Origin of the sequence: Pediococcus damnosus, assembly GCF_001611155.1 — a bacterium.
Lineage (GTDB): Bacteria > Bacillota > Bacilli > Lactobacillales > Lactobacillaceae > Pediococcus > Pediococcus damnosus.
On sequence record NZ_CP012294.1, the window covers coordinates 807,401 to 1,038,086 of the forward strand.

A 230,686-nucleotide genomic window follows, 5' to 3' on the forward strand; every position below is an offset into this window, starting at 1 on the left:
CCTGACAATACTCCGAGACTATCTCGATTCAATTTCATATTTTTAATACCTGCTCGTTGAATCGCAATTCCGATAAAGAACATAGACAATGGAATCGTCAACCCACCAATGTACTGACAATCAGATAAAATAAACTGTGGTAATTGGATGTGCAAAAGCACTAAAAAAACGCCCACGATGAAACCAAGTAATGGCGGTGAAAAGATTTTTCCGAGCGTCGTTTTTAAATTAAATTTATGAGATTCCGTACCATCTCGCTGAATCAGCCAAACACCTAAAGTCCAAAAAATCGTTGTATTTGCCATGTAATAGACCAGTACATAAGGCAAACTGCTAGTCCCAAATAACGCCATATTAACTGGAAGTCCAATAAAAACTGTGTTTGAATTCAAAAACATTGATTCAAATGAGCCTTTATGTTGCTCCTTAATTCGGAGGACCCGAACTAAAACCATCGACAACGCAAACAAAATTAACATCGACAAAACCGGAAAACGAAGGTCTGGTAGTGTACTTAATAACTTTTTTGCAGTAAAATCATGTGTAATTGTGCTAATCATATAAGCTGGCAATGCAATTTGAGTGACCAATTTGGCGATGAGCCGTGAAGACCCCTCATCAAACCAATTTCGCCAGGATAGAATGTAACCAACCGCGATCATGACAATGATCGTCACAACGCCTTGGATACTATGTAAAAAAATTGTGATATTATCCCTTCTCCAAGTGGTGTATGATAGTTAAAATAATGAAACAAGGTCTAGTATAGCATATTTTCATAGACCATTTTCACAAATACCTTGGTAAATATGGTGTGATCACTATGAAAGCGAACACATTTTTTCAATTAAAATAGCTGAAAAGAGGACTACATTAGTGAGTGAGAAACATATGAAAGATACAAAGAAATCGCATAAAAAAATCTGGTGGACTATTGGTATCATTTTAGTTTTATTAATTGCTGGCGGCGCTAAAGCATACTCCATGTATGCCAATGCTAAAGATACGGTTAATTCAGCTTATCAAAAAACGAAAACACCCTCGACTCGGAATGTATCCAACGTCATTAAAAATAAAAAGCCTCTTAATGTCTTAGTCTTAGGAACTGATACCGGGGCCTTAGGTCGAAAGACAACTGGTCTTAGTGACACAATAATGGTGGCTTCCTTAAATGCTCAAAAAGAAACAACATACATGACCAGCATCCCGCGTGATACTGAAGTTACCATTGATGGGTCAACAGAAAAAATTAATTCAGCTTATGAAATTGGTGGGGTTTCTCAGTCCATTAAATCTGTGCAAACATTACTTGACGTTCCCGTCGATTTTTATGTTGTCATGAACATGGGCGGACTAGAAGATCTCGTAAATGCAGTTGGCGGAGTTAACGTCACTCCACCATTAACGTTTAAGTATGGCTCTGCCAACGTTAAAAAAGGGGTCAAAACACATCTTACTGGGAAAGAAGCCCTGTCTTATTCCCGGATGCGTTATGATGATCCTGATGGTGATTACGGTCGTCAAAAACGTCAGCGCCAAATTATCTTGGCAATTGCTAAAAAAGCCCTCTCCATTTCTTCAGTCACTAGATTTCAATCCATTTTGAACTCTGTGAAGAAAAATATGAAGACAAATTTAACTTTCAACGACATGTTAGCACTGCGTTTTAATTACAAAAACGCTTCTCACCATATTAAATCAACAACTTTAAAGGGTGACAGTCAAACCATTAACGGCTTATCATACCAGGTCGCTCCAACGTCTGAACGACGACGCGTTTCAAACAAAATTCGTAAAGAATTAGGGCTAAAAGCAACAACCACGCTAAAAGAAAGCCAAGAAAGTTCAAACACTGCTGACAGCTCAAGTAGCTCAGCTTCCAGTGATTCAAACACAAGCAGCAGTTCCGCTATTAATTCTTCCTCAATTAATAGCGATCCGTTTTCCAGTGCAAGCACACCGCAAACTACTCCCTAATGAAATATAAAAAGGACTTGGAAAAATTCCAAGCCCTTTTTTTCTACGTTCAATTCAATTTTAAAACTTTTTCAAATTTAACTCGTCGCTGTTGCCTTAATTGTTCTCCATCTAATTTTTCAAAACGTTTCATCGTTTTCATCAATTCATCATCAATTCGTTGTACTAATGAACCAGCTGGCGTCTCACTAATGATACTATCTGTAAGACCAATTTTTTTGAGTTGTTGCGCAGTCATCGGTAAAAACTCACTCGCATCCCTAGTCTCATCACGATTTTTCAAAATTGCTTGTACGGCTTCCGGTGATGCCACTGAAAACAGCGCATTTTCAAGCATCAGAATTGCATTTGCATTGCTAAAAGCCAATGCACCGCCACTATGTCCTTCACCCAGAAAAAGTGCGATGTTAATAACTTTTAATTGACCCATTTTGGCAATTAAATCCGCAATTGCTTCACTTTGTCCATGTTGTTCAGAAAACACGCTGGCATCTGCACCTGGCATATTAATAAAACTAATCACCGGACGGTTAAACTTTTCGGCCGCTTTAATCACCCGCAAAGCCTTCCGATAGCCTGTAACTCGAACTGCACCACCATTCACTTCCCGGCGTTGCTCGATATTAGTTCCCCGATTAATTCCAATAATTGTGATGGGACGCTGATGAAACAATCCAATTCCAGTTGTAACAGCCGGATTATCTCCTAATTGACGATCCCCATGAATCTCAAAAAAGTCAGTCACAAGTTGACTAGTAAGTTGGTGCGCAGTCAACCGTTTCGGAGAGCGGACTAAATTTATTTTTTCTTCCAAATTTTTTTCAGGCATGGTTACCTCCAAAATGAATTCGCAATAAGGTAATTAGTTGGCTACGCACTTTTTCACGTTGTATGACTTGATCCACTAACCCATGAGCCAACAAATCTTCGGCCGTCTGAAAAGTGTCAGAAAGTTGTTCATGGGTAGTTTGTGCAATGACCCTTTTTCCAGCAAAGCCAATTTGAGCGTGATCTTCTGCCAAAACATAGTCGGCCTTAAAACCAAAGCTAGCCGAAACACCGCCCATAGTTGGATCCGTCAAAATATTCACGACTAAATTTTTGCTATCTTCTAACTGACTCCACTGATTTAAAATGGTATTCATTTGCAGCAGTGAAAAAATCCCTTCCTGCATGCGGGCCCCACCTGACGCCACAAACAGAATTAATGGTAACTTCCGTGCAACGGATTCAGCCATTGCCTGTTTGATCACTGCGCCTATTGTGGTATTTAACGTTCCCATCATAAAATGGCTATCCATAACACCAATAACCACTGGAAAACCACCAATTTTGGCAGTACCAGCACACATCGCCTCCGCTTCACCAGTTTTGTCTTGGGCTCTTTTTAATTTTTCAGTATATCCTGGAAAGTCTAAGAAATCCGTGCTGGTTCCAACCGTTTCAAAACTTTGCCAGCTATCTGCATCAATCGTAATCCTCAGACGCTGCTTAATTGTTAACCGCTGTAATTGTCCACAAAAAGGGCATCGATAATTTGGGTGCCATTGAAGCTTATGGACATGTTTTCCACAGTATCGGCAAGCCTGCCAACTATTATTTTCAGGCATATGACTCATGTGATCCAGCCTCCATTAGTTTCCCTACAGAATGGATATTGTAATGATTTTCCGCAAACTGAGTACTATTTATTAATTGCTTGAGCTGTGACAAATTAGTGCCAATTCCAGTCACCTTAACGTCACTCAGAACTATTTGCATTTTCTTAATTGCCGCTTCGCGCGTTTTGGCGTACACAATTATCTTTGCCAACAACCGATCATAAAACGGCGTAATTTCGTCACCATTTTGCAAACCAGTATCTACGCGCACATCAGTTGGTAAATCAAACTGCGTTAACCTTCCCGTTTCAAATTGTTGTTTAGCGACATTAGTTTCGGCATTCAGTCGACATTCAATCGCATGTCCGGTGAATTCGATTTGATGCACCACTGGTTTTTCGTTCGCTGCCACCCGAATTTGTGCCTGAACGATGTCAATTCCGCTTGTTTCTTCGGTGACACCGTGTTCCACCTGCAGACGTGTATTCATCTCTAAAAAGTAGAAATGATGATGTACAAATAAGAATTCAACTGTCCCCAAGCTTTGATAGTTTGACCTATCCAACAACTGATGCACTAGCTTATATAAAGTAGTGCGTTCTTTTTTTGTTAAAATTGCGGCATTACTTTCTTCAATTATTTTTTGGCGATTTTTTTGCAAGCTACAATCACGATCGCCTAAAATCAATAATTGGTCGGGCATACCTAACACTTGTACTTCAATATGCCGGGCTTTTTCAAATGCCCGCTCTAAATAAATCGTGCCATCTAAAAAAGAAGACCCCGCCTCTTCTTTGACTAGTTGATACTTCTCAAAGAGTTCCTTAGCCGAATGCACTAAGCGAATTCCCTTTCCGCCGCCGCCATGACTAGCTTTTAATAATACGGGATAGCCAATCGCGTTAGCTTTAGCATAGAGTTGTGGCTCGCTGGTGATCATGCCAGAGCCCGGAATGATTGGTAATCCCCGTTTTTGGGCAAGTGCTCGTGAATTGGTTTTATCTGAAAAATCGTGAATTAAAGAAGCTTGTGGTCCAATCCAAGTCATGCCGCATTCTTCACACATTTGGGCAAATAAAGCATCTTCGGATAAAAAGCCGTACCCAGGATGAACTGCATCAGCATTAGTGTTAATCCCCGCCATCAAAATGGCCTCCCGATTAAGATAGGAGTTAACGGCAGCTGCTGGTCCGATACAGACTGACTCATCTGCTTGTTTCACAAATAGCGCCTCTCGATCAGCCTCTGAATAAACGGCCACCGTCGCAATTCCAAGCTTCTGACAAGCGCTTATAATCCGAACAGCAATTTCGCCTCGGTTGGCAATTAAAACTTTTCTAAACATGTTTGTTATCCTTTGTTAAAGCGATTAATGATTGATGAAACTCAACCGGATCACCATCTTTTACATATAACTGACTAACCACTCCAGCTTGTGAACTGGTTACATCGTTAAACAGTTTCATGCTCTCTATTTGAGCAACCACATCACCAACGGCAACTTTTTGTCCAACTTTTAATTGCTTTTCCAAGTGCACAACCCCAACCATAGGACTACTGATCACTGAATCAGAAAATGGTTGTTCTTGCTTTACAGGTTTACCAGTTGGTCCTACTGGAGCTTCACCCGTTGCCTTCTTTACATGAATTTTGGTTTTGTCAATTTCGATCTCTACTTCACTGAAGTTCATTTGATCTAGTTTATCTAATAATTTATTGATATCTTCTAAATTCAAATTATCTAACCTCCTAGAAGTTAATTAACATACTTGCATAGTCTAAGCCAGCGCCAAATCCGGTTAGCAGGACCTTTTTCGGTTGGCCTTTTACTCGCGATAATTGATCCAACGCCATTGGAATTCCTGCCGACGAGGTGTTCCCATAATGAATGACATTTACCGGAAATTTTTCAAGCGAAATCGTCAATGTCTGACTAATTTTTTCGATAATTCGTAAGTTTGCCTGATGACAAATCACAGCATCAATTGAGTCTGCACCCAACTGATTTTTTTCTAAGATTTGCTGCATTTGAGTCGGTACTGTTTCTGTCGCAAATGTAAACACCGCGCGCCCATCCTGATAAAATGCGTCTGTTTTTGGATAGTTATCTGCAGAAATTTCCTGAATTGGCTGAATTCTGCCACTGTGAATTGTTTGATTAGCACTACCTAGTGATTGCAGCTTCTCATCGATAAAGAATTCTTCACTCACATCATCTGTGGTTTCCAAAAGTGCACCACCAGCACCGTCACCAAAAAAAACAGCAGAGGTACGATCTTCAAAATCCATCATCTTAGAGTTAGTTTCCCCACTGATGACCAAAGCTTTGTGATAGCGTCCAGAACGTAAGAATTTTTCAGCCGTGCTCAGGCCAAATACAAACCCCGCACATGCTGCCGAAATATCCATGGCAAATGCATTTTTGGCACCTAATTTATCTTGCACAATACAGGCCGTTGCTGGTGTTAAACTATCTGGTGTGATGGTTGAAATCAAGATCAGATCAATTTCATCAGCCTGAACGCCACTCTTATCTAAGAGCTGTTTGCCAACCTGCGTACATAAATCTGAAGTATTCTCACCGTTCATTGCAAAATGACGAGTCTCAATACCAGTATGAGTCTGAATCCATTCATCACTCGTATCCATGATTTTGCTTAATTCAAAGTTATCGACAATACGCTTTGGGACATAATGCCCTGTAGCAGCAATCTTTATGTTCACCGTCATTTTTTGTTCCTCACTTACGATTGTTTTCTCTATTTTACCAATCTTTTCCGTCATTTGGTAATCTAACCCTGCTTCTATTCAAAAACTTTAAAAACTAAGTGCTAAACTGCTGAATTAGATTAATTTTTCAAAAAAATAGAACTAGAACACGTATTTGGTTGGACTTTGTGTGGCCAACCTTACCTGTTTTAGTTCTATTTTTTATAATTTATTTTTTGTCAGCATTGCTAACATGTCTTTTTTCCCATCATTTGGAATCTTTTGCGCATAAACCTGAAGGCCGGCAGCATGCAACGCACGAATGTCGTCAATTTCTTCAGGGCCAACTGCTATGGAATCATTAAGCATCGTCATTCCTTGAGAGAAGGCTAAGCTGCCAATATCAATCCCGAGCTTTTGAAAATCCATTCCACCACGCACAAGCCTTAACATATCTTGAACCGTCTCGGTTAATAGAAGAACCTTGAAAGAATCAAAACGCGGATCCGAATAAATTCGCAACATTTTGTCAATCGTCAACACATTCGTATTGACGCCTACTGGTGCTGCTTGGACAATCAACATCTTACGTAAATCATCATTCGCCACACTATCCGAAACAACTAAAATGCGATTTGGTTTAACAAATTTTGACCAGCCAGTTACAATTTGACCATGAAGTAAACGACTATCTACCCTTGCTAAACAAATTTTCATTGTCAAAGCTAGTCGTCTCCCTTATCTTCTTCTGGTAATTCCAAATGGCGAACACCAGATTTTGCACTTTCCTCTAAGCGAAGAACTGCATCCTTCAAGCTTTGATCACGCACAACATAGGCTTCACTTAACATTGCTAAGTTCAAACCTGTCAGTAATGCCATCCGATCTGGATGTTCAGCCACAATTTGGCCTGCCACGTTGAATGGCGTCCCACCAAATAAATCAACCAAAAATATCACTTGATCATCTTGATCAAAACCTTTTAATGCAGTTTGATAGTTAGTTAAAAGTTTTTTAGGATCTTCATCAGGTTCAAGAGCTACAGAAACTACTTTTTCCTGTTTTCCAAAGATTTCCCAAGACGATTTCACGATACTTTTAGCAAAATCCCCATGACTTGCCACAATGTACGCAATCATGCTTGTGTTCCTCCTTTAAAATTTAAATTGCTACTTTTTTAAAAGCTTTCTAAAACTGTGTCGCAGCCGATCAAACATATCTTTTTCGTAAACTAGTTGTTTTGCATCCATATGTTTGCGCATCGCTCTGAATACCCCTTTTGGGTCTTTAGTCGTGAACACATATCCGATATTACGCTTCGATTGCACGGAAAAACGCATGATCTTACCCTTGCGAATTCCACGTGCGGCCACAACATGACTAATCTCGTCCCAAGGTAAGTAAACAAAGTTTCGGTTCTTATGATTGTTAATAAATTCAAAGCCCTTATCACCAATCACAATTTTTCCGCGTTGATTAGCCCCGACAAATAAGTCAGCAGTAACTTTTAAATCAATTATTGTATTCTTTGTTTCAGTCATTAATGATTACTTTCCTTAATTATTTTGACTTGGTCCGACTATGCCGACTAAATTTATTTTTAATTTTTTGAAAAATATTTCTTGACCCACGCCTAACAACTTGAAGAAAGGATAATGAACGCAACATTTTATTAGGGTCAATATAAACTCGAATGGCGCGAAGGGTCTTTTTGGCATCTCGTGCAGCAAAAGAATAAGTCCCATTAGATTTAGTTTTTAAGGCAAACCTGGGAATCCACTTTCCTTTAAAAATAACTGAAGCGTACACATAGCTTACCTCGGTCCAAGGAATTTGCACATAATCTTTAACATTTCGGGAGCTATAAAATTCAAATCCCTTATCGCCGATCATGATTTGGCCATAACTACCTAAACCAATATACGACGTTCCTTTCATCACTAAATCAACCTTTGTATTAATAGATTGAACCATTTGCTCAACTCCATTCTCTCTTTATTGCTTTCACATTTATACAATTACAGTTATTATACGACGACTTGTACGTTTGGGCAAAAACTTATCTTTGTCTACTAATCAACATAATTAATAAAAAAGCCCGGGAACTAAATCCCAGGCTAATTTAAATTTATTACATAATGTGTAAGACATGTAAGATAATACCAGCGAAGAATAAACCAAAGATAATAACGATTGGTGAAACACCCTTCTTAAGTAACCACATACAGAATAATGTAAGAAGTAATCCTGCTAAACCAGGAATTAATTGATCCAAGTTACCTTGTAAGGTTGTTACCTTGTACCTATCCAAAGATAAACCAGCTGCTTGCTGTGTCAAAGCTTCTTTGATTCCAGCAGCGCCACTCTTAAGATGAGCCCAATCAATGTAAGCACCCTTAGCTTGTTCAACTTTTGAAATAACTGGGGTAAACTTAACAACAACCCAACGGTTAATTAAGGATCCTAAGATAAACATACCTAAAATTGAAGCACCCTTAGTTACCTTTTGTAGTAAGCCACCAGACATCTCCTTTGAAATTGCAGAACCGGCTTTATAACCGAATTCTTGTGAATACCAGGTAAATGCCATTCGAATAATGTTCCAAGCCACGAAGAAGATGATTGGTCCCATGATACTACCACTCATAGCCAATGAAGCACCTAAGGCACCTAAAATTGGACGAACAGTAAACCAGAACACTGGATCACCAACACCAGCTAAAGGACCCATCATACCAACTTTAACACCTTGAATAGCAACATCATCAATTGGTGCACCATTAGCACGATCCTCTTCAAGAGCCATTGTAACTCCAAGAATTGGTGAAGCTAAGTAAGGATGAGTATTGAAGAATACCAAATGTCGTTTTAAGGCTGCGGCACGGTCTTCTTTGGTCTTGTACAATCTCTTAAGGGCTGGGACTAATGAGTAAGCCCAACCACCATTTTGCATACGTTCATAGTTCCAAGAACCTTGAAGAAAGGTTGAACGCCACCAAACGGCTACACGATCTTTTTTAGTTAATCTTATTTTCAATGTTGTACCTGCTGCTTTTGTATCTGCTGTTTCTGCCATTTTTTTCGCCCCTTCCTTAATAATTATCTATGACATCGCCAAGCGGATCGCCGGAATTATCGGAACCTCCGTCGCTGCTTGTCGAACCACTATTATTAGAACTGCTTGCCTCTAAGTTTAGATAAATTAGAGCCATTGAAACACCAATTGCACCTAAACCAATTAAAGTTAAATCTTTAATGGTTGCCATTACAAAACCAATGGCAAAGAATGGCCATACTTCAGCAGTCGCCATCATGTTGATAACCATTGCATATCCAACAGCAACAACCATACCACCACCAATTGAAAGGCCTTGGGTTAACCAAGTTGGCATAGCGTTCAATACTGCTTTAACAGGACCAGCACCAACGGCTAAGATCAATGCAGCTGGAATAGCAATTCGTAAACCTTGTAAACAAATATCAATCCATTGCCACATATCAAGCTTATTAAAACTTCCTTCTGCAGCAACCCTATCCATAATATGAACAATCATAGTTGAAATTGTCCGAACAAGAATTGTTAATAGTAAACCGGCAACAGCTAAAGGTACCGCAATCGCAATCGCGGAAGCAATACCAGCTTTACCTTGGCCACCTAAAACTAGAATAATTGCAGATGCAACACCAGCCAAAGCGGCATCAGGTGCAACAGCGGCACCGACGTTAGCCCAGCCTAAAGCGATCATTTGTAAAGTACCTCCCAATACAAGGCAAGGCATTAAATTTCCAGTTACTAATCCAATCAACGTACATGAAATAACTGGTTGATGGAATTGAAATTGATCCAAAATACCTTCCATACCGGCTAAAAACGAGATAAGAATAACTAAAATTATCTGAATAGCGTTTAAATTCATTTCGATTAATCCTCCATTTCTTCCATTAAATTATTTCTGTTTCTGTAGCTGTGTTTCAGCTTTTTTAAGAATTTCATCCATATCGTCTTTGGAATCTGTTGGAACCTTACGTACATCAAATGTAACGCCATCAGACTTCAATTTGGCAAATGTATCAATGTCATCTTGATCAAAAGCTAAAACCTTATTAGGTTGAACTTTTCCAACTGAATGTGACATAGAACCCACATTGAGTGTCTTAAGTGGAACGCCACCCTCAATAGCTCTAAGCGCATCTTGTGGTGTTTCAAAAAGTAATAATGCTCGTTGACCACCAAAATGTTTGTCATCCTTAGATAACTTAATCATCTGATCAATTGGAACAACATGTGCTTTTACACCAGAAGGTGCAGCCTGTTTAATCATTGTTGTCCGTAATTCGTCTTTTGCAACGCTATCAGAAACAACAATAATTCGGGTTGGATTAGTTGCTTTGGTCCAGCCAGTTGCAACCTGTCCATGTAACAAACGTGAATCAATTCGTGCCAAGACGTATTCGAGTTTTCCAGGTTTCCCTGCAGCAGCTCCAGCATTTTTTGATTTTGTGCTAGGTGCTTTCTTCTGCAACTCTTCTGGACGAACCTTTACACCTTCGATTGCAGTTTCTTGAATATGAGCTGCAATATCACGTGCATTATCCATTGACATTCTTGAAGCATATGCCTCAATTAACATTGGTAAATTCAAACCGGCAACAATTGCCCATTTGTCTTTATGTGCTTCAAACAAGTTATTCACTTGATTGAATGGTGTTCCGCCCCAGAGATCAACTAAGAACAAGATCTCATCTTGGTTCTCGAAAGAGGCAATTGCCGCTTCCAATTTTCCTTTAATATCGTCAGGTCCTTCACTAGGCTTTAAAGTAACAGCCTTGACGTTTTCTTGCTCTCCAAAAATCATTGATCCGGATTGCAAGATCCCGTTAGCAAATTCACCGTGACTAGCAATGATAATCCCTACCATTTCTATACCTCCTATTATGATTGTTACAGTAAATAAAAATGAACAAATAATTTCTCAATAACCTGTAACTAAATTTGATCCTCACAAGTACAAGACCATCTTTTTTTGCACTCACTTATATATATGCAAAAACCGTGCCAAAGTACACTAAATGAAAACGCCTACTTTAAAGCGTTTTAAAATAACACACAAAACTGATACAGTCTTGTGTGTTATTTTGTGTGTTATTTGTGAATTACTTTTAACTATTCAATTGTTTTGTGTTGGCTGTTTCATCTTTAGCTTGCCAAGTTTCAAGGAGTTTAACAATGTAATAAACTTCTTCAGGCGACAATTCGATTCTAATCTGACGCAGGTATTTATCGTTTACAGACCTCACTGCTGAATACCATTTCGAATCTTTTATTTGTTTTAATTCTTTGTCTGTTGCAGAAATCTCGCCATTTGTTAGTGACCGTTCAATTGCACCTGCAATATGCATAATGAGATTAATCTTAAATGGTTCACTAAATTTTTTATGAGTATCGGTCTGTAATTGATTTACATATTGCCATAAAACATTCGTAATTTTATGTGGATTAATGAAAGTATAAAATTCGTCTAAATATTGCGCGCATACTTCTTTAGTCAATTTCACGTCCTGATGACTATCGAAAACGCTAATGGAATTTCGCTCCAACACTTTATCAATAAATTGTTCGCCGCCACCTTCCAAGAGATTTTTCAGTGACATGAACGGTACCTGAATATCAGGATGCGTGACCCCAGTCGTGGCGATAATCCGATACTCCTTTTGTAAACTCTTAATATGAGTATTCATATTAACTAACGAAATTGGAATGATTTTAATATCGTCAATTAGGTTTTCCACTAAAAGCTGATCTAATAAGGACTGAATCTTTTTTGCTGTCCCCTCACCCGTTGAACAAATCGCAACAATTGCCTTTGGTTGTACAGAAGAGTCAGCTTTAGAAGTCGTGTCCGCCAATTTTGGTTTCCGTGTGGAACTAGCATTTACACGAGAGTAACCACGGAATTCGCGTAACTCTGAATAAATGGCCGATAAATCAGTTTCGATAAAGGAGGTTTTACGAGCCGCCTCTAGTACCATTGAGGTCGTCACCATATCAATTGTTTGAACTGGAATATGAGTTTCTTTCGTAATTTTAGAAGCAAAAGTACTTAGTGACCCCATATCAACGAGAAGTAAAACACCATTTCCTTCATCAGCTCGTTTAACACATTCCACAATATCCTTGTATGCCACTTTTGGATCCATATCCAAGGGCATATCAAATGATTGAATGGTGTTATCAGATAGGAGCTGGGACACAACTTGTACCATTGATGTAGCTGTACTACTCCCGTGAGCTGCAACCACAATTCCAACTTTACCTGTAGTTGGTGCTACCTTTAACGAAACCAATAAAATTGCTAAGTAATAGCTTTCCGATTCCGGGATTGGCACATTGTATCGATCTTCCAATTGACTCTTAATCTGCTGAGAAACTTTCATTTCAGCTGGATACTCTTTAACCATGGCAACCAAATCTTGACTCATTGTCCGCATTGGTTTACCAGATTGAATTCTTTTAATGAAGGAACTAATGTGTAAACTCATCGCATATAGGAAATTATCGCGAAATTTATAGTTCAAAACTTTTTCAATTTTAACTTGAGTCTCTTTTGTGAAATCAATAATATCCTGATTGACGATTTCAGCCAACTTCGATTCGCTTCGTTTATCATCTTCGTCTGTTGAAAATGTCTTTAAATGAAGATTGATATCCGTTGTAATGAAATGATTGATATGTTCTTGATCCAAACCTTGTTGACGAAGTAAAGTCGCCTTATCACCAATAATCTCGTATAAATTATAGGGAAGCTCATAGCTATCATTTCGATTTGTGAGGACATGTGTATCGGAATCAGGTCGAATGGTCATGTACGGCTCCAACAACTTAGAAATTTCCCCAGAATCATGCCGATTAGCGGCTAAATGTACTAAGCCATCCTTAATATTTGGTGGTAAGTCGTCCACAGTAATCATGATTTCATCTTCATTAGAAATACTGTTTAAAAAGCCACGAGCACAAACCAATTGGATATTTGATTTTAGTTGTCCCACATTTCCATAGGTCACACTGCCTAAAAGTGACTGCACAACATCTTCAGTTAATGTGATTTGTTTATGCGTTCGTTTTGCCTCAATTCCCAAAAGAGCTTTTAGTAACTCAATTCGTTCTTTTGGACTTCGTTTGTTGAATGCCGGCAATTGAATGGTAATTGGAATTCGCCGTACAAAAGTTTTCAACAATGAACTTTCAGGATCTTCTGTCGTTGCGCAAACCAACCGCACATTAGCATGATGTGTCTTAGAAGTTTCACCTAACTTACTGTACGTGCCATGATCCATGAAATAAAAAATCATTTCTTGGCCCTCAGGTGGCAAACGATGCACTTCATCCAAAAATAACATCCCGTTATCTGCTTCTTGAATGAGCCCGTCTTTGTCTTCGTCAGCACCAGTAAAAGCGCCCTTGACGTAACCAAATAGATGAGACATTAACAGCTCTGGATTATGTGAATAATCTGCACAATTGAAAGTCGTTAACTGATCTGTTTTTTTAATTAAATTTTGGTTCTGCGCAAATTGAAACATTGCATTAGCGAAATACGTTTTCCCAGAACCAGTTGGGCCAATCACCAGTGTGTTTAAACCCCGCGGTGGATACAAAATTGCAGCCTTGGCCTGCTCAATTTGATTTCGCATACTGGAACTGTTACCAATCATATGTTCGAAAACATCATTAGTTCCAGTTGGGCCCTGTGGTTTTTCTGTATGTTCTAAGCCACTGTGAATTCGTCGTTTTCCTGCTGATAATGGTGAAGTGATAACTTCTTTTTTTGGTTCCTGGTCACCAACGTATCGGCAATAGCGAACCGGACGTCCTGATAATTTAGTCAGTTTATTTTCTCGTACCAGTTGATTTAATTCTTTACTAACATTTGACCGAATTAAATCCAGTTCTTTTGCCACTTGTTCAGTGGTAAAGGTTTTGGTATCAGTTGATTGATTGGTTTCATTTAACGTTGTTTTTTCTATAATAAATTGGTAAATACGATCTTTTCGTTTCATAACCTGTTCCTCAGTTCTGTATGTCCCTTTTTTGATACACTTATAATACAGTATCATTCTAGCACACCACCTGAATTAATACAGAGTTTAATTCTTGTTTAGGTATAAAAACTCAGCCACCCTTGATGTTTAGCTCGATTCAGATTAAACTTATTTATTGAACGCACTACATAATATGCAACGTGTGTATCATATTTAGAAAGGATTTTTACATATGTATCGAAAATTTTTATCAGTATTAACCGTTTTAACCGTTTTTGTGGCTTTATTTATGTTTTCCACGACAAATTCAGTAAATGCCAAGTCCACCTATAAACGGGTTTCTATTTCAAATGTCCGATCAACTGCCTACCATAATAAAAGCAATTCTGGTGCAGCATATAATCAGAGCCACTCTCGATGCGCATTTTTATTGAAATCACATCCGCATACCAGCTGGTACGTTACCAAAAAGGAGACCCTTCGTCACAATAGGGCCAACGCGGTTTACTTCTATGTCAGAAGTGGTAATAAAAAGTATTCTGGTTGGGTATGGCAACAATACCTCACAAAAGGTGGTGCCCCATTCTGGATTAAATCCACGCATGCGGCCGCAATTGATGTCAACACAGGAAAGTTCCTCTACAATAAAAGTGCTACCGCTAAAGTACCAGTAGCTTCCACAATTAAACTGCTTACCATCTATAACGTGCTCCAAAAAGTCCATAGTAAAAAATATTCATGGAATTCCATCGTGAATACATCTGGCAGTGGTCTCTATAATATGTCGAGAAGTTATGCTTGCGGCGGATTTGTTCTTAAACATGGCGTCAGATATACAGTTAAGCAACTTTACCAAGCGGCTCTAATCGATTCTTCTAACGCAGCAGTCATTGCTTTGGGGCGTTGGGTTTCTGGTAGCAATGTCAAACAAGTCCAAAGAATGCGTTCGCAATTAAATAGTTGGGGGCTTCGTGGTAACTACATTGTGTCAGTAAGTGGCTTAGATAACGGTGATCTGAACGGTTATGGTTATCGCTATCCTGGTTCAAGTGCCTACGCGCAAAATACCATTTCGGCGCATGATATGGCCGTGGTTGCCAGAAATCTCCTGAATAAATATCCTGAAGTGAACCAAACAACTAAGATAAATAACCTGAAAGTCCATGGTCAATGGGTCCACAATGTGAATACCACTTTACCAGGTCGTAAATATAATGTCCGTTCCCTTTATATTAACGGGCTTAAAAATGGTTACACACCGCGGGCAGGTTACTGTTTAATCGGATCTAGCCAGAAACCAGGCCACCACAAATTAATTACTGTTGTAATTCATGATGATGACATGAGCAGTGATACAACGGCTTTGATGACCCATGTTTATAAATATCATTCTTTGAAAAACTAAAAATTTAATGTACAAAAAAGCCACAAATTCTTAAAAATAAGAATTTGTGGCTTTTTATTTATGCACCCAAGAAGATTCGAACTTCCACCGGGAAAACTCCCGACAAGATCCTTAATCTTGCGCGTCTGCCAATTCCGCCATGGGTGCAACAAAACTATTACCTAAACTATATTAGCAAAAATCGGTAATAGTTACAACCTTTTTTCTCAAAATCACCTGCGTAAGGTTTGAATTAACCGCAGTGGGCCACCACATTTACCACATCGATACTTTTTTAAATTAATATGCCGCTTGCGATGATACAGTAACCCACAACTTTGACACTGATACACCAATTGCATCTTACTGCGTGAACTTATTTGGACCGCCGGCGCAAACCGAGACCCATGCACCTGTGCTAACAAGTGTTTAAAATCGGCATCCCGATGTTGATACCCTTGATGAGTTAAATGCAAGTGATAGTGGCACAATTCGTGTTTCACAATTCCCACCAATGTAGGCATGTCATGTTCAGATAACATTCGCGGATTAATATCAATATCATGTGTCTGTAGTTGATAGCGACCACCAGTTGTTCTTAACCGCTGATTGAAAAAAGCATGATGTTTAAATTGTCTGTGAAAATCCGTTAGTGAAATTTTCTCGACTAATTTTTGCAATTCAGTATCCGTCATTGATTTGCTTATTCGTTTGGATCAAGCATTGTAAGTTGGATTCGGTGCCGATCTAAATCAACACTTTCCACCCAAACTGTCACAACATCCCCAACCGAAACAGCTTCACCTGGATTCTTAATGAATTTCTTCGTTAATTTTGACACATGGACTAAACCATCTTGCTTCACACCAATATCTACAAAGGCGCCAAAATCGACCACATTTCGGACCGTCCCCTGAAGTTTCATATTCACTTTCAAATCTTCTAAAGTTAACACATCGCTGCGAAGTAACGGTGTTGGCATGCCATCCCGTAAATCACGACCTGGCTTTTTTAAACCATCAATAATATCTTCTAAAGTTTCTTGTCCAACGTCTAATTCTTGAGCAGTTTGAGCCACATTCAAACGATCTAATGCTTGAACAGCCTCATCTGTACCGATTTGATCTAACTTCAAGCCAACTTTACCAAGCAATTTTTTTGCGACTTTATAGCTTTCCGGATGAATGTCCGTATTGTCTAAGCCGTTTTTACCCTGCACAATTCGCAAGAATCCCACTGACTGCTCATAAGCTTTCGGTCCTAAACGGGGTACCTTTTTTAACTGATTCCGCGCCTCATAACTACCATTGTCATCTCGCCATGTCACAATATTTTGAGCAGTGGTTTTGGTTAAACCAGAAATATGCTCTAATAGTTGCGGACTGGCAGTGTTCAAGTTCACACCAACCTGGTTAACGGCTGTTTCAATCACTGTATCCAACTGATTGGTTAATTTCTTTTGTGGGACATCATGCTGGTACTGCCCCACACCCACTGCCTTAGGATCAATTTTAATTAATTCCGCAAGCGGATCTTGTAAACGACGCCCAATACTGATGGCACTCCGCTCTTCAACATGTAATTCTGGAAAAGCATCTCGAGCTGCCTTACTAGCAGAATATACAGATGCACCGGCTTCGTTAACAATCACATAATAAATTTTACGCGGAATCTCTTTCAAAACTTGCGCAACAAATTCTTCAGATTCTCGGCTAGCTGTCCCGTTACCAATGGCGATCATCTCAACTTGATAGTCTTCCAAAAATTGTTTAAATTCACCGGCAGCCGCCTGTCGTTTAGCTGCAGAAGCTGGCTTATGAGGATAAATAACTTTTTTAGCTAAGAATTTTCCGTTTGGATCCATAATCGCGAGTTTGCAGCCAGTTCGATAGGCTGGATCAAAACCTAATACAACTTTTCCTTTAATTGGTGCTTGCATCAATAAATGGTATAAATTTTCACCAAATACATTAATGGCCTGCGTGTTGGCCTCTTCACTAAGCTCATTGCGCAATTCACGTTCAATTGCGGGACCTATAAATCGTTTATAGGAATCCTCATAAGCCGCCTGTAAATACTTTACCGCGGGGCCTTCATGACTCCCAATAATTCGGAAATGAAGATAGCGCATAATGGGATCTTCATCCACATTAATTTGTGCCTTTAGAACTCCTTCTTTTTCACCGCGGTTAATTGCTAGAACTCGGTGAGACACCATATTTTCAATGGATTCATCAAAATCATAATAAAGTTGATACACACCCTGTTCGTCTTTTTCTTTTCCTTTAGGTTTAACTTGTGAACTGAAACGCCCTTTTTTATGCGTATAATTTCGAATCCAATCCCGAAATCCAGCACTATCCCCAAAAGCTTCTGCCAAAATTTCATGGGCGCCGGCAAAAACATCATCCACAGTTGCAACTTTTTTATCTGCATTAATAAATTCGCTGGCTTTTTGTTCCAAGCCAGTTTGTGGAAAAGTTAACAACCAAAAAGCGAAGGGTTCTAATCCCTGTTCTTTAGCGATTGTAGCTTTTGTTCGCCGTTTTTGTTTGTAAGGCAAATAAAGATCTTCAACCGTCTGAATTTTATCAGCAGCCTTAATCTGTTTTTCCAAAGCAGGTGTTAACTTATCTTGCTCGCCGATTATTTTTAAAACCTCATCACGGCGTTTTTCCAAAGTTTCTGCTCGTTTATAGCTACTTTGAATTTCACGGATCTGTACTTCATCCAGACTACCGGTTCGTTCCTTACGATAACGCGCAATAAAAGGAACAGTATCCCCTTCATCAAGTAATCCTAAAGCTGCATGAATTTGTTTAGGACGCACATCTGTAAGTTGCTTTTCAATAATCTTTACAATTCTATCTTCCAAAAAATTTCCACTCCAAACTAAAACTTTGAATTATTTCGTCATTGTCAAATACACACAGGCTTAAGTATAGCATGAAGTGTGCAAGTGAACGAAATGAATATTGTTTATACGTATGTGTCAAATTTTAGCCGAATTTAGTAGATCAAGCCTCTAATTAGATTTTATTTACGCTTTTTGGCTAACTTTGGTTCCGTTCCGGCGCTGATGTGGGGCCGTGTGGGTCGCTTGCGAGCTAACTTCTATCCTCAGGCCAGAAGTGGATCTCTCCAGCTCCCATGTCTCTGAGCGATAAATCGCCAAGTGACATCGACACACTCTTTCATCAACGCCTCCACTACACCTATTTACTTCCAGACTGCTTTTTAAAAAAATTTAAAAGTAGTATTCCGAGTCCTTTTTGTAATTTTAACCTGTAAATTTTATATATTTTGGCAGTTGGTTTTATAATAATGGGCTCAGCAGTGAAATTTTTGTTAATGCTTTAGCATTTATAAAAAGGCCAGTCTTTAAGATGTCTTTTGGCTTAAAGCTGTGTCCACTATTACGCATAAAGGTTGGTTTTCGTACCAAAAACCCACAATGTTTCATACGTTGTCGATTCTTGTGGCAAAAAAGCGCCGCAAAAACTCGCACTGCGTTCCAGCCTGATTGTTATAAAACCAACTGCCAAAATTTACTCGATTAAAAAACAAAAGAGACTCAAAGAACAAATTGCGTCTTCAAATCTCTCAATAAATATTTTGGTTAGATTCTAACCCACCATCATGTGCATGATCCGATCAAAGCCCTTTGAAACAGCTTCCATATCTTTATCTTGTGCTTGTTCAGCTTGAGCAAACATCGTTGAATCAAGACTTCGATTCTTCTCATCAATACTTTCTAACATTTTTTCACAATCAGCTGCATAGGTTTGATAAGCGGAAACAAATTGTTTGTGACGTCCCAAAACTTGAACGGGTGGTTTCGCATTCTTTAAAGTTTGGACATTTTTTTGATATAAATCTACCGCTTCTTTAAAGTTACTAACAATTTCATGCAGGTCTCGTTCACCCAAAGAATCTATTCCCTTTAAAGCCTGGGTCTTCTTCAGGTTTTGAAAATGAGGATCGACCTGTTTACCCATTTCATCAGTCTTATCCATGACATTTCCAATCAGGTTCACGTAACCTTGTGGATTTACTTTTCGCATTCTAATTTCTCTCCAATCTTAACGATGAGCACGGCGCTGGAACCATTTGACGATTTCAACAATCACCACAATTGATACTGACGCTCCAACTACGATTGCCCATTGATATAAGTCTAAATGAGTAACATGGAAAATATCATTTAAACCTGGTACAACAATTGTAACTGCCAACAATATAAACGATAACACAATTGCCCAATTAAAGAATTTATTTTTCAATGTTGTCGCACTAAAAATTGAACCATGAATTGATTTTGAGTTAAACGCATGGAATAACTGGATTAATCCAAGGGTTGCAAACGCCATAGTTAAAGCATCTGCATGTGCTAATGCGGATGAGGCATGCACTGGATGCAAAATTGCAAGTGCATACACGCCTAACGTAATAATTCCTTCCAAAAGTCCTTGATAGATCACGTTACTTGCGACTCCACCAGACAAGAAGTTACTCTGTCGGCCCCGTGGCTTTTGTTTCATAACATCTTTTTCAGAAGGTTCCAAGCCCAATGCAATTGCTGGTAACGTATCGGTCACCAGGTTAATCCATAAGATATGCACTGGCGCTAAGATTTGCCAACCCATCATCGTCATAACAAACAGGGTCAAAACTTCTCCCAAGTTTGCTGATAGTAAATATTGAATGGCTTTTTGAATATTAGCAAAGACTTTTCGACCTTCTTCAACCGCCACCACGATGGTTGAAAAGTTATCATCAGCTAAAATCATATCACTAGCACCCTTAGAAACTTCAGTCCCAGTGATTCCCATCGCAATTCCAATATCGGCTTGTTTCAATGATGGCGCATCGTTCACACCATCGCCAGTCATCGCCACAACTTTACCTTGTTTTTGCCAAGCATTTACAATTCGAACTTTATGTTCAGGAGCCACCCGCGCATAAACTGAATATTGTTTTACTTTTTTGGCAAAGGTTTTGTCATCCATTGTGTCCAATTCTGATCCCGAAATAACGGCATCATCTTGACCCTCTTTGATAATTCCCAATCGTTTCGCAATTGCTGACGCTGTATCGCGATGATCTCCCGTAATCATTAAAGGACGAATTCCAGCTTGTTTAGCTTCTTCAACCGCTTGGGCAACCTCAGGACGTTCAGGATCAATCATCCCGATTAAACCGGCAAAAATCAAATCTTGTTCAACCACTTCAGATTTTAAAGTATCGGGAATTTCATCAACAATTTGGTAGGCAAATCCAAGCACTCGAATCGCCTGGGTTGCAAGTTCATGATTAGTATCCAGAATTAGTTTGCGCTCTTTTTCGTCCATTGATTTGATTTCTTTTCCAGATTCAAACAACGTGGTGCGCTGCAATAACTCATCTGGTGCACCCTTGACGGTTTGGAGATAACGACCATCTGCTAACTTATTATAGGTAGACATTAATTTTCGTTCGGAATCGAACGGTACTTCAGCCACCCGTTCTTCAGATTGGACTAATTTATCAACATCTTCGTGCTTGTCCAAATTAAATTGAATCAAAGCCGTTTCCGTTGGATCACCAATCAGGCCATCCTCGGTCTGTTTTGTATCATTATTTAAAACCATCAACTCAAACAAATGATTATAAGGATAATCCTTAATTTGCAGGTCACGAGCATCATGCAATTTATTATTCACGAAAACTTTTTCAACGGTCATCTTGTTCTGCGTCAACGTTCCCGTTTTATCAGAAGCAATAATTTCGGTACCGCCCAACGTTTCAACGGCAGGAAGCTTACGAATAATCGCATGCCGTTTGGCCATTCGTTGTGTTCCTAATGCTAATGTAATGGTCACAATTGCGGGTAAACCTTCTGGAATTGCAGCAACAGCCAGAGAAATAGCGGTTAGCAACATATTAATGACTGTTTCTTCTCCCCGAACCATTCCGACAATAAACACAATAACGGCAACCACCAAAATCAATCCCGTAAGCACTTTACTTAATTGATTTAAATTGGCCTGCAAAGGTGTTGTATTTTCCTCAGCATTATTAATCATGTCAGCAATTTCACCAACTTGAGTATGCATCCCTGTTTCAACTACAACACCACTACCACGTCCGTATGTGACATTACTATTCATAAATGCCATATTAGTTTGATCGCCAATCGGTAGTTTTTCATCGGTCAAAACGGCGGTTGTCTTTTCGACAGGAACTGATTCACCGGTCAAAGCTGATTCTTCCATTTTTAAGCCAGCAGATTCGATCAAACGTAAATCCGCAGGAATAATATCACCAGCTTCTAGTAAGACGATATCACCTGGTACCACATCTTCACTTTTAATAGTTTCGACTTTGCCGTTTCGTTTAACATGCGCTTGTGGTGCCGATAACTCTTTCAACGCGTCAATGGCCTGCTCCGCTCTGGCTTCTTGGAAAACCCCAAAGATTGCATTCAAGACAACCACCAATAAAATAATAATGGCATCAACGCCCTCACCCACGAACACTGAAACAAGTGCGGCAGCGAGTAAAACAATAATCATTAAGTTTTTAAACTGCGCAATAAATTTTTGCAGCAAGTTCGTATTCTTCTTGGCCTCTAATTGGTTTTTCCCGTGCTTCTCTAAGCTTTCTTGAACCTGAGACTCACTTAAACCATCTTGAGAACTGTTTAACGTTTTTAAAACGTCTGCTACCTGCTGATTATAATAATTGCGCTTTGTATCCTTCATTTGTTGCCTCCTTATATTTTCGACATGCCCGAATCTTTAAAAAAAGACCCGTGCATGCCCACACTAAAATGTGAACATCCACGAGTCTCACTTTTTCAGACAACACCAGATTTACTCTTGCTGATGATGTTGCCGCAGAAATAACTGCTAGTTACTCCCTCATGATTTGTTGTTAATTTATTATAACTATAAGTAAAGATAATAGCAAGGAATTTTCACATTTAAATTTTCATTGATTTTGAAAAACTAAAGAATTCCATATAGCTTAACTGGTTTAGCTAAAATTTGTCATACACTGTATACGGCAAATGACGTTTATGGGCTGTCTTTTGGTACCAGTTTTCAATTTTTTCGGCAGCCTTATCGTCAATATCATGACCTTCGAGATAATTATCAATATCATCGTAAGTCACACCCAAGGCAACCTCATCAGGTAATGCCGGGCGGTTATCTTCAAGATCAGCCGTTGGAACTTTTTCATAAAGATGTTTAGGGGCTCCCAATGCTGCTAACAATGCCTTGCCTTGCCGTTTATCCAAACGCCAGATTGGGGTTACATCGGCACCACCATCACCAAACTTTGTATAAAAACCAGTAATTGCTTCGGCGGCATGATCCGTACCAACTACAATTCCGTGGTTAGCACCCGCAATCCCGTACTGAGCAATCATACGCTCGCGAGCTTTAATATTTCCCTTATTAAAATCACTAATCTTTAACTTGTTGGCTTCAAGAGCAGCCACCATGGCATCAGCAGCCTCTTTGATATCAACCCGTTTAACCTGATCAGCTTGCATAAACTCAATGGCTTCCATCGCATCTGATTCATCTGCTTGCACGCCATAAGGCAAACGGACTGCAATAAATTGGTAATCATCTTTACCAGTTTCCGCACGTATCTCTGTAATTGCCATCTGCGCTAACTTTCCGGCTAACGTGGAATCCTGCCCACCAGAAATACCTAACACTAAACTTTTAATAAACGTATTTTTCTTTAAATAAGCCTTCAAAAAATCGACACTTCGACGAATTTCAACTTCGGGATCAATTTCTGGTTGGACCTTTAGACTCTTAATAATTTCTTGCTGTAACTCGCGCATTCCTGATCATCCCTGTTCATTAATTTTTGACGAATTAACATATTCTCGAACACCTTTAATGCTAGCCATTTTATGATCGTAGCACTTCTGCGATAAATCAACCGGATAGTCCTGAGGATTTAAATCACGTTTATATTCATCCCAGAGTGAATCCAACATATCACGAGAATAAGCCTTAATATCTTTTAACTCTGGCAACTGATAAACCAGTTTGCCATCCCTAAAAATCTCGTGTAACAATGGCCGAGCAGTAAAATCGCTGACCGTCTTATTAATATATGTGTAGTTAGGATGGAACATATAAATTGAATCTTGTTCCTGAGGCTTTTCGTCCCACAGTGTGACATAATCACCCTCTGATTTGCCATCACCATTTTTAGAAATCCGCCATACCTGCTTTTTACCAGGTGTAGAAACTTTTTCGACATTATTAGACAACTTAATGGTATCCACCATCTTACCATCCTCGCCCTCAATCGAAACCATTTTATAAACGGCTCCTAAAGCAGGCTGATCATAAGCTGTGATGAGTTTTGTCCCCACACCCCATACATCAATTTTGGCGCCCTGCATCTTCAAGTTTTGAATTGTTTTTTCATCCAGATCATTTGATGCATAAACTTTAGCATTGGGGAAGCCAGCTTCATCCAATTGTTCACGCACACGTTTTGAAAGGTAGGCCATATCACCACTATCAATTCGGACTCCCAAGAAATTATTCTTGTCGCCACGTTCTTTAGCAACCCGAATTGCATTTGGCACGCCACTCTTCAATGTATCGTAAGTATCAACTAAGAAAACACAATCATGATGCGTTTCAGCATAAGCCTTAAAAGCATCGTAATCGTTTCGGTAATATTGCACAAGCGCATGGGCATGGGTTCCACTGATGGGAATCCCAAATATTTTCCCCGCCCGCACGTTACTGGTGGCATCAAACCCACCAATATAAGCCGCCCGGGTTCCCCAAATGGCTGCACTCATTTCCTGAGCACGGCGTGTTCCAAACTCAAGCAAGTCATCACTGCCAACGACAGATTTAATCCGCGAAGCTTTGGTCGCAATCAGTGTTTGATAGTTCACCACATTTAAAATGGCCGTTTCAACTAATTGACAATCAGCTAGAGGACCTTCAACTTGCATGATTGGTTCACCGTTAAAAACTAAATCGCCTTCAACAGCCGAACGAATGGTTCCTTTAAACTTAAAGTCTTTTAAATAAGCCAAGAAATCATCTGGATAGTGTTCTGATTCTTTTAAATAGGCTAAATCGGATTCGGTAAAATGGAGTTTTTGAATATACTTCACTACTCGTTCCAAACCAGCAAAAATCGCATAGCCGTTATGAAATGGCATGTCTCGGAAGAAAACCTCAAAAACGGCATTCTTATTATGAATTCCTTGTTCCCAATAAGTTTGAATCATGTTGATCTGATAGGCATCCGTATGTAACGTTAAACTGTCATCCGGATATTTTTTAGTCATGACGAGTGTACTCCTCAGTAATTTAATGTTTTAATTATATTAACAACGTTGCACCTATTTTATCATTTTTTCTTAAGTGCGTCATTTTCAATACCTGAAAGGATCAATTTTATTATGAATAAGCCATTTTCAAGTATCGACATTTTGGGAATTCCTTTTGCAAACGCCACTCGTAATCAATTCTTAGATCAGCTACAGGGCCGAATTGAGCACCATCAAAATACATTCGTGGTCACGGCTAATCCTGAAATTGTGATGTATGCAAGAAAGGACCCAGCGTATCGAAAACTTATTTTAACTGCTGATTTCATTTCACCAGATGGCATTGGCATCGTGAAAGCTTCTCAAACGCTAAAAACACCTTTGCCAGAGCGTGTAACTGGTTATGATATTTTTACACACCTTTTAAACTGGGCCAACCAGAATAAAAAAAGTGTTTATTTTGTGGGAGCAAAACCACAAGTTATCAAACAACTGAAACTAAAATTAGCGCAAGATTTTCCGAATTTGCAACTTACTGGAGCTCATGACGGCTATTTTAAGTCCGATACCGAGATTGTGAATGTAATTGAAAAACAACAACCTGATATTGTTTTTGTAGCCACTGGTTTCCCTAATCAGGAAAAATTCATTGCCCACAATCGGCATTTAACCAAGGGACTATGGATGGGTGTTGGTGGCAGCTTTGATGTCTTTGTCGGTGCCGTTAAACGGGCGCCTAAATGGTGGCAGGTCCACCACTTAGAATGGTTTTATCGCTTGATAACCGATCCCCGTCGGCTAAAACGTCAGTTAATCATCCCTCAGTTCATGTGGAAAATTCATCAATTAAAAAAATAAAAAAAACCATGATCAGTTTGTTCACTTCTGAAAAATCAGAATAACAAATCGATCATGGCTTTTTATTTTAATTAACGATTTAAATAGAATTCAAACCGTTCCCCAACGTACTGAGTCCGCACGTACTCAAACGGCTTTCCGTCCTGCAAATAAGAAACTTGACGTAGCCGCAAGATGGCATCTCCCCGTTTTACTGAGAGGTATTCCGAAATTTTTTCCGAAGCCAACATTGCCGATACCGTCTGCGTTGCTTTGCCAGGAACTAAGCCGGCTTTTTTCTCTAAGGTTCCATAAAGTGAACTGGTAACTTCAGCTTTACTGAAATCTTTGACTAATTTTTCTGGCACCGTAGCTGTTTCAAAACAAATCGGTAAACCATCCGCATACCGAATTCGTTCCATTCGCAACACCAACTCACCATCGCCTAGCTCCAACTTTTCGCTTTCGCTCATAGAAGGTTGGCTTGCATGGTATGAAATCGTTTTGCTGGAGGGCTTTTTCCCTTGGGCAATCATAAGGTCCGTAAAACTAGTGACTCCAGACATTTTTTCTTGCACTTTTTGGTTAGCAACAAATGTCCCGGATCCCACCCGGCGCTCCAGAATTCCTTCATCCACTAACGTTTGAATGGCCTGACGAAGAGTCATCCGGCTTACACCAAACTGATCAGCAAGATCCCGCTCGGCTGGAATTCGATCACCAATGGCCCATTTTCCGGCTTCAATTGACTGCTTGATTTCATTATGAATTTGAATATAAATGGGTGATCCCATGTTTCCACCTCCTATAAACGAGCTAAAAGTTTTGAATAGCTACAAATTAAGAATTACTTTTCTGTGTTTGAGAACTCACGGCCGTAACTGTAAGTTGCTAATTTATTAAGATTATCATCAAATAAGTTTAAGTCAGCATCTTTGCCCACTTCAAGGGTTCCCTTGCTGTCTAAACCAAATTCAGTAGCTTGGTTTACAGAGCTCATTTGAACTGCTTCTTCGATTCCACAACCCATGAACTTCATGGCATTCTTGAAAGCATCTGTATACTCTAGAACAGATCCAGCCAAAGTGCCATCTGCTAAACGGGCTTGCTTGTCTTTAACATAAACTTTTTGACCACCAAGTTCGCTTTCGCCTTCTGGCATTCCTTTTGAACGCATCGAATCTGTAACTAACTCAATGCGTTCTGGTCCTTTGACTTCGTATGCTAAACGCAACATATCAGGGACAATATGGAAACCATCGCAAATTAATTCTGCATAAATATTGTCTTCCAACATAACATGGCCGGTAACACCTGGCTCACGATGCTTCCATTCACGCTGAGCATTGTATAAATGAGTACCATGACTAACTTTACTATTTAATAAGTCGGCCCGTTTGGCATTACTATGACCTACAGAGGGGACGATGCCATGTGCTAAACAATAAGATTCAAATTCATCAGCACCCTTGTTTTCAGGCGCCATCGTAATTAATTTAACTAAACCATTAGAAGATTTGTTCCATTGTTCCAGTAATTTAATATCAGGATCTTTAATGTATTGTTCTGGTTGAGCACCTTTGAAAGTAGCTGAAATAAATGGTCCTTCCAAATGAACACCTTTGATGACCGGATTGACAGCAGCTGCTTTAGCTACCCCCTTCATCGCATGATCAATATTCTCATTTGATTGGGTCATGGTTGTACAGAAGTAAGTGGTAATCCCTTCTGTGCGGGTCATTTTGGTAACCATTTCGTTAATTTGGTCTGCATCGCCGTCCATGGCATCAAAGCCATAACCACCGTGACTATGAACATCAATAAATCCTGGTGTCACAATAGTTTCAGCAGCAAAATGAATGTCATCATCTGGCAAAGGACGAAACTCACTCATTGGTCCTACTGCTTCAATTTGTTTGTTAAAACGAATGAAACCATCGTTAATCTTTTCTAAACCGGTATAAATCGTAGCGTGTTTCAATACAGTACTCATTAGTTAAAAATCCCCCTCAGTTTTATTTAAGTTCATTATAATCGGTATAGACCACAACTGCAAGTGAAAACTTTAACTTCACGGGGATTCTCCATGTTTTGTGCTGACTTTTATAGTTTTTTATAAATGGTTGAACGTACAAAATCGCACCCAATTGCTTGATACAAAAACGTTCATGGTAACAAAATTAGATTAAAATGCCGTCTCCCAGCAAATCCGGCCCGAAACTTAGTGCGAGTTCCAGGCCAAGTGAGCAGGAGAACGACAATTAACCTAATTTTGGTGGACTAATTCGTTTAATATCAGTAACTGAAGTCACTTTTATGCTTTTAACCCAAATAAAGATATTTTTGCGTTTTAAAGTAACCTAACTACTTGTATTAGAGTGCACACCAAGGTATATACTCTAGGCAAGTTTAAAAATGGAGGTTTAATTATGAGTAAAGTTATTGTAATCACAGGTGCTTCAAGTGGCATCGGACAGGCAACCGCAGAATTATTAGCCCGACAAGGAAACAAAATGGTGTTAGGCGCCCGTAGAGAGAGTCGCTTGCAAGAAATCGTAAAAAAAATTAAGGACGCTAACGGTGAAGCGACTTACGCAGTCACAGATGTCACTGATTTAGCAAGTGTAAAGAAACTCGCCCAAACCGCAATGGACCAATACGGTAAGATTGCTGTTTGGATGAATAACGCCGGTGTAATGCCCCAATCGACTTTCATTGAAGGTCGCGTTGAAGATTGGAATCGGATGATTGATGTTAATTTGCGCGGTGTTTTAAACGGAATTGCCGCAGCTTTACCAATAATGCGCAAACAGGCATCTGGTCACTTTATAAATACCTCTTCGGTTGCTGGCCATGCAACTCATCCAGGTGGCGGGGTTTACAGCGCCACAAAGGCTGGTGTCTTAATGATTAGTGAAGCGTTGCGCCAAGAAGAAGCGCAAGCACAAAGCAACGTACGGGTAACTGTCGTTTCACCCGGAGCAATCAATACAGAATTAGTTAACAGTATTACCGATCCAAATGTGAAAAAGGGAACTGCTCAGTATTACGATCAAGTTGCTATTAGTCCCGATCAGATTGCCAAGTCAATTGCGTTTGCCATCAACGCGCCAGAATCGGCAAGCATTAATGAAATCGTGATTCGGCCAAGCAAACAAGCCTAATGAAAAATATGATTGGTATTAAACAAGCAAGTAAGCTGTCGGAAACTTCTCCGGATACAATTCGTTATTACGAAAAAGTCGGAATTATTGCCCCCATCAAACGTGATAAAAATGGCTTTCGACAATTTTCAGAACGTGATATTCGGCGAATTAAGTTTATGCGTCACATGCGCACAGCGGGCTTAAATATTTCTTCATTGTTAGAATACGCTAATTTAATTCAGCAAGGAGATCAAACTAAGGACGAGCGTGTCACATTTCTAAAAGAACAGCGTGATCAATTACAAAAACAGCTCACAATTACACAATCTGCAATTGACCAGTTGAACTACAAAATCGATCACTATGATGAACATATGAGTGATGCAAAACACTTAATTTAAATCACCATGAAATTTCAGCTAATCACTTAGAAATCCATGTTTATTACTGACAATAATTATGCATAGTAAAACCCCCTCGTATTATATATTTTGAAACTTTGTTTCTTACTATTCACTACTTAGATGCTGCGTGATATTCTCTAATTGTTCATTGGATTTAGGTCCAACTGGTATAGGCTTTCTCCCCTTGTAGTTTATCTACGTTTTAAGCGTGCCGCCCAGACAATTCGAAACACCGCAAACCACAAGCTGTAGCGATTAGAGTGATTCGTGTTCACTCGCGTGACACGCAGCTGAATCACTTAATCTAGTCTACTTATATTGCGAGGATGCCCGTTAGAATTGGAATTAGGGAACATCACGCAGCACCTAAGCTTATCCAATTAATTCACAATGAAAGGAGGTCCTTATCCTATGAATTTATATTTAGGTATTGATGTTGGTAAAAATAAATTAGACTTTTGTGCTTTAGATTCGGATCAACGTTGTTGTTTTCAAGGTGAAACTACTAATGATCTCAATGGCGCCATTAAGATCAAACAGACGGTCCTAACCGAAACTCAAACGCATCATTATGAAAAAATCACAGCTGGTATGGAAGCTACTTCTGTTTATAACTTTCATCCAATGACTTTTTTGGCCGAAGATAGCGAGTTACAAGCCTTAGGCTTATCGGTAATTACCATTAATCCCTACACATCACATCACTTTAGTCAGCTCTTTAATGACGGTAAAACTGATGCAATTGATGCCAAGCAATTAGCCGATTTATTGCGTGTAGAACCACTTGGAACCCCTGTTGCTCGCCAAGAAAATTATGTTGCGCTGCAACGTTTAACCCGTGAACGCTATCACTTGGTTAAACAAATGACCGATTCAAAAAATCATTTTTTGAACAACCTCTATTATCGTTGTAATACTTTAGAACGAGAGTTACCCACCTCAGTTTTTGGCTCAGCTATGATGACCCTAATTACTGATGAAGAGTTAACCTTGGACGAGGCAGCGGCGCTACCTCTTGATGAATTAGTGACACATCTTCAACAGTTAGCCCACGGTAAATTTGGTGATGCCGAAGCCGTTGCTAAAGCCATTAAGAAAGCAACTCGTTCTTCTTATCGTCTATCAAAAGTCGTAACAGATTCTGTTGATGAAATCTTAGCGGTCTATGCTAATGAAATTCGGATGTTAAAAAAACAAATCCAAGTTTTGGATAAAACAATTACACAGATATCTACTCAAAACACAGATATCAATTGTTTAACTAGTGTTCCCGGTATTGGTCCAGTTTATGCGGCCGGTATTGTGGCAGAAATTGGTCAAATTGAACGTTTTCCGGATGAAAGCCATATTGCCAAGTATGCAGGTCTGGCTTGGTTACCACATGAATCAGGTACGAGTGTTCGTCAAGCTACGCCACGAACTCGTAAGGGTAATCAATATCTTCGTTATTATCTAGTTGAAGCTGCCAATTCGATAAGACGTTATGATATTACTTACCAACGCTATTACCACAAAAAATATGAAGAGGTACCCAAGTATCGTCATCGTCGAGCTATTGTCTTGACGGCACGAAAGCTTGTGAGATTGGTGGAAGTCTTGCTTAGAAACCATCAATTTTATATACCACCCAAAGTGGTATAGCCTTCGAGTTTACGATACTGAGTCCCTTCTTAACCCGCTAAATTAACTGTTTTAGTGGGCTGGGGAAGGTATACTCTCAAGAACTAATTAATAATAAAAACAAAGTTTTTTACATACTTGACTTATCACCACAAGGCTTAAAAATTATTTGTGAACCGCCAAAACTATACAAAAAGAGGATAAAAAAACGCCCGTCGCATCTTTCCTTAGAAAGCACGATGGGCAACTTTTTTATCCTCTTTTTGGTTCGCTAAAAAATTATTAGCTAAAAGGTTAAAGTCGCAGCACCGCGCACTTTAATAATTAAGCTAATAATGACTAAATTGAACAAACTAACTAATTTATGTGTCCGTTGCATGTGACTTCATCTCCTTTGATTTAATAAACTTATTATAGCGAGATAAAATGAGAAGTCAACATATTTTTTAATTTTTCTTTAACTTTACTGTGAAATGGTAAATATTGCTCTACCACTTGCTTGGATTCCACGTTCGCCCGTCAACTTCACCTTGGCTTTGCGTCAAACGTTTTTGCTGCTCCTGCACTAGATCACTCAGGGCTAAGTAAAATGCCCGGTCTTCGTACTGTTTACTTGTTTTTATGAGTTCTTTTAATTGCTTTTCTACCCAATCATTCGTATCCATTTTACTCATCCTCATCATCTTTAATCATTGAAAGTGTCCAGCCTAGCTCCTCTAAGTTCTCCCGATTATCTTGAATCACTCCCAGAATCTGAGCCGTTTTCTGTGAATTAGATGAGCCTTGGACTTCGCTAATCTTTTTCGATAATTGCTGTTCAAACCAAAGCTCCTGCCCATGAAAACTCTCAAAATCTGAATTCGTTATATATTGTTGATAGGAAACCAGTAATCGTTGTTTTGCTTGTTCAGATAGATAGGCAAACTGAAAAATTGGAAAAGGTGGTAAATAGGTCATTTCCCCTTTGTGGGCTAAAGCCTGATAAGGTCGCAATAATTCCGATAATGTAAACTGTTCTTCACCACCAGCTACGAACCCCTTTTGACGATCACCCGTAGAAACCACAATTCCTAATTCTTTTTTTGCGAGAGCGTGGCCTGTTCCATATACAAAGTTCCGGGTTAAAACTTCATCTTCCCACTGTTTCAAAATGGCTGGAGCACTATACCAATACAATGGAAACTGAAAAATAATTCGATCGTTTTCTTGAAGCAAGTCCTGCTCTGCCGTAACATCAAAATGACCTTCATTCAAGACATGCCAAGTCACCGAATCCATTTTTGCCAGACTTGTTTTCAAAAATTTTTGCGTGCCAGAATCCACTAAATTAGGATGTGCCACAATAACTAATGTTTTCACAGAATTTACCTCTTATCTAGAATAATTGAATTTGTCGTTTTTTAAATGCTTGCCATAATTTCTTTTGAACCGTCGGCCAGGCAAGGGTTGCAAATTTTTTAACTGGAACTACTTTACCCGAAAAATGACTAAGATCAAGTTCCTCTTGAAGTTTTGCATATAACAGCGTGACATGCCATTTTTGATGCGTAAACGTATGGTTCACAATTGGCGTATCTATTAATTGAAGTTCAGTCTGAATTTCAGTTTCACTCACAAACTTTTCCTCAACTGCTTTGATAATCGTTGTCGCATTAAGTTCTGGATGTGATTCTTTTAATTGATCAGCATCAACTAACGGAAACAACCATAATTTGGCTAACAGCTCATTACTAGCCCGTTGTTGAAGCAAAAATCCACCTGGCGTTTCAATAACTAACGCAAAATATTGTTTATCAACGGGCTTCAGGCGTTTGGAACGGACTGGAAACTCATCCAAACGCCCATCTAAATAAGCCTGATTAAATTTTTTGACTGGGGAATGCTCATTATCTGGATTTTTGGCAGTCATATAACTAGAACCTAGATCCATAATGGCTTGATTAAAGTCACCGGGACGATCTTTCGAAATGATCTTTCGAATGACCTCTTCAAACAAGCTCCGCGATTGAGGTTTTGTAATATCCGCATCAATTTCTAAAAGTTGCGAAAAAACGCGAAATGCATTTCCATCAACCGCTGGCTCCGGTTGATTAAAGGCAATGCTGGCAATGGCTCCCGCCGTATACGGCCCAATTCCAACTAGTTTCTGAAGTTCAGCTTTTGTATGTGGCCACTGACCACCATTATCTGTCAATAATTGCCGCGCCGCTCGTTGCATGTTACGCACCCGAGAATAATACCCGAGGCCTTCCCAAGCCTTTAACAATTGCTCTTCAGGGGCTTGAGCCAGTTTCTCAACCGTTGGAAATGATGCCATAAAGCGTTGATAATACGGAATAACGGTATTAACCTGCGTTTGTTGTAACATGATTTCTGAAACCCAGACATGATAAGGGTCATGATCTTGTCGCCACGGCAAATCACGCCGATTAGCATCGTACCAAGCTAGCAGCGTTGTTTGAAACTCTTTAATTGTCGCGTCTGACCATTCAATCATCCTGTAAATTCCTCACCAATTCCGTACCTGTTTTTAAAAGTGATTCGTTGATCGTTTCTGAAGTAAACCGTTGCAGTGGCGTTACTGAATGACGTTGGTTAAACGACATTTTTTCAGCGGTAATTACGGCAATAAATAGCCTATTCTCGGTCAAAAACACCTGACCTCTTTGCTTAAATTTACCCTTAGTGTGCTTACCCGTTCGCCATGAATGTGGTTTAACATGCCCCATATCATCTAGTTTAAATTTGTAATTACCAGAAGCATCCTTAACCACCGGAATTCCAGTATACCGATAAACATCATATTTGGTTTTCAACTTATTCAATCCTTACTATTCCCATTAATCCAAAATATACACCAATTCTATGTACAAGAAAAGAATTAGCAAGAACTTTACAGTCCTTGCTAACTCTTTTTAGTTGATTTTATTAATCTTACTTAAGAAGCTTTTCAGCCGCAGCCTTCAAGTCGGAATCATTCATATCTTCCCACTTTGCAGCTTGTTCAGATGTTGCATCTGTGTTGTGGCTGTTACTTTCCATGACCTTGTCCCACATTGCGTCTCTCAATGGGGTTGCATCGTCACTCCAGTCAAAAATATCTTTGGTTGCCGTGTCTAAAAGCGCGGTTTTTTCTGCAAAATCTGCCATGTTAAAAACCTCCAATTATATTTTTGGGGTGCCGCACAACAAATCTTCAGCGGCCACCAAGTACCTCATCCGTTTTGTTGAGTTAACTGTCTTCTATTTTCAAATACCCCAACACCCTCGTTATAACACTAAATTTGAAAATATGTTCAGAAAAGCACTTTTAGTTAAAAGTTCACTAAAATTAGTCTCAATTCTAAAATTTTTTAGCCTAAATCAGTTCAATTATTCCTTGTTCTTACTATTCTTATAAAAGCCCTATAATTATTTTCCAATCTTTTTTTAATTTTTTAATTGATTTTTAATTCTCTGCGTTGTACACTATTTTCAACCTAACCATTAATTATTGGTTATGGAAAAATAAAACAAAATCGTTATTTAAAAATCAGAATATATTTTTTAATCATTAACTAGCTATCTGGATTCACGAAAAAAGTGTTCAGTACCTTACTTCAGCCCGAAAACTTGCTTATTAGATACTACTCCCTTTACTTTAAGACTTTTAACCCGAACACAACATCCACTGATAAAAGGGATATCCCCCCTTAGATAGGAGCGATCTTTATGAAAAAAATTAGGCGTGTCATTATAAGTGATTTTTTCGATAGTCTTTCAATAGGTGCTTTCATTACATATGCTTATTGGTACATTTACGAAACTACAAAAAATCAATCCTTAGTTTCAATTCTTGGCACAATTTCAATGGCTGCAATGTTATTATCATTCATCGGAGGCTACATTGTGGATCAACAAAGCAAAGTAAATTTACTTCGCGCAATTATTTTAATTCGTTGTTTACTTGTTGTTATTGGTCTGTTATTACTATATTTATTTCACAGTAATTTAAAAACACTATTTCTTGTTGTGATTGCCAATTCCTTACTTAGCATAGTTTACACACCACTAAGCGAGTCAATTGCACCGGTACTTGTTGAGAATAAAAAAGAGCTTTTCAAAGCAAATTCATGGGTTTCTCTAGCTAACCAACTTGCGTCTGTTAGTTCATCCGGCCTTTCTGTCTTGTTTGTACTGTGGAGAAAGCCGATATGGGCTTTACTTGGGCTTGGCTTATCTGTCTTAATTTCGTATCTCACAATTTTGCATGTTCCAGCAGATGCCGCCCCCATTAAGAAACATAGTCTAAGTTTCAGAGAAACAATGAGCGATTTTAAACATGGCCTGTTACTAATTGTTCATAATCGCCTAATAAGTCTTATGATTCCAATTGCCTTAATTTCCAATTTCTGTTTTTGGTCTATTTGGTTACTCATGCCTAAATATAGTGTTGATATATTTAACCAATACAAGATCGTCTACAATGTTATTGATATTTCATTTACAATTGGCGGCATTTTAGGTGCCGCAGCCTTTTCAAAATATCATGGCCGACTTAAAACTGGAATATTTTATCCTGCACTTCTTGTTGGACAATCAATTATGTTAATCTTGCTTGGGGTTAACGCATGGGTTAAACCGTCAATAATTAATGTCTTTTTTATATCTATTTTGTGGATTGGATATGGAATATTTAACAGTATTTCTTCTGTCCTTTATTTCTCAATAATTCAAATGTCGGCCAGCAATGATACTATTGGCCTCATTATCGGTGCAGTACTAACTATTTTTTCTTTAGCAAATCCGATTGCTGCTGCATTAAGTGCTCCAATATCTAGGCTTTACACACTGCCAACTATTATAGTTATTTTTGGAAGCATTATGTTATTTGCGGCTTTAGTAGTCTTTAGTCCGTACTTTAACAAGGAGTTGGCCAAATATGATAAAAAGTGAGGTGCTTGATTTAATTAACAAACAAGCTTTTAGACCCTTTTCTTTCTAAAAAATAAAAACGACATCACGATAAATATCAATGTATATAAAATATTCCCGTTAATTAATTGGGTTTGAGTCAAATGGGTGGTTGAAAAATAATCTGGATTGGACCACTGATTGGCTATATTTAACATATTAAACGGATTCCACTTTATCAGTGGAATTTTTTTGATCAAAGCACTAATCAAGGCAGACGAAAGTCCTTCGCCAATAAAGATAAAACCAATTCCAACTGCAATCGCAATTGCACTGGAATTCATCAGGCTAGCCATCATAAATACTGAACTAACAATAATCAGCGATCCTAAAAAATCAACCAATGTATTAGTGAACAAATTCTGAAATAATGATGCATGATAAAGATAATTTTGAGAAAAAGATACATTTGTCCCAACGGTTAGATATTTTATAACAATGGTAAAAACCAGCGTAAAAATATGTAATAACACATCATAAAGAAACATTGTTAGTAATTTCGATAGATAAATTTTCATACGATTGTTGGATTCATAGATCAAATGCTTAATCGTTCCATATTGAAATTCCATAGCTACCATCGAAGCACATTCTATGATTAAAATAATCGTTATCCATTGGAACCCAGCATAACCGGCTTCGATATAAAATCGATTATCCGACCCATTTTTGGTTATTATACCGACTACCAACATCGCAAGGAAAAGTACTAACGGCGTAAACTGCACCGTCTTTTTATGACATAGTTTATAAATTTCTTGATTTATTAAAGATGACATATTAGTTGTTCTCACTTTCTATCAATTTTAATAAAGTATCTTCCAGACCATTTTCTTTGTGCTCAAGACCCAATAATCGAATGTCATTGTTAATAATTACAGCTAAAAGTTCATTTAAATTACTCGAACTAATGTTGAACGCTTTTATCATCCCATTTGATTCTTGTGCCTTAAAGCCTTGCTCCAATAGCACTTTCAAAGCCTTATCATTATGATTGGTACTTAGAAATAGCGTACTTTGACTTTGTTGTTCTAACTTGTTTTTCGAAACATTCAAAATCACTTTGCCATTATTGATCATCACAACATCGTCAATAATCTTCTCTAACTCGCTTAAAATATGACTAGAAATCAGAATTGTAATTCCTTGCTTTGCTAGTTTTAAAAGCAAATTTCTGAGTAAATATGTCGAGCTTGGATCAAGTCCATTCATTGGTTCATCTAAAATAATTAGCTGAGGATTATCTAAAAGCGCAATCGCAATGCCTAATTTTTGTTTCATCCCCAATGAATAGTCTTTAGATTTTTTATTAATGAATGACTGCATTTTTAATGCTTGAACAATATCTTCAATACAGTTTTTGTCTTTTGCATACATAACTAGATGTTCAGTTCCAGTTAAAAATGGATAAATTGATGGATTCTCTATTAAGGCTCCGATCCCGACGTTAAGGATATTTGAACTTTTAATATCTGTTCCATTTAAAATAATACTCGCTTTATGGTAAGGGTATAGCCCTAAGATGCACTTCATTATGGTCGTCTTCCCTGCGCCATTTGGACCAATCAGGCCAGTAATATGTCCCTTTCTACAGCTAAAATTAATATCTTTTAATATTTTTCGTTTTCCAATTTTCATATTAAGATGTTTCACTTTTAAAAAGTCATTCAATTATTACTCCCCCTATAAAAGCCCTATAATTTTATGTAATATTAAAAATAAATATCATTTTCCTTTTTCAGGCCTACGTTTAAAATCGTAACACTTAGAGTGAATAATTCAATAATGCAAAAAAAGGTGATAAACGATTTAATAGTCGTTTATCACCTTTTTATTAAGCTTTTACCGCTTTATCATCAAACAACGGTGTATTAATTGTTTCAATATACTTGGCCGCTTGAGGTTGTGCATATAATTCTTCATCATCTTTCACGAATACCTTCAAACCCGCAAGTTGTGTCATTGCCGTTTTAACTGCTGCTGGCTCTAAGTCTTCACTAACATATTTCAACTTAATGTGACGAACCTTACCTAAGCTACTTACAAATTCCATATCTAATTGTTTCATATTTGAGTCCTCCTAAATTTTAGTATACATAGTCGTTAATTGTGCTCGGGATTTCTTGTCTTAGTTATTTACAACTTTTTCTGTAGTGGTAACTGTAGCAAAATCAAATTTGTCTTTTGAAACTGCTTCAAGCACACTGCCAAGCCCTTTGATTTGATCATCAGTGACAGTTTCTGGCATATTGCCGAAACTTCGTTTGAGACCTTCTTCATGACCTTCACCTGACATTGTTACTGAAACAGCAGTCTTTAACCAATTCTTTTCCATTTGTATTCTCCTCCAATTCATTTTAGTAAGTGTCGCGACGGCTTACATCTACTAATAACGTTCGAGAAGTCCAAAAGTACACAAAGATATTAAAAAAAGAATCAGAATATTCTGATTCTCTAGCTTAAACGTTGATAGACTGCCTTACCATACGTTTTTAAAATTCACTTTGATAATATTATTTAGAATAATTTATGTCGAACCTCTTCCAAACTATGAAACGATCCCTTTTCAGCCTTTTTTAACTGAGCTAGAAGTCTCATACCTGCTTCCATGGACTTATCAGGTTGAATTGTCTTTAAAACTTGGTTATCAGTTTTTGTTTTGTTTTCATATTTCATTGCCTAACTTCCCCCTCGTATTATATATTTTGAAACTTTGTTTCTTACTATTCACTACTTAGATGCTGCGTGATATTCTCTAATTGTTCATTGGATTTAGGTCCAACTGGTATAGGCTTTCTCCCCTTGTAGTTTATCTACGTTTTAAGCGTGCCGCCCAGACAATTCGAAACACCGCAAACCACAAGCTGTAGCGATTAGAGTGATTCGTGTTCACTCGCGTGACACGCAGCTGAATCACTTAATCTAGTCTACTTATATTGCGAGGATGCCCGTTAGAATTGGAATTAGGGAACATCACGCAGCACCTAAGCTTATCCAATTAATTCACAATGAAAGGAGGTCCTTATCCTATGAATTTATATTTAGGTATTGATGTTGGTAAAAATAAATTAGACTTTTGTGCTTTAGATTCGGATCAACGTTGTTGTTTTCAAGGTGAAACTACTAATGATCTCAATGGCGCCATTAAGATCAAACAGACGGTCCTAACCGAAACTCAAACGCATCATTATGAAAAAATCACAGCTGGTATGGAAGCTACTTCTGTTTATAACTTTCATCCAATGACTTTTTTGGCCGAAGATAGCGAGTTACAAGCCTTAGGCTTATCGGTAATTACCATTAATCCCTACACATCACATCACTTTAGTCAGCTCTTTAATGACGGTAAAACTGATGCAATTGATGCCAAGCAATTAGCCGATTTATTGCGTGTAGAACCACTTGGAACCCCTGTTGCTCGCCAAGAAAATTATGTTGCGCTGCAACGTTTAACCCGTGAACGCTATCACTTGGTTAAACAAATGACCGATTCAAAAAATCATTTTTTGAACAACCTCTATTATCGTTGTAATACTTTAGAACGAGAGTTACCCACCTCAGTTTTTGGCTCAGCTATGATGACCCTAATTACTGATGAAGAGTTAACCTTGGACGAGGCAGCGGCGCTACCTCTTGATGAATTAGTGACACATCTTCAACAGTTAGCCCACGGTAAATTTGGTGATGCCGAAGCCGTTGCTAAAGCCATTAAGAAAGCAACTCGTTCTTCTTATCGTCTATCAAAAGTCGTAACAGATTCTGTTGATGAAATCTTAGCGGTCTATGCTAATGAAATTCGGATGTTAAAAAAACAAATCCAAGTTTTGGATAAAACAATTACACAGATATCTACTCAAAACACAGATATCAATTGTTTAACTAGTGTTCCCGGTATTGGTCCAGTTTATGCGGCCGGTATTGTGGCAGAAATTGGTCAAATTGAACGTTTTCCGGATGAAAGCCATATTGCCAAGTATGCAGGTCTGGCTTGGTTACCACATGAATCAGGTACGAGTGTTCGTCAAGCTACGCCACGAACTCGTAAGGGTAATCAATATCTTCGTTATTATCTAGTTGAAGCTGCCAATTCGATAAGACGTTATGATATTACTTACCAACGCTATTACCACAAAAAATATGAAGAGGTACCCAAGTATCGTCATCGTCGAGCTATTGTCTTGACGGCACGAAAGCTTGTGAGATTGGTGGAAGTCTTGCTTAGAAACCATCAATTTTATATACCACCCAAAGTGGTATAGCCTTCGAGTTTACGATACTGAGTCCCTTCTTAACCCGCTAAATTAACTGTTTTAGTGGGCTGGGGAAGGTATACTCTCAAGAACTAATTAATAATAAAAACAAAGTTTTTTACATACTTGACTTATCACCACAAGGCTTAAGTGAACTGTACAATATTTATTAGTCATAGTATAGGTGTTTTTTTGATTTTTAGTGAGGAAACCGCCACGCTTTTGACTGCCATTTTCCTCTGAGTCTTAGGCAGCTCGACAAAGCAAAAGTCAAAATATAACCATCCTTCCCGCGGGATTGCGATCCCGCACGCGCCCGTCTTTGCCTGCTACTTTCCGCTGAGTCTTAGGACAGTTCGGTAAAACAAGAGGCTGATCATAAACACGACTCTCGCGGGATTGCGATCCCACATACGCCCGTCTTTGCCTGCTGCTTTCCGCCGAGTCTTAGGACAGCTCCGACAAGTCAAAAAGAGAATCACAAGCGTGACGGATGCGGGATTGCGATCCCGCATCCGTCACGCTTGTGATTCTCTTTTTACCGACTTGTCTCACTCACTTTTACTTAAACGGATTATAAAATCTTCCGCCATTCACCTTAAACAAATAAATACCAACCAGCACCACCAATGCAATCACAATTAATGCCAGAAAGTCATTTCTCTTCATTGGTCTTGCCGCATACCAAGTCCGTTTCTTTAGTTTTCCAAACCGACGCAACTCCATTGCCTGACTAATCGTCTCAATTCGATCCAAGCTCGTAAAGATCAATGGCAACAAGATCTGTCCCGCTACCTTCACACGATGAGTGAGCTTTCCTTTTTTCGAAATCTCATTTCCCCGTGCCTGTTGTGCTCTACTGATTTGCCGATAATCATTTTGCACATCCGGAATATACCGCAATGCCAACGACACCGCATAGCTAATTCGATATGAAATACCAATTCGGTTTAAACTCGAAGAAAATTCACTTGGATTCGTTGTCATCAGAAATATTAACGCCAATGGCACCGTGAAAATATACTTTAAAAACAAGTTAAACTCATAAAAAAGCTGTTTCCACGTTAAATTGTACGGTCCAATTCCTTGCCAAATCACATGTTCCGATCCATACAGATGAACCCCATATTTGGGGCCGAAAATATACACCGCAATCAGATTTAACACAGAAAATACGGTGATAAATCCCAGTATAAATGACACTTCATGAAATTTAATCCCGGAAACTCGAAATAGGGCTAATGAACAAACTGTCAACACTAATAAGAACCGTGTATCAAAACTCGTCATTCCAATCACTGACAATGCAATTAGCCCAATTAGCTTGGTTGTTCCCGTTAAGCGGTCCACAAAGTTATCACGCTGTTTATATCCAATCAAGACGTTGTTATTCATCGCGCTGACCTACCCTTTCTTGATCAATAAAACTAGCAATCAAATCTTCAGGATCGACTTTAACGCGCTGGGCCAGTGTAAATAAACTCGTTTCAACTAACGAGGCTTGTTTTAAAAGATCCAAGTTGGCAAACAACTTCATTGGTTGATCATCATAGGCAATCACGCCATCGTTCAGGACCACCACGCGATCTGAATATTCCATCATCAAATGCATATCATGCGTAATAAAAATTACAGAAATTCCCGTTTTTTGATTTAAATCACGAATAAATGTCAGCATTTCCGTGTAGTGCCGCCAATCTTGTCCAGCAGTGGGTTCATCTAAAATGAGCAGTTCTGGGTTTAAAACTAAAATTGCTGCAATGGTAACCCGCTTTTTCTGTCCGAAACTCAAAGCAGAAATGGGCCAATGACGATACTCAAACAAGCCACAAACCTTCAGCGTTTCAGCCACTCGGGTTTCAATTTCATCAGGCGTAACTTGGCGCAACGTCAGGCCTAAGGCAACTTCTTCAGAAACGGTGTTTTTTGAAATCATCATGTTAGGGTCTTGCAACACATACCCGATATGATCGGCCCGTTCCTTAATTGAATCATCGTCCATCACTTTACCATTCAGCGTTAAGCTCCCTGAACTTTGATGTAGAAATCCAGTAATGATGTTGCTCAGTGTTGTTTTGCCAACGCCATTTCTACCCACCAAACTAACCATTTCACCTGGTTGAATACTCAAATTTAGTTTATTAAGGACTTGCTTCGAATCATAGCTAAAAGAAATATCTTTAGCCTTTAAAACAGGTTCTTGGTCCGTCGCAAGGGTTTGACTATGATGCGGTTGCACCCACTTTTTTACAGCTGCCACAGTGTTTTCGGTTAACGCGACATCATTAACATTATCGACATGCGCAACCTGTTTCAAGTCAACTCCTGCATATTTCAGGGCCGACAAATAAAGCGGCTCCCGTAAACCGAGCTTTGCTAAAATACCGCTTTTTAAAATAGTGTCCGGCGTATCGTTTGCAACAATCTCGCCTTCATCAACCAAAATAATGCGATCAACTGACTTATAAAGTACATCTTCAATTCGATGTTCAATAATTACGGTTGTTGTATCGCCCTTTTTTTGCATCTCATCGATTAATTCAATGGATTCACGACCGGCAACGGGATCAAGGCTCGCTAATGGCTCATCAAATAAAAGAATTTTACCTTCATCCACTAAAACACCGGCCATCGCTACCCGTTGTTTTTGACCACCCGAAATTTCTTGAGGGTGATTATTAATGATTTCAGAAATTCCTAATTGTTTGGCCCACTCGCTGGCCTTCTGTTTCAAAACTGACTGCTTTTCGCCATCATTTTCTAGGGCAAACGCAATATCTTCAGCTACCGTGAGCCCAACAAACTGGGTATCTGGATCTTGTAAAACAGTCCCAACCTTCAAAGACAGATCAAATATAGTTTGATCTGTCACTGATTGGCCATTAATTAAAATTTTACCGCTTAATTTTCCCGGATAAGCTGACGGAATCAAACCATTCATTAAACGACTTATCGTGGTCTTTCCTGATCCAGAAGGTCCCGCAATCAGCACCTTTTCACCAGCATAGATATCAAAATTTAAATGATTCAACGTTGGTTCTGACTGGCTTTGATACTGAAAACTGACATCCTGAAAGCTAATAATTGGGTTATTCATAAATTTATGACTCTTTCTTTAAACTGCCTTTCTTGGAACGGGTTCGGGCATAAGCCACCAATAAAATTGTCCCCAAAATTCCGACTGAAAGTGCATTGCAAATAACTGACGTGATTCCTTGTAAATAAACTTTGGAAGCTGGTTCTGAGTATACCAAAACGTCGCCAGTTGGTGCAATAATTCCCCAGACCAACACACTGATAATAATTTGATAGACATTGAAGATAACTAACTTATGTTTGGTCAAACCACCGTTTTCAATATTCAAATATTTTTTGGTTAGGCCAAATAAAATTCCGTAAATACCATCGGCAACGATCCATGTCCACCAAGGCTCGCCCCAGGTTAAATCGTTAAACATATGGCCTAGAAAAGCGATCAATCCACCCGCTACTGGTCCGAAAATAGAGCCCATTAATGCCAGAAATCCATATGCTAAATTAATATTTGTATCTGGAACTCCCGTTGGAATTGGAATATAACGCATTAACACAAAGAAAATTGCCGTTCCAATTCCAATTGCCACTACTGTTCTGACTGATATACCTTGTTTTTTATGCATAAATCTCTTTCCTCTCCTATGCCAATATATTTTAAAATTTATTACCCAAAATTAAAAACGCCCTCTACTTCAAAACTTGAAGTAAAGGACGTTTGACCGCGGTGCCACCTTTATTGAACGCAAAAACGTTCATCTCAACTCATAAGGGCTCGACACCCGCAGCTTAAAATTTTCATTTAACTGCAATGCTCCCAGACCATCTTCAGCAAAAACTTTCCGCTAGATTTCAGCATCCCTAGCTCTCTATAATTCAGTATTTTGCTTACTCATCTGTTCACAGCATTTTTTAATATTCTGAATAGATTGATAATACCCCAAAACAAACCTTTAAACAAGCCCTCTTTCTGAAAAAAGTTAAATTTTCAGAAAACAAAAAAAGAATCATCCATTTTCCATAGATGATTCGCTGTTTTGCATTTTAATTTTAAGCATCTTTACCAATGGTTTTACGACGAACAACTTTCTTTTCAGCAGCAACATCTGCATCCTTAAATCCAAATGCCCATGTGCAACCAAACGCAACAACTAAGGTAACAGCCGTCGCAATCCAGAAATTGATTTCGTTACTCATGCCGCCACCAAATTTGGCAGGTGTAAAGAATGATGGAAATCCAATAATTGAACCGGTAAATCCATACATATTTACGTTCAGCAGACCGGATACTAATCCACCGGCTGCAGCACCAATGCTGGCCGTCAAGAAGGCCCGACCGTACTTCAAGTTAATTCCGTAAATAGATGGTTCTGTAATTCCAACAAAGGCTGAAATTGCAGCAGCTCCTGAAAGCTCTTTAATGGAAGCAATTTTTGATTTGAGGAAAATAGCTAATACGGCAGCACCTTGAGCTACCATTGTCATTGAAACAATTGCATTTAAGTAACTATATCCTTTAGATGCAATATCATTCGCAATCAACGGTACAATTGCCCAGTGCAATCCAAAGATAACCAAGCTTTGATAGAATCCTCCAATGATTAATCCGGCGATTGGATAATTGAATTTCAGAATTGCATCTAACAACCATGAAATTCCTGTACTTACTAAAGTAATCGCAGGACCTACAAAAATGATGATAATTGCAGAAACAATAATAACTTCAAACAAAGGTACAAAAATCATTTGAAGAATTTGCGGAATCCATTTCTTTAACCAGATTTCAATGTAGTGAGCCATCCAAGCGCCCGCAATGATTGGAAAAATACTATACGTGTAATTTACCATGTGAATTGGTAATCCAAACAAATTTGTGTTTAATGCCATTCCCAAAAAAGTACCCGTTGTTTTCGTTCCGGTAGCAATTGAGAATAATGAAGGATAAACTAACACACCGCCAATAATTGCCATAATCACTGGATCAGACTTAAGTCGTTTTGCGGCTGTAAATCCAACAATGATTGGTAGGAAGTAAAAGGCCGAATCGCCCATCGCTGAAATAATAATATAGGTTTGTGAAGTTGGCACTGTCCAGTGAAAATCCACTGCCATCTGCAATAGACCTTTGAGAATACCACTAGCAGCCAATAACCCAACAACTGGCATCATGGAGCCTGTAATAACGCCAATTAAAGCATTAAACCCATCTTTTATTTTTTGGCCAAAGCTTCTGTTATCAGGTTCTTTAGCCGACCCAGCAGCTGCTTTTGTTTCTTGCACAGCCGCCTCAGTAGCATCAGGATCTGCGAATTCTTGCCCCAATTGAGCGATCACTGCATCATATACATCAGTGACTGCCGCCCCAATCACAACTTGATACTGCCCTTGTGCATGCCGAACATCGATAACGCCATCTAGATTTTTGATGACATCATCTTTAGCAATGCTTTCATCTTTTAAATAAAAACGTAGTCGCGTAATACAGTGAATTAAACTCTTTACATTTTCCTTACCACCAATATTTTCAATAATATCGGATGCAAGTTTGGTATAATCTTTTTTTGCCATTTTAAATACCCCCTCATATCATGCTTTAACGGTTACCATACCGATTTTTGCTTTGGCTGTAGTTTCACCAGTTGTCACATCCAAATGATCCAATTTATCAGCCGAATTCGTAAAGACAACAATAATGACATCGTCCAGATTCGCATCATGAATTTGATCCAAATCAATGGTGGCAATGGCGTCGCCGCCATTGACAATGTCACCAGGCTTAACACTGACAGTAAATGGTGCTCCTTTTAAATCAACGGTATCAACACCCATATGGATTAAAACTTCTAGGCCGTTAGCCATCGTAAACCCCAGTGCATGTTTTGTACCGGCGACCATCGTGACGGCGCCAGCCACTGGACTAACAATCTTGCCATCACTAGGTTTAACTCCTAGACCTTCCCCCATTGCCTTTTGAGCAAATACCGGATCACTGACTTTGCTCAAATCAATCACCTGGCCAGTTACCGGCGCATAAATAGCATTATCAGTGGCTACTTTTTTTCTTTTCCCGAATCCAAACATTTGTATTGCCTCCCAACTGAGTAGAAAATTTGACTTACTTAAAGCGCTTTCTTAATAACGGTTACATCATACATCCTGTATATACATGTTGTCAAATTTAAAGCTTATTCAACTTTCAGATTTCAAAAGCCCATTTAGACGCATTTATCAAATATATTGATTCCTTTTTACTTGTATAGACTAATCAAATAGTGATATGATGGAAGCGCTTTAGGAGGCGAATAGTAATGCGCAATAAATTTAATGCCATTTATCAAGATTTAGCCGATAAAATTAATCATCACAACTATCCAGTTGATAGTTACTTACCTAGTGAAACGCAATTATCTGAATTATATGGAACCTCTCGAGAAACCATCCGAAAAGCACTATCAGAATTACTTACAAACGGCTTCATTCAAAAAATTCGCGGAAAAGGTTCAATTGTTTTAAACTTACAACGCTTTAATTTTCCGGTTTCTGGCATTACTTCTTTTAAAGAGCTCAACAACTCGTTGCACATGAACTCTACTACTGAAGTTTTGTGCCTTGAAGACCAGCACGTGCCACTTGAAAAATTCGATTATCAATCATCTTCACCACTTTTGGCAACTTATGTCGAACGTCTTCGTAAAACTAACAATGAACCAATTGTTTTAGATCACGATTATATTTTAAAAAGTGTTGTTCCTGAAATTTCGCATAAGGTAGCTGCAGATTCTCTATATGATTATTTTGAGAATCAACTTGGTTTAACCATCAGTTACGCCACCAAAAAAATCACTGTAGAATCTCCCACAAAAGAAGAGGCACAGTTGCTTGAATTAAACGAGCATCAGGATGTGGTAATCGTTCGTAGTCAAACTTATTTAGAAGATACGACGCTTTTTCAATTTACTGAATCTGTTCATCGACCTGATAAATTTAGCTTTGTGGATTTTGCCCGTCGTCAAAAAATTAACTAGGGAGGCTTTTTAATGTCGTTTCAAAATAAAATAATTTATCAAATTTATCCCAAGTCTTTTTATGATAGTGATGGGGATGGGATTGGTGATCTCCAGGGAATCATTAAAAAAATTCCTTATCTCGTAAAACTTAATATTGATATGATCTGGTTTAACCCATTCTTCGTCTCACCACAAAATGACAATGGCTATGATATTGCTGATTATTGCAAAGTTGATCCCCGCTTTGGCACAATGGCTGATTTTGATGAGTTGGCTCGAAAATTAAAAGAAAACCACATCGGTATTATGTTAGATATGGTGTTAAACCACACTTCTACATCTCACGAATGGTTTCAAAAAGCTTTAGCCGGAAATAAAAAATATCAAGCTTTCTATTACATCCGCGATCCAAAACCAAATGGTGATCTTCCTACCAATTGGGAATCTAAATTTGGTGGCCCGGCTTGGGCTAAATTTGGCAATACTGGTAAGTACTATTTACATCTCTATGATCCTTCCCAAGCTGATCTTGATTGGCACAATCCGGAAGTTCGGCAAGCCCTCTACAAAGTCATTAATTTCTGGCGTGCGAAAGGTGTACATGGTTTTCGCTTTGATGTCATTAATGTCACGGGTAAAGAAGAAAAATTAATTGATGCACCAACAAACGTTGCTAGTAAAACTCTTTACACAGATACCCCAATTGTTCAGGATTATCTCAAAGAAATGAATCAAGCAAGTTTTGGACAAGATCCAGATGCCATCACTGTCGGTGAAATGTCGTCAACGTCAATTGCTAACAGTGTTCAATACACCTTGCCTGGCAATCATGAACTCAGTATGGTTTTCACTTTTCATCACTTAAAGGTAGATTATGTAAATGGTGAAAAATGGAGTAAAATGCCTTTTGATTTTATGAAACTTAAAGGGATTCTGAACGAATGGCAATCGGGAATGGCTAAGGGTGGCGGTTGGAACGCGTTGTTTTGGAATAATCACGATCAACCACGTGCCATTAATCGCTTTGGTGATCCGATTCATTACCGGGCAAAATCGGCCGAAATGTTGGCCACAACAATGCATCTGTTGCGAGGAACGCCATATATTTACATGGGTGAAGAAATCGGGATGAGTGACCCCGATTACACTTCAATGTCAGATTATGTCGATATTGAATGTAAAAATGCTTATCAAGAACTTTTAAATGCTGGTAAATCTCCAAGTGAAGCTTTTGAGATTATTAAAACCAAATCTCGAGATAATAGTCGTACTCCGATGCAGTGGAATAATTCCAAATATGCTGGGTTCTCGACACATAAACCATGGTTAATGCCAACTAATCAAGCGAAAGTAAACGTCCAAGATGAACTTGATCACGGAGAAATCTTCACTTACTACCAAAAGCTAATTAAATTGCGCAAAACCATGCCAATTATTTCTGAAGGCAATTTTAAACCCTTGCTTGAAAATGATCATCAAGTTTTTGCCTATTTACGAACTTATAGAAATCAAACTTTATTGGTTTTAAATAATTTCTATGGAAAAGCGACAACTGTTCAGCTGCCTAGTGAAATGACAAAACTGCATGGAAAAGTTTTAATTTCAAATTATGATGAATCAATTGAACTGCAGGACCAGCTGGAACTTAAGCCTTACCAGTCCGTGGCATTCTTATTAAATTAAATGTTACAACTAAAGGTTGAAAGTACAAAATTACAGCTAATTGCTTGATACAAAAACGTTCATGGTAACAAAACTAGATTAAAATGCCGTCTTCCAGCAATTTGGGCTGGAACGTAGTGGGCACGACTTAGAGCCGAAATACACGTCTCTAAGCTCGACCTTTATCTAAACGATGAATCGTTAAGATAAATGGCACTACTGAGCCCATTGCTTCCAGACTGATGCAAGTTTTAAAACTGATTATATTTAACACGAAGATTATTATGACAACGTTCATACGAACTATCTAAACACAACAACTTTTCCAGTTCGGAGGCGTTTTGGCCTCATGGGTGAAATTTATCTTAGCGATTCTTGCTTAGATAAAGGTCGAGTTTGAAGACAAGTGAACTGTTTGGCTTCAAATCGGCCCACCCCGTTCCAGGCCAAGTGAGCCAGAGAACGGTAGTTAACCTGATTTTGGTGAACTAAACTGCTTAGTATCAGTAACTGAAGTCATTTTTGTACTTTCAACCTTTAGGCTACAAAAAATACGTTTCCACACAGCCATTAAACCGCTGTAAATGGAAACGTATTTTTTAGTTTTTACCATTTATACACATAATCCGCATACGAGAAATAAAAAATTCCAATTCGCCTAATTTTCAGATTAATGTCGCCAACGCCATTTAAATAAATCTTAGGATGCCGCGGCGTGATCCTCGTCACATTATTAGTCTTTAACTGATTGGTATTCTTTTTGGTTACTGTAATTTCCGTTTTTGTTGCCGTAACGGGATCTGAATAACCACTACTTGCAAACTGAGCACTCAATTTTGGTGATAATAAACACAGGAAAAAGGCGATTCCTAATATAACAGCAATTTGATTTACATATTTTACCGGTTGATCATGATTACATATAATCACCGTGAGATAAACATCACAGATCAAAACCAAAATTCCACCGAACATTCCCACTGAAAGTAAATAAATCGGTGGTCTAGCAGTAATCGTTGCTAAAACCAACCAAATTAAAGCCACAAGATTGAGCGGACGCCATTTAAACAACGTCATCAATAATAGGACTGTGATTCCCACGATTGGCGCAAAATGTAAGGCGATGCTTTTGCCAACTAACATAGTAGAATCAACAGTTGGGTACGAAATTGAACGCAGTACCCACAGTATATTTAATCCCATCCAAACGCAAAAATATATTAACATTTTTAAATAGCGATGCTGCATCAATAATTCCTTCTAACTCAATCCTAATGACATATATGGATCCGAAATCGTTTCCACTCATCTAAAACATAGCACTTCACCGCATAAAAGCAAACCATAGCTTCTAAATCGTGAGCACAAAAAAACTGATCATTTCTTATATTATTTCTGAAATGATCAGTTGTTTAAAACTAAAGTTAAACTTCTTCTGGATAATTCAAATCGGCCACTTTAGCCACTTTGGTTATAAACGTTTTATCAAGCAATGTTCCCCAGGTGCTAGGATCACCTGCTCCGAAAACGTGAGCATCGGTGGTGATTGAAGCCAATTCAAATGGATCTTCAATCTCAATATTTTGTTTTTCACCCCATGCTTTTAATTGCTCATAAACTGCAAAATCACCATTTAGAAGATAGTAATTACCAGATGAAGTTCCCAGTGTCATCGTTAATTCATAATAAAAAACAGGTGACCACATATAGGTAGTCATTCTTCTTATAACACCAAATTGAATATATTGAACATCCGTTGCTTTCGTAGTCTCGACCACTTTTTTATCCTTATCAATCACTCGAATTTCTGTATCATTAAATTCAATTGTTTCAGGTGTTGCCAGTCCAAAAATTTTTCTACCAATTTTATGACTTTCTTTGTCTGAATTCTTCTGACTTCGCGGAAAAATTTGATCATTGATCGAAACACGCATTGGCGTAAAACATTTCTTAATGTAATCTACTTTTTCTTTTTCATAAATACCAGCTTTAGCAAAAGCTGTTGATGGAATTTTATGCATCCTTTTCACCAATCCTTCATTTAAAATTTGAGAGCCCCCACAATCACAACATGTAACTCATGTTTAACCGTAGCCCTGCCATTCTATGAATTTAAAATTAATAACCAGTCTAAATTGCATTTGTTTTCCCCCCAATAAGCAGAACATATAAACCGCTTTCATTCAATTGCATTCTAGCACTTTTTAGGGGGGGTGCAGCCAGTGCAAAACAAATTAGTCTAAAAAAATATCATGCCAAGTAGCATGATATCAGTTCTAAGTTATGATGAGTGACGATTAGCAATTGCCAGAATAAATACGGTGCTTAAAATCAAAATAGTTCCGATTGTTTCCATCACACCAAATTTTAGATTGAGAAACACCACAGACACAATGGTTGCGGATAAGGGTTCAAAGGCATCCAACAGGCCTGTAGCGGTCGCCGAAATGTAAGCCAAGCTTGCCAAATAAATAAAATACGCAATTACCGAACCAAAAATGACAATAAACAGATAACCAGCCCAACCCTTTGCATCAAAGTGGGGAACATCACGCCAAGCAGGTTGAATGAACATAAATAACACACCACCAACTAGCATGGACCATGAAGAAACAGTTAATGAACCATATTGATTTAATATTTTTTCTGGGAGTAAGACATAGGCGGCAGCTGCCACTCCAGTAACCACGCCCCAGAATAAAGCAGCTGGTGAAATTGTTAGAGATGTTGGGTTTCCACCTGTAATCAGTAGGTAGGTTCCCACTAACGCAGCGACAATCGCCCAAACGTCTCCTCGCCGTGGCACTCGTTTATAACGAATAATTGTAAAGACCACAATAAATACTGGGGATAGGAACTGTAAGATCGTGGCTGTAGCGGCATTACCTACCGCAACCGCTTTGTAGTAAACAGCTTGCATGGCCGTCATCCCAAAAATTGTAAAAATAAGTAATTGAATAATTGCTTTTTTATCATGCCAAATGGCAAACAATTTTGGCCGTTGCTTTTTCTGCAACATGCCAAACACAAGTAATAGTATCCCGCCAAATAACATTTTTGAACCGATCAACCAAGTTAATTTCATATGGTAGTTTGCAAATAGGATCTGAGCAATCGGACCAGAAATTCCCCAACAGATAGCTCCAATTGACGCGTATAAAATTCCTCGTGTTGACTTGCTCATAATTTGCATCCCCATTATCATTTCCCGTAATTTAAGTCACATCTCTAATTATCGAACTATTAGGGAACGAACGCAATGGAGATTTTAATGAATTAATAACACTCACAGATATTAGACATTTCAAAGGCATTAAGTTATAATTATGTTATAACAAACACAAAATTCATATTGAGGTAAACTAATGAAAAAAATAAAGGTTCGGAAAGTTGGCAATTCGCTAGGCGTTATTCTTCCCAAAAGCAGTGGTGTTGTTGAAGGAATGGAATTAGATTATCAGAAACAAAGTTCAAAAATTGAATTAACAATCAATGAAACAGAAAGAGAATATGATTGTAGAGAAATTGAAAAAGGATTCGATGATTTCGAAAAACAAAATATATTAACAGAAGACGAATTCGCCAAAAAATTCCAAAAATATGGTTGGCATAAATAATGACAGAATACCAAATACTATTTTCAAACTCATTCTCTCAAAGTTTAAATAGCGTTATTCAAGATTGGCAAAACATGGGATTATCTGAAACACAAATAAAAAAATTTATTCGGCTCATTAATAAAACTGTCATTTCTTTAAAATTTTATCCGAATCGTTTTTCAGACATCACATCACTTTACGGTTTTTCAAAGCTAACTCGAAGAATTTTAATTGGAAAAAAATACGCTATTTTTTATCGAGTAAATAAAAATCAACAAATTGTTCAAATTGGTAGCTTAGTTCAACAAAAACAGGTGAAGGTAAATTTCTAAAATATTTTTATTTATTGAAACTTGAGGACAGCTCGACAAAACAAGAGTAAAAAAATAGACACGCCTCCCGCGGGATTGCGATCCCGCATACGGCCGCTGATCTTTGCTTCCTTTTTCCGCTGAGTTTGAGGACAGCTTCGAAAAGCAAAAGGCAATAAATAAGTACACCTAACGCGGAATTGCGATCCCGCACCGGTGCACTTATTTATTGCCTTTTACCGCTTTTCTTCACTCACTTATCTAGTATCTCAATATTCCCGCCGCTACCTTATCGGTTGGCATATCTTCTGTATCAAGCAAGACTACTCTTCCACCATTCTTCATCGTTCTATCCACAATATCATTCACCAAATTATTGTTTTTAGCCGCCGTTGTATCAGTGTCCAATTTGCCTTCTTCATCAATCATTCCGATCACCGTTGTATCATTTCTTACAAACAATGTGTCGATCTGACCAGCCACCGCACAGCGCACCAATTCACGCATATCACTCGTTGCCTTATTCTTGTCCTTCGCAGTTTCATACCGTTGCGTTTGCACATTCATGATTCCTTCGAACCATTTACGAGCAACTGGGCGCATCTTATTTTCTAATTGATCAATGCTCAAACCACTAGGCGATTCTTCCACACATAAATGATGCGACAAGTTTTTATTTTTCGTGACTTGACGGAAACGAGCCTGATTTTCAGGTAATCCAAATACAATCGTCATCAAACCTTCTGGATGAGCATAGTTTTTAGTAACATACTGATCCACCATTTGGTAGTAATTGATTTGATCATTTGTAACTTCCTGGCTCTTCTCGTTATGGCCATGATAAGCTACTGCCACATCACCACCATGATTCGAAGCTCCACGGAATGACACTTCACCGCCGACTAATTCATTATCCCCGAGCGCCTCTTTTAACGTGCGAGGCGCATCCTCACCTAAGTGAATTTTTTCAAGATCATAACCATCCCCACGATAAAGTTCAAAGGAAGTTTGGTTAAGCCCAATTAATAAGTATTCAAATTTTAGCTGTAATTCTTGGATAATTGGTAAAACATTAGGCTGAGCGGAAACTGAAACTTGGTTCACACAGTTTCCAGAAAGCTGGAATGTTTCCACCTTATCCATATCTCCAATTAAAACGACTGCTTCACTTGCATCGTTTAACCAGAAACTATTGTCGTCGCCGTAAATACTCCAGCGGCTTAAATAGGCCTCGCGATCAACTTCAGGAAACAATTTGGTTAATTTATCTTTTGCTTCTTTTAGTAAGTTTTTGAAAGTGATTTTTGTATGCTGAATCTCTTTTAAGTCAGCAGGATTATTCACAATCATTGTGATAAACGGGCCGTGTTCTGAGCTCAATACATCATTTAAATCATTCTTGTTAATTCGCATAGGTTATTCCTCCAGTAAGAATATTGATATGAAAGCCTTTTCTATATCTGACTTAAGCATAGCATCTTTCCACAAAAATATCCAGTATAGTTATAGCCTTCATAAGAATAAAATTATTTATAACCCATATGAAAGTCTAACTTACATCTTACTGAAACAACTCAAAATGGGCTTTCAAGTACTTACCAGTCTCACTTTTGGCCGTGTTAGCCACTTCTTGAGGTGTGCCAGCCGCAATAATTTTTCCGCCAAATTGACCACCTTTTGGCCCAAGATCAACAACATAATCTGCATTGGCAATGACATCCAAGTCATGTTCAATAATAATAATCGTCGCCCCTTGATCAATCAACCGATCGAACACATGAATCAACGTTTGAATATCAAGCGGATGTAACCCAACTGACGGTTCATCAAACACAAACAACGTCCCATTTTGTTTACGACCCATTTGTGAAACTAACTTCAACCGCTGGGCTTCACCACCAGACAAAATTGGGGTACTCTCGCCTAATACAAGATATCCCAACCCCATTTCGGATAGTTTTTCCAGAATTGATTTAATGGCTGGTACATCTTCAAAAATTGGTAAGGCATGATCCACATCAAGCGCTAAAATATCTGCAATTGTATAGCCATGCCATTTTACAGCGAGCGTTTCATCATTATATCGTTTACCGTGACAAACAGGACACGTCTCCACCATATCTGGTAAATACTGAATATCCAGCGAAATTGTTCCCGTTCCTTTACAGTTTGGACAAGCACCGGAAGTCACATTGTAAGAAAAATGACTGGCAGTCCACTGTCGCTGTTTCGCTTCATCTGTATTCGCAAACAAAACTCGTAAAGTATCTAGAATTCCAGAATAAGTCGCAACCGTTGATCTGACGTTTTTACCGACCGGCACTGAATCCACCATGACCACGCGATGAATATGCGCACGATCTAACTGACTAATATGGGCGGGCAAAGGTTCCTTTTTGATAGCTGCCTTAATTCCCGGTATTAAACTGTCTAAGATCAACGTTGTCTTTCCGGCACCTGAATATCCGGATACCACACTAAGGCGTCCTTTAGGAAAATGAGCAACCACATTATGCAGATTAAATCGCTCAGAGACCCCGATGGTAAGATCGCCTTTATCAAACAACTTTGCTTTAGGAACCTGTTTTCTGACCAGCAGTTTGGCCGTTCCATTTAAAAATGGTGCAATGAGTGATTGTGGGCTCTTCTTAATAGTTGACACAGTTCCGTGATCAACCACCGTTCCACCATTTTTACCGGCTCCTGGACCAATTTCAATCACGTAGTCGGCTGCGGAAATAATTCGTGTATCATGATCCACAACCACTAACGAATTTCCTTGAGACACCAACTGATGCAAAATTTTAATTAATCCGCTAACGTTAGCCGGATGAAGTCCAACTGAAGGCTCATCAAGGACATAAAGAACTCCCGTTGTCTGGCTCCGCAAAGTGCGACCCAACTGAATACGTTGGAGCTCACCAGTTGATAACGTATCGCCTTCACGGTCCAAGGTTAAATAATCCAAGCCTAGATCTAAAATAGGTTGAACACTATCTTGTAATTCACCAACTAAATTAGTCCCAAGTTCACGCATCGTTTCTGGTAACCACGGTACAATTTTCGGCATAAACTGAGTTAATTCGGTGATGGTCATTTTTGAAACTTCAGAAATATTTTTATCAACTAACTTTGTCTGCAAAAGTTTGGGCGCAAACCTGGTCCCATGACAAGTGGAACAGATATCAAATGAATAAAACCGATTCAAGCGGGTAATTGCCCGTTCATTAGTTGTCGTCGCTAAACTATCTTCAACAGCGGCATAGGCATTTTCAAATTGCGCATTATCCATATGAAAAATTTTGCCCGTTTTAGAAGGAATATTAATCGCATATTTTTTATTTTCACCGTGCCAAACTTGTTGTTGGTCTTTGGCACTCATCTGATTAAAGGGTGTATCAATCGGGATTCCAATTTGTTCGGCCACATAAATCATAAAGTTACGGCCTGGTAATCGCCATGAGGCCACAGCACCTTCGCGGATCGTTTTCGTTTCATCAGGAATTAGCCGACTTTTAACAAGTTGACGGACTTTACCAATCCCATTGCAGGTTGGACAAGCTCCTTCCGAATTAAACGCAAAACTCTCCGCACCAGGCGCCATAAACTTCACCCCACAAGAGGGACAAACGACATAACCCATATTTTCTGCAACTTCTAATGTCGGTGGAACCCGATGCCCATTTGGACATACATGGGAACCTAATCGGGAAAACATTAAGCGCAGAACGTTTAAACTCTCGGTCATGGTTCCCACAGTTGAACGGACGCCAGGTACCGTTGGCCGCTGACGTAATGCTAACGCTGAAGGCAAATACTTCACCTCATCAACATTTGCTTTACCGGCTTGGCTAATTCGGCGCCGCGTGTAGGTCGATAGTGAATTTAAATAACGGCGAGCCCCTTCAGCATAGAGAACACCCATTGCCAGTGAGGACTTTCCTGATCCGGATTTCCCCGTAATCGCCACAAATGCGTTGAGAGGAATTGTCACGTTCAAATTTTTTAAATTATTAACATGCGCCCCAATCACTTCAATGTTATCGGGAATTGTTTCTTTATGTTGAATTGCCATGTAAACCGCCTTACCTTTCTGTTATGCTCCCTTTTCAGTATAACGCGTGTGGATATTTAGCAAAAATAAAAACACGTCCTGAAGTTCAGATTTAACTTCAGAATGTGCCTATCAATCATCTTATTTCAAGCTAAATAAATTACCGCAATTAAGGCCACTACCGCCGCAATAGCAGATGTTCCCGCCAACAATTTATTGGTGTTTCGTTTCTTAAAAGCGTAATGGCCACAAATAACCATAACAATAAATGCAGCAAGTAAAACCCAAAAGCCCATCTAAATTATCCCCCAAGTTAAACTGCAAATAACAAAAATACATTTCCAATTGCCTTTTTAATCTTTATGATAATGATTGATTTTAAGCCAATGTGCTATTTCCTGCATGGTTTTCTCATCATCTGAAGAATTGGTAACTGCTAGAACTAAGGATCCAGAATTATTAATTACACTATCATCCTTAACGACATAGTTATTATCATTTAAAAACCTAAGTGCCGCAAAAAGTGCAGTTCGTTTATTACCATCAACAAAAACATGTTTTTTTGTGATTTTTTGCAAAATAAAAGCCGCTTTGAGCCAAATAGTTGGATAAAGTTCATGTCCAAAAACAATTTGACCAGGTTGGTTAGCTATAACATCTAAAGCCTCATAAGATTGAACTCCAAAATTAGTTCCACCAGTCATTTGGACAGCATATTTATTAATCTCGATTAAATCACTTTTTGACAGATATTTAATTTTTGTCATTATTGTCTATTTATCCTTTAAATATTCTGCAACTGGTTTAAAACGATCCATAAAATCATGAATATCATTTTTTCGATTATCTGAAAGTCCATCTACTCTTTTAAAAATAATATCGCCATGATCATTCATGCTGGGTTCAAAAGTCACATTTTTAGGAATTCTGAAACTGCTAGGGATTGTTAGTACAGTTGCATTAGAAACTTTACGTGATTTGACGGTCATATTTATCCCTCCTTATTTTATTCATTTAATAAGTATACTATATCACATACACTGTACATATGTACAAACAAGTGATTGTTTTTTGTCCCACATCAAAAATCGTTGACATTTTTAACAAATTAAATTAAATATACAAGCGATTAAAACCAATTATCCGCGTCTGCTTTTGAAATCCTACTACGTTTTATTTTTAAGTCTAGGAACCACTATAGTTTATCATTCTGAATTAACTAAAACTCATAAGTACAGTAAAAATTAATGACACAAACAAGATACTAAGAAAAATTGCTCCAGTTGATATCACTATTGTTGCTTATAAAAATATTTTTCAATAGTTATATTTCTTCAAATAAGTTAGTTCTCTACTACGTTAAATAAAGAACAATCGCCAGTGCTAGGATCATCATTACTGTAAGAACAACTGCAAATGTTCGATTCTTATTTCTTTGTTTCGCAGCAAGAATACCACATGCAAGCGCAATAATAAATAAAGCTAAGATTGCCCAGAATCCCATTTTGTTTTCTCCGTTCCGTAAATTCTAAAAATAAATCTTTAAGTTTCCCTAATTCTACAAGCAAACTAGTAATTAAGTCAAAATTAGCGGGTCTGCACTTTCTGGTATTGGTGAATAACTAATACCGGTTTTTTGTCTGTTTTGAAAATCAGAAAAATAAAAAAGGACATCTGTCCTCTTTGTGCTACGATTTAATCGCCAAAACAAATCGAAAAGAGGAAATTCAGATGTCCCTAACTAATTCTATCTTATGCTTATTCGAAATAACAGACCCAAACTTAATTGTCACTGGTATTTCTAAAGAACGGTGTTCCACAAACCAACGTATTCATGTCGTCCATGCAACTTTGTCTTATCAACTTTTAAAGTGCCCACATTGTGGCCATAAAAGCTTAATTAAAAACGGAACTCACATGAGTCACCTGCGTTTAGGAACCTTATCCGGTGGTCGTTACGAAATGCATTTAAAACGTCAAAGATACCAATGTAAAGATTGTTCAAAAACCTGTGGTGCTAAAACTAAGTTGGTTAATCGTAACGAAACTTTCACACATAATATCAAACATCAAGTGATCGTTTTGGCACGCGATATGTTGACGAGTAAAGAAATTGCTAAACTTTGTGGAATTTCGCCAAGCAGTGTTCAACGAATCCTAAATGCCAATATTCACTTAGCCTATCGTGTTAAACATCTCCCAGAGAATCTTTGCTTTGATGAATTTCGTTCCTGTAATCACTGGATGTCCTTTAATTGTTGCGATGCCGTTAGTCATCGCCAAATTGTTACTTTAAAAGATCGGCTAAGTAAAGATATCATTGACTACTTTGAAGCTCGTTTTTCGGTTCAAGAACGTGCCCAAGTTCAATCAGTGACGATTGACATGAATGCTGAATATGGCAGCTTCATTCATCGCTTATTTCCTAATGCGGCCACGATTATCGATCGTTTCCATATTATTCAACTGGCTGGGCGTGCCTTAGATAATGAACGCACGCAGACCATTCGTACTATCCAAGATAAGCATTCACGAATTTATCATATTTTAAAATCTCAATGGCGTTTATTTCATCTTGATGAAATAAAAGTTAATGATTCTAAGGCTGTTTATTTACGCGGAATTAACGAGTATATGACGCAACAAAACGCCATTGATTTAGCTCTAGACGCTTTTCCCAGATTTAGATCTGTGTATCAAACCTATCAAGGTATCTTAAGTGTCATACACCAAAAGGATGCTAATGCGTTCCAATCCTTACTTACTAACTACCAACCCACTAGTAATCAAATGGACATAACGATCAACACGTTTATCAAAAATGGTTCAGCCCTTCTAAACAGTTGTCGTTATCCATTTTCCAACGGTCCAATTGAAGGACTTAATCGTAAAATCAAGGCATTAAAACGTAACTGTTTTGGTTTTCGAAATATTGACAACTTCTTTATCCGGATTAGTTTAATTCATGAGTAAACAAAAAGCACATTCACCGAAGTGAATGTGCCGTTCAAAATCTCCACCAATACGATTTGACAGAGACCCAAATTAGCGTATGAAAAAAGGATCAGCAAAATCTGATCCTTAGATTTAATTATTTAGCTAACTCATCATGGCCAACTTCAAGATAATGATTCATATCTTCGTCTGGCACCATGCTACCGCCAGTTGCCCAAACAATATGATTAGCATTCTTCAATGGAAAATCAGCTGCTAATTCGCCTAACGATTGATCCATAATTGAGAATCCAGCAGCTGCTGAAGGTTCCAAGCCAATCTTTTCCGTGTCATATAATCGCGCAACATCTTTCATCATATCTTCGTCTTTGAAAGTTGCCGTTCCTAACAACAAAGTCCGCATGTTTTTACCAGCAATTCGTGAAGCACGACCAACTGCTAACCCATCCGCTTTGGTAGTCCCATCAATTCCAATATCATAAACAGAAATTTTATCGTTTAAGCCAGTTACCATTCCCAGCGTCACAGAAGGAATGTGAGTAGGCTCTGCAAAAATTGCATGAACGTGTTTGCCTAAGACCTTCTTCAACCCAAAGGTAACTCCACTTGGACTGCCACCAACTCCAGCTGGTAAGTAAACAAATAAAGGATGATCCTTATCGACTTTGATATCCTGTGACTTCAATTGGGCTTGTAAACGTAAAGCAGCTACTGAATAACCCAAGAATAAATCGTATGAACCTTCATCATCAATAAAGTAAGTCATTGGGTCTTCAGCTGCCATTTTACGAGCTTCTGTAATCGCATGCGTGAAGTTATCATTATACTCCACGACATTTACACCAAAGGCGCGCAATTTGTCTTTCTTCCACTTTGAAGCATCAGCTGACATGTGAACGGAAGTCCGGAAACCTAATTTTTGTGCCACAATTCCGATTGAAAGGCCCAAGTTACCAGTTGAACCAACTGCAATCCCATATTTAGAAAACAAATTATGATACTTCTTGCTGGCTAATACCGCATAGTTATCGGCATAAATTAAACCACCTTCACGAATTGCGATTTTCTCAGCAAACTTCAAAACTTCATAAATGCCACCACGAGATTTGATAGAGCCGGAAATTGGTAAATAGTTATCGGCCTTTAAATATAAACCACCTTCAATTTTATTAGAGAAGGTTTTATTTAAGCGAGCTTTCATATCCGGTAAATCAATCAATGGTGATTCTAAAATTCCCTGGTTTGCCAGAGTCTCTGGAAAAGCGACCTCAAAGTATGGTGCAAAACGGTGAAAACGTGCTTCAGCATCAAAGATATCTTCAATTCCAACTGAGAGCTTAGCATCTTTTCCATAATCTGGATTCCGCCAGAAAAAAGGCCTCAAATCCTGCATTGTTTTTACTTCTGGGTACTTTTTAATCAAAGCATCGACATTCATTTTTAGATCTCCTTTTCGTTTTAACAAGGTTATTTTGCAATTGCAAAATCTTATACTCAATACGGATGCCCATTCTCATGTTCCTTGCTTTTCTCCATTAATCAGTATAACAACAATAGATTAATTTTTTAAGAGGCCTAATGAAATTAATGCCCATTTAAGCGCTCACATGGCCTTCATTGACTTTATAAACAACATCAGCAACATTTTGAATGACAAACCGATCATGACTCGTTCAATTTGTTCTCAAAAATATGTACTGAATTTTTGCCCAAAGTCTATGATATTTAAACCTACAGCCTAAATACTAGTCGTGTAATAACTTGGACCAGCACCAGCAAAACAATTAACTCACTTGATAACCTCATTCTGCTAACAAGCAGACAGCTCAACAAAAAGCTCAGCAAAGTCATCAAGATTCCCCACCAAAAAACATGACCGTAGCACAAAGCATCCCAAACAATCGTGGTTAACGTTATGATTGTCCATCGTTTTGCGCTTTCAATCAAAACTCTGCTATCTTCGACTTTTCTTGATCTAAAATACGCCATATTTTGTATTGCGTTATGTACCTTAACCGGTTGAACAATGACAAACAAGTACAGCCAAATTGATAAACAAAAAAGTGCTAAAGAACTTATCGTAAGGTCATTTACGGAATATTGTAAGCAAAACAATTGCTTACTTGATTGATAATAGCTATCTATTAATTCCAACCACATTAATGTCCCTACGAAGAAAAGAAATAAAGGTTTTAAATACGTGATAAGGTCCCGTGTTCTAATTTTAGACATTCATCAATCTCCATTTTTTCATAAACTTCATGCGAAGCAATTACGATATTGCAACCCTGTTGACGTAACTGATTCATAAGTGTCACAAATTTTTGTAGGCTTTCTTGGTCCAACCCTCTAGATGGTTCATCCAACAAAACAAGATTCTGTTTTTCCATTATGGCTTGAATAATGCCAGCCTTTTGACGCATCCCTACAGAGTAGTCTTTCATTTTGGTATGGGTATGTAAATCTAATGCCAATGTTTGACAAAGCTCTTCAGCATACACTTCGTCCAAATGAGACTTGATACTTGCCAAATAACGAAGATTGTATATCAAACTAAAATTTTCTAAGAATCCAGGATTTTCAATCAAAGCTCCTAAATTAGTTTTAGAACTTAATAAAATTTTGCCACGATCTGGTTTTTCTAGCCCCGCAATTAATTTAAACAGTGTCGATTTTCCTGAACCATTAATTCCTTTCAAGTGAATAATTTGTCCTTTATCGGCTATCTGTAAACTAATGTCTTTTAAGACAGCTGTTTTCTTATAACTTTTAGTGACTTTTTCAACTGTTAATAAATTTGTCATTGTACCATTCCTGCCGCCCTTCCTAAAATGTTCATGACAACCTCGTAATGCACCATAATATTTAAACTCATTGCTAATATCAGACCAAATATTTTATTAATTCTGAATAAAAAAGCATTGATACTTATTTCAAAAAGAATGCCCTGACACCAATTAACTAAAATAAAAATTAAGGTAATCCCACCCAATTGCGCATAAATTGGAATAATTAGTAAGGCAAGAATCGTTTCTATTCCCATATACAGACCAACACGGATAACCGCAGTCATTCCCATAAATTGTTTGTAAAATCTTTTCCCCATTCTAGGAATCAATAGCGGGCTAATGTGATCAAGCTGCCAACTCTGTTTAGCTGCCAAAAGAATATAAATATTATTGAAAATAAGCGCCTGCATATTATTCAATCCTAGACCTGAAAATAAATCCTTACTGTTATAAGCGAAACCTACTGCAATAACTGCCAGACCAATGAGAAAAATCCGTGTGGATAATAAAAAACTGCTATTGATGATTTTCTTCATAGAATTTTCCTCTAATAAATAATATGGTCAATCCTAAAGTGACACTCATGTACATCAGAGCAGTTAGCCCATACTGAATATAGAGCGGTACGCTTGGAATATCACTACCGATAATCTGATTCCCCGGCATAATTAAAATGGGAAGAAAGAACAAATAGCTTACCAGACCGTTTCCTAATAACGCCGGAATTAGGAACAACAGTAATCCGACCATTAAACCTAATCCCCAAAAAATGTATGGGTTTTTAATAAATAGGCTAATTACCAACACTAAACAAACAAATATGGCCCAACCAATTGAAGCCAAAAGGACAAAACAAAATAAATTTACATAACCATTTTGAGAGAAAATATATCCTAGCGAGTTTTTTAGGGATCTACTGGAACGCAGAATTTTAATTGGTGACATCAATAAATTAATTTCGAGTAGTAACAAGCATTGCCAGATGAGAACCGCAACAAAAGTGATCCCAAAAGTTTTAACAAAGAAATTCCGTATATATCGTTGAAGTGAACCTACTCTGGTGATCAAAAACTTATTAAAACCAGTATAACGATTTTGAGAAAGATTATTGGCAAAGAGTAAGGGCAAACAAATCATAGGAAGTAACATCAATAGCACTGATTCATAGGTTCCTTGGATGTTATAAAAGAAACTAATTCCTGCTTCGACACTATTTCTCACTGCACTGGCTGGCGGTTCTCCCATAAAAATAATATATGCCCAGATACCATAGATAAAATAAAAGATACCCAATGCATATAAATTAAATTTAGTTAACTTCATTTTTATCCTTCCTAACAATTTTGTAATGACACTAAAATACATATCCAATTCGTGTATTTAAAATTAATTAGTTGGAAATTTATAGTATTTTTTAAATCCATTTAAAGAAATGGAACGTCATCATGATTAACAGTAATGCGATTTGAAAAATCAGCATAATATTAAAATTTAAAATTAAATACTGCATCATGATAATTGTAACCCCAACGATCATGATGGCATTAAAAAGCGTTGGCCGTTCCGACTTAAATAACCACAATCCAGCCGCAAAAAATACCCAATATAAACCTGCCAACATTGCCATTCGTGCCGGTTCATCATCTAAAGTAGAAACCGCACCGGTGATAAACATATAAAAACCAAGTAGAATAGAAATTATTGAAAAAGCACTTTTAGTTATTCTCATATTTCACCTCAAAAGGACGTAATTTTGTAGATATTAGTAGATTTAAATGATCCTTTAAAATTCTCACCAATAATATAGAACCATAACTTGGTGATTGCATACCCTGTCATTATATTTATAGTGTATCTCCATATTTACTAAAATAACTAAGCAAAAAATTAACGTATAGTTTGAAGGTAGTATGAAATCATGGACACGATTTAGTATAATTCCATAATAGGAAGGATTGTGTTTTTATGACCAAGAAAAAGTACTCAGTAGATTTTAGAAAAATGATTGTCAAGCTGTACCAGGATGGCGCCCCGGTAGCTGATCTTACAGACGAATATGGTGTATCAAATGTAACTATTTACAAATGGATTAATCTATATAAAGAAGACAAAGGAAGTGGAATTTCCAAATCAGATGTTTTAGCGTTGCAAAAACGTTTGAAACAGCTAGAAAGTGAGAATGACATCTTAAAAAAAGCCTTAACCATATTCGCCAAAAAGTAAACCCAGATGACTGGCAGACAGCCGTTGATATTAATTTGAAGCACCATAGTATCCAAGAAACCTGTAAAGTACTCTCAGTTCCACGCTCAACTTACTATGAACATCAGCAGAATCATGTATCGCCACAAGCCAAGCGTCGTAAGACACTTAGCCAGTCGATTAAACGCATTTACTTTAATTCTAGACGTATCTACGGGGCACCTAAAATTCTAAAAGCGTTACAAAAAGAAGGTAAGACTGCCAGTATTAAGCTAGTTCAACGATTAATGCGCCAAATGGGGTTAAAATCAATCACGCGCAAGAAGTGGCATTATCAACAAACTAATGATATTGATGCGACTGATTATTCAAATATACTCGCGCAAGATTTTCGTACAACCAGTCCAAATCAAAAGTGGTGTGCAGACATAACTTATATTCACACCAAAGCCAATGGCTGGTGTTATTTATCAAGCATTCAGGATTTATATTCACGTAAAATCATTGCCCATAAAATCAGCCGTCATATGACTGCTGATCTTGTGATCAGCACTTTTCAACAAGCCTTTGAAACTAGAAAGACGACTAATAACTTAATTGTGCATACCGATCTGGGTAGCCAGTACCGCAGTGCTGGCTTTGAACAGATCTTAGCGCAACACCATATTCGCCATTCTTATAGCAAGCGTGGCTGTCCCTATGACAATTCATGTTTGGAATCATTTCACGCCAGTTTGAAAAAAGAAGAGGTTTACCAACACCATTATCAGGATTTTGAAGAAGCAAATGCTGCAATATTCAGCTACATTGAGAGCTTTTATAACAGTGCTCGAATTCACAGTAGCATTGATTATTTAACTCCAAATGAAAAGGAAAAATTAGTCGCTTAAATTATACATAAAATGTGTCCAGATTCTTGACCTAAATCCAGTTTTTACAGATTAACGTAAGAATAATTTTCTACAAAGGTCCCCAAATAGACAGAAAATAAATATATGAATAAAGAACTCATCAACCGTCTGATAATCAGATTATCGATGAGTTCATTTTTTGTTAAATATCTTACAAAAAAACCTTAACCCGATCAATTGTATAAGATTCAAAGCTCAAGTTCATACTTAATATAACCATTTTTAGAAGGTACCATAAACAACAAGTATGGCCTCTCACTTCTCAAATTAAATTGTTCATTTGGAATTAGAAATTTTAATAAGACATCATGTGTTTTTGTATTGGTCATTGATTGGTACTTAATCGCCGTTCCATCCAAATTATGTACCTGAGCAACACCCAACATACTGTAAGGAATTACAAGACGCAAGTTTTCCCAAAAATTGTAATTTACGCCACGATCACCATATGATAGCGGATCAACTTGCTTAATAGTAAACCTTGCAGATACTTGATAATTGGCCGATTTTCGTTTTACATGCACTTGATGAAATGAGAAATTCACTGCCGGTTGATGAATTATCTGATCTTGATAAATTTTAACGATTTTGATCGTTTGATGGCTATTTGCATTAACCTGTTGATAGCGATTCACCGTGAACCACAAAACGACTAAACCGACAAGTACACCCATTCCAAACTTAAACCAGTTGGCTTTTTTCATTCAAGTGTCCCTCCGTCATCCGAATCCGCCTAGTCGCAACTTGTTTAATAAAGTCTTGATCATGGGAAGCAATCAAGAAAGTACTCCCAAGATCTCGATAGTTGCGCACAAGTAACACAAGATTCATTTTGCTCTTATCATCAAGAGCGTTAGTTGGCTCATCAAGAACAATTAGTGGGTTATGTCCAAGTATGGCTTGGGCGATGCCAAGTTTCTCCTTCATCCCGAGGGAAAAGTTCTTGACCAAAGTTCTACTTGTAGGATCAAGGTTAAGGCTGCGTAATACAGTGTGTACCTCATCATCAGTAACTTGCGGTAATAACGTTGCAAGTAATCTGAGATTTCTAATAGCAGTAAATTCATTAATTAAGCTTGGGTTTTCAATAAGAATTCCTGCCTTAATTGGATAGGCATCACCTAACTTGAAACGCCGATCATCCACAATCAGGTCCCCAGAAGACGGTGTCAACCCCAACAATGCTTTCAAGAGAACCGTTTTTCCAGCACCATTTTCACCCTCTACTGCAAGAATTTCTCCTTTTTCAACTGACATATTTATGTCCTGAAGTAACATGGTGCCATTACGTAATTTGCGACTAAGCTGTCGCGCAATAATTAAATCCAAATTCACTCACTCCATTTCTCAATTAAATTCGGAAAACATCCAACATACAAAACGATGACCAATAAAAAGTTTCCATTCATCATCAATATTGAGATGAATTGAACCGATGATTCACGAATCAACATGGTCAAATTCAGAGGATTAAATGGCAAAATTGTGTAGACGGTCAAAACTAACCAAATAATGATAAAAGCAACTCCTACATATTGATTCAACCAGCTGAGCCATGTCTCAATCAGTAACATAAAGATCATAATTGGTAAAAGTATTGCCAAAAACCAAACCTCCCTCGGTAGTTGGACCACTAAAAGTGCACTGCAAACAATTAACCAATAGCTGATTGCGTACGTAACAATGAGAATCACATCAACCAAAGCAAATTGTCGTCGGGTGAAGCCTGTCCCCCATATTTGTACACCTTGCTGTCGCCAAAGCTGAGGGATGGAATCACCAAGTGCCAGAACGGGTAATAATAGTGTGATAAACCAACCAGTTGGAAAAACAGTTTGACCAACCATATCATTACCAACAGTCCCGCCTAACATAACCGTTAAAATCCTTAAATGTGGATTCCCGGCTGTCTGTACTACTACTCCACCTACAAATAAACCAAAGAGAATCATAAAAAAAATAAAACGGTTCCGATTTATATTCCAAAAAAAATAAAGTTGATGGGCTATTAATCGCCACATCTAAAGAACCTCCTTTGTAGTCAGAGCATCCATTCTACTTACACTTAATAAGATTAAACCAATGAGCATAACATCGTTGCCCGCTGATCGTAACGGGGTTTGTGGTACAGAAAAGGCAAAGATTAGTGTCGGAATATGATTGACTGCAATTAAGAATAAACCAGCAAGTATTAGCCAAGTAACTATCAGAGCAGCAATTTTACTTCGTAGATGCACCATCAGGCAGACTACAATAAAGTTAACCAGAAGTTGGCTCACCCAAACAGTCACCATGCTCATCAAGAATAGCAACCAATTCATATGTACTATGGCAGCCGTGATACTCAAATGCACGCAAACCAGTAGCAACCATAGTAAACAAAATTCGGTCTGTATGATCGCTGTTCGCATTAACCTTTGATAGAAAATAATCCGTCGCGTTCCTGTTGCTGCAATATCAACAGAACGTGTTTGCTGGACCAGTAACGTAATGAGGATAGTGAAAGGAAAATAGACTACCAAAAAATGAAATCGATCAAATAATGAGTTCTGCAAAGCAAATGTACCCGTGGTAGCCGATATACCGTGACAAACAAGAACACTGCTACAAAATGCCAGTAGGCCCAGAAAAACTAACCATTGCTTATGCCATTTAAACCACATTCGTTGTTGTTTAATTGCTTGCTTCATAAGCACGAATTCTCCCTCCAATCAACGCAAGTAGGATAATCACTGCTGTCATAACTAGTGTCATAATCAACACAACTTTTCCACTAACATTTGCACTCGCGCTTTCATGCATAAAATCATATGGAATATAACTAATTTGTCTTGGTAATGGAAAGACCATATTCAACAGCATTAATCCCACCTGTAAGATTAATCCAGACGCTACTGCAAAAAAACGATTATTAATAAACCAAGCCATTGACGTCGCAAATGCTGCAAACAGGCCACTCCATACAGTGGCAACTACAATCGAAAACAAGGCATGCAGGAACGGTTGGGTATAATACAGCGAAACCCACATCGTATCCTGTGTAATCACAGCAATATTCAGATTTAAAAATATATCTGGAACTGTATTAGGTAACAAGAGAAAGAATGCTAAAAAGTTAATCAATAAGGTTCCCCCAACCAATATGCTGCCGAGAATAAGGCTAGTTAAAAGATATCCCCAAGCAACTTTCAATCCACCTAGTCGTAAAATCAATTGACGTGTAAAATGTTCTTTCAAATCCTTGGTTATTAACGTTGCTCCGGGAATTGAAGCAAGGAGCGGAACCAACAAGAAAAAAAGGATCGGAATAAAATTGAATTGGTCCATCGAAAGCCAACTCGTGTACGGGGAATCATGAAAAATTCCTTCTCTGGCAGAAATCTGTATAGCTGATTGCAAATACTGCACACCGCTAATAATCATCAATAGTGTGAAACTTGCCAATGTTATTCGATAATCAATTCGCTGAATGAATACTTTATACATTTTGTTCACTTACCTTTCAAAAAAAGTCCAAAAACAGACTGCCCTGTTTTGGACTAATGTACTGTGTATCCTTATCTAACGCTATCTGGACTCCATGCACCTCTTGCATATCCGTTATTCCAACTTTTAGAATTAATACGAACAGAAACACCTTTGCCATGCTTCTCAACCGCATTATTCCATAAATAATTCACATCACCCTTATAGCTTTTATAACTATGTCCGCTTGATGCATCGCGACCGTCATACAACGCGGCCCAAATCGTGTGATAACCGACATTTGTAGCGGTCGTTTTGTTATAATACGCCGTCTTATTTGTTTTTCTCCGTGCGGGGGTATGATCGTTGGGACTCCAAACCCGATATTGGTTACTCCAGTTGGTATCGCCGTGATTGTCGGCATGAGCAATTGCCATACCACCAGAAATAGTGATCATCGATGCAAGTAACACTGTAATAATCTTCTTTTTCATAATTACATCCTCCAAATAAAGTGATTAGTTTCATTCATAATTTCGATAACTACTATGGTATTAATGAATTAATCGGCACCCTTAAGTAACCCAATACACGATCGTGGGAGTTATGACCAGGAATCTCCAACTTAAATCGCACGATAGCGTTAGGATTAAGGCTTCGAATTGCAACGTACTTACCTTTACTATTGACATAACATTGTGAGGCAAAAATGGATTGAAATTTTGTTGTGACTTGATTTAATTTCTGATACTCATCAACCTTTGTTCCACTGGAACCTAACATCAGATCTCCAATTTTTTTCTTATTAACAATGACATCTGCTTCCGATACCCATGCCGCTTTACGAATAAGACTAGCTGTTTTTTTAGTTACTTTTTGCTGATCAAATGATACTGAATAATTGAGGACAAACGAGTGTGGGGTTGTATCAATTTGATCAATCGAACCTTGGCCAACTGTAGAATTACCGACCTTTGCAGTAATTTTATGCACAGTTACAGGAAGCGCCTTGGTTTTGATTGTTGGTAGCGAAACATTTTGTGAAGATCCATTAACATGTCCAATATGAATATCAATACTATCATCCCTAGGTGACGTGTCATCGTTAACATAGAAAGCCACAAATTGACGATAATGACCGAGAGCAACTTGACCATAGTTTTGCTCAAGATCTATAACTGATTGATGTTGATTGAGTGTCACCTGTACATCCTGCCGACGAAGTGCCGCAGGATTTATATGAGCACCCCTATAATCAACGACAAATGCTTTAATGCCCGCGGACATCATTACACCTCTAATTTGAATTTTTAATCCATCTACTTTTACTGTTGATGAACTCACAGACTGGTAAGATGAAACATCTGATAAGTCACCAAATATCTTGTTCATGGTCGGATCATAGTTATGTGTCTTTTGGCTATTTTTATCAAGTAATTGATGAATTGCAGGAACAACGCCTCCAGCTTGAATGGTCAATGGATTAAACAGTGTTATACAGAGGAGCGCCGCAACTGTGATTATCAATCCAAGTCTTCGATGATGACGCTGGTGTTGGGTGGCTTGATCGAGTCCTTGAGTTATCGCCCGCGTCACAGCAGTCTTAGGAACTTCTATCTTGTCTGTTTCTTGACGCCATTTAATATTCACGGATGACATCTCCTTTCTCCCGTAACCATTCACGTCCGCGATTCAGTCTACTTTTAACCGTACCCGTTGGCACTCGCAAAACCTTTGCAATTTCAGATTCCTGTAATTCATTAAAATAAAAAAGAATCAGCACTAGACGATACTTTTCCGGAACCATAGCAAGATCTTGCATCAAATCTTGATGAAGATCCACTTGCCTATGACAATCCGTTGTCAATTCAACCACTTCTGATATAGGTCTATCACGATTATAAAAACGACGCGATACATTAATCAAAATACGTACCAGCCACGTGTCAAAATATTGTGGATGCCGTAGATGTTTAATACTCAAGAATGCCTGTAAGGAAGTCTCTTGCACAATATCCAAAGCATCTTCCTGATTGTGAACATATAATAGCGCAGTTTTGTACATTTTTGATTGCCGATCAATCAATAACGTAGACAACGCTTCTCTATCACCCCGCTTTGCTTGAAGAACTAGTTCTATACCTTTTTTCAATGCGTTTATCCCCCCAACTTTTGCCCCCACACCTATTAGTGGCTAGTCACAGATAAAAGGTTCCAAGAAATTCAATATTTAATAATTTTTTGTTGCCATATTTAATACAGCCTCATTACCATTTTAAAAAAAATCCCGTCAAAAATTCCATCCACAAATCTGCAAATGTAATTTTTGACGGGAATTTTAACAAATAATTTTTGTTTAAATTTTCCTCAATGTCTACGAAAAAATAAGAACCGGTAAAAAACTACCAGCTCTTATTTATATCCCAACCTCGTATATGACCGGTTTTCATTGCCACATATTTCACGTTGAATTTTTATTAACTCCCCCCAGAGCTTGGATACTTATCTCGCGTTGTATAAAATGTAAATCTTGATTTTACTAAATCAACAAAAATAATTATGCCAATAAATAAGTTGATTGCATAGAAACCAGTAGTTTACATCCCAGCAAATATTAGTTTACATGCTCATTATTTATGCATACCGAACTTTAATGAAGTTGAAAATTATTGTTGACCAATTTCTATTTGTTGTTTTAGAAATTTTCTATAGATATATTGTATATTCATATAACCTAACATAGGAAAAGAAAAAATTAACGTGCAATTTTTCACGATTAACGTAAGCATTTCCAAAAGACGAAAGTGTGAAATTGTAAAAATCACTTCAATAATTTATCTTTTTCATTGCTATGCTCGTTCTTGCGCCAGTAATACAAGTCTGTAATAATTCCAATGATTTGCAGCAGACTCCAAATAATTCCGCAAATTGTTGCTGTGAGGGCCGCACCGTACGTTTTTCCGCCCACCAAGTAAATCAGATTAAAAATAAGACAGGCTGCAAACAGTCCCCATTCGATAATTCTTAAAGTTTTACTATCTGCTTTCATAATGATCTCCTGTAGTTTTTATTATGTTGACAGCTTCTTTGACCTCATATTTTAAAAAACAATTTGCGTAAAAAAAAATCGAAAAATATGTGTAAAACACTGACCGAGTCGATAAGAAGCTAATCATTTTTAATTATTTAACAAGTGAGACTAAGAAACTACTGATTTTTTCAGCCAAAATAAGTAGCGGAATAAGGATTAAAAATCCAACAATTAAAGCTATCCAGCGAGAACCACTAACATATTTAACAAGGTTAAATATATAATCAAGTAAAATTAGTGCTAATCCTTGTGGTAGATATTCAAGAAACCACCTTATCACTTTTTTCATTATGAGAACTCCAAGTATCCATTATTTTTCTTCTTATCGTGCCTATCAAGAAATTTTGCAATTGGGTAACCCGGCGAAACAACTTCAAAAATCAGGCTGACTGCTCCACTGATAGCTACTCCCGTATATTTTAATCCCCAATGTTTTAACTTTGAAACTAAAACTCTTTTAACAAAATGTTTAGCGGCAGATTTCCCCATCTTTAGTAACGCCTTTCTTATAGCCGAAACGCCAACACCAGTTGCGGCAGACAATGCCAAATTAATTGCATGTCCAGCAAAACTATCACTTATCAAACCATGTTTCCCCTTGGCATGCACATCTTTCGCACTTAAATCAGTCATTAAAGTATTTTCTGACGAACTCGATTTTTCTACAAATTGATCTTGCGCATCTGCAATATTATTATAATTGCTGGACTTGGAATCGAATAAGCTTTTAAGTGCTTCTTTAAAAGCAATCTTGTCTTTTGCATTCGTTAAACCAGACGTAGCAACTTCTTCGTCTAACATAGCATTAAATTTAGCATAATCAGATTTAGAAAGTTTGTTGACATCAAAATCAACGGAATCGGCATTTTCTAATTCTTGAGATTGACTAATATTATCAATGTTTGTATGCGCATTACTTGCGGCGTTAACATTATTATCTAATTTATCTAGTACATTTGTGTTGTTAACTTGTATTATTGCCGGAGTTAAAATATCCAGTATTAAAACGATTAACATTGGAATAACTATAAATTTAAATTTAATCTCGTATAAAATAATCTTTTTCCCCATAAATACTTATTTTTTTCATTACCCTAAAGATTAACCTACTGACAATATAGTAATCACCTCACAAATTTGGTATGTTTATAGTGTATAATCAAATGAAGTGATGTAAACAAACAAAAGATAAACGTATCAATTCTTCTGATTAACGTAAAATGACTCTACAGTATAAGAACTGTAGAGTCATTTTAAGATTCTCTGTCTTTCATTAACTTAGTTAAGTCGCGTGCTTTTCGAAATGATACCTTGCAAACTAGTCCCTGATTAAACTGTAATTGTCTGGCTTGTGCATCGAAACTTGTCACATGGTCTAAATTAACCAAATAACTTTTATCACAGCGAAATAAATTAGTATATTTTTCTTCTAAATTATTGAGATTGCCTGGAAACTCAGCTTGCCGCTTTTTGGCAATCATCGTAACACTTCCTGGTCGTTCCTTAACCGTATATAACATCACCAATTCATTCATTGGGACGGAAAAATAACGCGATCCGATTCGATAGCCAAATAGTTTTTGCTGATGATACAATGCTTCAACGTACTGAGCCCGTGCTAAATTGATATCCTCAATTATTTTACTTTTAATATCTTCAAGCGTTTTATCTTTCAAGATATAATCCAGTGGCGCAATTTTTCGCTCTAACGTTAAAAAGGCCAGTTCATCATGAGTTGTGATAAAGACAATTTGAGCAAAAGGCATCTTTTGTCGAATTTTACTAGCTAGCTTTAATCCGGCATCTGTTTGCGACCCAATTTCCATATCTAAAAAGAACAGTCCTTGCTCTTGATCCAGGATACTGCTTTCTAACTTTTCAACATCATTTGTTGCACAAACCAACTTCATTGCATAATCGTTAATCATGATGGTATTTTTGATAACTTTCGCATAATACGCTTGTTGTTCAACATTATCTTCTAGTAAATAGATTGAAAACACTTATTTCTCCCCCGTAATAATTAAAGTGATCCGCAACTTTTGTTGTATCAACTGTGTGTCCAAATAAAAGTTTGTATTTTGGTTAACCAATTCTTTGACATTTGCCAGACCCAAGCCTCGATTTGATCCTTTTGATGAATAACCGCGCTCAAATATTTTTTGAAGATTAAATGGCAAAGTGACAGAATTTTCCACTGAGATTTCAACTGTATCGTCTGTTTTAATAAGCGCACAGCTAACCTTATGATCTGGCATCTCTTCGGCCTTTTCAATCGCATTATCTAAAAGGACACCCATAATTCTAACAATATCAACAAGTTGTTTTTCGATTAAGAGGTCATCTTGTTCAATTTCCAGATCTAACTCAACTTTTTGCTTGCGTGCTTCAAAGAATTTCTGAATAATTAGTCCACGCAGAGTTTCATTTTTAAGATGATCGAGTTCACTGATGCTAACTTTGCTTAGCGACTCATTTAAATGCTTTTTATTTTTTAATTCGTTTAAATATTCCTGCAATTCAGTTTGATCATCATGTTTTACCAATTCTGTCATTGAAAGCATAATATTTTGATAATCGTGTTTAAACTGGCGTAGCTCGGTATACTGCTGTTCTATGCTGGCTAAATAGTCATGTAACTGCTGATTTCTGATTCCTTCATCTTTAATATTTTGTTGAGCAGCATATGTTTTGATGAAAAACTGCATCTGCCAACTCATCAAAATGATAATCAACATAAAAATAACGATACTAGCGGCCTGGATCGTCGCTGTGATGTCCTGAATATCGCTAATAATCAAAATGGTTTGAATAGAGCCATAAATCATCACTAGCATCCAAAAAATCCGAGTGGATAAGCCTAAATCTTCAATCTGATTCATCGAATGACGCCACCACACGCGATGTCGATAAAACCAAATGAATAAGAGTATGGTAAAAAATAAATCAATTGTTATATCCTGAAATACCAATATCCCGCCGACATGCGAAAGTGCCTTAATGGAATGGAAATGATTTGCCCACATCAAAATTGTCGTACTAATGTATCCGCTAATGGAGATTAAGATTATTTGAATAATGACACTAATTAGCATCATATTCACGTATTTGGGATTGATTTTCAATTTTCTTTGTCTGACAATTTCGATGATGATTGCCCCCAAAACTAGCGGTAAGTAAGCAGCATCTTCCAAAATCATACTTAAAATTGCGCAAAAAATACTGATACCAAAATTTAAAGCGACTACTTTCAACCCAAAATCATGTCTCAGATAAGTATTTGTACTTAAAACAATAAAAATTAGCGCAAAATTCTCAACAAGATATTCACCAATCCCAAATTCTACCATTATCTGTTAGTTTAGATGAATCATAAAATTCATTCATCCTGGCTCCCTTTAAACCAAATCTGCGTCTTGCATCACATTCTTTAGTTTAACTAAATTGTATCAACGACACAATAGAAACAGTGATGTTTTCGATTAACGTGCGATAGTTCGTGATTAACGTCAAATTCGATAATCTTATTTTTTTAATGATTGAGACCTATTTAGAAAATAAGCAACAAAGTGTCCAAGAACAATAATACTCAGTGAATATGGTCTTAGATTATCTGGCGCCAACAAAATAAATGCTAAACAAGCCATTGAAAATATCGTCATCGTGTACCAATATCTTTTTCTAGCTGTCATTGTTTTATCTCTTGATAAACGTATTATGTACAAAATTACCCCAGTTAGATTCAGCCCCCAGCCAATGATATTATCCACAATATTACGTGTATTATAGCTGTCCAACGGATCGGCAGCTATAATTAGAGAACCGGCAAACATCAAAACTGTGATCAACGATTTCGATCGTATAAACTTTTTCATGCTTTCACCTCTACTCCTATTAATTCAGCGCTTGCATTTAAAAAAGCTCCTCTTATGCAAGTAATCTCAAATAGAAACTACTGAGTATTCAGATCTGCGTATCTTGATAATAACTGATAAGTGCGACTATCATTGCTAGTGCTATTAATCCAAAAGAAACCATTCGGAGCAAATCATTGGTCTTCCCAGGATTACCACCGGGAATTGCCATCACAATTAAAGATGCCGTTAACAGGCTTAGCAGTAATGTTCTAAAATTTAAAAGTCTCATATGCATACTTATCATTTCCCTCTTTTGGTTAAATTGAATGATGCTCAACTTTGAATAATTGTTGTTTAACGCTACTTCCGCTTTTTTAATAAGAGACTGCTTAAGTTTATGAACTTAACAACTAGGAATAGCTATTGCAGAAACAATTATGCTATAAATAATTTCCAGAATAATTACTCCCAAAATGGCTAGAATGCCACCTAACGTTCTAAGAAAACTTCCGTGAAATCTTGGTAAAAATTCAAAATAAGTACCAATTAAAAAGAGCCCAACTACCGTCACGCTATTGCCCCATCCTTTCCAAACTACTGTTATCCATGGAGACACGATCAGGCAGACAACTGCAAACCAAAAACTATATTTCATTATTTTTTCTTTGGTCATTCGAATTTTTCTCCTCAATTTTAAAAATTAAAACTATTAGTTGTCATTCTTTAGTCAATTTTAGGAATGACAGATAGCTAAAACGATAAAAGTATAAATAATTTCCAAAAAAGAGACTCCTAATATAGCTAAAATGCCGCCCAATACTCTAAGGAAACTTCCGCGAAATTTCGGTAAAAATTCATAGTAAGTTCCAATTGCAAGAATTCCTGTCGTCATTATTCCAATTCCCCAATTTCCCGCAACTACTGTTATCCATGGAGATACAATCAGACAAACAATCGCAAACCAGAAACCATATTTCATTATTTTTTCTTCAGTCATTAGCTTACTCCCCCTCAAAAGTGAGACAATTTAAAATTTATTTTCGATGCCGCTAATTTCCCATTTTACACCATTTGCGTTTTTCAGAGGATCAATTTAAATACAGTTGAAAAACCGTCCATAATTCAACGTGAATTATGAACGGTAAAAAAATATATCTTCTATTGTTTCTTGCAAATTACCAAAATTATGAATTTTTAAAACGCTCTATTAATTACTTGGCCAAAAGTTTGAAGTAGACAACATGTTAAGTTCACCCCACACCCCTTTAGAATGTGAAAAGTCGTTAATCTCTTGTAATATTTTGGCTTCTTTTTTAGATAGTTTTATTTTATCTACAAATGTATACTCCATTATATTCGTGTATACAGCCCGAACCTCCAATTGTGGTGTTTGTTGTTCTGATTCGACTTTTTTAATCCCTTGATCTAAAACAGAAGTAAATCTGCTTATCTTAATTGAATCATCTCTTGTTTCAAATAAAATACTAAGTTGCTTAAACAACTCAATGATTGTCTGCTTGTTATTGTCGTGTTTTTTCAAATTAGCCACCCCCATAAATAATTAACAAACGAGTTTTATTACATTTAAAAAGTTGAATTCAACTGCTCTTCCCTATCTATCAGTATAGGCACTAAACTTTCACTTAACACATTTTAATATTATCGTTAAAAAATTGGCAATAAACGTTTGCCTGCTATACATTCTTTTCAATTTCATGCAAAAAAGGCGTTTGAAAATCAAAACTGATTTTCAAACGCCTTTTCTTTTATTTTAGTACTTAATACCTTCATCCACATCGTCCAATGGCACAACGACCATGGCATTTTTCCGATAGACATTCACATGATGAATATCATGAGCTTTCAACATTTCAACCGCATTTTCATAATTGTTCATATATGAATTAGCTTCATGGGCATCTGACCCGATCGTATAACGTTTCCCACCAAGCTGCTTATAAATTTCAATTGCATAATCGTACAAACCGATATTATGATATTTATACATGCTAGTTGTATTCAATTCAAAGGCCATATTATAACGGACAGCAAGCTTCAAAATATTAGCTAACAATACACCCGCCGTTGTTTCAAACATCCCTGAAGTTAAATTAAGGTTACGTACACCGTAATCAAAGTGAGCTAAGACATCGGCATCGTGAAAGGCATTGATTCCCTTCCACATTAATCGATAGTACTTATCCGTTACTTCCAATGGATCCATCTGGGAAATCATGTTGTCACTAAAGTCATACTCAGCACTTCGATGGAAACTCAAAAGCTTAATATCAAAGGCATGTTGTTTCAGATAAGCATGAATGTCGGCCTCACGTCCAGCAAAGTAGCCGATTTCCACGCCTTTAAAAATGTGCTTACCGGATTCTTTTTCTAAACGTTTAATTTCACGTGAGTAGGCGTCATAATCAAACAGGTCATCCCCACTTTTATCATCCTTTGCCTTAAAATCTAAATGCTCTGTACTGACAAAGTTTTCACCAGCCAGCTTTAAATATGCAGCCATTTTTTCATCTGAATCAAATGAAAAATCTGTATGTACATGTTGATCATAATAATCCATAGAAAACTCATCTCACTTATCGTTTTTTTTGACTAATTGTTTAAAATATCCATGGTGATATAAATCCTGCTTCAGGTCCGCTAGGGTAAAGCGGTGATAGAATGCTCGATACTGATCATCGGCAAGTGTAAATAAATCAGTTAAGGTTTCCGACATATTATCAGAAATATGATCTGATTGATTGACACCTTCCGATTTTCCCGTAATAAATCGCGCATAACTTAAAGTTGGTGGGATTGTTAAATCGTATAACTCCCCCACGTTAATATCTTTGAGCGCTCTCTTTAGTTGATAACCGCCATTTTTCCCAACTGTTCCCTCAATGTACCCTTTTTTATGGAGGACTGATAAAATATTACGAATGACCACGGCATTGAGATCTAAAGAAGCGGCTAATTCTCGGCTAGCAATCTTACGCGGACTGTTTTCTTCTAAGTAAAATAAACTGTGCACCGCAACTGAAAAATCCAATTTCATTCGATCGGACCTCCTTGTTAATGTTTACACTTACATTTTAACACAAGTTTTCATTTTTCCACGGCAATAACCCCATTGGTAAACCGAAAATTCCTAGGATCATAAAAACGCCAGAAAGACAGACAATGCATGTCTATCTCCGGCGTTTTTTAGATTATTTTTCTGCTTGAATAGCGCGATAAACAGCACCAATAATGCCAGCATCATTCCGTAATTTAGCCGGTTTTACTTCCGCAAACCTTAAATCACGTACATCAGAGTTACGCGATTTCATGTCAGCAATTTTTGCATGCAATCCGTCAAGAAACTTAGGATTAGCAGAGATCCCTCCACCAATCAGCACAATTTCTGGATCAATTGCAACCATCAAATTAATGATTCCTTTTGCAAGGGCTGTATAGAAAAAGTCCAGGCTTTCTAACGCTACTTTGTCTTGCTTATCTGCCAAATCGTAAACCACTCTAGCATCCGTCACTTTTGGCTTACCACTGTGCTTGTTGTAGTAATTCAGTAGACCAAATACAGTTGCCCCTGTGAAACTAAGGCTGTTAAGTTGCAGATCCTGATCATCATTCACATCCATGACTGACATCATCCCAAATTCACCGGCCATCCCGTGACCACCACGATAAATCTGATCGTTAATGACCAGGCCACCACCAATGCCAGTTCCGACAACCATGCAATAATAGCTATGAAAACCAACTGCATTACCTTTCCATTGTTCTGCAAAAGCAGCTGCGTTCGCATCATTTTCAACTGTAGTGGTAATATTGGTGCGCTTTTCAATTTCTTGTTTCAAATTAATCCCAAAAAAGTCTTTAATGGCGCCACCGGTTGTCATGAAACCATCTTTTTGGACAATTCCAGGGGCACTTACCCCAATTGCTGTAATGTTTTTTTCTGCTTTAAACTTATCGACAATCGTAGCAATATTTTTGAGAATTTCTTCGCCTTTAATGCTAGTTTTGACGGCATCTTTCTCCAAAATCTTACCTGTTTCATCAACCAAGCCATATTTAATCGTTGTCCCACCAATATCAAGGCCAATATAATATTTCATGTGATTAACTTCCTTCATATTTATGTTATGTATGAAAAAAGGATTGAAATTAAGCCATCCGTTCCAACAAGATGACCGGAATGCTTTATTTCAGATCCTCTTTTTTCTAAACTTTTTGAATATACTGTCTTAATTTATCTGAAATGTGTTTAAAAAGGCACTAGTATTCACGTCGATGTCGATTGTACTATACCAAAAACCGGTAAGTACAAGTCGCACCTTTCTCCGCCTAGCTACGATAACCAAACGATTCCTAACCCGAATCATTCGGTTATCTAGGCTACTGCTCAAAAGCTATTTGCCTTTTGAAACACGCTACTTTAGGCCCTCACCATTGCTGGCAATCACCTTTTTATACCAATCAAATGAGTCTTTCTTTGAACGATTCAACGTGCCTTTTCCGTCATCATCTTTATCGACATAGATAAAGCCATAACGTTTGGACATCTGACCCGTTCCAGCAGAAACAAGATCAATGCAGCCCCATGGTGTGTAACCCATCAGGTCAACGCCATCAAGTGCAACTGCTTTTTCCATTTCAGCAATATGAGCTCGCAAGTAATCTACTCGGTAAGGATCATGGATACTACCATCGGCCTCAACCTTGTCACGGGCACCTAAACCATTTTCAACAATGAACAATGGTAAATGATAGCGATCAGTTAACCAGTTTAGAGAATAACGCAATCCAACTGGATCAATTGGCCAATCCCATTCACTCGTTTGCAAAGTCGTATTCTTGGTCACTGGCTCTTCCGGATTAATATCGCCATCCAAATCAATGCCGTCAGCCTTAACGGTCATAGAGTTATAGTAGCTCAAACCAATGTAATCAACGGTTCCTTGTTTCAAGATTTCGCGATCTTCATCGGTAATATCTTTACGATAGCCTTTGCGTTTCAAATAAGTTTCAATATTATTTGGATAAACGCCATTAGCATGCACATCAGAGAACCAATAACGGCGTTGCATCATGCGCTCTGCCAACATAATATTTTTCGGATCCGCATTTAATGGATAAATTGGCGTCATGTTGATCATGCAACCAATTTGGAAATCAGGATTAATTTTGTGACCCACTTTAACAGCTTTAGCACTTGCCACTAGTTCATAATGAGCGGCCTGATACATAGCAGCTTCGCGATCTTCTTTTTTCACACTGCTAAACAAAATTCCCGAGTTGGTTGCAAGTGAAAATTCACTATTAAAATCACTCTGGTTATCAATTTCATTAAATGTCATCCAGTATTTAACTTTGTCCTTATACCGTTTAAAACATGTTTCAGCAAAGTTCATGTAAAAGTCGATCACTTTCCGATTTGCGAAACCGCCGTACTCTTTAACAAGATGGTAAGGCATCTCAAAATGTGCCAATGTAATGACTGGTTCAATACCGTATTTGTGGCATTCATCAAATAAGTCATCGTAAAAACGCAATCCAGCTTCGTTTGGTCTGTCTTCGTCGCCGTTTGGAAAAATCCGTGTCCAAGCAATGGATGTTCGGAAACACTTGAAGCCCATTTCAGCAAAAAGCTTTACATCTTCCTTATAGCGATGATAAAAATCAATCCCATCATGATTAGGATAGTTCTTTCCAGGTAGTACACCATCTGTAATCTCACGTGGAACACCATTAGCTCCCGCCGTCATTACATCTGCGACGCTGACACCTTTGCCGCCTTCTTGCCAGCCACCTTCAAGTTGGTGAGCAGCAACAGCGCCACCCCATAGAAAACCATCCTTTAATTTACTCATATTCAATAAACTCCTCTCATTTTTATAATTCTTTATATTTTTAGCATAAGATTTTTTGCAAGCGTTTTACATTAAAATGCTTATTTTTTCCAAAAGTTTCATAGCGCTTACAATTACTCTGATAAAAAAATCTATTCACTTTGATTTTCATCGCCATAAATAGACTTTTTAGTTAAATTAATCAGTTGCATGTTCTGTTGTTGCAGCGGCATTTGCTTCTTTAGTATGTGCCTCTGAATCTTCGGCAGCATTTTCCTGTGCTAATAACATTTGATCTTGTTTGCGTGCAAAAGGCAAGTAAACAAAGAACGAAAGTACTAGTACAAATGCCTGCCAAATCATCATTTTCCAACCACCGACTAATAATCCAGAAATAATTGGTGGTGTAGTCCATGGAATATAGACACCATTCAAATATGGTAGAAAACCAACTTTAATTAATAAATAAGTTGATCCCATTGAAATAAGCGGCATCGCCATAAATGGAACAATCAACAACGGATTCATAACGACCGGAACACCGAAAAGAACAGGTTCATTAATATTAAACAATCCTGGAACAAAAGATAATCTTCCGATACTCTTCATCTGCGCCGATTTTGCGAAGAACGCCATAAATACAACTAATCCAATTGTCATACCAGATCCAGTAACAGTACCAAACTGATCCAATAGTGATTGAATAAAGATATGGCCACCGTTTGCAGCAGTAACAACACCATGTGCCTTGAAGATTGCAGCGTTTTGTAGAGCATTGGCCTGCAAAATGGGATCCATAATTCCACCAACAATAACTGCACCATGAACACCGAAAAACCAGAAAAAGGGAATCAGTAATGCAATAACTACGACACCACCAAATGAATCAGTCATACCTTGTAATGGTGTTTGTACTACTTGATAAATCCACTGTGTCATTGTTGTGTGAGCAGTAACATCAAACAAAATGTACACTAACAACCAGCCTGTCACAATTACAAAAGCTGGAATCAGAGCTACAAATGAATCAGATACTGCAGGTGGTACTTGCTCAGGCAACTTAATCGTAATATGATGCTTGAGGAACCATGAATAAGCCCAGCCTGTTAACAATCCAATAATGATTGCGGCAATCATACCTTGGCCACCAAGCCAAGTTCGATCAATAAATCCGCCTAACATTGTAGGAGCTTGTGTTGCTGAAATAACTGTTTTACCAGCTGCATTCAGTACTGGTGTTGATGGACGCATAACAAGAAAGAAACTAACTAATGCTGTCATTCCGGCAGGTAATGGTTCAAACCCATCATCTTTTACCCAGTTGTATGCAATACCAACAACCGCAAAAATAGCTAAAACACCAAATGAAGCATTATATGCTTGTGTCCAATATGGAGTCAGCCCTGTCGCATTCATCCAATTAGCAACAGCTGGCAGTGGAAATGAACTCAACAGTAAAAATACAGATCCAACCATAATGAATGGTAAACTGACTAACATACCATTCTTTAAGGCTGTGATCGCTTTGGTATTAACAAACTTCATAATTGGTGGTAGAAGTTTGTTGTTAATCCAATCGTTCATTAATATCACCTCAAATAATAATTGCTTATATATGTTCTAAGAAAATAATTGAAAAACCTTTGGCCAATGGTTACAAATCATGAAGCGCTTTCAATAGGTACATTATAACCTCAATATTTGGCCGTTGTACAGGCGTTTCCAAAATAAAAAACATGTTCCATTTAAGGTTCAAGTACCTTATTTGGAACATGTTTCATGAAAACGATTTAACCGCTTTCATACGAGGGCTTACAGCTGGCTCACTGCTTCATTAATTGGCGTTTCTCCCGTACTAACTGCGAATTCTTTTTTGATTGTATTAGGATTATGCAATACTGATATAAGTACTTCTGCCACATCTTCCCGCGCAATTTTACCAGTTTGTTGATCAATAACAACACCACCTTTGCCAGCATCATTAGTCAATGCACCAGGTTTTACAATGGTATAGTCTAAACTTGTTTCGTCCTTAAGATAGAGATCTGCATAATGTTTCGCAACATAATATGGTTTAATCGCTGTCCAACGGGTTCGGTCTTCAGCATTCATCGCACTTACTAAAACAAATCGCTTAATGCCTGCCTTTTCGGTAGCTTCCATACTTTTAACAGCACCATCCAAATCAATCAAAAGTGTTTGATCATCACCTGTTTTACCACCAGATCCGGCACTGAACACAACTGCATCAACATTCGTTAGGGATTTAGCCAATTCTTCAGGCTGTTCGTTTAAATCATACAGCTGAGTTTCGGCCCCCTGATCTTCAAAAAAGGCACTTTGTTTACTATCTCGAATTCCAGCGACAACTTCATCGCCACGTGCCAATAATTGTGCCACTAAGAGTTTGCCAATCTGGCCATGAGCTCCAATTACAAATACTTTCATGTAAAAACCTCCTATTATAGATAAGTTTGAGTAATTATTTATGTTCTTAAATTTACACTATCATTTCCCCATCCAATGTGAAAACAAAAATGCTTGAAAGACTCTAATAAATTTCCATCGCCACAATTTCCGGAATGGCTTCCAGAATCTCCGTTAATTTTTCTTTACTAAATGTTTCTGGGTATTGAACCGTCATTCGCACATTATCTAGTGCTTCTGCCTTTCTGACTCGAATACTAGCAATGGTAATATCATTTTTTGAAGTGCTTTTTGAATCACCGAAATGTTGTGATGTCCATGTTTAACCTTCAACCTGATTTCACTATAGTGGGGTAATCGTAACCAGGCCAAGTCACGGTGTAACATAATCTGAGTCCCCAGAACTAACAAGGCCGAAAAGATTCCAACAACGTACATTCGCGCCCCAATAGCCATCCCGACGCCAGCCGTTGTCCACAAGCCAGTCGCGGTTGTTAACCCGTTGACATCTTCATGTTTGACAATGATTGTTCCAGCACCAATGAACCCAATGCCACTGACGATTTGAGCCGCAATCCGGGAAGGATCCAACTCGATCCCTTTATTGCCCAACAAATCCATAAATCCGTATTTAGATACAATCATCATTAACGCCGAACCAACCGCAATAATAATATGCGTTCGCAATCCAGCTGTTTTAGCGCGGGCGTCTCGTTCATATCCGATCGCAAATCCGCAAGCGCCCGCGATTAACACACGTAAAATCAAGTCAAATTGTGTAGCAATTGACATGTTACTTCTAACCTCCTTGAAATTTATTTTTTGATACAAAAAAGCAGGATCATCTGTATTCAAGTATACAGTCAATCCTGCTTATCTTTTAATGATCCGTTTGATTATTTTTCGATACTATCGACAAAATTTTCTACTTCTTGACGAGTCTTACGATCACCATTCACAAAACGACCAATTTCTTCGCCATCTTCTAAAGCGATGAAGCTAGGAATTCCCATAACCCCGAATTTTTGCGCGATTTTAATATTTGCGTCACGATCCACTGTTACCCAATCATATTGATTGTATTCAGCTTCAATTTCAGGCATTACTGGCTTAATGAATGAGCAATCAGGACACCATCCAGCTGTGAAAAATAGCATTTTTTTACCAGTTTTAATCGTATCAAGGATTTCTTGATCCGTTAATTGTTGTTCTTGTGCATCCATTATAATTCCTCCCGTAAATTGAAATTTCTTTGCTTAGCACTTACTTTTTATAAGTCTTTAAACAATGAATTTATTGTACCATATTCTTCTTTAGATAGGGTAACTTTTTGCGCTCCTGCATTAGCTACAACCTGCTTAACCTGCTTGGCGCCTGGAATAACCACCGACACATCTGGATTTTTAATGTACCATGCCAAAACAATCTGGGCAATTGTGCCTTGATGTTTGTCCGCAATCGACCGTAATTCTTGCACGCGTTTAATGATTTCTGCAAACCGTTTCCCTTGGAAATCAGGATTATTATGTCGGATATCATCCGACTCAAATGAGACTGTACTTGAATACTTACCGGTTAATAAGCCTGATGCTAGTGGGAAGTATGGCACAAATGAAATCTGGTTGGCTTTTAGATAAGGCATGAGTTCTTTTTCGGCATCCCGATGAATCAAGCTATACTGATTCTCCACAATATCGACCAGACCATCTTTATTGGCCTCCTTGATTTGATCAAGCGAGGCATTGGAAATCCCAATCGCCTTAATTTTTCCTTCTTGTCGTTTTTCGTCCAGCGCCTTAACAGCTTCATTTAACGGCGTTTTGCCATCTGGAAAATGAATATAAAAAATATCGATATAGTTTGTCTGCAATCTTTCTAAAGCGTCTTCAACCGCCTGTTTCAAAAATTCAGGTGAATTATTCAGCTGATCAGGATGCCCCGTTGTTTGAGCCGCCTTAGTAGCAATCACGATTTTCTTGCGATCATAGCCTTGAATGGCCTTACCAATCAACTCTTCCGAACGACCAAATCCGTACGCATAGGCTGTATCTAGAAAATTGACGCCATGATCTAGCGCTGCTTTTACAATTTGAATTCCTTGTTCATCATTCAAATTGGGAAACAGGTTATGGCCACCAACCGCGTTCGTTCCCAATCCGAGTGGGTTTGCCATCACATTTGTCTTACCAATTTTTACATTTTCTACCATTAAATAGTCTCCTCTTCCCTGCTAATGTTTAATCGAATTATTTCTTTTGTTCTAATCACACCATTCATTTTAAACGTCGTTTATTAAAAAAGCATATAATTCGCCTCAAATAAAAAATCTAAATTAAATCTTAAAAAATAGCTACCTCTGCAATTTAAACGGCAGTCGTAGCTAATGTCTTGTTTTCATTTGATTCTAACGCTTGTGCATCAGTACTTCGCGTTTGCATATTTGGTAGGTTAGGATGCTCAGTCCATAAGAAATCATTCACGGAGTTAAAAACTAACGGATTATGATTCAAACTGCAGTGATAACCTTCCTCACAAGTAAAGAGGAGTTCCCGATAATTTTTCAAAACGCCATGTAAAAGATATTTAACTGACCGGGCTGAATTAACCGACATAAAACAATCATTGTCAAAATGGCCTTCTATTTTTCCAACCACATTAAATAGTTGCACGCCCTTAGGAAAATGATCGCGGTAGGTCAACATCCGTTTGAAATGTTTGGTTTGGTGCACGGGTCGGTAATCCATTTTAAGAATTTTTGGAACCGGCTGAGCCCCAAGGAATCCTTGCAGTCCGTTAAACGGTCCTGCAATGGTAACCAACTTTTTTAACTTAGGAACGCGTAAGTCATCCTCATACATCAACGCCTCATTTACCAAGTCGTTGCTGCCTAACGAATGGCCAACACCATTATATTCCATCACATTAAATTCACGTTTTAGTAGGATCAATAGGCTATGTAACCAATTAATCTGGACAAATTCTGGTGCGCGGTTATTTTCGAATAGCACTTGCACAATTGGGTTTTTCACCCTCATATTTTTAGATTCAGAAATGGTGATTCTGCCGTAATGTGTAATCGTGGCTGTCATAACTTGTTTGGCCAAGCCCGCATGCTGAGCCGATGAAATCATGTTTCTCGTTGAATGGACACCACCATTAAATCCGTGAACAAAAATAGTTACAGCATTCAATTTAAAATCCCCCCAATTATCTCTGAAATTCTGTTTACTTTACTGAGCCACATCTTTTATCCAAAAAGGACGCTGTGTTACCCAGAAATCAATATTAAACTTTTGTTTTTGAATATTTTCACCATTTACTTGCCCGTTTTCAGGTAAAGTAGTTTCGAGATGCAATTGGCTGGTTCGAAAATGATGCACCACTCGCGATTTAAGATGGTTGCCAGTTGTCAGCATTTGGATAAATAATCTTATAAATCGAGGTGCACCTAATTGCTCAACAACCACCAAATCTAATTTTCCGTCATGCAAATCGGCAAGTGGCATAATTGGTACCCCGCCGCCAAAATATTTTATGTTTGTTGTGGTGACTAAAAAAGCACGTGAAAACTTCTGTTCAGTCTCGTTAGTTTTCACAGACAATCCAAACGGCTTTTGCCTAAAAAAGGTCTTAATCAAAGAGGCAACATAGGCATTTGATTGTAAATGGTATTTTTTTAGATTATCTTTTTGGCCAGCATTAGCAGCATGAACCACTGATGCATCGAAACCAATCCCCACATTATTTGTAAAGAAGGTCTCATGTGAATCCATTCTATTTTTATAAACTCCAACATCTAAACTAATTGCATGCTGAACTTCAAGAAACTGTTTAACTGCTGCTAATGGCTGAGTTGGCATCTTAATGCCTCGGGCAAAGTCATCTCCTGATCCTGCTGGTAAATAGCCCAGGGGAATCTGATCTCCGCCACCTAAATGAAGCCCATTTAAAACTTCGTGCAAGGTTCCGTCACCGCCAACAGCAACAACTACCCATTTTTCACCCAACTTGTGATGGAGCGCAAAATCACGGGCAAGCTGAACCCCGTTTCCGGGATGATCTGTCATTTCTACTCTATAATTTACTTTTTCTTCCTTCAATTGAACTTCAATTTTTTGCCAAATTTTTTTAGCCTGTCCAGCATCTGCAAAGGGGTTCACGATCATTAGGAAGTTTGGTCTTATTTCTGTCACCGAAACTCACCACTCTTAATTTTATAATCAATACGCTCTAGTTTACCATACGAATTTAACCGAAAACCAGACGAATAGCGACATTATCATAATTTTTATAAAAAAGAGTGGGAAATAAGGCGATTAGATTTCGAGCATAGCCTAGATAACCTAACGATTCGGTTTGAGAATCATTTGGTTATCGTAGCTAAGCGGAGAAATCTGCCTTGTTTTCCACGTTTTAGATATAAAACTAAAGAGCAGAAAAATAAGAGACTAGGAAAGCACTTTTCCCAATCTCTTCATTATAAGATATTTAGTTTTTGTCTACCCATTGTTTTAGAAATTCTTCAATTGTTTGTTGATACTTCTCAGGATCTGCTTTGCGTGATTGCACATGATCTGCGCCATGAACTTTATGACTTTCTTTTGGCAGCTTTTTTGCAAGTGAAGCCTTAATCTCAGCCATCATTTCAACCGGCACATACCGATCTGAATCCCCGTGAATCATCAAAACAGGAATTGAGATATTAGCTGCTTGATGAGCAATGTCAGCCTCTTTAAGTGAATAACCACCGGTCACGCGTGTCATAAGACTCACAAATGTGCTAAGAAATGGTGGAAGAAAGTAGTGATGGCCCAAACGATAACTAAATTCCTTTTGAGCTGAGCTAAACCCACTATCCTCAATAACGGCATCCACATTTGATGGTAAATCAGGTTCGCCAGCTGCCGCTAGAACAGTGGCTGCCCCCATACTGACACCGAACAGCACGATTTTCTGCTTGCTTGTACTTCGTTTATTAATTTCTTCAGTCCATTTGATATAATCACGCCGATCTAACCAGCCAAAGCCCACAATGTGACCATCACTGACACCGTGGCCACGTGCATCTGGCATTAAGACGTTATACCCTAAATCCATGAACATTTTCGCATACGGAATCATTTGATCATGAACATTATGGTAGCCGTGCGCCAGAATAACTGTTTTATCGCTATCATTGGAAAGGTAAACAGCTGCTAAATGAATGCCATCTTCAGCCCGAATAAACCAGGTTTGTTTGACCAACTGTTTATACCAGTCATAACTATCTAATGTGTCATCCTTTTTATGGGCTTTACGAATGGCATGTCTCTTCTGCGAACTAGTGGTTTTAATCCCCATCTGATAACTCACCAAACTACTGATTCCAAGACTAGCAGCCACCCCGATTAACGATATGCCAGCTACTTTTAAAATCTTCTTTGTGCGCACGTCATCATCTCCTCGTATTATTTATTACCTTCATTATATCCTAGAACAATAATTAAAACATGGAACAGCCTTATAAATGAGTTCACTATCAATGACTCATTCTTAAAAATAACAGCTTAAGTATTTTGGGGAGATTTTGCATGTCTTAATTAAAAATTGCATTCAAGTAATCGGAAGTATTTGCATAAACGTTTCTGAAAAAAAGTAAAGATAACCAAATTAATGTAAGTATTACCGGCAATAAATGATAATATATACATGTAAGTGTACCAATTTATTCGCAAATGATATGTAAGTTAAAAGTTAAAAAATGTGGGGTGCTTATTATGACAAATACAATTAAACGGAGATTCCAAGCGATTCTAATGCTAGTCGCAATGTTAATGTCGATTTTCACATCGTTTCCTTCTCCTTCCAGCATGACTTCTCAAAAAGCTAATGCTGCGGGGATTACCGTTGATGGTTTGGGAGCCGGTGGTGCGAAAATTACAGATAGTTCTGGAAATAATGTTACAGATGAAACTAGCCTGGATAACGGTACAAATTATAAAGTTAATTATAATTGGACAATAGCTGACAACGTTACAATCAATGTTGGTGACACCGCAACCGTAACTTTACCAAGTACAGTTACGCCACAGTCTGATACAACTGTACCCATCAAAGATGAAGATGGCACACAAATTGGTACTGTGACTATAAAAGCTGGCGAACATACTGGGACAATTACGTTTACTCAAGCATTTAACAGTCACGGTCGAAAGGGAACCCTATCGCTTAACGTTATAGGTACTACCAACAACGGTGCAACTAATACTGGATTCATCAACAAAAACGGTTGGGTTGATGCCCCAAGTGAAGTTGATAGTATTCCAACCAAATTATATTGGAACTTATTATTAAATCGCGATGGCAAAAATGTAAATAACGTTGTCTTAACGGACACCCTTGGTTCTGGACAAGAGTACATAGCCGGATCATTAAAAGCTCAAACAGGGACTTATGCAAATGGCGAATTTACAGCAACTGGAGATAAAGACGCAAAAGTAACTCAGGACGGTAATACTCTTACAATTGATTTGGGCAACATCACTACTGCCATTAGTATTGTTTACAATGCCAGTGTAAAGGTACCTAATCTTAACCCGGATACCGGCTACACTTGGTCAAACAAAGTATCCGCAGCCTATACAGGTAGCGGCACCGGTACCGGTGATGGTAACACTAGCCAACGAGATGTTCCGTGGGGTGGCGGCGGTACTGCAGGCGGTTATGACGGTTCAGTCACGCTTAACAAGACCGACAGCAATACTGGCAAATCCTTACAAGGTGCTGAATTCAGTTTGACAAAGGACGATGATCCCAAATTTGAACAAAATCTTACAACAGATAGCAATGGGACCATTTCAGTATCTAAACTGGCATCCGGCTCTTACAAATTTACTGAAACTGCAGCACCAGATGGTTATAAATTGGACAACACACCCATACCATTTACGATTAAAGAAGGTTCAGACACAGATCTTAATCAGAAACTTGCAGTTACAAATTCTGCCACAACTTCAATCAGTGGGACTAAAACTTGGGACGATAACAACAACGCAAGCAGTAAACGTCCGGATAGTATAACGGTTAATCTGCTTAAAAATGATACGAAAATTGACAGTAAAAAGGTAACTGCCGCTGATAAATGGAAATACAGTTTTACTGGACTAGATAAATATGTAAATAAAACTGGGACTGAGGAAAATAAGTATAAGGTGACTGAGGATCCAGTAGATGGTTACACGAGTGCAGTAGCAGTAAATGGAACTGATATTACCAATACATTGAATTCAGCTGATAAAACTTCGGTTAGTGGAACCAAAACTTGGTCTGATGACAATAATGCCAATCATACCCGTCCTGATAGTGTCACTATAAACCTCTTAAAAAATGGTCAGCAGGTTGACAGTAAGACAATTACTGCTGCAGATAATTGGCAATATAGTTTCGATAATTTAGATAAAAATGATAGTAACGGAAAAGAAATCCCCTACACAGTTTCTGAAGATACCGTACCGAATTACACCAGCAAGGTAGATGGCAATAACATTACAAACACCTTATCTGGTACAACCTCCGTTAGCGGGACCAAGACATGGGCCGACAACAACAACGCGGATGGCGCTCGACCAGATAGCATTACCGTTGATTTGTTCAAAAACGGTACCAAGGTTGATAGTAAACAAGTTACCGCTGCTGATAATTGGAAATATAGTTTCGATGGTTTAGATAAATACGACGCCGACGGTAAAGCATTTACGTACACTGTAAAAGAAGAAGATGTTCCGGGCTATGCAGGTAGTCAAACGAATAACGACTTTACAAATACGATCACGGGCGAAACGGAAATTGCTGGTAACAAGACTTGGAATGACAACAACAACGCCAACAATACCCGCCCTGATCACATCACCGTTGACTTGTCGCAGAATGGAACGCAAATTGCTACCAAACAAGTTAGTGCAGCAACTAATTGGCAGTATGACTTCTCTCATTTAGCCAAATATGATGCTCAGGGTAACCGGATTTTATATGCTGTTTCTGAAGAAAAGGTTCCAGGCTACACAAGCAAGCAAGATGGCGATGATTTTACCAATACTGTTTCTGGTACTACTAAGGTCGATGGTACAAAAACATGGGTAGACAATAATAATGCTGATCACACCCGGCCGGACAGTATCACCGTTGATCTTTATAAGAATGGTACAAAGACTGACAGTAAAACGGTAACCGCGGCCGATAATTGGAAATATAGTTTTTCAAACTTAGATGAATATGATGCTCAAGGAAATTTAAATAAATATACCGTTAAAGAAGTCCCTGTTACTGGTTATACAACCAAACAAGATGGTGACAACTTCACAAATACCGTTGCTGATAAAACCAATATTAGTGGTACTAAAACATGGATGGATGGCAATAATGCTGATCATACCCGGCCAGACAGTGTCACCGTGAACCTATTAAAGAATGGTTCAAAGGTTGACAGCAAGACCGTCACGGCGGCCGACAATTGGCAATACAGTTTCAAGGATTTAGATAAGTATGATAGCACCACCGGAAAAGATAATTCGTATACTGTGACAGAAGATGCCGTTCCAGGATATACCAGCAAGGTAGATGGCGATAACATCACAAACACCTTAACTGGTACAACCTCCGTTAGTGGAACCAAGACTTGGGCCGACAATAACAATGCTGATGGTGCCCGACCAGATAGCATTATCGTTGATTTGTTCAAAAACGGCACCAAAGTTGATAGTAAACAAGTTACTGCTGCTGACAACTGGAAATATAGTTTTGATAATTTAGATAAATACGACGCCGATGGTAATTTAATTACTTACAGCGTAAAAGAAGAAGCTGTTCCGGGCTACGCAGGTAGTCAAACGAATAACGACTTTACAAATACGATTACTGGCGAAACTGAAATTGCTGGTAACAAAACTTGGAATGATAGCAACAACGTCAACAATACGCGTCCTGATCACATCACCGTTAACTTGTCTCAGAACGGCACACAAATTGCTACCAAACAAGTTAGTGCAGCTACTAATTGGCAATATGACTTCTCTCATTTAGCCAAATATGATGCTCAGGGTAACCGAATTTTATATGCTGTTTCCGAAGAAAAGGTGCCAGGATATACAAGCAATCAATCTGGTACCAACTTCACCAACACTGTTTCTGGCACCACCGCAGTTAGTGGTGAAAAGACATGGCTTGATAACCGAAATGCCGATCACACACGTCCGGACAGTATCACCATTGATTTATACAAGAACGGTACCAAGGTAGATAGTAAACAAGTTACTGCCGCAGATAATTGGAAATATAATTTCTCAAATCTAGAAAAGTATGATGACCAAGGCAACTCAATTAACTATACGGTCTCTGAAGAAAAGGTTCCTGATTATACAGGCACTCAAAATGGAACCAACTTTACCAATACCGTGTCTGAACCAACTGCAATTAGTGGGACAAAGACTTGGAATGATGACAATAACGCAGATCATACACGGCCTGACAGCATCACCATTGATTTGTATAAGAATGGCAATAAAGTCGACAGTAAACAAGTTACTGCCGCTAATGATTGGAAATATAGTTTCTCTAACCTAGCGAAATATGATTCTCAAGGTAACCCAAATAAATTTACAGTTAAAGAAGCTCCTGTCACTGGTTACACAAGTAAACAAGATGGCAATGACTTCACAAATACCGTTACTGGCGAAACTAATATCAGTGGGACTAAGACCTGGAAAGACGACAATAATTCGGATCACACGCGTCCTGATAGCATCACCATTGATTTATACAAGAATGATAACAAAGTCGATAGTAAGAAAGTTACTGCCGCCGACGATTGGAAATATAGCTTCTCTAACCTAGCGAAATATGATTCCAATGGTAAGTTAAACAAATACACGGTTAACGAAGAAAAAGTATCTGATTACGCAAGTAAACAAGATGGCAATGACTTCACAAATACCGTTACTGGCGAAACTAATATCAGCGGAACCAAGACTTGGAAAGACGATAACAATTCGGATCATACGCGGCCTGATAGCATTACCATTGATTTGTATAAGAATGGTAATAAAATCGACAGTAAGAAAGTTACTGCCGCCGATGATTGGAAGTATAGTTTCTCTAATTTAGCGAAATATGATTCCAATGGTAAATTAATTGCTTATACAGTTAAGGAAGAAAAAGTGTCTGGTTACACAAGCAAACAGGCTGGAAACAGCTTTACCAATACGCTTATTCCAAATACTCCTAATCCTAATAAGCCTAATAAACCAAATCAACACAAGACGCCTAAGGTACCCAATAAACCAAATCCTAAACCACCTGTTAAACCAAAAGTACAAAAGGTTCAGCATAAAACACCTCATACTAAGAAAAACACAACGTTAGCTAAGAAAGTTAAAAAAGCTATCAAAGGTGTCCTTCCTCAAACTGGGAGTGGCAGAGATGTTTTACTAGTTGTGATAGGTGTTGTGTTGTTGAGCGGTCTAGCTTGGTTTTCGAGAAAACGATTAAGTAAATAAGTTTGTTAAGTTAAAAGATAGAACAGAATACAATCTGTTCTATCTTTTTGTCTATTTAGCTTTGAAAGTACTCAAAAGTTTAAATTTCTTCTTCTGCAGTTTTGCGTTATACTGGTTAAGTAAGCTTTTTGGGCCCTTAGCTCAGCTGGGAGAGCGCTTGCTTCGCATGTAAGAGGTCGACGGTTCAAATCCGTTAGGGTCCATTGATAGAAAAAGGTTGGTACGGATAGGCGACTTTAACCGCCTATTGTACCAACCTTTTTATTTTTTATACAACTGATTAAAAGATACAAATGACAGTATAAATGGCAGTAGGAAAATAATTTAATAAACCGTGGCGGTTTCAAAAGATTATGAGAAATGAATATATTAATCAGCATTTAATTAAGGAACCTATTCGAATTTTAGATAGAAGAGGATCAAATGAAAAATAAACGTGGCATTTTAGCTCTAGCTTTTGCGCTGTTTATGTTTTTATCCATAGGCATAAGCAATGCTACAGCCAACACTGATGATGAGAACGACAAAATTAAACATAGTGTTTTTCATACGCGAAAATACAGACGCAGAAAAATAAAAAAGTAAAACGGCTTAACACGTACTTATTCATGATGACTAAAAAAGTTATTCACAGATAAAATATTGTCAAAATCAGTTCTACAGAATGTTCGTATTCTAAAGTGATCGATTTCGACTAGTTTAAAAATGGGGGAAATAATAATGAATACTGAAAAAGCTAAATTCTTACTCTACAAAACCGATAATAGAGCGGTCAGCATTGATGTCATTATCAGTGATAAAACCATTTGGGCTACTCAAAAATCAATAGCCGAATTATTTGGAGTTAGCATTGCTACCATAAGTCGCCATTTAAAAGATATTTTTACTTCTGGAGAATTAAATGAAGAAGTGGTTGTTACAAAAAGTGTAATAACCACTCAACATGGTGCTATAAAAGGAAAAACTCAATCAAAACTAACTTCTTTTTATAATTTAGATGCCATTATTTCGGTTGGTTATCGCGTAAATTCCATCCAAGCTACCCACTTTCGTCAGTGGGCTACCCGGACCCTTGATGAGTATATGATAAAGGGATTTGCCATTGATGATGAACGGCTGAAACAGGGCTCTAATTTGCTTGATAAAGATTACTTTGATGAACTGCTTGAAAGAGTACGTTCAATTCGCGCTAGTGAAAGAAGAGTATGGCAGAAGGTTACAGATATCTTTGCGGAAATCAGTTCAGACTACGACCCTAAAAGTCTAGTCACCAAAAACTTCTATGCTACCGTGCAAAATAAATTTCACTACGCTATTACAGGACAAACAGGCGCCGAAATCATTTACAAACACGCTGACCATAGCAAGCCACACATGGGACTAACCACGTGGAAAAATTCACCTAATGGGCGCGTTTTAAAATCAGATGCCCAAGTTGCTAAAAACTATTTAGATAAAGATCAAATTAGAAAACTTGAACGTAATGTATCCAGCTATTTTGATTATGTAGAGGATCTAACCGAACGACACAACACTTTTACTATGCAAGAATTTTCTGATAGCATTGATCGTTTCTTATCATTTCGAGAATATGCAGTACTTCCCGATAATGGATCCATCTCCATGAAAAGCGCTAAAAATAAAGCTTCAAAGGAATATGACGAATTTAATAAAACTCAAAAAATAACATCTGATTTCGATAAACAAGTTAAAAAAATGATTGATAAAGAACACAATTAGATATCTGAATTAGTTTCTAAATCAAAAATTCTGTCCAAAACTGATGACAAAAAAAGCTGAAATATTTTGGAGGAGTTTTTTATTATGTATAAATTCATTAAAAAAATGGTGATATGTTTGGCAATCATTACACCATTAACTGCAGCACCTACTGTTATGGCCAAATCTGCTAAGTATACCGTTCTGAAAGTATCAAAACTTAATACGGCATCAAAAACAGTTACCGGTACTGCTACAAAATCAGCAAAGATAACTGTAAAACATGGATCAAAGACGTTAGGTACTTCAAAAGCCTCTAATAAAGGCAAATATTCAGTCAAAGTAAGTAAATTAGGTTCTTAGTCTCTAAAAGTTTCTGCATCGAAAAAAAAGTATCGAACCAAAACTATTACCATTAAAGTCGCATCGCTACCTAAGACAATTAAAAGTGCCTCAATGATTGTTTACTACAAGGATCCAAGTAATAAGCTACTAGCAACGAGCAAACAAACACTCAAATTAAATTCCAAGTTTAAAGCCCCAAAGAAAAATATTAGTTGTTATACCGCTTCTAAGTCAAAATATTCAGGTTTTACTCTTAAATCAAGTAAGATCACCAAATTAACAAAAAAACCTACCTATACGATTACATACAAATACGCTAAAAATGTATTGACACCAGCCAATAAAAAAGTATTAAAGAGTAAGATTTCAAAATTTGATAATGCTCTGAAATCAACTAAGAATAGTGATTTTTATAAATCAAATAGTAGTAAGACTATCTCTGCATATAATAATGCTGTAACCAAGCTAGATACCTATGTAGCATCATATTTGAAGAGCACAACTTCTCCTAGCAAAATTAGTTCTAGTTTTATCAACAATGAAACTAAATTGCTGAATACTTGTCAAACTACACAATCTGCTTATAACTCCGCAAAAGGTGCATATGATAAATTACACACACTCACTATAAATGATAAGCAAGCATTGAATAAACAAATAGCAAGCATTGAATAAACAAATAGCAACCATTAATAATAAATTTAATTCTGCTAAAAGCGATGATTTTTATAAAACAGGCAACGACAAAACCATTAAGGTATATTCTGACGCCGTAACTAAATTAAATCAATTTGTAGCTCCTTACTCGTTAGATCAATTTTCAACCAGCAATATCGACACATCATTTAATACAAATGTGCAAAACTTAATTGCTAAAGTTCAAACGGCTCAATCTAACTTCAGTACTGCAGAAAATGCTTTTAATTTGGAAAAGCCATATAAAAATGCAATAGATGGAGTCATCATATATAGCGTTAACTTTTATGATTCAAATTTCAATAGAATTGGAACAACTGGCGCATCTGTTTCGGTAAAGATTAATAGTGATTTTAAAGACATGGTCTTTCATAATGGACAGACATATCAGCAGGTCATTTTAAACGGTGTGCAAGGATACATTATTTATGGCGATACTACTTGTTTTTACGCCATTAAACCGGATACAAATGACTTTTATAGTGATTGGATTTCAACATTTAGTCCAGCCGACTGTGGAAACCCAACTAATTTTGATAATGGTGCCCTATGGGATCAATACACTGCAAAAACGAGAGAGGAGATTTTATGGGAGTTTAACTCTGATACAAATATTTGGACTATTAAATAAATACTTTGTCTAATACTCTTGATGACATTAAAAGCTTGAGTTTATTCCTAAAAGCCCACCACGGAGTTATTCACAAACAAAAAATCGTCATAATCAGTTTTACATAATGTTCATATTCTAAAGTGATAGATTGCGACCAGTTTAAAAATGGAAGAAAATAATGAATACTGAAAAAGCTAATTTCTTACTCTACAAAACTGATAATAGAGCAGTCAGCATTGATGTCATTATCGGCAATAAAACCATTTGGGCAACTCAAAAATCAATAGCCGAATTATTTGGGGTTAATCGTACAACCATAAATCGACACCTAAAAGATATTTTTGAAACTGGCGAACTAGATAAAAAAGTGATCAGTGCAAAATCTGCACTAAACACTCAACATGGTGCCATAAAAGGAAAAACTCAATCGAAACTAACTAATTTCTATAATTTAGATGCCATTATTTCGGTTGGTTATCGCGTAAATTCCATTTAGGTAAACAGTTTTGCCCAAATCTGACGACATAAAAAGCTGTATAAATAATTGGAGGAGTTTTTCAATGCGCAAATTACGAATCACACTAATTCTGGGAATAAGCCTTATTTTGCTGGGAATACCAACCAGTGTCAGTGCACACAGTTTTAACTGGTGGTCGTTTCCAAGAAAAGTTATTGTCACCAAGACAACAACGATCAGCAAAGTTCACCCAGTAAATCCGGACTATTTAAGTTACTATTGCGCTACTGCAAATTTACACAGAGGTGATGTAATTACCATTCATCATTCGGCCAGTCACGACTGGATTGTGGAGAAAAAAGGGTTTGCAAATGGACTTGGTAAAAAACATTATTATTGGGTAAATGATCATACTGGTAAAACAAATTGGGTCACTCTCTATAATAAAAACTATGTGTTATGGTCACAAAAAATGCAATTGGCCAAGTATATACGTAAAAATAGCACTGCATGGATCTACTCAAAACCAGGTGGCAAAAGATTGCATCATCTAAAAAATTATCCCAAAACTAAATGGTTAGCAACAAAACAAGAAAAAGTAGAAAATGGTGCAATCTATTACTACGTTAAATCTCAACATGGTACTGCAAAAGGTTGGGTTTGGCGCGGAAACGTTAAAAAAGTTAACTAGGTACCGCTTGTTCACTGATGCCATAGATTCAAACAACCAGTCGTCTATTTAATTTATGTTAAGTTTTTCAAGCTATTCGTAATTCACCTCTAAGTTATGGTAAATTCAAAGTACTTACTTTAAAGGAGGTGGCGCGATGCTTCTCTCAATTATCATTATTGCCATTTTACTATGGAAATTTACTAGTGGTCTCCACAAAGGATTCGTTGTTGAACTGCTATATACAATTGGCTATTTTGCCGTCTTCATCTTTGCCAAAGTTTTGTGTGGCCCTGTAGCCAGTTTGCTATCCACAAGTTTCAGTAATAATCAAAGTTCTGCCGGTAATACGGCCGTCATGAGTTCCGTTTCTTTCATAATCCTGATGGCTATTGGTTGGTTACTAGTTCGTCTGATCGCCCGCTGGTCACGTCTAATTACATGGATTCCGGTTATCAAGCAGGTAAACGGTCTGGCTGGTGGAATTGTCAGCATTATCATTGCCTATTTTGTGATTTTTATCCTTTTGAGTGTCAGCCAATTTTTACCAAATGATGCCTATCAGGCCCAATTATCTGATTCTCCAGTAGCGCAATTTATCGTCAAAAAAACGCCCGGAATCTCATCCGATATTTTAAATAAATATATTTTGAATACTGATGAAACAACTAACACGAATACAATTTCAAATGAGGAAAACTAACCATGAATTATCAATTAATAAAAAAATACATTGCCTCTCACCTGGCCACACCAACAGCATCCCTGACGGAAATCAACCCTCCTGAAGCTGGCTTACTTTTTGAAAATGACGGGAAAAGTTCGTTTTTCTATCTTGATTCAGAGAATGACAATGTTTTTTTTGAAAAACACGACAATTTACTATTTAAACATGTGTATGATCCGGCCACACATAATTTTAAAACAACGTCGCTTTAACATTTGGAGGGAAATTATGGACAGATCACTCGTTTTGATAACACTGATAATCAGCCGCATTATTTTCACTTTGTTTGCAGTTGGATCGATCAGCGGATTATTATTCATTGGATACCGATTGTTTCTAACCAAAAAATAATTTTAACTAAAAAACGATCATTTGAACCTGGATTAAACACATCCAGGTTCAAATGATCGTTTTTGTTTATTTAAAATTAATAGAAACTTGGTTTATCGCCATCTGTATTTGGTTTATTCAAACCTGTTGAGGTCCGAACATCTTTTTTCGGATCTTGAATGAGTTTAACAACGTAATCAGCTACTGATTTTCGAGAAACTTCTGTTCCTTTCATCTCGTCATGACGACCGGTAGTTTCATAGTCAACTTCATCATTATTCGTTAACCAGTTAGGTCGGATAATTGTGTAATCTAAATCAGAAGCTTCAATCTCACTAGCTGCTTTAGATTGCGTTGGTAGATAGCCACTTGGATTAAGCATTTGCTTATTCCAATCACCAAATTTACCAGGAACTTCATCAAAGACACCCAATGTGGAAATCCAAATCAAACGTTTCAAGCCCACTTTATGCATGGCATTCACAATGTGAGGAATCATTTTATCTGTATCATCTGGTCCAAGATTTGCGTAAACAAGATCTTGTCCCTTCAATGCTGCGGTCAATTCAGTCTCATTATTTACATCACCAACCACAATGGTTTCACGATCTTGATTAACATCTGTTAACTTTTTTGGATGACGCACAAACAATGTTAATTGTGCATCTGTTTCTTTGATTAATTGTTTTGCTGCAAGTCGGGCAATATGTCCAGCAGCCCCCAAGATAATAACTTTACTCATTTATAAAACCCCTTTTCTTGATTTCAACTGTAATTATAATGCTTACAGTTTGAGTTTCAACCATTTGCACTTTTAGAAACTATTAAAAACTAAAACCATAAAATTTTATCAATAGGCAAACTTGTTGACGTTTCTCTCCAAAACAAAGATAATGGTTATACAAACCATAAGGAGGCTTTAGAAATGTCAAAAACTAACGATAAGTTCGACGCATTAAAAGATAAAACCATTGGTAAGGCCAAGGAAGAAGCCGGAAAAGCAACCGGTGATAATTCCAAAGAGTTAGAAGGTAAGACACAAAAGGAAACTGGAAAACTCAAGGATAAAAAGGCTGATTTAAAAGACAAGGCCGCAAAAAAAGTAAACGACGCAACTGACTAAATAGCTACAAAAATAGGAGCCGTTTAACTGCAATAATTGTAGTTAAACGGCTCCTATTATTTATTTTATACTTATTAGCCAGATGACATTCTGATTATTTTGGGGTAAAATTAGATCCTAAAAATTACTAAGGAAGTGTCTCTCTTGACGATTGCATATTTAAGAAAAACAACGCTTCAAGACTTACCAACAGTTTCTAAAATCTCAAAATATTGATCAGTGGCAAGATGGCTATCCATCATTACCTGATCTTCAGGCCGATGTGACCAACCAAATAAGCTATGTCCTGATGATTGACGGACAAATTGCTGGAACCGCCGCATTGCTACATGATCACGATAAGAATTATGATGTCATTAATGATGGTGCCTGGGAAGGACCAGCAATTGCAAAATATGCTTCAATTCATCGAATCGCCATGTCCGCTGATTTTCGTGGCCAACATCTCTCTGAAAAAATGATTTCCGGTTTGCTGACATTATCAAGCCAATTAGGCTATAACCAAGTTCGAATTGATACCCACCCCGACAACAAACTCATGCAACACCTGATTACTAAATGTGGCTTTGCTTATTGTGGAACTGTCTTGCTGGATGAAGATCCCAAGGAACTAAGATTAGCCTATCAATTGTTCTTAAAGTAATCAGACTACTGAACTTCAACCAATTCACCAATTGAAAGTAAATACAAATAGCATTCCTCTACTGGGTGTTTCAAAATATCAGTTAACGCCGCCGCGTATAAATTAACTTGGCCAGCGTAACGATTAATGATATTTTGAACCCCATTTTTTGGACTGCCCGGTTTTACGTAATCCGTTTTGTAATCGAATAAAATTGCTCGGTCTTCCAATTCAACGTACCCATCAATAATTCCATGAATTAAGATTTGCGTTTCTTCATCATTAGAAAAATCTTTAAAACCACTAAATAATTGGTTGGCCGGCATCAGCAAAGAAAATGGAACTTCACGATGAACTTTTTCTGGTACATCTAATAATATTTTCCCCAAACTAGAATCAAAAAATCTTAAAATATTATCTACATCAACTAGTTCTGCAACCTCGGGCGCCAAAGCTTTGTTCATAACCAATTCGCCAATAAGATCTTTTACACTCTTTTCAGTAGGCTTTTCCGTTAATGAAATTTCTTGCAAAATTAAATGCGTCGCTGTCCCGATCTCTGTTGGTTTCGGTTTGGCAGCAGTTTGTAAAAATTTAGGTGTCGCTAAATTACTAGACACATAACGATTTTGAGCTTTTAATTTTTGGTCTTGTTCTACAGTTGAAAGTCCCATTTCAAGGCTGTCTGGATCATCAAATAGGCGTTTAACTTCCGAAACAGATTGATAAGCGGTAGTCTGGGTTGCAACTTCATGAGGATATTTGAAGTTCAGCACTCGATCAATTTTCTGCGCATCTATGCTGGCAACATCTAATTCACCTATGGCTTTTTCAAACTCTTGCCACCAATCCTTTTGTTCTTTGTCTGTTTGAATCCCAACGATTCCTTGCAGATCAGCCTTTGTTTTAAACTGAACTTCAAATTCAGAAGTATCTCCACTTAAAGCGGCTAAAGGATTTTCTCCCTCTGATTCTTGATTAAACTTCGGATGGCGAACTAATGCCTCACCTATCCAATCTAGAAAGTTATTGGAATTTAAACGGGTCGCTTCAGTTAATAGTAACTGGTCACTTCGCCAAGCAGTTTGCCATTTCTTTAGTAATTTTTCTTGTGTGTCACACGCACCAATAATGATTAATTTTTGTTCGGCCCGTGTTAACGCTACATAGAGTTGGCGCATTTCTTCAGCCAAGCTACTTCTTTTGACATGATCAATAATTGCCAATTTTTGTGGCGTATCAACCTGGACACGTGTTTCTGGGTTCAGATAAGTAATCCCAATCCCCTCTTTGGAATCTAGAATATATTTACCTTTCATAGAATCCGTATTAAATTGATGCGAGGCATCCATCAAGAACACCACTGGAAACTCTAAGCCTTTACTACCATGAATCGTCATAACCTGAACGGCTTCTTCATCACTATTAATCGGAACTTCTGCTAAGTCTTTACTCCGTTTTTGCATCCGTTCAATAAATCGAACGAACTGAAATAGGCCTTTAAAACTAGTCTGCTCATAACCGCGAGCACGCTCATACAAGGCATGCAGGTTGGCTTGTCGTTGCTGTCCAGCTGGCATTCCACCTACATAATCAAGAAAACCTGTTTCACTATAAATTGTCCAAATTAAAGTAGCTAACTGATTTTGGTTTGCAATATCCTGAAAATGCTTCAATTGTTCCAAGAAATGGCTAATTTTTTTAAATACTTTTGCTTGAAAGGGTTGACTGGAGTTCGAATCAAAATGTTTATAAAAATCCATCACGGCCTGAAAATAATCACCCGTTTTATTATTAATTCGTAAGAACGCTAATTCATTTTCGTTTAAATTCACAATTGGTGACCGCAAAACAGCAACTAAAGGAATATCCTGGTAGGGATTATCAATAACCTTTAAAAGAGCCATCATGATCGCAATTTCAGTAGTTTGAAAATAGTTTTGCGCATCATTTACCACTACCGGGATTCCCATCTGTTTAAACAACTCAACAATCGTTAAATTGTTTCTTCTGGTCGGCGTTAATAGCACAATATCACTGTATGCTAACTGACGTTCCTCTTTCTTGTCCTTATCATAAATAAGTGTTTTGTCTGCCATCAGTTGCTTTATCCGTTGACCCGCTAGTGCAACTTGGCCACGTGATTTATCGTCAATTTCAAAACTAGTTGACTCTTCAGAATTATGAGGTGAACCCGCCTTTTCATCATCATAAACTAAAACCTCAGTTTCTTTTGAGGCATCATCAGGATAATACTTCGCGCCGTATACGAGCTTGGCGTCTTCATCATATGGAATTTCACCCAAATTCCGATCCATTAATTGTTCAAAAATCAAGTTGGTAAAATTATCAACATTTTGTACAGATCGAAAATTCTGCGATAAAATTATTCGCTCACCACTCGCATCATCTGCTTGATATGCTTGATCTTTCCCGATAAACAGATGAGGATCTGCTAACCGGAATGCATAAATAGACTGTTTGACATCCCCAACCATAAACATATTGCCAGGATCTTCAGTCGTCACACTTGTTAAAATAGCCTCCTGCAACGGGTTGATATCCTGGTATTCATCCACAATCACTTCATCAAATTGTTTTTGATAGGCTGTCCGTGCACTTTTAGACTCTGCTGAATCACCATTCAAAATTTGCATGGCAAAATGTTCCAGATCACTAAAATCGAGGATCTGACGACGTCGTTTTTCGGCCGCATAAGCTTCCTTAAATGCAAGGGTCACCTTGCATAGTTCCACAACCAAAGTTTCCGAATTCTTTAAGACTTCGGTCATTTGGACTTTATCTAAACTAAAATATTTATTAGTTAGTTCCTGAATACGCGCTTTGTAACCAGTTTTAGTGTCACCACGAATTTCTTTAACACGTTGCTTAAAGGCTTTAACGTCATCAGTACGCTTACCACCCCGCATTGTGCCAAATGTAAATCCTTGTAACTTACCACGTAAGGTATCCCAATCACTTAATCCCGTGTCCAAAACATCTTTAATTTGATTCACATCAGCATCAATTATGGGTCTTAATTTATCTAGATCTGTACTTCCCACTTCAATCATATTTTGAAGTGACCTTGCTTCTTCCAAACTATTTTGTAACTCTGATTTAACGACCGGCACGACTTGTTCTTGATAAAATTTTGTATCATCAAGATCGCCATCAATCTTGTAAACCTCAGGTAGACTTTTCAACCACTTATTAGGATCAGCAGTAGCATTTGCGAAATCATATACTCGCAACATTAAGTCAGTAAAACCATCATCACTGCGATCATTTGAGAAATTTGCTGTAAGTTGAGAAAATATTTCTCCCTCTGATTCATAAAGCGACTCGCGCAGATCACTCCACACTTCCTCTCGTAGGAGAATCCCTTCTGTATCATCAGTTAAAAGTCGAAAAACGGGATCTAAATCAATCACGTAATAATATCGTTTGATAATCGATAAACAAAATGCATGAATTGTACTAATATTAGCCGTATTTAATTTGGTGAGCTGCTCGATCAAATGATGTCGTTGACCGGCATCTTTTTCAATGCGAATTTGATCGTTTATTGCACCCTGAATTCGGTCATGCATTTCTTTAGCTGCCGCATCCGTGAAGGTAACTACCAGTAATTTATCAACATCTGTACCACCTAATATTTTTTTAATAACTCGTTGAACGAGCAACGATGTTTTACCAGAACCTGCTGAGGCCGAGACAAGCACGTTATGACCGCTATGACTAATCGCTTGCTGCTGATCTTTTGTATACCTACTTTTCCCCATGCTCATCATCCTCTTCCTTCAGTTTCGCCAAAACATCTTTACCGCTCAAATTCTCAAGTTTATGATAATTATTTTCAGGCAACATCTCATCAAACTGCATAATTGACTTATATGGTGAGTATTGCAGAGCCGTATGTGTATCTGGCCAACGAGCTGGGTTTAACTTCAACTCGCCCGCAAAGATTTTCTTACTAGCTTCCACAATCTTTCGTTCAGCATGCTTAATTAACCTTGTCAATTCCTCTTGTGTCACAATATGATTATCATAAGACGAATATTTCCCGGCTTTATTTTTCTTGAAGGGATAAATTAAAGAACTACCAGAATCTAGTTTCGTATCTAAATTATCCAGTAAATCTGGATCACTTAGGATAATCCCTTTATATTTAGTTTGCTTTAAAAGTTCCTTTTGAACGGTATCTGAATCCGTATTACGCAATTTGTTTACATTAACGGCAGGGTTTTGCAGGTGCATATATAATGCCCCTGAGATCAGTGGTGAATCCTTATCCTGATCAATTAGGTTAATATTTTGTTTTAAGGCGTCTATATACGTTAGCATCTGCATTGCCAGACCATAGTAAATATCTCTAAAGTTAAAGTCATGATCACTGGATTTATAATCAACAATCCCAAAGTATTTCTGTGATTGACCATTTTCTGAAGTTAAATTAAGTTCATCGATCCGATCGATTTTGCCACGCATATGAACTTTTTTAGTTGGTGCCACCTCGAAGTCAAGAGAATGCAATCCTGCCTCTGAACCGACATGACCAAATAATACTTCTGTTTGAACTGGCCGCATTTTAGAATTATCACTTTGTAAAACGAAAATTTTCAGCATTTGTTTGATCGTTTGGTTTAATTGGTCATTGATATAGTGCATTCGATTTGAGCTACCCAAGATTTCAAACTGGGGTTCCGTTTTAATTGTCTTGACTACTTCATTTAAAAGATTATCCAACTCTGAATCTGATAACTGATTAATTTCCAGATTTTGCTGGCCAATTAGCTTCACAAAGTGATCTAATGCCATATGAAAGTATTCTCCCGTGCTTGCTGGTGAAAGTTCAAAGACATTCCTTTCTTGCAGCTTAAGGCCATATTTCAAGAAATAGGCATACTCATTTTGATAAAACTCTTCAAGCTTTGATATTGAAGTATTAATCGTGTCGCCATATAGTCCCTGAACAATTTCTGGATACAGTTTCACAGGCTCATTTTTATAAGTCAAACTTTCAAATACACGCTTGGTTAGCTCACCTAATTGCGGATCGTTGTTTAAAACACGGTAAATGTACTGCCAATTTGGCTTAACCATTTTTTTAATACTTTTACTATCACGACTTACCTGCAATAAATGAGTTAATGTACTTCGTTTCGAACCCAAAAAATCAACTACCGATTCTTCGTCAACTTTTGGCCGATCAAAGTACTTTAAGACTTGTGAATCCGTAATTTGGAAATGCGTTTTAATTTCTTTTACATAGGGAGAAATTTTCTGTTCAGCGCCTTCACCATCACTGCTGGCATACGACAGAATTAGCCCTTTGCAACCTGACAGAAACGCCGCATAGTTCAAATAACGTTCAAAATGAGCTTGTTGGTTGTTGTTGCTGGCAAAAAACTGATCCTCTTTTAAGTCATCTTGTAATTTGTCGCAATCGTCATCAGTTAAAATTCCCTGGTTATTAAATTGCTCCGGCATCACCGCATCGGTGGCTCCCATAATGAAGGTGTACTTACGATCACCCATTTGTGCCATTCCTGTTTCCGAAATCATGACTTGATCTAAAGTCGATGGAATTAAGGAATAAGAAGCACCCTCAAAGCCTGCCTTCAGTAGTGCTGAAAAGTTATCAATTGTAAATTCACGATCACCTAAAATGGCCACATACTCGTCCAACATATCGCAAAAAGTTTGCCAAGTCTGTTCTGGTTGAGCTGCTTTTGATAAATCACCTCTATCAACCGCCTCATCACGCCATTGTTTGAGTCGATCGGCAACGCCCTGGTCAATCAAAAATTTGTATAAAACCGTGACCCCTTCTTTACCAGTTTTCGCATTATCTAAAGCTTTGAAAAATGGGGGTAATACGCGACGAATATAGTTCTTAATCAAATTAATTTGTTTCGTAATTGCCAAATCTTGATCAGTTTGAGTTCCAAAATCAGTTGAATTAAAACGTAGGTATTGCCAGTCTTCCTTTTGAAGCCAGCGACCACCCTCGTATCCATTTTTCAAAACCAAATTTTCAGTTAAATCTTTGGCCCGTCTAAATGCTTCAATTGGCATTGGCTGCTCATCTACGGTTGGTATCAGCAGCTCAGTTTTTAATAAGCGCATGACATCTTGATAACGATAATAATGATCTTTAACCGCAAACAGTGCCTCAATTAGGGCCACAAATGGATGATCTTTCATTGAAATTTGTAAATCATTAAAATAAGGAATTTCATATTCATCAAAAGTTGGATTCAAAACTGTGGCATATGTATCCAAATGACGCGTCAAAATCGAAAAATCACGATAATGAATTTGGGGATTATTAGCCACGGCCTGCCTTATCTTACACGCAATTTGTTCCACCTCAGTTTGCCGACTATCTGCTCGAAAAATCTGAATCGCGTTTTGATCAGATAAAGTTGTGACCTCGGTTGGTTCTAAATTTGTGGCCTTTATCCAAAAATCCTCTAATTTAACTAAATCAGAGATTACCCGAGATTTTTTAGCATACGTATCCGTTTGTACTTGTAAATGCTTTGCCTGCGCAAATTGATAAAGTTTGAAATAGGTTTTACCAGATTCATAAAACAAGTTCTCTGGTTCGGGCAATTTGTCATAATAAGGACGATCCAAGACCAGTCCTACAACAACGGCCTTGGCATTTTCAATTAAAACTTGAACTAATTTCATCTCTTGAGCTGATAATGAAGAAAAACTGTCAAAGAAAAACACCATTTGACTTAAATCCTGAGTAGCTAAATATTCGCACAAGGCTTGTATTAACGTATTACTATCTACATAATTTCCAAGCATTTCTTCTTCAAAAGCAGTATAAATAATCGATAGATCGTGCATCTTGGCAGTTAAATCAACAGTAGAATTTTCATTACTATTAACTTCATCAGTCAGATTCACCAAATCTTCTGCCGATATTCGGCCCTTTTGAAGTTCATCAAATTGACTAGCAAGTTGCTGAATAAATCCGGGCTGCGTCTGCTCACCATTAAACACAGTTAATTCATCTTGATGTTCTAAAATAATTCGATCGATTAACATCGCTACGCCCGCTTTTGATAGACGAGGGACCTGATAAATTGGCTCATTTTTCATAAAATACCAAGCTAATCGTGAAAACGAAAAGACTTGCAACTGATTCTGAGCATAAGTATGACTATTTTGACTATGCCGTTTGCGTAATTCATTTAGGACTGTTAATTCTGATTGAAATTTAACGTGATTGGGTACGATATAATAGACACGGTTTTGCGAATTTTCACTTAACACTTGATCCACTTGGTCAATCATCGCGCCTTGTCCATCCCGGCTGGCTTTACCCAGAATAAATTTTAATGTCATTAAATGCCTCTTTTCTCAAAACTAATTTTTATGTTTAAAAAATTTATCTTCTATATGAAAACTGTTAAGGCAAACGCGAAAAGACAATTTGCTCATCTTTTAATAAATGCGCACGTATGTTCGAATCTAACTATTATTATACAGAACTTTGGCAAACTTTTCAGCCACAAATTCCAATCGATTGATTAAGTAAATCATTCGTTTGAATAGCTTGCATCATAACCTTTGCAACGCTGTGCGCACTCACATCTTTCGCATCTTGCATCGATTGTCCTTCTTCAATTAATTTATAATCCGGACCAGTAGTTTCCGCAATGTTGCTAGGCCGAATAATGGTGTACGGAATTTCTGACTCATCCACTAATTTTCCCGCATATTGTTGCTGTTTTATAAATTCTACAGGATCCTTTTTTGCAATCTGAATTTTTTCGAGCGGGTATTCGTCATTAACGCCAGCAACTGTCCGAAAAATAATCTTATCCAAATTAATTGTCTGCATTTCAATAGCATCTATTATTGCGTCTAACATGTAATCTGCATCCCAATCAACGGTATTTATAACCAAAATATCGGCTAACTTAAGTTTTGGTGCTAACTGATCTGCTGATTGAAAGTCAATTTTAGCATTTTTTCCTGCCACATCATTATCAATAAACATAAATTGAAGTTCAGAATCATCAATTTTTTTTATCATTTCCAACAAAGCTTGTCCAACCAGATTATTTATCCCCATTACTAAAACGCGTTTCATGCTTAATCCTCCGTATTTTATTGATAGTTTCATTATAAAACGAACGGACAAAAATTGCTGTGCTATAATCAATGCAAATTTGTTTAATTAGGAAGTGTTTAACCGTGAGCCAATCAAAAAATCCTGAACGTCAACGATTAATTGCAATAGATCACCAATACGTTGCACCAGCTGGCCGTGTTTCCAAGTTTGATTTAGTCGTGGATCATGGCAAGGGAGCAAAAGTCTGGGACGTGGATGGCAATGTTTATATCGACTTTCTAGCCAGTGCATCAGCAGTCAACGTTGGTCATAGTAATCCAAAAGTAGTAGCTGCCATTCACAATCAGACGGACAAACTGATTCATTACATCTCTGGCTATTTTTATCATGAACCTGCTATTAAATTGGCAAAACGATTAGCACTTTTGGCTCCCGGAAAAACACCGAAAAAAGTTTCATTTAGTACTTCTGGATCTGAAGCTGCTGAGGCGGTTGTAAAGTTTGCGCGAAGCTACACCAAAAGATCTGTAATTTTAACTTTTCAAAATTCTTGGCATGGTACAACTTTAGGTGCGGCGAGTTTATCTGCTATCGATGGCAATATGCACCGCGATATTGGCCCTTTGATCCCCGATATTCATCACATTCCCTTCCCAAATCCAGACAAGCGTTTCCCTGGTGAATCACTGGCAGATTTTTCAAAACGATATTTGAAAGAACTCACTGATTTGTTTACGCGCGACATTCCAGCAGACCAGATTGCGGCTATTTTAATCGAACCCATTCAAGGTGACGCCGGAATCATTATGCCACCAATTTCTTATATGCAGGGACTGTATAAAATCTGTCATGAAAACGGCATTTTATTTTGTACAGACGAAATTAACCAAGGTTTTGGCAGAAGCGGAAAGATGTGGTCAATTGATCATTTTAATTTAGAACCTGATTTAATGGCGGTCGGCAAATCGCTAGCTTCCGGAATGCCACTTTCTGCAATTATCGGAAAAGCTCCGATTATGGACTCTCTCGCGTCTCCAGCAAATGCAACTACAACTGCTGCTAATCCTATTTGTTGTGCGGCAGCCCTGGCAACCATCGATGAAATTGAATCTCTTGATCTAGTCGAGCGCTCGCGAAAATTAGGTGAATTTTCTAAAACACAATTTTCAAAATTACAAAAAGAGTTTCCTGTCATTAAGCACGTTAGAATGATTGGACTAAACGGCGGAATCGAATTTGCCGAAGATCAATCACAGTTAGTTACAAATCTTTGTAATTATTGCTTTGAACACGGTTTAATTGTCATCTCAACAATGGACCACATTATCCGTTTTCAACCGCCGCTGGTCATCACTAAGGCAGAACTCACTAAAGGAATCGGCATTCTTCATGATGGGTTAACAAATCTAGTTTAATTTTGCTTCATAGTTTGCTTAAATTAACTTAATTTAAGGTAGTGTTGGTGTGGAATTGTTATTTAAATCGGCCGTTAGTGTAAAGTTTTAGTAGGAAAGTGAAAAAAAGTCTTTTCAAAACAAGAGAAGACCGTTAATCTTCTAATTAGGTATAGCAGCCAAAAATTAGGAGGTAACGGTCTTCATGTCTCAAATATTAACAGAAATCATGACAGTTTTAAAGGATAGTAATAATTTATTTGATGCGGAACAAAATTTAATGATGCAGTGTCAGACGTTGATTGCCACTGCCTTAGGCCAGGCGTTAGAAGATCTTGATGATCTTCTAATTGGCAAAACAGAATACCAAGAAATTGTGGGCAAGCGCGAAAGAACTTTGAATTTTATGTGTGGGGCCGTGACTTTCAAACGCCGGTTAGTGAAACTAACTGATAAAAAATATGTATTTCCTTTAGATCGTTATTTGCAGTTAATTCCACGAAGTAGATTTTCACCCTTAATGGTCGAAAAGGTTGCCAAGCTAGCTTCACATAGTGTTTTACGGACAACAGCTTTGGCTGTTAACCTTTTAACCCCACTTTCTATCAGTCATCAGAAAGTTGGTCAACTTTATCAAACAGCAGGTACGCAATGTGAAAAGCAGCGTGAAGAAACCACGTTAGTAACTGTAGCAAAGAAACGTCAAGTTCCTTATTTATATCTAGAAGGTGATGCCTTTTGTGTCGCCATAAAGGCTAAACACCACCATAAGAATATCTTCGTGCACCGACTTCAATTAACGGAAGGCATTACCCAAAATGGCCAGCGCCGACAGACGCTAAACCGGCATGTGTTTACAGGATTAAACCGCCGAGTAGTTTTTAAGCAAGCACAAGATTATTTAAGTCAAAACTATGATTTACAACACACTACGGTGATCACCGGTAGCGATAATGGCAGTGGTTATGAACCATCCTGCTTTGATGAATTAGCAATTGGGGCAAAAAAACATGAACATTTTTTAGATTGTTATCACTTGAATCGAAAAATTCGTAAGCGATTAAGCATGATGCCTAAGAAACTACAAAATATGTTATTTCAGGCTGTTCATAATTGGGATAGTGACCAAATTCAGGTTATTCTTGATACTTGTGAATCAATAGCTAGCGATACAGATAGTCTTGAGTCAATTCAACTTTTACGGCGTTATTTGAAGCGTAATTGGAATTACTTAAAACCAGCTGTTGAGCGCAGCTTAACGGCTGAAAATGTGTGCTTGGGTGGTTGTGAAAGTAACCATCGTCGTTTTACGTACCGATTAAAGCATCAAGGTCGTTCTTGGAGTATACCTGGCTTAAAAGCAATGGTCAATGTGATTACGAGTGAAATTAATGGTCAACTGGAAGCGGCAATGTTAAATGTCCCCGCCGCCTCACCAATAAACGTCAAACCAGTTAACATATCTGCAAGTCATTTTCTTAAGCAACCCTTTACGCAACATCAAGGAATCAAGCATGGTAGTCTTCACCTAGATGCAGCAACCAGTAGTGCTATGGGTAATTTGGTGAAGATTATTTCGTAAAACCTGAATAATAGGTGTAGTGGAGGCGTTGATGAAAGAGTGTGTCGATGTCACTTGGCGATTTATCGCTTAGAGACATGGGAAGACTGGAGAGATCCACTTCTGGCCTGATGAGGGACAGAAGTTAGCTCGCAAGCGACCCACACGGCCCCACATCAGCGCCGGAACGGAACAAAAAGCAGGTAAAAGCTTAAATAAAATCTAATTAGAAGTACAACCTACTAAAACTTGACACATACAAATCGGCCTCGCCTATTGTGTACCGATTTTTCGTGTGTTAAGATTAGCGTCACAGAATTTAATAGCACTTACCTGTATAATGTCATAATATGGTTGATAAGTTTCTACCCGACACCTTAAATGTTGGACTATGGGCGAATAGTGTTTTAGATAGATGCTTATTTTGGCTATCTCTAACAATAGACGACTTGTACAGGCCACAACAGCAATGTTGTGACCTTTTTTCATTCATATACTACGACTGGCGCATCCCTAAGTGATAGAAAAGGAGAAATTCATTGAAGTCTATTGAACCAAATTCAAATGTACCAGCACAATCCATTTCAAACCCTAAAGCGGCCTTACTGGGATTGCAGCATCTTCTGGCCATGTATTCAGGAGATGTGCTCGTCCCTTTGTTAATTGGTGGTTATCTTCATTTCACCGCTGCTCAGATGACCTACCTTGTTTCAGTTGACATTTTCATGTGCGGAATTGCTACTCTGCTCCAACTTAAGAGAACTGCTCTTACCGGAATTGGGTTACCTGTTGTTTTAGGTTGCGCAGTTCAAGCGGTTCAACCTCTGCAAAATATTGGGGGAACATTGGGAGTTGGCGCCATGTATGGTGCAATTATCTGTGCCGGGATTTTCGTATTCTTAATCAGTGGGCTCTTCTCGAAAATAAAAGATCTTTTTCCACCAGTAGTTACCGGTTCGTTAATTACAATTATTGGATTCACTTTAATTCCGGTAGCCTTTCAAAATTTAGGTGGTGGAAACGTCTCTTCCAAATCTTTCGGAGATCCCAAAAGTTTAATTGTTGGTTTTACAACCGTTATTATCATTGTCGCAGTTAACATTTGGGGCAAAGGATTCATGCATTCAATTGCCATTCTCATTGGTATATTGGGAGGCACTTTCTTGGCCGGAGCCATGGGAATGGTATCATTATCGCCAGTTTCTCAAGCCAGCTGGTTTCATCTTCCTCAGCCTTTTTATTTTGGAACTCCTACATTTCACGGATCAGCAATTATAACTATGATCATGGTTTCTCTAACAACGATGATTGAATCTACAGGAGTTTTCTTTGCTTTAAGTGACTTAACTGGTAAAAAGATTGAGCAAGACGACCTAAAACGTGGGTATCGCGCTGAAGGCATTGCAGCCATCTTAGGTGGAATATTCAATACATTTCCTTATTCAACTTTTTCAGAAAATGTTGGGGTTTTACAACTTTCTGGTGTAAAAACACGTAAACCAATTTATTACTCAGCGTTCTTCCTGATTCTTCTTGGGTTGTTGCCAAAGGCTGGCGCTCTTGCTACCGTCATCCCTGATCCAGTTTTAGGTGGTGCCATGATCGTTATGTTTGGTATTGTTGGCGCCCAAGGAATAAAGATTCTTCAACAAGTTGATTTCTCCAAAAATAAAAATATTTTAATTACTTCCCTTTCGATTGGAATGGGATTAGGTGTTACAATTTATCCACAAATTTTCCAATTTCTACCGACGGCTGCGCGGATGCTTTTTACCAACGGAATTGTCGTTGCCAGCATTGTCGCCGTTGTGCTTAATTTATGTTTTAATGGGTTGCATGGTGATTCGAATTCTGAAGTTCAAAAATCTAAATAAAACTTTATTAACTAAAAAAGGTATCAAGTAAATCCCTTTAACAGGACTTACTTGATACCTTTTTCAGTTATTCTAACTTAATTGTGTTTAAACAACCTGACGGTCAAATGGATCTTTGCTGATACCTTTCTCAAGAATAGCTTTTGACCATTCCTTAGCAGAGAACAATGAATGATCACGATAATTTCCGCAACTGTACTTGTCTGTTCCTTGAACATCTTTCCATTCAATCTTGTTGGCAATATCTTCTAATGAACCCTTCAAAGCCTTTGCAACTTCTTCAGTTGAATGCTCACCCCAAGTAATCAAATGGAATCCTGTGCGGCAGCCAAATGGTGAACAATCAATGACACCATCCATACGGTCACGTAACAGGCCAGCTAATAAATGTTCAATTGTATGTAACCCAGCAGTTGGAATTGCATTTTGATTTGGTTGAACTAAACGTAAATCAAAGTTTGAAATTTTGTCGCCTTTAGCACCAGTTTCTACGGTGATCAAACGAACATATGGTGCCTTTACCTTTGTGTGATCCAATGTGAAGCTTTCAACTTTTGCCATAATATATATCTCCTTCTCAATTTTTATGTCTATTTTGCATTCGCAAAATCTTATTTTCGAAACGGATGTCCATCCTCGCTACGCCATTAAAATGGCTAGTCGGACTGGCTCCTTCTCAATTTTAATATCTTTTTGCATTTGCAAAATCTTATTTTCGAAACGGATGTCCATCCTCGCTACGCCATTAAAATGGCTAGTCGGACTGGCTCCTTCTCAATTTTAATATCTTTTTGCATTTGCAAAATCTTATTTTCGAAACGGATGTCCATCCTCGCTACGCCATTAAAATGGCTAGTCGGACTGGCTCCTTCTCAATTTTAATATCTTTTTGCATTTGCAAAATCTTATTTTCGAAACGGATGTCCATCCTCGCTACGCCATTAAAATGGCTAGTCGGACTGACCCCTTCTCTTTTATTCTTCACGTCTATTCTACAACTATTGGCTCTTATTTCAAATATGAAATCGGTTTTTGAACCTCAATTTTCGTACCATAGTACTTATCCTTAATATAACGCTGAATATCCTTCTTGTGATACAACTTCACTAATTTTTTGTATTGTGGATTCGACGCGTTGCCTTTTGCCGTTGCTAAAATATTGATATTGGAGCGAGTACTTTGGTTAATTTCTTCATGAAAAATTGAATCCTTCAGTACATGCAAATGACCCTCAAGAGCAACGGTATTTGAAATTAAAACGACATCCACATCCTTCAACACTCGGGGCCCCGTTGTATCATCAATTTCTTTAAATTTCAGATGACGAGGATTTTGTGTAATATCGTTAGTATTTCCTAACGCCCCAAAATTAGCTTTCAATTTAATCAGCCCCGCTGTCTGTAATAACAACAAATCACGCGCCGTATTGGCTGGGTTGTTCGCAATCGCAATTGTGGCACCATCAGGAATTTCTGAAATTGCCTTGTACTTCTTTGAATAAATTCCCATCGGCTCTAAGTAAGTGGTTCCTAAAGCCCGTAACTGTTGCTTTGGATGTTGTTTATTATACGCTTCATAGTAAGAATACGATTGAAACGCATTAACATCAATGTTTCCTTGCGCCGTGCCATTATTCAACTGCACACCATCAGTTACTTGCTGAACTTTAATTTTTAAACCCGCTTCTTTTGCATCTTTACTACTAGCAATATGTTTCCAAATATCATAATCTGAGCCCATTGATCCAACCGTAATTGTACTCGTTTTTGCTTTGGCCGAGTGACTTATCTGATGAACCCCCATCACGGCCGCCACCAATACTACAACAATTCCTAAAACCCACCAAGCACTTTTTTTCATGTTTTTCTCCCCTTTATCTTAAACATAGTTATTTCTCTTGAAACCCTCTGCTAACACCACCTTTAACCTTCAATTAAGTTCATTTCATTAATGTTCCAATCGTTTGGCCAACCAATCACCAACAAACTGGACAATAAACACCATCACTAAAATAATAATCATTGCCACAATGGTTACGTCATTTTCAAAACGCGCGTAACCAATGCTAATTGCAATATCGCCTAACCCACCTGAACCAATTGCTCCGGCCATGGTTGTTAACCCGATCAAACTAATGATCGTCACAACTGAAACGCGAATGATATCCGGTAATCCTTCTCGCAGATACACGCGAAAAATAATTTCGGTGGGACTAGATCCGGATGCCTCTGCTGCTTCCACCACCCCTGGATCAATTTCGGTTAAGGCGTTTTGAATCTGCCGCGCATAAAAGGGAAAGATGCCAATGATCAAAGGCACTAACGCGGCCGTTGTCCCAATCGTCGTTCCCACTAAATATCTTGTAAATGGCGCAATCACAGCCAACAAAATAATAAACGGAATCGACCTTAAAATATTCACTACTTTATCTAACAATCCATATAAGAAACTATCTTCAAGAATTCCGCCAGGCTGACTAACAATTAAGAAAATACCGGTTGCTAATCCAAAAACACCTGCCACCAGTGAAGAAATCAGTGTCATATAAATTGTCTGCCACGTTGCTTGAACAAACTCAGATTGCATATGAATTACATTTGGTAGCCAACTTGCCATTAGCCAGTCACCTCACTTTCTGTTGCTTGGTTTAATAGTTTTACACGAACTTGATTGACCTTTAGGAAACTAATCGCTTCAGTAATATCGGTTGGCTTGCCCGCCAAAACTAATATCATAAATCCTAGCGTTTCACTATGTAACTGTTCAACATTCGCAAATAGAATGTTGCCATCTACATTAAATTGTTTTGCTAAGGTTGAAATAATTGGTTCCTCAGTTGATTTACCAATGAAATTTAATTGCACTAATTGTTGGTCCGGACTAAGGTGTTGAAACTTTGGATTTTCAGTCACCTTTTGAACAGCAGGACCCACATTTGTGGCAATATTTATAAATTCTTGGGTCAACAATTTTTTAGGTGTTGAAAAAATAGATTCAATTGTGCCCCGTTCTACAACTTCACCCTTTTGCATGACCGCCACATGATTACAAATTTCTTTAACGGCCTGCATTTCGTGCGTAATTAAAACAATGGTCAGTCCTAATTTTTGGTTCAATTGTTTCAAAAGGTTCAAAATGGAAAGCGTCGTTTTTGGATCCAAGGCACTGGTGGCCTCATCACTAATTAAAATATCCGGATCATTGGCCAAGGCCCGGGCAATTGCCACCCGTTGTTTCTGGCCACCTGATAACTGACGTGGATAATCATTTTTACGTTGGTCTAAACCAACTAGCCTTAAAAGCTCGGTTGCTTTTTTAAGGCGTTCATCCTTTGACAATTTTGTTTTGAATAACGGATATTCCACATTTCCCAGAATCGTGCGGGATTTCATCAAATTGAAATGCTGAAAAATCATGCCAATCTTAGTTCGTGCTTGCCTCAATGCTTCTGGTTTCAAAGCCAATAGATCTTGATCGTTAACCTTAACTTTTCCCGAGGTCGGTTTTTGCAAAAGGTTGATCACGCGCACCAAAGTACTTTTTCCAGCACCTGAATAACCCACAATTCCGTATATATCGCCCTTTTCAACTTGTAAATCAACATCCGTAACGGCCTTTACCTGCTTCTCACCATCTTTAAATTCAACGTTTATCTGATTTAAATCAATGATATTTTCAGTCATCCAATCACCTTCTTTTTAGAATAAAAAAAGTTTCCGCCCCTAAATCTTCAAATTAAAGATTAGGGACGAAAACTTCGCGTTACCACCCATATTCATGTTATTCTCACAAATAACACCTCATCGACACCAAAAATTATGTCTGGGATTATATCGTATCCTCACGTATTTAAAGCTTGCACCTTAAATATTAGCTCTGAGCTCATCTTCAACCCCAACAATTGATTCCTTTTCACCAAACGGAACTCTCTAAACAACCAAAGGATTTACTCTTCTCTTCTTCGCATCATTATTTAATAATTGAATTCATTCTATCATCAAAATTTAATAAGTCAAGCTACCGGCTAAATTGCGATATAATAGACTTAAATAATTATGGGTGGTAGAAATACCACGATAACTGCTGGAGGTTAAAGTATGCAACAAACATTAGATGACTTCATCTGTACCTGGGCTAAAAATAGTGGACCTGAAATTCGCGCTTATCACAAAAACGAATGGTGCCGTCCTTCTCATGATGACCAATATATTTTTGAAATGATGAGTTTGGAAATTTTTCAGGCCGGATTGAATTGGGAACTTGTTTTAAAGAAACGACCCGCTTTTCAAAGAGCTTTCCATAATTTCAATCCCCAGCAAGTAGCCACAATGACGACTGATGAAACTGACCACTTACTAACTGATTCATCGATTATTCGAAACCGTTTAAAAATTGAAGATATTGTAATCAATGCACAGGCGTTTTTAAAAATTCAAAAAGAATTTGGCAGCTTTGATAAATATATTTGGCAATTCGTGAACAATCATCAAGTTAACAACCACATTCGAATTCCTGAAGAAATTCATGCAAAGACTCCACTTTCAGAAAAAATTTCTAAAGACTTGAAACAGCATGGCTTTAAATTTATGGGACCCACAATTACTTATTCTTTCATGCAGGCAATTGGCTTAGTAAATGATCATGAAATTAGTTGTATGGACAATCCTGGTTAACTTCAAATAAGGACGGTAATAATTATGGCGCAATCAAAATACGTTCAAACAACTGCCAACGGCTGCTTTGCCGGTGCTTATTTTATGGGTCGTTGGGTTCAAAAATCGGTTTTAAACCAACGCGCCATGTATACAACCAACCTTGGTGCCGCCATTTTATTTATGACTAAGGACACCGATTGTTTGAAATTAGCATTTGCAAACACTACCCCAACTGCTCGCTTTCAACCAGAAATTGGTATCTTTATTGATGATAACCCCGAGCTGCGATTTAAGGTCAATGAAGTCCCTGATGAACTTCATATGAAGCTGAGTGGTCCTCATTTGATTCGCATTGTCTTTGCTGGCAACTCTGATTCAGATGAGCTTTGGCAATACCAACAAGGACTGGCAATTACCCAACTTGCTGTTACGAATCCCGGCATTATGATCCCTGTGAAACCAGCCGGAAAAACTATTGCTTTTATTGGTGACTCAATTACGGCAGGCTGTTGGGTTCTAAAACGAACCCCCTCTGTCGGTTACGCTGCCGAACAAAATTATGCGGCACAGACTGCCCAAATTCTTAACGCGCAAGATTTAAGAATTGCCTACAGTGCAGCTGGCCTTTTACGCTACGGAACTGGTGGTGTACCCGCTGCTCCTCGTTTTGTAAAATACATTAACTTTGAAACTCCTGCTCCAAGCTACCATCCTGACCTTGTTGTGCTTAATATCGGGACTAATGATCAACGTTTTGATGGTAACCTGATGAAAATTCAATTTTTAAACTTCTTTCACGAACTTCAGGACCTTTTTCCGAAAGCAACTTTAAATGTTTTGATTCCGTTTAACCAAGCTTTTTCCAAAGAATTGCGTGAACTCTCGCAAGAGAATTCCGAACTATTCTTTCTAATTGAGACCGCTCAGTGGCCCCTTACTTATACTGATCAGGCCCATCCAGATCTAAAGGGTTCCACCCTGGCCGCACAATACCTTTCCAGGGTACTTGTAAACCACTATGGATCTGATTATTTTAAAATTTAAATTATGTTTGATAGGACTGTGATCAATAATGATCACAGTTTTTAGTTCAAGCCACCTTCAGAATCTGGTACAGCTTCTGTTTTTTTAGAATCTGTAACATGTTTCATGCCAATCCCTGTAAACCCACTAATAATGGAAAAAATTGGTGATAGGATGCTAAAGAATGCAAATGGCAAAAAGTGAAGAACTGGAACGCCAAGGGTATTTGCTGCAAAGGCCCCCGCAACTCCCCAAGGAATCAGGTAATTAATAACAGTTCCGCCATCTTCAAGAACTCGACTTAATGCTTCATTGGCTAGTCCGGCATCCTGAAATGGTTTCTTAAAGGCCTTGCCGGGTAAAATAACGGATAAGTATTGCTCACCGATAAAAAGATTAACGCCAATTCCAGTAAAAATTGTTGCAGTAACTAACTTACCATCGGAATTCAATCGTTTCGCTAAGGGCGTCATGACCGCTTGAATCAAACCAAACTTCATTAACAGGCCGCCTAACGACAAGGTTAAGATGATTAGGGAAACTGTTCCCATCATGCTGCCAATGCCACCTCGAGTTAATAACGCATCAACACTCGCATTCCCAGTTTTAGCGACAAAACCGTTTTCGATAATTGTCGCAATCTTACTAATCTGGGTTTGGGGCTGTTCAATAAAAATCATCACCACAGAAACCACAATATTTATAAACAAAGTTGGAATTGCGGGGATTTTTCGCCATGCACAAAAGAACATTAATGCGATCGGAATAATTGCCCAAGCACTCACACTAAAATGTGATTCCAGAACTGCAACGGTCTGGTTAATTTTACCCAAATTAGCCGTCGTTGTTGCTTGGTAGCCTAAGATCGCGTATAAAATAAGCGAACCAATAAAGGCTGGAATTGTTGACCACATGAGATTCTTAATATGTTTAAACAAATCTACGTCAGCAACCGCTGAAGCTAAATTGGTTGAATCTGAAAGTGGTGATGATTTATCTCCAAAAATTGCTCCAGAAATGATGGCACCAGCAACCAAGGCTGGATTTACGCCCATTGTGAGTCCCATTCCAAAGAATGCAATGCCGATGGTTGAAATGATGGTAAATGCTGATCCAATCGAAGTCCCTACTAACGCACAAACGACAAATACGGACGGTACAAACCATTTAACGCTAATCATATGAAATCCTAAGACCATCATTGAAGGAATGATCCCAGCGGCGATCCACGTACTGATCAGTGCGCCAACTAGAATAAAAATAAAAATTGGAATAATTCCCGTTTGAATACCTTCTTTAATTCCGTCATCTACATCTGACCAGGCAAAATGCCGAAACTTGGCCCAGAAAGTCACAATCACTAACACCAATAAAACGGGAGTTTGAGGAGATAATCCAAATTTAATAACTCCTAATCCCATTACCAACAGCATTCCCAATAACACAATGCTTGCTTCTTTAAAACTTACTTTATTTTCCATATTGCACCTCATTTTTAGTTTTTATTCACCAGCTCAATCAGTTAGCTTTAAAGACTAATAACGAGATATGCCTCCGCACTTACATTTATCCATATCATCGTGCCCCTTAGTTTCAAATTTTAGGTAATAAAAAAGTCCCTGCTGTAATTTTTTTACAACAGGGACGATAAATAAACCGTGGTACCACCCAAATTGAAGGAACCCAAAAATCAGATTCTTTCCACTCACTAGAAGGTAACGGCTCTAGTTATTATCCGTTCAATTGAAACTGTTTCATGGTATTTCATCTAAATTATCCTGATCGGTTCGCAGCAACCACCGACTTTCTGACACCCAGATAATTAGCTACTTGGTATGAAAGTTCACGTTAAATATTAAGTTGAATGCATCTTACCACGTCAAAATATGTTCGTCAACCAATAATTAAAAACAAATTATAGAATTGGTGAAAGTAATCGGGAAAAATCTTGCTTGAATTTTAGCCACCAAGACTGGTTATCGTACATTTCCGTTGTTTGTAAGGTTGATTTTTGAATATCATCTTTAAAAATTTCTTCTAATTCGTGCGCAATTTTTTTATCATAAATAAAAGCATTTACTTCAAAGTTTAAACTAAAACTGCGAAAGTCCATATTTGCGGAACCAACTGATCCAAGTTTACCATCTACTACCATGGTTTTAGCATGTAAGAACCCGGCATCATAGTTATAAACCTGGATTCCCCATTTAGCACACTGGCGTGCATAGTATTGTGTTGCCCGATAAACAAAGACATGATCCGGCATGTGGGGGATCATAATTCGAACATCAACGCCCGATAATGCAGCCATATGCAGGGCATCCATAACACTGTCATCTGGGATCAAATAGGGACTTTGAATCCAAATTGAACGATGAGCAGAATTAATCAATTTCAAGTATCCAAGTTTAATATTTTCAGTTTCTGAATCAGGACCACTGGATACAATTTGAAGACTTGTATTCCTGTTTACCTTTGCCACTGGAAAATACTCAGACCCTGGATCAAACACCGTATTAATTGGATTTTCATGATCGGTTGCATTCCAATCTCGCACAAATCGTGCTTGAAGACTGTATGCAGCAGAACCAACGATTCGCATATGGGTATCGCGCCAATAACCAAATTTTTTACTCCGTCCTAAATATTGGTCACCAATATTAAAGCCTCCAGTATACGCAACTTGTCCATCAATCACCACAATTTTTCGGTGATCCCGAAAGTTTAAACGAAAATCAGTTACTGCCGAATGGGTTCCCAAGAAAGGGGCCGCATAACCACCCAATTCACGAAGGTGTTTGAAAAATTTACTTTTAGTTCCCATTGAGCCCCATGAATCCCAGAGCACACGAACCTCAACGCCTTCTTTAGCCTTTTTTTCTAATAAATGTAAAACATCACGACCAATTTGATCATCGTAAAAGGTGTAAAATTCAACATGAACATGTTTTTTAGCTTTTTCAATATCCTCAAACATATCATGAAACAATTCTTTACCATCCGTAATTAGTTTCACCCGATTACGGTGACTTAAAAAAGCAGAATCAGCATTCATGAACATCGTCGCCATGCCACTAGCATCTTCAACGACTTTGTCAGCCTCTGTATGGTCATCATTTAGCTCTTTAGATTGACGTTCAAGAATGAGCTCCAGTTCGAGTTTGGTTTCCTTTTTTAATTGGAACATCTTATTCTTCGGCAATTTACGTCCTACAAAAGAATAGAAAATAAATCCTACAACAGGAAGAAAAAAGAGGACAAGCAGCCAAGCCCAAGTTGCTGCGATATCCCGCTTTTCACGAAAAACGGTTATGACGGCAGCAATTAAGTTCACAGCAATAATAAGTTCTATAACAATATGTACCCAGTTCATGGCTATCCCCCGATAATTAAGTTATTACTGGTTTTTATAAAAAATATGAATTAATATGATAACTTCCCAGCTAAATATATTTTCATTTTACCCTTATCGCCACTAATTTAAAACTGTTGGCGCTTAAATACGAGAAAAACTGTTACAGTCAGTAGATCAACTGATATTTCAAACCTAATTAAAAATACTTTTAGACACAAAAAAAGCGCTGCCGTCGCAACGCTTAATAAGTAACATGATCATTATATGATCATCCATTCACTTTATGGGGGGAGTAAATGAAAAAGTTATTTATGTATTTAATAGTATTCACAAAATGTGAATATTTTGTGAAGAACATGTGTCAGTTAAATTACATTTAAAATTATTGGAAAAAATTCTATTTAAAAAGGAAAACATGTGATGAAATCAACTAAAAATATAACAATTTTACCTGCAACAGCTTCAGATAATTCTGAATTAGCTGAAATTTATCTCCAATCTCGAATTGCTACTTTCTCTTGGGTTAAAAATCCCCAGTCAACTGACTTTATTCGTGATTCCAAAGACGAATTCATTTTAAAAGCCATTTTAGATAATCGCATTGTCGGATTTCTCAGTTTTTATAGCCAAGAAAACTTCATCCATCTTTTATTCATTGATCCTGCATATATTCATTTTGGGATTGGTTCCCAATTGCTTTCCGCAATTCGTCAATTGGCTACAGCACCGGTCACTTTAAATTGCGTCCGCCAAAACCATGACGCCTTGGCTTTCTACAAAACAAAAGGTTTTAAAATTGTTGGCAAATCATTATGGAAATCGCCTGCCTATTACACCCTCATGGACACCAAAAAAGAAGATTACCCGTTGTTGGGATAATCTTCCTTTTGTTTACTTCTTGGCTTGGACAAGAATTCCGTTAACCGTATCACTGTCTACCGTTCGGGCAGCATTGAAGCCATGGAACGTAAGCCCCTTATATTTCTTAGCAAGACCTTTTTTTAATTTAAATGAATATGTTGCTGGAATTCCAGAAAGTTTCATTTTCAAAGTTAGCACAGTTTGTTTTTGCTTATTTGTTGTTAGTTTATAATTCCCTTTTCCAAATGAACTTAACCCCTTTGCTTTCTTTGCAGCCGCATAAGACGCATAATATTTTTTAACGTTGTAAGCTGTCACTTTGCCATTCTTGGTAAACGTAAAGGCCTCTATTCCTGAATTAGATTTATACTTCAAATCTTTGGCGAAATACCATAATCCACCGTTGTTGCGAATTTGTTTACGAGCTGAAACCTTTGAAACCCTTGGTACACTCGATTTAATGGTTGTTCCTGAATCGGTTCCAGTCTTTGCACAGCCTGCCAAAAGCAAGCACAAACAAACCAGTGGTAACCCAATCATCAGATACAATTTCTTCATTCGTTTCATGTTACTCACCCCATTATTTCTATTTACTTAGATTATACTTCTTACTTAGATTATACTTCGTTTCAAATTTGCTTACTATCAAAGTTATTTAAATTCTGGTCGTTGCTTTGGCACCAAAAATTGTCCTGGAACGGCACCAACTCCTTTAGTTACTTTATTCCAATAACGCGGAATTAGATGAATGTGACAATGAAAAACGCTTTGACCAGCAGCCGCACCAGAATTTATTGACACATTGTAGCCATCCGGCTTAAATTGCTTGTCTAACAGTTTCTTTGCATCTTCGGCCATTTGTCCTAGTTCTTTCTTTTCTGACGCTGTGGCATCCCAAATTTGCGCGACATGCCGTTTAGGAACAATCAGTAGATGTCCTTTGCTAACTGGATGAATATCCCAGAAAGCGACGCACAAATCACCTTCAATAACAAAATCTGATGACTGCTTCTGACAAAATACACAGTTCGGATCAAAATCCATTGTCTCATCCCCCAACATCTGTATTATATCCTGTTTATCTAGTTAATTGGTGAATTCTAGTTTAAAACAAAAAGGATGTTGCGATTTTTTAATTCGCAACATCCTTAATTTCACATTAATCCCCAAAATTAATGTTTTTTATTCTTTTTCTTCTTAAACGAAACACCCTCGTAAGTTAATTTAATTAAGCTTGGCAAGAGAATTGGAATAATAATAACTAAAATTATCAGTCCAATAATAACTACCATCGCTACTTGAATTAACGTAAGTACTCCTGAAGGAATCATCGCAGCAAATGTTCCACTAAGAATAACCATTGCGGAAAGCACAACTGCACCGATAACCCCGGCAGCTTCAAGAATCCTTGCACTTGGTTTAAGATCCTTATTGAAATCACGATACCTCATCATCAAGAAGATACTATAATCTACACCCAGTGCGATGATCATAATAAATCCGAAGAAAGGTGTATTCCAAGTTAGCATTGGTTGCCCTAAGACGACCGTGCTAATTGCCTTGGTAATTCCCAATGAACCAAAGTAAGCCAAAAGTAACGTTCCAATGATATAAAACGGCATTAAGACTGAACGGGTAACAAATACTAATGCAATCAAAATTCCAACAATCATAATTACGGCTGTTCGAGTAAAGTCCCCACTTGCCGTCTTATTGATATCAGCTGTTTGAGCAGTTTGTCCCCCAATTGCTACCGTGGCACCTTTCAATTCTGTACCCCGAAGATCATCCTTAACTTGTCTTTGAAGATCCCGGACTTTGGCCATTGATGCACTTGAACTTGGATCCGAATCAAGCACAATCGTTAGTTTGGTTGCCTTACGATCTTCAGAATAATAAGACTTAAGCACTGGTTCAAACGTTTTACCGTGCAATTGACTATTTGGAATATAGAATGATTTCCCAACTGAGGAATTACCCATTCCATTGAGATAGCCATTTGCAGAGGTCATTCCAGAACCAATTGTCTTAGTTCCTTTGGCCGCAGTCTTTAAACCAGACTGAAGCGTATCTACCTTGCCAGACATGCCCTTCAAAGTTCCGTACATTTGTTTTTGTCCAGAAACTTCTTGATCAAGGCCATTTGTTAATGCTGGCGTTGAACTTGCCAAACTTCCAGCACCAGTTGAAAGCTGATTCAAACTACTTGTAAGAGTTCCCATACCGCTAGTTAATTGACCAACACCGCCAGTAAGTTCACCGCTCTTCCCAGCCAAAGTAGAAGCACCACTTGAAGCCAATTGAACGCTATTAGCATAGGTATTAATCCCATTATTTAGTTTAGAAACACCATTCACTAAGGCTGAATTCTTATTAACTTGTGCGTTGAGTTGTTCGACGCCTGCTGTAAATTGTTTCAGCTTTGAAATGCTGCCAGAAGCTGCTTGTAGTTGTGACCCAAGCGCTGTTAATTGATTTAACTGATCCGTACTAATATTCGTCGAATTTATCAATGTTTCTGCTTGTTTCATCACAGAACTTAATTTATTTAATTCACTGATTGTATTGGAGTCAATATTAACTGAATTTAACTCTTTTTCTAAACTGGATACTTGTGCCTGAACACTTGACAGTCCACTTAAAGTATTACCAGTTGTTTTAATGGTCTGAGCAGATGCACCGGCTGTTTTAGCCCCAGCAGTAATTTGCGATTCCGCTGTTGCTAATTTTTGCTTATCCGCTGTCGACATCGTGCTTTGATCCAAACTAGATAAAGTCTTAAGGGCTGCTGTATTTGATTCAGCAGCCTTTGCAGAATCTGTTGCTGCTGAAGTAAGTGATCCTGAAACCTTGTTTAGACTTGCAAACGAACTATTTACAGAAGCTAAGTTCTTCTTGGCTGAATTTAATTCAGTCAATAATGGTGCCAACTGTTCAAGACTGTTAATAGCACTTTGTGATTGGGCTAACTCAGCCTTCAAAGTATCTAGTTGCTTGACACTACTGCTTAAACCAGATAACTGGCTCATAGCCGCATTCCCAGAGTTAAGAGTTTGTTGTAACCCATCTAGTTGACCATCAATGCTAACTGCCGCGCTATTCAACGTAGAAACTCCGGTTGAAAGTTGCTGTGCTGAAGTTAGTAATTGTTGTGAACCACCAGATAACTGACCTGAATTAGCATTAAGTGTGTTTAATCCAGAACTCAGGGTGTTAACGCCTCCTGTGTACTGGTTTAATCCAGTAATCAATGGTGCCATCTGACCACTCATTTGAGAAACACCTGAAGAAATCTTAGTTGCCCCATTTGATAATTGGTTTGCACCATCAGTGACTTTAAGCGATCCGTCACGTAAAACTTCCGTACCAGCAATCAGCTTTTGGACACTGTTTAAACCGCTATCCATGTTGGTTGCCGCTAACTGATCAGAAGCACTGTTTAATCCTTTACCAATGGTATTAAGACCGCCATGAGCTTTATCAATTCCCGTTGTCACGGTCTTAACTTGGCCCTTCACATATAACTTTGCAATTGGCGAACCACCTGGTTGAGTGGCCGATGCAACAGTCTTCACACCTTTTTCATTTTGCAGTTGTTTTGTAATTTGATCAACTAACTTTAAGGTTTGTTCATTATCTAACTTTTTATTCGAACGAATGTATAACGTCGAAGGTTCAGCTGTTCCGGGAGAGAAATGATCCTTAACAACATTGAAACCAACCTTCTCAGGTAACGTGTCGCTTAATTCATCCAAATCGTTATAGTCTAAAGTTCCAGGTCCCTTAATCACAAACGGAATCGTCAACAATAAGACTAAGGCAACCGCAATAATAGGATGCAAGATTGATGAATTAGCTAATGCATGCCACATCTTACTTTGTGAATGGCCACCGAATTTTTTAGAAGGCCAGAACATCTTTTTGCCCAATACACTCATAAAGAATGGGTTTAATGTCAGTAAAACGGCAACCAAGACAGCAACCCCGAGAGCAACTCCAAAGGCAGATTTATAAATTGAGAACTTCGCAAATGCAAGGGCACAAAATCCTATAAATACCGTGGATCCACTAAATAGGATCGTGCGTCCCGCCGTTCGAGTCGCTTTACGACTAGCTGTATGTCGATCTTCACCTTTGCTTAATTCCTCTTTAAATTGTTCATAAAGTAAAATATTATAATCGGTTCCAATCCCAAACAGAACCACTACAAGGAAGACTTCGGTAAAGTTTGAAAATGGGAAATTAACCCGAGCAACTAAATTTGTAACAATTGATAACGTTGTGATAAACGCCACACCAACTGTAAAAACCGAAATCATCGGCACAATTGGCGATTGGAAAACTAAAATTAAGACAATAAAAATGAAAATTGCCGCAATTACTTCAGTTTTCTTAACACCCTCTTGCGTCGCTTCGGAAAACTTTTCGTTCAAGATTTCCCCACCAGTGATATAGGATTTCACACCTGGTGTTTTAACGGCTTTAGTTAGTTGCTTATCAATCTCCTTATAAGATCCGTGAGATTTAGATACAGACAGTTGAACTAACTCGGTTGTCTTATCTTTCGAAATTAGTTGTTTCCGGGTATATATATTATCGTTTGCCGCTGTGACAGACTTAATCCCGAATTTCTTTTTATTATCACGTAAATAGCTAATTGTACTATTAACGTTTTCTTTTTGATCCGTCGTTAATTTTTGCTTACCATTATTAAAAATGGCAACCACTTGCGTCGTATTTCCTTGTCCATATCCCCATTTGGACTGAATTCGATTCGCAACTTGGCTTTGCGCCGAACTAGGTATCTTAGTTTCCGCATGTGTTCTAACTAATTGATCTATATTTGGCAAACTAATCACACTAATCAAAATAATCCCAATCCAGATGATTAGTGAGATACCATGGTTTTTTACAAACTTGTGCATGTTTATCTCCTTTGAATGTCCAGTTTAATATACAAGATGATATTATAGGCGTTCTGAAAAAAAATGTAAATACTTTTCTTTTATTTTCATTTAATGTTCAACCGCCTGATATTTACCTCCAAAACAAAAAGGCCTGAATTTTATCCCGGCCTTCAGTAAACTAAATTTATCACATCATTGGATCCCAAACAGGTAATGGCTCTGGTGTCGAGTCAGCGATTTTCAATTGTGCAGCCGTTAAATACTTGCGGTGGACAACAACTTGATAAACATAGTTTTCAAACCAGTCATCAGTCATCGCAAAGTAGCCTTTTTCGCCACTCTTATCGCCCCAACTATTCTCTACCTTCCATTTAGTAGCCTCATCGTTAACCACATCAACCCCAGTTAAGGTCATTGCGTGAGAAACTGCCGCTTGGCCATATTGCAAACGTTCCGCCTTGCTCATACTCAAATCAACATCAAATAGCTCATCTGTTCGATAAAGCTTACTATCTAATAATCCATCATTACGATCCATTTGTTCCAGCACATCATTGCCAAACCAAACTGTTTCGCCGTCTTTGAGTTGTGCAATTGCTGCTTTCCGCAAAACTTCCATGTCGACATTTAATAGAGTAATCTTTTTGCCACCTACAATATTGTCTTCGGCAGGGAGACTATATAACTTATCAAAAGGTTTGTCGGGTGAATTAGTCACTACAACATAATCATCCAAATCAACCCCAATATATTTATCGTAAAAAGCTTTAGGCGTTAAATCAGCATCACGATGATAGTTCTTCTTGTCATCCCAATATTCAAAATCAAACTTTTCGGGTGGTGTTCCAACCGCAATCGCCGTCATCTGGTAAACTTCACCCAGTAACTGATCACGTTTGGCGTTCAATTGACCTTCAGTTGCACCACTATTTTTAAGCTCACGCAATTCAACTGCATCCTTACGTAATTTTAAATTTAATGAACTTGCAAAACCGCTCGTATCATTTGTATTAAAACTTTCCGGCATTACAGAAGCTGGAACCACGCCATACTTTTGAACTAAGCCAGCTGCCATTGCCCACTGGCCACCATCATCATCAGGTGAGTCTAAATAAACTGCCACTTCTCGATCACTCGTTGGTTTATCGGCAGTCCGAATAATGTTCTCATAGAAAACATTAGCTCGCTCAACTTTATCCCAGAAAAAAGAATAAGATTCGGAAAATTCAAAATCCTTCATGTTCTCTTTATCTGCGAGTTGATGACGAAGGGTATTTAATAGAGAAAATAGCCAGCAACGCCCACTATGACGCTGATTAGTTACCTTACCGGTGTCTAATTCGATTGAGAATGTCCGATTCAAACGAACCTTAGCGGCAATGTCCTCACTGGCATTTAAAACACCATTCTTCGTAGCAGCCCGTTGAACCGCACTGTTGCGATTATCTTTACCAAAATTTTTTCTAAATTTCGTCACGTTTTCTTGTGATATTTCTTTTCCCATAAGCGACCTCCAAAGTTATGATTCTAAAATAAGAATAATCTAAGCATATTTTAATCCTTTTACAATAAATAGCAAACCTTTTCCGATTTACAAAAAACTGAGCATGGATTTATTCATGCTCAGACTCTAATCACTTTATTTTCCCACTCTCCAGGACAGCTCGACAATGCAAAAGGTGCTAAATAAGTACGACTCCCGTGGGATTACGATCCCGCACTAATTCATTGCATTGGACGATTTTCGTCCCAAAAATCTTTTATCTTCCATACGCTGTCGATTCTTGTGGCACACTTCAGCCGCAAGAACTCGCATCCGTCCGTCTTTGCCTACTACTTTCCACTGAGCTTTAGGATAGCTCGACAAGTCAAAAAGAGAATCCTAAGCATGACTCCCGCGGGATTGCGATCCCGCACTAGTTCATTGCATTGAGTGATTTTCGTTCCGAAAATCTTTTATCTTCCATACGCTGTCGATTCTTGTGGCACAATTCAGCCGCAAGAACTCGCATCCGTCCGTCTTTGCCTACTACTTTCCGCTGAGCTTTAGGACAGCTCGACAAGTCAAAAAGAGAATCCTAAGCATGACTCCGGCGGGATTGTAATCCCGCATCCGTCACACTTAGGATTCTCTTTTTACCGACTTGTCTCACTCACTTCCGTTAATAGTCACCCGTACGATCATTAATATTTTTCTTAGCGGATGAACTTCCCCAAAATGGAACCTTTACAACTCCCATTACTTCATTCTTCTTAACAAATCCCCAATAACGACTATCATTCGAAACACTTCGATGATCACCCATTACAAAGTATTGACCTGCCGGAACCGTTTCTGGATTATTTCCCCAGCCACGTGCTTTGGCAACAGAAGCCAACGACCACTGGTTTGCTTCAGCACCAATTGCCGTTCCGTTTTCACGTTGGTAGGTATTAATGAACTTTTGTGGGACCAATTTATTATTCACATATAAGTTACCATCTTTATATGAAATTTTATCACCGGGCATGCCAATCACACGTTTAACATATTCTGTCCCAGGGGCTGCTTCTGGATCCGCACCATATGCATCAAAAACAATGACACTCAAATGCTTAATTTTTTCTTGTTTCATAACAAAAACACGTTCGTTATTAAGCAAATTAGGTTCCATTGACGTCCCATCGACACGGACAATCTCAAAAAGAAACGACCGAACTAACAATGCGATGATTAAACCAATTAAAATCGGTACAACCCAACTCATAATACTTTTTAAAGTTTTCATGAAAACTCCTCATTAAAATTATTTATATCTATATATTAGAGCAAAGCCCCTTAAAAATCTCGTTTAAAGGTCAAAACTACCCAATTTTTTCATAAATCATAAACTTTCTTTACGACTTTTATGCCAAACCAGACTAATTAGCAGGACTAACGCAATACAAATCATCGCAAATGCAAACCGGTAACTAAAATGCATCCCATAAACAAACCAACTTGGATGTTGCGTGGGGTAAGTAGTAATGCGTCTTCCTGCTTTTTGACTAATTCCAAAATATAGCAATGACGTGGATAAGGATAGCCCGATTGACATCCCCAGGTTTCGAGCAAGGGCTGCAATGGATCCCGCAATTCCTTGATACTGTTTACCAGCATTACCCATGATCATCGGATTATTTTGGAAGGCGCCATTGGCCAAGCCATATAGCATTAAACCAATGATTAACCAAACAATTCCCCAACTTGGCTGAATCGTCATGAAAATTGCTTCCGGAATCAGAAAAAGAACAAGCGCAATTAATGATACTTTTTCGGCGCCAATATGATCGCCAATCATTCCTCCAACTGGAGCTGAAAAAATATTTAGCAGCGGGATCGACATCAAAATTAAACCAGCAATGGCAGACGAATATTTTAACGTTTCCTGCAGATAATAGGGCATAATCATGTTATTGAAGTAACTAACCGCAAACACTAACATCGCAGAAATAACACCAATTGAAAACCCGGCATTCTTGAAAATATGTAAATCTAACAGAGGTTTGTCTGTATGGTTCTCGCGTAGGATAAAAGCTGCAACACACACGGCCGCAATCACGAATAACCCGATAATTTGTGTTTTGACGAATCCAATTTCTTGTCCCCAATAAATGGCTACAAAAAAACTGATAATGGCTAAAACATAAGCCAAGTACCCAGAATAATCCATGCTAATCTTTTGTTTTGGCCGCTCTTCTTTAGGAAAGATCTTGTGACCGAACGCAAAAGCAATTAGCCCAATGGGAACATTAATAAAGAAGATAAAGTGCCACGACAGCGTTGCAAGGATTAAGCCACCTAACCCAGGACCCATGATATTACCAACTTGCACAAATGAGCTATTCACTCCTAAGGCAACCCCATGACGATTACTAGGAAAAATCTGAGTAATGATCCCAAAGTTTGTGGCCATTGTCATTGAAGCACCAACAGCTTGAATAACACGCATGCCAAGCATCATTGGTAAGTTTACGCTAAGTCCACAGCCAAGCGAGCCCGCAACGAAAACTAAAGTTCCAATTTGAAAGATTGAGATTCTCCCAATTTGGTCCGATAGTTTCCCAAAAAATATTAACAGTACACAAATTAAAACTAAGTACACAGAAACAACCCATTCAGCTTCATTCATAGGTGCATGAAGGTCACGGGAAAGTTGTGGAACTGCAATATTAACGATGCTCGCGTCAATGGTCGACATAAAAGAAACCATTGAAGTAGCTAAAAGTAACGTCCATTGAGAATTTTGTTTCATAATTATTTACCACCCGCATCTTATAAGCTAGCAATAGTTTACCACTTAATAGTTTGGCCAAGGAGTAGTAACCTCTTGTTTCTAAAGTTCATTGAAATTCAAAAAGAATCCTGAGAACAACAACCTAGTTAAAGTCCCTGTTTGCAAGATTCTTATTAAGCTGCATCTTTTAAACGTTGCAAAATATTTTTATACTGATCGAACAGGTCGTCATACTCATGTAACTTCAGTTCACGATGAACTAAATTAATCTGCCAAGGTTTAACAGTTAGCGTATGAATCAAAGGAAACAGCCGAAAGCTAGTGGTGAAATGTTGAAAAACAGTATCTTGTTGCAATCGATGTTGTTCGTTAAACCGATTGGATTCGATTTTTTTCTTGTGCGTTAATTTATTTAAAGCAGACTGATCAGGCATAATCATCTTTCTGTTTGTACATAATTTTCGACAGCGTGCAAGAAAGCCGTCGTGGCGAATTTCTTTTAAATTCATTAATAGCACGCCGGAATTTATATAATCAAAGGTTTTTAATTCATGGTGAAAGAACCAACGCCCATAGTAATCTAGCACGCCCACAAAATCTGTTTCGGTAAGTGGTTGATTGTAAAAATTATCAAAATTGCGACGTGCGACCACATCTGTATCTAGATATAAGACACGATCAGGAATTTCCGGAACCAAATCAGCAAATAAGCGCAGCATACAATAGGGTGTGTACATTGTGTTCAGATTTGCCGTTGGTAAATGGTTTTGAAACTGCTTAGTAATATCAATCTTGATCACTTTATTAGCAGGATTTTTTGTTTGAACCTCTTGATTGAGGGTATCTACAACAACATCTGGCAATGCTTGAAATTTATGCTTTTTATCATGTATTTGAGCAGTTAAAACATATATTGAAAGTGGTTGATCACTATTTTTTAAAAGCGATAGGACCGAGATTATCAGTCCATCGGCCATGTTCGCATCCCCACAATACAAAACATTCATTTTGCTGTTTCCTCTCTACAAACCAGAATTCTTACATTTATCTCATTGTATCATATGCCCCTCCTTTCAATTAGTATTTACCAATTCATCCGTGACAACAATATGAATGAAACTTCAAAATTACCACGTTTTCTTTTTAATTGGGTCTATTATCGCAGTGCTTTTTCACATTACATTTTAATTTTAAACATAGAACTAATTAACCGGTTACGCAGAATTTTATACCACTTAAACAAAAAGCATTCCATTTCTCGCTCAAAAGGAGTCTAATAATACCATAGCCAAAAGGAAAGAGGCGACGGGAATGAAAATACGACTAGAAGTTGATAACACCCTTCAGGAACCCGAAGTTATCATTAAAGCATCCAATCATGATCCCAATGTTGAAAAAATTAAAAAATTATTAGAAAAAGTTTCTCTTACGAACACCCTGACCTGTTATCAAGGATCAACAGAATATTTTATAAACTTAGACACTATTCTCTTTATAGAAACTGCAGACCGGCGGTTACAAGTCCATACGAAAGATAACATTTATATCAGTAAAGACCATCTTTACGCATTAGCGGATCGCCTACCTGGTTATTTTTTACAAATATCAAAATCTGCACTTATTAATTTATATCAGGTTAACGCATTGAATAAATCAATTTCAAATTGCCTAATATCTTTTCAGAATTCCAATAAACAGATCTATGCATCCCGTCGTTACTACAAACAGCTTCAAGAACGATTAAACGAAATGAGGTAATTATCATGAACACAAAAACAAAATGGGGCCACTGGTTCTGGGGACTATTTTTCTTAGTCTGTGCTGTTATTCTCGTTGCCAGTAAAATGGGCTGGTTTTCTTATCATCTCAATATGTGGACACTAATTCTCACGTTAATTTTAGCGGCCGCCACAATTAAAAGTATCGTTTACTTTAGTGTCCCTGGCACAATTTTTAGTCTTGCCTTTATCAGTATGCTTTACTCAAAACCGCTTGGCATTACCAACTTGGTTCCATGGACCATTTTAGGCGCCGCGCTTTTATTAAGTATTGGCCTGTCATTAGTTTTGCAACCTTTAAAACGACGATCACATCGCCATCATCAACACATTTTTGTAAATGAATCCATCAATGGCGGTGAACATTTTTCTCAAAGCACAACTAGTGATTATGAATCAGACGTTACTGTCAATGTGCGCATGGGTAGTGCAATTCGCTATGTCCAATCTGCCAACTTTCAATATGCTTTAATTAACGTCACGATGGGCGATGCCAAGGTTTACTTTGACAAAGCTGCAGTTATCCAAAACCAGGCCAATATTGAACTCACTGGTAGCATGGGAGATATCGATTTGTATTTTCCTAAAGAATGGAATACACAAATTCAACTTAACTCTTTTATCGTAGAAACATCTGAAGTTGGCCTGAAACCAACCAAAACCGGGCCACTCATTGTGATTAATGGCGATTTTAAAATGGGAGATATCACGATCCATTACGTTTAAGTCCTTTCAAAAAAACAATTGAAGGACAAGTCTACTTCAGAACTGGGAGTGTTACTATGAACAAATTTAAATTATCGGCGCAGACCATCAAATTGTTAATTATCAAGTTTACCGGGACATTTGGCAGTGGCATGTTATCTTTTGCAATCGGCCTATATATCCTTCATCGCACTGGCTCAGCATTAGGCATGGGAATTTCTTTAATTACCGGTCCCCTCGTTTCATTAATTCTGACTCCTTTCGTTGGCTTTATTGTGGACACGTTTAACCATCGCAAAATCATGATTATGGCCCAAATTACGACCAGTCTAGGATTGCTTTTATTCGGATTTGTTTTTCGGTTATGGCCGGCGCAGTACTATCCGGAATTGATTGGCTTAATCATCATTTTACAAATAACCGACAACTTTCTCGGAACAACGCTTACGGCTAGTCTTGTTCAGTTATTTGATTCAGATGAATTACAAAGAGTTAATTCGTTAAACCAGTCCATTTCCTCGTTGGCCTCTTTTTTAGCTCCCGTTGTGGGGGCGTTTGTTTACACCCTTGTTTCAATTGATAGCTTTGCATTTATTGAGATTGGATTTGAAGTAATCGCTTTAGTCACCATTGCTTTCCTTCATTTTTCGAAACCAATCCCAAATTCAACTCCTGAAATTAAAAAAACTGGTTCATCAGAAACAGTTTGGCAGAATTTTCGAACTGGCTTTCAATATTTACGTAACCAGCACCTCATGAGTCTTTTAATAGTTTCAGCTGCAGCCATTAATTTCTTCTTTTCAGCCCTTAACGTTGGCCAGCCTTATCTGCTGGTAACAACTCTAAAACTGTCTAACACCCAGTACGGGGTCACGGACTCGGCCTTTGCAGTTGGGATGTTTTTAGGTGGTATCCTACTTAGTCTATTGAAACTAAAACACCATCCTATTATTATCTCTTACTTAAATATTGCCTTCCTGTCATTTATTTTGATTGCCACCGGAGTTCCAGAGGTGCTGGGCTGGTCATCTAGCTTAAACACTTTATATTTTATCGGTCTAAATGTCTTAAACGGTGGAATATTAGTATTCATCAATACACCGATGAGCACGTATATGCAACAATTAATTCCCCAACATATGCAAGGACGGATTTTTTCACTGGATAGCACCATTAGTATGTTGTTAATGCCAGTTGGGACCCTTATTTTTGGCTTCTTATTCGATCATGTTGCTGCTCTCCCGGTTTTCCTGCTTACTGGGATTGCATTGCTTGTGTTCACAATTTCGATTTTAACCCTCATGCGTAAACAAAAGTTATTAGACCTCCCAGAAAATACCGTTGAACAAGAAATTAAGGAATAAGTTGCTAAACTTGAACTTTTTAATAAGGACTACCAAGTTAACTTATAATCAGATATAATCGAATATGAAGGATAATTCGATTAATTAGTTCAAGGATCACTAATTTTGATTTGATAAAATTTTTAAGATGGAGGATATCTAAATGTATTTAACTTTCGATTGTTATGGGACCCTGCTTAACGAAGAAGGGCTTTACACTAAAGTAGCGGAAATTGCTAACAAAATCGGCGTGGATGGTCAAGTTGCGCGTAACTGGTTTATTAATTATTTAGACGACCGCAATCATATGGTGCCTTACTTAAACTATGATCGGTTAGTTCGCCAGACTTTAACTGAAATGGATAAGCACTTCAACTTGGAACACAAATTTGAAGAAAATTATGTTGAAGTATTACAAGCGATCCGTGACTTAAAGCCATTTCCAGAAGTTATTCCAACTTTAAATAAACTAGTCAAACGTGGCTATCACCTGATTGCCATGTCCAATTCCTCTTGGCCGATTATTCCAGCCAATGTTAAAGCTTTAGAAAACCCGTTTGAAGATGTCATAATTGCTGAAACAACTCACGCGTATAAACCGGATCTAAAATTCTTTCAATACGTTCAAAATAAATATCAATTTACTGCAGAAAATCACATTCATATTGCCCAAGGCTTCGATTCTGACATCGTTGCAACTAACCAAATGAACTGGCCAAGCATCTGGGTAAATCGTGACAACGAAACCCCAGATGGAAACGTGGAACCGACTCATACTGTAAAAACACTTGATGAAGTATTGAACTTAATTTAACTAATTAGTTAATGAAACACTAAAAGCCATCTGATTTCAAAATCAGATGGCTTTTTAAAACTCTATTTAGTTTTAAACTTCATTAGCTAACAACCATCTATAAGCAAGATGGCGTAAAATTGTTTCACGTGAAACAAAAAACATTTTAAAGGTGAACACTAGGCTTTTCTTCAGAATCTTTAAACAATGAAGCCGTTGCATCCCAGATTTGCTGAGCAACCTTACTATGGTTCATCGTATAAAGATGAATGCCATCAACACCATGGGCTACCAAATCTACAATTTGATCAATGGCATAGGCAATTCCTGCATCCCTTAAAGCTTCTTTGTTATCAGCATAATGATTTAATATCGCCGCAAACTTCTCTGGTAGTGGTTTCCCAGAAATTTTCGCCATGCGTTCAATCTGACTCTTATTCGTAACTGGCATGATTCCGGCTTCAATAGGAACTGAAATTCCAGCTGACCGCGTTTGATCCATAAAATCATAAAAACACTGATTTTCATAAAACAACTGAGAAATAAGATGATCCGCGCCAGCATCAACTTTGCGTTTTAAGTTAGCAATATCTTCTGTCAAATTAGCAGCTTCTTGGTGGCACTGTGGGTAGCAAGCTCCCATCAGTTGAAAATCACCAGGCTGTTCTTTAATGAAGCTGACAAGCTCATTAGCGTGGTTAAAATCACCAACCGGAGTTCTTCCAGCAATTTTGTCCCCACGCAATGCCAAAATATTGGAAATATGATGCCCTGACAACTCTGCCAATAACTTACGGACATCCTCTTTGGATTGATAGAGACCAGGAATGTGGGCAACTGCTGGAATATTTAAATCATTTTGAATAAAATTCGCAATCCCAACCGTTTGATTTTGGGCACCAATACCACCCGCACCAAGCGTAACGGAAATAAAATCGGGGTGGATATGTTCCAAATTAGTCAACGTCTTTCTGATCTTATCAACTGGCGCTTCCCCATGTGGAGGAAATACTTCAAAAGAAAAGACCGTTTTGTGTTTAAAGATCTCAGTTAGTTTCATAAAGCGAACTCCTTACTTTTTTAGCGGCCTCTACCATATTGGTTACAGCTTCAAAGGCTTCCTTCTCTGAACGGGTTTTTAAGCCACAATCTGGATTAATCCAGACCTTAGCTGCCGGTAATTTGGCAATAATTCGTTTGATAATTTCTTCTAGTTCTTCAACGCTAGGAATCCGTGGTGAGTGAATATCATACACACCAGGACCCACTTCAGTCTGGAAATCTGCCGCGACTAATTGATCAATCAACGACAAATCAGAACGAGAAGCCTCAAACGAAATCACATCGGCATCCAAATTATCAATGGCTTGAATAATGTCGCCAAACTCGCTGTAGCACATATGGGTGTGAATCTGGGTCTCTGGTTTTACGCCACTATGCACAAGTCGAAAGGCAGGAACCGCCCAGTCAAGATAGGCACTGTACCAATCTGATTTTCTCAAAGGCAAGTTTTCCCGTAACGCTGGTTCATCGATCTGAATAATTTTAATGTCATGTGCTTCGAGATCCAACACTTCATCACGAATCGCCAAGGCAATCTGCGTAACCGATTGTTCTGGGGTGATATCTTCACGTGGAAACGACCAATTAAAGATCGTCACTGGGCCCGTCAACATCCCTTTAACTAAATGATCGGTCAATTTATTGGCGAAAACCGTCGTATCCACAGTAATAGGTTCATTACGACTTACATCTCCCCAAATAATTGGTGGCTTAACCCCACGACTACCATAGGATTGCACCCAACCATTTTGAGTGAAGACAAATCCATCAAGTTTCTCGCCGAAATATTCAACCATGTCATTGCGCTCATATTCACCATGGACAAGCACATCCACGCCAGCATCTTCCTGGAACTTAATAATTCGTTTTATTTTTTCTTGATTAAACGCATCATATTCGGCACGCGTAATTTCGCCCTTACGCAATTTAGACCGATTTTGACGAACATCCTTAGTTTGTGGGAATGATCCAATGGTCGTTGTTGGTAGCTCTGGTAAATGAAAAACATCCTTTTGAATTTTCTCGCGTTTAGACCGTTCTGGCAATCTTGTATAATCAGCGGGGGTTAAATGGTCAATCCGAGTTTTAACCTGCTGATTTTCTGGATGTCGAATTGTCGAAAACAACTCATTATTAACGGCCAACACTTTTTGATCGTGGCCTTGAAAAATCGCATCTAATTCAACTAACTCGTCTAATTTTTGGTAAGCAAAAGCCAAATGACGTTGAACGGACTTGGGCAAATTAGTTTCTAATGAAGCATCATATGGAACGTGTTGAAGAGAACAAGAACTGCTCAATACCACATCGCCTGCAACATTCAATGATTTCAGAGTCTCAATGGTCGTTACGTAATGATTACGCCAAATGTTTTTACCATTCACAACGCCTGCAAAAAGGACTTTATCAGCTGGGAAGCCATCTTGTTTAACTAACTTAATATTTTCCTTCGTAGCAACAAAATCTAATCCAATCCCATCAAATGGCAGTTTCGTAATCGTTTGGTAGGAATCACGCACATCACCAAAATAGGTTTGAAGTAAAACTTTAACATCCTTTTTTGCCGCCAAAAGTTTGTCATAAATCTTAGCAAACAACGCAATATCAGCTTCACTTTGATCAAAACTAAGCGCAGGTTCATCTAATTGCAACCAATTTATGCCTTGCGTATTGAGTTTAGCAAGTAACTCACTGTATGCCGTAGTTAAGGAAGCTGCAAAATCACTTGCTTGTTTGTGTCCTTTAAAAATACTCAATTTGAGTAATGTATAGGGGCCCACAATGACAGCCTTAGGATTTTCGATACCCTGATCTTTAGCTTCAGTAATTTCATCAAAAAGTTTGGACCCAACTAATTTTACGTCCGTTTGGTCATCAAATTCAGGAACTATGTAGTGATAGTTCGTATTGAACCACTTTTTCATTGGTAAAGCCTTAACTGATGCCGTTTCACTCTGATAGCCACGTGCCAACGCAAAATATTCGTCTAAACTATCCAACCCTAAAGACTTGTAGCGATCCGGAACAATGTTGAATAGATAGGCAGCGTCTAAAGTTGTATCGAAAAATGAAAAATCACCAACCGGAATTAAATCAATCCCCGCTGCTTTTTGCTTAGCCCAATGCTGTGCTCTAAGTTGTTTAGCCGTTGTTAAAAGCTCTTCTTGAGTTGCTCGTTTCTTCCAATAATGTTCCGTTGCAAATTTTAATTCTCGATGTTCACCAATTCTAGGAAAGCCAATAATACTTGTTGTCATAATCTTCCTCCAATTATTTTTTAATAAAAAAAGCACCACCATTACGCGCTCGGAAATAAATCCGAGGACGCGTAACCGTGGTGCCACCTCTTTTTTTGTCAATTTCACAATCAACAACTCAACTAGTTTTAAAATTAAACTAGGGCCCCTTATCGGTGGCACAACCGGTGATTTGGCGTGAACCGCATCACAGCTCTGAGCTCATCTTCATCCCTACTCTAAATCCTCATTTTCACCGAATTTCTGAGGTCTCTAACATTTTTGTAGGAACTACTCTTCTCATCAACGCTTTGAATTAAATTTTAATGAGAGTTTACAACTAATTTAAATTATTGTCAAATGCAAAAACACTTCACAAAAAAATTCATAATAAAAACACCTCAGAATTTTGGCTCTAAGATGCTTAAAAAAGTGACCTATTTAACTTTAGCAATTCTACCTTGTTCAATATAAACACTCAAGATTGCGATATCAGCAGGATTAACCCCACTAATCCGACTTGCCTGTGCAATTGTTTGTGGTTGAATTTTCTCCAACTTTTGGCGACCCTCAGTGGCTAGGCCATTAATTTCTTCATAATCGATATGCTCTGGAATCTTTTTAGCTTCCATCTTCTTCAAACGTTCTACACGTTGTTTAGCCTTTTTAATGTACCCTGCATATTTAATCTCAATTTCAACTTGTTCAACAACTCGACGATCTAATTTTTTGTCTGGTGCTGGAATAAATTTTAGTAAATCTTGGTAAGTGACTTCTGGACGACGCAAAAATTCGGAGGCCAAAACACCGTCTTTTAATTCATGTCCACCTTTAGAGATCAGAAAATCTTTAACTTGCTTTGGTTTAATTCGAATGGTATCCAGACGTTTCAATTCAGCCTCAATATCAGCCTTTTTAACCAAGAAGGTTTGATAGCGATCATCATCAATCAAACCAAGGTCATGGCCCATTTCAGTTAATCGCAAATCAGCATTGTCATGACGTAAGATTAAGCGATACTCGGCACGACTGGTAAGCAAACGGTAAGGTTCCTTGGTTCCCTTCGTGACAAGATCATCAATCATGACACCAATATATGCATCGCTACGTTTCAGTGTAAATTGGCCATTATCCAAAGCTCGTAAGCCGGCGTTAATTCCAGCCATTAAACCTTGACCAGCAGCCTCTTCATATCCTGAAGTTCCGTTAGTTTGACCAGCTGTATACAAATTTTTAACAATCTTTGTTTCCAAAGTTGGTTTCAACTGATAAGGAGCTATTACATCGTATTCAATGGCGTAACCTGGACGCATCATCTCAGCATCTTCTAACCCTTTAATAGAATGTAAAATCTTTTGTTGAATTTCTTCTGGCATCGAAGTTGAAAGTCCCTGAACATACCACTCGTCCGTATTCCGGCCTTCAGGTTCAAGGAATAATTGATGATGATCTTTATCAGCAAATCGCACAATTTTATCTTCAATTGAAGGACAATAACGAGGTCCCACACCTTCAATCACGCCTGTAAACATTGGTGCCCGATCCAAGTTCTTGCGAATAATCTTATGTGTATACTCATTTGTATAGGTCAGCCAACATGATAACTGATTTTTCACATCAATATAATCACTATCTGGCGTTGTAAAACTAAAGTGATTAGGCTCTTTGTCACCTGGTTGCTCTTCAGTCTCATCGTAGTGAATTGTGCCACCATCAACCCGAGGTGGAGTCCCTGTTTTGAAACGCTCTAATTCAAATCCATAATTTTGTAAGTTCTTAGTTAACTCTTTGGCAGGTTGTGAGTTATTAGGACCTGAAGAATACATCAATTCGCCAATAATAATCTTTCCTCGGGCTGCTGTTCCTAAAGTTAAGACCACACTCTTGGCATGGTAGCGAGCCCCTGTATTTGTGATAACGCCTTTACAGACGCCATCTTCAACAATTAAATCATCTACAATTCCCTGTCGTAAAGTCAAATTGGGTTCATCTTCAATGGTCTTTTTCATTTGTGCATGGTAAGCATGTTTATCTGCTTGTGCCCTCAAAGCACGAATGGCAGGACCCTTACCTGTATTCAACATTCTCATCTGAACATAGGTTTTATCAATATTTTTGCCCATTTCGCCACCAAGTGCATCAATTTCGCGAACAACGATGCCCTTAGCCGGACCACCAACTGATGGATTACATGGCATAAAGGCAACCATATCTAAATTGATGGTCATCAATAATGTCTTGTTTCCCATTCGTGCCGCCGCTAAAGCTGCTTCTGAACCAGCGTGTCCAGCGCCAACCACGATCACATCGTAATCTCGACCTGCATACTGTTTTACCTCTGTCATGCCTTTTCCTCCACCATTTGAGCTTCAATCAGCTTCATAATTTGTTTTATAATTAACTTCACTTAACTTCAATTACTTACCTAAACAGAATTGACTAAATAATTGATCTAATAATTCATCTTGATAACTGTCTCCCGTAATTTCGCCGAGAAGTTCCCAGCATTGAGTCATATCAATCTGAACTAAATCAACAGGCATCCCATCATCTAATCCCTGAAGAACAGAGTCGAGTGCATCTTCCGCCTTATTTAGTAGTCCAATGTGACGCGCATTAGTTACGATGACACTATTTTGATTACTTTCGATGCCACCAAAGAATAATTTTGTGATTTTATCCTTCAAATCATCCAAACCGACACCCTTAGTAGCTGCAGTTCGAATAATTTGATCTTCTGGCACTAACTTCAATAACTCATCCATATCTAATTGTAAAGGTAGATCAGTTTTATTGAGAATAATAATCCGTTTGGCATCATTTGTAACTTCAATTAACTGCCGGTCATCTTTAGATAAGGGGTGACTGCTATCCAAGACAAGCAATACTAAATCGGCCGTTTGAATTGCCTTCCGACTTCGTTCAACGCCGATTTTTTCAACCTTATCGTTGGTATCCTGAATTCCTGCAGTATCAACCAATTTTAACGGCACGCCACGCACATTCACGTACTCTTCCAAAACATCACGTGTGGTTCCTGCGACATCCGTCACAATCGCTTTATCCTCATGAAGCATTCGATTCAGTAAACTAGATTTACCAACGTTAGGATGACCAACAATCGCCGTTGCTAACCCATCACGAAGAATTTTACCTTCTTGAGCCGTTTGCAACAATTGTTTGATTTGAGCTCTAACTTCAACTGCCTTTTCGCGTAATAATTTACTAGTCATGGTTTCAACATCGTCATACTCAGGATAATCAATATTAACTTCAACTTTTGCCAATACATCCAAAATATCTTGACGTAAGTTTTTAATTAAATGTGATAAATCACCATCAAGCTGATTTAAAGCCACCTTCATAGAGCGATCCGTTTTTGCTCGAATCAGATCCATAACTGCTTCTGCCTGAGAAAGATCCACCCGACCATTTAAAAAGGCCCGTTCCGTAAATTCTCCTGGTTTTGCCATCCGAGCACCATTACTCAAGACCAGTTGAAGAATATCATTAGTAGGCACAATTCCACCATGACAATTTATTTCAATGACATCTTCTCGCGTGTATGTTTTAGGAGCTAACATCACAGAAACCATCACTTCATCAATCTTTTCATTAGTTTTTGGATTAACAATATGACCATAATTGATCGTATGACTATTTACCTTATGAAGATCTTTGCCCTTAAAAACACGTGAAGCTACTTCTAAAGCCTCATTACCACTCAATCTAACTATGGAAATACCTCCTTCACCAGGTGGTGTTGAAATTGCGGCAATGGTATCTAATTCGGTTGCTGTCTCTTGCATTTCTTGTTTCCTTTCTAATAACTCAAGTCAAATAAAAAAAGCACCTAGTCCACGCCCTAAAAAGGTTGCACGTGGTAAAGTACTTTCACTACTTTATCTTAAATAAGAATAATTAATTATATCTTAAATTTTTATCACTCATTTGTCAATTTCTTACACTTGGTTTAGAGCTGTTCATCTTGCACAAGGGCCACAACGACATAGCGGTGTGGTTCATGTCCCTCTGAAAAAGTGGTTACAAAATGATTATTTGTCAGTGCTGCATGAATTACCTTTCGTTCAAAAGCGGGCATAGCATCTAAGAAAACAGGGTCACCAGTCGCAACAACTTCTCGCGCCGTACTCTCAGCCAAATGCTGAAGAGTTTTCTTTCGTCGTTCACGATAATTCTCAACATCTAAATTTACATTAGCGTGTGAAACGTTTTGATGCAATAAGAAAACTTGAGCTAAGGTCTGTAAGGCGTTAATTGTCCTTCCGTGCTTTCCAATCAGCATACCTTCTTGCTCAGTTTTAAAATTAATTTGGACCTCGCGATGATGGAAAGTGCTGGTTGCTGTTGCTTTAATTCCTAGTTGAGACACAATCTTTGTTAAATAATTTTGTAGCTCTGCAACAACTTGTTCATTCAAGTGTGGATGAGAAATCGTTTTGACAGATTGCGTTTCTACTTCTTTGGGCTTAGATTGAACTTCATTTTTTGTTTCATCAGTTGCTTCATCGGGCTTAATATGAACTTCAGAATTAGTTTTGTGTGCCTGTTTAGGCTCAATCCTGTTATTTTCTACATTTTCTTTTGGTTTTTTGATTTCAGTAACCGTCATTTCAATTTCAGCCAGCTTTTTGCCAATCCCTAGAAATCCTCGTTTGGGCTCAACAATTGTTTTAACAGTTACCTCATTTCTACTAACGTCCAGATCAGCTAAACCCATTTGGACTGCTTTTTCAAGAGTATTAGCTTTATAAATTGCCATGTTATCCCTCCTTTATCTTCAGCATTACAAATAAAAAAGGAGACCAGAACCTAAATTCCAATCTCCAGTCTTATTATTTTCGATTTCGACCTTTGTAGGCTTTACGTTTAGCTTTGGCAATTGCACGTTTCTTATCTTGCTCTGCCTTAGCTTTAGCTTCACGTTCTCGGTTAATCTTAAAGGGATTTTGTAGAAGCAGTGTTTGTCCGGCTTGAAAAATATTCGTAACAACCCAGTAAAGGGAAACAGCAGATGGCACACTCAGAGCCGTAAAGAAGATAATTACAGGCATCCCAATTGTCATCATCGTTGTCATCCCATTTTGTGTGGGTTGCGACTTCATACTGAGACATGAGCTAATGTAAGTGAACACCGCGGCTATAACTGGCAAAATGAAGTAAGGATCTCTATCACCTAATTGAAGCCATAAAAATGTTCCGGCCTTCAAAACTTCAGTTCGACTTACAGCTGCATACAAAGCATACAAAATTGGTAATTGTACAATCAATGGCAAACATCCAGCAACTGGATTTACACCAGCTTCTGCGTACAATTTTTGTTGTTCATCACGAAGCTTTTGTTGAGTTTCAATATCTTTAGAAGAATACTTCTTTTGCAGTGCCTGTACCTTAGGTTGAATTTCAGCTGTTTTCATCGAAGATTTGGTTTGATAAATCATCAAGGGTAGAATGATAATCCGAACAATAATGGTAAAGACAATAATTCCCCAACCATAATTATTACCAAATAATTTAGATAGCCATATAATCGCCCGTGAGAAATTATAAACAATCCAATGATCCCAAAAACCGGTACTGTTTTTCGTGATCGGTGCTGTACTACAGCCGGCCAATAAGACCGTTAAACTGGCAACTGCCATCATCACCATATTTCTTTTGCTGTGTTTCACTTATTTTTCCTCACTTTGATCAGTAGTTAAAATATTAGCCAATGTGAATACATGTTTCAATTGCTGTTTAGTTTCTTTCATTGAAAGACCAGACGATTGCGGCCGTGCAATAACCAGAAAATCGATATCCTGACGCAATTGAGGTTTAAATTCAAGAACGCTTTGGTTAATTCGACGCTTCATAAAATTCCGCATGACTGCGTTACCGATTTTTTTACCAACCGAAATTCCCACACGAAAATGCGGTTGCCCTGGTTTATCCATGACATACACAACAAATTTACGGTTTGCAAATGAATTATGAGTTTCAAAAACCCTCTGAAATTCTGTTTCTCTTTTTACACGGTATGACTTTCGCATGATCTCTCTCCAAAATGTATCGTATTATCAAGTTTCTACATATTATATAGAATAAAAGGGCTTTTGTCTTTGAATTTTGAAAATCTCTTCAAAAATAAAAGACCACTGGGATCAGTGGCCTTATGCAGATAATACTCTTCTACCTTTTAGACGTCGACGTGCTAAAACTCTACGGCCGTTACTTGTACTCATACGTTTACGAAAACCATGAACACGTGAACGATGACGTTTTTTTGGTTGGAATGTTCTTTTCAATTCGTACACCTCCCATAACAACACTGAAATTTTATAGTTTCATTTATATATTAATGAAATCAACTCAGTATCTAATCACAATTACTATAATATAATATCATAAATATGACTTCATGCAAAGGCCTTAATTAAAAATTGTTTCTTATTAGGAAAGCTTTTTATCCACAGCTACAAGTTTCACAGGTTACCTTCTTGTGGATAAAAATATTTTTAGTCTGTACTTATCCACCGGTTTTTCCAAACTTATCCGGATATTCACCCCCTGTGTTTGAGTTATCCACATTTTCATGTTTTTCAGTGGATAACCTCAACAAACACAGTATTAACGGGGGATAGTTATCCACAGCAATGTGTGAATAAATTGAAAAATCATGAAAATAATGCCCTTTTTCAACAACTTGTTGATAAACTTTTTCACTATCTGTGTGTTATTTTAAAAAGTTTTCCACATCCTGTGGAAAACTTTTTTTTTTCATGCTAAAATTATCTTATTGTTTCTTTCAATCAATAACTAAAAACGTAAAAAATAATTCGTAAGCCACTTTGGAGGGGTTTTTGTGCAAAGTAAAAATGAACTCTGGGATCAAATCAAAGCCGATTTTAAAAAAGATAATGACATCTCATCACTCGGCTTTTCTACTTGGATTGATGTCGCAAAACCTATCGATTTAAAAGACCATGTCATGACAATCCAGTTACCATCCCCATTACACCGGGATTACTGGAAACAACATTTGGCACCTAAATTTGTTGAATATGCGTATTTAATCACAAAAGAAGACATTACCCCTGATTTTATTCTAGAGGGTGCCCAAACTGAAAATGCCGAGGAAAAAAAACCGGCTGAAAAAAGGCCAAGAGAAACTCCTGACTTTATGGAAAAAACTTCTTTAAACGATAAATATACATTTGATACATTTGTAACTGGTAAAGGTAACCAAATGGCACATGCCGCAGCCTTGGTCGTTTCTGAAGATCCTGGAACGATGTATAATCCGCTGTTTTTCTACGGTGGCGTAGGATTAGGTAAAACTCATTTAATGCACGCGATCGGTCATCAAATTTTAAAAAACGATCCCAATACAAATATTAAATACGTAACTAGTGAAGCTTTCACTAATGATTTTATCAATGCCATTCAGTCTAAACATCAAGAAGAATTTCGCGAAGTTTATCGAAATGTAGACTTGCTGTTAGTAGATGATGTTCAATTCTTTGCTGATAAAGAGGCTACGCAAGAAGAATTTTTCCATACTTTTGAAGCATTATATAGTAATCAAAAACAAATTGTCCTAACTTCTGATCGTTTACCAAATGAAATTCCCAAGTTGCAAGAACGCCTTGTTTCTCGTTTCAAATGGGGGTTGTCGGTCGACATTACGCCACCTGATCTTGAAACTCGGATCGCCATTTTACGAGAGAAAGCCATGGCAGATAACATTGAAATTCCTGATGAAACCTTGAATTATATTGCTACTCAGGTAGATTCCAATGTTCGAGAATTAGAAGGTGCATTGGCTCGTGTTCAAGCTTATTCAAACTTACAAAACACTGCCATTACCACAGATCTTGCATCCGAAGCTATGCGGAGCTTGAATTTTGGTACCAAATTCAGTGAAGTTTCCATTTCACTTATCCAAGATAAAGTTGCCAAATACTATCACACTTCAATTTCAGATTTAAAGGGTAAGAAACGGATGAAATCAATTGTCATGCCTCGCCAAATTGCGATGTATCTTTCCCGTGAGTTAACTAATGCTTCATTACCAAAAATTGGAACGGAATTTGGTGGTAAAGATCATACAACTGTTATTCATGCGCACGAAAAAATCGCGGCGGCCTTAAAAAAGGACGATGATTTACAACGTCAAATTGCCGATCTCAAAAGTGAGCTCAAACCTTAGCCTGTGGATAGCTGTGAATTAACGTAATAGTTATGCACATTCTATCAACATGCCGAATCATGGACCTACCTAAGCGTTAGGTTACATTTGCACAATATCAACAGGCCCTATTACTACTGCTACTTTTACTATATAATTATATATAAATACATTTGCTAAAAAGGAGAGTCCATAATGAAATTCACAATCAAACGAAATATATTCATTCAAAAACTAAACGATGTTCAACGAGCAATCTCATCTAAAACAACTATTCCAATCTTGACAGGTTTAAAATTAGATGTGACATCAGATCAGATCATCCTAACAGGGAGTGACGCTGATATTTCTATTGAAACTGTGTTAGATTCAAAAAACGAAGATAATGGACTTTCAATTGAAGATCCTGGAAAAATTGTTTTGCCAGCTCATTTTTTCAGTGACATTGTCAAAAAGCTTCCTGAAGAATCAATGACGCTTGAAATCACTGAAGGTTTTCAAACTAAAATTTCTTCTGGAGCTGCTGAATTTACAATTAATGGTTTAGATGCAAATAATTATCCGCATTTACCAGAATTAGATGGCAATGATCAAATTCAACTTTCCGGAAATGTTTTTAAACAACTTATTAGTCAGACAGTAATTGCTGTTTCTTCTCAAGAAAGTCGGCCAATTTTAACAGGAGTTCATTTCAGTATCGATGGTGACCAATTCATGGCAGTTGCTACAGATAGTCATCGCTTGAGCCAACGAAAAATCACACTACCTCAAGCGAATTCAGGTAAATATGATGTAATTATTCCTGGAAAAAGTCTCATTGAGTTATCTCGGATGATTGGTGAAGAAAATCCAGATGTAATTATGCGAATTTCTGAAAATCAAGTGCTCTTTACATTAGGTGACACAGCGTTTTATTCACGGTTACTTGAGGGAAATTATCCAGATACATCGCGTTTAATTCCAAAGGAAGCAACCACAAAGCTTGAATTTAATGCACCTGCCTTATTGGCTGCAATTGAACGAGCTTCGTTACTTTCTCATGAAAGTCGCAATAATGTCGTTAAGCTAACAATTGCTACAGAAAATAATCAGGTTGTTATTTCTGGAAATTCACCTGATGTCGGAAATGTTGAAGAACAATTGGATGCTAAGGCAGTTGAGGGTGAAGATTTGGAGATTTCATTCAATCCAGATTACATGAAAGATGCTTTACGTTCTTTTGGTCAGACAGAAATTTTAGTTTCGTTTACATCGGCATTACGTCCATTTACGTTGGTACCAACCGAGGATAAAGAAAACTTTATTCAACTGATTACGCCAGTTCGAACATTTTAAAAAAAATAAATTCTAGAGACCAAAATACGAACAACGTGTTTTGGCCTTTTTTTGTCTGAAAATTAAATTTAGAGGTTTTGAGAATAATACGGAAAAAACGGCAAAAGTATCTAAATATGTTCAAGATGCCTTAAAACGCAAAATACGGCCTCTGAGTTTGTTTTTTTCGCTTTTTAAAGGTATAATAGATAAGTATTTAGTATTGATATATTTCAAAAATAAATTTCGGTATTTATTTTTTTCACTATAAATTTTGGTCGAAAAATTGAAGCGAAATGTTATTAAAAATTTGTAATAGTAAAGGTGGTTGTGAACTTGGAAGAGCATAAAGTTTTAATTACGACACCATTCATTACGCTTGGGCAACTTTTAAAAATGGAAGATATTATTGGAAGTGGCGGTCAGGCAAAATGGTATCTTCGTGAACATTCTTTAGAAGTTAATGATGAACCTGAGGATCGACGAGGGAAAAAGCTATATCCGAATGATACAGTGAACATTCCAGGTGAGGGATTGTTTCTTGTGCGTCCAAGACGTGAGGAATAAATATGTACTTGGAGAATCTTAGTCTTCATAATTTTCGAAATTATACTGATTTAGAAACTGAATTTATTCCTGGTGTAAATGTGCTATTAGGTGCAAACGCACAGGGGAAGACTAATTTACTTGAGTCTATTTATGTTCTGGCTTTAACTCGGAGTCATCGGACGTCGAATGATCACGATCTAATTAATTGGGATGCAGATACGGCGCAATTGGCTACCCGGGTCAAGAAACAAGTAAGTTCAATGCCTTTGGAACTGGAACTGAGTGCAAAGGGAAAACGGGCCAAGGTAAACCATATTGAGCAAAGTAAATTATCCCAATATATCGGTCAGTTAAACGTAGTCTTATTTTCTCCGGAAGATTTGTCTTTGGTGAAGGGCTCACCAGCCATTCGGCGACGATTTATTGACATGGAATTCGGTCAAATGAGTAGTAAGTATCTCTATAATTCAGCACAATATCGAACGATTTTGAAGCAACGAAATCAATATTTAAAACAGTTAAAGTTTAAAGTGCAAAGCGACAAAGTGTTTTTAGGCGTTTTGTCTGATCAATTGGCTGCTTACGGTGCTGAGATTACATTTCAGCGCCGTCAATTTTTAAAGAAGTTAGAAAAATGGGCACAACAGATGCATACGCAAATTTCGTTAGGCAAAGAACATTTAACGTTTGAGTATGTTTCTCAAGTTGATCAAGAGGAAGAACTGACGGTTGACCAGCTCTATAAAAAATTGCAAGAAGCGTTTTCGGAACATGAGGAACACGAATTACAGCAGGGAACCACATTAGTTGGTCCGCAACGGGATGATGTGCGTTTTTTAGTTAATGGAAAAAATGTGCAAACATTTGGTTCGCAAGGACAGCAGCGAACAACGGCTTTAAGTGTAAAACTTGCAGAAATTGATCTCATGAAAGAAGAAACAGGAGAATATCCGATTTTACTTTTGGATGATGTGTTGTCAGAGCTTGACGATGAACGACAAACGCATTTGTTGAAGTCCATTCAAAATAAGGTTCAAACCTTTTTAACGACAACGAGTTTGAGTGGTGTTGCTAGACAATTGATTGATGAACCTCGGATATTTACGATTAGTCAGGGGACTTTGCATGTGGAAACATAGTCTCACTAGTCTAAGAACGAGGAGGGCCAGTTCGCCTAAGTATTTTAATGCTGTAGAGCGAATGGACACCGTACCGAGGATGAGATTTTGCGAGAACAAAATAGTCATTAAGAACGAGGAGGGCCAGTTCGTCTAAGTATTTTAATGCTGTAGAGCGAATGGACACCGTACCGAGGATGAGATTTTGCGAAAGCAAAATAGTCATTAAGAACGAGGAGGAATAAACAGTGGCAGACGACGATAAAACAAAATCAACAGAAAAAGTTGAATCCGCACAGGAGCGTAAAGAAGAAAAAGCTCAAGAATATGATGCAAGTCAGATCCAAGTTCTTGAAGGTTTGGAAGCAGTTAGAAAACGTCCCGGAATGTATATTGGGGCAACAAGTGCCCAAGGACTCCATCATTTAGTTTGGGAAATTATTGATAACGGAATTGATGAAGCTTTAGCCGGGTTTGCGGATAAAATCGATGTGACGGTTGAAAAAGATAATAGCATTACGGTTTTTGATAATGGCCGAGGAATTCCAGTTGGAATCCAGGCTAAGACTGGTAAACCAGCCCTAGAGACAGTTTTCACAATTTTGCATGCCGGTGGTAAGTTTGGCGGCGGCGGTTATAAGGTTTCTGGTGGTCTGCATGGTGTTGGGGCATCAGTTGTCAATGCGTTGTCAGAAGAACTTGACGTTAGAGTTATGCATAATGGCAAGATTTACTATATGGATTTCACGCGTGGCAAAGTTAAGACGGCCATGAAGGTTATTGGTGAGTGTGGTCCTCATGCACATGGGACGATCGTTCATTTCTTACCAGATGCAGATATTTTCCAAGAAACAACTACTTTTGACATTAAAACCTTACGAACCCGAATTCGTGAATTAGCATTCTTGAATAAGGGATTGCGAATTACACTTAAGGATTTACGACCTGAAAAACCTACTGAAGATGATTTTCTTTATGAAGGTGGAATTCGGCATTATGTAGATTATTTGAACGAAGGCAAAGAACTGCTTTTTCCGGAACCTATCTATGTGGAAGGTGTCGAAAATGGCATTACAGTCGAAGTTGCCATGCAGTATACGGAAGGTTATCAGAGTAAGTTACTAACTTTCACGAATAATATTCATACGTATGAAGGTGGAACTCATGAAGAAGGCTTTAAACGGGCTTTGACACGGGTTGTTAATGATTATGCGCATAAGACGGGATTATTGAAGGATAACGAAGATAACCTATCCGGTGATGATGTTCGTGAAGGGTTAACTGCAGTTGTGAGTGTGAAACATCCTGATCCTCAATTTGAAGGCCAAACAAAGACTAAATTAGGGAACTCCGATGCACGAACTGCCGTTAATGATGTGTTTGGCGAACATTTCAATAAGTTCTTAATGGAAAATCCAGATATTGGCCGAAAGGTAATTGACAAGGGCTTATTGGCATCTAAAGCACGAGTTGCTGCAAAACGGGCTCGTGAAGTGACGCGGAAAAAGAGTGGCCTAGAAATTAATAATTTACCAGGGAAATTGGCAGATAATACGTCCAAGGATCCTGCAATTAGTGAATTATTTATTGTCGAAGGTGATTCTGCCGGCGGAAGTGCCAAACAAGGGCGTTCGCGTTTAACCCAAGCAATTTTACCAATTCGTGGGAAAATTCTTAATGTCGAAAAAGCTACTTTGGATCGGGTGTTAGCTAACGAAGAAATTCGTTCGTTGTTTACGGCCCTTGGGACTGGTTTTGGTGAGAATTTTGATGTTACAAAGGCTAATTATCATAAATTAATTATTATGACGGATGCCGATGTCGATGGGGCTCATATTCGAACTTTGCTATTGACGCTATTCTATCGCTACATGCGGCCAATGATTGACGCTGGATATGTGTATATTGCACAGCCACCGTTGTATCAAATTCGCCAAGGAAAAATGATCAGGTATATCGATTCGGATGAAGAATTAAAAGAAACTTTGGGTCAGCTGCCACCAAGTCCCAAACCAGCAATTCAACGGTATAAAGGTTTAGGTGAAATGGATGCTTCTCAATTATGGGAAACGACCATGAATCCTGATAATCGTCGTTTATTACGAGTGTCTGCCAAAGATGCCGATGCGGCTAGTGGCGATTTTGATATGTTGATGGGCGATCGGGTTGAACCGCGTCGAAAATTTATTGAAGATAATGCTGTCTTTGTAGAAAACTTAGATGTCTAATTTAGGATTGGAGGTTAAATAATTTGTCTGACGAAGAGAATATCGGAACTCGTGTAACGGATGTCAATCTGAGTAAAGAAATGCGAACATCCTTCCTAGATTATGCAATGAGTGTTATTGTGGCGCGAGCTTTACCTGACGTACGTGATGGTTTAAAACCAGTACATCGTCGAATTTTGTATGGAATGAGTGAATTAGGGGTTACCCCTGAAAAACCTTATAAGAAATCAGCCAGAATTGTTGGGGATGTCATGGGTAAATATCATCCCCATGGTGATTCAGCAATTTATGAATCCATGGTTCGAATGGCCCAAGATTTTAGTTATCGGTATATGTTGGTTGACGGACATGGTAACTTTGGTTCAGTTGATGGTGATGGTGCCGCTGCGATGCGGTATACCGAAGCACGAATGAGCAAAATTGCTGTCGAAATGTTACGTGATATTAATAAAAATACGGTTGATTTTCAAGAAAATTATGATGGCACAGAACGGGAACCAGAAGTTTTGCCAGCTCGTTTTCCTAACTTATTGGTAAATGGGGCAACCGGAATTGCGGTCGGGATGACCACCAACATTCCACCTCATAATTTAACAGAAGTCATTAGCGCAATTCATATTTTGATGGATAATCCTGAGGCAACGACTGCTGATTTGATGGAGGCAATCCCTGGACCTGACTTCCCAACTGGTGGAGTAGTCATGGGAAAATCTGGAATTCGAAAAGCCTATGAAACCGGTAAGGAAACCATCATTCTCCGTGCTAAGGTTGATATCGAACAAGAGAAGAGCGGTCGCGAACGAATTATTGCAACTGAACTTCCTTACATGGTAAATAAAGCTAAATTAATTGAGAGAATTGCTGAATTAGCTCGTGATAAACGAATTGAAGGCATTACGGATGTGAATGATGAAAGTGACCGTGAAGGAATGCGGGTTGTCATTGATGTTCGTCGTGATATGAGTGCTTCAGTTGTTTTGAATAACTTATATAAAATGACTTTGATGCAAACGACGTTTAGCTTTAATATGCTTGCTATCGTAGCTGGCGCACCAAAAGTTTTAAGTTTGAAAGAGATTTTACAGTACTATCTCAAACATCAAGAAGAAGTTGTCCGTCGTCGAACTGAGTTTGATTTGAAAAAAGCTCAAGCTCGGGCTCACATCCTCGAAGGATTACGAATTGCGTTGGATCATATTGATGCAATTATTGCGATCATTCGTAATTCTCAAACTGCTGAAATTGCCAAAGATCAATTAATGCATAACTACTCATTATCTGACAAACAATCACAAGCTATTTTGGATATGCGGCTTGTTCGTTTAACTGGACTGGAACGTGAGAAGGTTGAAAGCGAATATACCAAATTGATGGCAGATATTAAGGATTATCGCGATATTTTGGCCCATAAAGAACGTTTAAATCAAATTATTTATCAAGAACTTCTTGATATCCAAGAAAAATTTGGTGATAAACGCCGTACGGAGCTTTTGGTTGGCGAAGTATTGAGCCTTGAAGATGAAGATTTAATTGATGAAGAAGACGTCATGATTACATTAACCCATAATGGGTATATTAAGCGGATGCCAACTTCTGAATTTAAGTCTCAACGTCGTGGTGGTCGTGGCGTGCAAGGGATGGGTGTTCATGATGATGACTTTATTGAACATCTTGTTTCCAGCTCGACGCATGATGTGTTATTGTTCTTTACAAATGCTGGGAAAGTTTACCGAATGAAGGGTTACGAAATTCCTGAATACGGCCGAACAGCTAAAGGAATTCCGGTAATTAATCTGTTAGGAATTAGCGCCGGTGAAAGTATTCAAGCTGTGATCAATGCTGGTCAAGATCGTGATAATTCGAAAGAACGTTACTTATTCTTCACGACTTTGAAGGGTGTTGCGAAACGGACACCGTTGGCTGAATTCTTAAATATTCGGAGTAATGGTCTCAAGGCGATTAATTTGAAGGATGACGATGAATTAATCAACGTGGCAATTACAGATGGTAAGCAAAACATTATTATTGGAACCCATAATGGATATGCCGTTAGTTTTGCGGAAGAATCAGTCCGTTCAATGGGTCGTTCTGCAACCGGTGTACGTGGAATTCGTTTACGTGATGAGGATTACGTGGTCGGGGTTGATTTGCTCCAACCTGAAAGTAAAGTTTTAATTATTACTGAAAAAGGTTACGGAAAACAAACACCTGCTAAAGAATATCCAATTAAGGGTCGAGGCGGTAAAGGAATCAAAACAGCGAATGTGACTGCTAAAAACGGTCAGATAGCTGGGATGACCACCGTGCTTGGCGATGAAGATATTATGTTGATCACTAACCGAGGCGTTATGATTCGGTTTGATGTAGGTTCAGTTCCAGAAACTGGCCGAGCAACAATGGGTGTTCATTTAATTAGAATTGGTGAAGATGCCAAAGTTGCCACAATGGCAAAAGTTGATCATGAAGATGAAGATCAATCAGATGAAGAAAATGCCAAGTCATCCGAGCAATCAGATGACCAAGCAACGACTGAAAAAACAGTTACTAAAGAAAATTCTAACGATCAAGAAAAATAATTAAATAAAATCCCAATAAACAACGTAACTTAGTTATGTATCGTTTATTGGGATTTTTGTTTATTGCGTTGCACAAGTATGAATGCTATAATTGGAGTTCGTGAGTAACTATTAATTTAGAAGCTCTCCTTGCTTTCTTAAAATTGTTAAGAAAGCCACTTAGTCCATAAGGAGGTGTAAAACACATGGCACAAAAATCATACGAAATTACTTATATCATTGCGCCAGATGTTGACGAAACAGCTAAGGCTGCCTTAGTAGAACGTTTCGACAAGATTTTGACAGACAATGGTGCAGAAGTGGTTGATTCAAAAGATTGGTCCAAGCGTCGTTTTGCTTATGAAATCGGTGGATACAATGAAGGTATCTATCACGTTATTAACATAAAAACAAACGATGACAAGGCTTTGAATGAATTCGACCGAATCTCAAAGATTACTGATGGTATCTTACGTCACATGATCGTTGTACGTTAAACAATAAACTTAATTAATTTAGGAAGGAGTCATTGTTTATGATAAACCGAACAGTTCTTGTTGGACGCTTAACCAGAGATCCTGATTTACGATACACCAACAGTGGTGCTGCAGTTGCAACCTTTACAGTCGCAGTTAATCGGCAGTTTACGAACTCTCAAGGGGAACGTGAAGCTGACTTTATTAACTGTGTCATTTGGCGAAAAGCCGCAGAAAACTTCTCTAACTTTACCCATAAAGGTTCATTGATTGGGGTTGATGGACGGATTCAAACCCGTTCATACGAAAATTCACAAAATCAACGAGTATACGTTACCGAAGTTGTTGTTGAAAACTTTTCATTGTTGGAATCCCGATCTCAGTCCGAGCAGCGTCAACGGCAGGAGAATAACTCGGGACTTCACAGCAGTGCTCCGCAATCATCATCTGCGAATACCAATCCGTTTGATGCCGGGCAAGGAAACAACAATAGCAGTAGTAGCCAAAGTAATAGCAATGGTCCTGCTTCTAGTGCAAGTACCAACCCGAATGATCCGTTTGCAAATAACGGCGAACAAATTGATATTTCCGACGATGATTTACCATTCTAATCGTCATTAGAGGAGGGAAATTTCATGGCTCAACAACAAAGAAGAGGCGGAAATCGTCGACGTCGTAAAGTCGACTTTATCGCAGCTAACCATATCGAATATATCGATTATAAAGATACAGACTTACTGAAACGTTTCATTTCAGAACGAGGCAAGGTTTTGCCACGTCGTGTTACCGGAACAAGCGCTAAGAACCAACGTCGTTTAACAATTGCAATTAAACGATCACGGATCATGGGCTTACTTCCATTCGTTTCCGAAGAGTAATTTAAATAAATACCTTTCAAATCAACTAATTGATTTGAAAGGTATTTTTTTTGATTATTTATACATAATTTAGTTTATTTTTTTGTAATTTATGATACGGTAAATAAGTATAAAAACGTATGAAAAGTTAAATCAGTAAAATTCATAATTTAAGGTGATATCGGTCTACACCAGCACTTGAATGGTAATATTATAAAACATTTTATCCAGAAGTGTTTTATAATGGTAAATAGTTAATACAATTAAAAGGGGAAATAAATGTATCGTTATTTCATTCAACCACAGTTAAATAAAATGAATAATTCGTTAATTGGATATGAGTTGTTAATTCGAAAGCATACAGATAATGGTTGGCGGATTCCAAAACTTTTTTCGGAGATTCCAGCGCCAGTGATTGCTGATACATTGACTGAGACAACGGCAAAACTAGTTTTAAAGATTGGGTCCGTATCGGTTAATTTAAATCGAACGCAGATGATGAATGCACAGATTAATGCCGCATTGATTAATGCCCAGGATCAGTTACGCCCCTTGAGACTAAATATAGAGCTGACAGAAGAGCCAGGCGATGAAAAGATTACGAATGCTGATCTGAAACCGATGTTTGAACATTTTATTCAACGTGGTATGGAAATTTGCTTGGATGATGTGGGTACTGGAGACAATCAACACGCGGAAATTGAAGCATTATTGCCATATGTGAGTGAAATTAAGTTTGCCCTTCAAAATTTTAAAGAAGGTTTCCAAGATCCTTCGATTCAGGCGAAGGTTGTGTATTGGCGGGATGTTGCCCGTGAAGAAAAATTAAGATTTATCCTTGAAGGAATTGAGGATGAAGCCGATGATCAGTTGGCCGATGATTTGGAAATTGATTTGCGACAAGGCTATTATTACGGGAAACCACATTTGCTTAAAATTAATGCTAGTGATCCTGATTAATTTAAATCTTAGGGAAGAAGGAAGCTATTGTGAAAGTTGTTGTAGTTGGTTGTACGCACGCCGGAATTGCAGCTGTTACGCAAATCTTTAAAGCTCATCCCGACACAGAGGTAACAATTTATGAGCGCAATGATAACGTCTCATTTTTGTCGTGTGGCATTTCTTTATATTTAAATGGTGATGTTAAGCGGCTAGAGGATATGTTTTATGCAAGCCCTGAAGATTTAGAAAAACAGGGGGCTACCGTCCGAACCCAACACGATGTTTTGAGTGTGGATACTAAGGCGCATCAGCTTACGGCGCAAAATATGGTTACTAAAGAAGTTTTCACAGATACTTATGATAAGTTAATCATGACAACTGGCTCGTATGTGGTGGTGCCACCGCTCATGGGAATTGATGATTCACGCGTTTTATTATGTAAAAGCTATGAACAAGCAGTTAGTGTAAGGTTTTCCTAGATGGTCAATAAAATTCTAGGAATATTCATTTTGAGTTGAATATATAGAAAAAGACCTGTAGCCTTTTAATCGACGAAGATTAAAGGAAGGGATACAGGTCTTTCATGTATATTTTAGCAGATTTTATTGAATCATTGGGAAATTTAGACAGTTTATTTGATTTAGAGGAGCAGGTAATTCTTCATCTTAGGAAGTCATTCCAGCTGGTTGTAGCTGAATATCTGAGGCAATTAGATGAAACACTCGTTCCATCAATTCCGGCAGAAAATACATTCATTAATCGACAGGCCAGAACAATTGAGTTTATGTTTGGCGCCGTGAATTTTGAAAGAAGATGTTATCTTCGACCCAATGGAAGTTATTACTTCCCGTTGGATGAACAACTTCAGTTGGAAGAAAGAAAAAGAATTTCACCTTATTTTAAAAGTGTCGTTGCCAAAATTGGGCAAACGACAACGATGAGAAATACGGCCGCAATGATCAATCTGGCAAGTCAGACGGATATTAGTGCCTGGTCAGTAGACCGAATTATCAGAGACATGGCAGATACCGTGAAGACAGAAGAAAAATCGTCCGAAGAGAAACTAGTTAAGAAACGAAAAGTTGAAAACTTAGTGGTTGAAGGCGATGCCTTTGAGATACACAAAATTAATCGACGAAGACAAGACGTCCACCATTACATTGTTTTTGAATCAGGATTAGATGGAACAAGATCAAACAAAGTTGAGTTTGTTGGTATCAATCAAAAAAAGGTTCAAAAACGAGTAACTGACTACATTGAGAAGTATTATAAAATCAGTGAAATGACCGTGTTTACAGCAAGTGATGGTGGCCCAGGGTATAACCCGAAAAGTATGCGAGAAATAGTTCCGAGTGCTCAAAGAGTTGAATTTACTATCGATCGGTATCACTTTGTCAAAAAGATTAAACAAACCTTTGGTTTATTTAATCCATTGGTTGATAAGGCCGTTAAGAGCGTTAGCCTGTATGATCAGAATCAGTTAAACGTTATTTTAGATACATTTGAGTCGCAAATTAAAACTGATAAGGAACTTGAGAGCCTAAGGGTCCTAAGACAATATTTGGCAAGAAATTGGCAGTTTATAAAGTCTCCACACGATCGTGGCTTCATGAGGGTCGGCAAATTGGGATCCGTTGAAAGCTCACACAGAGCGTACACGTATCGAATGAAAAAGCAAGGCAAAGTATGGTCCGAAAAGGGCCTTGAGGCTATGTTGAAATTAATTGAAGCTCGGGTAAACGGTAAGCTAGATAAATACTTACGTGGTGGTTTAAGAAAGTTACAAGAGCTAACGATTGAGATCGCTACGGAATCATTGAAGACGTTGAGTTCAGCTCAGCTGAGCAACAAGCACCATTCTAAGCATATTGGAGTTCTTTCAGGTAAAATACCAGTTGATGCCCCAACAAGTAGCCCTATCGGAGCAATGGCAAAAATATTTTCAAACTAATTATTGTGTATAAATATTTGGTTGATTATAAGGCACCTAGGAAAACTTGACACATACAACAAGCAAAACAGCTTTACAAAGCAGCAAAAGTACATAAGCATATCGCCATTGTTGGTGGCGGTTATGTGGGTGTCGAACTGGCAGAAGCTTACGCGGATACCAAACATGAAGTGACCTTGATGCAATCGCATGATCAAGTATTGAATAATTACGTGGGGCCATTAATATCAGGAAAAATCACCGAATTACTAAAAACTCATGGAGTCCACGTGCTTTTGAATGAAAAGGTACAGGCTTTCCATGGAAACGATCAAACGGATAATATTTTAATTGAAACGAGTAAGGGTGAACACAAAGCAGATTTGGCCATTGTTAGCACTGGTTTTATGGCAAATACAGGGTTACTGCAAGGCCAAGTTGATATGGATCGTCATGGAGCAATTCTGGTTAATGAATACGAGCAAACATCAAATGCTGATGTTTATGCGGCCGGAGATGCCTGCATATCCCACTTTAATCCTGCTGGAAATGATGCTTATATCCCGTTAGCGACGAATGCTGTTCGTCAAGGAGCATTAGCGGGAATGAATATTTTTGGTGAAGTCCAAAAAGATATGGGAACCCAAGCCACTTCAGCAATGGAGCTGTTTGGCTACACCTTAGCTACAAGTGGGTTAACGCTTAATGCTGCTAAAAAAGAAGGCTTAGACGCGACCTCCGTGATATATGAGGGCAACTATCGACCAAGTTATATGCCAACCACCGATTTATTGACGATTGAACTAGTTTATAATCGGAAGAATCGCCAAGTTTTGGGCGCGCAATTATTTAGTAAACACGAAGTTTCGCAATCAGCCAATGCAATCTCAATTTGTATTCAAAATAAAAATACAATTGATGATCTGGCGTTTGTGGACATGCTTTTTCAGCCTCACTATGATGAACCTTTTAACTATCTGAATTTAGTGGCGCAATTGGCAATTGAACAAGAACGACAAACGAACCAAGTAAAATAGGACAAATTTAAAAAGAGTCTCTGAAAGTCAGTAATTACGCTGATTTCCAGAGGCTCTATTTTAGATTTTAACTTACTTTTTGTAATTTTTCGGGTTCTTTTAAGAACAAATGACCAAGGAGTGCCAGAACTAAGAAGATAGTGCCCACCAGACAAACGCCTGACCAGCCAAAGTTACTCCAAGCTAACGTTCCAAAGAAAGTCCCTAAGGAACCACCTAAAAAGTAACTAAACATAAAGATGGAGTTGTTTCGGCTACTGGCCTGTAAGCTCAGTGATTGCACGATTGCTTGGTTGGAAACCTGACCGAATTGGGTGCCTAAATCTAACAGAACAATTCCCACAATTAAACCGATAAACAGATGGCCAAGACTGGTAAAAATAACAAATGATAAGGTTGAAAAAAGAATTCCTAAGCCAACGGTCATTCTTGGAGAATACTTATCGACCATTTGCCCAATGATTGAAGCAAATAGAACGCCGGTAATTCCCAGCAATCCCAATAAGCCGGCCACACCACTGCCAAAGTGGTACTGATGAGCTAAATAGAACGCTAAAGTTGACCACAAAACGTTGGAAACACCGAAGAGACAAAAACCGTTAATGGCGGATCCTTGCAAGTGTTTTTCTTTCGCTAATAGTTTTGGCAGTGAGGCCATCACTTTGCCGTATTGCATGTGTTGTTTTTGACGCGGATCACGAGGTAAATACAAATGTAAGACCCCTAACAAAATTGTGCAAGCAATTGCAGCAATTAGATAGACATATTGCCAGCTAAGAACACTGCCTAACAAACCACTGACGGAGCGTGATAACAGGATCCCAGTTAACAAACCACTGAGGACATTGCCCAAAACTTTTCCCCGATGCAAACTGGGTGCGAGATAAGCAGCATAGGGAATGATAATCTGAGGGGCCACGGAAGTGATTCCTACCAATAGGGAAGCAACCCCAAATATGATTAAAGATGGTGCCCAAAACGCTAGCAGTAATGACAAGATTGATAGACTCAACATAATTTGAATGAGGTGATAACGATTGAAGATATCACCCAACGGCACAATAAATAGGAGGCCAAATGCATACCCTAATTGAGTGAGCATGGCAACCACGCCAACGGCAGCCTTCGAAACTTGAAAGCTGTCGGCAATTAAGCCTTCAATGGGTTGGATATAATTTAAATTGGCCACGATGATCCCAGTGGCAATGGCCATTAGTAAAACAGTTTTTCCGGATAGTTCTTTTTCTGAATCCAAACTTACCCCTTCTTCTCTAAAAAGTTAATGAAATAAAATTCGATTATTAATTTTATTTATTAACGAAAAGGGATTTTCAGTGCGCATTATTAGCCAATGAAAAAAGCGGTTGTTTAACATGCTGATACCTCCATAACCAATTAAGTTTAAACAAAAGATTCGTTTTCGTAAAGGTCTGATGGCATGAAGACTGGTGAGTTGCAATCAAATTCTTGCCAAAATGTTTCACGTGGAACTTAAAAATACCGCCTATATTTTTATAAACCAAAGCTTAGTTTTTAAAATAACTGTTTTAAAAGTGAGTACTTTTTCAATTAGAAATTGCTAATTTTTATTGTAAAAAGGTTCGCTGATTAGTTAGTGTAAAGTTTTAGTAGGAAAGTGAAAAAAAGCCTTTTCAAAACAAGAGAAGACCGTTAATCTTCTAATTAGGTATAGCAGCCAAAAATTAGGAGGTAACGGTCTTCATGTCTCAAATTTTAACAGAAATCATGACAGTTTTAAAGGACAGTAATAGTTTATTTGATGCGGAACAGAATTTAATGATGCAGTGTCAGACTTTGATTGCCACTGCCTTAGGCCAGGCGTTAGAAGATCTTGATGATCTTCTAATTGGCGAAACAGAATACCAAGAAATTGTGGGCAAGCGCGAAAGAACTTTGAATTTTATGTGTGGGGCCGTGACTTTCAAACGCCGGTTAGTGAAACTAACTGATAAAAAATATGTATTTCCTTTAGATCGTTATTTGCAGTTAATTCCACGAAGTAGATTTTCACCCTTAATGGTCGAAAAGGTTGCCAAGCTAGCTTCACATAGTGTTTTACGGACAACAGCTTTGGCTGTTAACCTTTTAACACCACTTTCTATCAGTCATCAGAAAGTTGGTCAACTTTATCAAACAGCAGGTACGCAATGTGAAAAGCAGCGTGAAGAAACCACGTTAGTAGCTGTAGCAAAGAAACGTCAAGTTCCTTATTTATATCTAGAAGGTGATGCCTTTTGTGTCGCTATAAAGGCTAAACACCACCATAAGAATATTTTTGTGCACCGACTTCAATTAACGGAAGGCATTACCCAAAATGGCCAGCGCCGACAGACGCTAAACCGGCATGTGTTTACAGGATTAAACCGCCGAGTAGTTTTTAAGCAAGCACAAGATTATTTAAGTCAAAACTATGATTTACAACACACTACGGTGATCACCGGTAGCGATAATGGCAGTGGTTATGAACCATCCTGCTTTGATGAATTAGCAATTGGGGCAAAAAAACATGAGCATTTTTTAGATCGTTATCACTTGAATCGAAAAATTCGTAAGCGATTAAGCATGATGCCTAAGAGACTACAAAATATGTTATTTCAGGCTGTTCATAATTGGGATAGTGACCAAATTCAGGTTATTCTTGATACTTGTGAATCAATAGCTAGCGATACAGATATTCTTGAGTCAATTCAACTTTTACGACGTTATTTGAAACGTAATTGGAATTACTTAAAACCAGCTGTTGAGCGCAGCTTAACGGCTGAAAATGTGTGCTTGGGTGGCTGTGAAAGTAACCATCGCCGTTTTACGTACCAATTAAAACATCAAGGTCGTTCCTGGAGTAAAGCTGGCTTAAAAGCGATGGTTAACGTGATTACGAGTGAAATTAATGGTCAACTGGAAGCAGCAATGTTAAATGTCCCTGCCGCCTCACCAATAAACATCAAACCAGTTAAAATATCTGCAAGTCATTTTCTTAAGCAACCCTTTACGCAACATCAAGGAATCAAGCATGGTAGCCTTCACCTAGATGCAGCAACTAGCAGTGCCATGGGTAATTTGGTGAAGATTATTTCGTAAAAACTTGAATAATAGGTGTAGTGGAGGCGTTGATGAAAGAGTGTGTCGATGTCACTTGGCGATTTATCGCTTAGAGACATGGGAAGACTGGAGAGATCCACTTCTGGCCTGAGGACAGAAGTTAGCTCGCAAGCGACCCACACGGCCCCACATCAGCGCCGGAACGGAACAAAAAGCAGGTAAAAGCTTAAATAAAATCTAATTAGAAGCACAACCTACTAAAACTTGACACATACCGCTGATTACTGACGGTTCTTTGTCTTGGATCTTTGTGATAAAATGAGGTTAGTACACAATTCGAGGAGAAATTATGAAAAAATTACGCTTAGCAGAAAGGTTCCCAGTCTTTATGCGGAATCCTCGCCTGCGATTGTTAGCAATTTATATTATCTTGCTGTCAATCGTTGGTGATGGGGTTGCGTTTTATTACAACTGGATATTAGGAATCGCATTACTGATAATTCTCATTTTGGGAAGTATCTTTATTAACGATACGCTTCATAAAGTGAATGAAGAAACGACAAAATATATCTCGGACCTTTCATTTCGAATTAAACGTAGTGAACAGGATTCGCTTTTACGAATGCCGTTGGGAATTATCATTTATGGGGATGAAGAACAAATAGAGTGGATTAATCCTTATATGCAAGGCTATATGGGCGATAAAGATGTCTTGGGTAAAAAAATCGCTAATGTAGATAAGGATCTCGGTAAGCTTTTAGAAGATCACCGTGAAGAAAAAGGAACGGTGACCGTTTCTTGGGGTGATCGACAGTTCACTTTATTAAACGAGCAAGATAGTCATGTGCTGTACATGATGGATATCACGAAGTATGCCAAAATTGAGGAAGCTTTCGATGATTCGCAAATTGTAATTGGCCAGGTTTTCTTGGATAATTATGATGAAGTTACGCAATCAATGGCAGATTCGGATGTTTCAAGTTTAAGTAGCTTTGTGACAAATCAGATTTCTAGTTGGGCACAAGAATTTGGAATGTATCTTAAACGTGTGGATGATGATCACTTTTTCGTTTTAATGTATGCCGAAGTTTTGCAGAAGGTGGAAGCTGATAATTTCAAACTATTAGATACCATTCGAGAAGCTACTTCCAAGCAAAATTTTCCAATTACGTTAAGTATCGGAATTGCTTACGGTGATCAGGATTTAAATAATTTGGCTGACTTGTCGCAAAGTAATTTGGATTTAGCTTTAGGACGTGGTGGTGATCAGGTTGTTGTAAAGGCACCCGATGAACAGGCCCGCTTCTATGGTGGCAAAACTAATCCGATGGAAAAACGGACTCGGGTCCGAGCACGAATGATTAGTCAGGCGGTTACCGAATTGATGTCGCAGGCCGATCAGATTTTTGTAATGGGTCATCAGCAAGCAGATATGGATTCGCTTGGCGCATGTTTAGGAATTCGCCGAATAGCGCAGATGAATAATCGCCAGTGTTGGATTGTTTTGGATGAAGAACATATACATTCGGATGTTAAACGATTATTGACTTCCTTAGAAGATTATCCAGCGATCAAGGAGTCCATTATTAGCCCTGAGGCCGCTTTGGAGAATGCAAATAGTCAAAGCCTGCTTGTTATGGTAGATCATTCTAAGCAGTCCTTAACAACGGCACCTGAGCTTTATAAGAAACTTGAAAACCGGGTAATGATTATTGATCATCATCGCCGAGGCACAGAGTTTCCTGAAAACCCAGTTTTGGTTTATATTGAACCGTATGCATCTTCAACTTGTGAACTAATTACGGAAATGTTTGAATATCAGTCGAAAGACAGTGAACCAATTAATGCGATTGAAGCAACGGGGATGCTGGCTGGAATCGAAATTGATACCAAGTCCTTTACCACAAAAACTGGGACACGTACTTTTGACGCAGCTAGTTATCTAAGGTCAGTTGGGGCAGACGAAGGTTTGATTCGTCACTTTATGAAGGAAAATGTGGATAGTTATCTACAACGCAATCACCTGATTGAGTCCGTTGAATTTGTGGATAATAAGTTGGCTGTCTGTGTGGGTGAAAATGATCGAACGTACGACCCGGTTACCGCCGCCCAAGCAGCTGATTCATTACTTACAATTTCTGGGATTGAAGCGTCATTTGTCATTACAAGACGTTCCGAGAAAGTGGTTGGAATTTCTGCGCGAAGTGCCGGAGATGTCAATGTTCAATTAATTATGGAGCAAATGGGTGGTGGCGGACATTTGGGCAGTGCAGCTACCCAAATTGAAGGTCAATCTGTTGCTGAAGTTAAAACGCAGTTAACCACTATTTTAAAAAAGCAAAACGATAAAGAAAATAAAGACGACGAGGAGTGAACTTCATGAAAGTAATTTTTTTAGAAGACGTTAAAGGTAAAGGTAAGCGCGGCGAGGTTAAGAATGTCCCAGATGGCTATGCGCAAAACTTTCTTATTAAGAATGGTAAGGCACAGGCAGCTACGAAGGGTGCTATGAGTAGTTTGAAGGGCCAACAACGGGCTGAAGAAAAACATGAAGAAGAAGTTTTAGAAACAGCTAAAAAGTTGAAAACAAAATTAGAAGATGACAAAACTGTTGTTGAATTAACTGCTAAAGCGGGAACTGACGGCCGTTTGTTTGGATCAATTCCTAGCAAACAAATTGCCCAGGCACTTGAAAAGCAATTCGATCTCAAAATAGATAAACGAAAGATTGAATTGACGGATCCAATCCGTGTCTTAGGATACACGAATGTTCCGGTCAAGTTGCACCCAGGTGTGACCGCAAAGATCCGTGTTCATGTCGCAGAAAAGTAAGTAGAGCCAATTTATTTTGTGGTGAAATGACTGTGTAGTACTCTATAAAGAGTGGCTATGAATTTATTTTAGTAACTTTTAAGTCATCAGAGGTAGAAACATGAATAATGATAGTTTAGAGAATCAAACCCCGCCACAAAATAGTGATGCGGAAAAGGCCGTTTTAGGTGCCATTTTCCTGGATTCCGATGCATTAGTGGAAGCAATGGAATATTTAACACCCGAAGACTTCTATCAGCGTGCCCATCAGATTATTTTTCAAACGATGGTCACTTTAAATGATGAAGATGAAGCAATTGATGTTGTGACGATGAATAACCGTTTATCGGCCCAAAATCAGCTGGATGATGTGGGTGGCATTAGCTATATTGCGGAATTGGCAGCGTCCGTTCCAACTGCAGCCAATGTTGTTTACTATGCAAAAATTGTTCAAGAGAAGGCCATTTTACGGCGTTTGATCAAAGCTGCAACTAAGATTGTCACCAAAAGCTATCAGCAAGATGAGAGCGTTGGGGATGTTTTAGATGATGCGGAACGAGAAATTAGCGAAGTTTCCGAAGATCGGAATCAGTCAGGATTTAAGAAGATTTCAGATGTATTGACCGATTCGATGACTGAAATTAACAAACTGTATCAAAATGGCGATGAAATTACTGGATTGTCTACGGGGTATAGTGAATTAGATAAGATTACAGCCGGCTTGCATCCAGATGAGCTCTTTATTTTAGCAGCGCGCCCAGCTGTCGGGAAAACTGCTTTTGCATTAAACATTGCGCAAAATGTGGGGACAAAAACAGATAAAACAGTGGCCATTTTTAGTTTGGAAATGGGAGCTGAACAGTTAGTTAACCGGATGTTGTGTGCTGAAGGTAGTATCGATGCCAATCATTTGCGAACTGGTCAGTTAAATGAAGAAGAGTGGCAAAACCTGGTTATTGCCATGGGGAGTTTAGCAAAGGCTAATATTTATATTGATGATACGCCGGGAATAAAAATGGCTGAAATTCGAGCTAAATGTCGGCGGTTGGCAAAGGAACAGGGAAATTTAGGATTGGTTGTGGTTGATTACTTACAACTAATTGAAGGTTCTGGTCAAGAAAATCGCCAGCAAGAAGTTTCTGCAATTTCTCGTCAATTAAAAAAGCTAGCTAAAGAGCTTAAAGTACCAGTTTTAGCGCTCTCGCAGCTTTCTCGTGGAGTTGAACAACGACAAGATAAACGGCCAGTATTATCAGACATTCGTGAATCTGGATCAATTGAACAGGATGCTGATATTGTCGCTTTCTTGTATCGTGAAGATTATTATGACCGTGATGATGATCAAGATAGTGATAATAATAATAACGATTCTGATCCGCGTCAGGGTGAAGAACCAGATGTGGGCCCTGTTGAGGTCATCATTGAGAAAAATCGAAGCGGTCCACGGGGGACTGTGAAGTTATTATTTGTGAAGTCGTATAACAAATTTGCGCCAATTGCGTATGTACCTGATAATTAGACCAACATTAGCAGTTTTGCACGAATGAGGGATCCGATGTTTAGATTTTCTCTAAATGTAAAGCTGTTATATTATGTAGATTTTTAGTTAATTGAAGGATAAATGGAGGGGACGATGAAAGAACTTAAATTACGGTATTTGTTGCTTGGATCCTTGATGGATAGCATCGGGATGAGCTTTGTATGGCCGTTAACAACGGTCTATATGCATAACATTTTAGGCCATTCCCTCACCGTTGTGGGAATTGTCTTGATGCTCAACTCGGTTGCTAGTATCGTGGGAGCATTTGTTGCTGGACGTTTGTTTGATAAGTACGATGGCTATTATTTGTTGCTAGGCGGAATTGCGTTCACGGCCTTGAGCATGCTAGTTCTGGTATTTGTGAATGATTGGCCAATTTATCCCATTATGTTGATTTGTATCGGCCTGGGAACTGGTTGGATTCTGGCGTTTGTAAATGCTTTAGGAACGACTGTGCATAGTAAAGACGGTCGGTTTGTATTTAACATGCTGTACTTTGTCCAAAATTTGGGTGTGATGATTGGAACGGCCGTTGTGGGGTTGATGTTTAAAGACGATTTGGCTCCGCTATTTGCCATTTCGACCGCTTTATACGCTGTTTTTTTTGTGGTAGCGGCACTGAACTATCATGTTAAACGTGAACGACCAGAACGATTGGATCAAATGGATCAAGATGCGAATCCAGCTTCTAAAACTGAAAAATTACCGCATGTGAATATGATTGTGATGTATACCTTATTTATTAGTTTATTCGTTATTTGGATCTTCTATCAACAATGGAATAGCAATATATCGGTTTATATGTTGAGTTTACACATTCCGCTTAAAGATTATAGTTTCTTATGGACGGTAAATGGTCTCTTTATTGTGATTGTCCAGGCTTTCTTGAGTTGGCAAGGAGGAAAAGTTTTTAAAGATCCTTTCCATCAAGTTTACGTTGGAATGGTGTTTATAATTGCCTCATTTGTAATTTTAGTCTTTGCAACGCAGTACGTAGCGTTTGTCCTATCAATGATTATTCTAACGATTGGTGAAGCAATTACATTTCCACAAATTCCAGCCATTGCAAACCTACTTTCGCCTTATGGAATGAAAGGTCGCTATCAAGGGTTAGCAAGTTCGTTTCCTTCGGCAGGACGTGCTTTAGGACCACTGGTTGGTAGTTTGATTATTGATACCTTCTCCTTCGTTTCCCTATTTATCGTGGCTGCAGTAGCCATTGCCATAATCCTGTTTGTAAATATTGTATTGATTGAAGGAAAAAAGAACGAATTAATAGAATATAAATAGATTGAAATCGTAACCGGACTGAAAGTTCAGATCGGTTATTTTTTTACATAAAGTTCTCAATTCTTATCAGAACAGCGTTTCGAGCTTAATATGAAGGTAAAAATTTGTATAAAGCGTAGTTAAATGAAGGTTATCTTTTTAGATAAAAGCCCGTTCTGTAATTTTTTGTCATATTTTGAGATGAGTTTGTAAAAAAAATTACATGCGAGCGTATTATGTGCATGTTAAGATTAAGCTTGTTAAAATGATAAGAAATAAATTAAGGTAATGGGAAAGGAAGTCTTATGTTAAAAATTAATTTCAAACAAGTACTTGTGCTCACAGTTGGGGTTCTCGGGATTACATTTGGTGCTACGCATGTGGCTAGCGCCGATGCCACTGCTGGAGGTAATCAGCAATATACGGCTGAGCAAACAATTGCAAATAACGAAACAGCACAGGCCATGACAACTGAGACATCAGCTCAAAATAATTCAATTTGTGATATGGCTCGTAGCTTAGCAACACGGAATATTCCGTATGTATGGGGTGGAGAAGCAATGAGCGGCATGGACTGTTCAGGATTTACAGAATGGGTTTATGCACACGCTAAGGGTGTAACACTAGGCCATAATACAGTTATTCAAGAAGGCCATGTGACAAAACACACAGTTGCAGAAGCACAACCCGGAGACTTACTGTTTTGGGGATCACAAGGTGCAAGTTACCATGTTGGAATCTACATTGGTAATGGAAAGTATGTAGCAGCACCGGCACCAGGACAAAATGTTTCTGTTCAAACGGTTAGTGGCGCATTTATGCCAAGCTTCTCGGGCCATGTTAATGGTTAAATTAAACTAAATTAAAATAAAAAGCGGATGGCCAATTTGGTCATCCGTTTTAAATTACATTCATAATAGGTAAGGTTAAATCAAAATTGCTAGAATCATGCCCAGTAGTCCGGGAAGGGCTTCAAACAAGAAAAACTTTCGTGAAAATACAAAACCTTCGTAGATCCCATTGAGAAAAATAAAAAGGTTTAAGAAGATGAGAACATACTTCATGGGCCCGTTTGGGACGATGACAATGGTTAGGATAAGGACGAGGCCCACAAATCCACTAAACAAACCCAGATTTTGAATGAATTTTTGCATGTTTGGATCTTCAATGGTTTTTTCTGGTAGATTAAAGAAACTTGCAACCTTTGCATATGGGGCAAAGAGTTCAATATATAGGAAGTAAAGATGCTCTAAAGCAATAATCAGACTAATTAAGATGGTAAAGTTTAATAACATAAAAAACAAAGCCTCCCTTTTTTAATATGGCATAAACAAATTATAAATAACTTGAAAGCTCATGTCATGAAAATTATATAAGAAAGTTAGGATATTATGGGCTAAATATGAACATCTGTCCTTAAATTGAATGACAAATATTTCCTATAACATGGGATATAAGTTACTGAACTTCAAAAGAATTGCTTATTAGTGAAATCGACTAATTAGTCTTATGAGTGAAAGGAACCATGGCTTTTAAAAGAAATTTAGCTATTCTATATGAAAGAAACGCGGATATGGCGGCAATTATAGTAATCTCTATGATCCCCGACAGTGTAGGCCTAAGTAAGATTAACTTCAATTAAATTAAGTGCAAAATAGGTCTTATGTTACAAAAGTGTGACATGAACGTAAATGAAGGTCAATGAATATAAACCCTACTGAAACATAACTGCAACATTGAGAGTGTATTCTACTAGGTATATTAAAAAAACAAGGAGAGTATATATAATATGACATTAAGAACTAACATTACAAAATTCATGGTGGCTATGATGGCTGCATTATTCTTGGGCCTTACGTTACTAGTAACAGTTTCTCATGCTGACGAAGTTTACACAGTTAAATCAGGTGATACTCTTTCAGCAATTGCAAACAAAATGAATAACGGTACAACTTATCAAAAATTAGCTTCAGCAAACAAAATTAAAAACGTTAATTTGATTTATGTTGGTCAGAAATTATTACTTAAGAGCGACGGCGAAATTAAGGTTGCTACTAAGAAGGAAGTTAACACAGTTCCAGCAACACAAAGCACAACATCAACAAGTTCACAAAATACAAACACAACAGCACAAAGTAACCAAACAAGTCAAAACACTGCATCAACTAAAACAACAACAAACACAAGTACTACAGGTGGCGATTCATCTGCCAAAGCATGGATTGCTAACAAAGAATCAGGCGGTTCATATACAGCTACAAACGGCCAATATGTTGGTAAATACCAATTAAGTTCTTCATACTTACATGGTGATTATTCAGCTGCTAACCAAGAAAAGGTTGCTAACTCATACGTATCTTCACGTTACGGTTCATGGTCAGCTGCTAAATCATTCTGGCAAGCAAACGGCTGGTACTAAAATCAGTTAATTAAATAAGATTGAAAAAACTGCCTTTAATGGCAGTTTTTTTGTTTGGAATTTTATTTTTGAAACATTGATGATTTATCGAGTCTAACTAAATAATAAAGTGTTTGAATTTGATTCGGATATTAGGTTCGTCAATATAAATCAAGGTAAAAAAAGATGACCACCAAATTTATGGCGGTCATCTTTTTGATATTAAGGTATAAAAAAATCAGTAATCACGGTGTTTTAACACGGCGTGCTTACTGATTAATTGGTATTTATGGGTGGTCAGGGGATCGAACCCTGGACCCACGGATTAAGAGTCCGTTGCTCTGCCAGCTGAGCTAACCACCCATCATTAACCGACTTAAATATATTATCATATATTTCCAGTTATGGCAACCTTTTCTTAATAATTCTATGGTAATTGGAGTTCTAAATATTGACAATGAACCTCATGTACAGAGTCAATAGCTTTGTGAATCTATGACAAAATTGTTGATCTAGACCTTCTCATGTAGCCACTGAAATACGTGTGTTATAATAAGAACGCAATGCTTTTAAGCTTTTTTACCAAGCATAGAATATACGATTTAATTTAAAAACCACTCTGCAAGGAGGAACTAAGCTTTATGCAAAAAATTTTAGTTGTCGATGATGAAAAACCGATATCAGATATTGTGAAATTTAATTTAACCAAAGAAGGATACGAAGTTATTACGGCTTATGATGGAGAAGAGGCACTCCAAAAAGTTGAGGACGAAAGCCCAGATCTTATTTTACTAGACCTAATGCTTCCAAAAATTGACGGATTGGAAGTTGCCCGACGTGTGCGTGCTAAGCACAGTATTCCAATCATTATGGTAACTGCAAAAGATTCTGAATTAGATAAGGTAGTTGGTTTGGAACTTGGCGCCGATGATTATGTTACCAAGCCATTTTCAAACCGAGAATTAGTTGCCCGGGTTAAGGCCAATTTACGTCGTCAGGATCAATTAGTAAGCGCAGAACAAGAAAATAACGACATTAAAGTCGGTGATTTAGATATTAATCCTGACGCATACGCTGTGTCACGACATGGTGAGCAGTTAGATCTAACCCATCGTGAATTTGAATTGCTATACTATCTAGCGCAACATATGGGCCAGGTAATGACACGAGAACATTTACTTCAAACTGTTTGGGGATATGACTATTTTGGTGATGTCCGAACGGTTGATGTGACAGTCAGACGATTACGAGAAAAGATTGAAGAGAATCCAAGTAATCCGGTTTATCTTGTTACTCGTCGTGGCGTGGGATACTATTTACGCAATCCAGAAAATGAAAAATAATGGGAGTCATGTTTGCTTATGAACAAGAAAACCCGTTTTTACCAATCGATAAACTTTAAAATAGCCTTGGTATTCGCCTTGTTATTAATGATAACATTGGAAATCGTCGGGGTTATTTTTGTACGTCAATTGGAACAACGAAATTTGAGCCAATTTAAAACGCAGGTCCAGCTTGGAACGTATGTAGATAATACGATTTCAGATCAGTTGGTTAGAAGCAATACAAATTCTGCTAACAAGCAGATTCAACAAATTGTTTCAGACGTTAATAACACTAATATTACTGAAATTCGTGTTATTGATAGTAAGGGAACCGTTCGTGCTTCAAGTGACTTAAATGAACAGTCAGTAGTTGGTCAAAAAACAACGGATCGCGCTATCAAAAATGTTATTTATAACTCGCGATCGTATCAACAGGTTAACTATGATCAAGGAAACCATAATCGGTATTATATTTCGATTATTCCATTGATTAACACCAGTGGAAACACAAATACGGTGGTGGGCGCGCTATACGTCCGTGCTAATTTAGAGAGTGTCTACAAAAATGTCAACAATATCATGTTGATCTTTTTTGTGGCGGCCTCCTTTGCCATTGTCGTGGGGTTGTTACTGGCAATTATCATTTCGCGAGCTATTACCCGACCAATTGAAGAAATGAAGAAACAGACGCTTCGAATTGCGCGTGGAGATTATTCTGGGCACGTTCACGTTTATGGAAAAGATGAATTAGGTCAATTGGCTTCTGCGGTCAATAACTTGTCTGTACGGATTGAAGAGGCGCAAGAATCAACTGAGTCCGAGCAACGACGTTTGGACAGTGTGCTATCTCATATGACCGATGGTGTCATTGCAACTGATCGTCGGGGTCGAATTACCATTGTAAATGATATGGCACTGGATTTCTTAAGTTCAGATGGCGAACATACTGCCGGAAAATCCATTTTGGATGTTTTGGATATTCGAACAACATACACGTTAAGGGAGTTATTAGAAAATCAGGACGATATTGTGCTTGATTTCTCAACGAAGACACAAGATTTGATTTTGCATGCTTCATTTGCATTAATTCAGCGTGAATCAGGCTTCATTAGTGGACTTGTTTGTGTGCTTCATGATGTGACTGAACAACAAAAGATTGATGAAGATCGGAAACAATTTGTTTCAAATGTTTCTCATGAACTACGGACACCATTAACCAGCTTGAAGAGCTATATAGAGGCGCTGACAGATGGTGCTTGGAAAGATCCGAAGGTGGCTCCAAAATTTCTGAAGGTCACCCAGGATGAAACAGACCGAATGACTCGGATGATTAATGATCTGTTAAGTTTGTCACGAATGGATTCTGGAACTGCAAAACTAGATTTAGAGTTAATTAACTTAAATGAATTGTTCAACCATGTTTTGGATCGATTTGATATGATTTTGAAGACCGATGACAATCCAGATAAAACCTATAGCATCAAACGAGAGTTTACCCGCCGTGATTTGTGGGTGGAAGTTGATACCGATAAATTCCAGCAGGTATTAGATAACCTTATGAATAACGCTATTAAGTATTCACCCGATGGCGGGACAATTACGTGCCGTTTACTTGAAACGCATAATCACGTGATATTGAGCGTTTCTGACCAGGGACTTGGAATTCCTAAGAAAGACCTAACCCATGTGTTTGATCGGTTCTATCGTGTCGATAAGGCTCGTTCACGAGCTCAAGGTGGAACTGGTTTAGGTTTGGCGATTTCTAAAGAGATCATTTCTATGCATGGTGGCCGAATCTGGGTTGATAGTAAGGAAGGCAAAGGGTCAGTGTTCTACATTTCACTTCCTTATGAGCCAATAGATGAGGAGGATCAGTGGGAATGAGAGGAATTCGAACAAGTCGACTATTGCTTCACATCGGTCTGGTGTTAGTTGTCCTTATCAGTGTGGGACTATCCTGGGTTATTTGGACGAGTCCAGCCCGTTATGAAAAAACAAAACAACAATCAGATACAAACACTAGTGTTATTCAGAGTGAGCAAGCCAATAAATCGCTTGGTGACATTTTCTTGCCAACCCAAGTCATTTATACGCAGGCTGATTCAACCTCACATTTGATTAATAATACGAAGGTTAACCTGACTGATTCGATGCGCAGTGCCATTAAAGACTGGCGGTTAAGCAAGGTAACCAGAGAATCAACTAATAACCGAAAGGCTTACGAAACGCTGATGAACCGAGAAAATACGGTGATGTTAAAATATCCTGATAGTGTTACTGATGGGATTCTAAACAGTGCGTTTAAGCAAAAAGTCAATTTTAGTGGTAAGTTTTCACGAATTGTTTTTTCAACGGAGAAACGGAATCAAGTTTATTTGTTGAATGATACAAATTACGCAATTTACAAAGTTCAAACAAGAAATCAAAACTTGGCGCATATTAAAGAAATTATCAGTGGTAATGTTCAACAGTTTGGCGTCAAACAAACTTTGGTCAATCATCGCATGATTACGGAATACGAGAATTCTGTAAAGGTTCCAGAGTATAGTTATCTCGTAAACAAACAAACGGCGGCTTACTTTGTATCTACCTTAATAGATAATGATAATGCGTCATCAGTTACCACTAAAGAACAAGGTGGTAAAACCGTTTATAATGATAATAATTCAAGAAGAATGACGGTTAATAATAAAAAAGGCACTGTAGCATATGAAGATCTTTCTGGACGCAAATCCTATCATGAAAACATGAGTACTGCGATGTCCCAGAGTTTTTCGTTATTGAAGAAAATGGAAGTTCCGCTGGATAATATGCGTTATTACAAATATGATGCTGATGATAATGCGGTTGTTTATCGAAGTTATGTGGAAGGATTCCCTATCTTTAATCAAACAGATTATGGAACTGTCGAAATTCGGATTACCGGGCCGCGAACCAAGAAGATTGATTTCTCATTGTACAGTTTACAAGTTCCTGTCCCTACCGGAAAAGATCGAACAACCCTGCCATCGACACAAGAAGTCTTGGATCGCTTGAAAAATAGCGGGTATAGTACAGATGATATTGATAATATTGAGATTGGCTATCAATGGACAGCTAATCCTTCCAGCGATTTGGTCGTTAATTTGACCCCAACGTGGTACGTAAATTATAAAAATCAATGGGTTTCATATCAGCAGTTAATAGAAGATGCACAACAGTAAGGGGATGAGCATACATGGATTTCAAAAGAATTGAGTTAATTTTCTTTGCGGCGTTTGCGGCACTAGATATCTTTTTAGCTGTCTCTTTTTTCCAGAATAACTCTGATGTTCATCCTACCTCGGCAAATACAAATCATAGTGCGACGATTTTGAATGAAATGCGTGATGATTCAATTTCCTTTAAAAAACCTTCCAATAAAAAGGGGCAAGGGTACTACATCTCAACACAAACTTCTGGTACAAAACAATTAAAGGCAAAGATGGAGAAGCTGTCGGGTCAATCAGCTAAAATGGCGGACGGCGAAATTATTAGTACGTTTAATACACCTCTCACCCTTGATGTTAAAAACCCAGATCAAACGCTGAACAAAGTTGTCCAGAATAGTGATGAAATTGTGAATGGAAAATCCTATCAGTACGATAAAGCCACTTCGACAGATAGTCAGATTATTTATACACAGAAAATATCAGGACAGCGAATTTTTTCTAAATCTGGTCAAATCCGATTCAAAGTTAATAGTGCCAACCAAGTCGTGGGATATACGCAGGGGTATTTAACAAATGCGCAGCCACTCCGAGAAAAACAGGATACTATCAGTCAGGAGCGGGCAATCATATGGCTTTACCAGTATAATGAAATGCCAAACGATACTGTTATTGAATGGTCACGCTTGGGGTACACCAGATTGTTAAGTATTCAAAAAGGTTCCGTATATGTGCCAACTTGGTACATCGCCATTCATGGAAAGGGGAGCTCTGCACTTCAATATTACCGAATTAATGCCTTTACAGGCGTGATTATGAAGTACAGTACCCAAGTTTCTTCAACCAGTAATAGTTCATCCACGACGTCGAGTTCGCAAGATGATAGCAGCTTGTTGAATCAAGCCGTTTCGAGTTCTCAACGAGCTGTTGAGTCCAGCACCGAAGAAAGTGTGCGGTCAACGACGAATCGGGGTAGTTATAATAATTCATATAGTAGCAATGAATCTAGTGGAACAAGTTCTAAAACCAGCGCGAACACAACTAGCTCAGGTAACTCAACAAATGCTATCAATTCAACAAGTGTGTCAACTTCATCTGAAGTTCAGTAGATGCTTAATTTAAGTTCAATTTAGCTAAGAGAGTAGTAATAATTATTTGGAAACATGGTTTAGTTTGGATAAGGAGTAATGGAATTCATGAGTGAAGATGACATGAAAATTAGTGTTTTGGCAAGTGGCAGTACCGGGAATGTGACTTACATTGAAACACCGCAGCATAAAATGTTGGTTGATGCTGGGTTAAGTGGTAAAAAGATTGAGGCACTTATGAACAGCATTGGCCGAGATCTTTCTGATGTTGATGCTCTGTTTCTTACGCATGAGCATACAGATCATATTAAGGGCGCTGGCGTTTTGGCTCGGCGTTATAACCTTGATCTATATGCGAATCAAGGAACCTGGAATGCAATCACTCCCAAAATTGGACCAATTCCAGAGGCTCAGAAAAATATTTTCGAAGTCGGTAAGACGAAATCATTTGGCGATCTTGATGTTGAAAGTTTTGCGGTTTCCCATGATGCTGCTGAACCTCAGTTCTACGAGTTTCATCACAATGGCAAGTCGTTTGTTATTTTGACTGATACCGGCTATGTTTCAGAGCGTGTTGAAGGTCAAATTGAAAACGCAGATGCCTATTTGTTCGAAGTCAATCATGATGTCGAAATGTTGCGAATGGGGAGCTACCCATGGCCATTGAAACAACGGATTTTAAGTGATCACGGGCATTTATCTAATGAAGCTGGTGCAAACGCCCTAATGGATGTCATGGGATATAACACTAAAAAGATTTTTCTTGGCCATCTCAGTTTGCATAATAATATGAAGGAACTTGCTCATTTAACGGTTGCTTCGATGATGAAAAATAAAGATTTGGGAGTTGGCCATGATTTTCAATTGTTAGACACGGATCATGCAGTTGCATCCAAATTGACGGTAATTTAATTAAAAATATTAAAATCATTCATATTTTCATCACAATTTATTGATACCATGTAACCAGTTACAATTAATTGAATAAAGGGGGATAGCGCGGTCATTTGATCGCATATGGCTATGAAAAATAAAAACTTATGGACCGTCATTGTTACGGCGTTGATTGCTGGTTTAATTGGCGGTGGTATTGCGTTTGGAGTCGGCAATTACATTAATAATCGGCAAGCAGAATCAGAAACGGCCGTTCCAAGTGGCTCAAATAGTACAGGAACAACAAAGACAAGTAATGTGAATGTCAATGTTAGCAGCCAGTCTGAAAAGGCGTACAGCAGCATAAAAAACGCGGTTGTGACAGTTATTAATTTAAAGAAGGAAAGTTCAAATTCAAATAACAGTCTTTACGGATCAATCTTTGGGAATTCGTCCTCAAGTTCTAACTCGAGTTCAAAATCCAACAATTTGGAAACATATGCAGAAGGTTCTGGAGTTATTTATAAAAAGAGTGGTAACGCTGCTTATGTAGTTACGAATAATCATGTGATTTCTGGTTCTAATGCTGTTGAAATTATCATGAGTAATGGTAAAAAATTATCTGCTAAGGTCGTTGGAAAAGATAGTGTGACCGACTTAGCAGTTTTGAAGATCAATTCCTCAGAAGTTTCGACAGTTGCTAGTTTCGGAAATTCCAACAGTATTAAAGTTGGTGAAACAGCCTTGGCCATTGGGTCACCACTGGGCTCCGACTATGCAACATCATTAACGCAAGGAATTATTTCAGCTAAGAAACGAACAGTTGCAACAACGAATGAATCTGGTCAAGAGACCGGTGAAGCAACGGTTATTCAAACAGATGCTGCCATTAACTCTGGTAACTCTGGCGGTCCGCTGATTAACTTAGCAGGACAAGTTGTGGGGATTAACTCCATGAAGCTTGCAAGCAGTGGTTCTTCGGGTACAAGCGTGGAAGGAATGGGATTTGCGATTCCTTCGAATGAAGTTGTGACAATAATTAATCAATTGATTGAAAAAGGTAAGATTGTTCGACCAGCAATTGGGGCTTCGTTGCTAGATCTAACAGATATTACGGCTAGTCAACAAAAATCAATTCTTAAACTACCTTCTAAGGTAACTGAAGGGGCAGTCATTTATAATACGTATGCTAGTTCACCAGCACGCAATGCTGGTTTGAAGAAGTACGATGTTGTTACAAATCTAGATGGCACTAAGATCACAAGTGTGGCTACTTTGAGAGATAAGCTATATAAGCTCAAAGTTGGCGATTCAGTTAAAATTAGTTGGTACCGTGGTAGTACGCTAAAAACAGGAATCATTAAACTAACAGAAACAACAAGTGAATTAAGTTCACAAGATAAGTAAAAGTAGGTAAGAGAAAGACGTCAAGTTTAGGCTTGGCGTCTTTTTGTGTCTTTACGTTGTTTTTAATTAAAAGCAGATAGTGTAGAATTATACACAGGAAATGCATAAGGATTCCTAAACGCTACTGGTCGCCATAAATTTTAACTAGTTTAGAGAATCCACTTTATTTTTACCGATATTTGTGATTCCGAATGATCTTAAATATTCTAAAGATTTTATTAAGGTGAAACGGGCATTTGTGGAAATAAAAACGAACGTTAACCCCATTAAGAATTATGTATCGTTCAGATCGAAAAATCTCTGTGAAAAACATTTGTGGACAACTGTGGATAACTTTGTGAATAACTCAAATGGCAAATTTTGAAGAAGTCCAGAAGCGGGTAGGAATAGGTTATGAATTGCTTACAAAAGTTATCCACAGGTTGGGGCGAAACCTGTGGACTAAATTTGTTTCACAAAAAAGCGAACACCATAAATGCTTTGATACCGGTGTTTGTAGCCTGTGGATACGAACATGTGTTACTATTGAAAACAGTGGATAACTAAATTTAATGTTGACAAGTTGTGCATAGCCTATGTTGTGTTGATGAATATTTGACCCCTATATATAGGATTTTTGTTCACCAGCCTGTGGATAACTTTGTGAATAACTTGTGTAAAGGAGTGTTTTTATGAACATCAAGTTTATTGTGGTCGGAAAACTCAAGGAGAAGTATTTCAAGCAGGGAATCGCAGAATATGCAAAAAGGCTCAGTAAATTCTGTAAGTTTAGCATTGTGGAAGTTCCCGATGAGAAGGCTCCGGAATCTCTAAGTGACGCAGAGATGGCTGAGGTCAAAGAAAAAGAAGGTCAACGTATTCTGGATAAGATTAAAGAACGTGAGTATGTCTTTAGTTTAGAGATCTTAGGTAAGGAACGTTCGTCTGAGGAGTTTGCGAAGGAGATCGATCAGTTAGCAACGTACGGTCACTCTGATCTCACATTTGTGATTGGTGGGTCGTTAGGATTAAGTCCGGCTGTGATTAAACGGGCGAATGCGCACGTTTCGTTTGGACGGTTTACGTTGCCGCATCAGCTTATGCGGTTAGTATTAGTTGAGCAGGTTTATCGAGCGTTTATGATTAATGCTGGGAGCCCGTATCATAAATGAAGAATGTACAAAAATAATGAGGAACTACATAAATATTGTGACCTTTACATTAATACCCTAATCCATGACGAAAAAGAGGAGATAAAATGTATATACAAAAATTAGAAGTCAATAATTTTAGACAATTAAAAAACATTACTATCAATTTTGAAAAAAATACAAGTATACTTGCTGGTCCGAATAATAGTGGAAAAACGTCTTTAATTCAGTTGATGAAAAGAACTTTATCGGACAAAAAATTCAATTTTAATGTAGCAGATTTCAACGCATATGATCAGCAACAATGGTTAAAGCAATTCGATAGTATAATAGATGTATTGAAAAAAACAAATGCGGATAAACTTGGAGAGAAATTAAGTACTCTACAGGATGAAATGATGGAAGAGGATAGTAAATTATTGATTCCTGAAACCATTACTAAATGGCAAATCAATTACAGTGATAAGGATGATATTTCTAAATTTGTTAATTATCTCATGGATTTAAAGGAAAATGAAAACTCTTTTTATTTCATTTGTAAAATCACTTTAAATATTAGTAGTTTTTTAGAGGCAATAGTAATTAATTTGTCGAAATTCAATGATAATGAAATATTTAAATCTAAATTATTATTGAAAATTTATTGTGAACACATTGCGCCACATTTCTTTTTCACTGATAAAAAATATAAAATTCAAAATGAAATAGTCGATCAAAATGATTTTCATCAACTTTTTAACTTTGGAAATATTCCGGCCGCACGGATAGTGGAGGATTTCAATAATACACAACATACTTTAAGCAAGGATTTAATATCACTTACTAGTGGAAATGAAGAATGGAGTTCTGGAATTAATGCACTATCCACTGATGTTCTTCAAACAATACAAAATGGTAAATTGAACAAGGTAATAGAGGATAATTCAGTTAATATTTTAAATGATGTATTAAAAAAAATATCAGGATCTAATGGTGGACATACTGGAGAAATATCATTAAATGTTGATGTGTCAGAAGATGATGTTCAAAAGCTTATTGATGGAACAACTCGTGCACAGTATTCTTATATTGGTTCAGATAATTCATCTTATAAATTAAATGAGACTTCTCAGGGCCTGGGTTATAATAATTTAATTTATTTACATACTCAAATTGAAACGTTTATTCAAAGACGGGATGAACAGAAAGTAAACTTTCTTGTGATTGAAGAACCGGAGTCGCATATGCACCCGCAAATGCAGAATGTATTTACTCAAGAATTACTAAAAATATATGATAATAAAAATTTGCAAGGGTTGATTACTACGCATTCAACAGAACTTGTAAGAGGAATAGAGGTAAATAGACTTCGAGTTATAAGAATGGAAACACTGTTCAATAGTAAGGTTTATGATTTATCTAAATTTATCAATAAATTGTCTGAGGCTAATAAAGAAAATGTATCTAATGAACAGAAAAATGTTATTGAAAATTTTAAAACTTTTTTTAAAGTAATAGGTTTTGCGGATATATTATTTGCCGATGCGGCTATCTTGTTTGAAGGTGATACTGAACGCTTATATCTTAGTCAAGTGATAAATGAGGATGGTGCTTATGAAGCGTTAAAGCACAAATATATTGCGTATGTACAAGTTGGAGGTGCCTATGCGCACACGTATATTAAATTACTTAAGTATCTGAGAGTGAAGTCTTTAATTTTAACAGATATAGATTATGACAAAAAAACGGACAGTATTGAGAAGCTGATGGATACGACGATAACTAATGGTGCAATTTTAGATTTGTTTCGAGCTCAAGGGCGTAAAACTGATAATGAAAAGGTGAGAGATATATATAAATGGTTATCGAAATGTAAGAATGTGATTGAAACAACTGATAAGAGACGCTTAGATGGAAATGTAGTAAGCGAAGGTTTGATATATCTTGGATGCCAAACAAAAGAAGATAAATATACTAGAACACTAGAAGCTGCGATGCTGGCCAAAAAGTTTAATTTAAATCCATTTGAAAGAAGAACTGTATCCAAATGGGAAAAAAGTCGTAAAGAATCAAAATTGCAATTTTCTATACCTAAGGATCAAGAAAGCACCCCATCCTTAATTGAAATTTTAAATTCAACATCAAATGGAAAAACGAACTTCATGTTCTCGGTTATTCTTAATAATCAAGTTAAGAATATGCTACCTAATTATATTCAGAAGGGATTAAATTGGTTAGTAGGATGAGTAATCAAAAAAAATATAAAAATGTAAAAATTATTGATGCTCCGGCCGGTAGCGGAAAAACATTCAGTATTAGAAGCCAAATTAATCAGTATTTGATAAAAAACAATAAATCACAAGTACTGTGTATTACTTTTACAAATCGAGCGAGTGTTTAAATAATTATGTGTAAATGATTCATTGAAAAAGGGAAGCCTCTCCCTTATGATAGTTAGCGTCTAAACAAACATCACAGGAGGCTTCCCCATGAATCAGTTTACCAAAGAAATCGTCACAGCACTAGCGCAGCGTCAGGATCTAGATATTATTTTCAAAGATCAACTAGAAACGGCCGTTAATGAGCTATTACAAAATGAACTTTCTGCATTTTTAGGTTATGAGCCCTATGATAGGAATGGCTTCAATTCAGGAAATTCTCGTAATGGCCACTACACGAGAACCTTTAATACAAAATATGGCGAATTGAATCTTACGATTCCCCGTGATCGAAACGGAGAATTTGTTAACCACACATTACCAGCCTATCAACGACGAACAGACCAGTTAGAACAAACCATCATTCAGCTTTATCAAAAGGGAATTACCACTCATGAGATCGCCGATCTGATGGAAAAAATGTATGGTTCCTATTACACGCCACAGACAGTTTCCAATCTAACTAAGGTAGTTAACGAACAAGTTGAAGCTTTCAAGAATCGAACGTTATCAGAACGGTACGCTGTCGTTTATTTAGATGCCACATATCTTCCCTTGCGACGTGACACAGTTGCCAAAGAAGCAGTTCATATTGCGATTGGCATTCAACCTAATGGTCATAAGGAAGTGCTGTCTTACAAGATAGCTCCGACAGAATCTAGTTCTGTGTGGTCTGAAGTATTAGCTGATTTGAAGGATCGTGGCGTACAACAAACCTTACTTTTTGTGGCCGATGGATTGGTTGGCCTCGAAACTGCCGTTGGTAAATATTATCCAAACGCCGTTATTCAGCAATGCCTAGTTCATGTAAGTCGTAATATTTCGCATCATGTACGGGTTCATGACCGTAAAGCTGTGTTAAATGATTTTAAGTTAATTCATCAAGCAACCAATAAACGAATGGCTGAGCACAGCTTAGCCAACTTTGTTGACCATTGGCGCAAAAGATATCCCAAAGTTACGCAAGCTTTATTAAAGAACCAGAAATTACTGGTATTTTTTAATTTTCCACCGGCTATCCGGTCTAGTATTTATAGTACCAATCTTATCGAATCATTTAACAAAAAATTTAAGCGACAAACAAAGAAACGTGAACAATTTCCCAACGAAGAATCTTTGGAAAGAACCTTAATGACTGTAATTCTTGATTACAATGACAAATTTGGGCGACGAACACATAAAGGGTTCAACCTAGTTCAAGACACTTTAGAATCAATGTTTTAGTTCAAAAGTGAGAGGCTTTTTCATTTACACATAAAATTTGACACTCTCAATCGAGCAATGAAAGAATTAAAAAAGAATATTATAAGCAACCGTGTGTACATTAGTACTATACATTCTTTTATAAATGATTTTATTAGTCCTTTGTTTAAAAATGAATCAATTATTAATTACTATTTAAAAGAGTATGGTGAAAAAATCAGGAAAAACATTTCAAACACGAAAAGGAAGGGAAATGATGAGTATAGGAAAAAATATGGTCAATTAGATCTAGACACAATTAAAAATAATCTTTTAAAAAAAGGATTATTTTATGGTAAATCACAATATTCATCCTTTTACTATGGTCAATTAGGACATGATGATTTACTGGATTTCACAGTCAAAGTGACAAGGCGTTATCCAAAGCTATTTACTAAAATAAATAGACGATTTGATTTAATTATAATTGATGAGTATCAAGATACAGCTGAATCTATACTGAGCTTATTTCTTGATGCAGTTAATGATAAAACGAATGTAAGCTTGTATCTGTTCGGCGATTCTATGCAGCAAATATATCAAAAATATTCAGAAGAAATGAAAGGGACTTTACGTCAAATAGAAAACAAAACTAGAAAAACTATAAATTTTCGATCTAATCAAATGATTATTGACTTGTTGAACAATATTTATAATAATTCACAAAGGATTCAGAGTTCACCAGACAACATGAAAATTGAAAAAAGTGATTTTCAACCAACAGTTTATTTAGTGACTGGTGATGAACGGGAAAGCTGTATTAATGGTATCGTTAGTGAATACCCAGGTACCTTAGTTCTGTATGTTTTTAATCGAGAGAGGTTTGACCGTATTGGAGCGCTCGATTTGTTTGATTCATTTCAAAGTATGGATAAGTATGGATTCGTTAAAAATATTCATGCGGTAGATGTTTTATTGAATAAAAATGAAGATGATAATCCTGATATTTTGATGAGGTGTTTGTTAGTTTTATATAAATCCAAATTGAAATGGGAAAAGCATGAGTATGGAAGCTTTTTTAAGTTAATTAATCATAACGGTCGAAAATTCGGAGCCTCAGTTACTGTTAAGTCAAAAAAGGATAAGCAAAAAACGTTTAAGTTATGGAAGACCATATTTGATTGCTTTTTAAATGATGAAATAACTATCGGAGAATTTTTAGACAAATTGAGGGAAAATGCATTACTAGACGATATTTTTATACGTGATGTTTTAGATAGTGAGGAGTATCAAAAAACATTAGATGTGCAATTAAAGGAACTAATTAACTTAGAACAAAATACAGAAAATGTGTCTACTCAACATGGAGTTAAGGGAGAAAGTCATGATTCAATTATTTTTTCTGCTGAGGATAGTCGCCATCAACCATTTATTAATATGTTTGATTTTTTTGAATTGTGGTCAAAAAGACCTATGTCTTTAAGAGATTTTGAGATCTTCGTTACTAAATATCAAAGTTTTCTTACAAAAGTGGATAAAGATAAAGTAAAAACAGATTCAAAATATGGACGTGAAATGGCATTTGAAGTTTGTAATGAATTTCATGATGATTTCTTCTTTAAAAATGTGTATAAAGATTATTATAAAAATTACATTAAAAAGCAAACACAGATAAATTTAAAAAAAGTGTTTTCTAGCACAAAGATAGAAAGAATATTATTAGCATATAAATTGTTTTATGTTGGATGTTCTAGAGCTCGTAGAAATCTGTCAGTAGTTTTGGATAAAAGTTTTGTAGAAGGTTTTAAGGATTCGTTGATAATTAGATTCAAAAAGATTGGGTTTACAGTGATTGATTGTTAGCAGCTGTTACAGACTTATCGCACATTTGGATGCGCAAAAAAAGCATATTATCAACGTTGTTGCCTTATTAGATCAACGTCGAGGGATAGATATTCTACTCAATTGTTTCAGTATTTTTAGCGTTAAGAACGGTGAATTACAGTAAATAGATTAGTTTTTCTTTCTAAATTTCCCCAATCCTACACGTATTTTTCCCTGCAAATGTTGCATTGCCAAATACTGTTGTCGAGCATGTTCCATTCTTTTATATCTGATGGGATTCTTTTTATAAAACTCTTGATGGAAGTTTTCTGCGGGCCAGAATTTAGTTGCAGACAAGATTTCAGTTACAATTGGTCGTTTATATTTTCCACATGCAATTAATGCTTGTTTTGAGGCTTCTGCAATTTTGCGTTGGTGCGTATTTTGGATAAAAATAATTGGCCGGTATTCATTGCCACGGTCATTGATCTGTCCCATGTTGTCAGTAGGATCTGTAATTTGCCAGTAAAGATGCACTAAATCAGCATACCGAATAACACGGGTGTCAAAGACAATTTCAACGGCTTCCACATGGCCTGTTTGTTGCCCAGCCACTTCATCGTAAGTTGGTCTGGCTACGTGGCCACCTGTATAGCCAGATAACACAGAAATGATCCCAGGGCGGGTTTCAAAGGGTTCCACCATGCACCAAAAGCAGCCACCGGCAAATATTGCGCGTTCATAGTATGGACTGGCCAAATTTTGATGTTTTGCCACGTTAAATGGGGCAGCTTGGTCCGGAGCATTTGTTATTTTTGCATAAAAATCTGCCACATCGGGGGTCAAGTTATCACGCCATGCTAAAGGACGCAGGGCAACTTCAAGTTGTGCAAGCTTTGTATTGAAGTCTGCTCCTTTTTCAACCGCGTTTTTCATTGTAAGCAGCTGGGTTCGCTCCCAGTCTCTAGTTGCTGGGTTTAAAATCAGGTTATAAACCTTGCTAAGAGTTTCCTGTTTGTCGAGTTTCATTTTGCTTTCCCCCTCTCGACTTTTCAAGAGCATTATGCAGGAATCAGATGAGAATTGCACGTGTTATGAATTGTGTTTCAGTTTCTGAAAGTAACTAACTCCATAAAAAAACGTTAACTGGATGGTTATCCGATTAGCGTCCTTTTTTTCAATAAGTATGTATACAAAAAGGTCGTTCCGAGGAACGATCTTTTTTGCATTTGGTTTTATTAATTTAACTTTTACTTCAATGTGACTTTAACAACTTCTTCATCATTACCAACTTGACGAGCAAGACCATCGAACTTCATGTAGCCTACAGCAGGCATATTTGTAATAATGACGATCATGGTTGTGCCCTTGTCAGCCTGTTTAATTGCTTGCAGGTCAGCAGTAGCTAAAACATCACCATGACGAACTTTTTGACCTTCAGAAACGTTTACTATAAATGGTTTTCCTTTAAGTTCAACGGTGTCTAAGCCCATATGAACAAGCACTTCCAAACCATTATCGGTTTTAATTCCAATGGCGTGTTTAGTAGGGAAGACAGTTGCAATCTCACCATCAACAGGTGAAACAACTTTGCCATCTGAAGGTTCAACAGCATAGCCATCACCTAACATTTTTTGTGAGAAAGTTGGATCGTTGACGTCTTCAATTGCGAGCAATTGACCGGCAGTTGGTGTATAGAACGTGTCAACTGCACCAGAATTAACGTTTTCACTCACCTTAGTTTCCTGAGTTGGGGTAGCAGCATTGCTAGTAATCTTACCTATTGGAGCGCCTTGTTTATAAAGATTTGTCAATGCATCAGCAACAAATTGAACTTCAGTTCCAATTACAATTTGAAGATTAGTTTTGTCTAAAACGTTCATACCAATGGCACCAGCACCTTTAATGGCACCTTTATTAATTGTATCAGTATCTTTTAACTGCAAACGCAAACGAGTTGTACAGTTATCAATGGAAGTGATGTTATCTTTACCACCAATGGCTGTATAAATCTTTTTAGCTTGGATACTATATTTATCGTCGCTATCATCAGTATCGATTGCAACATCAACACTGTCAGCTGCATCGGCTTCAACAGGTTCACGACCAGGAGTCATCAAATTAAATTTCTGGATGGCAAAATTAAAGCCAAAGTAATAAATAACAGCCATGACAAGCCCTTGAACCAACAACATGTAAGGCATGTTGGCAATTGGCATTCGTGAACTTAAAACGAAGTCAACTAATCCGGCACTAAACGTAAATCCGGCAGTCCAATGCATAAATGCGGCAAAACCTAAAGATAAGCCTGTAAATACTGCATGAAGAACGTATAAAGGCCATGCAACGAACATGAAAGAGAATTCCAATGGTTCAGTAACGCCAGTGAAGAACGAAGCAAACGCACCAGCCATCATTAAGGAAGCTGTTTCCTTTTTCCGTTCAGGACGGGCATTACGATAAATTGCGTATGCACCAGCAGGTAACCCAAACATCATAACTGGGAAGAAACCACCCATGTACATACCGGTAACTCCCTTGACACCTTCGTTAGCCCAGAATTTACCAATATCATTGATTCCTGCAACGTTGAACCAGAATACTGAGTTCAAAGCTTGATGCAAACCAGTTGGAATCAGCAAGCGGTTGAAGAATCCATATAGACCAGCACCAACAGCACCTAAACTAACGAAGAATTTACCAAAAGCAACAAGTGCTTCATATACTGGTGGCCAAACAAAGAATAATAGCACTGTAACAAATAACATCACTAAAGCGGACATAATTGGAACTAATCGTTTACCGCTAAAGAATGATAAGGCCATCGGTAATTTGGTTTCGTGGAACCGATTATACAGAGCAGCGGCAATTAGACCTGCAATAATACCAATAAAAACATTACCACTGAGTGCACCAAAGGATGGATCGACTTGAGATTCCTTGATCCCCTTTAACAAGGCAACTGATGATGGTGATAAAACAGAAACAGGAACAAAATAAGCAACCACACCAGCTAAAGCGGCGGCACCATCTTTGTCTTTTGACATTCCAAGTGCAAGACCGACCGCAAATAAAAGCGCCAGCTGACCAAGAATGGCATTACCGCCAGCTTGCAAGAATTGTGCCACGGCCCATTTTGCAGGTAACCAATGACCAATACCAACTAATAACGCTGCAGCGGGTAAAACTGCGACGGGTAATTGTAAAGAACGACCCATGCGTTGAAGATATGACTTCATATCCATACTCCTCCTTAAAAAAAAAAAATAATTTATAAAACCATAACACATGGTTCATAATAATCTATTAACAAGCGCTTACACAACCCAAACAGCGTCTAATTAACCAATATTGCGTTCGGTCTATACCGATTGAAAGGAGACATTGTCCGATTCATGAGAAGTAAAACTTTATTGGTATGAAATTTAAAAAAAATGGTTATTAGCCTTTTAACTTGTGAAATATGTTTAATTTTAGAATTGAGATATGGTGCTTAGATTGAAAATTAGACTTGTTTTTGAGACATTTCAATTGGTTTGCGGAGTTCATTGCAGAGCTTCAATCCAGATTGCGATATAATGGAAGGTAACGAAGACATTTTTGAAAGCAAGGAGAATATATGGTATCTATTACTATTATGCTTATTATTTTTATCGCTCTGGCGGTAGTTTGGTTTGAAATCCAGAAACGGACTAATGTAATTAAGAAACAGCTCACACTTGAACAAATAACCAAAGTGATGACCAAGGATAAGAGCATCATCAAAACAATTAAACAGGCCCGTGTTTTGCAGGGAATCTCATTTATTGCCATTTTACTTATTCTATGGACGATTATGGAAAACTATTCAAGTAGTTATTACTTAGTTTTGCTAGATGTACTGCAATTGACAACTACTGCGCGACAGTATTACTTATATCTAGCTTGGCAACGGTGTGCATTCCTGATTAATGGCAAATCATAGATGAATCTGCATGGCTTAGTTATTTATTATAAAGATCAGTACAGTTAGTGCTTTGGTTAGTGCATTTTTGTTTTCAAAGCATTTGTCTGTGACGTTATCAAGACATGTTGCCCTGCAGGATATATTTTGAAAGATTTGTTGTTTTAAGGCATTTTTGGTCACGCTAAATTTTGATATTGTTCTGATTTTTATCTATTCAATTAATTTAGTTTAATTTTATTTATAATGAATAAATCGATTTTTTTAAAGATTGTGTTTGAAACAAGATCAAGGCTAAATCTTGATCTTGTTTTTTCATGATATTGAGTTATAAATTAAATTTATTTTGCTTATTAGTATTAACAATGTTAAACTTTTATAAATAAAGTTAAAGGAGATAACTTTCATGGATTGGTTTATTTCTTTGGAACCTGAGGACCAAGAGTTTGTAAAACAGTTAGTGTTAGCATCAGGATCATTAAAGCAACTCGCTAAGATTTATCAAGTTAGTTATCCGACGGTTCGGGTGCGGCTAGATCGTGTAATTCAGAAAATTAAGCTAATTGAACAAAATAAAGGAAATTCTTTTGAGAGTAAAGTGATGCAGATGGTCATTGACGAGAAGTTGTCGTTGGAATCCGCAAAAGAAATTATTACTAATTTTAAGGAGGAAAAGTAATGAGTGATTTAAGAGGACTTTTATTTGGTTTAATTGTTGTAGTGGCAATTTACTTGCTGGATCGATATTTACCCAGATGGGTTGGTGCGATTCCTGGTGTAATCTTTCTCGGATTTATGATCTGGTTAATAGTCACTAAAGGTAGTGCTAATCTGGTTACTATGTTGGTGGTATTAGTTGTCGGTGAAGCCGTTCTTAACGGTATTTGGCTTGAGACGATTGAAGATCGAAAAAAGAAGTTGAAACAAGAGTTAAGTAAAATGAAGGCCAAAGATATTACATATAAGTAGTGGCTGAAAGCTGGGGGAGTAACAATATGCTAACTAAAATAAGTAAAAAGGCAATAATTATTTGCTTAGTAATTGTGGTTGTTGTGGCTGCCTTACTGGGTATTTACGTGCATAATCACCAGCCCAAAATAGCTAGTAAGTATCAACAAACGAACATCCCCACATTGTTTCTACATGGCTATGGCAGCAGTTATCACGCCGAAAAGCACATGGTAAAGGCCGTTCAAAACGCGCATGCAACGAATGGTGTGATTCGCGCAGAAGTGTCCAAAACTGGCAAGGTGACCTTAGTAGGTCATTTACGCAAAAATATCGTCAATCCAATCGTCATGATCAATTATCAAAATAATCATGAACGAAGCTATCGGACTGACGGCAAGTGGTTACGGAATGTTTTACAAAAAATTCAGCAGACTTATCATTTCAAGAAATTTAATACTGTTTCGCATTCGGTTGGTAATGAGGCCGTCATGTACTACATGGCCGATTTCGCACCTCAAAATAAAGGGTTACCGCAACTAAATAAAGAAGTTAATATTGCGGGTCATTTCGCCGGAATTCGCGGATACGACGCGATTAAAGGTAACACACTTAATGCTCAGGGGAAACCGCGCCACATGATACCAACATATCAGGCTTTATTAAAACTACGAAAGACCTATCCACAAAACGGAGCCGTTTTAAACATTTATGGAAATATTGGTGATCGTAGCGATGGAACGGTCCAAAACTATTCATCTAAGTCACTGCGCTATTTGGTTCAGGATCGTGCTAAATCGTATCAGGAACTTGAGATGAAAGGAAAATTGGCCCAACATAGCAAACTACATGCGAATCCTAAAGTAGATCACGCCATTTTAAAATTTTTATGGGAAAAATAAATTAATTGACAAAAAACCGGATAATAAGAGAGTTTACCGAAATTAGATAACGATCTAATCTTCGGGACTTCTTTATTATTCGGTTTTGTGATTTGTATTATTTCAAACTAGCTGAAGCGGCTTATACTATTGTGTACTTTACAACTGATTTAAAAAATCATAATGGTGAATTCTAAAGTTCAGATGTTCCATTTCTTTGATAGAATAAAAATCTTTAAAGTTTACTTTTAATTTTTTTATTACGCTTCCTTGTTCGGCCGTTTAACTAAAAAGGCAATCAAAAAACCGATTACACTCATAATTGTGGTGGCTAAAAATGCAGCTTTATAGCCATCGAGATTAGCTAGCATTGTTAAGTGGTGCAATAATTGCGGTTGAGCAAGGTAGTGAGCCGGATTAGGCATGTGATTTTTAGTTACATTGGCCATGATAGACACAACCAGCGCAGTTCCAATTGAAGAGAAGATTTGTTTAACTGTGTTATTAACGGCCGTTCCATGTGCAATCAATGAACGATTAAGAGCGTTCATACCAACGGTGGTAATCGGCATTAATACCATTGATACACCTAACATACGAATTGAGTAAACTAGAATAATCCACCAAAGTGAAGTGTTCAACGTCAAGAAGCATAGTGGAATCGTCCCAAGGGTTAAGAAAAATAAACCAGCAATAGATAGCTCACGGCCACCAAAACGATCAACAATTTTTCCGGTGATTGGGTTCATTATAGCAATTACGATTGCTCCAGGGAAAAGCGTTAAGCCGGAAATTAAGGCAGATTGACCTTTGGCAATCTGCAAGTACATTGGTAAAACAAGTTCTGCACCAGTCATAGCGGTGTTAGCAATTGCACCTAATAAACTGGCAACAGTAAATTGACCATATTTAAAGACACGTAATTCCAAGAATGGTTCCTTAAGGTGTAATTGACGGTAAGCGAATATTGCAATTACGAGAACTCCAATGATTAGAGAGGTAATTACAGTAGTGGATGACCAACCGTCTTGGCCAACCATTGAAAATCCGTAAAGTAATGAACCAAAACCAATACTAGACATAATTAGAGATAGAAAATCCAGATGAGTTTTGTGATTTTCAATAACAGGTCTCATAAAGAAGAAACTGGCAATAACAATAAGCAGTGCAATCGGAATCATAATACCAAAAATATCGTGCCAAGTTCCATTATCAATAACCCAACCAGATAGTGTAGGTCCAACTGCCGGTCCGACGCCAACTGCGATTCCAACTAATCCCATTGCGGAACCACGTTGTGCAGGTGGAAAGATTGAAAACATAATTGTCTGCAATAAAGGCATTGCAACGCCAACACCAACCGCTTGAATTAAACGCCCAGCTAGTAGAATTGCAAAAGTTGGGGCAGCCCAACACATAATGGTGCCAATTGTGAAAACGGTCATGGCACTAATCCATAGCCATTTGGTGTTAAAACGTGTGGATAGCCAAGCTGATAAGGGAATCATAATTCCGTTAACTAATAGAAATCCAGTCGTTAACCATTGAACTGTTGATGCGTTGATACTAAATGATTTCATTAAATTAGGGAATGCAGTGGCCAAAACTGTTTGATTTAATACGTTTAAAAATGTTCCAACTAATAAAATGATAACCATCATGGTTCGATTATATTTTTTTCCGTTAATATCTGTGTTCATAATTGATTCCTCCTTAAATATGATGCTATTATCATAGTCTGAGAGGAAAAAGTCAATAGTTAAGTGGACTTTTTTTGATTTTGTGTTAAAATTAAATCAAATAAAACGCTCGGAGGTGTAGTCATGGCAAGTGTTGACAGCTTTTCAAACTGGATGGATTTGATTCAAGAAATTTCAAAATCAGACGGGATTACAATTGGAACTTCTGATTTAGTGAAGGCTACCGGTGTACCGGCCAGTCAATTACGTTATTGGGTGGAACAAGGGTATATTAAGCCGGTAGAAGTACCCAATGAACGAAGTCGTAAGTATAGTTATCGGGTTGTTTTTCGGGTTCGTGCTATTAAATACTTTCTTGATAATGGGTTTACGTTAGCATCTGCAATGGAGCGGGTTAATCAATTTAGAAATTTGGATGTTCAGTTACAAAATATTATTGCTGATCATATGGAAGATTTAAAGATAGCTGATAATGGTGATATTGAAATTTCTCTAGGATCAATTAACAACGGATCCGCTGAATTGAGGTTATCGATTCATGATGGGCAGTCTAAGTTTTGGACAGAAGTTTAAATTTTTAATTGAGGTCAAAATGATGAAGTCATTGGACCTAAGTTAATAGATAAAAAGGATTTAAACGTTTTTTCTGAATAGTGTTAAGTAACAAATGGCGAAGAATATTAATAGAGTCGTCACTTCTAAACTACTACTACGAATGATATTGTCTTTATATGAAATAAAAGCTGGATCTACCAACTAAGGTAGGTCCAGCTTTAATATTATTTTACATAAGCAGTTCGAAAATCCATGGCGCCACTAAACTTGTTGTAGACGACTCCATGCAAGCTTGATTTTACTAACATTCGTGAGCGACTCTCGTATAACGGTGTGACTGCCTGATCTTTTCCAGCCGTTTGAGCAGCCTTGACAAGATCATGATAACGCGCAGTGTTGTTCAAAGCATCTTTACCATCAGCAGTATTCATTGCCGTATCGTACGCCTTACTTTGATAGTGTCCCATATTAGAGTTACTATCTGAAGTTAAGATGGTAAGGGCTTGGGTAGGATCGGCAAAATCCATGCCCCAGCTAGTTAAATTAAGCTGAAAATCTCCTTGCGAAACTTTAGTTAACATTGAAGGGAATGGCATCGTGCTGATTGTAACCTTCAAACCCTTTAAATGATTCATCAGTTGACCCTGAATATAATCGGCTGTGTGCTGACTGGTATCATCATTTGCACAGGTAATGTTTAAGGTTAATTGCTTTTTACCTAATTGTTTTTGCGCCGTTTGATAGAGAGCTTTAGCTTTGGTGATGTTGTAATCCATGGTGTTTGGGGTATGGGCATCGTCTACGAAATCTTTATCAGTCTTTGGGTTCTTCAACATATCGTGCACACCAAACGCCTTTGCAGCAGTTGAGCCGTTTTCTAAAATTTTAGTTGCTAATTGTTGGCGATTAATCGTGAGTGAAATGGCGGTACGTAAATTTTTGTTGGCTGCTGTTTTATCCTTTTCGTTGTACTGAATAAAACCGACGCGACCAGATGATAAAGTTTTCAATTCGGGATTATTTTTGTTCTGTGTATTTTGTTCGCCAGCGAGCGTGACCATATCAAGTTTGTGTGATTGATACAGATTGTAAGCAGTAGAGGCGGTTTTGATCACTTGATACCTGATCTGATTGAGTTTCACCACTTTATGATCGCGATAGCTGTTGTTCTTGGCTAGAGTCCAGCTGTCGTTGGTTCCGTTCCAGCCCTTAAGTGTAAACGGACCATTATAAACGGTCGTTTTTGCGCTGGTTCCATATTTAGTTCCGTATTTTTTAACTGCTTTTTGGCTAATCGGATAGAAAGTCGTTCCGGATAAGAGCTTTTTGAAATAGGGAACTGGTTTGCTCAAGTTAATTTTTAATTGATATTTGTTTGTTGCTTTGACGCCTAAAGTACTAGGCGATTTTTTGCCGACCATGATGGCGCTAGCATTTTTGATACTGGCAAATAAGTATGTGAATTCCGACTTAGTTTTAGGATTGAGCGTTCGTTCCCATGAATAGACAAAGTCCTGGGCAGTGACTTTTTGCCCATCACTCCACCGACCATCGTGGCGTAAGTTAATCGTGTAGGTTTTGCCATCTTTAGAAATCGTTGTTTTGCTGGCCAATGCGTTAACTGGTTGGCTATTTTTATTTAATCGGTACAAGCCTTCATCAACTTGACTCAATTGACTGCTGGAAACGCCGTCGGTTATTTTTGAGGCATCGAGACTCGTTAAATTAGTGGTCTCATATAAATTGATTTTTTGAGCTGGCGCGGCACTGGCTTGTTTTGAGTTTGCATGAATCCCGAAACTAACTCCGCCGATAAGAATGATAATCCCTGTAAGTAATAAAGCCTTTTTGTTCGTAAAAATTCCCATGATTTAATTCCTCCAAATAAGTTGCATAATTTGTTTTGAAATTGATCAATGAGCGTTGCCATCGTTGTTCTACCATGTGTGTCACCCCGTTTATAGATATCAAAAAACCGTCCTTAACAGCCAATGTGTTAAGGACGGTTTCCCGCGGTGCCACCTCAATTGGGTTCATTTTAGGTTCACGAGAAACCTAAATATGTACCCCTACTTTATAGAGAACTAACATTCTCTTGACAACTGACGTATGTCTGACGTCTTTCCGTACTCTCGAAATTTCGGAAAAGCCCTCGGTGGTCCATTTAATTACTTGCGTTCGGCCATAACTTTCAGCAACGATGGCTCTCTTTGCGTGCACAGTAATCTTGATCTCCACTTCATCGGTTTTTAAGGACGATTTATGTTGCCATTAGCATACAGCAGGTTAGATGAACTTGTCAATTAAAAATTAAATCTAATTTTTAAAAATATAGGACACAAAAAATCATTTGATAACACAAGTAAAAGCAAATAATTACCGTAATCATTAATCATTGTCCATTTTTTTATATAACGGTTATTCATAAATCTCTTTCAAATAACTATCTGTTTTTTGTGTGTTTCTTTATTAAATAAACAATCCAGAACACTAAAATAACTGTAATTATTAGACCGACATATCCATAAAGGTCTCCAGTACCAATTGATGAAAGTAATATCATGTTTAATTTTCCTCCTCTAATAAGCATAAATGTATTGTTGTTGTAACACAATAATACTATGATAATGAGTGTTCATTGTTAAGATAATTCAAGAAAAATAAACCACTATCCTTAAAAAAAGATGAATTTTCTAAAAATAACGAACGTTTTTGAATTTGAAGACACATTCTAGTAATAACACACTTATTTGCTATTCTGTGTCAGGTGAATCTGCAGAATTAATTAAACTGATAAATGTTTTTATTAATAATGATGACATTACGATTGCTAGTATTACGGGAAATGAAATTAGTACAGTTGCCAGAATGAGTAGGTATTCTTTGACGTATAAAGAACAAGAATACTGGATACATAGGTATTATGAGCTTTCGTCTCAAATTTCCGAATTTTATATTACGGAAGCTCTAATCAGTGTTCTCAATAATAGAAATTCGAAGTAGTAACAAGCTCTAGAAAAATAATTTTAATTTTTTTATAAACTAAAGTTTACGATCAGAATACTTAATTCAGAGAGGAAATTATCATGAAGCACATCGTTGCAGGCATTATCGCCCATGTGGATGCCGGGAAAACCACGTTATCAGAGTCATTGCTTTATCGTGCCGGTGAGCTACGGAAACTCGGTCGGGTTGATAATGGGGATGCTTTTCTTGATTCGGATGACCTTGAAAAAAAACATGGGATCACGATTTTTTCGCATCAGGCCCATCTTCAATATCAAAATCTTGATCTCACACTCTTAGATACACCCGGCCATGTGGATTTTGCCTCGCAAACCGAAGAAGTTTTGAGTGTGCTTGATTATGCAATCTTGGTAATTTCTGCAACGGATGGGATTCAAGGGTATACCAGAACGCTTTGGCGGTTACTCGAACGCTATCATGTACCGACGTTTATTTTTGTCAATAAAATGGATATGCCTGGTACGGATAAAAAACAAGTCCTTGATCAGTTACAGACGGTTTTCTCGCAGGGATGCATAGATTTTAATGCAGACGAATCGAATATTTCGAATGAAGCCTATGAAGAAATTGCAATGCGTGACGATGCGGTTCTTGAAACTTTTTTAGATTCGGGAAATATTGATGATGAAACGATTCAAAAAATGATTAGACAGCGAGAAGTTTTCCCCTGCTATTTCGGAGCCGCATTGAAAGTGGCTGGTATCGACGCTTTTCTGACTGGGCTTGAACACTGGACAAGTGAAACAGTTTATAAACCAGAGTTTGCAGCACGGGTATTTAAAATTTCTCACGATGAGAAAGGTGAACGCTTAACTTGGGTCCGGGTAACGGGTGGCACACTGGCTACGAAGGCTGTTTTACTAGATGATCAGAAGGCCAATCAGTTACGGGTCTACTATGGAGCCAAATTTACGGTTCAACAGACGATTCCAGCAGGTGGAGTTTGTGCAGTTACGGGGTTAACGGGTACCTATCCTGGACAAGGACTTGGTGTTGAAAAGGATGGCGTAACACCAACTATTCAACCAGTGCTGAACTATGCGCTTGATCCTAAAGGTCAAGATATTCATGTTTGTTTAACGGCCTTGCGTCAACTGGAAGATGAGGATCCGCAGTTGCATGTATCTTGGTCAAGCCACCTTCAAGAAATTCGTGTGCAAATTATGGGTGAAATTCAACTAGAAATTTTGCAGCAAATTTTACTTCAACGATTTAACTTAAACGTTAGTTTTGGTGAAGGCAGTATTTTGTATAAAGAAACCATTACCCAGGCAGTAGAAGGAGTTGGCCATTTTGAACCTTTGCGTCACTACGCTGAAGTTCATTTATTGCTTCAACCAGCCTCAAAAGGAAGTGGACTTACGTTTGATAGCCAATGTGCGCTGGATGTCCTTGGTAAAAATTGGCAGCATCAAGTTCTGACCAATCTTAATTCTAAAGAACACCTTGGCGTGCTTATTGGGGCGCCAATTACGGATATGCAAATCACACTAGTTGGTGGTAAAGCTAGCAATGTCCATTCAGTTGGCGGTGATTTTCGAGAAGCCACTTGGCGAGCAGTGAGACAAGGATTGATGATGTTGAAAGAACATGGTGGCTGTCAATTGTTGGAACCGTGGTATCAGTTTCGACTAGAAATTGGGCAAGATCAAGTTGGACGGGCGATGAATGATATCCAAAAGATGAGCGGCAGTTTTAATATGCCAGAAACGACGGAAAATAAGGATGCTTTGACCATATTAACAGGAACCGCACCTGTTTCAGAAATGCAGGATTACGCTCAAGAAGTTCGTGCTTACACGCATGGCCAAGGACAGCTGGAATGCATTGTTGATGGATATCGGCCTTGCCATAACGCGGATGAAATCGTTAAAAAACTGAAGTACAATCCAACTTCAGATTTGGATAATACACCGGATTCTGTGTTTTGTGCACACGGGGCTGGATACCCAGTTTCGTGGGATGAAGTACCAAAGATGGCACATGTGGAATATACGTATTCCCAAGCAGATTTAGCAACGCTGACAAATTAAACTAAGGGATTGTTTTTCAAAATTCGGTATGATTGAACTGTAAATAAATGTTGCTAAGCGGAGTTTATGGGTTAAATAGGGTGAAAGCATCTTTTTTTAATACCCATTCTCACGTATAATAAGCAGTAAATTGACACTTAATGGAGGACGGACTCGTGGCCAAAACTAGTAGAATTATGGCATTTTGGGATAGCTTCCAAAAGTCATCAGAATATAAAATTATTAATAATTATCCGCAATGGCTTGTTCAAGAGACAGTTCAATACTTTGATAAAATGATGGCTAAAATTTATCCGGGATCGTTTCGTACTTGGAATGAAGACAAACTATTAGATGTTTTATACATGATGCTTGATCAGGCTGATGATGAAGATTCGGACGCAAATCATAACTTTTGGATAAATTTCGACATTATTAGTGAACTACTAAGATACTTAGCAGATACCAATAAGATCGGAATTGGTAAACAAGATTTGGAAGAAATGTTTGTCGAATTTCAAGAACATACTGATGCCAACGATCCAGATGAAGAAATTAGGGAAATGCGCACAGGTGAACTCCGTTATGTCAGTACTGATCCTTGGCTACCAGAATGGAAAGAGTATATTGCGATTAATATTGAACGCTATACTCTCGAGTGGGTAGATGATTATACTGAAAGTTCAGACTGGCATAGCAGACCTGATGGAATTGATAAGGCGTTTTTAAGTATGATTCTAAACAATCTGGCAAAGTGGGCCTATGATGATTATCGAAAAACACCTAAATCATGGACAAAGATGGCCATCACCGGGGTTTTAACGGACTCGTTTGTATCTGATTTAAGTTTGGAACCTGAAAGCTATAAGTTAATTGCACCTGCGCTTTCTCATTTTTTGACCTACGTTGCCAAGCGAGGGTGGTTGAATGAAAAACGGGCCAGTGATTATAAACGATTCATCGCCGCTGCAGTCCCTGACATGATTGAGCTGTCACAAGATGAAGATAATTTTAGCCCCTCAAAATTAATTACTATGAAAATGAATGAAGACGGTGTCGATATTACGGATGAAAAGGCCATTCAAGCTTACATTACAAAGGTTAGTCAAAATGGAGAAATTGATGACCTGTATGATGACTATGAAGCGGATGATTCTATGTTGGGTTTTCCACCGGAAGAAGTGCGCAAAATAACTAAGCATCCAGAACAGCTAAAAAGGCTTGCTGAAGTTTACGATCCAGATCCGGATCAAAATTATTTGAATAGTGTCCATTTACCAGAGTTTGAAGATCGGCGATGGCGTAGAAAAACTGCAATAGCAGTTCACGCGCAGGGTGTTCAGGCAGGACTAAGTTTGTGGTTGAATCGGCAAGATTATAAATTGCCTAAAAATTGGGACGCTGTCAGAGTGGTTCAAAATGTCAGTGTTTTTGTGGATTTGCATTATGCGCAAGCATTGCTGAAACCAACTGAATGGCCTGTACCAACTTTTCGTGATTTTGGTGAGTGGGCACGGGCTAAGCAGTCAGGCGAACATCTTGCTGCGACTAACCAATTGGTTCCTAGCTTATTAGCGGAGCTGACAGATGATGGAACGTTAGAACGAGAACAAGGTAAACAGTTGACGGCCGCTTTTTTTGGAAAATCGATTCCAAAGCCAGATAAACCAAAGAAGGTCAAAGGCAAAGTTATTTCACTGAAACAGGCTCGTAAGTTACTTAAGCATAAGAAGCGTTATTAAAAAATCAAAAAACGAGGTACGAGTGGATTAGTCTACTGGTACCTCGTTTCGATTAAAAAGTTTTTGTTTATAGCCTCTTCTCGCATTTTTGAGCAACATTAGTTAGTATATTTGGGAAAGTATTGGCTTCGTAAACGACAATTCTGTAAGGATTGCGAAAATATGGATGCTGGAGGAAGCTTTTGCATGAAAATTAGAATTATTGGTCCCGTTGGTAGTGGTAAAACGTTACTGGCAAGTCAACTGAGTTTAAAATACCATATTCCGGTTATTTCGTTAGATGACTTAAACTGGTCCAGAAGCTCTCACGGAGATATTCACCGGACTCCAGAGGAACGGACGGCACTATTAAATCAGGTTTTGAACCGCAAAGACTGGATTATTGAAGGTGTTCAGTATCGATATGGGCGCGAGTCGTTTGCTGATGCTGACGTCATTTATTTTAAAGATGTTTCTCATTTTCGAAATATGTATTACTTATTGAAACGATACTTTAAAAATCAATTCGTCAAAGGGCCTAGTCAATATAATCATTTGAAAATATTTTTAAAGTGGGAGCAGAGTTTTCGAAATAAAGAACGAGCAGAAATTGTCGTATTGTTAAAGCCATACATAGATAAGGTAGTTGTTTTGAAAAAGTAAAAAATATTTCACGTTGAATTAATGACAACGTGAATTTTTTTGGTATTTAATATTTATAGAGGTTTGATTACGTTCAGAAGTGCTAATCAAATTAATGGAAAATCAGGTATATTAATGATTTTTGGGTAAGTTAAAAAGTCAGCAGTATCTATACCGATATGGTATAATAACAAATGAATTGGAGTACGGTCATATTGGAATATTTTGCAAAGTCAAGGAAGCTTGCAAGGATTTTAAATAGCGAAAAGCTACTGAGAAAAACATTTGGCAAAGATTGTGCCACAAAGATTCAGTCTCGATTGGATGAATTCGATAGTGTGCCAACGTTAGTACAGATTCCATCTGATCCACCACCGCGTTGCCATCGATTGCATAATAAATTAGAAGGCAAATTTGCAGTAGACGTGAGTAGAAATTACCGTATTATTTTTGAAGGTTATGATAAAGATGATGAATTATCGGTCGTACGATCAGAAATAGTCACCGTCCAAATCTTAGCGATTATTGACTATCATTAGAGGAGTTGATTTGAATGCTACATCGTGAAAATGAAATTAAGAAATATCATACAACCTCAGCTGCTGATCTTATTCGAGAAACCATGAATTATTATAAAATTACGCAAACGGATTTGGCTGACAGACTCGGGGTTAGTCAAAAACATATCTCCGAAATATTACAAAAAAAGCGGTTCATTAATGAAAACTTGGCACTTCGTATTGAAGCAGTAATGGGAATATCAAGTATTTTACTGCTCAATTTAGATTCGAATTTCAAATTGCGCTTAGCTAAAGAAACGCCGGTACAAGACATGAAAAACAAATCGGATAAATTTCTTAAGCGTTATGACTGGGTCACAGTTTAGTTAGCCTGATGTAGGCGAGTGTAAAATGAGTGTTTAAAAAATAAAACGTAGGAAGATCACATTAGATTATCAGCTAGTGTGGTTTTTTATTTCAAATTATAAAGGCAGTAATCACATTCAGGAGTACAATTGGGTTTAGTAATAGTAGCTTACATAAAAGGGAGACTGAATATATGAAAATTAAAGAAGGATACATGCCATTTCATGGTTATAAAACTTATTACCGAATTGTTGGGGAACCAAGTAAGGACAAAGCACCATTGTTGTTAATTCATGGAGGTCCTGGTTCTTCCCACAATTACTTCGAATTATTAGATGACTATGCAAAAACTGGCCGTCAACTGATTATGTATGACCAAGTTGGCTGTGGGAAATCATCCCTTCCTGAAGATGAAAGCGTCTATGTCAAAGAGACTTGGGCAGAAGAATTAGTCGCTCTCCGTAAGTACCTCCATTTGGATGAAATTCATATGTTGGGCCAATCATGGGGCGGCATGCTGGAAATGCTTTATTTAACTAAGTACGATCAAAAAGGAATCAAAAGTGTGATGATTGATGGTTCGCCAGCTTCTATCAAGTTGTGGACTAAAGAACAGCATCGTTTAATTTCCTATTTAAGCTATGAAGATCGCTCGGCAATTGCGGAAGCAGAACGAACTGGTAATTTTACAGGTCCTAAATACTTAGCTGCCAATGATCGCTACATGGAACGATACTGTTGGGATGATCCTGATGAAAACTCGCCAGAGCCTTTACGCCGAGAAACAAATGGTAAACGGGCGAGTTTAATTGCTGAGGGACCTAACGAATTTACCGAAAACGGAACAATCAGTGACTTTGAAGTGACCGATGATCTCAAAAAGATTCACGTGCCTGTTTTAGTTACAAACGGAACAGACGACTTATGTACCCCATTGATTGCTAAATCAGTTTATGACCACATTCCTGGTGCTAAGTGGCACTTGTTTGCCAATAGTCGTCATCTAGCTCTTTTGGACCAACACGATGAATTTGTGGATGTGCTTGATCACTGGTTAGCAGCAAACGACTAGTTTAACTGGAGGTTTATGATGCCTGATATTTATGACGATGCTGATTTCTTTAAAAAATACAGTGAGATGAATCGAAGTAAGATCGGGTTAGCGGGCGCTGGTGAGTGGCCAACGTTGCAGAAATTGCTGCCCGATTTTCAAGGCAAAACGGTGTTAGATTTAGGTTGTGGCTATGGCTGGCATTGTATTTATGCGGCCGAACACGGAGCCAAGGCCGTTACTGGCGTTGATTTATCTGAAAAAATGTTGCAAGTAGCGCGACAAAAAACGACTGCAACCAATGTCACCTATCAACTTGCTGATATTTCTAAAGTTAATTTTCCAGAAAACACGTTTGATGTGGTGATGAGTTCACTTGCGTTTCATTATTTAAAATCATTTACGCAAATTGCGCAATCTGTCCAACGTTATCTCAAACCGAATGGTAAGTTTGTTTTTTCTGTTGAGCATCCGATATTTACGGCCAATGGAACGCAGGATTGGGTCTATGACGAGAACGGTAAAATTAAGTATTTCCCAGTTGATCATTACTTTGAAGAAGGTCAGCGGACGGCTAACTTTTTAGGTACGCCAGTTACGAAGTACCATCGTACGTTGACAACCTACATCGAAGGTTTGATAAATAATGGTTTTACGATTGATCATGTGCAAGAGCCGATGCCACCGAAAAATATGATGGATTTGCCAGGGATGAAAGATGAAATGCGACGCCCAATGATGTTGATTATTGCGGCAACGAAAAAGTAACTATGGAGTTTTTGAAAACCAAAATTACACACAAAACCCGTTTAGACCTAATTTATAGGGGTCTGCACTTTCTGGTATTGGTGAATAACTAATACCGGTTTTTTGTCTGTTTTGAAAATCAGAAAAATAAAAAAGGACATCTGTCCTCTTTGTGCTACGATTTAATCGCCAAAACAAATCGAAAAGAGGAAATTCAGATGTCCCTAACTAATTCTATCTTATGCTTATTCGAAATAACAGACCCAAACTTAATTGTCACTGGTATTTCTAAAGAACGGTGTTCCACAAACCAACGTATTCATGTCGTCCATGCAACTTTGTCTTATCAACTTTTAAAGTGCCCACATTGTGGCCATAAAAGCTTAATTAAAAACGGAACTCACATGAGTCACCTGCGTTTAGGAACCTTATCCGGTGGTCGTTACGAAATGCATTTAAAACGTCAAAGATACCAATGTAAAGATTGTTCAAAAACCTGTGGTGCTAAAACTAAGTTGGTTAATCGTAACGAAACTTTCACACATAATATCAAACATCAAGTGATCGTTTTGGCACGCGATATGTTGACGAGTAAAGAAATTGCTAAACTTTGTGGAATTTCGCCAAGCAGTGTTCAACGAATCCTAAATGCCAATATTCACTTAGCCTATCGTGTTAAACATCTCCCAGAGAATCTTTGCTTTGATGAATTTCGTTCCTGTAATCACTGGATGTCCTTTAATTGTTGCGATGCCGTTAGTCATCGCCGAATTGTTACTTTAAAAGATCGGCTAAGTAAAGATATCATTGACTACTTTGAAGCTCGTTTTTCGGTTCAAGAACGTGCCCAAGTTCAATCAGTGACGATTGACATGAATGCTGAATATGGCAGCTTCATTCATCGCTTATTTCCTAATGCGGCCACGATTATCGATCGTTTCCATATTATTCAACTGGCTGGGCGTGCCTTAGATAATGAACGCACGCAGACCATTCGTACTATCCAAGATAAGCATTCACGAATTTATCATATTTTAAAATCTCAATGGCGTTTATTTCATCTTGATGAAATAAAAGTTAATGATTCTAAGGCTGTTTATTTACGCGGAATTAACGAGTATATGACGCAACAAAACGCCATTGATTTAGCTCTAGACGCTTTTCCCAGATTTAGATCTGTGTATCAAACCTATCAAGGTATCTTAAGTGCCATACACCAAAAGGATGCTAATGCGTTCCAATCCTTACTTACTAACTACCAACCCACTAGTAATCAAATGGACATAACGATCAACACGTTTATCAAAAATGGTTCAGCCCTTCTAAACAGTTGTCGTTATCCATTTTCCAACGGTCCAATTGAAGGACTTAATCGTAAAATCAAGGCATTAAAACGTAACTGTTTTGGTTTTCGAAATATTGACAACTTCTTTATCCGGATTAGTTTAATTCATGAGTAAACAAAAAGCACATTCACCGAAGTGAATGTGCCGTTCAAAATCTCCACCAATACGATTTGACAGAGACCCATTTATAGGCTTAAACGGGTTTTTAAGATGTTATAGAAATCACTTCAATTTCAACAATTTTTCAATATTTCCATGGGCAATTTTTTCTTTGTCAGCATCAGAAATATCTGTGTTAGCTAAGAAGTCTTTCGCATTACCTTTAATATAAGGATAATCCTGGGCCCATACCACATGATCAGCACCCATTTCAGTCAAAACGAGTTGCATTTGTGGCCAAGTGTACATACCACTTGGGGTCACGTAAACATTCCTCTTGTAATAGTATGAAACGGGATGCTTGAGCGGGTTGCCAACTACAGGGGTCGTTGCTTCATCCAAACGTTCGAGGAAGTAAGGTACGAATTCACCCCAGTGACCTGAAATCAGTTTTAAGTTAGGAAACTTATCAAATAAACCAGATAAGATCAAACGGGTAACATGCAAGCCAGCTTCCATGTGCCAGCCCCACCCAGGAGTTGACATAATGGCGTTAAAACCGATGGGGTTCATCCCGCTGTAATAGTTCTTGCGAATGGTCTCAGTAGGCATTGAAGGATGGATGTACAAAGGCACATCAAGTTTAGCTGCCATTTCAAAGATTGGTAAGAATTTTGGTGCATCCAAGAATTGGCCACCTTTAGCAGTTCCTAAGATTAAGGCACCTTTCAAACCTAATTCGTTAACGGAGCGTTTTAATTCTTGTGCAGCTGCTTCTGGATCGGAAATTGGTAAAGTTGCGAGCCCCAGGTAACGATCAGGGTGGCGCTTTACTGTAGCTGCAATGTCGGTGTTAATTCTTTGTGTCAGTGGAATCGACTGATCAGATGGCAACATGTCAGGATTGGTGCTGGCATCTCCATAAGAAAGGATCTGAACGTCAATTCCGTTATCATCCATATACTTGAGACGTTTTTCGTCGACATCTTGCATCTCGTCTTGCGAAACCGAATAGGCAACTAGGCCTTCTGCAAAGGAGCGACCAAATTCTTTCATTGCCTTAGGATCGGCTGGTTGTGTTTTTAAATAGTCATTAATAATTTTGTTAGCATATGGCATGCTAATGTGTTCTTCAGCTGTGATTAATTTCATAATTATCTCCACCTCATTTATAAGATAAGCTTAGTTTACCTGAATTTACCCGAGAGATATGGACCGACTTTGCCGTTTTGTTGCATAACTAAAAAATTTTGTCGAGATTGTTGGTTAAATGAAGAAATAGATCAGTAGCTTGTTCCTTGGTCCACTTTTTGTTTAAAACGTAGTCACGTAGAAACATATAGGTGGCAGCAGCATAGACATTACAAATGGATTTCTCATCAATTAAATTTACTTTATTTTGATGAGCAACACGCTGATTGAATTCGGATAAACGTTGAATGAATTCGCGGCGTGTATTCGACCATTCCACAAGTTCAAACACAATCGTTCGTTTCTGCCAAATGGTCATTAATTGTAAGGTCATGCTGCGAGCGGTTAAGTTTTGAGGGCGAAATTCTTTGAGAAATTCTTGTAAATGTTGATCGATCATCGTCGTAATGACCTGTTTGGGTGATAGGTAGTATCGATAAAACGTTTGTCGAGAAATACCAGCAGTGGTGGCTAATTTGGGTGCAGTTAAAGTGTCGAAATCAACTTTGTTTTGACAGAGTTTGATCATGGCTGCATCGATTTTTTCTTTGGTTTTTAAAGTTCGTTCATCTGTTTTCTTCATAATTTCCACCTATAGTATTACCTATTTTAAACGCATAACTTTTTTCAGGCAAGCTAGAACTATCAAGGCTAACTATCAAGGCTATGGTATAGTTATTCATACATAAAATAGATATCTTGAAAAATATAAGTTAATAGTTTTGAAAATTATTCTAGGAGGAGCATGTTATGCCAGCAAAGAAAACAATTTTAGTCGAAAAAATGGAACACCTATTGCAGTTAGTTGGAGGTAAAAATCGAACAGGAGAAAATTTATTTATTACTCGTGGTGCGGTTCAAAAAGATCTTCAGCCAAGCGAAAAAGGAACTTACGGTTTTATTTCTTTTATTCGATCTGATCAGCAACCAAGTGGACCCTATTCAGGGTTATCAATTAAGGTAAATCCAGGGAAGGATCACTATCGCATTTCATTAGATATTGGTAATGAAGGTTTTGGAGATGATTATCAACTTGCGACGCTTCCAGGTACAAGGCGAAAATATTTAGAGCTTCAACATAACATTCGAATTTACGCTAAAGATAAAAAAGTGGATATAAAATGTTTTAGCGCTTTAGATTTTTCAAATGATTCTAAAAAAAGAGAATTGAGTGATTTAGAGGCCGAATATTACGAGGACAATATTGATTCACATCCGGTTGATTTATTTGTTGCTTTCACAAAACGACCAACTTTTAATGAAGACGGTATAGCTGATGAAAATGAGGATTTTTGGAAAGTTTTTAAAGTCATGATTGCTGTGTATGCAGAGTTAAGGCAATGGCCCAATATCGGAGAAGCTAAACGCGCACAACTGTACAAACAGGAGTTGAATCTGTCGAAAAGTGCGAAAGATGTTGATGAAGTAGCAACTGTAAAACATCTCTTGAAAACCAGAAGGTATGTCGTTGTTCAAGGGGCTCCCGGAACAGGTAAAACATACCTAACTGCGACACTTCGAAAAGAGTATGTAGATCAGAATGTTATTTTTACGCAATTTCATGCTGAAACAACGTATTCTGATTTTGTTGGTGGATATCAACCTGTGACTGAAAACGGGAACCTAACTTATAGGTATCATGAAGGCCCCTTCCTCCGAGCGATTAAAAAGGCAAAAGATTCTAAAGACCCAGTTTTGTTAATTATTGATGAAATAAATCGAGCTAATTTGAGTAACGTACTGGGAGAAGCATTTTATTTATTTGAAACACATTTTGATGAGCGACGTGCAGAAATTGAAATCGGTGATCCACAAGCTCCTGTGAAGCTGCAGCAGCTGCCAAAAAACATGCGAGTTATTGCTACAATGAACACAGCTGATCGTTCATTAGCAGTTATCGATTTTGCTTTAAGACGACGCTTTGCTTGGTTTACAATGAATCCTCGAGAAATTAAGAAAGAGGAATTATCAGTTAATGAAAAATTTCATAAAGAGATATTTATTCGACTACATAACATTTTCCAGATGTATGCAAATAGCAATGAGCTTATGCTTGAACCCGGACAGGCTTATTTCATCACAGCTAAGGATAATGCCGAGCAAGAAATGAAGGAAAGGTTGATGTATGAGTTGTTGCCACTGATTCGTGAATATTTGGAAAACGGGTTAATGATGCAGGCGTCTGATGCGTTTAACCAATTTTTTATTACCGAAATAGATCAAACACTTTTTATTTAGATCAATGAGGAATTATTATGGGACAAGATAATCATATTGCTATAATTGAAACAAAGACTTTTACAGACAAAATCTATCATTTACCAAAAAGTATGATTCCTGATCATAGATACTTAAATGAAGCGAATGAAGCATTTCTTCGCCTAAATCGTAAATCATTTGAGTTTTTAAATATCAATGGCTATTCACAAAATGGGGATTTACATATTGTTAGTCATAACTTTGTGGGTGCAATCCCAATAAGAATGCCGGGTAAAGGTAAGGGAAAACCAGTTACAGATTTAATTGTTAAACCACGTTATGGAAATAGTGGGAAGACTAAGGACTGGTTTGAGTGGATGGCAGGTCTAGCAGAATTTACAAAAATAAAACTAGAACCAGAGAGAAAAGAACAGTTAGAGTTAGTTCGATCTGCCGGAACCCCAACTCCACAATATTTGTTGGCTGCAGAAGTTATTAAATGTTTTCTATTAGTCATTAGAAAGGGACATTGAAATCAGTTTATGAATCAGGAATTGTTGGCAGACCGGCCGGTTGGTAACGTTAATTGGAATAGATATGCAAAGCAAACGGTAGATCCACGACGTAGGTTGAAGTTTCCAACAAGACTTAATTTAATGACGCAAGAACATGATGAGTTTCAGCGTGCATTACAATTATATAAAAAAGCTAAATTAATAATTGAAGGCCGAATGACCCCTAATAATATTAAACAGCAATTATATTCAACACTTTTACAGTTAGATAGATTATTACCTGCAGCAACTAGATTGACTATGCAAATGATAGAACCCTTTCGAGTCTCGATGCAGGATGCAAATGAAATAAAAAATTTGAAAACGTCACTTAATGCATTTATGTTAAATCAAGAAAAACAAAAATATGCTTGGCAAATTGATTTTTCAAAGTTGTTCGAAGGTTATACGCAAAGATTAATTGGTCAAGTTGCTGTATACAGTACAAATAATAGAAGAATTCCTAGAACACTTATGCCTGGATTTAGAAATAAAGTTTCAAGATTGATGCCACTATATCTTGAACCGGATATTGTTGCAGAATTTGGTGGAGAGAAAATAATTTTAGATTCAAAGTATAAATCATATTTTTTCCCTAGAAATAAAGAGAGTAAATTAGATCAGCGTCAACGTTTAAGATCGGACATCCATCAAATTATTGCGTATACAAGTTTAGAAAAGGCAAAAATTGCGATCATTCTAGCTCCTGTTGAGGAAAATCAAATTATTGAAGAAATGGTGAAGTATGGAGACATAATAGTGGGTACGTTGGGAATCCCGTTGCAATATGAACATGCGCATCAGTATAGCGAAACTATAAGGAATTATTTTAAAAAAGTGACAAATCTTTTGGCCTAATTTTAATATGTTTTGAAGTAAATTATTGAGAGGCATAATTCATGAAGAAACGTACAAAAATTTTACTAACAATCTTGATTTTTTTGATAGTTTTACTATCTGGCGGCTGGTTTTACTTGCACGCACAAGTTTATCATCCTAGTAAAGCTGCAGACAAAATCGCCCAACAAGCAACGACAACCCAGCCAGAATTGTATTTCAAAAGTAAATTGACGACGAATCCAGAGATAATCTTTTATCCTGGAGCTTTGGTTGAACCGGCTAGTTATAGTATCTGGGCTAAACGGGTAGCCGATGCCGGTTATCCAGTTTACATTGTGCGCTTTCCAATGGATTTGGCAGTATTGGCGCCTAATCAGGCCGGCAATGTGCTGAAAAATAATCAACGTGACTATGTAATTGGTGGGCATTCTCTGGGTGGTGTGATGGCTAGTCGTTATGCACACGAGCATCAGAAACATCTAAAAGGGGTTTTCTTTCTGGCAAGTTATCCAGACAAAAAAGGGAGTTTAAAAGGCACCGATTTACCCGTTTTATCAATTACGGCCAGTCGCGATGGTGTTTTAAATCGATCAGCTTATAAAAAGGCTAAGCGTCTGTTGCCCAAAAATACAGCCTATGAACAGATTAGTGGTGGTAACCACGCTGGATTTGGAAGCTATGGAGCGCAAAAGGGAGATAATACCGCTACAATCAGTAATCAAGCCCAACAACGGCAGGTAGCACAGCGGTTAATTCAATGGTTGAAAAACTTGAACTAAGGTAAAATTAAAATTAAAGTTAAATTAACCGGAATGGAGACGCACAATGACACTAGTTTTAATCATTTTAATTGCGTTATTTGGTGCCTTAGTTCGAACGGTCTTTGGATTTGGCGAAGCATTAGTTACCATGCCGTTATTAGCTTTAATTGGTTTCAATTTGCAAACGTCAACCGCTTTGATTGGGGTTTTAGGATTACTAGTAGCGTTACCAGCGACAATTAAGTTTCGCGCCCAAATTGATTTTGCTGTCGTCCGGCGGTTAGTTGCTGGATCATTACTGGGTGTGCCATTGGGGATCCTGCTCATTAAAACGGTGAATAGAACTTTGGTCCTTCATTTGTTTGGGGTATTTTTGATTTGCTATGGCGCCTATAGTTTGTATAAAGCCTTTCGGAAAAGCACTGGGAAAGTGCGATTACATGCTAAGGGCTGGGATTACGTAGCGGGCATGATCTCAGGAATTCTAGGAAGTGCCTTCAATAGTCACGGGGTTCCGGTTGTGATGTATGGAACTTTAAAACGGTGGCCAGTAGATAAAATGCGGGGGATCGCTCAGGCCCATTTCGTTTGTGTTGGCATGATTGTGGTGGCCAGCCAAGTTGCGTCAGGATTCTGGTCGTTGGAAGTGGTTCAGTTACTCTTAATTATTATTCCGTTACTGTTTGTGGTCATTCCATTCGAAAACTGGATCAGTGCCCATATCGCCCGTGAAACGTTGGTCAAATATATTTATGTGTTACTGATTATTTTTGGTGGACTTTTGTTTTTTCGGTAAAAGGTTTTGCTTAAAAGTGTGAATAAATAGCTAGGACAAAAAGGATAGTGCATTTTGCACTATCCTTTTTTAATTATTGTTTTGATAAATGCCCTTAGAGATAGTTTGGATTGTTTATAGTTTCGATATAGTGCTCCTAAATTATCAGCCCAACCACCATTAACAAAATAGGCACCCAGCGCTAGGAGTAAAATAATACCGATGATTTTAATAATTATCAAATGTCCTTATCTCCTTATCTGTGGATTTTGAAGATAACAATGATTAATGGACTTAGTTGCGAGTTACAATAATTTTCTGATTTGAAAATTCGTATTTCGTACCCTTCACTAAATTATAATATCCAAATTTATTAATTTGGATCATAAGTTGTTCATCGTCATCAGTGGCGGCAAACTGTTTAAGGTTCAGTGGATCAGCAGTAGGGACATTCCAAATAGTATTTGCATGTGTAACGAGATACCATCCAGCTTGGGCTCCATATACTTTGAAATAATAGTTCGTATCGTCAGTTTCAATCTGAATAATTGTGTGAAATCTGGGATGGGTAGTTGCTGCTATGGTAGGTTGCCTCATGTTTTCCTCAAGAAATACAGTACACTTTTTAATATCTTTGCTGGCAAAAGTAAGGTTGAGTTGATCATTTTTTAGTAATTGAAGTTGTTGAGATGTGATTACGACACTAACGCCATGTGTTTTTTTACGAAAAGCAGCAAAAGTTCCCTGAACTGGCCAAACCATTTTACCGATTTGTAATTTTTTTACATCTAAAATCCAATTTTGTAATAACGTAAGGTTGTCCGGCATTACCTGCCAGTCAGTTCGTTCAAAAACGGTTTCCAATTCATCTTTCATATTTAGCGCCCCCAATATTTTGCCTTAAGTATAGTTCATCATTCATAGAAATCAAACGCTTTCATTTGAGAACCTAATTAAGGCATTTAGGCTAAAAAACAACTAACTTATTTGATATTTTGATATGTCTTAATCTGGTTTAACTTCACCCAAGTTAAATTTAACATGAGCGACCTGTAACTGTTGAATGCGCTCTGTTCCCCAATCATACATGGCATTAATGATGGGAAGAAGTGATTTTCCCAGATTAGTTAAGGTGTACTTAACTTTGATACGGGGACCGGAAATCTCTTGGCGAGAAACAATGCCATCTGAAACGAGTTCTTTTAGTTTCTCAGCGATCATTTTATGGGAAGCGGTTGGCAATAATTTTTGCAATTCGCCAAAGTAATAGGCGCCGTCTTGGCCCAAATGGTAAATAATATTGATTTTCCATTTACCGCTAAACATCGATAATGTGAATTCTTTAGGACAACTATAATCGCCATCAGCAAGCTTTTTAAGGACACTTTTTCTAAGTTGATCAGTCATGAGTTACCTCCATTTTAGAGTTAGTTACTAAAAAGTGCGTTATTGTAGTTATTTGCAATTTAGGCAATAATGCAGGCGTAGAAGTAAATATATTTTAGGAGGAATGTAAAAATGAGTCAAGTTTATATTGCAGCAGAATTACCAACAATCACGACAGAGATTTTGAAAGCCCATCAGTTGGATTACAAGGTTTATGCTGGTGAAGGATTAATTTCACATCAAGAGTTGATGGCGCAAGTAGAAGATGCAAAATATTTAATTACTGCCCTTTCAACCCAAGTTGATAAGGAAATTATTGATCACGCGCCAAACCTGAAACTAATCGCTAATTTTGGGGCTGGTTTCAATAATATTGATACTAGCTATGCTAAGGAAAAAGGGATTGTGGTGACCAACACCCCGATCGTTTCGACAAATCCAGTAGCGGAAGTCACAATTGGATTAATCTTAGCTTTGAGTCATCGAATGGTGGAAGGTGACGCGCAGATGCGTAAAGACGGTTTTCCAGGTTGGGCGCCACTTTATTTCTTAGGGCACGAAATTGCTGGAAAAACTTTAGGAATTGTTGGTTTAGGGAATATTGGTCAAGAAGTTGCGCGGAAAGCGGCCGCCCTTTCAATGAAAGTCCAGTATTGGCAACCGCATCAAAAGTCGGATCCTGAAGAACGAAGCCTTGGGGTAAAATATGTGACCTTTGATGAATTAATTGAAACGAGTGATTTTATCAGTATTAATGCGCCGCAAACTTCAGCTAATTATCATCAGTTCAATCAAAATGTTTTTCAGCAAATGAAAGCAACCGCAGCCTTGGTCAACGTGGGTCGGGGACCAATTGTTGATGAAGCGGCGTTAAGGGATGCTTTGAAAAATAAAGACATTGCAGGGGCTGCCCTGGATGTTTATGAACATGAACCAGCTGTGACTCCTGGATTACAAGATATGAAAAACGTTATTTTGACGCCTCATATTGGCAATGCAACGGTTGAAGCACGGGATGCCATGGGAAAGATTGTGGCCGATAATATTGGTTTAATAAACGATGGCAAAAAAGCTAAATATGTTGTTAATCAGTAGCCTGGCTGATTCTGAACTTAAATATCCTTAAATTATGCCAAGTTATCGTTGTTTTGACTGGCTAGTGCTAAAATAGGTCATAATTAGGAGTGATTTTTGTGATACTTGAGCGAAGAAATTTTATGAACTTTGACAAATTAGGAACCAACTTTGAATGGCCAAAAGGGATGCCAGATATCAGAAATTTACAAAAGTTAGGGCAGCTATACCAGTTAGGTGAAGCTGGTGCAAACGAAATTGGAACGAAACTAGAGAATCTTGATTCTGAATTTCAGGTGAACTATGATCACAATCCAATTCATCATATCGAAGAGCGGATGAAAGATGTCCAAAGTTTAGCAGAAAAAATGAACCGTAAAGGCTACGACCTGACTATCGATAATATTAAAAATCATATCTTTGATGTCGCTGGAATTCGGGTGATTACAAATTATATTGACGATGTTTATTTGATTAAAAAATTACTTTTAAGTCAATCAGATGTGACATTGATAAAATGTAAGGATTACATCAAAAACCCGAAACCAAGCGGTTATCGGAGTTTACATGTGGTGGTTTCTGTGCCGGTTTTTCAATCCAACGGAAGTCATGATGTTAACGTTGAAATTCAGATTCGGACCGTTGGCATGGATATGTGGGCGAGTTTGGAACATAAATTACGTTATAAAACGGATATTGATGATAAATTGGTCGCCCAGTATGGCAATGATTTGCATGGGTACGCTGAAGAGCTATCCGGAATTGAAACTAAAATGCAAAAAATTTACAAAAAATTGAATAACTGTGAAGTCTAGAGCTTCAAAAATAAGCACATTGATGTTCCTTATCAAATGTGCTATTTTTATGGAGTAATAAGAAACATGTTATCAAAATGGGGGAGTGTAGAATATGGAAAGCGAGTCTGAAAAGTTATTTAGTTTGATTGATGCGGCTTATGGGGAAGATCTTAGCAATCAGCCGTTTGAGTATAAGCAATGTTTGTTGAAACGCGCAAAAGAACTGACTGCGGGGGCCGATGAATTAAAAGTATGTAGAGAAATATGGGAAGATTATCGAGTAAATTATATCGTACCCATGAGTTTTCCGAATAACAGTCGAATTTTATATGCGTATGTGAAAGATCAATTGGGTAACCTTAGTGAAAAGCAATTAAGAGATGCCAATCTTGGGTACGGACTCATTGCGACCCATATCACTTTTGGGCCGTTTAATTAAAATTGAGGTAAATTATGAAAATAGAAATTGTGAATGAACTTAATGAAGTTCAATTGAAGCAAGTTATGCATATTTGGTTGATGGGCAATAGCCAAGCTCATGATTTCATAGATCCAGGTTATTGGCGTAGCAATTATGATGAAGTTGCTAAACAGATTCAGCAAGCGACACTTATTTTGGCTACACAAGATGACCTGATTTGTGGCTTTCTGGGGCTTGTAGATGGCTATATTGCAGGATTATTTGTCAAAAAAGATATGCAGAATCAAGGATTAGGAACGAAATTGGTTGTGCAAGCTAAAAAATTACAGTTGCCGTTGACCTTAAGTGTGTATCAAAAAAATGAGCATGCCGTGAAGTTTTATGAAGCGCAGGGCTTTTCAATTGTGAAACAGGATACAGATGCTGCTACCAAAGAAATTGAATTTACGATGAAAGCAGATAAGTAATTTTTTAATAATGCTCATGATAATAGGAATGCTAGTGATACTAGCTCGACTTTTGAGTAAAACTATTTTTATTATGAGGAGGTTTCAATGTGGCCGATGCAAATTTTGGGCAAATGCTAAAACAATTTCGAAAACAGCGAGGGTTTACGCAACAAGTGTTAGCGGAACAACTTTATGTTTCGCGCAAAACAGTCTCAAGTTGGGAAACAGGTCGCAATTTTCCTGATATTGAAATGGTTAGCCGTCTTGCAACTCTTTTAAATGTCACAACAGATGAATTGATGGGCAGAAAACAAGTAAGACCAAAAAATAAGACGTGGAATATCGGGATTGCTCTGGCTGTTTTAATTACTGGGAGATTAATTGTGGCAACAACTGTATCAATGCTGTTGTTTTCAGATTTGTTGATTGCCTTGCTGATCTTGTTGCTTGTTTTATTTTTGAAACGAAAACTTGGATGGAAGGAGTTACTTATTGGAAGTAGTTTGTTGGCATTGGTACTGTTTGTTTCGGCCTGGAGAAATCTGTTTTTAATGAATTTTAGCTTACAAGTTGTTTATACTTTGACGGGGTGCTTGTTAAGTGTTGACGCAATTTATTATTGGGGATTCAAACTGAAGTTCATTTAACTTGTTTTTGAGAGCTAGGTGAGAATATGAAGTTTAAAGGCTGGTGGATGGTTAACATTGGTTTAGTGGTTTTGTTTTTTGGTACCTTCATTTTTATTTTGTTTCGAAAAGTAGATGGTGCTGGGGTGGTTCAAACGCCACAAGCTAAAGAGACTGCTTTAGTGGTCCTTGGCATTTTTTTCTTGTTAGTGATAGTTTGTCAACTAGTGGTTTATTTAGTGATTCATAATAGAAAAGAATAGTTTTTTAAGTTAAGTAAAGTAAGCTTTTTCGACTGGATAGTTATTTATAAGTAAATGTAAGCAACAAGACACTTTTTGTCTTGTTGCTCACATTTTTAGGTGCGCCCGGCATGGGCGCTAACTAGGCGGTGAAAGTCCGTTATGGGCCGTAGTAGTCGGAACCATGAGCCAATGGCAAGGGTGTCCACTGTGAAGTGGAATCCGAAGGAAGCCGCAGGCGAAGTACTGCACCGATGAACAAGAAGTGGCTACAAGGCCGAAATGACTGGATAAGGTTGCCTAACAAACTGAAGTCCGATACTACTCGAAGTCATGACGGTAAAGCCAACGGTGAGATGGTACGAAAGTTAGCGTTCTTACCCGGGGAGACCTGTATTACACGTTTCCGACAAGAGGAACGTTATGTTCCACAAAGACAAGCACTTCAGTGATGGAATGTTGAGTAATGCAGGAGTCAGCCGAGGTCATAGTAGTCCACGAAGTGAACGAAGGACCGAACAGTAATAACTCGTAATTGATATTGGAGGTGGAAGCAGTGCGAAAATCGCAGAAAACAGAACAAATAGCTGACCACCGATGGATGGCAGGTCTGGAAGACCAAGAGCATATCGGGGCGCGTAGCACTGCCTCTGGTGAAAATACAAGAATGAGTGGCATTAAGTTTCAAGACTTGGTTTTAGCCCGAAATAATCTGAATTTAGCCTATCAACGGGTGACCAAGAATAAAGGAGCAGCTGGTTTAGACGGCATGACCGTTGAAGACCTTTTGCCATACCTGAAAGAACACCGGAAAGAGCTACTTGAACAACTAGCAAATGGCACATATAAACCAGCGCCGGTTAAACGAGTAGAGATTCCCAAGCCCAACGGAGGTACCCGTAAATTAGGAATTCCGACAGTTGTTGACCGTATGGTCCAACAGGCGGTAGCCCAAGTTATGAGCCCAGTGTTTGAGCAAGCGTTCTCAGAGAGTAGTTTTGGTTTTCGTCCAGGAAGAAGTGCCCAACAAGCCATTAAACAGGTCGTTTCATTTTATAACGAAGGATTTCACCGAGTGGTTGACCTAGACCTAAAAGCGTACTTTGATACTGTGAACCACGATTTATTAATTAAGTTCATTGAACAATACGTGAATGATCCATGGTTAACAAAATTGATTCGTCGATTTTTAACCAGTGGGGTCATGAATCATGGCTTATTTGAAAGCAGTGAAAAAGGAACTCCCCAAGGAGGTCCACTTTCACCATTGTTAGCCAACATTTATTTGAACGAACTTGATAAAGAATTGACAAAACGAGGCCATAAATTTGTCCGATATGCGGATGACTGTAATATTTACGTTAAAAGTCAGCGAGCTGGGCAACGAGTTCTTGAAAGTATCTCTAATTTTCTGGAAGGTCGACTAAAAGTAACGGTCAATCAAAAGAAGACACAGGTTGGATCACCTCTACGACTAAAATTCTTAGGATTTTCATTGGGAGTCGGACATGGTGGTGCTTATGTACGACCAGCCAAAGAACCCAAGCTTAGAATTAAGCAAGCGCTTAAGCAAATTACTAAGCGCAATCGTGGGGTGTCAACTGACAAGATATTTCAAGAAATTCAGCAAAAGATGCGCGGCTGGATCCAATATTTTTCTGTTGGAAAGATGACTACTTTTATTGTTAGTGTAAGGTTTTCCTAGATGGTCAATAAAATTCTAGGAATATTCATTTTGAGTTGAATATATAGAAAAAGACCTGTAGCCTTTTAATCGACGAAGATTAAAGGAAAGGATACAGGTCTTTCATGTATATTTTAGCAGATTTTATTGAATCATTGGGAAATTTAGACAGTTTATTTGATTTAGAGGAGCAGGTAATTCTTCATCTTAGGAAGTCATTCCAGCTGGTTGTAGCTGAATATCTGAGGCAATTAGATGAAACACTCGTTCCATCAATTCCGGCAGAAAATACATTCATTAATCGACAGGCCAGAACAATTGAGTTTATGTTTGGCGCCGTGAATTTTGAAAGAAGATGTTATCTTCGACCCAATGGAAGTTATTACTTCCCGTTGGATGAACAACTTCAGTTGGAAGAAAGAAAAAGAATTTCACCTTATTTTAAAAGTGTCGTTGCCAAAATTGGGCAAACGACAACGATGAGAAATACGGCCGCAATGATCAATCTGGCAAGTCAGACGGATATTAGTGCCTGGTCAGTAGACCGAATTATCAGAGACATGGCAGATACCGTGAAGACAGAAGAAAAATCGTCCGAAGAGAAACTAGTTAAGAAACGAAAAGTTGAAAACTTAGTGGTTGAAGGCGATGCCTTTGAGATACACAAAATTAATCGACGAAGACAAGACGTCCACCATTACATTGTTTTTGAATCAGGATTAGATGGAACAAGATCAAACAAAGTTGAGTTTGTTGGTATCAATCAAAAAAAGGTTCAAAAACGAGTAACTGACTACATTGAGAAGTATTATAAAATCAGTGAAATGACCGTGTTTACAGCAAGTGATGGTAGCCCAGGGTATAACCCGAAAAGTATGCGAGAAATAGTTCCGAGTGCTCAAAGAGTTGAATTTACTATCGATCGGTATCACTTTGTCAAAAAGATTAAACAAACCTTTGGTTTATTTAATCCATTGGTTGATAAGGCCGTTAAGAGCGTTAGCCTGTATGATCAGAATCAGTTAAACGTTATTTTAGATACATTTGAGTCGCAAATTAAAACTGATAAGGAACTTGAGAGCCTAAGGGTCCTAAGACAATATTTGGCAAGAAATTGGCAGTTTATAAAGTCTCCACACGATCGTGGCTTCATGAGGGTCGGCAAATTGGGATCCGTTGAAAGCTCACACAGAGCGTACACGTATCGAATGAAAAAGCAAGGCAAAGTATGGTCCGAAAAGGGCCTTGAGGCTATGTTGAAATTAATTGAAGCTCGGGTAAACGGTAAGCTAGATAAATACTTACGTGGTGGTTTAAGAAAGTTACAAGAGCTAACGATTGAGATCGCTACGGAATCATTGAAGACGTTGAGTCCAGCTCAGCTGAGCAACAAGCACCATTCTAAGCATATTGGAGTTCTTTCAGGTAAAATACCAGTTGATGCCCCAACAAGTAGCCCTATCGGAGCAATGGCAAAAATATTTTCAAACTAATTATTGTGTATAAATATTTGGTTGATTATAAGGCACCTAGGAAAACTTGACACATACCTTTTATTCAGACATTGGACAAATGGTTAAGGTCTCGTATACGGCAGTATATCTGGAAACAGTGGAAGAAGACCAAGACAAAGATAAATAACTTGAAACGATTAGGATTATCTACAAGTGATGCGGTTAAGTCTGCCAATACCCGTAAGGGTTACTGGCGTACAGCGCATAGTAAAACCTTGTTATATACCTTAACAAATGAAAAACTGGAACGCCTTGGATTAATGAATCTAACCAAGACACTCCAGTTCATTCAAAGTGCTTAAATTACTGAACCGCCGTATACGGATCCTTACGTACGGTGGTGTGAGAGGTCGGTAGTTGAATTAATCAACTACCTCCTACTCGATTTTAGAAAAGTTTTGATTCCCATAAATATCAGTAAAACACCCATAATAACTTTTAAAACGACGGCGCCATTGCCAACAGCAAATTTTTTCATAAGTTTTGGAGCAATAGCAGCGCCAATGATGGAACCAGCCATTAAGCAAATGCCAACTGACCAGTCTATTTGGCCGCCAGATAAATGGGTAAGTGCCCCGATGATAGACATGCAAATTAGTACATAAGATGAAGTTGCAGAAGCTTGAATCATCGACGCTCCCATTAAAAGCAATCCGGCTGTAATTGGGCCACCACCGCTTAAACCAGCAACGCCGACCATTAATCCACTAATGGCGCCAAAGATTAGAGGCAAAACCTTGGAAGAATGTGGATTTTGTGTGCGAGAATTGGCTTTGAGTTTATACAGAACTTGAACACCTAACACAAAAAGAATTAAGCCAATGATTAAGTTATAAAGTTTTGTAGGAATAAAGGGCGCAATCAATGCCCCAATGATTACAGATGGAATCGCAGAAATTAGCATCGTATTCCCGAGGTGAAAGTTAATTTGACCCTGACGATAATATAACCAAGATCCAATTGCTAGAGATGGTAAGGCAGTGACGATCGAAGTGGCCGCAGCCGATGCGGGCGCCAAGTTGAAAACGGCTGTTAAGACACCTAAATAGATGGCACCACCGCCACCACCCATTGAAATGACAAATAGGCCAACGAAGAAACCAATTACGATTAATAACGCAAATTGAAGCATGATTTACCCTCTTTTTGTTTCAGATATCCTCAAATAAACGTCTTAATCCTAGTTCTTTTCAGTTTTTGATTCAATTTCAATGACCTGTGGTTAATTTAATGCCAACAATTCCAACCAATAAAAAGCCAACAAATATCCATGTTAAAGGAGACAAACTATCTTTAAATAAGATAACGCCTACTAAAATACTGCCAACGGCACCAATTCCGGTCCAAATTGGATAAGCGATACTTAGAGGTAATGTTTTTGTGGCTCGGGCTAAAAGCAAGAAACTTGCCGTCATGGCTACAAGCGTTGCAATTGAAAATCCTGGTTTTGTGAACCCTTCACTATATTTCATGGTGGTTGCCCAAACGGTTTCAAAAATTCCGGCAACAACTAATTCTAACCAAATCATATTATTAGTCTCCTATTTCTCTAAATGGGCATCGAATGCCACGTTAAGTTTGTGCATATTTTTAATTAATAATTTCAGGGTTTCGGTACCAAGCTGACCAGATACGTCGGCTTCCAAAGCCAGTAATTTATCGACGATGGGTTTAGCGAGGCGGGTACCCTTAGTGGTTAGCTTTAGCAAACGTTCACGTCCATCGTCATTAGTTTTGTCACTAATCTGGATTACACCGTCTTTAATGAAGACATTGCAAATGGTATTAATGGTTTGTTTTGAAGCGATCCAAATTTCACAAATACCTTTTTGGGTACACTGACCTTGGGTATACAGTTCATATAAAGTGATTAATTGATTGTAGTTGATACCCTGTTGTTTGGCCCACTGGCGATAAAAACGCTCAGATTGATTGAGCTCTTTACTTAGTTGGGTAAGTTGTTGTTGAAATTTTGGCAAAAGATCCTCCTAAATTAGTCCTAATATTTACTAACCTAGTATAGTAAATATTAGGACTAATTACAACTTTTATTTAAATTAAGCAGTTGGTAATCTGCAGCATCTGTTGAATTAAGCCAATTAAGCGTGTATATTTTAAGTACGTTAGTTTGCGCTTACAAAGCTATGAACGAGGATTATAGAATGATAACGAGGAAAATAAAAATGAAAAAATATCGTGGAATCGTCTTTTTTGATTTAGACAATACGCTTTTAAACGAACAGCACGGAGTTGATGATGATGTCTTAGCCGCCATTGAAACGCTAAAACATAATCAGGTTTTGCCCGTAATTGCGACGGGGCGTTCGGCAGGAGTTGCTGCTGGTGTTCTACAAACAACCCATATTAATTCGATTGTGGCCTTGAATGGTCAGTACGTTGCGTTAAATGGGCAACAGGTTTATTCCAAAAGTGTACCAATGCCATTATTGAAACGATTTATGGCGTATTCTGATGATCATGATATTGCGCTGTCCCTTTACGATGCCTATGATGAGTGGGCAACTGGGGTGAATTCCGCAATGAAGGAAGGATACTCTTTTCTCAATATGTCGGTGCCAACGGTTGATAGACAGCGTTATGAAACTAGCCCGGTATATATGATGCTTGCTTTGACTAAAAATAAAGCTGACGATGCTGTCTTAAAGGCAAAGTTCCCGGAATTTGATTTTTATCGAAATATTGAATTCGCGCTTGATGTTGTTTTGAAGGGTGTTAGTAAACAAACTGGAATTTCCCAAGCCTTGAAAGCAATTGGGCAAACTGATGTCCCAACGTTCGGATTTGGGGATGGCCCTAATGATGTGTCCTTGATGCATGCGGTGGACCATGGCGTGGCAATGGGAAATGGGATCCCAGAAACTAAGGCGGCGGCCGAGTTCGTTTCGACAGATTTTCGCGAGCATGGTGTTGTTAATGGATTGAAGCATTTTGATTTGATCTAACAATTAAATTTTTCAAAATTAGTATAATGATAATAAGAAGGATGGTGCAGAATGAATAAATACCAAGTACAAAATAATTCAATTGAAACACTATTAAATTGGATTGATTCGGGTGAAATGGGATTGCCTGAATTACAGCGCCCATTTGTTTGGCGTTCAGTAAAAGTTAGGGATTTAATTGATTCCTTATATAACGGATTTCCAATTGGCTATATTATCACGTGGATTAATCCGACAGTTCATCTAAAAAATGGGCAAGCCGCAATTGGTAAACAGATTATTATTGATGGTCAACAACGAATGACAGCTTTAAAAGCAGCTATTTCTGGTCAAGAAATTGTTGATAATCATTTCAAAAAGTATCGAATTAAAATTGCTTTTAATCCATTTACAGAGAGTTTTGCAACAACAACTCCAGCAATTGAAAAAGATAAACGTTGGATTGCTGATATTGCACAACTGTTTAAACCAAGCTATTCAGCTTTTACATTTATTACTGATTTTGCGCGAAAAAATGACGTTGCACCAGAAGCAGTTGATCCTAAGATTCAAAAAGTGTTGAATCTAGTTCACAATGATATTGGTAATATCATAATATCGCCACAGTTGGATATTGATTCTGTAACAGAAATTTTTAATCGAATTAATTCTAAAGGAACGGTGTTGTCATCTGCTGATTTCATAATGTCTAAGCTTGCTGCCGATACTAAACATGGTGGAAATACTCTGCGTAAAACTGTTGAATATTTTTCTCAGTTGTTAGTAGATCCTGGATTAATTAGGAACTTAAAAGATACAGATCCTGAATTTGTATCTAGTAAATTCTTTCAACATATTAAATGGGCAGCTAATGAATATTCAAATCTATATACACCTAATTTTTCGGATATGTTTCATGTTGTTTTGGGTACAAAATTTGGTCGAGGCAAACATTCAGAATTAATTGCACTTGTTTCAGGACGAGACTTCAAGACACAGAGCTATACAGAAGAAGCACAAAAGCATACATATGAGTTACTAGAGCAAGGAATTTGGGACTTTACTAATCAATCCAATTTTCAGCGTTATATGATGATTTTAAATAATTTGGGTATGATAGGTTCGGGCACATTGACCTTGAACGGAAAAGGGACATTCAATTTTGGCTATATGCTTTTTATGGTATTAGATAAACAGAAATTGACCCAATCGGAGCTGGAAACAATTGTCAAAAAGTGGATTATTATGTCAGCAATTACACAACGCTATAGTGGTTCGGCCGAGACACAAAGTGAAGCAGATATTAAGCTCTTTTTGAATGTTTCAAATCAAAAAGCAGTTGCAGGAAAGGTTTTTAATCAAGAGCTTGTTTCTTCTTTTTGGGAAGTTACATTACCTGAAAAATTAGTTACGTCATCAACCAGTAGTGGTGTTTGGCGTGTTTTCCAAATGTCACAGGTCTATAGAAATGGTGTTATTTGGCTAGAAAAGGACCATACGGTTAAGTCAGTTATTACAGAGCAAGGAAATGTGCATCATATTTTTCCAAAAGCGTATTTGAAAAGTAACGGATTTAAACAGGCGGAGTTTAATCAAGTTGCTAACTTTACGTGGTTAACCCAGCCACGTAATCTGGAAATTAGTGACAGATCTCCCAAAAAATATTTAGCTGATGCTAAAGTAACGGAATATGCTAGTGAAGAAAATCATGCAGATAATGCGATTCCGATAGAGTTGAAAAATTTTGAATCAGAAGACTACATTCATTTCTTGGAATTAAGAAGGCATTTAATCGCAAATAAAATCAGGGAATATTTTGAATCTTTGTAACAATGGAGGGGTAATCCATGAAAACGGCGGCAGAAATCTTTAAAGCTATTCAGGCTGATCCTCAAAACGCCCAATATACAAATCAAGGGATCCAACCGTTATATTTTGTGGAACCCAGTGCCGAGATTATGATTATTAGTCAGGCCCCAAGCAGAAAGGCACAACAATCCATGGTGTTTTGGAACGATCCAAGTGGAGATCGATTGCGTACATGGATGGGATTGAGTAAAGATGAATTCTATCACTCTGGAAAAATTGCGGTGATGCCATTAGATTTTTACTATCCAGGTAAAGGCGCTCACGGAGATTTACCACCACGTAAAGGCTTTGCGGAAAAATGGCATGCGCCAGTATTAGAGTTGATGCCACATATAAAGTTAACGCTGTTGATCGGGCAATATGCTCAGAAATATTACCTTCAAAAAAATCGACAACCAACGCTGACAGAAACAGTACGTCACTATGCAGATTATCAGCCAGCATACTTTCCACTAGTGCATCCCTCACCATTAAATTATGGATGGATGCATAAAAACGCTTGGTTTAACACGGATATCGTGCCGATTTTGCAGCAAGAAATTCGGCAAATTATGGATGACTGAGCAGGCGTGTATTAAGTGCTTGGTGAAAAACTAATATAAGGTAACCTAAGCGACCGGGAAAAAGTAATTTTCCTCAGTTGCTTATTTTTTTGTTCTACTTTTTAGGACAGCTCCACAAAGCAAACCACAACATCTAAATGCGCCTCTGGCGGGATTGCGATCCCACCGCCGTCACCCTTAGATCTTGAGGTTTAACCGCTTTGTTCCGCTCACTTTTTTAGGACAGCTCCACAAAGCAAACCACAACATCTAAGTGCGCCTCTGGCGGGATTGCGATCCCACCGCCGTCACCCTTAGATCTTGTGGTTTAATCACTTTGTTCCGCTCACTTTTGAAAAAAGCTTGCATAATATGTCGGAAAGACTTATATTAGATAAGTCGTTTCGACATATGGAGGTAAACATGTACGAATTATTAATTTTAGGAATGCTAGGAACTCGGGATATGTCCGGATATAAATTGGGACGCGTTCTTGAAAGTAGTTTGGTCCCTCGGCGAGAAATTTCTAACGGAGTAATGTACCCACTTCTTAATCGGTTAACTGCTCAAGGCTACATTGAAGTTAACGAAAAGCAAACCGATCCGCGGAAGAAAAAAATGATGCATATTACTCAAAAGGGAATCGAGCGTTTTAAAGAACTGATGAGTTCACCAGTGCCAATGGATGCCAAACGCGAATCTATTTATCGATTTAAATTTCATGGCATGGGTGGCGTGGATGAAGCTACCCAGCAACAAATCCTTGAAGAATATGAAAATGCAAACCAAACCGATTTAAATATTTATCGGAGTGTTCGTGAGCATCTTGAACATAAATTACAGGAGCCAGAAAGTAATCACGATTCACTTCAATGGGGTGTGCGGTCACTAGAACTTAGCATTGCCATCTGTGAAACCAAACAGACTTGGATTGATAAATCGCGTACACAAATTAAACAGAAGAAGGAATAGAAAAAATGGAACATAAGACAAGTGCAAAGCAATGGATTGCTTTGCTTGCTATGAGTATGGGTGTGTTCATGGGATTGCTAGATGTGACGGTTGTTAACGTTGCGTTACCCACGATGGTAACTGATTTTCATACTACCTTTACTAATTTACAGTGGGTGTTAAATGCCTACATGTTGGTATACGCAGTCAGCCTATTAATTATGTCTAAACTAGGTGATATGTATGGCCGAAAGAAAATTTTCTTGGGATCACTGGTTTTGTTTGTGATTGCTTCAGCTATCAACGGCATGGCGACTAATTTATTAGTGCTCGACATTGGTCGTGGTGTGCAGGCAATTGGTGGTGCCGGAATGATGTCATTATCGATGGCGTTAGTCACGTCGAATTTCGATGGCAAAGATCGCGGTTTAGCACTGGGGATCTTAGGATCTGTCATCGGGGTTTCCACAGCTTCTGGGCCCTTAATTGGGGGCTTCTTAATTGAACACTTTGGTTGGCCCGCAATCTTTTACGTAAACGTCCCAGTGGGCTTAATTGCCGTTATTTTAACGATGGTTTACGTAAATGAAACGCCAAGTTATGGGAAAGGTCAGAAGATTGATTTGATGGGGATGCTCTTTTCTGCCTTGGGATTGTTTGCCGTGATTTATGGCTTAATTGTCAAAGAAAGTAAGCCTCATTTGTCATGGCTGAACTTGCAAGTAAGTGGCTACCTAATTGGTGGGCTGCTCTTGTTAATTATTTTTGTAATCATTGAGTTACATGTTGATTCACCAATGGTCAATATGAAGATGTTTAAGCGGCCGCACTTCATCGGAATTGTGATTGTTGCCTTTGCCTTGGGAGCCGGTATTTATTCATTTAATACATTTTTAACGGCCTTAATGCAAAATTATATCGGTTATTCAGCACTACAAACTGGAATTCGGCAGTTGACAATGAGTATGTGGTCCTTAATTTTAGGCCCCATTGTGGGAATCTTGAGTTCTCGCTATTCAAAAAAATGGATGATTAGTATCAGTTTATTTGTCGGTGGCGCAGGCTTTTTGCTGGTGGCTCACGCGGTTGGTCCCAAAGTTAGTTTTGAAACTTTATGGCCAGGAATGGTCCTCATGGGAATTACCAACGGGATGGTTAATCCGCTGTTGAACACAACCGGTATGGAGGGTGTTAAACCCAGTGAAATGGGGATGGTATCTGGCTTGCTAAACGTGTTTCGGCAAATCGGAACCACCGTCGGAGTAGTTGGGTTAGGCCTGGTACAGGATACGAAATATGAGAACTATTTGAACGCTCATCTTGGATCAGTTAATATGCCGGCTGTCGCATTTTCAGGATTGAAAAAGGCATTAGTTGAAGCAGGGCCATTTTCTGGTCATAGTATTGCCTTTTCAACACGAATAAGTCACGCGCCGTTTG

General features: G+C 37.9%; 218 protein-coding genes, 3 tRNA genes, 4 pseudogenes, 1 riboswitch and 1 other annotated feature (2 of these 227 cut by a window edge). Of the genes and pseudogenes, 102 read left to right on the top strand and 123 right to left on the bottom strand.

The window, feature by feature from the left end:
• Positions 1–710 carry the 5' portion of an AEC family transporter gene (locus ADU73_RS03915; RefSeq protein ID WP_062913191.1) on the bottom strand. 244 nt of this gene lie to the left of the window's left edge, so 710 of the gene's 954 nt are visible here — the first part of the coding sequence; the start codon lies at positions 708–710; its stop codon lies beyond the left edge, outside the window.
• Positions 711–876: 166 nt separating this feature from the next.
• On the opposite strand from ADU73_RS03915, the gene ADU73_RS03920 reads away from it, so the two are divergent.
• Positions 877–1,977 (top strand): LCP family glycopolymer transferase, encoded by a 1,101-nt coding sequence (locus ADU73_RS03920; RefSeq protein ID WP_046872012.1) that lies wholly within the window; start codon positions 877–879, stop codon positions 1,975–1,977.
• A gap of 49 nt (positions 1,978–2,026) precedes the next feature.
• Here ADU73_RS03920 and accA read toward each other — a convergent pair whose 3' ends face one another.
• The 13 genes from accA to ADU73_RS03985 all read right to left on the bottom strand — a co-directional run bounded on the left by accA (position 2,027) and on the right by ADU73_RS03985 (position 14,345).
• Positions 2,027–2,806, bottom strand: coding sequence for a carboxyltransferase subunit alpha (gene accA / locus ADU73_RS03925; RefSeq protein ID WP_062913192.1), 780 nt, complete (start codon positions 2,804–2,806; stop codon positions 2,027–2,029).
• A complete protein-coding gene (locus tag ADU73_RS03930) occupies positions 2,799–3,596 on the bottom strand; it encodes an acetyl-CoA carboxylase carboxyltransferase subunit beta (RefSeq protein WP_046872010.1) in 798 nt (265 codons plus the stop codon). Before ADU73_RS03930 ends, accA begins: the two co-directional genes overlap by 8 nt.
• The gene (locus ADU73_RS03935) at positions 3,580–4,923 is read right to left on the bottom strand and encodes an acetyl-CoA carboxylase biotin carboxylase subunit (protein WP_046872009.1); all 1,344 of its coding nucleotides are present in this window, start codon (positions 4,921–4,923) and stop codon (positions 3,580–3,582) included. The genes ADU73_RS03930 and ADU73_RS03935 overlap by 17 nt, the downstream gene beginning before the upstream one ends.
• The gene (locus tag ADU73_RS03940; RefSeq protein ID WP_046872008.1) at positions 4,916–5,314 is read right to left on the bottom strand and encodes an acetyl-CoA carboxylase biotin carboxyl carrier protein; all 399 of its coding nucleotides are present in this window, start codon (positions 5,312–5,314) and stop codon (positions 4,916–4,918) included. The genes ADU73_RS03935 and ADU73_RS03940 overlap by 8 nt, the downstream gene beginning before the upstream one ends.
• 13 nt (positions 5,315–5,327) lie before the next feature.
• Positions 5,328–6,308, bottom strand: a complete 981-nt coding sequence (locus ADU73_RS03945; RefSeq protein ID WP_046872026.1) for a beta-ketoacyl-ACP synthase III — start codon at positions 6,306–6,308, stop codon at positions 5,328–5,330.
• Between the two features lie 201 nt (positions 6,309–6,509).
• Positions 6,510–7,010, bottom strand: coding sequence for a PTS sugar transporter subunit IIB (locus ADU73_RS03950; protein WP_046872007.1), 501 nt, complete (start codon positions 7,008–7,010; stop codon positions 6,510–6,512).
• 2 nt (positions 7,011–7,012) lie between these two features.
• Positions 7,013–7,426, bottom strand: a complete 414-nt coding sequence (locus tag ADU73_RS03955) for a PTS sugar transporter subunit IIA (protein WP_046872006.1) — start codon at positions 7,424–7,426, stop codon at positions 7,013–7,015.
• A gap of 30 nt (positions 7,427–7,456) precedes the next feature.
• Positions 7,457–7,828, bottom strand: coding sequence for a DUF956 family protein (locus ADU73_RS03960; protein ID WP_046872005.1), 372 nt, complete (start codon positions 7,826–7,828; stop codon positions 7,457–7,459).
• Positions 7,829–7,847: 19 nt separating this feature from the next.
• Entirely contained in the window at positions 7,848–8,261 is a 414-nt protein-coding gene (locus ADU73_RS03965; protein WP_046872004.1) for a DUF956 family protein, read from the bottom strand.
• Positions 8,262–8,418: 157 nt separating this feature from the next.
• Positions 8,419–9,363: a PTS system mannose/fructose/sorbose family transporter subunit IID gene (locus ADU73_RS03970; RefSeq protein WP_062913193.1), complete on the bottom strand. Its 945-nt coding sequence runs from the start codon at positions 9,361–9,363 to the stop codon at positions 8,419–8,421.
• A 16-nt stretch (positions 9,364–9,379) separates the two neighbouring features.
• A complete protein-coding gene (locus tag ADU73_RS03975) occupies positions 9,380–10,204 on the bottom strand; it encodes a PTS mannose/fructose/sorbose transporter subunit IIC (RefSeq protein WP_046872002.1) in 825 nt (274 codons plus the stop codon).
• Positions 10,205–10,234: 30 nt separating this feature from the next.
• Complete coding sequence (locus ADU73_RS03980; RefSeq protein WP_046872001.1) at positions 10,235–11,206, bottom strand: mannose/fructose/sorbose PTS transporter subunit IIA; 972 nt, start codon at positions 11,204–11,206, stop codon at positions 10,235–10,237.
• Positions 11,207–11,447: 241 nt separating this feature from the next.
• Complete coding sequence (locus ADU73_RS03985; RefSeq protein ID WP_062913194.1) at positions 11,448–14,345, bottom strand: sigma-54-dependent transcriptional regulator; 2,898 nt, start codon at positions 14,343–14,345, stop codon at positions 11,448–11,450.
• Positions 14,346–14,559: 214 nt separating this feature from the next.
• Between ADU73_RS03985 and ADU73_RS03990 the strand changes: the two genes are divergently transcribed.
• Positions 14,560–15,732: a D-alanyl-D-alanine carboxypeptidase family protein gene (locus ADU73_RS03990; RefSeq protein ID WP_046871999.1), complete on the top strand. Its 1,173-nt coding sequence runs from the start codon at positions 14,560–14,562 to the stop codon at positions 15,730–15,732.
• Between the two features lie 61 nt (positions 15,733–15,793).
• Here the strand turns inward: ADU73_RS03990 and ADU73_RS03995 are convergent.
• The 7 genes from ADU73_RS03995 to ADU73_RS04025 form a co-directional block, all read right to left on the bottom strand.
• A tRNA-Leu gene (locus ADU73_RS03995) sits at positions 15,794–15,879 on the bottom strand.
• A 65-nt stretch (positions 15,880–15,944) separates the two neighbouring features.
• Positions 15,945–16,406, bottom strand: a complete 462-nt coding sequence (locus ADU73_RS04000) for a SprT family protein (RefSeq protein ID WP_046871998.1) — start codon at positions 16,404–16,406, stop codon at positions 15,945–15,947.
• Between the two features lie 8 nt (positions 16,407–16,414).
• Entirely contained in the window at positions 16,415–18,586 is a 2,172-nt protein-coding gene (locus ADU73_RS04005) for a Tex family protein (protein WP_062913195.1), read from the bottom strand.
• Between the two features lie 751 nt (positions 18,587–19,337).
• The gene (locus ADU73_RS04010; RefSeq protein WP_046871996.1) at positions 19,338–19,775 is read right to left on the bottom strand and encodes a hypothetical protein; all 438 of its coding nucleotides are present in this window, start codon (positions 19,773–19,775) and stop codon (positions 19,338–19,340) included.
• A gap of 18 nt (positions 19,776–19,793) precedes the next feature.
• Positions 19,794–22,454: a cation-translocating P-type ATPase gene (locus ADU73_RS04015; RefSeq protein WP_046871995.1), complete on the bottom strand. Its 2,661-nt coding sequence runs from the start codon at positions 22,452–22,454 to the stop codon at positions 19,794–19,796.
• 278 nt (positions 22,455–22,732) lie between these two features.
• The gene (gene nadE / locus ADU73_RS04020; protein WP_046871994.1) at positions 22,733–23,554 is read right to left on the bottom strand and encodes an ammonia-dependent NAD(+) synthetase; all 822 of its coding nucleotides are present in this window, start codon (positions 23,552–23,554) and stop codon (positions 22,733–22,735) included.
• A 6-nt stretch (positions 23,555–23,560) separates the two neighbouring features.
• The gene (locus ADU73_RS04025; protein ID WP_046871993.1) at positions 23,561–25,039 is read right to left on the bottom strand and encodes a nicotinate phosphoribosyltransferase; all 1,479 of its coding nucleotides are present in this window, start codon (positions 25,037–25,039) and stop codon (positions 23,561–23,563) included.
• A gap of 114 nt (positions 25,040–25,153) precedes the next feature.
• Between ADU73_RS04025 and ADU73_RS04030 the strand changes: the two genes are divergently transcribed.
• The gene (locus ADU73_RS04030) at positions 25,154–25,879 is read left to right on the top strand and encodes a WecB/TagA/CpsF family glycosyltransferase (RefSeq protein WP_046871992.1); all 726 of its coding nucleotides are present in this window, start codon (positions 25,154–25,156) and stop codon (positions 25,877–25,879) included.
• A 71-nt stretch (positions 25,880–25,950) separates the two neighbouring features.
• Here the strand turns inward: ADU73_RS04030 and ADU73_RS04035 are convergent, their stop codons facing one another.
• Positions 25,951–26,652, bottom strand: a complete 702-nt coding sequence (locus ADU73_RS04035; protein ID WP_046871991.1) for a GntR family transcriptional regulator — start codon at positions 26,650–26,652, stop codon at positions 25,951–25,953.
• A 53-nt stretch (positions 26,653–26,705) separates the two neighbouring features.
• Positions 26,706–27,851: an N-acetylglucosamine-6-phosphate deacetylase gene (gene nagA / locus ADU73_RS04040; RefSeq protein WP_062913196.1), complete on the bottom strand. Its 1,146-nt coding sequence runs from the start codon at positions 27,849–27,851 to the stop codon at positions 26,706–26,708.
• Between the two features lie 436 nt (positions 27,852–28,287).
• Here nagA and ADU73_RS04045 point away from each other — a divergent pair, with 436 nt between their 5' ends.
• The 3 genes from ADU73_RS04045 to ADU73_RS04055 all read left to right on the top strand — a co-directional run bounded on the left by ADU73_RS04045 (position 28,288) and on the right by ADU73_RS04055 (position 31,049).
• On the top strand, positions 28,288–29,022 hold the full coding sequence (locus ADU73_RS04045) for an SDR family oxidoreductase (RefSeq protein ID WP_056986318.1): 735 nt from the start codon (positions 28,288–28,290) through the stop codon (positions 29,020–29,022).
• Positions 29,022–29,405, top strand: coding sequence for a MerR family transcriptional regulator (locus ADU73_RS04050; RefSeq protein WP_046871988.1), 384 nt, complete (start codon positions 29,022–29,024; stop codon positions 29,403–29,405). The genes ADU73_RS04045 and ADU73_RS04050 overlap by 1 nt, the downstream gene beginning before the upstream one ends.
• Positions 29,406–29,819: 414 nt before the next feature.
• Complete coding sequence (locus ADU73_RS04055) at positions 29,820–31,049, top strand: IS110 family RNA-guided transposase (protein WP_056986621.1); 1,230 nt, start codon at positions 29,820–29,822, stop codon at positions 31,047–31,049.
• Positions 31,050–31,516: 467 nt separating this feature from the next.
• On the opposite strand, the gene ADU73_RS10325 is transcribed toward ADU73_RS04055, so the two are convergent.
• From ADU73_RS10325 to ADU73_RS04075, 5 genes are all read right to left on the bottom strand, one after another.
• Positions 31,517–31,693 (bottom strand): hypothetical protein, encoded by a 177-nt coding sequence (locus ADU73_RS10325; protein ID WP_226996044.1) that lies wholly within the window; start codon positions 31,691–31,693, stop codon positions 31,517–31,519.
• 1 nt (position 31,694) lies between these two features.
• Entirely contained in the window at positions 31,695–32,387 is a 693-nt protein-coding gene (locus ADU73_RS04060; RefSeq protein WP_046872214.1) for an NAD(P)H-dependent oxidoreductase, read from the bottom strand.
• A 16-nt stretch (positions 32,388–32,403) separates the two neighbouring features.
• Positions 32,404–33,525: an A/G-specific adenine glycosylase gene (mutY, locus tag ADU73_RS04065; protein ID WP_062913197.1), complete on the bottom strand. Its 1,122-nt coding sequence runs from the start codon at positions 33,523–33,525 to the stop codon at positions 32,404–32,406.
• Positions 33,518–33,844: a DUF7671 family protein gene (locus ADU73_RS04070; RefSeq protein ID WP_371861624.1), complete on the bottom strand. Its 327-nt coding sequence runs from the start codon at positions 33,842–33,844 to the stop codon at positions 33,518–33,520. The genes mutY and ADU73_RS04070 overlap by 8 nt, the downstream gene beginning before the upstream one ends.
• A 118-nt stretch (positions 33,845–33,962) precedes the next feature.
• Positions 33,963–34,178: a P8 family protein gene (locus tag ADU73_RS04075; protein ID WP_046872497.1), complete on the bottom strand. Its 216-nt coding sequence runs from the start codon at positions 34,176–34,178 to the stop codon at positions 33,963–33,965.
• Positions 34,179–34,739: 561 nt separating this feature from the next.
• On the opposite strand from ADU73_RS04075, the gene ADU73_RS04080 reads away from it, so the two are divergent.
• Positions 34,740–35,963 (top strand): MFS transporter, encoded by a 1,224-nt coding sequence (locus tag ADU73_RS04080; protein WP_046872498.1) that lies wholly within the window; start codon positions 34,740–34,742, stop codon positions 35,961–35,963.
• A gap of 29 nt (positions 35,964–35,992) precedes the next feature.
• Here ADU73_RS04080 and ADU73_RS04085 read toward each other — a convergent pair whose 3' ends face one another.
• The 5 genes from ADU73_RS04085 to ADU73_RS10480 all read right to left on the bottom strand — a co-directional run bounded on the left by ADU73_RS04085 (position 35,993) and on the right by ADU73_RS10480 (position 38,657).
• A complete protein-coding gene (locus ADU73_RS04085) occupies positions 35,993–36,760 on the bottom strand; it encodes an ABC transporter permease (protein ID WP_056986019.1) in 768 nt (255 codons plus the stop codon).
• A gap of 1 nt (position 36,761) precedes the next feature.
• The gene (locus ADU73_RS04090; protein ID WP_052694578.1) at positions 36,762–37,652 is read right to left on the bottom strand and encodes an ABC transporter ATP-binding protein; all 891 of its coding nucleotides are present in this window, start codon (positions 37,650–37,652) and stop codon (positions 36,762–36,764) included.
• Positions 37,653–37,815: 163 nt separating this feature from the next.
• Entirely contained in the window at positions 37,816–38,049 is a 234-nt protein-coding gene (locus tag ADU73_RS04095; RefSeq protein ID WP_046872521.1) for a DUF2922 domain-containing protein, read from the bottom strand.
• A 60-nt stretch (positions 38,050–38,109) separates the two neighbouring features.
• Positions 38,110–38,316 carry a DUF1659 domain-containing protein gene (locus ADU73_RS04100; RefSeq protein ID WP_046872520.1) on the bottom strand — a complete coding sequence of 69 codons (207 nt, stop codon included), beginning with the start codon at positions 38,314–38,316 and terminating at the stop codon, positions 38,110–38,112.
• Positions 38,317–38,498: 182 nt separating this feature from the next.
• Positions 38,499–38,657, bottom strand: coding sequence for a hypothetical protein (locus tag ADU73_RS10480; RefSeq protein WP_155387016.1), 159 nt, complete (start codon positions 38,655–38,657; stop codon positions 38,499–38,501).
• 353 nt (positions 38,658–39,010) lie between these two features.
• On the opposite strand from ADU73_RS10480, the gene ADU73_RS04105 reads away from it, so the two are divergent.
• Positions 39,011–40,240, top strand: coding sequence for an IS110 family RNA-guided transposase (locus ADU73_RS04105; RefSeq protein WP_056986621.1), 1,230 nt, complete (start codon positions 39,011–39,013; stop codon positions 40,238–40,240).
• Positions 40,241–40,792: 552 nt separating this feature from the next.
• On the opposite strand, the gene ADU73_RS04110 is transcribed toward ADU73_RS04105, so the two are convergent.
• The 5 genes from ADU73_RS04110 to ADU73_RS10590 form a co-directional block, all read right to left on the bottom strand.
• The gene (locus ADU73_RS04110; RefSeq protein ID WP_062913198.1) at positions 40,793–41,626 is read right to left on the bottom strand and encodes an energy-coupling factor transporter transmembrane component T family protein; all 834 of its coding nucleotides are present in this window, start codon (positions 41,624–41,626) and stop codon (positions 40,793–40,795) included.
• Positions 41,619–43,328, bottom strand: coding sequence for an ABC transporter ATP-binding protein (locus tag ADU73_RS04115; protein ID WP_046871034.1), 1,710 nt, complete (start codon positions 43,326–43,328; stop codon positions 41,619–41,621). The genes ADU73_RS04110 and ADU73_RS04115 overlap by 8 nt, the downstream gene beginning before the upstream one ends.
• Before the next feature lie 4 nt (positions 43,329–43,332).
• The gene (locus tag ADU73_RS04120; RefSeq protein WP_046871033.1) at positions 43,333–43,890 is read right to left on the bottom strand and encodes an ECF-type riboflavin transporter substrate-binding protein; all 558 of its coding nucleotides are present in this window, start codon (positions 43,888–43,890) and stop codon (positions 43,333–43,335) included.
• Between the two features lie 81 nt (positions 43,891–43,971).
• Positions 43,972–44,177, bottom strand: a binding site (T-box leader).
• Between the two features lie 137 nt (positions 44,178–44,314).
• Positions 44,315–45,832 (bottom strand): PTS transporter subunit EIIC, encoded by a 1,518-nt coding sequence (locus ADU73_RS04125; RefSeq protein WP_046871032.1) that lies wholly within the window; start codon positions 45,830–45,832, stop codon positions 44,315–44,317.
• A gap of 18 nt (positions 45,833–45,850) precedes the next feature.
• Positions 45,851–46,345, bottom strand: a complete 495-nt coding sequence (locus ADU73_RS10590; protein ID WP_046871031.1) for a PTS sugar transporter subunit IIA — start codon at positions 46,343–46,345, stop codon at positions 45,851–45,853.
• Positions 46,346–46,572: 227 nt separating this feature from the next.
• Here ADU73_RS10590 and treR point away from each other — a divergent pair, with 227 nt between their 5' ends.
• Together treR and treC are read left to right on the top strand one after the other, a co-directional pair.
• A complete protein-coding gene (treR, locus tag ADU73_RS04135; RefSeq protein WP_046871030.1) occupies positions 46,573–47,289 on the top strand; it encodes a trehalose operon repressor in 717 nt (238 codons plus the stop codon).
• A 12-nt stretch (positions 47,290–47,301) separates the two neighbouring features.
• Positions 47,302–48,954 carry an alpha,alpha-phosphotrehalase gene (gene treC / locus ADU73_RS04140; protein WP_056986021.1) on the top strand — a complete coding sequence of 551 codons (1,653 nt, stop codon included), beginning with the start codon at positions 47,302–47,304 and terminating at the stop codon, positions 48,952–48,954.
• A gap of 585 nt (positions 48,955–49,539) precedes the next feature.
• Here treC and ADU73_RS04145 read toward each other — a convergent pair.
• The 3 genes from ADU73_RS04145 to ADU73_RS04155 form a co-directional block, all read right to left on the bottom strand.
• A complete protein-coding gene (locus ADU73_RS04145) occupies positions 49,540–50,136 on the bottom strand; it encodes a hypothetical protein (RefSeq protein WP_145930482.1) in 597 nt (198 codons plus the stop codon).
• Between the two features lie 221 nt (positions 50,137–50,357).
• The gene (locus ADU73_RS04150) at positions 50,358–50,954 is read right to left on the bottom strand and encodes a hypothetical protein (RefSeq protein ID WP_062913199.1); all 597 of its coding nucleotides are present in this window, start codon (positions 50,952–50,954) and stop codon (positions 50,358–50,360) included.
• Between the two features lie 260 nt (positions 50,955–51,214).
• Complete coding sequence (locus ADU73_RS04155) at positions 51,215–52,117, bottom strand: DMT family transporter (RefSeq protein WP_226996045.1); 903 nt, start codon at positions 52,115–52,117, stop codon at positions 51,215–51,217.
• Positions 52,118–52,298: 181 nt separating this feature from the next.
• Between ADU73_RS04155 and ADU73_RS04160 the strand changes: the two genes are divergently transcribed.
• A complete protein-coding gene (locus ADU73_RS04160; protein WP_062913200.1) occupies positions 52,299–52,550 on the top strand; it encodes an AbrB/MazE/SpoVT family DNA-binding domain-containing protein in 252 nt (83 codons plus the stop codon).
• A complete protein-coding gene (locus ADU73_RS04165; RefSeq protein WP_046871025.1) occupies positions 52,550–52,864 on the top strand; it encodes a hypothetical protein in 315 nt (104 codons plus the stop codon). Before ADU73_RS04160 ends, ADU73_RS04165 begins: the two co-directional genes overlap by 1 nt.
• 240 nt (positions 52,865–53,104) lie before the next feature.
• Here the strand turns inward: ADU73_RS04165 and ADU73_RS04170 are convergent, their stop codons facing one another.
• From ADU73_RS04170 to ADU73_RS10490, 6 genes are all read right to left on the bottom strand, one after another.
• Positions 53,105–54,256, bottom strand: a complete 1,152-nt coding sequence (locus ADU73_RS04170) for a baeRF6 domain-containing protein (RefSeq protein ID WP_046871024.1) — start codon at positions 54,254–54,256, stop codon at positions 53,105–53,107.
• A 148-nt stretch (positions 54,257–54,404) separates the two neighbouring features.
• Positions 54,405–56,918, bottom strand: a complete 2,514-nt coding sequence (locus tag ADU73_RS04175; RefSeq protein ID WP_046871023.1) for an excinuclease ABC subunit UvrA — start codon at positions 56,916–56,918, stop codon at positions 54,405–54,407.
• A gap of 125 nt (positions 56,919–57,043) precedes the next feature.
• On the bottom strand, positions 57,044–57,193 hold the full coding sequence (locus tag ADU73_RS10485; RefSeq protein WP_155386958.1) for a hypothetical protein: 150 nt from the start codon (positions 57,191–57,193) through the stop codon (positions 57,044–57,046).
• Positions 57,194–57,250: 57 nt separating this feature from the next.
• Complete coding sequence (locus ADU73_RS04180) at positions 57,251–57,655, bottom strand: type II toxin-antitoxin system death-on-curing family toxin (RefSeq protein WP_046871042.1); 405 nt, start codon at positions 57,653–57,655, stop codon at positions 57,251–57,253.
• A 15-nt stretch (positions 57,656–57,670) separates the two neighbouring features.
• Positions 57,671–57,886, bottom strand: a complete 216-nt coding sequence (locus ADU73_RS04185; RefSeq protein ID WP_046871022.1) for a hypothetical protein — start codon at positions 57,884–57,886, stop codon at positions 57,671–57,673.
• 365 nt (positions 57,887–58,251) lie between these two features.
• Positions 58,252–58,401 (bottom strand): hypothetical protein, encoded by a 150-nt coding sequence (locus ADU73_RS10490; protein WP_155386956.1) that lies wholly within the window; start codon positions 58,399–58,401, stop codon positions 58,252–58,254.
• Positions 58,402–58,628: 227 nt separating this feature from the next.
• On the opposite strand from ADU73_RS10490, the gene ADU73_RS04190 reads away from it, so the two are divergent.
• On the top strand, positions 58,629–59,870 hold the full coding sequence (locus tag ADU73_RS04190) for an ISL3 family transposase (protein ID WP_226996046.1): 1,242 nt from the start codon (positions 58,629–58,631) through the stop codon (positions 59,868–59,870).
• 118 nt (positions 59,871–59,988) lie between these two features.
• Here ADU73_RS04190 and ADU73_RS04195 read toward each other — a convergent pair whose 3' ends face one another.
• The 5 genes from ADU73_RS04195 to ADU73_RS04220 form a co-directional block, all read right to left on the bottom strand.
• Positions 59,989–61,290, bottom strand: coding sequence for a D-serine ammonia-lyase (locus ADU73_RS04195; protein ID WP_046871021.1), 1,302 nt, complete (start codon positions 61,288–61,290; stop codon positions 59,989–59,991).
• A 754-nt stretch (positions 61,291–62,044) separates the two neighbouring features.
• The gene (locus ADU73_RS04205; protein WP_046871019.1) at positions 62,045–62,656 is read right to left on the bottom strand and encodes an ATP-binding cassette domain-containing protein; all 612 of its coding nucleotides are present in this window, start codon (positions 62,654–62,656) and stop codon (positions 62,045–62,047) included.
• Complete coding sequence (locus ADU73_RS04210; protein ID WP_046871018.1) at positions 62,653–63,177, bottom strand: hypothetical protein; 525 nt, start codon at positions 63,175–63,177, stop codon at positions 62,653–62,655. Before ADU73_RS04210 ends, ADU73_RS04205 begins: the two co-directional genes overlap by 4 nt.
• A complete protein-coding gene (locus ADU73_RS04215) occupies positions 63,158–63,964 on the bottom strand; it encodes a hypothetical protein (RefSeq protein ID WP_046871017.1) in 807 nt (268 codons plus the stop codon). The genes ADU73_RS04210 and ADU73_RS04215 overlap by 20 nt, the downstream gene beginning before the upstream one ends.
• Before the next feature lie 91 nt (positions 63,965–64,055).
• Complete coding sequence (locus ADU73_RS04220; protein ID WP_046871016.1) at positions 64,056–64,370, bottom strand: hypothetical protein; 315 nt, start codon at positions 64,368–64,370, stop codon at positions 64,056–64,058.
• Between the two features lie 236 nt (positions 64,371–64,606).
• Here ADU73_RS04220 and ADU73_RS04225 point away from each other — a divergent pair, with 236 nt between their 5' ends.
• Positions 64,607–64,864 carry a transposase gene (locus tag ADU73_RS04225; RefSeq protein ID WP_017866964.1) on the top strand — a complete coding sequence of 86 codons (258 nt, stop codon included), beginning with the start codon at positions 64,607–64,609 and terminating at the stop codon, positions 64,862–64,864.
• Positions 64,849–65,733, top strand: a complete 885-nt coding sequence (locus ADU73_RS04230) for an IS3 family transposase (RefSeq protein WP_145930483.1) — start codon at positions 64,849–64,851, stop codon at positions 65,731–65,733. Before ADU73_RS04225 ends, ADU73_RS04230 begins: the two co-directional genes overlap by 16 nt.
• 209 nt (positions 65,734–65,942) lie before the next feature.
• On the opposite strand, the gene ADU73_RS04235 is transcribed toward ADU73_RS04230, so the two are convergent.
• The 30 genes from ADU73_RS04235 to ADU73_RS04380 all read right to left on the bottom strand — a co-directional run bounded on the left by ADU73_RS04235 (position 65,943) and on the right by ADU73_RS04380 (position 89,876).
• Positions 65,943–66,458 (bottom strand): hypothetical protein, encoded by a 516-nt coding sequence (locus tag ADU73_RS04235; RefSeq protein WP_046871015.1) that lies wholly within the window; start codon positions 66,456–66,458, stop codon positions 65,943–65,945.
• Positions 66,436–67,083 carry an ATP-binding cassette domain-containing protein gene (locus ADU73_RS04240; RefSeq protein ID WP_226996047.1) on the bottom strand — a complete coding sequence of 216 codons (648 nt, stop codon included), beginning with the start codon at positions 67,081–67,083 and terminating at the stop codon, positions 66,436–66,438. Before ADU73_RS04240 ends, ADU73_RS04235 begins: the two co-directional genes overlap by 23 nt.
• A 2-nt stretch (positions 67,084–67,085) precedes the next feature.
• On the bottom strand, positions 67,086–67,775 hold the full coding sequence (locus ADU73_RS04245) for a hypothetical protein (protein ID WP_046871014.1): 690 nt from the start codon (positions 67,773–67,775) through the stop codon (positions 67,086–67,088).
• Positions 67,776–68,444, bottom strand: coding sequence for a hypothetical protein (locus ADU73_RS04250; protein ID WP_141306314.1), 669 nt, complete (start codon positions 68,442–68,444; stop codon positions 67,776–67,778). It lies immediately after the preceding gene.
• Complete coding sequence (locus ADU73_RS04255; RefSeq protein WP_046871012.1) at positions 68,428–69,240, bottom strand: hypothetical protein; 813 nt, start codon at positions 69,238–69,240, stop codon at positions 68,428–68,430. The genes ADU73_RS04250 and ADU73_RS04255 overlap by 17 nt, the downstream gene beginning before the upstream one ends.
• A 71-nt stretch (positions 69,241–69,311) precedes the next feature.
• The gene (locus ADU73_RS04260) at positions 69,312–69,713 is read right to left on the bottom strand and encodes a hypothetical protein (protein WP_046871011.1); all 402 of its coding nucleotides are present in this window, start codon (positions 69,711–69,713) and stop codon (positions 69,312–69,314) included.
• A 52-nt stretch (positions 69,714–69,765) separates the two neighbouring features.
• On the bottom strand, positions 69,766–70,869 hold the full coding sequence (locus ADU73_RS04265) for a hypothetical protein (protein WP_046871010.1): 1,104 nt from the start codon (positions 70,867–70,869) through the stop codon (positions 69,766–69,768).
• On the bottom strand, positions 70,859–71,371 hold the full coding sequence (locus ADU73_RS04270) for a sigma-70 family RNA polymerase sigma factor (protein ID WP_046871009.1): 513 nt from the start codon (positions 71,369–71,371) through the stop codon (positions 70,859–70,861). The genes ADU73_RS04265 and ADU73_RS04270 overlap by 11 nt, the downstream gene beginning before the upstream one ends.
• A 669-nt stretch (positions 71,372–72,040) precedes the next feature.
• Positions 72,041–72,268 (bottom strand): hypothetical protein, encoded by a 228-nt coding sequence (locus ADU73_RS04275; RefSeq protein ID WP_046871008.1) that lies wholly within the window; start codon positions 72,266–72,268, stop codon positions 72,041–72,043.
• A gap of 133 nt (positions 72,269–72,401) precedes the next feature.
• Entirely contained in the window at positions 72,402–72,599 is a 198-nt protein-coding gene (locus ADU73_RS04280) for a hypothetical protein (RefSeq protein WP_046871007.1), read from the bottom strand.
• On the bottom strand, positions 72,599–73,381 hold the full coding sequence (locus tag ADU73_RS04285; protein ID WP_062913202.1) for a hypothetical protein: 783 nt from the start codon (positions 73,379–73,381) through the stop codon (positions 72,599–72,601). The genes ADU73_RS04280 and ADU73_RS04285 overlap by 1 nt, the downstream gene beginning before the upstream one ends.
• 182 nt (positions 73,382–73,563) lie before the next feature.
• Entirely contained in the window at positions 73,564–74,313 is a 750-nt protein-coding gene (locus tag ADU73_RS04290) for a response regulator transcription factor (RefSeq protein WP_046871006.1), read from the bottom strand.
• A complete protein-coding gene (locus ADU73_RS04295) occupies positions 74,314–75,660 on the bottom strand; it encodes a sensor histidine kinase (protein ID WP_062903989.1) in 1,347 nt (448 codons plus the stop codon).
• Between the two features lie 174 nt (positions 75,661–75,834).
• On the bottom strand, positions 75,835–76,185 hold the full coding sequence (locus tag ADU73_RS04300) for a hypothetical protein (RefSeq protein ID WP_046871003.1): 351 nt from the start codon (positions 76,183–76,185) through the stop codon (positions 75,835–75,837).
• A gap of 88 nt (positions 76,186–76,273) precedes the next feature.
• Entirely contained in the window at positions 76,274–76,462 is a 189-nt protein-coding gene (locus ADU73_RS04305) for a hypothetical protein (protein ID WP_046871002.1), read from the bottom strand.
• A 108-nt stretch (positions 76,463–76,570) separates the two neighbouring features.
• On the bottom strand, positions 76,571–76,840 hold the full coding sequence (locus ADU73_RS04310; protein WP_046871001.1) for a hypothetical protein: 270 nt from the start codon (positions 76,838–76,840) through the stop codon (positions 76,571–76,573).
• A 60-nt stretch (positions 76,841–76,900) separates the two neighbouring features.
• On the bottom strand, positions 76,901–77,164 hold the full coding sequence (locus ADU73_RS04315; protein ID WP_046871000.1) for a hypothetical protein: 264 nt from the start codon (positions 77,162–77,164) through the stop codon (positions 76,901–76,903).
• Positions 77,165–77,374: 210 nt separating this feature from the next.
• Positions 77,375–77,707, bottom strand: coding sequence for a bacteriocin immunity family protein (locus ADU73_RS04320; protein WP_046870999.1), 333 nt, complete (start codon positions 77,705–77,707; stop codon positions 77,375–77,377).
• 231 nt (positions 77,708–77,938) lie between these two features.
• The gene (locus ADU73_RS04325) at positions 77,939–78,745 is read right to left on the bottom strand and encodes a PHP domain-containing protein (RefSeq protein ID WP_046870998.1); all 807 of its coding nucleotides are present in this window, start codon (positions 78,743–78,745) and stop codon (positions 77,939–77,941) included.
• 12 nt (positions 78,746–78,757) lie between these two features.
• Entirely contained in the window at positions 78,758–79,222 is a 465-nt protein-coding gene (locus ADU73_RS04330; RefSeq protein ID WP_046870997.1) for an RrF2 family transcriptional regulator, read from the bottom strand.
• Between the two features lie 154 nt (positions 79,223–79,376).
• A complete protein-coding gene (locus ADU73_RS04335; protein ID WP_056986027.1) occupies positions 79,377–80,285 on the bottom strand; it encodes an ROK family protein in 909 nt (302 codons plus the stop codon).
• 315 nt (positions 80,286–80,600) lie between these two features.
• Positions 80,601–82,040 carry a 6-phospho-beta-glucosidase gene (locus ADU73_RS04340; RefSeq protein WP_056986028.1) on the bottom strand — a complete coding sequence of 480 codons (1,440 nt, stop codon included), beginning with the start codon at positions 82,038–82,040 and terminating at the stop codon, positions 80,601–80,603.
• Positions 82,041–82,217: 177 nt separating this feature from the next.
• Complete coding sequence (locus ADU73_RS04345; RefSeq protein WP_062913203.1) at positions 82,218–83,603, bottom strand: PTS sugar transporter subunit IIC; 1,386 nt, start codon at positions 83,601–83,603, stop codon at positions 82,218–82,220.
• 228 nt (positions 83,604–83,831) lie between these two features.
• A complete protein-coding gene (locus tag ADU73_RS04350; RefSeq protein WP_046870993.1) occupies positions 83,832–84,467 on the bottom strand; it encodes an SDR family oxidoreductase in 636 nt (211 codons plus the stop codon).
• Positions 84,468–84,674: 207 nt separating this feature from the next.
• A complete protein-coding gene (locus tag ADU73_RS04355) occupies positions 84,675–85,238 on the bottom strand; it encodes an MgtC/SapB family protein (RefSeq protein ID WP_062913204.1) in 564 nt (187 codons plus the stop codon).
• A 104-nt stretch (positions 85,239–85,342) separates the two neighbouring features.
• Positions 85,343–85,669: a thioredoxin family protein gene (locus ADU73_RS04360; protein ID WP_046870991.1), complete on the bottom strand. Its 327-nt coding sequence runs from the start codon at positions 85,667–85,669 to the stop codon at positions 85,343–85,345.
• Positions 85,670–85,716: 47 nt separating this feature from the next.
• Positions 85,717–86,655, bottom strand: a complete 939-nt coding sequence (locus ADU73_RS04365; protein WP_062913205.1) for an aldo/keto reductase — start codon at positions 86,653–86,655, stop codon at positions 85,717–85,719.
• 154 nt (positions 86,656–86,809) lie between these two features.
• Positions 86,810–87,637, bottom strand: coding sequence for an alpha/beta hydrolase (locus ADU73_RS04370; RefSeq protein ID WP_062913206.1), 828 nt, complete (start codon positions 87,635–87,637; stop codon positions 86,810–86,812).
• A gap of 39 nt (positions 87,638–87,676) precedes the next feature.
• On the bottom strand, positions 87,677–88,639 hold the full coding sequence (locus ADU73_RS04375) for a diacylglycerol/lipid kinase family protein (protein WP_062916630.1): 963 nt from the start codon (positions 88,637–88,639) through the stop codon (positions 87,677–87,679).
• A gap of 295 nt (positions 88,640–88,934) precedes the next feature.
• Positions 88,935–89,876, bottom strand: coding sequence for an alpha/beta hydrolase (locus ADU73_RS04380; RefSeq protein WP_046870988.1), 942 nt, complete (start codon positions 89,874–89,876; stop codon positions 88,935–88,937).
• 326 nt (positions 89,877–90,202) lie between these two features.
• On the opposite strand from ADU73_RS04380, the gene ADU73_RS04385 reads away from it, so the two are divergent.
• The 11 genes from ADU73_RS04385 (at position 90,203) to ADU73_RS04430 (ending at position 100,414) form a co-directional block, all read left to right on the top strand.
• Complete coding sequence (locus ADU73_RS04385; protein WP_052694469.1) at positions 90,203–94,975, top strand: Cna B-type domain-containing protein; 4,773 nt, start codon at positions 90,203–90,205, stop codon at positions 94,973–94,975.
• Positions 94,976–95,105: 130 nt separating this feature from the next.
• Positions 95,106–95,178: transfer RNA gene (locus tag ADU73_RS04390), tRNA-Ala, on the top strand.
• A 220-nt stretch (positions 95,179–95,398) separates the two neighbouring features.
• A complete protein-coding gene (locus ADU73_RS10495; RefSeq protein ID WP_155386953.1) occupies positions 95,399–95,560 on the top strand; it encodes a hypothetical protein in 162 nt (53 codons plus the stop codon).
• Positions 95,561–95,695: 135 nt separating this feature from the next.
• Positions 95,696–96,715, top strand: a complete 1,020-nt coding sequence (locus tag ADU73_RS04395) for a virulence RhuM family protein (protein WP_046870987.1) — start codon at positions 95,696–95,698, stop codon at positions 96,713–96,715.
• Between the two features lie 84 nt (positions 96,716–96,799).
• On the top strand, positions 96,800–97,057 hold the full coding sequence (locus ADU73_RS04400) for an Ig-like domain-containing protein (RefSeq protein WP_062913207.1): 258 nt from the start codon (positions 96,800–96,802) through the stop codon (positions 97,055–97,057).
• A 93-nt stretch (positions 97,058–97,150) separates the two neighbouring features.
• Complete coding sequence (locus ADU73_RS04405) at positions 97,151–97,714, top strand: hypothetical protein (RefSeq protein ID WP_062913208.1); 564 nt, start codon at positions 97,151–97,153, stop codon at positions 97,712–97,714.
• Entirely contained in the window at positions 97,707–98,366 is a 660-nt protein-coding gene (locus ADU73_RS04410) for a hypothetical protein (RefSeq protein ID WP_062913209.1), read from the top strand. Before ADU73_RS04405 ends, ADU73_RS04410 begins: the two co-directional genes overlap by 8 nt.
• A gap of 160 nt (positions 98,367–98,526) precedes the next feature.
• Complete coding sequence (locus tag ADU73_RS04415; protein ID WP_046870985.1) at positions 98,527–98,844, top strand: virulence RhuM family protein; 318 nt, start codon at positions 98,527–98,529, stop codon at positions 98,842–98,844.
• A gap of 64 nt (positions 98,845–98,908) precedes the next feature.
• A complete protein-coding gene (locus tag ADU73_RS04420) occupies positions 98,909–99,496 on the top strand; it encodes a hypothetical protein (RefSeq protein ID WP_056986010.1) in 588 nt (195 codons plus the stop codon).
• 136 nt (positions 99,497–99,632) lie between these two features.
• Positions 99,633–100,178 (top strand): CvpA family protein, encoded by a 546-nt coding sequence (locus tag ADU73_RS04425; RefSeq protein ID WP_046870983.1) that lies wholly within the window; start codon positions 99,633–99,635, stop codon positions 100,176–100,178.
• 2 nt (positions 100,179–100,180) lie between these two features.
• Positions 100,181–100,414 carry a hypothetical protein gene (locus ADU73_RS04430; protein WP_046870982.1) on the top strand — a complete coding sequence of 78 codons (234 nt, stop codon included), beginning with the start codon at positions 100,181–100,183 and terminating at the stop codon, positions 100,412–100,414.
• A 215-nt stretch (positions 100,415–100,629) separates the two neighbouring features.
• Here ADU73_RS04430 and ADU73_RS04435 read toward each other — a convergent pair whose 3' ends face one another.
• Positions 100,630–101,274 carry an SDR family oxidoreductase gene (locus ADU73_RS04435; RefSeq protein WP_046870981.1) on the bottom strand — a complete coding sequence of 215 codons (645 nt, stop codon included), beginning with the start codon at positions 101,272–101,274 and terminating at the stop codon, positions 100,630–100,632.
• Between the two features lie 183 nt (positions 101,275–101,457).
• Between ADU73_RS04435 and ADU73_RS04440 the strand changes: the two genes are divergently transcribed.
• The gene (locus ADU73_RS04440; RefSeq protein WP_046870980.1) at positions 101,458–101,655 is read left to right on the top strand and encodes a CsbD family protein; all 198 of its coding nucleotides are present in this window, start codon (positions 101,458–101,460) and stop codon (positions 101,653–101,655) included.
• Between the two features lie 211 nt (positions 101,656–101,866).
• Positions 101,867–102,298: a GNAT family N-acetyltransferase gene (locus tag ADU73_RS04445; protein WP_420892301.1), complete on the top strand. Its 432-nt coding sequence runs from the start codon at positions 101,867–101,869 to the stop codon at positions 102,296–102,298.
• Positions 102,299–102,303: 5 nt separating this feature from the next.
• Here ADU73_RS04445 and addA read toward each other — a convergent pair whose 3' ends face one another.
• The 3 genes from addA to ADU73_RS04460 all read right to left on the bottom strand — a co-directional run bounded on the left by addA (position 102,304) and on the right by ADU73_RS04460 (position 110,396).
• Entirely contained in the window at positions 102,304–106,062 is a 3,759-nt protein-coding gene (gene addA, locus ADU73_RS04450; RefSeq protein ID WP_046870978.1) for a helicase-exonuclease AddAB subunit AddA, read from the bottom strand.
• Entirely contained in the window at positions 106,049–109,645 is a 3,597-nt protein-coding gene (locus ADU73_RS04455; RefSeq protein WP_062913210.1) for a PD-(D/E)XK nuclease family protein, read from the bottom strand. The genes addA and ADU73_RS04455 overlap by 14 nt, the downstream gene beginning before the upstream one ends.
• A gap of 160 nt (positions 109,646–109,805) precedes the next feature.
• Complete coding sequence (locus ADU73_RS04460) at positions 109,806–110,396, bottom strand: NAD(P)H-binding protein (RefSeq protein WP_046870976.1); 591 nt, start codon at positions 110,394–110,396, stop codon at positions 109,806–109,808.
• Positions 110,397–110,467: 71 nt separating this feature from the next.
• Here ADU73_RS04460 and ADU73_RS04465 point away from each other — a divergent pair, with 71 nt between their 5' ends.
• From ADU73_RS04465 to ADU73_RS04475, 3 genes are all read left to right on the top strand, one after another.
• Complete coding sequence (locus tag ADU73_RS04465) at positions 110,468–111,793, top strand: aminotransferase class III-fold pyridoxal phosphate-dependent enzyme (protein ID WP_046870975.1); 1,326 nt, start codon at positions 110,468–110,470, stop codon at positions 111,791–111,793.
• A gap of 184 nt (positions 111,794–111,977) precedes the next feature.
• Positions 111,978–113,354 (top strand): ISLre2 family transposase, encoded by a 1,377-nt coding sequence (locus ADU73_RS04470; protein ID WP_062913129.1) that lies wholly within the window; start codon positions 111,978–111,980, stop codon positions 113,352–113,354.
• Between the two features lie 292 nt (positions 113,355–113,646).
• Positions 113,647–113,745: riboswitch (purine riboswitch) on the top strand.
• A 136-nt stretch (positions 113,746–113,881) separates the two neighbouring features.
• Positions 113,882–115,207, top strand: a complete 1,326-nt coding sequence (locus ADU73_RS04475; RefSeq protein WP_257722207.1) for a nucleobase:cation symporter-2 family protein — start codon at positions 113,882–113,884, stop codon at positions 115,205–115,207.
• A gap of 87 nt (positions 115,208–115,294) precedes the next feature.
• Here ADU73_RS04475 and ADU73_RS04480 read toward each other — a convergent pair whose 3' ends face one another.
• The 4 genes from ADU73_RS04480 to ADU73_RS04495 form a co-directional block, all read right to left on the bottom strand.
• Positions 115,295–115,768 carry an S-ribosylhomocysteine lyase gene (locus ADU73_RS04480; RefSeq protein ID WP_046870973.1) on the bottom strand — a complete coding sequence of 158 codons (474 nt, stop codon included), beginning with the start codon at positions 115,766–115,768 and terminating at the stop codon, positions 115,295–115,297.
• Positions 115,769–116,215: 447 nt separating this feature from the next.
• Positions 116,216–117,067 (bottom strand): MetQ/NlpA family ABC transporter substrate-binding protein, encoded by an 852-nt coding sequence (locus tag ADU73_RS04485; protein WP_056986014.1) that lies wholly within the window; start codon positions 117,065–117,067, stop codon positions 116,216–116,218.
• An 87-nt stretch (positions 117,068–117,154) separates the two neighbouring features.
• Positions 117,155–117,823: a methionine ABC transporter permease gene (locus ADU73_RS04490; RefSeq protein WP_046870971.1), complete on the bottom strand. Its 669-nt coding sequence runs from the start codon at positions 117,821–117,823 to the stop codon at positions 117,155–117,157.
• Positions 117,823–118,890: a methionine ABC transporter ATP-binding protein gene (locus ADU73_RS04495; protein ID WP_046870970.1), complete on the bottom strand. Its 1,068-nt coding sequence runs from the start codon at positions 118,888–118,890 to the stop codon at positions 117,823–117,825. The genes ADU73_RS04490 and ADU73_RS04495 overlap by 1 nt, the downstream gene beginning before the upstream one ends.
• Positions 118,891–119,304: 414 nt before the next feature.
• Here ADU73_RS04495 and ADU73_RS04500 point away from each other — a divergent pair, with 414 nt between their 5' ends.
• Entirely contained in the window at positions 119,305–119,880 is a 576-nt protein-coding gene (locus ADU73_RS04500) for a DNA-3-methyladenine glycosylase I (RefSeq protein WP_062913211.1), read from the top strand.
• 24 nt (positions 119,881–119,904) lie between these two features.
• On the top strand, positions 119,905–120,906 hold the full coding sequence (locus tag ADU73_RS04505; RefSeq protein ID WP_046870968.1) for a GDSL-type esterase/lipase family protein: 1,002 nt from the start codon (positions 119,905–119,907) through the stop codon (positions 120,904–120,906).
• A 41-nt stretch (positions 120,907–120,947) separates the two neighbouring features.
• Here ADU73_RS04505 and nhaC read toward each other — a convergent pair whose 3' ends face one another.
• Both nhaC and cls read right to left on the bottom strand, forming a co-directional pair.
• Positions 120,948–122,366 carry a Na+/H+ antiporter NhaC gene (gene nhaC / locus ADU73_RS04510; RefSeq protein ID WP_046870967.1) on the bottom strand — a complete coding sequence of 473 codons (1,419 nt, stop codon included), beginning with the start codon at positions 122,364–122,366 and terminating at the stop codon, positions 120,948–120,950.
• 434 nt (positions 122,367–122,800) lie between these two features.
• Positions 122,801–124,258 (bottom strand): cardiolipin synthase, encoded by a 1,458-nt coding sequence (cls, locus tag ADU73_RS04515; RefSeq protein ID WP_062913212.1) that lies wholly within the window; start codon positions 124,256–124,258, stop codon positions 122,801–122,803.
• Between the two features lie 402 nt (positions 124,259–124,660).
• Here cls and ADU73_RS04520 point away from each other — a divergent pair, with 402 nt between their 5' ends.
• Complete coding sequence (locus ADU73_RS04520) at positions 124,661–125,119, top strand: GNAT family N-acetyltransferase (RefSeq protein ID WP_046870965.1); 459 nt, start codon at positions 124,661–124,663, stop codon at positions 125,117–125,119.
• Between the two features lie 12 nt (positions 125,120–125,131).
• Here ADU73_RS04520 and ADU73_RS04525 read toward each other — a convergent pair whose 3' ends face one another.
• The 8 genes from ADU73_RS04525 to ADU73_RS04555 all read right to left on the bottom strand — a co-directional run bounded on the left by ADU73_RS04525 (position 125,132) and on the right by ADU73_RS04555 (position 135,271).
• Positions 125,132–125,668, bottom strand: coding sequence for a hypothetical protein (locus tag ADU73_RS04525; protein ID WP_062913213.1), 537 nt, complete (start codon positions 125,666–125,668; stop codon positions 125,132–125,134).
• Positions 125,669–125,752: 84 nt separating this feature from the next.
• Complete coding sequence (locus ADU73_RS04530; RefSeq protein WP_046870964.1) at positions 125,753–126,145, bottom strand: HIT family protein; 393 nt, start codon at positions 126,143–126,145, stop codon at positions 125,753–125,755.
• A gap of 128 nt (positions 126,146–126,273) precedes the next feature.
• A complete protein-coding gene (locus tag ADU73_RS04535) occupies positions 126,274–130,026 on the bottom strand; it encodes an MMPL family transporter (protein ID WP_046870963.1) in 3,753 nt (1,250 codons plus the stop codon).
• A 169-nt stretch (positions 130,027–130,195) separates the two neighbouring features.
• The gene (locus ADU73_RS04540) at positions 130,196–131,512 is read right to left on the bottom strand and encodes a C1 family peptidase (protein ID WP_046870962.1); all 1,317 of its coding nucleotides are present in this window, start codon (positions 131,510–131,512) and stop codon (positions 130,196–130,198) included.
• A gap of 216 nt (positions 131,513–131,728) precedes the next feature.
• Positions 131,729–131,875 carry a hypothetical protein gene (locus tag ADU73_RS10500; RefSeq protein WP_158510932.1) on the bottom strand — a complete coding sequence of 49 codons (147 nt, stop codon included), beginning with the start codon at positions 131,873–131,875 and terminating at the stop codon, positions 131,729–131,731.
• 295 nt (positions 131,876–132,170) lie between these two features.
• Positions 132,171–132,776 (bottom strand): signal peptidase I, encoded by a 606-nt coding sequence (gene lepB / locus ADU73_RS04545; protein WP_046870961.1) that lies wholly within the window; start codon positions 132,774–132,776, stop codon positions 132,171–132,173.
• Between the two features lie 96 nt (positions 132,777–132,872).
• Positions 132,873–134,282 (bottom strand): MFS transporter, encoded by a 1,410-nt coding sequence (locus tag ADU73_RS04550; RefSeq protein WP_056986017.1) that lies wholly within the window; start codon positions 134,280–134,282, stop codon positions 132,873–132,875.
• Positions 134,283–134,437: 155 nt separating this feature from the next.
• On the bottom strand, positions 134,438–135,271 hold the full coding sequence (locus ADU73_RS04555) for a glycosyltransferase (RefSeq protein WP_080945493.1): 834 nt from the start codon (positions 135,269–135,271) through the stop codon (positions 134,438–134,440).
• A gap of 304 nt (positions 135,272–135,575) precedes the next feature.
• On the opposite strand from ADU73_RS04555, the gene ADU73_RS04560 reads away from it, so the two are divergent.
• The 4 genes from ADU73_RS04560 to ADU73_RS04575 all read left to right on the top strand — a co-directional run bounded on the left by ADU73_RS04560 (position 135,576) and on the right by ADU73_RS04575 (position 138,904).
• On the top strand, positions 135,576–136,022 hold the full coding sequence (locus ADU73_RS04560) for a LytTR family DNA-binding domain-containing protein (protein ID WP_046870960.1): 447 nt from the start codon (positions 135,576–135,578) through the stop codon (positions 136,020–136,022).
• Between the two features lie 5 nt (positions 136,023–136,027).
• On the top strand, positions 136,028–136,768 hold the full coding sequence (locus ADU73_RS04565) for a LiaF transmembrane domain-containing protein (protein ID WP_046870959.1): 741 nt from the start codon (positions 136,028–136,030) through the stop codon (positions 136,766–136,768).
• Between the two features lie 56 nt (positions 136,769–136,824).
• Complete coding sequence (locus ADU73_RS04570) at positions 136,825–138,111, top strand: MFS transporter (protein WP_056986018.1); 1,287 nt, start codon at positions 136,825–136,827, stop codon at positions 138,109–138,111.
• A 142-nt stretch (positions 138,112–138,253) separates the two neighbouring features.
• A complete protein-coding gene (locus ADU73_RS04575; RefSeq protein WP_046870957.1) occupies positions 138,254–138,904 on the top strand; it encodes an HAD family hydrolase in 651 nt (216 codons plus the stop codon).
• 145 nt (positions 138,905–139,049) lie between these two features.
• On the opposite strand, the gene metF is transcribed toward ADU73_RS04575, so the two are convergent.
• The 8 genes from metF to rpmH form a co-directional block, all read right to left on the bottom strand.
• Positions 139,050–139,943 (bottom strand): methylenetetrahydrofolate reductase [NAD(P)H], encoded by an 894-nt coding sequence (gene metF, locus ADU73_RS04580; protein ID WP_062913214.1) that lies wholly within the window; start codon positions 139,941–139,943, stop codon positions 139,050–139,052.
• Positions 139,930–142,203 (bottom strand): 5-methyltetrahydropteroyltriglutamate--homocysteine S-methyltransferase, encoded by a 2,274-nt coding sequence (gene metE, locus ADU73_RS04585; protein WP_046870955.1) that lies wholly within the window; start codon positions 142,201–142,203, stop codon positions 139,930–139,932. The genes metF and metE overlap by 14 nt, the downstream gene beginning before the upstream one ends.
• Positions 142,204–142,619: 416 nt before the next feature.
• Entirely contained in the window at positions 142,620–144,527 is a 1,908-nt protein-coding gene (mnmG, locus tag ADU73_RS04590) for a tRNA uridine-5-carboxymethylaminomethyl(34) synthesis enzyme MnmG (RefSeq protein WP_046870954.1), read from the bottom strand.
• A gap of 72 nt (positions 144,528–144,599) precedes the next feature.
• Entirely contained in the window at positions 144,600–145,991 is a 1,392-nt protein-coding gene (mnmE, locus tag ADU73_RS04595) for a tRNA uridine-5-carboxymethylaminomethyl(34) synthesis GTPase MnmE (RefSeq protein WP_062913215.1), read from the bottom strand.
• A 164-nt stretch (positions 145,992–146,155) separates the two neighbouring features.
• Positions 146,156–146,965: an RNA-binding cell elongation regulator Jag/EloR gene (gene jag / locus ADU73_RS04600; RefSeq protein ID WP_046870952.1), complete on the bottom strand. Its 810-nt coding sequence runs from the start codon at positions 146,963–146,965 to the stop codon at positions 146,156–146,158.
• A gap of 73 nt (positions 146,966–147,038) precedes the next feature.
• Complete coding sequence (yidC, locus tag ADU73_RS04605) at positions 147,039–147,875, bottom strand: membrane protein insertase YidC (RefSeq protein WP_062913216.1); 837 nt, start codon at positions 147,873–147,875, stop codon at positions 147,039–147,041.
• A complete protein-coding gene (gene rnpA, locus ADU73_RS04610; protein WP_046870950.1) occupies positions 147,876–148,235 on the bottom strand; it encodes a ribonuclease P protein component in 360 nt (119 codons plus the stop codon). It abuts the gene before it with no gap.
• Positions 148,236–148,355: 120 nt separating this feature from the next.
• Positions 148,356–148,490, bottom strand: coding sequence for a 50S ribosomal protein L34 (rpmH, locus tag ADU73_RS10330; RefSeq protein ID WP_080945492.1), 135 nt, complete (start codon positions 148,488–148,490; stop codon positions 148,356–148,358).
• Between the two features lie 557 nt (positions 148,491–149,047).
• On the opposite strand from rpmH, the gene dnaA reads away from it, so the two are divergent.
• The 13 genes and pseudogenes from dnaA to ADU73_RS04675 form a co-directional block, all read left to right on the top strand.
• Entirely contained in the window at positions 149,048–150,394 is a 1,347-nt protein-coding gene (gene dnaA, locus ADU73_RS04615; RefSeq protein ID WP_046870949.1) for a chromosomal replication initiator protein DnaA, read from the top strand.
• Positions 150,395–150,568: 174 nt separating this feature from the next.
• Complete coding sequence (dnaN, locus tag ADU73_RS04620) at positions 150,569–151,708, top strand: DNA polymerase III subunit beta (protein ID WP_046870948.1); 1,140 nt, start codon at positions 150,569–150,571, stop codon at positions 151,706–151,708.
• A 315-nt stretch (positions 151,709–152,023) separates the two neighbouring features.
• Positions 152,024–152,254, top strand: a complete 231-nt coding sequence (gene yaaA / locus ADU73_RS04625) for a S4 domain-containing protein YaaA (RefSeq protein ID WP_046870947.1) — start codon at positions 152,024–152,026, stop codon at positions 152,252–152,254.
• 2 nt (positions 152,255–152,256) lie between these two features.
• On the top strand, positions 152,257–153,375 hold the full coding sequence (recF, locus tag ADU73_RS04630) for a DNA replication/repair protein RecF (RefSeq protein WP_062913217.1): 1,119 nt from the start codon (positions 152,257–152,259) through the stop codon (positions 153,373–153,375).
• Positions 153,376–153,602: 227 nt separating this feature from the next.
• A complete protein-coding gene (gene gyrB / locus ADU73_RS04635; protein WP_062913218.1) occupies positions 153,603–155,582 on the top strand; it encodes a DNA topoisomerase (ATP-hydrolyzing) subunit B in 1,980 nt (659 codons plus the stop codon).
• Between the two features lie 80 nt (positions 155,583–155,662).
• Entirely contained in the window at positions 155,663–158,158 is a 2,496-nt protein-coding gene (gene gyrA / locus ADU73_RS04640) for a DNA gyrase subunit A (protein ID WP_062913455.1), read from the top strand.
• A gap of 185 nt (positions 158,159–158,343) precedes the next feature.
• Entirely contained in the window at positions 158,344–158,634 is a 291-nt protein-coding gene (rpsF, locus tag ADU73_RS04645) for a 30S ribosomal protein S6 (protein WP_046872028.1), read from the top strand.
• Positions 158,635–158,672: 38 nt separating this feature from the next.
• The gene (ssb, locus tag ADU73_RS04650; protein ID WP_046872029.1) at positions 158,673–159,224 is read left to right on the top strand and encodes a single-stranded DNA-binding protein; all 552 of its coding nucleotides are present in this window, start codon (positions 158,673–158,675) and stop codon (positions 159,222–159,224) included.
• A 24-nt stretch (positions 159,225–159,248) separates the two neighbouring features.
• A complete protein-coding gene (gene rpsR, locus ADU73_RS04655) occupies positions 159,249–159,491 on the top strand; it encodes a 30S ribosomal protein S18 (RefSeq protein ID WP_046872030.1) in 243 nt (80 codons plus the stop codon).
• 258 nt (positions 159,492–159,749) lie between these two features.
• A complete protein-coding gene (locus ADU73_RS04660; protein WP_046872031.1) occupies positions 159,750–160,430 on the top strand; it encodes an EAL domain-containing protein in 681 nt (226 codons plus the stop codon).
• Positions 160,431–160,459: 29 nt separating this feature from the next.
• Positions 160,460–160,879: pseudogene (locus tag ADU73_RS04665) on the top strand (NAD(P)/FAD-dependent oxidoreductase); the annotation flags it as partial.
• A gap of 116 nt (positions 160,880–160,995) precedes the next feature.
• Positions 160,996–162,363 (top strand): ISLre2 family transposase, encoded by a 1,368-nt coding sequence (locus tag ADU73_RS04670; protein WP_046872291.1) that lies wholly within the window; start codon positions 160,996–160,998, stop codon positions 162,361–162,363.
• Positions 162,364–162,419: 56 nt separating this feature from the next.
• A pseudogene (locus ADU73_RS04675) lies at positions 162,420–163,379 on the top strand (FAD-dependent oxidoreductase); the annotation flags it as partial.
• Positions 163,380–163,446: 67 nt separating this feature from the next.
• On the opposite strand, the gene ADU73_RS04680 reads toward ADU73_RS04675, so the two are convergent.
• Complete coding sequence (locus ADU73_RS04680) at positions 163,447–164,634, bottom strand: MFS transporter (protein WP_062903963.1); 1,188 nt, start codon at positions 164,632–164,634, stop codon at positions 163,447–163,449.
• Positions 164,635–165,101: 467 nt separating this feature from the next.
• Between ADU73_RS04680 and ADU73_RS04685 the strand changes: the two genes are divergently transcribed.
• The 6 genes from ADU73_RS04685 (at position 165,102) to ADU73_RS04710 (ending at position 172,910) form a co-directional block, all read left to right on the top strand.
• Positions 165,102–166,478: an ISLre2 family transposase gene (locus ADU73_RS04685; RefSeq protein ID WP_062913221.1), complete on the top strand. Its 1,377-nt coding sequence runs from the start codon at positions 165,102–165,104 to the stop codon at positions 166,476–166,478.
• 310 nt (positions 166,479–166,788) lie between these two features.
• Entirely contained in the window at positions 166,789–168,813 is a 2,025-nt protein-coding gene (locus ADU73_RS04690) for a DHH family phosphoesterase (RefSeq protein ID WP_046872032.1), read from the top strand.
• Positions 168,814–168,818: 5 nt separating this feature from the next.
• The gene (gene rplI, locus ADU73_RS04695) at positions 168,819–169,271 is read left to right on the top strand and encodes a 50S ribosomal protein L9 (RefSeq protein ID WP_046872033.1); all 453 of its coding nucleotides are present in this window, start codon (positions 168,819–168,821) and stop codon (positions 169,269–169,271) included.
• A gap of 100 nt (positions 169,272–169,371) precedes the next feature.
• Positions 169,372–170,769 carry a replicative DNA helicase gene (gene dnaB / locus ADU73_RS04700; protein ID WP_046872034.1) on the top strand — a complete coding sequence of 466 codons (1,398 nt, stop codon included), beginning with the start codon at positions 169,372–169,374 and terminating at the stop codon, positions 170,767–170,769.
• A gap of 114 nt (positions 170,770–170,883) precedes the next feature.
• Positions 170,884–172,080 (top strand): MDR family MFS transporter, encoded by a 1,197-nt coding sequence (locus ADU73_RS04705; RefSeq protein ID WP_062913222.1) that lies wholly within the window; start codon positions 170,884–170,886, stop codon positions 172,078–172,080.
• A 284-nt stretch (positions 172,081–172,364) separates the two neighbouring features.
• Positions 172,365–172,910, top strand: coding sequence for a C40 family peptidase (locus tag ADU73_RS04710; protein ID WP_046872036.1), 546 nt, complete (start codon positions 172,365–172,367; stop codon positions 172,908–172,910).
• A gap of 75 nt (positions 172,911–172,985) precedes the next feature.
• On the opposite strand, the gene ADU73_RS04715 is transcribed toward ADU73_RS04710, so the two are convergent.
• Entirely contained in the window at positions 172,986–173,354 is a 369-nt protein-coding gene (locus ADU73_RS04715; RefSeq protein ID WP_046872037.1) for a DUF1304 family protein, read from the bottom strand.
• A gap of 494 nt (positions 173,355–173,848) precedes the next feature.
• Here ADU73_RS04715 and apf point away from each other — a divergent pair, with 494 nt between their 5' ends.
• On the top strand, positions 173,849–174,478 hold the full coding sequence (apf, locus tag ADU73_RS04720) for an aggregation-promoting factor (protein WP_046872038.1): 630 nt from the start codon (positions 173,849–173,851) through the stop codon (positions 174,476–174,478).
• A gap of 269 nt (positions 174,479–174,747) precedes the next feature.
• Here apf and ADU73_RS04725 read toward each other — a convergent pair.
• Positions 174,748–174,820 (bottom strand) — tRNA-Lys (locus ADU73_RS04725).
• A gap of 278 nt (positions 174,821–175,098) precedes the next feature.
• Here ADU73_RS04725 and yycF point away from each other — a divergent pair.
• From yycF to ADU73_RS04775, 11 genes are all read left to right on the top strand, one after another.
• Positions 175,099–175,800 (top strand): response regulator YycF, encoded by a 702-nt coding sequence (yycF, locus tag ADU73_RS04730; protein WP_046872131.1) that lies wholly within the window; start codon positions 175,099–175,101, stop codon positions 175,798–175,800.
• A gap of 18 nt (positions 175,801–175,818) precedes the next feature.
• Positions 175,819–177,666 carry a cell wall metabolism sensor histidine kinase WalK gene (gene walK / locus ADU73_RS04735; RefSeq protein ID WP_062913223.1) on the top strand — a complete coding sequence of 616 codons (1,848 nt, stop codon included), beginning with the start codon at positions 175,819–175,821 and terminating at the stop codon, positions 177,664–177,666.
• Complete coding sequence (locus tag ADU73_RS04740) at positions 177,663–178,985, top strand: YycH family regulatory protein (protein WP_046872133.1); 1,323 nt, start codon at positions 177,663–177,665, stop codon at positions 178,983–178,985. Before walK ends, ADU73_RS04740 begins: the two co-directional genes overlap by 4 nt.
• 14 nt (positions 178,986–178,999) lie before the next feature.
• Positions 179,000–180,079, top strand: coding sequence for a two-component system regulatory protein YycI (locus tag ADU73_RS04745; protein WP_052694547.1), 1,080 nt, complete (start codon positions 179,000–179,002; stop codon positions 180,077–180,079).
• A gap of 87 nt (positions 180,080–180,166) precedes the next feature.
• The gene (locus ADU73_RS04750) at positions 180,167–180,970 is read left to right on the top strand and encodes an MBL fold metallo-hydrolase (RefSeq protein ID WP_046872134.1); all 804 of its coding nucleotides are present in this window, start codon (positions 180,167–180,169) and stop codon (positions 180,968–180,970) included.
• A 111-nt stretch (positions 180,971–181,081) separates the two neighbouring features.
• Positions 181,082–182,338, top strand: a complete 1,257-nt coding sequence (locus tag ADU73_RS04755) for a S1C family serine protease (RefSeq protein WP_056986211.1) — start codon at positions 181,082–181,084, stop codon at positions 182,336–182,338.
• A 671-nt stretch (positions 182,339–183,009) separates the two neighbouring features.
• On the top strand, positions 183,010–183,489 hold the full coding sequence (gene rlmH / locus ADU73_RS04760; protein ID WP_046872136.1) for a 23S rRNA (pseudouridine(1915)-N(3))-methyltransferase RlmH: 480 nt from the start codon (positions 183,010–183,012) through the stop codon (positions 183,487–183,489).
• 86 nt (positions 183,490–183,575) lie between these two features.
• A complete protein-coding gene (locus ADU73_RS04765; RefSeq protein WP_056986209.1) occupies positions 183,576–185,693 on the top strand; it encodes an AAA family ATPase in 2,118 nt (705 codons plus the stop codon).
• Positions 185,690–185,848 (top strand): UvrD-helicase domain-containing protein, encoded by a 159-nt coding sequence (locus ADU73_RS10715; RefSeq protein ID WP_145930484.1) that lies wholly within the window; start codon positions 185,690–185,692, stop codon positions 185,846–185,848. Before ADU73_RS04765 ends, ADU73_RS10715 begins: the two co-directional genes overlap by 4 nt.
• Positions 185,849–185,936: 88 nt before the next feature.
• Positions 185,937–187,109 (top strand): IS256 family transposase, encoded by a 1,173-nt coding sequence (locus tag ADU73_RS04770; RefSeq protein WP_010620873.1) that lies wholly within the window; start codon positions 185,937–185,939, stop codon positions 187,107–187,109.
• A gap of 57 nt (positions 187,110–187,166) precedes the next feature.
• Positions 187,167–188,930: a UvrD-helicase domain-containing protein gene (locus tag ADU73_RS04775; RefSeq protein WP_062913224.1), complete on the top strand. Its 1,764-nt coding sequence runs from the start codon at positions 187,167–187,169 to the stop codon at positions 188,928–188,930.
• 150 nt (positions 188,931–189,080) lie between these two features.
• Here the strand turns inward: ADU73_RS04775 and msrA are convergent, their stop codons facing one another.
• Both msrA and nagE read right to left on the bottom strand, forming a co-directional pair.
• Entirely contained in the window at positions 189,081–189,920 is an 840-nt protein-coding gene (msrA, locus tag ADU73_RS04780) for a peptide-methionine (S)-S-oxide reductase MsrA (protein WP_046871430.1), read from the bottom strand.
• Between the two features lie 221 nt (positions 189,921–190,141).
• Positions 190,142–192,130, bottom strand: coding sequence for an N-acetylglucosamine-specific PTS transporter subunit IIBC (gene nagE, locus ADU73_RS04785; protein ID WP_046871429.1), 1,989 nt, complete (start codon positions 192,128–192,130; stop codon positions 190,142–190,144).
• 398 nt (positions 192,131–192,528) lie between these two features.
• Between nagE and ADU73_RS04790 the strand changes: the two genes are divergently transcribed.
• The 4 genes from ADU73_RS04790 to ADU73_RS04805 all read left to right on the top strand — a co-directional run bounded on the left by ADU73_RS04790 (position 192,529) and on the right by ADU73_RS04805 (position 194,684).
• Positions 192,529–192,855, top strand: a complete 327-nt coding sequence (locus ADU73_RS04790; RefSeq protein ID WP_145913132.1) for a hypothetical protein — start codon at positions 192,529–192,531, stop codon at positions 192,853–192,855.
• Between the two features lie 385 nt (positions 192,856–193,240).
• The gene (locus ADU73_RS04795; RefSeq protein WP_046871427.1) at positions 193,241–193,513 is read left to right on the top strand and encodes a DUF2089 family protein; all 273 of its coding nucleotides are present in this window, start codon (positions 193,241–193,243) and stop codon (positions 193,511–193,513) included.
• Positions 193,513–193,803, top strand: coding sequence for a hypothetical protein (locus ADU73_RS04800; protein ID WP_046871426.1), 291 nt, complete (start codon positions 193,513–193,515; stop codon positions 193,801–193,803). Before ADU73_RS04795 ends, ADU73_RS04800 begins: the two co-directional genes overlap by 1 nt.
• A 26-nt stretch (positions 193,804–193,829) precedes the next feature.
• Positions 193,830–194,684 carry an alpha/beta hydrolase gene (locus ADU73_RS04805; protein ID WP_062913225.1) on the top strand — a complete coding sequence of 285 codons (855 nt, stop codon included), beginning with the start codon at positions 193,830–193,832 and terminating at the stop codon, positions 194,682–194,684.
• A 239-nt stretch (positions 194,685–194,923) separates the two neighbouring features.
• Here the strand turns inward: ADU73_RS04805 and ADU73_RS04810 are convergent, their stop codons facing one another.
• Positions 194,924–196,363, bottom strand: coding sequence for an MDR family MFS transporter (locus tag ADU73_RS04810; protein WP_100212790.1), 1,440 nt, complete (start codon positions 196,361–196,363; stop codon positions 194,924–194,926).
• Positions 196,364–196,486: 123 nt separating this feature from the next.
• Here ADU73_RS04810 and ADU73_RS04815 point away from each other — a divergent pair, with 123 nt between their 5' ends.
• Entirely contained in the window at positions 196,487–196,936 is a 450-nt protein-coding gene (locus tag ADU73_RS04815) for a MerR family transcriptional regulator (RefSeq protein WP_046871424.1), read from the top strand.
• A gap of 206 nt (positions 196,937–197,142) precedes the next feature.
• Here ADU73_RS04815 and ADU73_RS04820 read toward each other — a convergent pair whose 3' ends face one another.
• Positions 197,143–198,786, bottom strand: coding sequence for a peptide ABC transporter substrate-binding protein (locus ADU73_RS04820; RefSeq protein WP_062913226.1), 1,644 nt, complete (start codon positions 198,784–198,786; stop codon positions 197,143–197,145).
• 1,218 nt (positions 198,787–200,004) lie between these two features.
• Between ADU73_RS04820 and ADU73_RS04825 the strand changes: the two genes are divergently transcribed.
• The 8 genes from ADU73_RS04825 to ADU73_RS04860 all read left to right on the top strand — a co-directional run bounded on the left by ADU73_RS04825 (position 200,005) and on the right by ADU73_RS04860 (position 208,444).
• Complete coding sequence (locus tag ADU73_RS04825; protein ID WP_062913227.1) at positions 200,005–201,978, top strand: elongation factor G; 1,974 nt, start codon at positions 200,005–200,007, stop codon at positions 201,976–201,978.
• Between the two features lie 155 nt (positions 201,979–202,133).
• On the top strand, positions 202,134–203,699 hold the full coding sequence (locus tag ADU73_RS04830) for a hypothetical protein (RefSeq protein WP_062913228.1): 1,566 nt from the start codon (positions 202,134–202,136) through the stop codon (positions 203,697–203,699).
• A gap of 186 nt (positions 203,700–203,885) precedes the next feature.
• Complete coding sequence (locus ADU73_RS04835; protein WP_046871420.1) at positions 203,886–204,341, top strand: P-loop NTPase family protein; 456 nt, start codon at positions 203,886–203,888, stop codon at positions 204,339–204,341.
• Positions 204,342–204,640: 299 nt separating this feature from the next.
• Complete coding sequence (locus ADU73_RS04840) at positions 204,641–204,859, top strand: type II toxin-antitoxin system RelE/ParE family toxin (RefSeq protein WP_226996048.1); 219 nt, start codon at positions 204,641–204,643, stop codon at positions 204,857–204,859.
• 14 nt (positions 204,860–204,873) lie between these two features.
• Positions 204,874–205,206, top strand: coding sequence for a helix-turn-helix transcriptional regulator (locus ADU73_RS04845; protein ID WP_062913229.1), 333 nt, complete (start codon positions 204,874–204,876; stop codon positions 205,204–205,206).
• Positions 205,207–205,379: 173 nt separating this feature from the next.
• Entirely contained in the window at positions 205,380–206,258 is an 879-nt protein-coding gene (gene pepI / locus ADU73_RS04850) for a proline iminopeptidase (RefSeq protein WP_046871417.1), read from the top strand.
• 15 nt (positions 206,259–206,273) lie between these two features.
• Complete coding sequence (locus ADU73_RS04855) at positions 206,274–207,005, top strand: class I SAM-dependent methyltransferase (protein WP_046871416.1); 732 nt, start codon at positions 206,274–206,276, stop codon at positions 207,003–207,005.
• Positions 207,006–207,202: 197 nt separating this feature from the next.
• A complete protein-coding gene (locus tag ADU73_RS04860) occupies positions 207,203–208,444 on the top strand; it encodes an ISL3 family transposase (RefSeq protein ID WP_063697918.1) in 1,242 nt (413 codons plus the stop codon).
• 108 nt (positions 208,445–208,552) lie between these two features.
• On the opposite strand, the gene ADU73_RS04865 is transcribed toward ADU73_RS04860, so the two are convergent.
• Positions 208,553–209,581 (bottom strand): amidohydrolase family protein, encoded by a 1,029-nt coding sequence (locus ADU73_RS04865; RefSeq protein ID WP_046871415.1) that lies wholly within the window; start codon positions 209,579–209,581, stop codon positions 208,553–208,555.
• An 88-nt stretch (positions 209,582–209,669) separates the two neighbouring features.
• Positions 209,670–210,203, bottom strand: coding sequence for a TetR/AcrR family transcriptional regulator (locus ADU73_RS04870; protein ID WP_052694499.1), 534 nt, complete (start codon positions 210,201–210,203; stop codon positions 209,670–209,672).
• A 167-nt stretch (positions 210,204–210,370) separates the two neighbouring features.
• Here ADU73_RS04870 and ADU73_RS04875 point away from each other — a divergent pair, with 167 nt between their 5' ends.
• From ADU73_RS04875 to ADU73_RS04895, 5 genes are read left to right on the top strand one after another with little or no spacing between them, the layout of a single operon-like run.
• A complete protein-coding gene (locus ADU73_RS04875) occupies positions 210,371–211,858 on the top strand; it encodes an McrB family protein (protein WP_062913230.1) in 1,488 nt (495 codons plus the stop codon).
• A 17-nt stretch (positions 211,859–211,875) separates the two neighbouring features.
• Positions 211,876–212,352 (top strand): hypothetical protein, encoded by a 477-nt coding sequence (locus ADU73_RS04880; RefSeq protein ID WP_062913231.1) that lies wholly within the window; start codon positions 211,876–211,878, stop codon positions 212,350–212,352.
• Between the two features lie 9 nt (positions 212,353–212,361).
• On the top strand, positions 212,362–213,231 hold the full coding sequence (locus ADU73_RS04885; RefSeq protein ID WP_062913232.1) for a 5-methylcytosine restriction system specificity protein McrC: 870 nt from the start codon (positions 212,362–212,364) through the stop codon (positions 213,229–213,231).
• Between the two features lie 41 nt (positions 213,232–213,272).
• Entirely contained in the window at positions 213,273–213,992 is a 720-nt protein-coding gene (locus ADU73_RS04890) for an alpha/beta hydrolase (protein WP_046871412.1), read from the top strand.
• Positions 213,993–214,038: 46 nt separating this feature from the next.
• The gene (locus ADU73_RS04895; protein WP_056986039.1) at positions 214,039–214,770 is read left to right on the top strand and encodes a sulfite exporter TauE/SafE family protein; all 732 of its coding nucleotides are present in this window, start codon (positions 214,039–214,041) and stop codon (positions 214,768–214,770) included.
• 59 nt (positions 214,771–214,829) lie between these two features.
• On the opposite strand, the gene ADU73_RS10505 is transcribed toward ADU73_RS04895, so the two are convergent.
• The 3 genes from ADU73_RS10505 to ADU73_RS04905 form a co-directional block, all read right to left on the bottom strand.
• Positions 214,830–214,991, bottom strand: a complete 162-nt coding sequence (locus ADU73_RS10505) for a hypothetical protein (RefSeq protein ID WP_155386973.1) — start codon at positions 214,989–214,991, stop codon at positions 214,830–214,832.
• A gap of 52 nt (positions 214,992–215,043) precedes the next feature.
• Positions 215,044–215,625 (bottom strand): hypothetical protein, encoded by a 582-nt coding sequence (locus ADU73_RS04900; RefSeq protein WP_062913233.1) that lies wholly within the window; start codon positions 215,623–215,625, stop codon positions 215,044–215,046.
• Positions 215,626–215,754: 129 nt separating this feature from the next.
• Complete coding sequence (locus ADU73_RS04905) at positions 215,755–216,156, bottom strand: winged helix-turn-helix transcriptional regulator (protein ID WP_046871410.1); 402 nt, start codon at positions 216,154–216,156, stop codon at positions 215,755–215,757.
• 111 nt (positions 216,157–216,267) lie between these two features.
• Here ADU73_RS04905 and ADU73_RS04910 point away from each other — a divergent pair, with 111 nt between their 5' ends.
• The 10 genes and pseudogenes from ADU73_RS04910 to ADU73_RS04955 form a co-directional block, all read left to right on the top strand.
• Complete coding sequence (locus tag ADU73_RS04910) at positions 216,268–217,230, top strand: 2-hydroxyacid dehydrogenase family protein (RefSeq protein ID WP_046871409.1); 963 nt, start codon at positions 216,268–216,270, stop codon at positions 217,228–217,230.
• Between the two features lie 98 nt (positions 217,231–217,328).
• Positions 217,329–218,024 (top strand): GTP pyrophosphokinase, encoded by a 696-nt coding sequence (locus ADU73_RS04915; protein ID WP_062913234.1) that lies wholly within the window; start codon positions 217,329–217,331, stop codon positions 218,022–218,024.
• Between the two features lie 94 nt (positions 218,025–218,118).
• Positions 218,119–218,445 (top strand): bacteriocin immunity family protein, encoded by a 327-nt coding sequence (locus ADU73_RS04920; RefSeq protein ID WP_046871407.1) that lies wholly within the window; start codon positions 218,119–218,121, stop codon positions 218,443–218,445.
• 14 nt (positions 218,446–218,459) lie between these two features.
• Complete coding sequence (locus ADU73_RS04925) at positions 218,460–218,894, top strand: GNAT family N-acetyltransferase (protein WP_052694498.1); 435 nt, start codon at positions 218,460–218,462, stop codon at positions 218,892–218,894.
• Between the two features lie 89 nt (positions 218,895–218,983).
• Positions 218,984–219,523, top strand: a complete 540-nt coding sequence (locus ADU73_RS04930) for a helix-turn-helix domain-containing protein (protein WP_052694497.1) — start codon at positions 218,984–218,986, stop codon at positions 219,521–219,523.
• Between the two features lie 26 nt (positions 219,524–219,549).
• Entirely contained in the window at positions 219,550–219,765 is a 216-nt protein-coding gene (locus tag ADU73_RS04935) for a DUF3923 family protein (RefSeq protein ID WP_062913235.1), read from the top strand.
• Between the two features lie 233 nt (positions 219,766–219,998).
• On the top strand, positions 219,999–220,196 hold the full coding sequence (locus ADU73_RS04940) for a hypothetical protein (RefSeq protein WP_046870766.1): 198 nt from the start codon (positions 219,999–220,001) through the stop codon (positions 220,194–220,196).
• Between the two features lie 104 nt (positions 220,197–220,300).
• Positions 220,301–221,428 (top strand): annotated as a pseudogene (ltrA, locus tag ADU73_RS04945) (group II intron reverse transcriptase/maturase); the annotation flags it as partial.
• A gap of 125 nt (positions 221,429–221,553) precedes the next feature.
• Entirely contained in the window at positions 221,554–222,921 is a 1,368-nt protein-coding gene (locus tag ADU73_RS04950) for an ISLre2 family transposase (RefSeq protein WP_062913236.1), read from the top strand.
• 59 nt (positions 222,922–222,980) lie between these two features.
• A pseudogene (locus ADU73_RS04955) lies at positions 222,981–223,244 on the top strand (group II intron reverse transcriptase/maturase); the annotation flags it as partial.
• Positions 223,245–223,312: 68 nt separating this feature from the next.
• Here ADU73_RS04955 and ADU73_RS04960 read toward each other — a convergent pair.
• The 3 genes from ADU73_RS04960 to ADU73_RS04970 all read right to left on the bottom strand — a co-directional run bounded on the left by ADU73_RS04960 (position 223,313) and on the right by ADU73_RS04970 (position 224,921).
• Positions 223,313–224,074: a sulfite exporter TauE/SafE family protein gene (locus ADU73_RS04960; RefSeq protein ID WP_046872385.1), complete on the bottom strand. Its 762-nt coding sequence runs from the start codon at positions 224,072–224,074 to the stop codon at positions 223,313–223,315.
• A 76-nt stretch (positions 224,075–224,150) separates the two neighbouring features.
• Positions 224,151–224,471 (bottom strand): DMT family transporter, encoded by a 321-nt coding sequence (locus ADU73_RS04965; RefSeq protein WP_046872386.1) that lies wholly within the window; start codon positions 224,469–224,471, stop codon positions 224,151–224,153.
• 12 nt (positions 224,472–224,483) lie between these two features.
• Entirely contained in the window at positions 224,484–224,921 is a 438-nt protein-coding gene (locus tag ADU73_RS04970; protein WP_052694564.1) for a MarR family winged helix-turn-helix transcriptional regulator, read from the bottom strand.
• 204 nt (positions 224,922–225,125) lie between these two features.
• Here ADU73_RS04970 and ADU73_RS04975 point away from each other — a divergent pair, with 204 nt between their 5' ends.
• The 5 genes from ADU73_RS04975 to ADU73_RS04995 all read left to right on the top strand — a co-directional run.
• A complete protein-coding gene (locus ADU73_RS04975; protein ID WP_046872387.1) occupies positions 225,126–225,905 on the top strand; it encodes a Cof-type HAD-IIB family hydrolase in 780 nt (259 codons plus the stop codon).
• 51 nt (positions 225,906–225,956) lie between these two features.
• On the top strand, positions 225,957–227,714 hold the full coding sequence (locus ADU73_RS04980) for a GmrSD restriction endonuclease domain-containing protein (RefSeq protein WP_046872388.1): 1,758 nt from the start codon (positions 225,957–225,959) through the stop codon (positions 227,712–227,714).
• 17 nt (positions 227,715–227,731) lie between these two features.
• On the top strand, positions 227,732–228,316 hold the full coding sequence (locus ADU73_RS04985; protein ID WP_046872389.1) for a uracil-DNA glycosylase family protein: 585 nt from the start codon (positions 227,732–227,734) through the stop codon (positions 228,314–228,316).
• Positions 228,317–228,718: 402 nt separating this feature from the next.
• Positions 228,719–229,267, top strand: coding sequence for a PadR family transcriptional regulator (locus ADU73_RS04990; RefSeq protein WP_100212786.1), 549 nt, complete (start codon positions 228,719–228,721; stop codon positions 229,265–229,267).
• A 5-nt stretch (positions 229,268–229,272) separates the two neighbouring features.
• Positions 229,273–230,686: the 5' portion of an MFS transporter gene (locus ADU73_RS04995; protein WP_062913237.1), read on the top strand. Its footprint extends 167 nt past the window's final position; 1,414 of the gene's 1,581 nt are visible here — the first part of the coding sequence; its start codon is at positions 229,273–229,275; its stop codon lies off the right edge, out of view.

Excerpts from the sequence above, each read along its gene's own strand:
- accA (WP_062913192.1), bottom strand. The coding sequence starts at position 2,806 with ATGCCTGAAAAAAATTTGGAAGAAAAAATAAATTTAGTCCGCTCTCCG.
- ADU73_RS03930 (WP_046872010.1), bottom strand. The coding sequence starts at position 3,596 with ATGAGTCATATGCCTGAAAATAATAGTTGGCAGGCTTGCCGATACTGT.
- ADU73_RS03935 (WP_046872009.1), bottom strand. The coding sequence starts at position 4,923 with ATGTTTAGAAAAGTTTTAATTGCCAACCGAGGCGAAATTGCTGTTCGG.
- ADU73_RS03945 (WP_046872026.1), bottom strand. The coding sequence starts at position 6,308 with ATGACGGTGAACATAAAGATTGCTGCTACAGGGCATTATGTCCCAAAG.
- ADU73_RS03955 (WP_046872006.1), bottom strand. The coding sequence starts at position 7,426 with ATGATTGCGTACATTGTGGCAAGTCATGGGGATTTTGCTAAAAGTATC.
- ADU73_RS03960 (WP_046872005.1), bottom strand. The coding sequence starts at position 7,828 with ATGACTGAAACAAAGAATACAATAATTGATTTAAAAGTTACTGCTGAC.
- ADU73_RS03965 (WP_046872004.1), bottom strand. The coding sequence starts at position 8,261 with ATGGTTCAATCTATTAATACAAAGGTTGATTTAGTGATGAAAGGAACG.
- ADU73_RS03970 (WP_062913193.1), bottom strand. The coding sequence starts at position 9,363 with ATGGCAGAAACAGCAGATACAAAAGCAGCAGGTACAACATTGAAAATA.
- ADU73_RS03975 (WP_046872002.1), bottom strand. The coding sequence starts at position 10,204 with ATGAATTTAAACGCTATTCAGATAATTTTAGTTATTCTTATCTCGTTT.
- ADU73_RS03980 (WP_046872001.1), bottom strand. The coding sequence starts at position 11,206 with ATGGTAGGGATTATCATTGCTAGTCACGGTGAATTTGCTAACGGGATC.
- ADU73_RS03985 (WP_062913194.1), bottom strand. The coding sequence starts at position 14,345 with ATGAAACGAAAAGATCGTATTTACCAATTTATTATAGAAAAAACAACG.
- ADU73_RS03990 (WP_046871999.1), top strand. The coding sequence starts at position 14,560 with ATGTATCGAAAATTTTTATCAGTATTAACCGTTTTAACCGTTTTTGTG.
- ADU73_RS04000 (WP_046871998.1), bottom strand. The coding sequence starts at position 16,406 with ATGACGGATACTGAATTGCAAAAATTAGTCGAGAAAATTTCACTAACG.
- ADU73_RS04010 (WP_046871996.1), bottom strand. The coding sequence starts at position 19,775 with ATGCGAAAAGTAAATCCACAAGGTTACGTGAACCTGATTGGAAATGTC.
- ADU73_RS04015 (WP_046871995.1), bottom strand. The coding sequence starts at position 22,454 with ATGAAGGATACAAAGCGCAATTATTATAATCAGCAGGTAGCAGACGTT.
- nadE (WP_046871994.1), bottom strand. The coding sequence starts at position 23,554 with ATGCGCGAGTTACAGCAAGAAATTATTAAGAGTCTAAAGGTCCAACCA.
- ADU73_RS04025 (WP_046871993.1), bottom strand. The coding sequence starts at position 25,039 with ATGACTAAAAAATATCCGGATGACAGTTTAACGTTACATACGGATGCC.
- ADU73_RS04030 (WP_046871992.1), top strand. The coding sequence starts at position 25,154 with ATGAATAAGCCATTTTCAAGTATCGACATTTTGGGAATTCCTTTTGCA.
- ADU73_RS04035 (WP_046871991.1), bottom strand. The coding sequence starts at position 26,652 with ATGGGATCACCCATTTATATTCAAATTCATAATGAAATCAAGCAGTCA.
- nagA (WP_062913196.1), bottom strand. The coding sequence starts at position 27,851 with ATGAGTACTGTATTGAAACACGCTACGATTTATACCGGTTTAGAAAAG.
- ADU73_RS04045 (WP_056986318.1), top strand. The coding sequence starts at position 28,288 with ATGAGTAAAGTTATTGTAATCACAGGTGCTTCAAGTGGCATCGGACAG.
- ADU73_RS04050 (WP_046871988.1), top strand. The coding sequence starts at position 29,022 with ATGAAAAATATGATTGGTATTAAACAAGCAAGTAAGCTGTCGGAAACT.
- ADU73_RS04055 (WP_056986621.1), top strand. The coding sequence starts at position 29,820 with ATGAATTTATATTTAGGTATTGATGTTGGTAAAAATAAATTAGACTTT.
- ADU73_RS10325 (WP_226996044.1), bottom strand. The coding sequence starts at position 31,693 with ATGGATACGAATGATTGGGTAGAAAAGCAATTAAAAGAACTCATAAAA.
- mutY (WP_062913197.1), bottom strand. The coding sequence starts at position 33,525 with ATGATTGAATGGTCAGACGCGACAATTAAAGAGTTTCAAACAACGCTG.
- ADU73_RS04075 (WP_046872497.1), bottom strand. The coding sequence starts at position 34,178 with ATGGCAGATTTTGCAGAAAAAACCGCGCTTTTAGACACGGCAACCAAA.
- ADU73_RS04080 (WP_046872498.1), top strand. The coding sequence starts at position 34,740 with ATGAAAAAAATTAGGCGTGTCATTATAAGTGATTTTTTCGATAGTCTT.
- ADU73_RS04085 (WP_056986019.1), bottom strand. The coding sequence starts at position 36,760 with ATGTCATCTTTAATAAATCAAGAAATTTATAAACTATGTCATAAAAAG.
- ADU73_RS04095 (WP_046872521.1), bottom strand. The coding sequence starts at position 38,049 with ATGAAACAATTAGATATGGAATTTGTAAGTAGCTTAGGTAAGGTTCGT.
- ADU73_RS04100 (WP_046872520.1), bottom strand. The coding sequence starts at position 38,316 with ATGGAAAAGAATTGGTTAAAGACTGCTGTTTCAGTAACAATGTCAGGT.
- ADU73_RS10480 (WP_155387016.1), bottom strand. The coding sequence starts at position 38,657 with ATGAAATATGAAAACAAAACAAAAACTGATAACCAAGTTTTAAAGACA.
- ADU73_RS04105 (WP_056986621.1), top strand. The coding sequence starts at position 39,011 with ATGAATTTATATTTAGGTATTGATGTTGGTAAAAATAAATTAGACTTT.
- ADU73_RS04110 (WP_062913198.1), bottom strand. The coding sequence starts at position 41,626 with ATGAATAACAACGTCTTGATTGGATATAAACAGCGTGATAACTTTGTG.
- ADU73_RS04115 (WP_046871034.1), bottom strand. The coding sequence starts at position 43,328 with ATGAATAACCCAATTATTAGCTTTCAGGATGTCAGTTTTCAGTATCAA.
- ADU73_RS04120 (WP_046871033.1), bottom strand. The coding sequence starts at position 43,890 with ATGCATAAAAAACAAGGTATATCAGTCAGAACAGTAGTGGCAATTGGA.
- ADU73_RS04125 (WP_046871032.1), bottom strand. The coding sequence starts at position 45,832 with ATGGCAAAAAAAGATTATACCAAACTTGCATCCGATATTATTGAAAAT.
- ADU73_RS10590 (WP_046871031.1), bottom strand. The coding sequence starts at position 46,345 with ATGTTTGGATTCGGGAAAAGAAAAAAAGTAGCCACTGATAATGCTATT.
- treR (WP_046871030.1), top strand. The coding sequence starts at position 46,573 with ATGCGCAATAAATTTAATGCCATTTATCAAGATTTAGCCGATAAAATT.
- treC (WP_056986021.1), top strand. The coding sequence starts at position 47,302 with ATGTCGTTTCAAAATAAAATAATTTATCAAATTTATCCCAAGTCTTTT.
- ADU73_RS04145 (WP_145930482.1), bottom strand. The coding sequence starts at position 50,136 with ATGGGATTAAATATACTGTGGGTACTGCGTTCAATTTCGTACCCAACT.
- ADU73_RS04150 (WP_062913199.1), bottom strand. The coding sequence starts at position 50,954 with ATGCATAAAATTCCATCAACAGCTTTTGCTAAAGCTGGTATTTATGAA.
- ADU73_RS04155 (WP_226996045.1), bottom strand. The coding sequence starts at position 52,117 with ATGAGCAAGTCAACACGAGGAATTTTATACGCGTCAATTGGAGCTATC.
- ADU73_RS04160 (WP_062913200.1), top strand. The coding sequence starts at position 52,299 with ATGAAAAAAATAAAGGTTCGGAAAGTTGGCAATTCGCTAGGCGTTATT.
- ADU73_RS04165 (WP_046871025.1), top strand. The coding sequence starts at position 52,550 with ATGACAGAATACCAAATACTATTTTCAAACTCATTCTCTCAAAGTTTA.
- ADU73_RS04170 (WP_046871024.1), bottom strand. The coding sequence starts at position 54,256 with ATGCGAATTAACAAGAATGATTTAAATGATGTATTGAGCTCAGAACAC.
- ADU73_RS04175 (WP_046871023.1), bottom strand. The coding sequence starts at position 56,918 with ATGGCAATTCAACATAAAGAAACAATTCCCGATAACATTGAAGTGATT.
- ADU73_RS10485 (WP_155386958.1), bottom strand. The coding sequence starts at position 57,193 with ATGGGCTTTTGGGTTTTACTTGCTGCATTTATTGTTATGGTTATTTGT.
- ADU73_RS04185 (WP_046871022.1), bottom strand. The coding sequence starts at position 57,886 with ATGACCGTCAAATCACGTAAAGTTTCTAATGCAACTGTACTAACAATC.
- ADU73_RS10490 (WP_155386956.1), bottom strand. The coding sequence starts at position 58,401 with ATGGGATTCTGGGCAATCTTAGCTTTATTTATTATTGCGCTTGCATGT.
- ADU73_RS04190 (WP_226996046.1), top strand. The coding sequence starts at position 58,629 with ATGTCCCTAACTAATTCTATCTTATGCTTATTCGAAATAACAGACCCA.
- ADU73_RS04195 (WP_046871021.1), bottom strand. The coding sequence starts at position 61,290 with ATGAATGTCGATGCTTTGATTAAAAAGTACCCAGAAGTAAAAACAATG.
- ADU73_RS04205 (WP_046871019.1), bottom strand. The coding sequence starts at position 62,656 with ATGACAAATTTATTAACAGTTGAAAAAGTCACTAAAAGTTATAAGAAA.
- ADU73_RS04210 (WP_046871018.1), bottom strand. The coding sequence starts at position 63,177 with ATGAAGAAAATCATCAATAGCAGTTTTTTATTATCCACACGGATTTTT.
- ADU73_RS04215 (WP_046871017.1), bottom strand. The coding sequence starts at position 63,964 with ATGAAGTTAACTAAATTTAATTTATATGCATTGGGTATCTTTTATTTT.
- ADU73_RS04220 (WP_046871016.1), bottom strand. The coding sequence starts at position 64,370 with ATGAGAATAACTAAAAGTGCTTTTTCAATAATTTCTATTCTACTTGGT.
- ADU73_RS04225 (WP_017866964.1), top strand. The coding sequence starts at position 64,607 with ATGACCAAGAAAAAGTACTCAGTAGATTTTAGAAAAATGATTGTCAAG.
- ADU73_RS04235 (WP_046871015.1), bottom strand. The coding sequence starts at position 66,458 with ATGAAAAAAGCCAACTGGTTTAAGTTTGGAATGGGTGTACTTGTCGGT.
- ADU73_RS04245 (WP_046871014.1), bottom strand. The coding sequence starts at position 67,775 with ATGTGGCGATTAATAGCCCATCAACTTTATTTTTTTTGGAATATAAAT.
- ADU73_RS04250 (WP_141306314.1), bottom strand. The coding sequence starts at position 68,444 with ATGAAGCAAGCAATTAAACAACAACGAATGTGGTTTAAATGGCATAAG.
- ADU73_RS04255 (WP_046871012.1), bottom strand. The coding sequence starts at position 69,240 with ATGTATAAAGTATTCATTCAGCGAATTGATTATCGAATAACATTGGCA.
- ADU73_RS04260 (WP_046871011.1), bottom strand. The coding sequence starts at position 69,713 with ATGAAAAAGAAGATTATTACAGTGTTACTTGCATCGATGATCACTATT.
- ADU73_RS04275 (WP_046871008.1), bottom strand. The coding sequence starts at position 72,268 with ATGAAAGCAGATAGTAAAACTTTAAGAATTATCGAATGGGGACTGTTT.
- ADU73_RS04280 (WP_046871007.1), bottom strand. The coding sequence starts at position 72,599 with ATGAAAAAAGTGATAAGGTGGTTTCTTGAATATCTACCACAAGGATTA.
- ADU73_RS04285 (WP_062913202.1), bottom strand. The coding sequence starts at position 73,381 with ATGGGGAAAAAGATTATTTTATACGAGATTAAATTTAAATTTATAGTT.
- ADU73_RS04295 (WP_062903989.1), bottom strand. The coding sequence starts at position 75,660 with ATGGTAGAATTTGGGATTGGTGAATATCTTGTTGAGAATTTTGCGCTA.
- ADU73_RS04300 (WP_046871003.1), bottom strand. The coding sequence starts at position 76,185 with ATGAAAAAGTTTATACGATCGAAATCGTTGATCACAGTTTTGATGTTT.
- ADU73_RS04305 (WP_046871002.1), bottom strand. The coding sequence starts at position 76,462 with ATGCATATGAGACTTTTAAATTTTAGAACATTACTGCTAAGCCTGTTA.
- ADU73_RS04310 (WP_046871001.1), bottom strand. The coding sequence starts at position 76,840 with ATGACCAAAGAAAAAATAATGAAATATAGTTTTTGGTTTGCAGTTGTC.
- ADU73_RS04315 (WP_046871000.1), bottom strand. The coding sequence starts at position 77,164 with ATGACTGAAGAAAAAATAATGAAATATGGTTTCTGGTTTGCGATTGTT.
- ADU73_RS04325 (WP_046870998.1), bottom strand. The coding sequence starts at position 78,745 with ATGGATTATTATGATCAACATGTACATACAGATTTTTCATTTGATTCA.
- ADU73_RS04330 (WP_046870997.1), bottom strand. The coding sequence starts at position 79,222 with ATGAAATTGGATTTTTCAGTTGCGGTGCACAGTTTATTTTACTTAGAA.
- ADU73_RS04335 (WP_056986027.1), bottom strand. The coding sequence starts at position 80,285 with ATGAAATATTATATTGGCCTTGATATTGGTGGGACAACGATTAAATAT.
- ADU73_RS04340 (WP_056986028.1), bottom strand. The coding sequence starts at position 82,040 with ATGAGTAAATTAAAGGATGGTTTTCTATGGGGTGGCGCTGTTGCTGCT.
- ADU73_RS04345 (WP_062913203.1), bottom strand. The coding sequence starts at position 83,603 with ATGAACGATTGGATTAACAACAAACTTCTACCACCAATTATGAAGTTT.
- ADU73_RS04350 (WP_046870993.1), bottom strand. The coding sequence starts at position 84,467 with ATGAAAGTATTTGTAATTGGAGCTCATGGCCAGATTGGCAAACTCTTA.
- ADU73_RS04355 (WP_062913204.1), bottom strand. The coding sequence starts at position 85,238 with ATGTCAATTGCTACACAATTTGACTTGATTTTACGTGTGTTAATCGCG.
- ADU73_RS04360 (WP_046870991.1), bottom strand. The coding sequence starts at position 85,669 with ATGGATGCACAAGAACAACAATTAACGGATCAAGAAATCCTTGATACG.
- ADU73_RS04365 (WP_062913205.1), bottom strand. The coding sequence starts at position 86,655 with ATGGTAGAAAATGTAAAAATTGGTAAGACAAATGTGATGGCAAACCCA.
- ADU73_RS04385 (WP_052694469.1), top strand. The coding sequence starts at position 90,203 with ATGACAAATACAATTAAACGGAGATTCCAAGCGATTCTAATGCTAGTC.
- ADU73_RS10495 (WP_155386953.1), top strand. The coding sequence starts at position 95,399 with ATGAAAAATAAACGTGGCATTTTAGCTCTAGCTTTTGCGCTGTTTATG.
- ADU73_RS04395 (WP_046870987.1), top strand. The coding sequence starts at position 95,696 with ATGAATACTGAAAAAGCTAAATTCTTACTCTACAAAACCGATAATAGA.
- ADU73_RS04400 (WP_062913207.1), top strand. The coding sequence starts at position 96,800 with ATGTATAAATTCATTAAAAAAATGGTGATATGTTTGGCAATCATTACA.
- ADU73_RS04405 (WP_062913208.1), top strand. The coding sequence starts at position 97,151 with ATGATTGTTTACTACAAGGATCCAAGTAATAAGCTACTAGCAACGAGC.
- ADU73_RS04415 (WP_046870985.1), top strand. The coding sequence starts at position 98,527 with ATGAATACTGAAAAAGCTAATTTCTTACTCTACAAAACTGATAATAGA.
- ADU73_RS04420 (WP_056986010.1), top strand. The coding sequence starts at position 98,909 with ATGCGCAAATTACGAATCACACTAATTCTGGGAATAAGCCTTATTTTG.
- ADU73_RS04425 (WP_046870983.1), top strand. The coding sequence starts at position 99,633 with ATGCTTCTCTCAATTATCATTATTGCCATTTTACTATGGAAATTTACT.
- ADU73_RS04430 (WP_046870982.1), top strand. The coding sequence starts at position 100,181 with ATGAATTATCAATTAATAAAAAAATACATTGCCTCTCACCTGGCCACA.
- ADU73_RS04435 (WP_046870981.1), bottom strand. The coding sequence starts at position 101,274 with ATGAGTAAAGTTATTATCTTGGGGGCTGCTGGACATATTGCCCGACTT.
- ADU73_RS04440 (WP_046870980.1), top strand. The coding sequence starts at position 101,458 with ATGTCAAAAACTAACGATAAGTTCGACGCATTAAAAGATAAAACCATT.
- addA (WP_046870978.1), bottom strand. The coding sequence starts at position 106,062 with ATGGGGAAAAGTAGGTATACAAAAGATCAGCAGCAAGCGATTAGTCAT.
- ADU73_RS04455 (WP_062913210.1), bottom strand. The coding sequence starts at position 109,645 with ATGACATTAAAATTTATTCTGGGTAAAGCCAGCCGGGATGGACAAGGC.
- ADU73_RS04460 (WP_046870976.1), bottom strand. The coding sequence starts at position 110,396 with ATGAAACGCGTTTTAGTAATGGGGATAAATAATCTGGTTGGACAAGCT.
- ADU73_RS04465 (WP_046870975.1), top strand. The coding sequence starts at position 110,468 with ATGCAAATTTGTTTAATTAGGAAGTGTTTAACCGTGAGCCAATCAAAA.
- ADU73_RS04470 (WP_062913129.1), top strand. The coding sequence starts at position 111,978 with ATGTCTCAAATATTAACAGAAATCATGACAGTTTTAAAGGATAGTAAT.
- ADU73_RS04480 (WP_046870973.1), bottom strand. The coding sequence starts at position 115,768 with ATGGCAAAAGTTGAAAGCTTCACATTGGATCACACAAAGGTAAAGGCA.
- ADU73_RS04485 (WP_056986014.1), bottom strand. The coding sequence starts at position 117,067 with ATGAAAAAAAGTGCTTGGTGGGTTTTAGGAATTGTTGTAGTATTGGTG.
- ADU73_RS04490 (WP_046870971.1), bottom strand. The coding sequence starts at position 117,823 with ATGGCAAGTTGGCTACCAAATGTAATTCATATGCAATCTGAGTTTGTT.
- ADU73_RS04495 (WP_046870970.1), bottom strand. The coding sequence starts at position 118,890 with ATGACTGAAAATATCATTGATTTAAATCAGATAAACGTTGAATTTAAA.
- ADU73_RS04500 (WP_062913211.1), top strand. The coding sequence starts at position 119,305 with ATGCAACAAACATTAGATGACTTCATCTGTACCTGGGCTAAAAATAGT.
- ADU73_RS04505 (WP_046870968.1), top strand. The coding sequence starts at position 119,905 with ATGGCGCAATCAAAATACGTTCAAACAACTGCCAACGGCTGCTTTGCC.
- nhaC (WP_046870967.1), bottom strand. The coding sequence starts at position 122,366 with ATGGAAAATAAAGTAAGTTTTAAAGAAGCAAGCATTGTGTTATTGGGA.
- cls (WP_062913212.1), bottom strand. The coding sequence starts at position 124,258 with ATGAACTGGGTACATATTGTTATAGAACTTATTATTGCTGTGAACTTA.
- ADU73_RS04520 (WP_046870965.1), top strand. The coding sequence starts at position 124,661 with ATGAAATCAACTAAAAATATAACAATTTTACCTGCAACAGCTTCAGAT.
- ADU73_RS04525 (WP_062913213.1), bottom strand. The coding sequence starts at position 125,668 with ATGAAACGAATGAAGAAATTGTATCTGATGATTGGGTTACCACTGGTT.
- ADU73_RS04530 (WP_046870964.1), bottom strand. The coding sequence starts at position 126,145 with ATGGATTTTGATCCGAACTGTGTATTTTGTCAGAAGCAGTCATCAGAT.
- ADU73_RS04535 (WP_046870963.1), bottom strand. The coding sequence starts at position 130,026 with ATGCACAAGTTTGTAAAAAACCATGGTATCTCACTAATCATCTGGATT.
- ADU73_RS04540 (WP_046870962.1), bottom strand. The coding sequence starts at position 131,512 with ATGGGAAAAGAAATATCACAAGAAAACGTGACGAAATTTAGAAAAAAT.
- lepB (WP_046870961.1), bottom strand. The coding sequence starts at position 132,776 with ATGAAAACTTTAAAAAGTATTATGAGTTGGGTTGTACCGATTTTAATT.
- ADU73_RS04550 (WP_056986017.1), bottom strand. The coding sequence starts at position 134,282 with ATGAAACAAAATTCTCAATGGACGTTACTTTTAGCTACTTCAATGGTT.
- ADU73_RS04555 (WP_080945493.1), bottom strand. The coding sequence starts at position 135,271 with ATGAATGTTTTGTATTGTGGGGATGCGAACATGGCCGATGGACTGATA.
- ADU73_RS04560 (WP_046870960.1), top strand. The coding sequence starts at position 135,576 with ATGAAAATACGACTAGAAGTTGATAACACCCTTCAGGAACCCGAAGTT.
- ADU73_RS04565 (WP_046870959.1), top strand. The coding sequence starts at position 136,028 with ATGAACACAAAAACAAAATGGGGCCACTGGTTCTGGGGACTATTTTTC.
- ADU73_RS04570 (WP_056986018.1), top strand. The coding sequence starts at position 136,825 with ATGAACAAATTTAAATTATCGGCGCAGACCATCAAATTGTTAATTATC.
- ADU73_RS04575 (WP_046870957.1), top strand. The coding sequence starts at position 138,254 with ATGTATTTAACTTTCGATTGTTATGGGACCCTGCTTAACGAAGAAGGG.
- metF (WP_062913214.1), bottom strand. The coding sequence starts at position 139,943 with ATGAAACTAACTGAGATCTTTAAACACAAAACGGTCTTTTCTTTTGAA.
- metE (WP_046870955.1), bottom strand. The coding sequence starts at position 142,203 with ATGACAACAAGTATTATTGGCTTTCCTAGAATTGGTGAACATCGAGAA.
- mnmG (WP_046870954.1), bottom strand. The coding sequence starts at position 144,527 with ATGACAGAGGTAAAACAGTATGCAGGTCGAGATTACGATGTGATCGTG.
- mnmE (WP_062913215.1), bottom strand. The coding sequence starts at position 145,991 with ATGCAAGAGACAGCAACCGAATTAGATACCATTGCCGCAATTTCAACA.
- jag (WP_046870952.1), bottom strand. The coding sequence starts at position 146,965 with ATGGCAATTTATAAAGCTAATACTCTTGAAAAAGCAGTCCAAATGGGT.
- rnpA (WP_046870950.1), bottom strand. The coding sequence starts at position 148,235 with ATGCGAAAGTCATACCGTGTAAAAAGAGAAACAGAATTTCAGAGGGTT.
- dnaN (WP_046870948.1), top strand. The coding sequence starts at position 150,569 with ATGAAATTCACAATCAAACGAAATATATTCATTCAAAAACTAAACGAT.
- recF (WP_062913217.1), top strand. The coding sequence starts at position 152,257 with ATGTACTTGGAGAATCTTAGTCTTCATAATTTTCGAAATTATACTGAT.
- gyrA (WP_062913455.1), top strand. The coding sequence starts at position 155,663 with ATGCGAACATCCTTCCTAGATTATGCAATGAGTGTTATTGTGGCGCGA.
- rpsF (WP_046872028.1), top strand. The coding sequence starts at position 158,344 with ATGGCACAAAAATCATACGAAATTACTTATATCATTGCGCCAGATGTT.
- ssb (WP_046872029.1), top strand. The coding sequence starts at position 158,673 with ATGATAAACCGAACAGTTCTTGTTGGACGCTTAACCAGAGATCCTGAT.
- rpsR (WP_046872030.1), top strand. The coding sequence starts at position 159,249 with ATGGCTCAACAACAAAGAAGAGGCGGAAATCGTCGACGTCGTAAAGTC.
- ADU73_RS04660 (WP_046872031.1), top strand. The coding sequence starts at position 159,750 with ATGTATCGTTATTTCATTCAACCACAGTTAAATAAAATGAATAATTCG.
- ADU73_RS04670 (WP_046872291.1), top strand. The coding sequence starts at position 160,996 with ATGTATATTTTAGCAGATTTTATTGAATCATTGGGAAATTTAGACAGT.
- ADU73_RS04685 (WP_062913221.1), top strand. The coding sequence starts at position 165,102 with ATGTCTCAAATTTTAACAGAAATCATGACAGTTTTAAAGGACAGTAAT.
- ADU73_RS04690 (WP_046872032.1), top strand. The coding sequence starts at position 166,789 with ATGAAAAAATTACGCTTAGCAGAAAGGTTCCCAGTCTTTATGCGGAAT.
- rplI (WP_046872033.1), top strand. The coding sequence starts at position 168,819 with ATGAAAGTAATTTTTTTAGAAGACGTTAAAGGTAAAGGTAAGCGCGGC.
- dnaB (WP_046872034.1), top strand. The coding sequence starts at position 169,372 with ATGAATAATGATAGTTTAGAGAATCAAACCCCGCCACAAAATAGTGAT.
- ADU73_RS04705 (WP_062913222.1), top strand. The coding sequence starts at position 170,884 with ATGAAAGAACTTAAATTACGGTATTTGTTGCTTGGATCCTTGATGGAT.
- ADU73_RS04710 (WP_046872036.1), top strand. The coding sequence starts at position 172,365 with ATGTTAAAAATTAATTTCAAACAAGTACTTGTGCTCACAGTTGGGGTT.
- ADU73_RS04715 (WP_046872037.1), bottom strand. The coding sequence starts at position 173,354 with ATGTTATTAAACTTTACCATCTTAATTAGTCTGATTATTGCTTTAGAG.
- apf (WP_046872038.1), top strand. The coding sequence starts at position 173,849 with ATGACATTAAGAACTAACATTACAAAATTCATGGTGGCTATGATGGCT.
- yycF (WP_046872131.1), top strand. The coding sequence starts at position 175,099 with ATGCAAAAAATTTTAGTTGTCGATGATGAAAAACCGATATCAGATATT.
- walK (WP_062913223.1), top strand. The coding sequence starts at position 175,819 with ATGAACAAGAAAACCCGTTTTTACCAATCGATAAACTTTAAAATAGCC.
- ADU73_RS04740 (WP_046872133.1), top strand. The coding sequence starts at position 177,663 with ATGAGAGGAATTCGAACAAGTCGACTATTGCTTCACATCGGTCTGGTG.
- ADU73_RS04745 (WP_052694547.1), top strand. The coding sequence starts at position 179,000 with ATGGATTTCAAAAGAATTGAGTTAATTTTCTTTGCGGCGTTTGCGGCA.
- ADU73_RS04750 (WP_046872134.1), top strand. The coding sequence starts at position 180,167 with ATGAGTGAAGATGACATGAAAATTAGTGTTTTGGCAAGTGGCAGTACC.
- ADU73_RS04755 (WP_056986211.1), top strand. The coding sequence starts at position 181,082 with ATGAAAAATAAAAACTTATGGACCGTCATTGTTACGGCGTTGATTGCT.
- rlmH (WP_046872136.1), top strand. The coding sequence starts at position 183,010 with ATGAACATCAAGTTTATTGTGGTCGGAAAACTCAAGGAGAAGTATTTC.
- ADU73_RS04765 (WP_056986209.1), top strand. The coding sequence starts at position 183,576 with ATGTATATACAAAAATTAGAAGTCAATAATTTTAGACAATTAAAAAAC.
- ADU73_RS10715 (WP_145930484.1), top strand. The coding sequence starts at position 185,690 with ATGAGTAATCAAAAAAAATATAAAAATGTAAAAATTATTGATGCTCCG.
- ADU73_RS04770 (WP_010620873.1), top strand. The coding sequence starts at position 185,937 with ATGAATCAGTTTACCAAAGAAATCGTCACAGCACTAGCGCAGCGTCAG.
- ADU73_RS04775 (WP_062913224.1), top strand. The coding sequence starts at position 187,167 with ATGAAAGAATTAAAAAAGAATATTATAAGCAACCGTGTGTACATTAGT.
- msrA (WP_046871430.1), bottom strand. The coding sequence starts at position 189,920 with ATGAAACTCGACAAACAGGAAACTCTTAGCAAGGTTTATAACCTGATT.
- nagE (WP_046871429.1), bottom strand. The coding sequence starts at position 192,130 with ATGAAGTCATATCTTCAACGCATGGGTCGTTCTTTACAATTACCCGTC.
- ADU73_RS04790 (WP_145913132.1), top strand. The coding sequence starts at position 192,529 with ATGCTTATTATTTTTATCGCTCTGGCGGTAGTTTGGTTTGAAATCCAG.
- ADU73_RS04795 (WP_046871427.1), top strand. The coding sequence starts at position 193,241 with ATGGATTGGTTTATTTCTTTGGAACCTGAGGACCAAGAGTTTGTAAAA.
- ADU73_RS04800 (WP_046871426.1), top strand. The coding sequence starts at position 193,513 with ATGAGTGATTTAAGAGGACTTTTATTTGGTTTAATTGTTGTAGTGGCA.
- ADU73_RS04805 (WP_062913225.1), top strand. The coding sequence starts at position 193,830 with ATGCTAACTAAAATAAGTAAAAAGGCAATAATTATTTGCTTAGTAATT.
- ADU73_RS04810 (WP_100212790.1), bottom strand. The coding sequence starts at position 196,363 with ATGAACACAGATATTAACGGAAAAAAATATAATCGAACCATGATGGTT.
- ADU73_RS04815 (WP_046871424.1), top strand. The coding sequence starts at position 196,487 with ATGGCAAGTGTTGACAGCTTTTCAAACTGGATGGATTTGATTCAAGAA.
- ADU73_RS04820 (WP_062913226.1), bottom strand. The coding sequence starts at position 198,786 with ATGGGAATTTTTACGAACAAAAAGGCTTTATTACTTACAGGGATTATC.
- ADU73_RS04825 (WP_062913227.1), top strand. The coding sequence starts at position 200,005 with ATGAAGCACATCGTTGCAGGCATTATCGCCCATGTGGATGCCGGGAAA.
- ADU73_RS04835 (WP_046871420.1), top strand. The coding sequence starts at position 203,886 with ATGAAAATTAGAATTATTGGTCCCGTTGGTAGTGGTAAAACGTTACTG.
- ADU73_RS04845 (WP_062913229.1), top strand. The coding sequence starts at position 204,874 with ATGCTACATCGTGAAAATGAAATTAAGAAATATCATACAACCTCAGCT.
- pepI (WP_046871417.1), top strand. The coding sequence starts at position 205,380 with ATGAAAATTAAAGAAGGATACATGCCATTTCATGGTTATAAAACTTAT.
- ADU73_RS04855 (WP_046871416.1), top strand. The coding sequence starts at position 206,274 with ATGATGCCTGATATTTATGACGATGCTGATTTCTTTAAAAAATACAGT.
- ADU73_RS04860 (WP_063697918.1), top strand. The coding sequence starts at position 207,203 with ATGTCCCTAACTAATTCTATCTTATGCTTATTCGAAATAACAGACCCA.
- ADU73_RS04865 (WP_046871415.1), bottom strand. The coding sequence starts at position 209,581 with ATGAAATTAATCACAGCTGAAGAACACATTAGCATGCCATATGCTAAC.
- ADU73_RS04870 (WP_052694499.1), bottom strand. The coding sequence starts at position 210,203 with ATGAAGAAAACAGATGAACGAACTTTAAAAACCAAAGAAAAAATCGAT.
- ADU73_RS04875 (WP_062913230.1), top strand. The coding sequence starts at position 210,371 with ATGCCAGCAAAGAAAACAATTTTAGTCGAAAAAATGGAACACCTATTG.
- ADU73_RS04880 (WP_062913231.1), top strand. The coding sequence starts at position 211,876 with ATGGGACAAGATAATCATATTGCTATAATTGAAACAAAGACTTTTACA.
- ADU73_RS04885 (WP_062913232.1), top strand. The coding sequence starts at position 212,362 with ATGAATCAGGAATTGTTGGCAGACCGGCCGGTTGGTAACGTTAATTGG.
- ADU73_RS04890 (WP_046871412.1), top strand. The coding sequence starts at position 213,273 with ATGAAGAAACGTACAAAAATTTTACTAACAATCTTGATTTTTTTGATA.
- ADU73_RS04895 (WP_056986039.1), top strand. The coding sequence starts at position 214,039 with ATGACACTAGTTTTAATCATTTTAATTGCGTTATTTGGTGCCTTAGTT.
- ADU73_RS04900 (WP_062913233.1), bottom strand. The coding sequence starts at position 215,625 with ATGAAAGATGAATTGGAAACCGTTTTTGAACGAACTGACTGGCAGGTA.
- ADU73_RS04905 (WP_046871410.1), bottom strand. The coding sequence starts at position 216,156 with ATGACTGATCAACTTAGAAAAAGTGTCCTTAAAAAGCTTGCTGATGGC.
- ADU73_RS04910 (WP_046871409.1), top strand. The coding sequence starts at position 216,268 with ATGAGTCAAGTTTATATTGCAGCAGAATTACCAACAATCACGACAGAG.
- ADU73_RS04920 (WP_046871407.1), top strand. The coding sequence starts at position 218,119 with ATGGAAAGCGAGTCTGAAAAGTTATTTAGTTTGATTGATGCGGCTTAT.
- ADU73_RS04925 (WP_052694498.1), top strand. The coding sequence starts at position 218,460 with ATGAAAATAGAAATTGTGAATGAACTTAATGAAGTTCAATTGAAGCAA.
- ADU73_RS04935 (WP_062913235.1), top strand. The coding sequence starts at position 219,550 with ATGAAGTTTAAAGGCTGGTGGATGGTTAACATTGGTTTAGTGGTTTTG.
- ADU73_RS04940 (WP_046870766.1), top strand. The coding sequence starts at position 219,999 with ATGAACAAGAAGTGGCTACAAGGCCGAAATGACTGGATAAGGTTGCCT.
- ADU73_RS04950 (WP_062913236.1), top strand. The coding sequence starts at position 221,554 with ATGTATATTTTAGCAGATTTTATTGAATCATTGGGAAATTTAGACAGT.
- ADU73_RS04960 (WP_046872385.1), bottom strand. The coding sequence starts at position 224,074 with ATGCTTCAATTTGCGTTATTAATCGTAATTGGTTTCTTCGTTGGCCTA.
- ADU73_RS04965 (WP_046872386.1), bottom strand. The coding sequence starts at position 224,471 with ATGATTTGGTTAGAATTAGTTGTTGCCGGAATTTTTGAAACCGTTTGG.
- ADU73_RS04975 (WP_046872387.1), top strand. The coding sequence starts at position 225,126 with ATGAAAAAATATCGTGGAATCGTCTTTTTTGATTTAGACAATACGCTT.
- ADU73_RS04980 (WP_046872388.1), top strand. The coding sequence starts at position 225,957 with ATGAATAAATACCAAGTACAAAATAATTCAATTGAAACACTATTAAAT.
- ADU73_RS04985 (WP_046872389.1), top strand. The coding sequence starts at position 227,732 with ATGAAAACGGCGGCAGAAATCTTTAAAGCTATTCAGGCTGATCCTCAA.
- ADU73_RS04990 (WP_100212786.1), top strand. The coding sequence starts at position 228,719 with ATGTACGAATTATTAATTTTAGGAATGCTAGGAACTCGGGATATGTCC.